General features: G+C 52.6%; 202 protein-coding genes, 4 tRNA genes, 1 pseudogene, 1 riboswitch and 1 other annotated feature (1 of these 209 only partly in view). Of the genes and pseudogenes, 90 read left to right on the forward strand and 117 right to left on the reverse strand.

Annotation, left to right across the window (positions count from 1 at the left end; translation table 11 throughout):
- Both leuC and leuD read left to right on the forward strand, forming a co-directional pair.
- A protein-coding gene (gene leuC / locus SK35_RS20430) for a 3-isopropylmalate dehydratase large subunit (protein ID WP_048214947.1) crosses the window boundary here: on the forward strand, window positions 1-1,002 show its 3' portion. 399 nt of this gene lie to the left of the window's left edge; only the last 1,002 of its 1,401 coding nucleotides appear in the window; its start codon lies off the left edge, out of view; it ends in the stop codon at window positions 1,000-1,002.
- Between the two features lie 10 nt (window positions 1,003-1,012).
- Complete coding sequence (gene leuD / locus SK35_RS20435; RefSeq protein WP_003829572.1) at window positions 1,013-1,618, forward strand: 3-isopropylmalate dehydratase small subunit; 606 nt, start codon at window positions 1,013-1,015, stop codon at window positions 1,616-1,618.
- 45 nt (window positions 1,619-1,663) lie between these two features.
- Here leuD and idnR read toward each other — a convergent pair whose 3' ends face one another.
- The 5 genes from idnR to sgrT all read right to left on the reverse strand — a co-directional run bounded on the left by idnR (window position 1,664) and on the right by sgrT (window position 6,537).
- Window positions 1,664-2,656: a DNA-binding transcriptional regulator IdnR gene (idnR, locus tag SK35_RS20440; RefSeq protein ID WP_032944294.1), complete on the reverse strand. Its 993-nt coding sequence runs from the start codon at window positions 2,654-2,656 to the stop codon at window positions 1,664-1,666.
- 82 nt (window positions 2,657-2,738) lie between these two features.
- On the reverse strand, window positions 2,739-4,022 hold the full coding sequence (locus SK35_RS20445; protein ID WP_048214948.1) for an MFS transporter: 1,284 nt from the start codon (window positions 4,020-4,022) through the stop codon (window positions 2,739-2,741).
- Between the two features lie 56 nt (window positions 4,023-4,078).
- A complete protein-coding gene (idnO, locus tag SK35_RS20450; RefSeq protein ID WP_003829575.1) occupies window positions 4,079-4,843 on the reverse strand; it encodes a gluconate 5-dehydrogenase in 765 nt (254 codons plus the stop codon).
- A 278-nt stretch (window positions 4,844-5,121) separates the two neighbouring features.
- Window positions 5,122-6,300 carry a sugar efflux transporter gene (locus SK35_RS20455; RefSeq protein ID WP_048214949.1) on the reverse strand — a complete coding sequence of 393 codons (1,179 nt, stop codon included), beginning with the start codon at window positions 6,298-6,300 and terminating at the stop codon, window positions 5,122-5,124.
- Window positions 6,301-6,408: 108 nt separating this feature from the next.
- Window positions 6,409-6,537 carry a glucose uptake inhibitor SgrT gene (gene sgrT, locus SK35_RS20460; RefSeq protein ID WP_020996233.1) on the reverse strand — a complete coding sequence of 43 codons (129 nt, stop codon included), beginning with the start codon at window positions 6,535-6,537 and terminating at the stop codon, window positions 6,409-6,411.
- A 99-nt stretch (window positions 6,538-6,636) separates the two neighbouring features.
- Here sgrT and sgrR point away from each other — a divergent pair, with 99 nt between their 5' ends.
- The 4 genes from sgrR (at window position 6,637) to thiQ (ending at window position 11,706) form a co-directional block, all read left to right on the forward strand.
- On the forward strand, window positions 6,637-8,292 hold the full coding sequence (gene sgrR / locus SK35_RS20465) for an HTH-type transcriptional regulator SgrR (protein WP_048214950.1): 1,656 nt from the start codon (window positions 6,637-6,639) through the stop codon (window positions 8,290-8,292).
- Window positions 8,293-8,325: 33 nt separating this feature from the next.
- A riboswitch (TPP riboswitch) is annotated at window positions 8,326-8,423 on the forward strand.
- A 31-nt stretch (window positions 8,424-8,454) separates the two neighbouring features.
- Entirely contained in the window at window positions 8,455-9,438 is a 984-nt protein-coding gene (gene thiB / locus SK35_RS20470; protein WP_048214951.1) for a thiamine ABC transporter substrate binding subunit, read from the forward strand.
- On the forward strand, window positions 9,414-11,024 hold the full coding sequence (gene thiP / locus SK35_RS20475; protein ID WP_048214952.1) for a thiamine/thiamine pyrophosphate ABC transporter permease ThiP: 1,611 nt from the start codon (window positions 9,414-9,416) through the stop codon (window positions 11,022-11,024). Before thiB ends, thiP begins: the two co-directional genes overlap by 25 nt.
- Window positions 11,008-11,706, forward strand: coding sequence for a thiamine ABC transporter ATP-binding protein ThiQ (thiQ, locus tag SK35_RS20480; RefSeq protein WP_032942352.1), 699 nt, complete (start codon window positions 11,008-11,010; stop codon window positions 11,704-11,706). The genes thiP and thiQ overlap by 17 nt, the downstream gene beginning before the upstream one ends.
- Before the next feature lie 97 nt (window positions 11,707-11,803).
- Here the strand turns inward: thiQ and SK35_RS20485 are convergent, their stop codons facing one another.
- Together SK35_RS20485 and araC are read right to left on the reverse strand one after the other, a co-directional pair.
- The gene (locus SK35_RS20485; RefSeq protein WP_003829584.1) at window positions 11,804-12,571 is read right to left on the reverse strand and encodes a DedA family protein; all 768 of its coding nucleotides are present in this window, start codon (window positions 12,569-12,571) and stop codon (window positions 11,804-11,806) included.
- Between the two features lie 119 nt (window positions 12,572-12,690).
- Window positions 12,691-13,536, reverse strand: coding sequence for an arabinose operon transcriptional regulator AraC (gene araC, locus SK35_RS20490; RefSeq protein WP_003829586.1), 846 nt, complete (start codon window positions 13,534-13,536; stop codon window positions 12,691-12,693).
- Window positions 13,537-13,875: 339 nt separating this feature from the next.
- Here araC and araB point away from each other — a divergent pair, with 339 nt between their 5' ends.
- The 3 genes from araB to araD all read left to right on the forward strand — a co-directional run bounded on the left by araB (window position 13,876) and on the right by araD (window position 17,890).
- Window positions 13,876-15,585 carry a ribulokinase gene (gene araB, locus SK35_RS20495; RefSeq protein ID WP_048214953.1) on the forward strand — a complete coding sequence of 570 codons (1,710 nt, stop codon included), beginning with the start codon at window positions 13,876-13,878 and terminating at the stop codon, window positions 15,583-15,585.
- Between the two features lie 10 nt (window positions 15,586-15,595).
- A complete protein-coding gene (gene araA, locus SK35_RS20500; protein WP_048214954.1) occupies window positions 15,596-17,098 on the forward strand; it encodes an L-arabinose isomerase in 1,503 nt (500 codons plus the stop codon).
- A 96-nt stretch (window positions 17,099-17,194) separates the two neighbouring features.
- Complete coding sequence (gene araD, locus SK35_RS20505; protein WP_048214955.1) at window positions 17,195-17,890, forward strand: L-ribulose-5-phosphate 4-epimerase; 696 nt, start codon at window positions 17,195-17,197, stop codon at window positions 17,888-17,890.
- 40 nt (window positions 17,891-17,930) lie between these two features.
- Here araD and SK35_RS20510 read toward each other — a convergent pair whose 3' ends face one another.
- Window positions 17,931-18,317, reverse strand: a complete 387-nt coding sequence (locus tag SK35_RS20510) for a DUF4751 family protein (RefSeq protein WP_048214956.1) — start codon at window positions 18,315-18,317, stop codon at window positions 17,931-17,933.
- A gap of 572 nt (window positions 18,318-18,889) precedes the next feature.
- Between SK35_RS20510 and polB the strand changes: the two genes are divergently transcribed.
- From polB to rluA, 3 genes are all read left to right on the forward strand, one after another.
- A complete protein-coding gene (polB, locus tag SK35_RS20515; RefSeq protein WP_048214957.1) occupies window positions 18,890-21,241 on the forward strand; it encodes a DNA polymerase II in 2,352 nt (783 codons plus the stop codon).
- A 177-nt stretch (window positions 21,242-21,418) separates the two neighbouring features.
- Window positions 21,419-24,325 carry an RNA polymerase-associated protein RapA gene (gene rapA, locus SK35_RS20520; RefSeq protein WP_048214958.1) on the forward strand — a complete coding sequence of 969 codons (2,907 nt, stop codon included), beginning with the start codon at window positions 21,419-21,421 and terminating at the stop codon, window positions 24,323-24,325.
- Window positions 24,326-24,336: 11 nt separating this feature from the next.
- Window positions 24,337-24,996, forward strand: coding sequence for a bifunctional tRNA pseudouridine(32) synthase/23S rRNA pseudouridine(746) synthase RluA (rluA, locus tag SK35_RS20525; protein ID WP_008786174.1), 660 nt, complete (start codon window positions 24,337-24,339; stop codon window positions 24,994-24,996).
- A 95-nt stretch (window positions 24,997-25,091) separates the two neighbouring features.
- Here the strand turns inward: rluA and djlA are convergent, their stop codons facing one another.
- Entirely contained in the window at window positions 25,092-25,907 is an 816-nt protein-coding gene (djlA, locus tag SK35_RS20530) for a co-chaperone DjlA (RefSeq protein WP_008786173.1), read from the reverse strand.
- A gap of 379 nt (window positions 25,908-26,286) precedes the next feature.
- Between djlA and lptD the strand changes: the two genes are divergently transcribed.
- The 6 genes from lptD (at window position 26,287) to apaH (ending at window position 33,236) form a co-directional block, all read left to right on the forward strand.
- Window positions 26,287-28,647, forward strand: a complete 2,361-nt coding sequence (gene lptD / locus SK35_RS20535; protein ID WP_048214959.1) for an LPS assembly protein LptD — start codon at window positions 26,287-26,289, stop codon at window positions 28,645-28,647.
- A gap of 257 nt (window positions 28,648-28,904) precedes the next feature.
- Window positions 28,905-30,191, forward strand: a complete 1,287-nt coding sequence (gene surA / locus SK35_RS20540) for a peptidylprolyl isomerase SurA (RefSeq protein ID WP_003829603.1) — start codon at window positions 28,905-28,907, stop codon at window positions 30,189-30,191.
- Window positions 30,191-31,183 carry a 4-hydroxythreonine-4-phosphate dehydrogenase PdxA gene (pdxA, locus tag SK35_RS20545; RefSeq protein ID WP_048214960.1) on the forward strand — a complete coding sequence of 331 codons (993 nt, stop codon included), beginning with the start codon at window positions 30,191-30,193 and terminating at the stop codon, window positions 31,181-31,183. The genes surA and pdxA overlap by 1 nt, the downstream gene beginning before the upstream one ends.
- Window positions 31,176-31,997, forward strand: a complete 822-nt coding sequence (rsmA, locus tag SK35_RS20550) for a 16S rRNA (adenine(1518)-N(6)/adenine(1519)-N(6))-dimethyltransferase RsmA (protein WP_003829609.1) — start codon at window positions 31,176-31,178, stop codon at window positions 31,995-31,997. The genes pdxA and rsmA overlap by 8 nt, the downstream gene beginning before the upstream one ends.
- A gap of 2 nt (window positions 31,998-31,999) precedes the next feature.
- Entirely contained in the window at window positions 32,000-32,377 is a 378-nt protein-coding gene (gene apaG, locus SK35_RS20555; RefSeq protein ID WP_003018867.1) for a Co2+/Mg2+ efflux protein ApaG, read from the forward strand.
- Window positions 32,378-32,387: 10 nt separating this feature from the next.
- Window positions 32,388-33,236, forward strand: coding sequence for a bis(5'-nucleosyl)-tetraphosphatase (symmetrical) ApaH (gene apaH / locus SK35_RS20560; RefSeq protein WP_003829612.1), 849 nt, complete (start codon window positions 32,388-32,390; stop codon window positions 33,234-33,236).
- Window positions 33,237-33,326: 90 nt separating this feature from the next.
- Here apaH and folA read toward each other — a convergent pair whose 3' ends face one another.
- The 9 genes from folA to SK35_RS20605 form a co-directional block, all read right to left on the reverse strand.
- Window positions 33,327-33,806, reverse strand: coding sequence for a type 3 dihydrofolate reductase (gene folA / locus SK35_RS20565; RefSeq protein ID WP_003018873.1), 480 nt, complete (start codon window positions 33,804-33,806; stop codon window positions 33,327-33,329).
- A 198-nt stretch (window positions 33,807-34,004) separates the two neighbouring features.
- The gene (gene kefC, locus SK35_RS20570; protein WP_003829616.1) at window positions 34,005-35,867 is read right to left on the reverse strand and encodes a glutathione-regulated potassium-efflux system protein KefC; all 1,863 of its coding nucleotides are present in this window, start codon (window positions 35,865-35,867) and stop codon (window positions 34,005-34,007) included.
- The gene (kefF, locus tag SK35_RS20575; RefSeq protein ID WP_003829618.1) at window positions 35,860-36,390 is read right to left on the reverse strand and encodes a glutathione-regulated potassium-efflux system oxidoreductase KefF; all 531 of its coding nucleotides are present in this window, start codon (window positions 36,388-36,390) and stop codon (window positions 35,860-35,862) included. Before kefF ends, kefC begins: the two co-directional genes overlap by 8 nt.
- 103 nt (window positions 36,391-36,493) lie before the next feature.
- Window positions 36,494-36,727: a YgdI/YgdR family lipoprotein gene (locus tag SK35_RS20580; RefSeq protein WP_003018880.1), complete on the reverse strand. Its 234-nt coding sequence runs from the start codon at window positions 36,725-36,727 to the stop codon at window positions 36,494-36,496.
- A 91-nt stretch (window positions 36,728-36,818) separates the two neighbouring features.
- Complete coding sequence (locus SK35_RS20585) at window positions 36,819-38,162, reverse strand: MFS transporter (RefSeq protein ID WP_020996234.1); 1,344 nt, start codon at window positions 38,160-38,162, stop codon at window positions 36,819-36,821.
- 147 nt (window positions 38,163-38,309) lie between these two features.
- Entirely contained in the window at window positions 38,310-38,597 is a 288-nt protein-coding gene (fixX, locus tag SK35_RS20590) for a ferredoxin-like protein FixX (protein ID WP_000203736.1), read from the reverse strand.
- A complete protein-coding gene (locus tag SK35_RS20595; protein ID WP_003018887.1) occupies window positions 38,594-39,880 on the reverse strand; it encodes an FAD-dependent oxidoreductase in 1,287 nt (428 codons plus the stop codon). Before SK35_RS20595 ends, fixX begins: the two co-directional genes overlap by 4 nt.
- A gap of 48 nt (window positions 39,881-39,928) precedes the next feature.
- Window positions 39,929-40,870, reverse strand: a complete 942-nt coding sequence (locus SK35_RS20600; RefSeq protein ID WP_048214961.1) for an electron transfer flavoprotein subunit alpha/FixB family protein — start codon at window positions 40,868-40,870, stop codon at window positions 39,929-39,931.
- A 15-nt stretch (window positions 40,871-40,885) separates the two neighbouring features.
- On the reverse strand, window positions 40,886-41,656 hold the full coding sequence (locus tag SK35_RS20605; RefSeq protein ID WP_048214962.1) for an electron transfer flavoprotein FixA: 771 nt from the start codon (window positions 41,654-41,656) through the stop codon (window positions 40,886-40,888).
- A 480-nt stretch (window positions 41,657-42,136) separates the two neighbouring features.
- Between SK35_RS20605 and caiT the strand changes: the two genes are divergently transcribed.
- The 6 genes from caiT to caiE all read left to right on the forward strand — a co-directional run bounded on the left by caiT (window position 42,137) and on the right by caiE (window position 49,279).
- Entirely contained in the window at window positions 42,137-43,654 is a 1,518-nt protein-coding gene (caiT, locus tag SK35_RS20610; RefSeq protein WP_003829695.1) for an L-carnitine/gamma-butyrobetaine antiporter, read from the forward strand.
- Between the two features lie 34 nt (window positions 43,655-43,688).
- A complete protein-coding gene (gene caiA / locus SK35_RS20615) occupies window positions 43,689-44,831 on the forward strand; it encodes a crotonobetainyl-CoA dehydrogenase (protein ID WP_003018898.1) in 1,143 nt (380 codons plus the stop codon).
- 123 nt (window positions 44,832-44,954) lie between these two features.
- Window positions 44,955-46,172 carry an L-carnitine CoA-transferase gene (gene caiB / locus SK35_RS20620; RefSeq protein ID WP_003018901.1) on the forward strand — a complete coding sequence of 406 codons (1,218 nt, stop codon included), beginning with the start codon at window positions 44,955-44,957 and terminating at the stop codon, window positions 46,170-46,172.
- A gap of 61 nt (window positions 46,173-46,233) precedes the next feature.
- A complete protein-coding gene (gene caiC / locus SK35_RS20625) occupies window positions 46,234-47,787 on the forward strand; it encodes a crotonobetaine/carnitine-CoA ligase (protein ID WP_048214963.1) in 1,554 nt (517 codons plus the stop codon).
- Window positions 47,788-47,841: 54 nt separating this feature from the next.
- The gene (gene caiD / locus SK35_RS20630; protein WP_008786162.1) at window positions 47,842-48,627 is read left to right on the forward strand and encodes a crotonobetainyl-CoA hydratase; all 786 of its coding nucleotides are present in this window, start codon (window positions 47,842-47,844) and stop codon (window positions 48,625-48,627) included.
- Between the two features lie 55 nt (window positions 48,628-48,682).
- Entirely contained in the window at window positions 48,683-49,279 is a 597-nt protein-coding gene (caiE, locus tag SK35_RS20635) for a carnitine operon protein CaiE (RefSeq protein WP_048214964.1), read from the forward strand.
- Between the two features lie 76 nt (window positions 49,280-49,355).
- Here the strand turns inward: caiE and caiF are convergent, their stop codons facing one another.
- The 5 genes from caiF to SK35_RS20660 form a co-directional block, all read right to left on the reverse strand.
- Window positions 49,356-49,751: a carnitine metabolism transcriptional regulator CaiF gene (caiF, locus tag SK35_RS20640; protein ID WP_003829705.1), complete on the reverse strand. Its 396-nt coding sequence runs from the start codon at window positions 49,749-49,751 to the stop codon at window positions 49,356-49,358.
- 277 nt (window positions 49,752-50,028) lie between these two features.
- The gene (carB, locus tag SK35_RS20645) at window positions 50,029-53,253 is read right to left on the reverse strand and encodes a carbamoyl-phosphate synthase large subunit (protein WP_048214965.1); all 3,225 of its coding nucleotides are present in this window, start codon (window positions 53,251-53,253) and stop codon (window positions 50,029-50,031) included.
- Between the two features lie 17 nt (window positions 53,254-53,270).
- The gene (gene carA / locus SK35_RS20650) at window positions 53,271-54,419 is read right to left on the reverse strand and encodes a glutamine-hydrolyzing carbamoyl-phosphate synthase small subunit (protein ID WP_048214966.1); all 1,149 of its coding nucleotides are present in this window, start codon (window positions 54,417-54,419) and stop codon (window positions 53,271-53,273) included.
- 455 nt (window positions 54,420-54,874) lie between these two features.
- On the reverse strand, window positions 54,875-55,696 hold the full coding sequence (dapB, locus tag SK35_RS20655; RefSeq protein WP_048214967.1) for a 4-hydroxy-tetrahydrodipicolinate reductase: 822 nt from the start codon (window positions 55,694-55,696) through the stop codon (window positions 54,875-54,877).
- A gap of 133 nt (window positions 55,697-55,829) precedes the next feature.
- Window positions 55,830-56,837 (reverse strand): LacI family DNA-binding transcriptional regulator, encoded by a 1,008-nt coding sequence (locus SK35_RS20660; protein ID WP_048214968.1) that lies wholly within the window; start codon window positions 56,835-56,837, stop codon window positions 55,830-55,832.
- A 188-nt stretch (window positions 56,838-57,025) separates the two neighbouring features.
- Between SK35_RS20660 and SK35_RS20665 the strand changes: the two genes are divergently transcribed.
- The 5 genes from SK35_RS20665 to SK35_RS20685 are packed head-to-tail and all read left to right on the forward strand — an operon-like array spanning window position 57,026 to window position 61,339.
- Window positions 57,026-58,771 carry a class I mannose-6-phosphate isomerase gene (locus tag SK35_RS20665; protein WP_048214969.1) on the forward strand — a complete coding sequence of 582 codons (1,746 nt, stop codon included), beginning with the start codon at window positions 57,026-57,028 and terminating at the stop codon, window positions 58,769-58,771.
- A 4-nt stretch (window positions 58,772-58,775) separates the two neighbouring features.
- Window positions 58,776-59,204 (forward strand): PTS sugar transporter subunit IIA, encoded by a 429-nt coding sequence (locus tag SK35_RS20670; protein WP_048214970.1) that lies wholly within the window; start codon window positions 58,776-58,778, stop codon window positions 59,202-59,204.
- Between the two features lie 11 nt (window positions 59,205-59,215).
- On the forward strand, window positions 59,216-59,710 hold the full coding sequence (locus SK35_RS20675) for a PTS system mannose/fructose/N-acetylgalactosamine-transporter subunit IIB (RefSeq protein ID WP_003837349.1): 495 nt from the start codon (window positions 59,216-59,218) through the stop codon (window positions 59,708-59,710).
- A gap of 10 nt (window positions 59,711-59,720) precedes the next feature.
- Complete coding sequence (locus SK35_RS20680; RefSeq protein WP_048214971.1) at window positions 59,721-60,521, forward strand: PTS mannose/fructose/sorbose/N-acetylgalactosamine transporter subunit IIC; 801 nt, start codon at window positions 59,721-59,723, stop codon at window positions 60,519-60,521.
- The gene (locus tag SK35_RS20685; protein WP_016151643.1) at window positions 60,521-61,339 is read left to right on the forward strand and encodes a PTS system mannose/fructose/sorbose family transporter subunit IID; all 819 of its coding nucleotides are present in this window, start codon (window positions 60,521-60,523) and stop codon (window positions 61,337-61,339) included. Before SK35_RS20680 ends, SK35_RS20685 begins: the two co-directional genes overlap by 1 nt.
- Before the next feature lie 111 nt (window positions 61,340-61,450).
- On the opposite strand, the gene SK35_RS20690 is transcribed toward SK35_RS20685, so the two are convergent.
- The 9 genes and pseudogenes from SK35_RS20690 to SK35_RS26925 all read right to left on the reverse strand — a co-directional run bounded on the left by SK35_RS20690 (window position 61,451) and on the right by SK35_RS26925 (window position 69,898).
- Window positions 61,451-62,233, reverse strand: a complete 783-nt coding sequence (locus tag SK35_RS20690) for a glucose-6-phosphate isomerase family protein (RefSeq protein WP_048214972.1) — start codon at window positions 62,231-62,233, stop codon at window positions 61,451-61,453.
- Window positions 62,226-62,789: a glucose-6-phosphate isomerase family protein gene (locus SK35_RS20695; protein WP_048214973.1), complete on the reverse strand. Its 564-nt coding sequence runs from the start codon at window positions 62,787-62,789 to the stop codon at window positions 62,226-62,228. Before SK35_RS20695 ends, SK35_RS20690 begins: the two co-directional genes overlap by 8 nt.
- 97 nt (window positions 62,790-62,886) lie before the next feature.
- Entirely contained in the window at window positions 62,887-63,801 is a 915-nt protein-coding gene (gene rihC / locus SK35_RS20700; RefSeq protein ID WP_048214974.1) for a ribonucleoside hydrolase RihC, read from the reverse strand.
- 65 nt (window positions 63,802-63,866) lie between these two features.
- Window positions 63,867-64,817 (reverse strand): 4-hydroxy-3-methylbut-2-enyl diphosphate reductase, encoded by a 951-nt coding sequence (ispH, locus tag SK35_RS20705; protein WP_003018925.1) that lies wholly within the window; start codon window positions 64,815-64,817, stop codon window positions 63,867-63,869.
- 1 nt (window position 64,818) lies between these two features.
- Window positions 64,819-65,268 (reverse strand): FKBP-type peptidyl-prolyl cis-trans isomerase, encoded by a 450-nt coding sequence (gene fkpB, locus SK35_RS20710; RefSeq protein ID WP_003018929.1) that lies wholly within the window; start codon window positions 65,266-65,268, stop codon window positions 64,819-64,821.
- Window positions 65,269-65,385: 117 nt separating this feature from the next.
- Window positions 65,386-65,883 (reverse strand): signal peptidase II, encoded by a 498-nt coding sequence (lspA, locus tag SK35_RS20715; protein ID WP_003018932.1) that lies wholly within the window; start codon window positions 65,881-65,883, stop codon window positions 65,386-65,388.
- Window positions 65,883-68,699 (reverse strand): isoleucine--tRNA ligase, encoded by a 2,817-nt coding sequence (ileS, locus tag SK35_RS20720; RefSeq protein WP_003829724.1) that lies wholly within the window; start codon window positions 68,697-68,699, stop codon window positions 65,883-65,885. Before ileS ends, lspA begins: the two co-directional genes overlap by 1 nt.
- 37 nt (window positions 68,700-68,736) lie before the next feature.
- Window positions 68,737-69,675, reverse strand: coding sequence for a bifunctional riboflavin kinase/FAD synthetase (gene ribF / locus SK35_RS20725; RefSeq protein WP_003829725.1), 939 nt, complete (start codon window positions 69,673-69,675; stop codon window positions 68,737-68,739).
- A 7-nt stretch (window positions 69,676-69,682) separates the two neighbouring features.
- Window positions 69,683-69,898: pseudogene (locus SK35_RS26925) on the reverse strand (DUF2575 domain-containing protein).
- Between the two features lie 105 nt (window positions 69,899-70,003).
- Between SK35_RS26925 and rpsT the strand changes: the two are divergent.
- The 3 genes from rpsT (at window position 70,004) to SK35_RS20740 (ending at window position 74,179) form a co-directional block, all read left to right on the forward strand.
- Complete coding sequence (rpsT, locus tag SK35_RS20730; RefSeq protein WP_003018940.1) at window positions 70,004-70,267, forward strand: 30S ribosomal protein S20; 264 nt, start codon at window positions 70,004-70,006, stop codon at window positions 70,265-70,267.
- 458 nt (window positions 70,268-70,725) lie between these two features.
- Entirely contained in the window at window positions 70,726-72,096 is a 1,371-nt protein-coding gene (locus tag SK35_RS20735; protein ID WP_008786155.1) for an MFS transporter, read from the forward strand.
- A gap of 43 nt (window positions 72,097-72,139) precedes the next feature.
- Window positions 72,140-74,179, forward strand: a complete 2,040-nt coding sequence (locus SK35_RS20740; RefSeq protein WP_048214975.1) for a glycoside hydrolase family 31 protein — start codon at window positions 72,140-72,142, stop codon at window positions 74,177-74,179.
- Between the two features lie 54 nt (window positions 74,180-74,233).
- On the opposite strand, the gene nhaR is transcribed toward SK35_RS20740, so the two are convergent.
- From nhaR to dnaK, 8 genes are all read right to left on the reverse strand, one after another.
- A complete protein-coding gene (nhaR, locus tag SK35_RS20745) occupies window positions 74,234-75,127 on the reverse strand; it encodes a transcriptional activator NhaR (protein ID WP_032942332.1) in 894 nt (297 codons plus the stop codon).
- 38 nt (window positions 75,128-75,165) lie between these two features.
- Window positions 75,166-76,332, reverse strand: a complete 1,167-nt coding sequence (gene nhaA, locus SK35_RS20750; RefSeq protein WP_008786152.1) for a Na+/H+ antiporter NhaA — start codon at window positions 76,330-76,332, stop codon at window positions 75,166-75,168.
- A gap of 146 nt (window positions 76,333-76,478) precedes the next feature.
- Window positions 76,479-77,741 (reverse strand): IS1/IS1595 family N-terminal zinc-binding domain-containing protein, encoded by a 1,263-nt coding sequence (locus SK35_RS20755; RefSeq protein WP_048214976.1) that lies wholly within the window; start codon window positions 77,739-77,741, stop codon window positions 76,479-76,481.
- A gap of 24 nt (window positions 77,742-77,765) precedes the next feature.
- The gene (locus SK35_RS20760) at window positions 77,766-78,956 is read right to left on the reverse strand and encodes an anaerobic sulfatase maturase (RefSeq protein ID WP_048216358.1); all 1,191 of its coding nucleotides are present in this window, start codon (window positions 78,954-78,956) and stop codon (window positions 77,766-77,768) included.
- Window positions 78,957-79,058: 102 nt separating this feature from the next.
- The gene (locus SK35_RS20765; RefSeq protein WP_048214977.1) at window positions 79,059-80,552 is read right to left on the reverse strand and encodes a sulfatase family protein; all 1,494 of its coding nucleotides are present in this window, start codon (window positions 80,550-80,552) and stop codon (window positions 79,059-79,061) included.
- Window positions 80,553-80,572: 20 nt separating this feature from the next.
- Window positions 80,573-81,337, reverse strand: a complete 765-nt coding sequence (locus tag SK35_RS20770) for an outer membrane protein OmpK (RefSeq protein WP_048214978.1) — start codon at window positions 81,335-81,337, stop codon at window positions 80,573-80,575.
- A gap of 352 nt (window positions 81,338-81,689) precedes the next feature.
- Window positions 81,690-82,823 carry a molecular chaperone DnaJ gene (gene dnaJ, locus SK35_RS20775; protein WP_008786151.1) on the reverse strand — a complete coding sequence of 378 codons (1,134 nt, stop codon included), beginning with the start codon at window positions 82,821-82,823 and terminating at the stop codon, window positions 81,690-81,692.
- Window positions 82,824-82,908: 85 nt separating this feature from the next.
- Complete coding sequence (gene dnaK, locus SK35_RS20780; protein ID WP_003829739.1) at window positions 82,909-84,831, reverse strand: molecular chaperone DnaK; 1,923 nt, start codon at window positions 84,829-84,831, stop codon at window positions 82,909-82,911.
- 385 nt (window positions 84,832-85,216) lie between these two features.
- Between dnaK and SK35_RS20785 the strand changes: the two genes are divergently transcribed.
- Both SK35_RS20785 and satP read left to right on the forward strand, forming a co-directional pair.
- Window positions 85,217-85,621, forward strand: a complete 405-nt coding sequence (locus tag SK35_RS20785) for a DUF2541 family protein (RefSeq protein ID WP_008786150.1) — start codon at window positions 85,217-85,219, stop codon at window positions 85,619-85,621.
- Between the two features lie 363 nt (window positions 85,622-85,984).
- Window positions 85,985-86,551: an acetate uptake transporter gene (gene satP, locus SK35_RS20790; protein ID WP_003829744.1), complete on the forward strand. Its 567-nt coding sequence runs from the start codon at window positions 85,985-85,987 to the stop codon at window positions 86,549-86,551.
- A 34-nt stretch (window positions 86,552-86,585) separates the two neighbouring features.
- Here the strand turns inward: satP and SK35_RS20795 are convergent, their stop codons facing one another.
- The 3 genes from SK35_RS20795 to tal form a co-directional block, all read right to left on the reverse strand.
- A complete protein-coding gene (locus SK35_RS20795; protein WP_003829746.1) occupies window positions 86,586-87,893 on the reverse strand; it encodes an MFS transporter in 1,308 nt (435 codons plus the stop codon).
- Between the two features lie 124 nt (window positions 87,894-88,017).
- Window positions 88,018-88,605 carry a molybdopterin adenylyltransferase gene (gene mog / locus SK35_RS20800; RefSeq protein ID WP_003018973.1) on the reverse strand — a complete coding sequence of 196 codons (588 nt, stop codon included), beginning with the start codon at window positions 88,603-88,605 and terminating at the stop codon, window positions 88,018-88,020.
- A gap of 110 nt (window positions 88,606-88,715) precedes the next feature.
- Window positions 88,716-89,669, reverse strand: coding sequence for a transaldolase (gene tal, locus SK35_RS20805; RefSeq protein WP_003018974.1), 954 nt, complete (start codon window positions 89,667-89,669; stop codon window positions 88,716-88,718).
- A gap of 273 nt (window positions 89,670-89,942) precedes the next feature.
- On the opposite strand from tal, the gene SK35_RS20810 reads away from it, so the two are divergent.
- Together SK35_RS20810 and yaaA are read left to right on the forward strand one after the other, a co-directional pair.
- The gene (locus SK35_RS20810; RefSeq protein WP_020996236.1) at window positions 89,943-91,373 is read left to right on the forward strand and encodes an alanine/glycine:cation symporter family protein; all 1,431 of its coding nucleotides are present in this window, start codon (window positions 89,943-89,945) and stop codon (window positions 91,371-91,373) included.
- A gap of 77 nt (window positions 91,374-91,450) precedes the next feature.
- Entirely contained in the window at window positions 91,451-92,224 is a 774-nt protein-coding gene (gene yaaA, locus SK35_RS20815; RefSeq protein WP_048214979.1) for a peroxide stress protein YaaA, read from the forward strand.
- A gap of 84 nt (window positions 92,225-92,308) precedes the next feature.
- On the opposite strand, the gene thrC is transcribed toward yaaA, so the two are convergent.
- The 6 genes from thrC to yjjY all read right to left on the reverse strand — a co-directional run bounded on the left by thrC (window position 92,309) and on the right by yjjY (window position 98,575).
- Window positions 92,309-93,595: a threonine synthase gene (gene thrC / locus SK35_RS20820; protein WP_048214980.1), complete on the reverse strand. Its 1,287-nt coding sequence runs from the start codon at window positions 93,593-93,595 to the stop codon at window positions 92,309-92,311.
- Window positions 93,596-93,598: 3 nt separating this feature from the next.
- A complete protein-coding gene (thrB, locus tag SK35_RS20825) occupies window positions 93,599-94,528 on the reverse strand; it encodes a homoserine kinase (RefSeq protein WP_048214981.1) in 930 nt (309 codons plus the stop codon).
- A gap of 1 nt (window position 94,529) precedes the next feature.
- Window positions 94,530-96,992: a bifunctional aspartate kinase/homoserine dehydrogenase I gene (thrA, locus tag SK35_RS20830; protein WP_003829761.1), complete on the reverse strand. Its 2,463-nt coding sequence runs from the start codon at window positions 96,990-96,992 to the stop codon at window positions 94,530-94,532.
- 23 nt (window positions 96,993-97,015) lie between these two features.
- Window positions 97,016-97,142, reverse strand: a sequence feature (Thr leader region).
- Window positions 97,072-97,137 (reverse strand): thr operon leader peptide, encoded by a 66-nt coding sequence (thrL, locus tag SK35_RS20835; RefSeq protein WP_032337689.1) that lies wholly within the window; start codon window positions 97,135-97,137, stop codon window positions 97,072-97,074. It overlaps the preceding feature by 66 nt.
- Window positions 97,143-97,348: 206 nt before the next feature.
- Entirely contained in the window at window positions 97,349-98,035 is a 687-nt protein-coding gene (locus tag SK35_RS20840) for a tRNA/rRNA methyltransferase (RefSeq protein ID WP_008786143.1), read from the reverse strand.
- A gap of 399 nt (window positions 98,036-98,434) precedes the next feature.
- Window positions 98,435-98,575 (reverse strand): protein YjjY, encoded by a 141-nt coding sequence (yjjY, locus tag SK35_RS20845; RefSeq protein WP_042998021.1) that lies wholly within the window; start codon window positions 98,573-98,575, stop codon window positions 98,435-98,437.
- 95 nt (window positions 98,576-98,670) lie between these two features.
- Between yjjY and arcA the strand changes: the two genes are divergently transcribed.
- On the forward strand, window positions 98,671-99,387 hold the full coding sequence (gene arcA, locus SK35_RS20850) for a two-component system response regulator ArcA (protein WP_001194359.1): 717 nt from the start codon (window positions 98,671-98,673) through the stop codon (window positions 99,385-99,387).
- Between the two features lie 60 nt (window positions 99,388-99,447).
- Here the strand turns inward: arcA and creD are convergent, their stop codons facing one another.
- The 4 genes from creD to creA are packed head-to-tail and all read right to left on the reverse strand — an operon-like array spanning window position 99,448 to window position 103,466.
- On the reverse strand, window positions 99,448-100,809 hold the full coding sequence (gene creD, locus SK35_RS20855; RefSeq protein ID WP_048214982.1) for a cell envelope integrity protein CreD: 1,362 nt from the start codon (window positions 100,807-100,809) through the stop codon (window positions 99,448-99,450).
- Window positions 100,810-100,866: 57 nt separating this feature from the next.
- A complete protein-coding gene (gene creC / locus SK35_RS20860) occupies window positions 100,867-102,291 on the reverse strand; it encodes a two-component system sensor histidine kinase CreC (RefSeq protein WP_048214983.1) in 1,425 nt (474 codons plus the stop codon).
- Window positions 102,291-102,980 carry a two-component system response regulator CreB gene (gene creB / locus SK35_RS20865; protein ID WP_048214984.1) on the reverse strand — a complete coding sequence of 230 codons (690 nt, stop codon included), beginning with the start codon at window positions 102,978-102,980 and terminating at the stop codon, window positions 102,291-102,293. The genes creC and creB overlap by 1 nt, the downstream gene beginning before the upstream one ends.
- Before the next feature lie 12 nt (window positions 102,981-102,992).
- Window positions 102,993-103,466 (reverse strand): protein CreA, encoded by a 474-nt coding sequence (gene creA, locus SK35_RS20870; protein ID WP_003018998.1) that lies wholly within the window; start codon window positions 103,464-103,466, stop codon window positions 102,993-102,995.
- 211 nt (window positions 103,467-103,677) lie between these two features.
- On the opposite strand from creA, the gene robA reads away from it, so the two are divergent.
- Window positions 103,678-104,547 carry an MDR efflux pump AcrAB transcriptional activator RobA gene (gene robA, locus SK35_RS20875; RefSeq protein ID WP_048214985.1) on the forward strand — a complete coding sequence of 290 codons (870 nt, stop codon included), beginning with the start codon at window positions 103,678-103,680 and terminating at the stop codon, window positions 104,545-104,547.
- Here robA and gpmB read toward each other — a convergent pair.
- Window positions 104,544-105,191: a 2,3-diphosphoglycerate-dependent phosphoglycerate mutase GpmB gene (gene gpmB / locus SK35_RS20880; protein ID WP_003019006.1), complete on the reverse strand. Its 648-nt coding sequence runs from the start codon at window positions 105,189-105,191 to the stop codon at window positions 104,544-104,546. The two genes, robA and gpmB, sit on opposite strands and share 4 nt — an antisense overlap.
- Before the next feature lie 52 nt (window positions 105,192-105,243).
- On the opposite strand from gpmB, the gene yjjX reads away from it, so the two are divergent.
- Window positions 105,244-105,759 carry an inosine/xanthosine triphosphatase gene (gene yjjX, locus SK35_RS20885; protein ID WP_048214986.1) on the forward strand — a complete coding sequence of 172 codons (516 nt, stop codon included), beginning with the start codon at window positions 105,244-105,246 and terminating at the stop codon, window positions 105,757-105,759.
- A gap of 55 nt (window positions 105,760-105,814) precedes the next feature.
- Here the strand turns inward: yjjX and trpR are convergent, their stop codons facing one another.
- Both trpR and sltY read right to left on the reverse strand, forming a co-directional pair.
- Complete coding sequence (gene trpR / locus SK35_RS20890; protein ID WP_003837292.1) at window positions 105,815-106,141, reverse strand: trp operon repressor; 327 nt, start codon at window positions 106,139-106,141, stop codon at window positions 105,815-105,817.
- A gap of 89 nt (window positions 106,142-106,230) precedes the next feature.
- Complete coding sequence (sltY, locus tag SK35_RS20895; protein ID WP_048214987.1) at window positions 106,231-108,168, reverse strand: murein transglycosylase; 1,938 nt, start codon at window positions 108,166-108,168, stop codon at window positions 106,231-106,233.
- Between the two features lie 331 nt (window positions 108,169-108,499).
- Between sltY and ettA the strand changes: the two genes are divergently transcribed.
- Entirely contained in the window at window positions 108,500-110,167 is a 1,668-nt protein-coding gene (gene ettA, locus SK35_RS20900; protein WP_003829940.1) for an energy-dependent translational throttle protein EttA, read from the forward strand.
- Between the two features lie 199 nt (window positions 110,168-110,366).
- Here the strand turns inward: ettA and nadR are convergent, their stop codons facing one another.
- The 3 genes from nadR to serB form a co-directional block, all read right to left on the reverse strand.
- On the reverse strand, window positions 110,367-111,596 hold the full coding sequence (nadR, locus tag SK35_RS20905) for a multifunctional transcriptional regulator/nicotinamide-nucleotide adenylyltransferase/ribosylnicotinamide kinase NadR (RefSeq protein WP_003829942.1): 1,230 nt from the start codon (window positions 111,594-111,596) through the stop codon (window positions 110,367-110,369).
- An 88-nt stretch (window positions 111,597-111,684) separates the two neighbouring features.
- Entirely contained in the window at window positions 111,685-113,067 is a 1,383-nt protein-coding gene (gene radA / locus SK35_RS20910) for a DNA repair protein RadA (protein ID WP_003829944.1), read from the reverse strand.
- An 83-nt stretch (window positions 113,068-113,150) separates the two neighbouring features.
- Window positions 113,151-114,119: a phosphoserine phosphatase gene (gene serB, locus SK35_RS20915; RefSeq protein ID WP_003829946.1), complete on the reverse strand. Its 969-nt coding sequence runs from the start codon at window positions 114,117-114,119 to the stop codon at window positions 113,151-113,153.
- Window positions 114,120-114,234: 115 nt separating this feature from the next.
- Here serB and SK35_RS20920 point away from each other — a divergent pair, with 115 nt between their 5' ends.
- Window positions 114,235-114,876, forward strand: coding sequence for a YtjB family periplasmic protein (locus SK35_RS20920; protein ID WP_003829948.1), 642 nt, complete (start codon window positions 114,235-114,237; stop codon window positions 114,874-114,876).
- Window positions 114,877-114,913: 37 nt separating this feature from the next.
- Window positions 114,914-115,930 (forward strand): lipoate--protein ligase LplA, encoded by a 1,017-nt coding sequence (lplA, locus tag SK35_RS20925; protein WP_048214988.1) that lies wholly within the window; start codon window positions 114,914-114,916, stop codon window positions 115,928-115,930.
- Window positions 115,931-116,080: 150 nt separating this feature from the next.
- On the opposite strand, the gene deoD is transcribed toward lplA, so the two are convergent.
- From deoD to deoC, 4 genes are all read right to left on the reverse strand, one after another.
- A complete protein-coding gene (gene deoD / locus SK35_RS20930; protein WP_039517409.1) occupies window positions 116,081-116,800 on the reverse strand; it encodes a purine-nucleoside phosphorylase in 720 nt (239 codons plus the stop codon).
- Window positions 116,801-117,004: 204 nt separating this feature from the next.
- Window positions 117,005-118,228, reverse strand: a complete 1,224-nt coding sequence (gene deoB, locus SK35_RS20935) for a phosphopentomutase (protein WP_003019037.1) — start codon at window positions 118,226-118,228, stop codon at window positions 117,005-117,007.
- A 51-nt stretch (window positions 118,229-118,279) separates the two neighbouring features.
- A complete protein-coding gene (gene deoA / locus SK35_RS20940) occupies window positions 118,280-119,602 on the reverse strand; it encodes a thymidine phosphorylase (protein ID WP_048214989.1) in 1,323 nt (440 codons plus the stop codon).
- 135 nt (window positions 119,603-119,737) lie between these two features.
- Window positions 119,738-120,517: a deoxyribose-phosphate aldolase gene (gene deoC / locus SK35_RS20945; RefSeq protein ID WP_003019042.1), complete on the reverse strand. Its 780-nt coding sequence runs from the start codon at window positions 120,515-120,517 to the stop codon at window positions 119,738-119,740.
- Between the two features lie 261 nt (window positions 120,518-120,778).
- On the opposite strand from deoC, the gene SK35_RS20950 reads away from it, so the two are divergent.
- The 3 genes from SK35_RS20950 (at window position 120,779) to SK35_RS20960 (ending at window position 123,557) form a co-directional block, all read left to right on the forward strand.
- Window positions 120,779-122,329: a YjjI family glycine radical enzyme gene (locus tag SK35_RS20950; protein WP_048214990.1), complete on the forward strand. Its 1,551-nt coding sequence runs from the start codon at window positions 120,779-120,781 to the stop codon at window positions 122,327-122,329.
- On the forward strand, window positions 122,301-123,164 hold the full coding sequence (locus SK35_RS20955; protein ID WP_008786131.1) for a YjjW family glycine radical enzyme activase: 864 nt from the start codon (window positions 122,301-122,303) through the stop codon (window positions 123,162-123,164). Before SK35_RS20950 ends, SK35_RS20955 begins: the two co-directional genes overlap by 29 nt.
- 69 nt (window positions 123,165-123,233) lie before the next feature.
- Complete coding sequence (locus SK35_RS20960; protein ID WP_187426962.1) at window positions 123,234-123,557, forward strand: hypothetical protein; 324 nt, start codon at window positions 123,234-123,236, stop codon at window positions 123,555-123,557.
- Here the strand turns inward: SK35_RS20960 and SK35_RS20965 are convergent.
- The 8 genes from SK35_RS20965 to holD all read right to left on the reverse strand — a co-directional run bounded on the left by SK35_RS20965 (window position 123,547) and on the right by holD (window position 129,934).
- Window positions 123,547-124,323, reverse strand: coding sequence for a metal-dependent hydrolase (locus SK35_RS20965; RefSeq protein WP_048214992.1), 777 nt, complete (start codon window positions 124,321-124,323; stop codon window positions 123,547-123,549). The genes SK35_RS20960 and SK35_RS20965 overlap by 11 nt on opposite strands.
- Entirely contained in the window at window positions 124,320-125,393 is a 1,074-nt protein-coding gene (locus SK35_RS20970; RefSeq protein ID WP_048214993.1) for a patatin-like phospholipase family protein, read from the reverse strand. The genes SK35_RS20965 and SK35_RS20970 overlap by 4 nt, the downstream gene beginning before the upstream one ends.
- Before the next feature lie 120 nt (window positions 125,394-125,513).
- On the reverse strand, window positions 125,514-125,675 hold the full coding sequence (locus SK35_RS20975) for a DUF1328 domain-containing protein (RefSeq protein WP_003019081.1): 162 nt from the start codon (window positions 125,673-125,675) through the stop codon (window positions 125,514-125,516).
- A gap of 127 nt (window positions 125,676-125,802) precedes the next feature.
- Complete coding sequence (osmY, locus tag SK35_RS20980; protein ID WP_048214994.1) at window positions 125,803-126,420, reverse strand: molecular chaperone OsmY; 618 nt, start codon at window positions 126,418-126,420, stop codon at window positions 125,803-125,805.
- A 308-nt stretch (window positions 126,421-126,728) separates the two neighbouring features.
- Window positions 126,729-128,318, reverse strand: coding sequence for a peptide chain release factor 3 (gene prfC, locus SK35_RS20985; protein ID WP_003829982.1), 1,590 nt, complete (start codon window positions 128,316-128,318; stop codon window positions 126,729-126,731).
- Window positions 128,319-128,410: 92 nt separating this feature from the next.
- Complete coding sequence (gene yjjG / locus SK35_RS20990) at window positions 128,411-129,091, reverse strand: pyrimidine 5'-nucleotidase (RefSeq protein WP_008786125.1); 681 nt, start codon at window positions 129,089-129,091, stop codon at window positions 128,411-128,413.
- 14 nt (window positions 129,092-129,105) lie between these two features.
- A complete protein-coding gene (gene rimI / locus SK35_RS20995) occupies window positions 129,106-129,552 on the reverse strand; it encodes a ribosomal protein S18-alanine N-acetyltransferase (protein ID WP_003829985.1) in 447 nt (148 codons plus the stop codon).
- Window positions 129,521-129,934, reverse strand: a complete 414-nt coding sequence (holD, locus tag SK35_RS21000) for a DNA polymerase III subunit psi (RefSeq protein WP_003829988.1) — start codon at window positions 129,932-129,934, stop codon at window positions 129,521-129,523. Before holD ends, rimI begins: the two co-directional genes overlap by 32 nt.
- Window positions 129,935-130,037: 103 nt before the next feature.
- Here holD and rsmC point away from each other — a divergent pair, with 103 nt between their 5' ends.
- From rsmC to SK35_RS21020, 4 genes are all read left to right on the forward strand, one after another.
- On the forward strand, window positions 130,038-131,069 hold the full coding sequence (gene rsmC, locus SK35_RS21005) for a 16S rRNA (guanine(1207)-N(2))-methyltransferase RsmC (protein WP_048214995.1): 1,032 nt from the start codon (window positions 130,038-130,040) through the stop codon (window positions 131,067-131,069).
- Window positions 131,070-131,291: 222 nt separating this feature from the next.
- Window positions 131,292-131,378 (forward strand) — tRNA-Leu (locus SK35_RS21010).
- 28 nt (window positions 131,379-131,406) lie between these two features.
- Window positions 131,407-131,492 (forward strand) — tRNA-Leu (locus tag SK35_RS21015).
- Window positions 131,493-131,524: 32 nt separating this feature from the next.
- Window positions 131,525-131,610: transfer RNA gene (locus tag SK35_RS21020), tRNA-Leu, on the forward strand.
- A gap of 39 nt (window positions 131,611-131,649) precedes the next feature.
- Here SK35_RS21020 and SK35_RS21025 read toward each other — a convergent pair.
- On the reverse strand, window positions 131,650-131,886 hold the full coding sequence (locus SK35_RS21025; RefSeq protein WP_003019100.1) for a DUF1435 domain-containing protein: 237 nt from the start codon (window positions 131,884-131,886) through the stop codon (window positions 131,650-131,652).
- Between the two features lie 255 nt (window positions 131,887-132,141).
- Here SK35_RS21025 and SK35_RS21030 point away from each other — a divergent pair, with 255 nt between their 5' ends.
- Window positions 132,142-133,218, forward strand: a complete 1,077-nt coding sequence (locus SK35_RS21030; protein ID WP_048214997.1) for a diguanylate cyclase — start codon at window positions 132,142-132,144, stop codon at window positions 133,216-133,218.
- Window positions 133,219-133,326: 108 nt separating this feature from the next.
- Complete coding sequence (gene fhuF, locus SK35_RS21035) at window positions 133,327-134,115, forward strand: siderophore-iron reductase FhuF (RefSeq protein ID WP_032942310.1); 789 nt, start codon at window positions 133,327-133,329, stop codon at window positions 134,113-134,115.
- Between the two features lie 29 nt (window positions 134,116-134,144).
- Here fhuF and SK35_RS21040 read toward each other — a convergent pair whose 3' ends face one another.
- The gene (locus SK35_RS21040; RefSeq protein WP_048214998.1) at window positions 134,145-135,488 is read right to left on the reverse strand and encodes a PTS sugar transporter subunit IIC; all 1,344 of its coding nucleotides are present in this window, start codon (window positions 135,486-135,488) and stop codon (window positions 134,145-134,147) included.
- A gap of 365 nt (window positions 135,489-135,853) precedes the next feature.
- Between SK35_RS21040 and SK35_RS21045 the strand changes: the two genes are divergently transcribed.
- Window positions 135,854-136,312: a YbaK/EbsC family protein gene (locus tag SK35_RS21045; protein ID WP_003830001.1), complete on the forward strand. Its 459-nt coding sequence runs from the start codon at window positions 135,854-135,856 to the stop codon at window positions 136,310-136,312.
- Between the two features lie 57 nt (window positions 136,313-136,369).
- Here the strand turns inward: SK35_RS21045 and bglJ are convergent, their stop codons facing one another.
- Window positions 136,370-137,047 (reverse strand): DNA-binding transcriptional activator BglJ, encoded by a 678-nt coding sequence (gene bglJ, locus SK35_RS21050; RefSeq protein WP_048214999.1) that lies wholly within the window; start codon window positions 137,045-137,047, stop codon window positions 136,370-136,372.
- Complete coding sequence (locus SK35_RS21055; protein ID WP_048215000.1) at window positions 137,008-137,733, reverse strand: helix-turn-helix transcriptional regulator; 726 nt, start codon at window positions 137,731-137,733, stop codon at window positions 137,008-137,010. Before SK35_RS21055 ends, bglJ begins: the two co-directional genes overlap by 40 nt.
- A gap of 458 nt (window positions 137,734-138,191) precedes the next feature.
- Here SK35_RS21055 and SK35_RS21060 point away from each other — a divergent pair, with 458 nt between their 5' ends.
- From SK35_RS21060 to opgB, 6 genes are all read left to right on the forward strand, one after another.
- The gene (locus SK35_RS21060) at window positions 138,192-138,968 is read left to right on the forward strand and encodes a threonine/serine ThrE exporter family protein (RefSeq protein ID WP_048215001.1); all 777 of its coding nucleotides are present in this window, start codon (window positions 138,192-138,194) and stop codon (window positions 138,966-138,968) included.
- Complete coding sequence (locus SK35_RS21065) at window positions 138,959-139,432, forward strand: threonine/serine exporter (RefSeq protein WP_048215002.1); 474 nt, start codon at window positions 138,959-138,961, stop codon at window positions 139,430-139,432. Before SK35_RS21060 ends, SK35_RS21065 begins: the two co-directional genes overlap by 10 nt.
- Before the next feature lie 125 nt (window positions 139,433-139,557).
- Window positions 139,558-140,097 (forward strand): primosomal protein DnaT, encoded by a 540-nt coding sequence (gene dnaT, locus SK35_RS21070; RefSeq protein ID WP_008786116.1) that lies wholly within the window; start codon window positions 139,558-139,560, stop codon window positions 140,095-140,097.
- Between the two features lie 2 nt (window positions 140,098-140,099).
- Window positions 140,100-140,837: a DNA replication protein DnaC gene (gene dnaC / locus SK35_RS21075; protein WP_003019133.1), complete on the forward strand. Its 738-nt coding sequence runs from the start codon at window positions 140,100-140,102 to the stop codon at window positions 140,835-140,837.
- A gap of 70 nt (window positions 140,838-140,907) precedes the next feature.
- Window positions 140,908-141,399, forward strand: a complete 492-nt coding sequence (locus SK35_RS21080; protein ID WP_048215003.1) for a DUF2501 domain-containing protein — start codon at window positions 140,908-140,910, stop codon at window positions 141,397-141,399.
- A 230-nt stretch (window positions 141,400-141,629) separates the two neighbouring features.
- Complete coding sequence (opgB, locus tag SK35_RS21085; RefSeq protein WP_008786114.1) at window positions 141,630-143,921, forward strand: phosphatidylglycerol--membrane-oligosaccharide glycerophosphotransferase; 2,292 nt, start codon at window positions 141,630-141,632, stop codon at window positions 143,919-143,921.
- Between the two features lie 105 nt (window positions 143,922-144,026).
- On the opposite strand, the gene SK35_RS21090 is transcribed toward opgB, so the two are convergent.
- Window positions 144,027-145,472 carry a tagaturonate reductase gene (locus SK35_RS21090; RefSeq protein WP_048215004.1) on the reverse strand — a complete coding sequence of 482 codons (1,446 nt, stop codon included), beginning with the start codon at window positions 145,470-145,472 and terminating at the stop codon, window positions 144,027-144,029.
- A 13-nt stretch (window positions 145,473-145,485) separates the two neighbouring features.
- Window positions 145,486-146,508, reverse strand: a complete 1,023-nt coding sequence (locus SK35_RS21095) for a zinc-binding alcohol dehydrogenase family protein (protein ID WP_048215005.1) — start codon at window positions 146,506-146,508, stop codon at window positions 145,486-145,488.
- Window positions 146,509-146,645: 137 nt separating this feature from the next.
- Here SK35_RS21095 and SK35_RS21100 point away from each other — a divergent pair, with 137 nt between their 5' ends.
- The 3 genes from SK35_RS21100 (at window position 146,646) to SK35_RS21110 (ending at window position 149,703) form a co-directional block, all read left to right on the forward strand.
- Window positions 146,646-147,560 (forward strand): GntR family transcriptional regulator, encoded by a 915-nt coding sequence (locus tag SK35_RS21100; protein WP_048215006.1) that lies wholly within the window; start codon window positions 146,646-146,648, stop codon window positions 147,558-147,560.
- Window positions 147,561-147,773: 213 nt separating this feature from the next.
- Complete coding sequence (locus SK35_RS21105) at window positions 147,774-149,135, forward strand: MFS transporter (protein ID WP_048215007.1); 1,362 nt, start codon at window positions 147,774-147,776, stop codon at window positions 149,133-149,135.
- Window positions 149,136-149,187: 52 nt separating this feature from the next.
- Entirely contained in the window at window positions 149,188-149,703 is a 516-nt protein-coding gene (locus SK35_RS21110) for a GNAT family N-acetyltransferase (RefSeq protein ID WP_048215008.1), read from the forward strand.
- Between the two features lie 30 nt (window positions 149,704-149,733).
- Here the strand turns inward: SK35_RS21110 and SK35_RS21115 are convergent, their stop codons facing one another.
- Together SK35_RS21115 and tsr are read right to left on the reverse strand one after the other, a co-directional pair.
- Complete coding sequence (locus SK35_RS21115) at window positions 149,734-149,934, reverse strand: hypothetical protein (RefSeq protein ID WP_128316517.1); 201 nt, start codon at window positions 149,932-149,934, stop codon at window positions 149,734-149,736.
- Window positions 149,906-151,567 carry a methyl-accepting chemotaxis protein gene (tsr, locus tag SK35_RS21120; protein ID WP_048215009.1) on the reverse strand — a complete coding sequence of 554 codons (1,662 nt, stop codon included), beginning with the start codon at window positions 151,565-151,567 and terminating at the stop codon, window positions 149,906-149,908. The genes SK35_RS21115 and tsr overlap by 29 nt, the downstream gene beginning before the upstream one ends.
- 364 nt (window positions 151,568-151,931) lie before the next feature.
- Here tsr and btsT point away from each other — a divergent pair, with 364 nt between their 5' ends.
- Genes btsT through yjiA form a run of 3 tightly spaced genes read left to right on the forward strand, consistent with a single transcriptional unit; the run spans window position 151,932 to window position 155,296 of the window.
- Window positions 151,932-154,082 (forward strand): pyruvate/proton symporter BtsT, encoded by a 2,151-nt coding sequence (btsT, locus tag SK35_RS21125; RefSeq protein ID WP_003830033.1) that lies wholly within the window; start codon window positions 151,932-151,934, stop codon window positions 154,080-154,082.
- A gap of 50 nt (window positions 154,083-154,132) precedes the next feature.
- Window positions 154,133-154,327, forward strand: coding sequence for a YbdD/YjiX family protein (locus SK35_RS21130; RefSeq protein ID WP_003830038.1), 195 nt, complete (start codon window positions 154,133-154,135; stop codon window positions 154,325-154,327).
- Between the two features lie 12 nt (window positions 154,328-154,339).
- Window positions 154,340-155,296 carry a GTPase gene (gene yjiA, locus SK35_RS21135; RefSeq protein WP_048215010.1) on the forward strand — a complete coding sequence of 319 codons (957 nt, stop codon included), beginning with the start codon at window positions 154,340-154,342 and terminating at the stop codon, window positions 155,294-155,296.
- Between the two features lie 103 nt (window positions 155,297-155,399).
- On the opposite strand, the gene SK35_RS21140 is transcribed toward yjiA, so the two are convergent.
- The 4 genes from SK35_RS21140 to SK35_RS21155 all read right to left on the reverse strand — a co-directional run bounded on the left by SK35_RS21140 (window position 155,400) and on the right by SK35_RS21155 (window position 158,304).
- Window positions 155,400-156,464, reverse strand: a complete 1,065-nt coding sequence (locus SK35_RS21140; RefSeq protein WP_048215011.1) for a DUF2955 domain-containing protein — start codon at window positions 156,462-156,464, stop codon at window positions 155,400-155,402.
- On the reverse strand, window positions 156,454-157,521 hold the full coding sequence (locus SK35_RS21145; RefSeq protein WP_048215012.1) for an HlyD family secretion protein: 1,068 nt from the start codon (window positions 157,519-157,521) through the stop codon (window positions 156,454-156,456). Before SK35_RS21145 ends, SK35_RS21140 begins: the two co-directional genes overlap by 11 nt.
- Before the next feature lie 6 nt (window positions 157,522-157,527).
- Window positions 157,528-157,992 (reverse strand): MarR family winged helix-turn-helix transcriptional regulator, encoded by a 465-nt coding sequence (locus SK35_RS21150; protein ID WP_048215013.1) that lies wholly within the window; start codon window positions 157,990-157,992, stop codon window positions 157,528-157,530.
- A 147-nt stretch (window positions 157,993-158,139) separates the two neighbouring features.
- The gene (locus SK35_RS21155) at window positions 158,140-158,304 is read right to left on the reverse strand and encodes a DUF1127 domain-containing protein (protein WP_003019180.1); all 165 of its coding nucleotides are present in this window, start codon (window positions 158,302-158,304) and stop codon (window positions 158,140-158,142) included.
- 176 nt (window positions 158,305-158,480) lie between these two features.
- On the opposite strand from SK35_RS21155, the gene SK35_RS21160 reads away from it, so the two are divergent.
- A complete protein-coding gene (locus SK35_RS21160) occupies window positions 158,481-159,893 on the forward strand; it encodes an aminotransferase-like domain-containing protein (protein WP_048215014.1) in 1,413 nt (470 codons plus the stop codon).
- Between the two features lie 51 nt (window positions 159,894-159,944).
- On the opposite strand, the gene SK35_RS21165 is transcribed toward SK35_RS21160, so the two are convergent.
- Window positions 159,945-160,895 carry an Rpn family recombination-promoting nuclease/putative transposase gene (locus tag SK35_RS21165; RefSeq protein ID WP_048215015.1) on the reverse strand — a complete coding sequence of 317 codons (951 nt, stop codon included), beginning with the start codon at window positions 160,893-160,895 and terminating at the stop codon, window positions 159,945-159,947.
- Window positions 160,896-161,125: 230 nt separating this feature from the next.
- On the opposite strand from SK35_RS21165, the gene SK35_RS21170 reads away from it, so the two are divergent.
- The 3 genes from SK35_RS21170 (at window position 161,126) to mdtM (ending at window position 164,207) form a co-directional block, all read left to right on the forward strand.
- Window positions 161,126-161,941: an AraC family transcriptional regulator gene (locus tag SK35_RS21170; RefSeq protein ID WP_048215016.1), complete on the forward strand. Its 816-nt coding sequence runs from the start codon at window positions 161,126-161,128 to the stop codon at window positions 161,939-161,941.
- Between the two features lie 48 nt (window positions 161,942-161,989).
- A complete protein-coding gene (locus tag SK35_RS21175; protein ID WP_048215017.1) occupies window positions 161,990-162,640 on the forward strand; it encodes a LysE family translocator in 651 nt (216 codons plus the stop codon).
- Between the two features lie 325 nt (window positions 162,641-162,965).
- On the forward strand, window positions 162,966-164,207 hold the full coding sequence (gene mdtM / locus SK35_RS21180; protein ID WP_048215018.1) for a multidrug efflux MFS transporter MdtM: 1,242 nt from the start codon (window positions 162,966-162,968) through the stop codon (window positions 164,205-164,207).
- 76 nt (window positions 164,208-164,283) lie between these two features.
- Here mdtM and metC read toward each other — a convergent pair whose 3' ends face one another.
- Together metC and SK35_RS21190 are read right to left on the reverse strand one after the other, a co-directional pair.
- Window positions 164,284-165,474: a cystathionine beta-lyase gene (gene metC, locus SK35_RS21185; protein ID WP_048215019.1), complete on the reverse strand. Its 1,191-nt coding sequence runs from the start codon at window positions 165,472-165,474 to the stop codon at window positions 164,284-164,286.
- A 30-nt stretch (window positions 165,475-165,504) separates the two neighbouring features.
- Entirely contained in the window at window positions 165,505-166,737 is a 1,233-nt protein-coding gene (locus SK35_RS21190) for a dicarboxylate/amino acid:cation symporter (RefSeq protein WP_048215020.1), read from the reverse strand.
- A gap of 219 nt (window positions 166,738-166,956) precedes the next feature.
- Between SK35_RS21190 and SK35_RS21195 the strand changes: the two genes are divergently transcribed.
- The 5 genes from SK35_RS21195 to SK35_RS21215 all read left to right on the forward strand — a co-directional run bounded on the left by SK35_RS21195 (window position 166,957) and on the right by SK35_RS21215 (window position 171,589).
- Window positions 166,957-167,883, forward strand: a complete 927-nt coding sequence (locus tag SK35_RS21195) for a LysR family transcriptional regulator (protein ID WP_003845596.1) — start codon at window positions 166,957-166,959, stop codon at window positions 167,881-167,883.
- A 75-nt stretch (window positions 167,884-167,958) separates the two neighbouring features.
- Window positions 167,959-169,239 carry a DUF445 domain-containing protein gene (locus SK35_RS21200; RefSeq protein ID WP_048215021.1) on the forward strand — a complete coding sequence of 427 codons (1,281 nt, stop codon included), beginning with the start codon at window positions 167,959-167,961 and terminating at the stop codon, window positions 169,237-169,239.
- A gap of 13 nt (window positions 169,240-169,252) precedes the next feature.
- Complete coding sequence (locus SK35_RS21205; protein ID WP_032942291.1) at window positions 169,253-169,717, forward strand: GNAT family N-acetyltransferase; 465 nt, start codon at window positions 169,253-169,255, stop codon at window positions 169,715-169,717.
- A 91-nt stretch (window positions 169,718-169,808) separates the two neighbouring features.
- Complete coding sequence (locus SK35_RS21210; RefSeq protein ID WP_048215022.1) at window positions 169,809-170,996, forward strand: MFS transporter; 1,188 nt, start codon at window positions 169,809-169,811, stop codon at window positions 170,994-170,996.
- Between the two features lie 191 nt (window positions 170,997-171,187).
- Entirely contained in the window at window positions 171,188-171,589 is a 402-nt protein-coding gene (locus SK35_RS21215; RefSeq protein ID WP_048215023.1) for a hypothetical protein, read from the forward strand.
- A 62-nt stretch (window positions 171,590-171,651) separates the two neighbouring features.
- On the opposite strand, the gene SK35_RS21220 is transcribed toward SK35_RS21215, so the two are convergent.
- From SK35_RS21220 to uxuA, 4 genes are all read right to left on the reverse strand, one after another.
- Entirely contained in the window at window positions 171,652-172,659 is a 1,008-nt protein-coding gene (locus SK35_RS21220) for a porin (RefSeq protein ID WP_048215024.1), read from the reverse strand.
- Between the two features lie 1,037 nt (window positions 172,660-173,696).
- A complete protein-coding gene (uxuR, locus tag SK35_RS21225) occupies window positions 173,697-174,470 on the reverse strand; it encodes a Uxu operon transcriptional regulator (protein WP_048215025.1) in 774 nt (257 codons plus the stop codon).
- Window positions 174,471-174,645: 175 nt separating this feature from the next.
- Window positions 174,646-176,121 (reverse strand): fructuronate reductase, encoded by a 1,476-nt coding sequence (locus tag SK35_RS21230; RefSeq protein ID WP_048215026.1) that lies wholly within the window; start codon window positions 176,119-176,121, stop codon window positions 174,646-174,648.
- A gap of 80 nt (window positions 176,122-176,201) precedes the next feature.
- Window positions 176,202-177,386 carry a mannonate dehydratase gene (uxuA, locus tag SK35_RS21235; RefSeq protein ID WP_032942283.1) on the reverse strand — a complete coding sequence of 395 codons (1,185 nt, stop codon included), beginning with the start codon at window positions 177,384-177,386 and terminating at the stop codon, window positions 176,202-176,204.
- A gap of 261 nt (window positions 177,387-177,647) precedes the next feature.
- Here uxuA and gntP point away from each other — a divergent pair, with 261 nt between their 5' ends.
- Window positions 177,648-178,991 (forward strand): gluconate permease GntP, encoded by a 1,344-nt coding sequence (gntP, locus tag SK35_RS21240; RefSeq protein WP_003033260.1) that lies wholly within the window; start codon window positions 177,648-177,650, stop codon window positions 178,989-178,991.
- A gap of 49 nt (window positions 178,992-179,040) precedes the next feature.
- Here gntP and SK35_RS21245 read toward each other — a convergent pair whose 3' ends face one another.
- From SK35_RS21245 to SK35_RS21255, 3 genes are read right to left on the reverse strand one after another with little or no spacing between them, the layout of a single operon-like run.
- Entirely contained in the window at window positions 179,041-179,736 is a 696-nt protein-coding gene (locus SK35_RS21245) for a LutC/YkgG family protein (RefSeq protein WP_000370411.1), read from the reverse strand.
- On the reverse strand, window positions 179,729-181,156 hold the full coding sequence (locus SK35_RS21250) for a LutB/LldF family L-lactate oxidation iron-sulfur protein (protein WP_048215027.1): 1,428 nt from the start codon (window positions 181,154-181,156) through the stop codon (window positions 179,729-179,731). The genes SK35_RS21245 and SK35_RS21250 overlap by 8 nt, the downstream gene beginning before the upstream one ends.
- Window positions 181,157-181,166: 10 nt before the next feature.
- Window positions 181,167-181,886: a (Fe-S)-binding protein gene (locus tag SK35_RS21255; protein ID WP_001102105.1), complete on the reverse strand. Its 720-nt coding sequence runs from the start codon at window positions 181,884-181,886 to the stop codon at window positions 181,167-181,169.
- A 581-nt stretch (window positions 181,887-182,467) separates the two neighbouring features.
- Between SK35_RS21255 and SK35_RS21260 the strand changes: the two genes are divergently transcribed.
- On the forward strand, window positions 182,468-184,021 hold the full coding sequence (locus tag SK35_RS21260) for an L-lactate permease (RefSeq protein ID WP_048215028.1): 1,554 nt from the start codon (window positions 182,468-182,470) through the stop codon (window positions 184,019-184,021).
- 500 nt (window positions 184,022-184,521) lie between these two features.
- On the opposite strand, the gene pdxY is transcribed toward SK35_RS21260, so the two are convergent.
- The 9 genes from pdxY to SK35_RS21305 all read right to left on the reverse strand — a co-directional run bounded on the left by pdxY (window position 184,522) and on the right by SK35_RS21305 (window position 195,433).
- Window positions 184,522-185,379 carry a pyridoxal kinase PdxY gene (gene pdxY / locus SK35_RS21265; protein WP_048215029.1) on the reverse strand — a complete coding sequence of 286 codons (858 nt, stop codon included), beginning with the start codon at window positions 185,377-185,379 and terminating at the stop codon, window positions 184,522-184,524.
- 11 nt (window positions 185,380-185,390) lie between these two features.
- Window positions 185,391-186,656 carry an aromatic amino acid transporter gene (locus SK35_RS21270; RefSeq protein WP_048215030.1) on the reverse strand — a complete coding sequence of 422 codons (1,266 nt, stop codon included), beginning with the start codon at window positions 186,654-186,656 and terminating at the stop codon, window positions 185,391-185,393.
- 189 nt (window positions 186,657-186,845) lie between these two features.
- On the reverse strand, window positions 186,846-188,216 hold the full coding sequence (locus tag SK35_RS21275) for a tyrosine phenol-lyase (RefSeq protein ID WP_048215031.1): 1,371 nt from the start codon (window positions 188,214-188,216) through the stop codon (window positions 186,846-186,848).
- A gap of 810 nt (window positions 188,217-189,026) precedes the next feature.
- A complete protein-coding gene (locus SK35_RS21280; RefSeq protein WP_048215032.1) occupies window positions 189,027-190,037 on the reverse strand; it encodes an Ldh family oxidoreductase in 1,011 nt (336 codons plus the stop codon).
- 11 nt (window positions 190,038-190,048) lie between these two features.
- Window positions 190,049-191,650, reverse strand: a complete 1,602-nt coding sequence (locus tag SK35_RS21285) for an APC family permease (RefSeq protein WP_048215033.1) — start codon at window positions 191,648-191,650, stop codon at window positions 190,049-190,051.
- A gap of 11 nt (window positions 191,651-191,661) precedes the next feature.
- Window positions 191,662-193,269, reverse strand: a complete 1,608-nt coding sequence (locus SK35_RS21290) for an aldehyde dehydrogenase (NADP(+)) (protein WP_048215034.1) — start codon at window positions 193,267-193,269, stop codon at window positions 191,662-191,664.
- Window positions 193,270-193,283: 14 nt separating this feature from the next.
- A complete protein-coding gene (locus SK35_RS21295) occupies window positions 193,284-194,204 on the reverse strand; it encodes a dihydrodipicolinate synthase family protein (RefSeq protein ID WP_003830108.1) in 921 nt (306 codons plus the stop codon).
- A gap of 138 nt (window positions 194,205-194,342) precedes the next feature.
- Window positions 194,343-195,158 (reverse strand): AraC family transcriptional regulator, encoded by an 816-nt coding sequence (locus SK35_RS21300; protein WP_008786078.1) that lies wholly within the window; start codon window positions 195,156-195,158, stop codon window positions 194,343-194,345.
- A 92-nt stretch (window positions 195,159-195,250) separates the two neighbouring features.
- Window positions 195,251-195,433, reverse strand: a complete 183-nt coding sequence (locus tag SK35_RS21305) for a hypothetical protein (protein ID WP_048215035.1) — start codon at window positions 195,431-195,433, stop codon at window positions 195,251-195,253.
- Window positions 195,434-195,466: 33 nt separating this feature from the next.
- On the opposite strand from SK35_RS21305, the gene SK35_RS21310 reads away from it, so the two are divergent.
- The 5 genes from SK35_RS21310 to SK35_RS21330 all read left to right on the forward strand — a co-directional run bounded on the left by SK35_RS21310 (window position 195,467) and on the right by SK35_RS21330 (window position 200,370).
- Entirely contained in the window at window positions 195,467-196,408 is a 942-nt protein-coding gene (locus SK35_RS21310; protein WP_048215036.1) for a 4-hydroxyproline epimerase, read from the forward strand.
- A complete protein-coding gene (locus SK35_RS21315) occupies window positions 196,405-197,508 on the forward strand; it encodes an NAD(P)/FAD-dependent oxidoreductase (RefSeq protein ID WP_048215037.1) in 1,104 nt (367 codons plus the stop codon). Before SK35_RS21310 ends, SK35_RS21315 begins: the two co-directional genes overlap by 4 nt.
- On the forward strand, window positions 197,505-197,759 hold the full coding sequence (locus SK35_RS21320; protein ID WP_048215038.1) for a (2Fe-2S)-binding protein: 255 nt from the start codon (window positions 197,505-197,507) through the stop codon (window positions 197,757-197,759). Before SK35_RS21315 ends, SK35_RS21320 begins: the two co-directional genes overlap by 4 nt.
- Complete coding sequence (locus SK35_RS21325; RefSeq protein WP_048215039.1) at window positions 197,746-199,002, forward strand: NAD(P)/FAD-dependent oxidoreductase; 1,257 nt, start codon at window positions 197,746-197,748, stop codon at window positions 199,000-199,002. Before SK35_RS21320 ends, SK35_RS21325 begins: the two co-directional genes overlap by 14 nt.
- Before the next feature lie 495 nt (window positions 199,003-199,497).
- A complete protein-coding gene (locus SK35_RS21330) occupies window positions 199,498-200,370 on the forward strand; it encodes a phosphorothioated DNA-binding restriction endonuclease (RefSeq protein ID WP_082193791.1) in 873 nt (290 codons plus the stop codon).
- Window positions 200,371-200,544: 174 nt separating this feature from the next.
- Here the strand turns inward: SK35_RS21330 and SK35_RS21335 are convergent.
- The 3 genes from SK35_RS21335 to SK35_RS21345 form a co-directional block, all read right to left on the reverse strand.
- Window positions 200,545-201,665, reverse strand: a protein-coding gene (locus tag SK35_RS21335) for an IS3-like element ISSen4 family transposase (protein WP_085950818.1) whose coding sequence is annotated in 2 segments (ribosomal slippage) — window positions 200,545-201,407 and window positions 201,407-201,665 — 1,122 coding nt in all. Because the reading frame shifts where the segments join, the coding sequence is not laid out codon by codon here.
- A 714-nt stretch (window positions 201,666-202,379) separates the two neighbouring features.
- On the reverse strand, window positions 202,380-203,288 hold the full coding sequence (locus SK35_RS21340; protein ID WP_053071025.1) for an HNH endonuclease: 909 nt from the start codon (window positions 203,286-203,288) through the stop codon (window positions 202,380-202,382).
- A gap of 2 nt (window positions 203,289-203,290) precedes the next feature.
- On the reverse strand, window positions 203,291-205,444 hold the full coding sequence (locus tag SK35_RS21345) for an AAA family ATPase (protein WP_048215042.1): 2,154 nt from the start codon (window positions 205,442-205,444) through the stop codon (window positions 203,291-203,293).
- Between the two features lie 302 nt (window positions 205,445-205,746).
- On the opposite strand from SK35_RS21345, the gene SK35_RS21350 reads away from it, so the two are divergent.
- Both SK35_RS21350 and SK35_RS21355 read left to right on the forward strand, forming a co-directional pair.
- Entirely contained in the window at window positions 205,747-206,415 is a 669-nt protein-coding gene (locus SK35_RS21350; protein ID WP_048215043.1) for a hypothetical protein, read from the forward strand.
- 12 nt (window positions 206,416-206,427) lie between these two features.
- On the forward strand, window positions 206,428-207,633 hold the full coding sequence (locus SK35_RS21355) for a helix-turn-helix domain-containing protein (RefSeq protein ID WP_048215044.1): 1,206 nt from the start codon (window positions 206,428-206,430) through the stop codon (window positions 207,631-207,633).
- Between the two features lie 155 nt (window positions 207,634-207,788).
- Here SK35_RS21355 and SK35_RS21360 read toward each other — a convergent pair whose 3' ends face one another.
- The 5 genes from SK35_RS21360 to SK35_RS21380 form a co-directional block, all read right to left on the reverse strand.
- Complete coding sequence (locus SK35_RS21360; protein ID WP_048215045.1) at window positions 207,789-209,051, reverse strand: GIY-YIG nuclease family protein; 1,263 nt, start codon at window positions 209,049-209,051, stop codon at window positions 207,789-207,791.
- Window positions 209,052-209,054: 3 nt separating this feature from the next.
- The gene (locus tag SK35_RS21365) at window positions 209,055-211,070 is read right to left on the reverse strand and encodes a DEAD/DEAH box helicase (protein ID WP_048215046.1); all 2,016 of its coding nucleotides are present in this window, start codon (window positions 211,068-211,070) and stop codon (window positions 209,055-209,057) included.
- Between the two features lie 40 nt (window positions 211,071-211,110).
- Complete coding sequence (locus SK35_RS21370) at window positions 211,111-213,789, reverse strand: DNA methyltransferase (protein ID WP_048215047.1); 2,679 nt, start codon at window positions 213,787-213,789, stop codon at window positions 211,111-211,113.
- Window positions 213,790-213,992: 203 nt separating this feature from the next.
- The gene (locus tag SK35_RS21375) at window positions 213,993-215,255 is read right to left on the reverse strand and encodes a tyrosine-type recombinase/integrase (protein WP_048215048.1); all 1,263 of its coding nucleotides are present in this window, start codon (window positions 215,253-215,255) and stop codon (window positions 213,993-213,995) included.
- A gap of 198 nt (window positions 215,256-215,453) precedes the next feature.
- Window positions 215,454-215,538: transfer RNA gene (locus SK35_RS21380), tRNA-Leu, on the reverse strand.
- A gap of 220 nt (window positions 215,539-215,758) precedes the next feature.
- Here SK35_RS21380 and ahr point away from each other — a divergent pair.
- Together ahr and SK35_RS21390 are read left to right on the forward strand one after the other, a co-directional pair.
- Window positions 215,759-216,778: an NADPH-dependent aldehyde reductase Ahr gene (gene ahr, locus SK35_RS21385; protein WP_048215049.1), complete on the forward strand. Its 1,020-nt coding sequence runs from the start codon at window positions 215,759-215,761 to the stop codon at window positions 216,776-216,778.
- Between the two features lie 147 nt (window positions 216,779-216,925).
- Entirely contained in the window at window positions 216,926-218,428 is a 1,503-nt protein-coding gene (locus tag SK35_RS21390; protein ID WP_048216360.1) for a helicase HerA-like C-terminal domain-containing protein, read from the forward strand.
- Window positions 218,429-218,531: 103 nt separating this feature from the next.
- On the opposite strand, the gene lptG is transcribed toward SK35_RS21390, so the two are convergent.
- The 3 genes from lptG to SK35_RS21405 form a co-directional block, all read right to left on the reverse strand.
- Window positions 218,532-219,614: an LPS export ABC transporter permease LptG gene (gene lptG, locus SK35_RS21395; protein ID WP_008786067.1), complete on the reverse strand. Its 1,083-nt coding sequence runs from the start codon at window positions 219,612-219,614 to the stop codon at window positions 218,532-218,534.
- Window positions 219,614-220,714, reverse strand: a complete 1,101-nt coding sequence (gene lptF / locus SK35_RS21400) for an LPS export ABC transporter permease LptF (RefSeq protein WP_032942200.1) — start codon at window positions 220,712-220,714, stop codon at window positions 219,614-219,616. The genes lptG and lptF overlap by 1 nt, the downstream gene beginning before the upstream one ends.
- 62 nt (window positions 220,715-220,776) lie before the next feature.
- On the reverse strand, window positions 220,777-220,827 hold the full coding sequence (locus tag SK35_RS21405; RefSeq protein ID WP_212723231.1) for a hypothetical protein: 51 nt from the start codon (window positions 220,825-220,827) through the stop codon (window positions 220,777-220,779).
- A gap of 153 nt (window positions 220,828-220,980) precedes the next feature.
- Between SK35_RS21405 and pepA the strand changes: the two genes are divergently transcribed.
- From pepA to SK35_RS21425, 4 genes are all read left to right on the forward strand, one after another.
- Complete coding sequence (pepA, locus tag SK35_RS21410) at window positions 220,981-222,492, forward strand: leucyl aminopeptidase (RefSeq protein WP_003025870.1); 1,512 nt, start codon at window positions 220,981-220,983, stop codon at window positions 222,490-222,492.
- A 119-nt stretch (window positions 222,493-222,611) separates the two neighbouring features.
- Window positions 222,612-223,055, forward strand: a complete 444-nt coding sequence (gene holC / locus SK35_RS21415) for a DNA polymerase III subunit chi (RefSeq protein WP_003830256.1) — start codon at window positions 222,612-222,614, stop codon at window positions 223,053-223,055.
- Window positions 223,055-225,910: a valine--tRNA ligase gene (locus tag SK35_RS21420; RefSeq protein WP_048215050.1), complete on the forward strand. Its 2,856-nt coding sequence runs from the start codon at window positions 223,055-223,057 to the stop codon at window positions 225,908-225,910. The genes holC and SK35_RS21420 overlap by 1 nt, the downstream gene beginning before the upstream one ends.
- Before the next feature lie 206 nt (window positions 225,911-226,116).
- Entirely contained in the window at window positions 226,117-226,620 is a 504-nt protein-coding gene (locus tag SK35_RS21425; protein ID WP_003830259.1) for a GNAT family N-acetyltransferase, read from the forward strand.
- Window positions 226,621-226,646: 26 nt separating this feature from the next.
- On the opposite strand, the gene SK35_RS21430 is transcribed toward SK35_RS21425, so the two are convergent.
- The 3 genes from SK35_RS21430 to rraB form a co-directional block, all read right to left on the reverse strand.
- Window positions 226,647-227,477, reverse strand: coding sequence for a hypothetical protein (locus SK35_RS21430; RefSeq protein WP_032942198.1), 831 nt, complete (start codon window positions 227,475-227,477; stop codon window positions 226,647-226,649).
- A gap of 165 nt (window positions 227,478-227,642) precedes the next feature.
- Window positions 227,643-228,401: a tRNA isopentenyl-2-thiomethyl-A-37 hydroxylase MiaE gene (miaE, locus tag SK35_RS21435; protein WP_008786061.1), complete on the reverse strand. Its 759-nt coding sequence runs from the start codon at window positions 228,399-228,401 to the stop codon at window positions 227,643-227,645.
- Between the two features lie 51 nt (window positions 228,402-228,452).
- A complete protein-coding gene (gene rraB, locus SK35_RS21440; RefSeq protein ID WP_003025845.1) occupies window positions 228,453-228,878 on the reverse strand; it encodes a ribonuclease E inhibitor RraB in 426 nt (141 codons plus the stop codon).
- Window positions 228,879-228,976: 98 nt separating this feature from the next.
- Here rraB and argL point away from each other — a divergent pair, with 98 nt between their 5' ends.
- On the forward strand, window positions 228,977-229,072 hold the full coding sequence (gene argL, locus SK35_RS27160) for a putative translational regulatory protein ArgL (RefSeq protein ID WP_373371225.1): 96 nt from the start codon (window positions 228,977-228,979) through the stop codon (window positions 229,070-229,072).
- Window positions 229,042-230,046, forward strand: coding sequence for an ornithine carbamoyltransferase (gene argF, locus SK35_RS21445; protein ID WP_048215051.1), 1,005 nt, complete (start codon window positions 229,042-229,044; stop codon window positions 230,044-230,046). Before argL ends, argF begins: the two co-directional genes overlap by 31 nt.
- A gap of 107 nt (window positions 230,047-230,153) precedes the next feature.
- Here argF and SK35_RS21450 read toward each other — a convergent pair whose 3' ends face one another.
- Complete coding sequence (locus SK35_RS21450; protein WP_048215052.1) at window positions 230,154-230,606, reverse strand: YhcH/YjgK/YiaL family protein; 453 nt, start codon at window positions 230,604-230,606, stop codon at window positions 230,154-230,156.
- Between the last annotated feature and the right edge of the window lie 80 nt (window positions 230,607-230,686).

The following is a 230,686-nucleotide window of genomic DNA, read 5'->3' on the forward strand; positions in this document are numbered from 1 at the left end:
CACGGCGCGTTCGGCGCACTGGCATTTGGCATTGGCACCTCTGAAGTTGAACACGTTCTGGCGACGCAGACCCTGAAACAGGGGCGCGCCAAAACCATGAAGATTGAAGTCAACGGTAAAGCAGCCCCTGGCATTACCGCCAAAGATATCGTGCTGGCGATTATCGGTAAAACCGGTAGCGCAGGCGGTACCGGACACGTGGTTGAGTTTTGTGGTGAAGCCATCCGTGCATTGAGCATGGAAGGCCGGATGACCCTGTGCAACATGGCCATTGAAATGGGTGCTAAAGCGGGTCTGGTTGCACCGGATGAAACAACCTTTAACTATGTGCAGGGTCGTTTACACGCACCGAAGGGCGAGGATTTTGACCACGCGGTTACATACTGGAAAACGCTGAAAACCGACGACAACGCGACGTTTGATACCGTCGTTACCCTGCAGGCAGAAGAGATCGCACCGCAGGTCACCTGGGGAACAAACCCGGGTCAGGTCATCTCGGTGAACGATAATATTCCCGACCCGGCGTCATTTGCCGATCCCGTTGAGCGTGCATCAGCTGAAAAAGCGCTGGCGTATATGGGGCTGAAACCGGGTATTCCGTTAACGGAAGTGGCTATCGATAAAGTGTTCATCGGTTCCTGCACCAACTCGCGTATTGAAGATTTACGCGCCGCGGCAGAAATCGTCAAAGGGCGCAAAGTTGCGCCGGGTGTGCAGGCACTGGTGGTGCCGGGCTCTGGTCCGGTGAAAGCGCAGGCGGAAGCAGAAGGTCTGGATAAGATCTTTATCGAAGCCGGTTTTGAATGGCGTTTACCGGGCTGTTCCATGTGCCTGGCGATGAACAATGACCGCCTGAACCCAGGCGAACGCTGCGCATCCACCAGCAACCGTAATTTTGAAGGTCGTCAGGGCCGCGGTGGTCGCACGCATTTAGTCAGCCCGGCCATGGCCGCCGCTGCCGCCGTAACCGGTCATTTTGCCGACATTCGCAGCATCAAATAAGGAAACTACCATGGCAGAGAAATTTACCCAGCATACCGGCCTGGTTGTCCCACTGGATGCCGCCAACGTTGATACCGACGCAATTATCCCTAAACAGTTTTTGCAGAAGGTTACGCGCACCGGTTTTGGCGCCCATCTGTTTAACGACTGGCGTTTTCTGGACGAAAAGGGCCAACAGCCGAATCCTGAGTTCGTTTTAAACTTCCCGGAATATAAAGGGGCATCAATTCTGCTCGCACGGGAAAACTTTGGCTGCGGCTCTTCACGCGAACATGCGCCGTGGGCACTGACCGATTACGGCTTTAAAGTGGTGATCGCACCAAGCTTCGCCGACATCTTCTACGGCAACAGTTTCAATAACCAACTGTTGCCGGTGACCCTGAGCGACGCGCAGGTAGATGAAATGTTCGCGCTGGTGAAAGCCAATCCGGGCATTAAATTTGAAGTGGATCTGGAAGCGCAGGTGGTGAAAGCAGGCGATAAGTCCTACAGCTTTAAAATTGACGACTTCCGCCGCCACTGCATGCTGAACGGTCTGGACAGCATCGGGCTGACGCTGCAACATGAAGCGGCCATCACCGAGTACGAAGACAAGCAGCCAGCGTTTATGCAGTAATCTCTTCCGCTGGTCACCACACGGTGGCCAGCCCCTTCTCTTCGCCTACAGCGTATCGCCGTAATAGATTTGGTAGCCAAGATTGACGCTGCCCGGCGCATCTTTCCCGTTCAAACGCTTAATCAGAATATCCGCCGCCGTTTTGCCAATCTCAAAGCGTGGCGTAATCACGCTGGCGATTTTTTGCAGCCGCGCACGGCCAATTTCCAGCCCGTGGAAACCGGCAATCGCCATTTTTCCCGGCACATCGTACTGCTGTGCCTGACACTCCAGCAGCGCGCCAACCGCCAGGTCATCGTTGGTACAGAAAATGGCGTCAATATCCGGCTTTTCCGCCATCGCCTGCTGGAACATCTTGCGTCCCAGCGCCACCGACGAAATAGTTTTTGGCGCAAGGTGGTACGCTTCCAGTCCCTGCGCCGCCAGCGCTTTCTCGGTGCCGCGAAAACGGCTAAGGTCTCGGGGGTCATCCATCGAGCCAAAGAAAGCAATGCTGCGTTTGCCGCTGTCGATAAAAGCCTGCGTCATTTCAAACGCGGCTTTTTCGTTATCAAACCCAACCTGAATATCAAGATACTGGCCGCTAATATCCATCAGTTCCGCCACCGGTACGCCGCTGGCGCGCACGTACTGGATCATTCGCTCGGTATGCAGCTTTCCCGTGAGGATCAGGCCGTCGATATTGTAAGAGAGCAGGTTCAGCACCTCGCGTTCTTCACGCTCGGCATCATATTCGTAGTTGGCGATCAGCGTCTGGTACTGGCAGGCCGAGGTGACGGATTCAATCCCCGCCAGCACGTCGGCAAAGATCTGATTACGAAACGAGGGGATCAGCACACCAATGGTTTTGCTACGTGCGTTGAGCAGAATTTCCGGGGCACGGTTGGGGATGTAGTTGTTCTCTTCCATCACTTTCGAAATCAATTCGCGGCTGCGTTGCGACACCTGATTCGGGTCACGCAGATAACGGCTGACCGTCATCTTATTCAGCCCGGCCAGATTAGCGATATCCTGTAATGTCATCCGATTGTTTTTCATGAGGTTCTCTACGACCAACAGCCCATTATGCTCGCAGAGAACCTTATCACAGCCGGTTAGCGACTGCACTCCTCGCTCAACCTTAACGCGTAGCCATCTCAGCCGACGGCGACGTGGTTTCATTTTGCGCACGAACGCAGTACATCAGCACCACCGACGCCAGCAGAGCAATCGCCATGAAGGTGTAGGAGACGCCCGGCCCGCCGGTCACACCGTTGAGGTAACCCACCAGCCACGCGCCGAGGAATGCCCCTAACGCGCCAAAACTGTTGATCATCCCCATCGACACGCCGGAGACGTTGCGCGGCAGCAGTTCGGGGATCAGCGCAAAGAACGGCCCGTAAGGCGCATACATACAGGCGGCGGCCACAACCAGCAGCGCGTAGGAGAGCCAGAAGGACTGGTTGCCCAACAGCCACGAGGCAAAAAACGCGATGGCGGCAATCAACAGCAGCGGCCAGATAAACAGCTTACGGTTCTGGAACTTATCGGACAGCCAGGAGACGGTCAGCATCATGCAGATCGCCGCCAGATACGGCACCGCTGCCAGCCAGCCTACCGCCACAATGTCCATCTGAGCCGCATTTTTGAGGATTGACGGCATCCACATCATGAAGCCATACACGCCGATGCTCCACAGCGCATGCACCGCGCAAAGCATAATGACGCTGCGTGAACGCATCGCTTCACCGTAGTTACGCATCGGTTTGATGTTGCGCTGCTCGCGATCCATCGCCTGCTGTAATGCCTGTTTCTCCTGCTCGCTCAACCAGCCCGCATCCGCCGGTTTGTCCCGTACCAGAATCACCCAGCAGAACGCCCAGATCACCGCCGGGATACCTTCGATAATAAACATTTCGCGCCAGCCCCAGGCTTCAATCAGGTAGCCGGAGACTATCGACATCCACAGCACTGTGACCGGGTTGCCGAGAATTAAAAAGGTGTTGGCGCGCGAGCGTTCAGTTTTGGTAAACCAGTTGCTGATATAAATCAGCATCGCGGGCATCACCGCTGCTTCGACGATGCCGAGAATAAAGCGGATCGCCATCAGCGTTGGGATATTGCTGACAAAGCCGGTCGCCGCGGCACAAAGCCCCCAAAGGATCAGGCTGTAAAAAATCATTTTGCGCACGCTACGCTTAACGGCGTACATCGCGCCCGGCACCTGGAAAAAGAAATAGCCCAGGAAGAATAACGCGCCAATTAACGATGCTGTTCCCTGAGTAATTCCTAAGTCATGTTCAATACCGGCGGCTGCGGCAAAGCCGTAATTGGCGCGGTCGAGATAAGCTAAGCTGTAGGTAATAAAAATAATCGGCATTAAATACCACCAGCGACGCGCTGGCAGTTTTGCGAGCATATTCATACTCACTCCTTGGATTATTGTTTTCGCTCAGGCCGCGCGTTGCGGCCCATTATTGATCAGACCGCGGCGAGCATGCCGCCGTCCACAAACAGAAGATGCCCATTCACAAAGTCAGAGGCGGGCGCGGCAAGATAAACCGCCGCGCCGATAAGCTCTTCCGGGTTACCCCAGCGAGCGGCGGGCGTGCGCTGGAACAGCCAGGCGGAGAATGCTTCATCGTTGACCAGCGCGGTGGTCATGTCGGTAGCGAAATAGCCGGGAGCAATGCCGTTGACCTGAATATTGTATTCCGCCAGTTCCACGCACATGCCACGGGTTAACATTTTGACCGCGCCTTTTGACGCCGCGTATGGAGTAATGGTTTTACGACCTAATTCGCTTTGCATTGAGCAGATATTAATAATCTTCCCGCGGCGGCGTTGCACCATGTAGCGGGAAACCTGCTGCGACACCAGAAAGACCGATTTCTGGTTTACATCAATCACTTTGTCCCATTCAGCCTCCGGGAATTCGGTGAAGGGATAACGACGCTGAATTCCGGCGTTGTTAATTAAAATATCAATGGCCCCAACTTCCTTTTCAATTTGCGCGATGGCGCGCGCAACCTCTTCCCCGTTGGTGACATCAAAACCATAACCAACGGCGCGATAGCCTTCGGCAACCAGTTTGTCCGCCGCCGCCTGAGCGCGCTGCTGGGTAATATCGTTAATCACAATCTCAGCACCGTGCGCCGCCAGACCGTTGGCCAACAGGTTACCAATGCCCTGAGCGGAACCGGTAATCAGCGCGCGTTTGCCGGTCAGGTCGAATAGGTTTTTCATAAAAAACTCCTTTTTTAATAACTGTTACGCGTAACTGTATACGCGTAACAGTAGAAAAAAGAAGATCCAGGAAGAGGAAAATGATCGTTATGTGATCAGCATTACATTTACGTGCAAGATGAAAAAAAGAGGGATTGGCCTGATAAGCGTAACGCGATCAGGCCGTAAAGACAGGTTGCCGGATGGCGGCGTAAACGCCTTATCCGGCCTACAAAAACGACAAAAGCGAATACGAAATGTCGTCCGGTCGAGCACTGCAACGCCGGGACTGCACCGGACTAAACATCCTTCACCCGCCCGGTCATCCATAGCGTCACCACCGAAATCACCGCAATTACCCAATAGACGGCATAGTGACCGTAGCTTTGCGCAACAGCCCCCTGAATCACCCCTGCCAGAATGACTCCCGTTGAAATACTGTTGGTAAATAATGTGGTCGCTGACCCCGCACGTCCGGGCATCAGATCCTGAAACCACAGCATGCCTATTCCGGCGATAATACCGATAAATACCGCGTTAAACAGTTGCAGCACCAGCAGCGCCGTACGGCTGTGAAAGAAGATCAAACCAAGATAAAACAGCACGCCTGCCGCGACGGCCGCGATCATCATTCGCCGTTTGCCAAAGCGCTTCACGTAATAGCCCGCAAGAATCATCGCCGGAATTTCCAGCCCAGCCGCCGTCCCCATCAGGATCCCGGCCAGCTTGTCTGGCAAGCCCAGTTCGAGGCTTATCCACAGCGGCATATCGATGATGTACATGGTGTTGCAGGTCCACATCAGCGTGGAGGCAATAAACAACATGCGCACATTTTTGTCCTGCCAACCGCCGGTCTGTTCCAGCGGCACGTCTACAGGCTGCTCCACCCGGGCGACTGACGGCAATATCAGCGCAATCAGCACCAGGCTAATGGCAAAAATCCCTGCGGCAATGGAAAACATCGCCGTAAAGCCGTAATTCAGCGCCAGCATAAAAGCCAGCGGTGGGCCAACTACCCAGGCCAGTGAAAGCTGCGCACGCATCACCGAGCTAAACATCACCACTTCACGCGCGGAGTTATCAGCATATTCCCGCGCCAGCGCAAACAGCTGCGGCATGGCGGTGTTCGCCAGCGAGGCCAGCAGCACACCGCAGGTGATCAGCGTAAGATAGTGACGATTAAAGGCAAACAGCAACGCATTGCCAATTGCCATCAGGCAGCAGAACATGATCAACTTACGTCGATCGCCCTGGCTGTCGGATCGTTTCGCGAGGCCAAGGCTGACGACGATCCCGACAATCGCATTGACGGTGTAAAACAGCCCGACCCAAAATGGCTGCGCCCCGACCTCACGGCTCAGGAACAGACTCAGCGTGGGTGCCTGCAATGCCCCCGCCACGCCCATCATAAAAGCGACCAGCATAAATGCCGCGTAAACGCCGTTGAGGCGCCGTCCCATGGTCATAATCCAGAGCATTGTTATCCCTATTGGCTGGGCTGATACGAAAAAAGCCAGCAGAAAAAATCTGCTGGCGGGTGATTTTACACCAATACTCAGTCACACATGATGTCTGCAATTTCCAATTCAGGAGTCAGATGTCATCTCCCACTGCATCAGCTCTTCGAGCATCTTTAAGCGCTGCGGGGCACTCAGGCAAGCCAACCAGGACGATTTTTCTGTCGCGGTAAAGTACTTCAACCAGAACTGACGCATAGATGACCCCTTCGTTGTCTCATCGCTTCATCGGAATCTATTATTGGCTTAATATAGGGATTATAAAATTGCTGAGTTTTCCGCAGGAGTTCCCCTTTTATGTCTTCTGGTCGTTTGCAACAACAGTTCATCCGTCTGTGGCAATGCTGTGACGGCAAGACGCAAGACACGACGCTCAACGAACTGGCGGATCTGCTGAGCTGCTCGCGCCGCCATATGCGTACGCTGCTTAATACCATGCAGGATCGTGGCTGGTTAACGTGGGAAGCTGAAGTTGGACGAGGTAAACGCTCGCGACTGACATTCCTCTATACCGGGCTGGCGCTCCAGCAGCAGCGCGCGGAAGACCTACTGGAACAGGATCGCATCGATCAACTGGTGCAGCTTGTCGGTGACAAAACGGCCGTACGGCAAATGCTGGTCTCCCACTTGGGCCGCAGCTTTCGCCAGGGTCGGCATATCATGCGCGTTCTCTATTATCGCCCCATGCACAACCTGCTCCCCGGTACGGCATTACGCCGCTCCGAAACCCATATCGCCCGCCAAATCTTCAGTGCCTTAATTCGGGTAAATGAGGAAAATGGGGAACTGGAAGCGGACATTGCCCATCACTGGCAGCAAATTTCACCTTTGCATTGGCGGTTCTTCCTGCGCCCGGGGATCCATTTTCATCATGGCCGCGAGCTGGAAATGGAAGATGTTATCGCCTCGCTGAGGCGCATTAACGCCCTGCCGCTGTACTCACACATCACGCAGATCGTCTCTCCCACGGCCTGGACGCTGGATATCCATCTGGCCCAGCCAGATCGCTGGCTTCCCTGGCTATTGGGGCAGGTCCCCGCCATGATCCTGCCGCGAGAATGGGAAACGCTAAACAACTTCTCCAGTCACCCGATTGGTACCGGTCCGTATGCGGTAATGCGCAACACCAATAACCAACTGAAAATTCATGCATTTGATGATTACTTTGGCTACCGGGCCTTGATCGACGAAGTTAACGTTTGGGTATTACCCGATATCGGAGAAGAACCGGGCGGCGGGTTGACGCTAAAAGGCCCCACAGAGGATGAAAAGGCGATCGAAAGCCGCCTCGAAGAAGGCTGCTACTACCTGCTGTTTGATGCGCGTAGCCACCGTGGCGCTAATCAGGAGGTTCGCGAGTGGGCAAGCCGCGTTCTCTCGCCAACAAATTTAATCTGCCACGCCGATGAACAGTACCAGCGGTTGTGGTTTCCCGCCTACGGTTTGCTTCCCCGCTGGCATCACGCCAAACCAGGCCATGGTGAAAAACCCGCCGGGCTGGAAACGCTGACAATCACCTACTATCGCGATCATATCGAACACCGGATTATCGCGCAGATCATGAAAACGTTGCTGGCGCAGCATCAGGTACAGTTGAATATTCAGGAGATCGACTACGATCAGTGGCATGCAGGTGAAATCGTCAGCGATATCTGGCTCAACAGCGCCAACTTTACCCTCCCGCTGGACTTCTCACTGTTCGCCCATTTGTGCGAAGTCCCTTTGCTGCAAAACTGTATCTCGCGTGACTGGGAAAACGATGCGGCTCGCTGGCGAACGGGCGAAATGAGCCTGGCAGCATGGTGCCAACAGTTGCTCGCCACAAAGGCCATTGTGCCATTAATCCACCACTGGCTGATCATTCAGGGACAGCGCAGTATGCGCGGGCTGCGCATGAATACCCTCGGCTGGTTTGATTTTAAATCGGCATGGTTTGCGCCGCCGGATCCTTAATTGCTGCTGAGCAACAAAATCATTACACTAACGCCGTTCTCAACGGGGTGCTATGCAATATGCTGGCTGAGAGATACCCGTCGAACCTGATCCGGATAATGCCGGCGAAGGGATTTGAGTCAGTTCCTCAAGTCCTTTGCCACCCAACTCTTGAGGTGCAAAGTGTTTAAAAAATGTCTTCCGCTTTTACTGCTGTGCGCAGCGCCTGCCTTCGCTAAACCTGTACTGACCGTCTATACCTACGACTCGTTCGCCGCTGACTGGGGCCCTGGCCCGACAATCAAAAAAGCTTTTGAAGCTGACTGCAACTGCGAGCTAAAGCTGGTGGCGCTGGAAGATGGCGTCTCGCTGCTTAACCGCCTGCGCATGGAAGGAAAAAACAGCAAAGCCGACGTCGTGCTGGGTCTGGATAACAACCTGCTGGAAGCCGCCACACAAACCAAACTGTTTGCCAAAAGCGGTGTTCCAAGTGACGCCGTTAACGTACCCGGCGGCTGGAAAAATGACACCTTTGTTCCGTTTGATTACGGCTACTTCGCTTTTGTCTATGATAAAAACAAGCTGAAAAATCCGCCCAAAAGCCTGAAAGAACTGGTAGAGAGCGACCAAAAATGGCGCGTCATTTATCAGGATCCGCGCACCAGCACGCCGGGATTGGGTCTGTTGCTATGGATGCAGAAAGTCTATGGCGATAAAGCGCCAGAGGCATGGCAGAAACTGGCAGCCAAAACCGTCACCGTCACCAAGGGCTGGAGCGAAGCCTACGGCCTGTTCCTGAAAGGTGAAAGCGATCTGGTGCTCAGCTACACCACCTCTCCGGCCTATCACATCATCGCCGATAAAAAAGACAACTACGCCGCGGCCAACTTTAGCGAAGGCCACTATTTACAGGTGGAAGTCGCCGCCCGTACCGCAGCCAGCAAGCAGCCGGAACTGGCCGAGAAATTCCTGAAGTTTATGGTATCCCCGGCATTCCAGAATGCGATTCCGACCGGCAACTGGATGTATCCCGTGACGCAAGTCGCCCTACCGCCAGGATTCGAGCAACTGAATAAACCGGCCACCCCGCTGGAATTTACGCCGCAGCAGGTTGCGGCTCAACGTCAGGCATGGATTAGCGAATGGCAACGCGCCGTCAGCCGTTAATCCCCGGCTGGCTGGTTCCAGGGCTTACCGCCGCCACGCTGATGGTGGCCGTTGCCCTGGCCGCATTTTTGGCACTGTGGTTTAACGCCCCACAGGGAGAGTGGCTCTCGCTGTGGCAAGATGACTACCTGTGGCACGTGGTGCGCTTTTCTTTCTGGCAGGCTTTTTTATCCGCAGTGTTGTCGGTTGTCCCGGCGATTTTCCTTGCCAGAGCGCTCTATCGTCGTCGTTTTCCAGGACGTCTGGCGCTGCTGCGTCTGTGCGCAATGACGTTAATCCTGCCAGTGCTGGTCGCGGTATTCGGTATTCTTAGCGTCTACGGCCGCCAGGGTTGGCTGGCCTCGCTCTGGCATACATTCGGGCTGGAGTGGACGTTTTCGCCATATGGTTTGCAGGGCATTCTGCTGGCGCATGTCTTTTTCAATCTGCCGATGGCCAGCCGCCTGCTGTTACAGTCGCTGGAGAATATTCCCGGCGAACAGCGGCAGTTAGCCGCTCAGCTGGGTATGCGTGGCTGGCATTTCTTCCGTTTTGTTGAATGGCCGTGGCTGCGTCGTCAGATCCTGCCCGTCGCGGCACTCATCTTTATGCTGTGCTTCGCCAGCTTCGCCACCGTTCTGTCGCTGGGCGGCGGGCCACAGGCCACCACCATCGAGCTGGCTATCTACCAGGCGCTGAATTTTGATTACGATCCTGCCCGCGCAGCCATGCTGGCGTTGATCCAGATGGTTTGTTGTTTGGCGCTGGTGCTCCTCAGTCAACGTCTGAGCCGGGCGATTGCTCCCGGTGCTACCCTGGTACAAGGCTGGCGCGATCCCGACGATCGCCTGCACAGCCGACTGGCTGACGCAATCCTGATTATTCTTGCCCTGTTGCTGTTATTGCCGCCGTTGCTGGCGGTGATTATCGATGGCTTAAACCGCCATGTTCTGGATGTACTGATGCAGCCAGTGCTGTGGCAGGCGTTGGGAACCTCGCTGCGCATCGCATTAGCAGCAGGAGCGTTATGCGTCGTGCTCACTATGATGCTGTTATGGAGCAGTCGTGAACTCCGTGCCCGACAGCAGCTGCTGGCAGGTCAGATGCTGGAGTTGAGCGGCATGATGATCCTCGCCATGCCGGGCATCGTGCTGGCAACCGGCTTCTTTCTGCTGCTCAATAACACCATTGGTCTTCCTGAATCTGCCGACGGCATTGTCATTTTTACCAATGCGCTGATGGCGATCCCTTATGCACTGAAGGTACTGGAAAACCCAATGCGTGACGTCACTGCGCGCTACAGTATGTTGTGCCAGTCGTTGGGCATTGAGGGATGGTCGCGCCTGAAAGTGGTTGAACTGCGCGCCCTGAAGCGCCCGCTGGCGCAGGCGATGGCGTTTGCCTGCGTCCTGTCGATTGGCGATTTTGGCGTAGTGGCATTATTTGGTAATGAGGATTTCCGTACCCTGCCGTTTTATTTATATCAGCAGATTGGCTCTTATCGCAGTCAGGATGGCGCAGTTACGGCGTTATTACTGCTGATCCTGTGCTTTACGCTGTTTACCGTTATTGAGAAATTGCCGGGTCGAAATGTTAAAACTGATTGATATCACATGGCTGTATCACCATTTGCCTATGCGCTTTACGCTATCGGTCACGCGCGGTGAGCAAATAGCTGTACTCGGGCCCAGCGGCGCCGGGAAAAGTACGCTGCTGAATCTGATTGCCGGCTTTCTCACGCCTGCCAGCGGTACCATGATGATTGACGGTGAAGATCACACCACCACGCCGCCCTCACGCCGTCCTGTTTCCATGTTGTTTCAGGAAAATAACCTGTTCAGCCATCTGAGCGTACAGCAAAACATCGGCCTGGGCCTGAATCCGGGATTGAAGCTGAACACATCGCAGCGGGAGAAAATGCACCACATCGCTCAACAAATGGGACTCGACTCTCTGCTGGAACGCCTCCCCGGTGAGCTTTCCGGCGGGCAGCGGCAGCGCGTGGCGCTGGCGCGTTGTCTGGTGCGGGAACAACCTATTTTACTGCTTGATGAACCGTTCTCAGCGCTCGATCCCGCGCTGCGCCAGGAGATGCTAACGCTGGTCGCCGAAGTCTGTCGCGAGAAGCAGCTGACGTTGCTGATGGTTTCTCACAGCGTAGAAGATGCCGCGCGAATTGCGTCCCGCTCGATTGTGGTCGCCGATGGGCGCATCGCGTGGCAGGGCAAAACGGACGATCTGTTAAGCGGCAACGCCAGCGCCTCGGCGCTATTGGGCATTAAAGCATAATGCGTTGCCGGATGACGGCGTGAACGCATTATCCGGCCTGTAGGTCGCACATTTTGTAGGCCGGATAAGGCAAAGCCGCCATCCGGCAAAGGTGTCGTCAGTAACCCACCACTTTGCGCAGAATGTCGATATACACCGGCATCAGCGGATGGCGCAGTAACGCCACCAGCGCGACCACGCCGATCCCGAGCGTCAACGGCGCCAGATACAGCAAACGGCTGCGGGGGAAATACGCCGTTAAGCGATCAACAGCCGCTTTGCCACTGCGCCACAGCCGCCAGCAAAACCACCCGCCCACCCAGAGCAACACCGCCGTCGCCAGCAGCAACCATTTAAAATCCCCGCTCTGCATATCAGAAGGGATATCAATTGCCGCTCCCGCCAGGATCCCCGGCAGGAAGTAGAACGGTGGCCACAGCACGCAGCCAATAATATTCGGGACGATAAATTTAGCGACAGGCAGATCCAGCATGCCTGCTACCATCGGCACCAGCGGGCGCGTCGGTCCGACAAAACGCCCCACCAGAATAGTAAACATGCTGTGCTGATGCAGGGCGTGCTCGGTTTTATCCAGCAACGCTTTGTTCTTTTTCATGAACGACCAACGGTGCAATGGCTTTTTAAAGCGCCAGCCCAACCAGAAGGAGATCCAGTCCCCCAACAGGCAGCCGACAATGCCCGCAAGCCAGGCATGCCAGAAGTTCAGTTCGCCGCTGCCAATCAGCGCGCCCAACCCCGCCATCATCACGGTCCCGGGCAGAATCAGACCAACCAGCGCCAACGACTCCAAAAAAGCCACCAGAAGTACGGCGATCAGAGAGTACAGGGCGGACTGGAGAATAAAGTGTTCCAGCAATGCTTGCATAATGTGTCCGTCAAATTTACGAAGCAGGGATTTTGATAACCCCTCTCAACTTCGTCAAGCCATCAATTGTCTGAATAGATTGCGAGTTATGACAACTTTCAGGATACATCATTCACTTTTTATTCACATCCAGCACGAAACTCGCTCGGACTGGCACCGGTACATTTTTTGAAAACACGAGAGAAATAGAGCTGGTCGTCAAAGCCAACATTGCGACCTACGGTGGCGATAGGCATACGTGTGGTACTCAGCAGCAGCTTCGCCTGGCTGATGCGCTGGTCCTCGCGCCAGCTTAATACACTGATACCCAACTGCTGACGGAACAGATGCGACAAACGGGAAGGCGACAGGCAGACATGCTGTGCGACGCTGGCAATATCAAAATTGCTGTCCGCCAGATGATCGCTAATGTACTGGCAGGCATCGCGAACGCGGTTGTCCATGGGCGGGTGTAGCGATTCATTGATGGCTTCCATACGTCGGAGCAACAACTGCTCCAGTAAATTAATCGCCAGCAGTTCAGAATAACGACCTTCTCCCTGCCCGGCGTTAATTATTTGCCCAAACAGCTCGTTAAAATGCGGCTGATGTGCTTCATCCGGGCGGAAAAAACCGGTCTGGCCAAAAATGGCCGGCCAGGTCAGCCACTCCTGCCAGTAGGCGCGCGGGCGAAAGTAAACCCACTGGTGATACCACTCGCTGGCATCAGGATGGCGCCCGTAGTGGTGAATTTCTCCGGGTGGAAACAACAGAATATCGCCAGGCCGGCAGACAAACTGCTTGCCCTGATTATTGATAACCCCTTCGCCACGGATGGTGAGATTGAGGATATAACCCTTCATACCCAGCGGCCTGTCGATAAAAAAATCCAGGTATCCGTTCGCCTCAATGGGGGTTAATCCGGCCACCAAATGCGCGTTAAACGAATAACCTGGCAACAGGGGATCGTTTTGCGTTTCAGCCATAATTTCAATACTCCCTATGTCCTGCCAAGAAACAATTTGTCCATATTACGCCAGACATCATCGCTGTCGCCCCTGCGGGCCGCTGTATTTGCGGCAATGGACCACCAACCCCGCTTGTGAAAAGCTCTTTGTAAAAAACATGTACTACGCCAACGTCAAAATCGGCTAACAAAAGTGTCTATAACTACGGCAGAAATGTCCACATTGATTATTTGCACAGCGTCACACTTTGTGATGTCACAGCATTTTAGTCCATAAGATTAGCGGATCCTGCCTGACGGTTTTTATCGCTACTCACTACTGTTTATCCATACCCGTATTTTTGGATGGAGTAAGACGATGGCGATTGCAATTGGCCTCGATTTTGGTAGTGATTCAGTACGCGCTTTGGCGGTGGAATGTGCCACCGGCGAAGAGATCGCCACCAGCGTTGAGTGGTACCCACGTTGGCAGGAAGGGCAGTATTGCGATGGCCCAAACAACCAGTTTCGCCATCATCCGCGCGACTACATTGAGTCCATGGAAGCGGCGCTGAAAACCGTACTGGCCGAACTGAGCGCTGAGCAACGCGCGGAAGTGGTCGGGATTGGCGTTGACAGTACCGGCTCAACCCCGGCACCCATCGATGCAGACGGTAATGTACTGGCGCTGCGTCCGGAGTTCGCGGAAAACCCGAATGCGATGTTTGTCCTGTGGAAAGATCACACCTCAGTAGAAGAAGCCGAAGAAATCACCCGCCTGTGCCATACACCGGGCAAGATCGATTACTCCCGCTATATCGGCGGCATTTATTCCAGCGAATGGTTCTGGGCCAAAATCCTGCATGTCACTCGTCAGGACCACGCAGTTGCCGAGGCTGCGGTTTCGTGGATTGAGCTATGCGACTGGGTTCCGGCCCTGCTCTCCAACACCGTACGCCCACAGGATATTCGTCGCGGTCGCTGCAGCGCCGGGCATAAATCTCTATGGCATGAAAGCTGGGGTGGTCTGCCGCCAGCCAGTTTCTTTGACGAACTCGACCCCATCCTCAACCGCCATCTGCAATACCCAATGTTTACCGATACCTTCACCGCAGATCTGCCGGTTGGCACCCTGTGCACCGAGTGGGCACAGCGCCTGGGACTACCGGAAAGTGTGGTAATTGCAGGCGGTGCTTTTGACTGCCATATGGGCGCGGTCGGCGCAGGTGCACAGCCTAACACGCTGGTGAAAGTCATCGGCACGTCAACCTGCGACATTCTGATTGCCGACAAGCAAAGCGTTGGCGAGCGTGCGGTGAAAGGCATTTGCGGCCAGGTTGATGGCAGCGTGGTACCTAATTTTATTGGTCTCGAAGCTGGTCAGTCTGCATTCGGCGATATCTATGCCTGGTTTAGCCGCGTGCTGAGCTGGCCGCTGGAACAGCTTGCCGTACAGCATCCGGAACTGCAGACCCAGATTAAAGCCAGTCAAAAACAGCTGCTGCCTGCGCTCACCGAAGCCTGGGCGAAAAATCCGTCGCTGGATCACCTGCCGGTGGTGCTCGACTGGTTCAATGGTCGTCGTACGCCGAATGCCAACCAGCGTCTGAAAGGCGTCATTACCGACCTGAATCTGGCAACCGATGCACCAGCGCTGTTCGGTGGTCTGATTGCCGCCACGGCCTTTGGCGCACGCGCCATCATGGAATGCTTCACCGAACAAGGCATTGCGGTTAACAACGTGATGGCGCTTGGCGGTATCGCGCGCAAGAACCCGGTCATCATGCAGGCCTGCTGTGACGTGCTGAACCGTCCGCTACAGATTGTCGCTTCAGACCAGTGCTGCGCACTCGGTGCAGCTATCTTCGCCGCCGTTGCCGCGAAAGTACACGCCGATATCCCTGCCGCTCAGCAGCAGATGGCAAGCGCCGTGGAAAACACGCTGCAACCTCGCCCAGAGCAGGCTCAACGTTTTGAACAGCTTTACCGCCGCTATCAGCAGTGGGCAGTAAGCGCTGAACAGCAATACCTTCCGACTGCCGCTCCGGCGCAACAAGCCCCGGTAGACCTGGCAACCCTGACACATTAAGGACACGATAATGACGATTTTTGATAACTATGAAGTGTGGTTTGTGATTGGTAGCCAGCATCTGTATGGCCCTGAAACCCTGCGTCAGGTAACCCAACATGCCGAGCACGTCGTTAACGCACTGAATACTGAAGCCAAACTGCCCTGCAAGCTGGTATTAAAACCGCTGGGCACTTCCCCTGATGAGATTACCGCTATCTGTCATGACGCGAATTACGACGATCGCTGTGCAGGGATGGTGGTCTGGCTGCATACCTTCTCTCCGGCCAAAATGTGGATTAACGGCCTGACTATTCTCAACAAGCCGCTAATGCAGTTCCACACCCAGTTCAATGCCGCCCTGCCGTGGGACAGCATTGATATGGACTTTATGAACCTGAACCAGACTGCGCACGGCGGTCGTGAGTTCGGCTTCATCGGCGCGCGTATGCGTCAGCAGCATGCCGTGGTCACCGGCCACTGGCAGGATAAACAAGCGCACGAACGCATTGGCTCCTGGATGCGCCAGGCCGTGTCCAAACAAGATACCCGCCACCTGAAAGTCTGCCGTTTTGGCGACAACATGCGTGAAGTTGCGGTCACCGATGGCGATAAAGTCGCTGCGCAGATCAAGTTCGGCTTCTCGGTAAACACCTGGGCCGTGGGCGATCTGGTGCAGGTAGTGAACGCAATTAGCGACGGTGAAATCAACGCGCTAATCGATGAGTACGAAAGCACCTATACCATGACGGCGGTGACGCAAGTCCACGGTGAAAAACGTCAGAATGTCCTGGAAGCGGCCCGTATTGAACTGGGGATGAAGCGCTTCCTGGAACAGGGCGGATTCCACGCCTTCACCACCACATTTGAAGATTTACACGGCCTGAAACAGCTCCCTGGTCTGGCCGTACAGCGTCTGATGCAGCAAGGCTACGGCTTTGCGGGCGAAGGCGACTGGAAAACCGCCGCTCTGCTTCGCATCATGAAGGTGATGTCAACCGGTCTGCAGGGCGGCACCTCATTTATGGAGGATTACACCTACCACTTCGAGAAAGGCAACGATCTGGTGCTCGGCTCGCACATGCTGGAAGTGTGCCCGTCCATCGCGGTGGAAGAGAAACCGATCCTCGACGTACAGCACCTCGGCATTGGTGGTAAAGACGATCCTGCCCGTCTGATCTTCAACACCAAAACCGGCCCGGCAGTGGTTGCCAGCCTGATCGATCTCGGCGATCGCTATCGCCTGCTGGTTAACTGCATCGACACGGTACAAACGCCGCACTCCCTGCCAAAACTGCCTGTCGCTAACGCGCTGTGGAAAGCTCAACCGGATCTGCCAACCGCTTCTGAAGCCTGGATCCTCGCCGGTGGCGCGCACCACACCGTGTTCAGCCACGCACTGGATCTGAACGATATGCGCCAGTTCGCTGAAATGCACGATATCGAGATCGCAGTGATCGATAACGATACCCGCCTGCCGGCCTTTAAGGACGCGCTGCGCTGGAACGAAGTGTATTACGGGTTCAAACGTTAATTGGTGAAACGGATTGCCCGGTGGCATTTCATTTACCGGGCCTACAAATTACGTAGGCCGGATAAGCGAAGCGCCATCCGGCATTCAGGAGTTAACATGCTAGAAGATCTTAAACGTCAGGTACTGGAAGCGAATCTGGCGCTGCCAAAGCACAACCTGGTGACGCTGACCTGGGGAAACGTTAGCGCCGTCGATCGCGAGCGCGGCGTGTTTGTGATTAAACCTTCGGGAGTCGATTACAGCGTAATGACCGCCGACGATATGGTGGTAGTCAGTATCGCCACGGGTGAAGTTGTAGAAGGTACGAAGAAACCTTCCTCAGATACCCCAACACACCGTTTGCTGTATCAGGCATTCCCGACCATTGGCGGCATTGTTCACACCCATTCGCGTCATGCAACCATCTGGGCGCAGGCGGGTCAGTCGATTCCTGCAACGGGGACCACCCATGCGGACTATTTCTACGGTTCGATTCCCTGCACACGCAAAATGACCGACGAAGAAATCAATGGCGAATATGAATGGGAAACCGGTAACGTAATCGTTGAAACCTTTGAAAAACAAGGTATTGATGCCGCACAGATGCCTGGCGTGCTGGTGCACTCTCACGGTCCATTTGCCTGGGGAAAAAATGCCGAAGATGCGGTGCATAACGCCATCGTGCTGGAAGAAGTAGCCTATATGGGGATTTTCTGCCGCCAGCTCGCGCCGCAATTACCGGATATGCAGCAAACCCTGCTAGATAAACACTACCTGCGCAAACACGGTGCAAAAGCGTATTACGGGCAGTAAAAGAAATAAGCGCGCAGATAATCTACGCGCTCCTTTATAGTTATTCGCTATAATATTCGGCGAATGAACCTTGGTATACACAATCATTTGAACAGATATAATCAATTACATTATCATAGTGTCCATGAGCCTTATTTCCTTCCAGACAATGGAAAAAGATATAATCTGTAATCGTCGCCTGCCACTTCTGCCCGTTCAGCAGATAATTAATCACTGTATCTTTGTGTCCCTTACTTTTGTCATTACCCTGCCAGTGAAAAAAAGCGCTACCATTTTCAATAATTTCAGCATTCCACAACTTACCGTCCCATGTTTTATATAAAATATACTTGCTCACAGTTTTAATCGCTGGATTAGAAATCATTGTGTTAACAAACATATAGTTCTGATATTTAATGCCAAGCTGATGTTTGGAAAGAACGTTCATAAAAACTCCATTTTTTCAAAATTAATATTAAAAGGACAAAAAATGCACAAGCCATCGACAAAATAAAATTATATTCACAGAGAATTTCCCGACAAAATTGAATTGAAACTGCTTAGTTAGAACAATAACAACCCCATTTAAATATATTATATTTAAGATAATGACCAAAACATTTCGAATGAAAGTTTTACACTAACAGCTAATAAAAACAAATAAAAATATAATTTTTTTACTAATCCGAGAAATATGTAGCAAAATCAAATGAGCACTATTCCTAAAAAATAGAAAAAGTATGAAAACGAACTTGCAATTAACAATTAAAACATAAACAACGTAATTAATGGAAACTAATGTACAAATACCAGCTATAACATATCTATCTGTAGCCTATCAAAGCTATTTTATTCATATATTGCATATGAAGATAACATTGTCAGGTAGGAATAATTATTTTACTCAGGAAAGCGTATTACGGGCAGTAACCTCTTCTGAGCATGACAACTGTATAAAATCACAGCTAATCTATCAGAACCAGGCTATAATAATGCCTGGTTTTTTGACGGATACGCAGCGTGGCGCAAGCAGGTTTTATTTTAACCCGGCACTGGCGGGACACCCCGCAGGGAACTGAGGTCTCATTCTGGCTGGCTACAGACGATGGGCCGCTGCAGGTCACGCTCGCGCCTCAGGAGTCGGTCGCGTTTATTCCCACCAGTCAGGTTCCTCGCGTAATGTCATTATTACGCACTGAAAACGGCTATCGCCTGAAATCGCTGCAATTGCAAGACTTCCACCGCCAGCCTGTTTCCGGACTGTATTGCCGCTCACATCGCCAGCTCATGCGATTGGAAAAACTGCTGCGCGAAAACGCAGTCACCGTCTATGAGGGCGACGTACGCCCACCTGAGCGGTATCTGATGGAGCGCTTTATCACCTCCCCAGTTTGGGTCGAAGGCGACAGACATAATGACATGCTGCTGAATGCCCGCCTGAAGCCGAACCCTGACTATCGACCACCGCTAAAATGGGTATCGCTGGATATTGAAACCACGCGCCACGGCGAACTCTATTGCATCGGTCTTGAAGGCTGTGGGCAGCGTATTGTCTACATGCTCGGCCCGCCAAACGGCGACGCCTCTACGCTTGATTTTGAACTTGAGTACGTAGCAAGCCGCCCGCAGTTGCTGGAAAAACTCAATGACTGGATTGCCCGTCACGATCCTGATGTGATAATCGGCTGGAACGTCGTGCAATTCGATTTACGCGTCCTGCAAAAGCACGCCGAACGTTACCGCATTCCCCTGCGTTTTGGTCGTGATAATAGCGAACTGGAGTGGCGCGAGCATGGCTTCAAAAACGGCGTGTTCTTCGCGCAGGCCAAAGGTCGTCTGATCATTGACGGCATTGAAGCGCTCAAATCCGCCTTCTGGAATTTCTCGTCATTCTCGCTGGAAACGGTGTCACAGGAGCTGCTGGGCGAAGGGAAGTCGATTGATAATCCGTGGGACAGAATGGACGAAATTGACCGTCGGTTTGCCCAGGATAAACCCGCGCTCGCCACCTACAATCTCAAAGACTGTGAGCTGGTCACGCGCATTTTTCATAAAACCGAGATCATGCCATTTCTGCTGGAGCGCTCGACGGTCAACGGTCTGCCGGTCGACCGTCACGGTGGTTCGGTTGCCGCCTTCGGCCACCTCTACCTTCCGCGCATGCACCGGGCGGGTTATGTGGCGCCGAATCTCGGTGAAGTCCCCGCGCACGCCAGTCCCGGCGGCTATGTGATGGACTCGCGCCCAGGCTTATACGACTCCGTACTGGTGCTGGATTACAAAAGCCTGTACCCCTCAATAATTCGTACTTTTTTAATCGATCCGGTGGGGCTTATCGAAGGGATGGCGCAGCCGGATCCGGAACACAGCACCGAAGGTTTCCTTGACGCCTGGTTTTCACGCGAAAAGCACTGCCTGCCGGAAATCGTTACTCAGATCTGGCACGGGCGCGAAGAAGCAAAACGCCGCGGCAATAAGCCACTCTCGCAGGCGTTGAAAATCATCATGAACGCATTTTACGGCGTGCTGGGCACCACCGCCTGTCGCTTTTTCGACCCGAGACTGGCCTCGTCCATTACCATGCGCGGCCATGCGATCATGCGCCAGACCAAAGCGTTAATTGAGGCTCAGGGTTACGATGTCATTTATGGCGATACCGATTCCACCTTTGTCTGGCTGAAAAAGGCGCACTCAGAAGACGATGCAGCCCGAATTGGTCGGGAACTGGTGAGCTATGTCAACACCTGGTGGGCGCAATCGCTGAAGCAACAAAATCTGACCAGCGCGCTGGAGCTGGAATTTGAAACCCATTTTTGTCGCTTTCTGATGCCGACCATTCGCGGTGCAGATACCGGCAGTAAAAAACGCTATGCGGGGATGATTCAGGACGGTGCAGAGCAACGTATGGTGTTTAAGGGACTGGAAACGGTACGAACCGACTGGACGCCGCTGGCCCAACAGTTTCAGCAGGAGCTATACCTGCGAATTTTTCGTAACGAACCTTATCAGGAGTTTGTTCGTGAGACTATTGACCGTCTGATGGCCGGTGAAATGGATGAACAACTGGTGTACCGCAAGCGCCTGCGCCGCCCGTTAAGCGAATACCAGCGAAATGTTCCACCACACGTTCGTGCCGCGCGACTCGCCGATGAGCAGAATGTAAAGCTGGGGCGTCCACCGCAGTATCAGAATCGCGGAACCATAAAATATGTCTGGACGGTCAATGGCCCAGAACCTGTTGATTATCAGCTATCTGTGCTCGATTACGAGCATTATCTGACCCGCCAGATCCAACCCGTTGCCGAGGGAATTCTTCCCTTTATTGACGATAATTTTGCTACACTACTCACAGGACAACTGGGGTTATTTTGACGCGTGACGAAACCGCCGCCATCCAGTACCATAGCGCCCTTTCCATTCCTGGACCCATTTAACACCACTACCACTGATTTATTAGCCTGGTAGCGGGGTCGTATGCTCTCAATAACGGGGATTAGCCCGGAAAATGACGAGTATTGCCTGCAATTAAAGATATAGAGCCGAACATATATGCCTTTTACACTTGGTCAACGCTGGATCAGCGATACAGAAAGCGAATTGGGACTTGGTACTGTTGTCGCCATGGATGCGCGAACCGTCACTTTACTTTTCTCATCGACGGGCGAAAACCGTCTGTATGCGCGCAGTGATTCCCCCGTGACCCGCGTGATGTTCAATCCTGGCGATACGATAACAAGCCATGAAGGCTGGCAACTGCATGTCGATGAAGTAAAAGAAGAAAACGGCCTGCTTGCCTATATCGGAACCCGCCTGGATACCGAAGAAACCGGTGTCATGCTGCGTGAAGTACTGCTCGACAGCAAACTGGTATTCAGCAAACCACAAGATCGCCTGTTTGCCGGCCAGATTGACCGCATGGATCGCTTTGCTCTGCGCTATCGCGCCCGTAAATTTCAGAGCGAACAATACCGTATGCCGTGGAGTGGTTTGCGTGGCCAACGTACCAGCCTGATTCCTCACCAGCTGAACATTGCCCATGATGTTGGCCGTCGTCATGCTCCTCGCGTTTTACTGGCAGACGAAGTGGGTTTAGGTAAAACCATTGAAGCCGGGATGATCCTGCATCAGCAACTGCTGTCCGGCGCTGCAGAGCGCGTGCTGATCATCGTCCCTGAGACATTACAGCACCAGTGGCTGGTCGAAATGCTGCGCCGCTTCAACCTGCGTTTTGCACTGTTTGATGATGAGCGTTATGCAGAAGCGCAGCACGACGCCTACAACCCGTTTGAAACCGAACAACTGGTCATCTGCTCGCTGGACTTTGCCCGTCGTAATAAACAACGTCTGGAGCACCTGTGTGACGCCGAGTGGGATCTGCTGATTGTCGATGAAGCCCATCACCTGGTGTGGAGCGAAGACGCGCCCAGCCGCGAATATATGGCCATTGAACAACTGGCTGAACGTGTGCCGGGCATCCTGCTGCTAACCGCTACACCGGAGCAGCTGGGCATGGAAAGTCACTTTGCACGCCTGCGCCTGCTGGACCCGAGCCGTTTCCACGATTTCGCCCAGTTTGTTGAAGAGCAAAAAAATTATCGTCCGGTCGCCGACGCCGTCGCCATGCTGCTGGCAGGCAACAAGCTGAGTAACAATGAGCTGAACATGTTAGGCGACATGATTGGCGAGCAGGACATTGAGCCGCTATTGCAGGCGGCAAACAGCGACAGCGAAGACGCCCAGAGCGCGCGTCAGGAGCTGGTTTCGATGCTGATGGACCGCCATGGCACCAGCCGTGTGCTGTTCCGTAACACCCGTAACGGTGTAAAAGGCTTCCCGAAACGCGAGCTGCATACCATCAAGCTGCCGCTGCCGACCCAATACCAGACGGCGATTAAAGTCTCCGGCATTATGGGCGCGCGTAAAAGTGCGGAAGACCGGGCGCGCGACATGCTCTACCCGGAACAGATTTATCAGGAATTCGAAGGCGATACCGGCACCTGGTGGAACTTTGACCCGCGCGTGGAATGGCTGATGGGCTACCTGACCAGCCACCGCTCGCAAAAAGTGCTGGTTATCTGCGCGAAAGCCACTACCGCGCTTCAGCTGGAACAGGTTCTGCGCGAGCGCGAAGGTATCCGCGCTGCCGTATTCCATGAAGGGATGTCGATCATTGAACGTGACCGCGCCGCGGCCTGGTTTAGCGAAGAAGATAGCGGCGCCCAGGTAATGCTGTGTTCTGAAATCGGCTCCGAAGGGCGTAACTTCCAGTTCGCCAGCAATCTGGTGATGTTTGACCTGCCGTTCAACCCGGATCTGCTGGAACAGCGTATTGGCCGTCTTGACCGTATTGGTCAGGCGCATGATATTCAGATTCACGTTCCGTACCTGGAAAAAACCGCGCAATCCGTGCTGGTGCGCTGGTACCACGAAGGTCTGGACGCGTTCGAACACACCTGCCCGACCGGCCGTACCATCTATGACACGGTCTATAACAATCTGATCGGCTACCTGGCTGAACCAGAAAATACCGAGGGCTTTGACGATCTGATCAAAACCTGCCGCGAACAGCATGACGCGCTGAAAGCACAGCTGGAGCAAGGTCGCGATCGCCTGCTGGAGATCCACTCTAACGGCGGCGAAAAAGCACTGGCGCTGGCTGAGAGTATTGAAGAACAGGACGACGATACCAGCCTGATCGCCTTCGCCATGAATCTGTTTGATATCGTCGGTATTAATCAGGATGACCGTGGCGACAATTTGATCGTACTGACGCCGTCCGATCATATGCTGGTGCCGGATTTCCCTGGGCTGCCGGAAGATGGCTGCACCATTACGTTCGAGCGCGATGTCGCCCTGTCGCGTGAAGATGCCCAGTTTATTACCTGGGAGCATCCGCTGATCCGCAATGGTCTGGATCTGATCCTCTCCGGCGACACCGGAAGCAGCACTATTTCGTTGTTGAAAAACAAAGCATTACCTGTTGGTACACTGCTGGTTGAGCTGGTCTATGTTGTTGAAGCGCAAGCGCCGAAACAACTGCAGCTAAACCGCTTCCTGCCACCAACGCCGGTACGCATGCTGCTGGATAAAAACGGCAATAACCTTGCTGCACAGGTTGAGTTCGAAACCTTTAACCGTCAGCTCAGCGCCGTTAACCGCCACACCGGCAGCAAACTGGTCAACGCCGTGCAGCAGGATGTTCATGCCATTCTGCAACTCGGTGAAGCGCAGGTGGAAAAATCAGCCCGCGCGCTGATCGACGCAGCGCGTAAAGAAGCTGACGAGAATCTGACGGCAGAACTTTCCCGTCTCGAAGCGCTGCGTGCCGTTAACCCGAACATCCGTGATGACGAACTTAGCGCAATTGAAAGCAACCGTCAGCAGGTGATGGAAAGCCTGGATCAGGCGGGCTGGCGTCTCGATGCCCTGCGCCTGATCGTCGTGACGCATCAGTAACGGAGCCATACATGGGGATGGAAAACTACAATCCGCCGCAGGAACCCTGGCTGGTCATTCTGTATCAGGATGACCACATTATGGTGGTCAACAAGCCGAGCGGCTTGTTGTCTGTGCCAGGTCGTCTGGATGAGCACAAAGACAGCGTGATGACGCGTATTCAGCGCGATTATCCGCAGGCTGAATCCGTGCATCGTCTGGATATGGCAACCAGCGGCGTGATTGTAGTCGCGCTAACCAAAGCGGCAGAGCGCGAGCTAAAACGCCAGTTTCGCGAGCGCGAACCGAAAAAACAGTATGTCGCACGCGTCTGGGGGCATCCTGCTCCGGCCGAGGGTCTGGTTGATTTACCGCTGATTTGCGACTGGCCAAACAGGCCAAAGCAAAAAGTGTGTTATGAGACCGGGAAATCGGCGCAGACCGAGTATGAAGTTGTGGAGTTCGCGGCGGATAACACCGCCCGGGTCGTGCTCAAACCCATTACCGGACGCTCCCACCAGCTGCGTGTGCATATGCTGGCTTTAGGGCATCCTATCCTGGGCGACCGCTTCTATGCTCCGCCGGAAGCTCTGGCGTTAGCGCCGCGCCTGTTGCTGCATGCAGAGATGTTAACCATCACGCATCCCGAATACGGCAACAGTATGACGTTTAAAGTCCCGGCAGATTTTTAAATTCTGAGCCAATTTATGCCGGGGGCGCTTCGCTTGCCCGGCCTACATTCATTAACGTAGGCCGGATAAGGCGCTAGCCGCATCCGGCAATTTAATCACTTGAATCCTTTTTGATCCTTAATCAGCTCGTAAGCTTTTTGGATTTCCTGCGCTTTTTGCTTCGCCATTTCCATCATCTCTGGCGGCAGACCTTTCGCAACCAGTTTGTCCGGATGGTGCTCGCTCATCAGCTTACGGTAAGCGCGCTTGATGGTGGTCGCATCGTCGGTCGTTTTCACACCCAGCACATTACAGGCGTCTTCCAGCGTCGGGCCGCGTTGCGCCTGCTGCCAGCCACCGCCGCCAGACTGCTGCTGATATCCGCCGCCAAACTGTGCGCCGCCCTGCATCATGCGCAGGAACTGATCAAATTGGGTGCGTGAGATCCCCAACTCTTCAGCAATCACATACAGCACTTCACGTTCGTTAGGATGCAACGACCCATCGGCAAATGCCGCCTGGATCTGAATCTCCAGAAACATGCGGATCAGATCGAATCGACCAAAACAGACGCTGCGAAACTGACGCATCTTTTCACGTAATGGGTAATTATCCGATTTTCCTACCCGGAAGGCATGTTGTGCTGCCGTTCGCGAGTCACCGTGCAAATTCATCCGATCCATCAACTGGCTGGCGATATGTATATCGGCTTCCGTGACGCGACCTTTGGATTTGGTCAGATGTCCCATCACCTCAAAAGTGGTGGCAAAAAACAGCGCCTGGCGTTCACGTTGGTTGGCAAACCACGCCATTTTGCGCATGCGGGCTTTGTCGAACATGTGGCCAACTAACAGCCCCAGAACCACACCCCAGAAGCCGCCGCCCATCATTAGGGCCACGGCTACACCAATTATCTTTCCCCAATACTGCATAGACTCCCCAAATCTTTCCGCTCTCAGCCAGGCTATGTCCCACAATATAAGGTGCTTTTACCGATTTACGGCTGCGGTCAATTGTGGGACATCGCCTATAATTTGCATTATCATACCTGTCATTCAATGCCGTGCCTAACACCACAAACGCTATACCCGTTGGATTTCGAGTTGCAGCAAGGCGGCAACGTAGTGAGTCCCCTGGAGCTTACCCATGTAAGTGACTGGGGTGAACGAGGAAGACAACGAAGATGCAGCTTGAAAGGTGGCGGGTATAAAATGGGCAGGATTAATACTAGCGAAGTGAAGATGAGATAAGTTAGGCTGTGACCGTTTGTCACGCGCGACGCTACTGATGATGGAACAATAAATACAACGTATGAAAAAACGTATTCCCACTCTTCTGGCCACCATGATTGCCAGCGCCCTCTATAGCCATCAGGGCCTGGCAGCCGATCTCGCCTCACAGTGTATGCTGGGCGTGCCGAGCTATGACCGTCCTCTGGTACAGGGCGAGACTAATGAGTTACCCGTCACCATCAATGCCGACAACGCAAAAGGGAATTATCCCGATGACGCGGTGTTTACCGGCAACGTGGATATCGCACAGGGTAACAGCCGCCTGCAGGCCGACGAAGTACAGCTTCATCAGAAGCAGGCTGAAGGCCAGCCGGAGCCAATACGTACCGTCGATGCGTTGGGCAATGTCCATTATGACGACAATCAGGTTATTCTGAAGGGGCCGAAGGGCTGGTCCAATCTGAATACCAAAGATACCAACATCTGGGAAGGTGATTACCAGATGGTCGGCCGTCAGGGGCGCGGGAAAGCCGACCTGATGAAACAGCGTGGGGAAAACCGTTATACTATTCTGGAAAACGGTAGCTTTACCTCCTGTCTGCCAGGTTCCGATACCTGGAGCGTCGTCGGTAGCGAAGTTATCCACGACCGTGAAGAACAGGTCGCGGAGATCTGGAACGCCCGTTTTAAACTGGGTCCGGTTCCGGTCTTTTACAGTCCTTATTTACAGTTACCCGTCGGCGATAAGCGCCGTTCCGGTTTCCTGATCCCGAACGCAAAATATTCCACCAATAACTATTTTGAGTTCTACCTCCCGTATTACTGGAACATTGCGCCCAATATGGACGCCACCATCACGCCACATTATATGCACCGTCGTGGCGGGATCATGTGGGAGAACGAATTCCGCTACCTCACCCAGGCGGGTGCGGGCTTGATGGAGTTCGACTATCTGAATTCCGATAAAGTGTACGAGGACGAACATCCAAAGGATGACAATTCACGTCGCTGGCTGTTCTACTGGCAGCACGCCGGTGTACTGGACCAGGTGTGGCGTTTCAACGTCGACTACACCAAGGTCAGCGACACCAGCTACTTTAACGATTTCGATAATAAATACGGTTCCAGTACCGACGGCTACGCCACGCAGAAATTCAGCGTCGGCTACGCGGTACAAAACTTTGACGCTACGGTATCGACCAAGCAGTTCCAGGTTTTCGACGCACAAAACAGTAACAGCTACTCTGCCCAGCCACAGTTAGACGTCAACTACTACCAAAACGACGTTGGTCCGTTTGATACCCGTATTTATGGCCAGGCGGTCCATTTCGTCAATACCAATGACAACATGCCGGAAGCAACGCGTGTTCACCTGGAACCAACGATCAATCTGCCGTTGTCGAATAACTGGGGCAGTATCAATACCGAAGCGAAGCTGCTGGCAACGCACTATCAGCAGACCAATCTGGATTGGTACAACAACAACCCGAGTAACGTTAACAAGCTCGACGAGTCAGCCAACCGCGTCATGCCGCAGTTTAAAGTTGACGGCAAAATGGTATTCGAGCGCGACATGCAAATGCTGGCACCGGGTTATACCCAGACGCTGGAGCCGCGCGCGCAGTACCTGTACGTCCCATATCGCGACCAAAGTCATATCTATAACTATGACTCATCCTTGCTGCAATCTGACTACAGCGGCCTCTTCCGTGACCGTACTTATGGCGGTCTGGACCGTATTGCTTCTGCCAACCAGGTGACGACCGGGGTCACATCTCGCGTTTATGATGACGCTGCCGTTGAACGTTTTAATATTTCTGTGGGTCAAATCTACTATTTCACCGAGTCTCGCACCGGCGATGACAACATTAAATGGGAGAATGACGACAAAACGGGTTCACTGGTATGGGCGGGCGACACCTACTGGCGTATCTCCGATCGCTGGGGTTTACGCAGTGGGATCCAGTACGACACGCGTCTGGATAGTATCGCCAACAGCAGCAGCAGTATCGAATACCGTCGCGATGAAAACCGGATGCTGCAGTTGAATTACCGTTACGCCAGCCCGGAATATATCCAGGCGACTCTACCGTCTTACTACTCTACGGCAGATCAGTATAAAAACGGGATTTCGCAGGTGGGCGCGGTGGCAAGCTTCCCAATTGCTGAGCGTTGGTCGATTGTTGGCGCTTACTACTTCGATACCAACGTGAACAAAGAAGCAGATTCAATGCTGGGCTTACAGTACAACTCCTGCTGTTACGCCATTCGCTTCGGCTACGAGCGTAAGCTGAACGGTTGGGATGACAAACAGCAACACGCGATTTATGACAACACGATCGGCTTTAATATCGAACTGCGCGGTCTGAGCTCCAACTACGGTCTCGGCACCAACCAAATGCTGCGTTCGAACATTTTGCCGTATCAAAGCTCTTTATGATCTGATTTATTGATACCCAATGGATTTCGAGCTGCATTGAGGCGGCAACTGAGAGAATCCCCAAGAGCTTACATAAGTAAGTGACTGGGGTGAGTGACAAATCTGTCAGGAACAGATTTGAACGTCGCACAGCGACGGCCCATAAGGGCGAGTCTCATGGATGAGACGAGTAACTCAGCAGCCAACAAAAATGCGGCTTGAAAGACGAAGGGTATACTACGTAATCCGCATTGCGGTTAATTAATAATGGAAAAAGTATGAAGAACTGGAAAACGCTGCTTCTCGGTATCGCCATGATCGCGAATACCAGTTTCGCTGCCCCACAGGTAGTCGATAAAGTTGCAGCCGTCGTCAATAACGGCGTCGTTCTGGAAAGCGACGTCGATGGCTTAATGCAGTCAGTAAAACTGAATGCAGGTCAGGCAGGTCAGCAATTACCGGATGACGCTACGCTGCGTCATCAGATCCTGGAGCGTTTGATCATGGATCAAATCCTCCTGCAAATGGGTCAGAAGATGGGGGTGAAAATCTCTGACGAGCAGTTGGATCAGGCTATTGCCAACATCGCCAAGCAGAACAACATGACGCTGGATCAGATGCGCAGCCGTCTGGCACAGGATGGCTTAAGCTATTCAACCTATCGTAGCCAGATCCGCAAAGAGATGACCATCTCCGAAGTGCGTAACAACGAAGTTCGCCGTCGCGTCACTATCCTGCCTCAGGAAGTGGATGCCCTGGCGCAGCAGGTAGGCAACCAAAACGATGCCAGCACCGAGCTGAACCTGAGCCACATTCTGATCCCATTACCGGAAAACCCAACGTCCGACCAGGTTAACGCGGCTGAAAGCCAGGCGCGCTCTGTTGTTGATGAAGCGCGTAACGGTAGTGATTTCGGCAAACTGGCTATTACTTATTCCGCTGACCAGCAGGCGCTGAAAGGCGGCCAGATGGGCTGGGGACGTATTCAGGAGCTGCCGGGTATCTTTGCCCAGGCGTTAAGCACTGCGAAAAAAGGCGATATCATTGGCCCAATTCGTTCCGGTGTCGGCTTCCACATCCTGAAAGTCAACGATATGCGTGGCCAAAGCCAGAGCATCTCCGTGACTGAAGTTCATGCTCGCCACATTCTGCTTAAGCCGTCGCCGATCATGACCGATCAGCAGGCGCGTCTGAAGCTGGAACAAATCGCGGCAGACATTAAGAGCGGTAAAACGACCTTCGCGGCAGCCGCTAAAGAGTTTTCTCAGGATCCAGGCTCTGCCAACCAGGGCGGCGATCTGGGCTGGGCTGCAGCGGATATTTTCGACCCTGCTTTCCGCGATGCGCTGACCAAACTTAACAAAGGCCAGATGAGCGCCCCGGTGCACTCCTCTTTCGGTTGGCATCTGATCGAACTGCTGGATACGCGTAACGTTGATAAAACTGACGCAGCGCAGAAAGACAGAGCTTACCGTATGCTGATGAACCGTAAATTCTCGGAAGAAGCAGCAACCTGGATGCAGGAACAGCGCGCCAGCGCTTACGTTAAAGTTCTGAGCAACTAATGACTCGTGCTCAACGCGTTGTTATCACTCCCGGCGAACCCGCCGGGATTGGCCCGGACCTGGTGGTTCAGCTCGCCCAGCGCGCGTGGCCTGTAGAACTCGTTGTCTGTGCGGATGCAGCACTCCTCAGTGACCGGGCAGCGATGCTCGGTTTACCGCTTTCACTCCTCCCCTACTCTCCAGATACCCCAGCCAGACCGCAATCAGCAGGCACATTGACGCTGTTACCTATTGCGCTGCGGGCACCAGTTGTCGCGGGTCAGTTGGCGGTAGAAAACGGGCAATATGTGGTGGATACGCTGGCTCGCGCCTGCGATGGCTGTCTGCAAAGTGAGTTTGCGGCGCTGATCACCGGCCCGGTTCACAAGGGCGTTATCAATGACGCTGGCGTCCCGTTTACCGGACATACCGAGTTTTTTGAAGAGCGCTCACAGGCAAAGAAAGTTGTTATGATGCTGGCGACCGAAGAGCTGCGCGTTGCCCTGGCAACCACGCATTTGCCGCTCAGAGCCGTTGCCGACGCCATTACGCCCGCCCTGCTTCAGGAAGTGATCGGCATTTTGCATCATGATTTACGCACCAAATTCGGCATTGCCGATCCGCATATTCTGGTGTGCGGTCTAAACCCGCATGCTGGTGAAGGCGGACATATGGGAACGGAAGAGATAGACACCATCATTCCGGTACTCGATGAACTGCGTGCGCAGGGAATGAAATTAAACGGTCCGCTGCCCGCAGATACGCTGTTTCAGCCCAAATATCTCGACCACGCGGATGCCGTGCTGGCAATGTACCACGATCAGGGTCTCCCCGTGCTAAAATACCAGGGATTTGGTCGCGGTGTGAATATCACGCTGGGCCTGCCCTTTATTCGCACATCCGTCGATCACGGCACCGCACTTGAACTCGCGGGTCGTGGGCAAGCAGATGTCGGCAGTTTTATTACGGCGCTTAATCTCGCCATCAAAATGATTGTTAATACCAATGAATAATCGAGTCCATCAGGGCCATTTAGCCCGTAAACGTTTCGGGCAGAACTTCCTCAACGATCAGTTTGTGATCGAAAGTATTGTCTCTGCTATCAACCCGCAGAAAGGTCAGGCTATGGTCGAAATCGGCCCAGGCCTGGCGGCATTGACCGAACCAGTAGGCGAACGTCTGGACAAGCTCACGGTCATTGAACTCGACCGCGATCTGGCAGCACGCCTACAGACACACCCGTTTTTAGGGCCTAAGCTGACGATTTATCAGCAAGATGCCATGACCATGAACTTCGGCGAACTGGCACAAACGATGGGACAGCCGCTGCGCGTATTCGGCAACCTGCCGTACAACATCTCCACGCCGCTCATGTTCCATCTTTTTTCCTATACTGATGCCATTGCCGACATGCATTTCATGTTGCAAAAAGAGGTGGTCAATCGTCTGGTTGCAGGGCCAAACAGTAAAGCGTATGGTCGATTAAGCGTCATGGCGCAGTATTACTGCAATGTGATCCCGGTACTTGAAGTACCGCCTTCCGCATTTACGCCAGCGCCTAAAGTTGATTCAGCCGTTGTGCGTCTGGTCCCTCATACGACGATGCCGTACCCGGTTAAAGATGTTCGTGTGCTGAGCCGTATTACCACCGAAGCGTTTAATCAGCGCCGTAAAACGGTACGTAACAGTCTCGGCAACCTGTTTAGCGTTGAAGTACTGACAGAGCTGGGCATTGATCCGGCGATGCGAGCGGAAAATATCTCTGTCGCGCAATACTGCCGGATGGCTAACTATCTGTCAGAAAACGCGCCATCGAAGGAGAGTTAAACATGATCAATTCGCCCCGAGTGTGCATTCAGGTACAAAGCGTCTACATTGAGGCGCAATCCTCACCTGATGATGAACGTTACGTTTTTGCTTACACCGTAACTATCCGCAATTTGGGGCGGGCGCCTGTGCAGCTGTTGGGGCGTTATTGGTTGATCACTAATGGTCATGGCCGCGAAACCGAAGTTCAGGGTGAAGGCGTGGTTGGCGTCCAGCCCCACATCGAACCCGGCGAAGAGTACCAGTACACCAGCGGTGCGGTGATTGAAACACCGCTGGGCACCATGCAGGGTCATTACGAAATGATCGATGAACAAGGCATCGCCTTTACCATCGATATTCCCGTATTCCGACTCGCCGTTCCAACACTCATTCATTAAAACAATAACTATGGCGACATACCTTATTGGCGACGTTCACGGTTGTTACGATGAACTGGTAGCCTTGCTGCATCAGGTAGACTTTAATTCCGAAAAAGACACCCTATGGCTCACCGGCGATCTGGTCGCTCGTGGACCTGGCTCGCTGGACGTTTTGCGCTACGTGAAATCACTGGGCGACAGCGTGCGGTTAGTATTGGGTAATCACGATTTACACCTGCTGGCCGTATTTGCTGGTATCAGTCGTAATAAACCTAAAGACAGGGTCACATCGCTGCTCGAAGCACCAGATGCCGACGAATTACTTAACTGGCTCCGCCGTCAACCGCTGTTGCAGGTAGACGAAGAGAAGAAGCTGGTGATGGCGCATGCCGGTATTACCCCACAGTGGGACCTGCAGACGGCAAAAGACTGTGCTCGCGATGTTGAAGCCGTGTTGTCGAGCGACTCGTATCCCTTCTTCCTTGATGCGATGTACGGCGACATGCCCAATAACTGGACCCCGGAACTGACCGGGCTGGCGCGCCTGCGTTTTATTACCAACGCCTTTACCCGCATGCGTTACTGCTTCCCTAACGGTCAGTTGGATATGTACAGCAAAGAGTCACCAGAAGACGCACCTGCCCCGCTGAAGCCCTGGTTTGCCATTCCTGGACCTGTCAGTGAAGCATACAGCATTGCATTCGGGCACTGGGCATCGCTGGAGGGTAAAGGCACGCCAGAAGGTATTTACGCGCTGGATACGGGGTGTTGCTGGGGAGGCGATCTCACCTGTCTGCGCTGGGAAGACAAACAGTACTTCGTGCAGCCGTCAAATCGCCATCTGAATCTGGATCCTGGCGAAGCGGTCAACGCCTGATAGTCGTTTGCCGGATGCGGTGCTCGCACCTTATCCGGCCTACATTAGCTGGATGATAAGGCGTTTCGCCGCCATCCGGCACTTACAGTATTAACGACGTTCCAGAATCTCGAAGCAGTAGCTGTGAGAGTTTTGCGCGTCGGCATCGTGGAATTCACTGAACACCGATTCCCAGTCATCCGGTTCGTAGTCCGGGAAATGTGTATCCCCTTCCACTTCCGCATCAATGTGCGTCAGATACAGTTTCTGTGCTTTTGGCAGGAACTGCTCATACACACGCCCACCGCCAATTACCATAATTTCAGGTTCATCGCCGCAGGCCGCAATTGCTTCATCCACAGACTTCACCCACTGCACGCGATCGTCGGTGCCAGGCTTACTGCTGATGACGATATTTTTACGCCCAGGTAACGGTCGCCCGATGGATTCCCAGGTGTGGCGTCCCATGACAACCGGCTTGTTTAAGGTATTACGTTTAAACCAGGCGAGATCGGCAGGGAGGTTCCACGGCATGGCGTTCTCCATACCGATGACGCGATCTACCGCTAACGCCGCAATCAGACTGATCATTGAATATTTCCCGGATACAAAAAAATTGTCGCCACTATACGGAAAGCGCAATCTTTCGTCGACTGGCGGAAAGAGGATGAACAGGAAAATTTTCCGTTCTGCTGGCGAACCGACCTATTTAAGGTGGTACGCCAGCATTACAGTAGTTCAAAAACAGCCAATTAGCAGTAAAGTTTGCAGAACATCACATTTTTTACCCTATGCTGACGGTTTCACTTCCGGCTCATCGGCGACGTCGCCCGTATGCTTACCTTCATCCGTGCCTTGCCAGCCATGGCGTTGAATTAACGATAAGTGCTGACGATCTTCCGCAATAATTTCACTCAGCATTGCGCTGGTGCGTTTATAAACGGCCGCGCGGGAAGTCGCGTCATTTTCCCCTTTCACCATCTCCTCTACCATCATGGTATTGAATCGGCGGAATACGTCAGCCCGCTCACGTGCCTCATAGCGCCCTAGCCCGAGACCTTCCAGCGCCAGACGTCCGGTCTTCAGTGCACCTTCAAAGGTTTCACGTTCCGGCATATCCACGCCCGCCTGGCGCAGGCGGATGTAATGATCCACGTCGCGCGCACGAGCAATAATTTGCAGATGCGGGAAATGCTCTTTCACCATTTCGGTTAATTGCAGGCTGGTTTGCGGATCGTCAATGGCATTAATAATAACTTCAGCTTTCGCCGCCCCGGCAGACTCCAGCAGATCCATCCGGGTCGCGTCGCCATAGAAAACCTTCATCCCGAATTTACGCAGCGTTTCGATATGGTCCGGGTCATGATCAAGAACCACCATTTTGACCCCGCTCGACAACAGCAAACGACCGGTTATCTGGCCAAATCGCCCAAACCCGGCGATGATCACCCGCGGTTGCTCCTCATCGATTTCATCGGCTTCGCGCTCTTCTTCAGTCGCCGATTTTTCCAGACGCGTCAAAATCACCAGCAAAATCGGTGTAGCCGCCATCGACAACGCCACCGCCAGCGTCAGCGATTTCGCCCAGTCAGGATCGAGCACATTTGCCATTTGCGCCGCGCCAAACACCACAAAGGCAAACTCACTGCCCTGCCCTAATAATACGGCAAACCAGCGACGCTGCTTGTTCGGCACCTGCAACGGTTTCGCTATCAACCACAGCATGACGGTTTTGATAACCAGGAAACCGACCAGCAAAATGATAATGCGCAAGGGATTATCAATCAGCGTACCAAAGTCGATAGACATCCCCACACCGATGAAGAACAGCCCCAGCAGCAGTCCTTTAAATGGCTCAATGTCGCTTTCCAACGCGTGGCGATACTCAGAGCTTGCCAGCAGCACCCCGGCCAGGAATGCCCCCATCGCCATCGACAATCCAACCTCTTCCAACAGCAGACCGAAGCCAAACACGAGGAACAGCGCAACGGCACTAAATACTTCCCGCAGCCCCGAACGGGCGACAAAACGCAAGGCAGGACGTGTGACATAACGACCTAACAGCACCACCAGCACCAGTGCGCCCGCTACCTTAAGGGCAGACAATGCAAACGCCCCAAGCGTTGTTGATGCGCCACTCGCTGCCAGTAACGGAATCATCGCCACCAGTGGAATGGCCGCGATATCCTGGAACAGCAGCACGGCAAACGCGCTGCGGCCCATTTGCGAAACCATCAGGTTGCGTTCATTCATTGCCTGCATAGCGATGGCCGTAGAGGAAAGCGCCAGCGTCATGCCGATCAGCTCCGCTACCTGCCAGCGCAGGCCGAGGAACATACAGAACACACCAATCAGGCCTCCGCAGACCACCATTTGCAATGCGCCGCCGCCGAACACCGAGGCTCGCAGTTTCCACAAACGTTGCGGATCCAGCTCCAGACCAATGACAAACAGCATCAGCACCACACCGATCTCCGCAAAATGCAGGATGGATTCAGCGTCCGTCACCAGCCTCAGGCCCCATGGGCCGATAATGCACCCAGCGATGAGATACCCCAGTACCGACCCGAGTCCCAGCCGTACGGCGATGGGGACAATCAGTGCCGCCGATCCTAGATAAATCAGCGCCTGTATCAGCGTATGGCTATCCATGGTGTGCCTCCTGCCATTCCATCAGACGCTGTTTGTAGTGACGCGCCTGCGCTTGCAGGGTTTCATCATCACAGATAAACGTACAGTGCATCGCAAACGGCGGTAGCCATTTGAGGCCACAATAAAGTGCCGTCGCCTGTAAGGGTTGAGAAAGCACATCAAATCCTGGATGGGAGCCAATATCGAAGTGGTTTTCACCGCCGCCGGTCGTCACCGCCCACAGCAGGTGTTTACCGTGCAGCGCAGTACCGCCATGACCATACGCCCAGCCGTGCGAAAGGACTTTATCCATCCACAGCTTGAGTAATGGAGGTGTGCTATACCACTGCATCGGATGCTGCCAGATGATCAAATCAGCGCGTGCCAGCGCATCCTGTTCAGCGGCAATATCGATATTGAAGTCGGGGTAGAGCTGGTAGAGCGAGCGGATCTCCACGCCCTCCAGCGTCCTTGCCTGTTCAAGCATCCGCTTATTCGCATGCGAATGCTGCGGATAGGGATGCGCATAAATGATGAGGATCATGATTAGCCTGTTTCACTGCATTATTGTAATAACAGTGAGTTTAGTCACTTAATCCACAGGCTAACAGTCAATATTATTGAGTGGCTGAATGGAGAAAACTGAACTAGTTATCCAGTTCACTCATATCTTTAACCTGATCGCGGTTAATCTGTTCCGTCTTACCCGTTTGCGCATTTTTATACGACACCAGGCCAGTATCATCATCGACTTGCGGTTTGCCGTCAGTGACGATTGTTTTGCCATCGGTGGTTTTAACCGCCTGGTTTGAGGAACAACCGGCCACGGTAAACAGTGCTGCTGCGGTAAAAATTGAGGTGATCAGGATATGTTTTTGCATGGTGTTCTCCCTGCTTTTCAGTTGTTTTCAGTGATATACCCAGTTAACTGTAGGCTAACTGACTGAGTTGCAGGGAAAATACAGAACACTCCTAATAACTTGCCCTGGTCACGGGCTTACTGCGAATCGTCATTTGACTGGTTTGCGCCAGCGTCAGACCTCGCGTTTCCGGGGCGAAAGCGATGGACACAAGCAGGCCAATCAGCGAAATTCCTGCGCCCATCAGCATGACATTGCTGATCCCGTATTTGGTAATGAACACCGGCAGCGCCCAGGTTGAAACAATGGTGCCGATGCGGCTTAAGGACATAATCACCCCGACGGCAGATGCGCGAATGTCGGTAGGGAACAGTTCATTTGGGTACAGCCACTGAAGATTTCCCGGTCCCCCCGAGAAAAAGGCGTACACGGCAAACGCCAGCACCACCAGCCACGCTCCCATATCAGGAATTAACCCCAGCACGGCCAGCGCCAGCGTCATCATAATAAAGCTGCCAATTAACAATGGCCGACGGCCCGCGCTATTGAGCCAGAACATGGGCGGAATGCACCCCAGCATAAAGCACAGGCTTATCACCACATTGCCCAACGCCGCGCTTTTCCCGGCACCAAGCCCCAACAGTCCAACAATCTGCGGACCAAAGGTATAAATGGCGAACATCGGGATCACCTGACAGGTCCAGATAGCGGCGACAAACAGGACAAACGGGAAATGACGGCGGTTAAACAGCTGCAGGAAGCGAGTTTCTTGCGGCGCCTCTTCGTCGAACACCACCGGTTCGCCGAACAGTTTGATCATCATCGCTTCACACTCTTTCACCCGACCTTTACGCAGCAGCCAGCGCGGCGATTCAGGAAGATCGAAGCGCCCAATCAGGATCAAAATACAAGGGATCACCGCGCTGCCCAGCATCCAGCGCCATCCTCCTTCAACATCATACAGCCAGTAACCGACCAGATCGGCACAGGTGGCGCCGACATACCACATCGCGGCGATAAAACCGATGGAGAAAGCGCGCTGGCGGGTATTGGAGAACTCAGTAATCATCGAGGTAGCAATCGGATAATCGGCACCAATCACAATGCCGATCAGCACACGCATTACCAACAGCTCAATGGGTGAGGAAACAAACATGGTTGCCGCCGATATCACGCCAATGGCGATAATATCGATGATGAACATTTTGCGCCGCCCGACCTTATCGGAAATGTAGCCAAACAGCGACGTCCCCACAAACAGACCGGCGAGCGTGCCGGCCCCCAGCAGACCGATCCACTGTGCGTCCAGTTTCAATGCTGGCGTGAGCTGTTCCAGCGCCACGCCAATCATCACCAGCACATAACCATCCAGAAATGGCCCACCGCTTCCCCACAGCATTATCCGGCGGTGAATAGAGGTAAATTTGATGTCATCAAAGTTCCTGGGCTGCTGCATAGCGACTTCCTGTTTCAACACGGGCAAAGCGTCATCTGTAGGCCGGATAAGGCGTTTAGGCCGCCATCCGGCATTGGCGCCACATGATTGCCGGATGGCGACGCTACCACGTCTTATCCGACCTACGGGTGCACAACCTCGTACTTATTAGCCGTAGCGAAACTCCACGCCAAATGTCCCGCGCGGGTATTCCCACTTTTCCAGCGCTGTATCAAGTCCGAGAATGCGGCACGTTCCGCATTCCAGGCATCCGGCGTAATCAAAACGGACGCTGCCGTCGTCCTGCTTTTTATACAGTCCGGCTGGACAAGCCTTAATCAGTACTTCCAGCGCCTGTTTATCAGGATCGGTTTTGAGAATGATGTGCGGGCTGTCTTCATCCACATTGAACTTATTGACGCCCAGTTTGACGTCCACATTGACGGGAGATGTCATAATACGGTCACTCCTTTCAGGCCATCTTTCATCAGGTTGATGAAGCCCACTTTCTTCGCATGACGCAGGATTTTTTTGCGCATTGGCACCGGAGCAGAGCCATCTACGGTGAACAGGTCGCGCGCGATACTGACCGCCATTTCGGGATAGGCGGTAAACATGCGTGGGTTATCAAGGAAAGCGGGAAGCTTCTGATACATGCGCATATCGCGCATTGGACCATCATCGAGATGCTGACGGTATTCGCCCAGCGACTGTTTGCTGAAGTCGTCGCGCTTCATTGCGGAAAGCACCGTTTTCGCGGCCGCTTCGCCTGCAGATATGGCGAGATCCATACCGCGGATGGTAAAGCCGAGGTTCATACACATTCCGGCAGCATCACCGGCAATCAGCACACCGTCACCCACCAGTTCAGGCTGCATATTCATACCGGCCTCCGGTACGACGTGCGCGGCATATTCCACCAGCTTGCCACCGGCGATCAGTGGGGCAACCGCCGGATGCTGTTTGAAATCTTCCAGCATTTGTGGGACCGATTTTTTCGCGTCTTTCAGATGATGAAGACCGCAGACCAGCCCCAGAGAAAGTGTCGTTTCATTAGTATAGAGGAAGCCCCCGCCCATCAACCCATCGGTTGGCGAACCGGCAAACAGGCAAGCTGCACCTTCGTTCCCCTGTAACTGGAAACGATCTTCAATCACCGATTTTGGCAATTCGATCAGCTCTTTTACGCCAACGGCAACATGCGATGCCTCAACGCGCTTTGCCATGCCCAGTTTTTCTGCCAACAGAGAATTCACCCCGTCAGCGAGGATCACCACTTTGGCTTCCAGAATATCGCCGTCGGCTTCCACACCCACGACTTTGCCTTCGCGTTGCACAACGTTATCCACCCGAATACCGGTGATAAGCTGGGCTCCCGCCTCCTCGGCCTGCTCCATCAGCCAGGCGTCAAATTTGCTGCGTAAGACGGAATAAGAAACCTGCGACGATGCGGCCTCTTCACCATTGCAATAGTCGATGGTCATCGCCCCTTTGTCGGTCATAAAGGCGAGTTTTTCGTGGGTGATTATGCGTTCAATGGGGGCCTGCTCAGCAAAGCCGGGAATGATGCGTTCCAGGCTATGCGCATACATGCGCCCACCGGTGACATTCTTCGCGCCAGCAGAATTGCCGCGCTCGATGACCAGCACCTGTGCACCTTCCCGAGCCAGCACCAGCGCCGCAACCGAACCGGCCAGACCTGCACCCACGATGATGGCATCAAAGATATCTTCGGACATACGTACTCCTGTCAGTGGCAGGATACTTTCGCACCCTGCCCGAATGGTTTAACGCGCCAGAGCAGCCGTCAGCGCAGGCAGGATCTTCAGCGCATCGCCAACGATGCCAAAATCTGCGTACTGGAAGATCGGCGCATTTTTATCTTTGTTGATGGCGAAAATCGTCTGCGCGCCGTTGGCGCCGACCATATGTTGGATCTGCCCGGAGATCCCCACGGCCAGGTACAGTTCTGGCTTGAGCATCAGGTTGGAAATACCGACGTAGCGTTCGTGCTCCATCCACTTCTCGTTTTCCGCCACCGGACGTGAACAGGCCAGCTCAGCGCCAATCGCCTGGCACAGCGCTTCGGCCAGCGAGATATTTTCTTTGCTACCAATACCACGTCCCACGCTGACCACCAGACGGGCTTTGTCGAGATCGACGCTGTTGCTCTGACGCGCCTGCGTTGCCGTACGGGTCACAGCGATAGTCGGAGCCTGCCACTGGACGGTGTGTACCTCGCCGCTGTGAGCGGTATCCGGTTGCTGCGCGTCAAACGTTCCGCTGCTGAGAGTGATCACGGCAAACGGTGAAGCGATTGTTTCTGCTCCCATCGCCAGGCCGCCGTAGACCATATGTTTGACCGCCGCTTTTCCGTCCTGCACCGCGACTGCGCTGGCGTCGTTTGAGACTGCAGCCGACAAGCGAAAGCCCAGCTTTGCCGCTAACAGCTTGCCCCGACGCGTATTCGGCAGCAGCACCGCGCCGCCCTCGCTGTGCTGACGAATGGTTTCGGCCATCGCATCGGCGTAGTCTTCAACCATACGGTCTTCTGGTTTGCCGCTGAGCAGCCAGACATGATCTGCGCCTAAATGGCATGCCGCCGCGCTGTCCTCATCGCTGAGCACAAACGTGTTAACGTTTTCACCTAAAGCCTGCGCACCATTCATCAGTTCCGGCAGACGAGAAGGGGTATCGCTGAATACCCAGACACTGGAAAATTTGTTCATAACATCCCCTGATAATTAAATGATTTTGCGAAGATTCTCGACAAACGCGGCAATCTGTTCTTCACCGTCACCTTCAATCACAACGCGCTGACGCTCGCGCTGCTTCGGTGCGGCAACCTGTTGTTCGGAATACGCTTGCGCGCCGTTCAGCCCAATGTCCGCAGACGACCAGACCTGGACCGGTTTTTTCGCTGCACCAAGAATGGCTTTCATGGAAGGGATTTGAGGGGTGTTGATGTCGGTAGAGACCGCGATCACCGCCGGAAGCGGGATACTCAGGGTTTCAACTTCATCTTCCAGTTCACGCTCTACCGTCAGCGTGCTGTCGGTAAGAGAGAGGATTTTACTCACGCCGTTAATCGCCGGCACGTTCAGCATTTCGCCCACCAGCAGACCAACCTGCTGAGCATAAAGATCGGAAGAACCGTCGCCGCAAATAAGCAGATCAAAACCTGATTTTTGTGCGGCGGCAGCCAGCGCAGTGGCGGTTTGTTGCGGCAGCGTCTGTTCAAATTGATCGTCAATGACAACAATCAGTTCATCAGGGCCACGGGAGAGCACATCTTTGCGCCCTTTTGCATTGGTCAGCGCTTTGCCGCCGACGCTCATGGCCACAACCTGAGCCTCTCCCACCTGCTGTTTTAACTGGCAAGCCGCTTCGATCGCATTCAGATCATATTGGCTGATTTTGCCATCTGCTTTGCTGAAATCGAGTGTTCCATCAGCATTATTAATCGCAATATCCTGCTCATCAGGTACGCATTTGTAGCAAGTAATTATCTTCATTGCATCTCCAGAAATCATGAAGGAAACGTATTTATATCGGCGGTGTTAAATACAGATATCACGCTCTTTAATTCGGAAATAAAACATTAATCACCAATATTGAAAATGTCACACATTGATATTCGTAACTTTCAATAGTGTTATGCGCCTCACCAATATTGAAAGAAACATGTCAAATACGAAAATTTTCAATATTGTTTGCTGGTTCAACAATATTGAACGCTAGTCACTTAAAAAAGTTAAAAAATCAACATCAACCCAATGATTAATAAAAGAATTACTTGGATTTTCAGACAAAATAACCAGCATAAAAAAGTGTGACACAGATAACAGAATAGCCGGAAATGAATACCCATTATGAGTTACTCACTGAGGCGCCCCAGAGGTTAAAAAGTTATCAACAAATCATTAATAACAAATAAACAAACGATCACATACGGGCACGCTAAATAAATTTCGTTTTCACACTGGAATTCACTTATGAAAAATGAAAAGAGAAAGTCGGGAATTGAACCGAAGGTTTTTTTTCCGCCATTAATAATTGTTGGGATACTTTGTTGGCTAACAGTAAGAGATCTTGATGCCGCTAACGTCGTTATTAATGCGGTATTCAGTTATGTCACCAACGTCTGGGGTTGGGCATTCGAATGGTATATGGTCGTCATGCTCTTCGGCTGGTTCTGGTTGGTCTTTGGCCCGTATTCGAAAAAGAAATTAGGCGACGAAAAACCTGAGTTTAGTACCGCCAGCTGGATTTTTATGATGTTCGCTTCCTGTACATCCGCCGCGGTGCTGTTCTGGGGTTCCATCGAGATCTACTACTATATCTCTACCCCGCCGTTTGCTCTCGCCCCCAACTCCGTTGGCGCAAAAGAGATAGCTCTGGCGTACAGCTTGTTCCACTGGGGACCGCTGCCGTGGGCGACCTACAGCTTCCTTTCAGTCGCGTTCGCCTACTTCTTCTTTGTACGCAAAATGGACGTTATCCGCCCCAGTTCCACGCTGGTACCGTTAGTTGGCGAGAAGCATGCTAAGGGCTTGTTCGGCACCATCGTCGATAACTTCTATCTGGTGGCGCTGATCTTCGCGATGGGCACCAGCCTCGGTCTCGCTACCCCGCTGGTAACCGAGTGTATGCAATGGCTGTTCGGTATTCCGCATACGCTGCAACTCGACGCCATCATCATTACCTGCTGGATCATATTGAACGCCATTTGCGTGGCCTGCGGCCTGCAAAAAGGGGTCAAGATCGCCAGCGACGTACGTAGTTACCTGAGCTTCCTGATGCTCGGCTGGGTGTTTATCGTCAGTGGCGCCAGCTTCATCATGAACTACTTCACCGACTCGGTCGGCATGCTGCTGATGCATCTGCCGCGCATGCTGTTCTATACCGATGCCATCGGCAAAGGCGGCTTCCCGCAGGGCTGGACTGTTTTCTACTGGGCGTGGTGGGTTATTTACGCCATCCAGATGAGTATCTTCCTGGCACGTATTTCTCGCGGTCGTACCGTACGTGAACTGTGTTTCGGGATGGTACTGGGCCTGACCGCTTCCACCTGGATCCTGTGGACCGTCCTTGGCAGCAACACGCTGCTGCTGATGGATAAAAACATTCTCAACATCCCGCAGCTGATTGAACAACACGGCGTGGCGCGCGCCATTATCGAAACCTGGGCTGCTTTACCGCTCAGCACCGCCACCATGTGGGGATTCTTTATCCTCTGCTTTATTGCCACCGTCACGCTGATTAACGCCTGCTCCTATACCCTGGCGATGTCCACCTGTCGCGAAGTTCGTGATGGTGAAGAACCGCCGCTGTTGGTGCGTATCGGTTGGTCAGTTCTGGTCGGCGTCATCGGCATCGTTCTGCTGGCGCTGGGTGGGCTGAAGCCCATTCAGACCGCAATTATCGCAGGGGGATGTCCGCTGTTCTTCGTCAACATCATGGTGACGCTGTCCTTTATTAAAGACGCCAAAGTGCACTGGAAAGACAAGTAATTCTTATTAACCCAATTGATCAAGAGGCTGAAAGATGGATTTCAACTTAAATGACGAGCAGGAACTGTTTGTCGCCGGTATTCGTGAACTGATGGCCAGTGAGAACTGGGAAGCTTATTTTGCCGAGTGCGATCGCGACAGCGTCTACCCTGAGCGTTTTGTAAAAGCGCTGGCGGATATGGGCATCGATAGCCTGTTGATCCCGGAAGAACACGGCGGGCTGGAAGCCGGTTTTGTCACCGTTGCCGCCGTCTGGATGGAACTCGGACGTCTTGGCGCACCGACTTACGTGTTGTACCAATTACCAGGCGGTTTTAACACTTTTCTGCGTGAAGGTACCCAAGAGCAAATTGATAAAATCATGGCGTTCCAGGGGACCGGTAAGCAGATGTGGAACTCAGCGATCACCGAACCGGGAGCGGGATCGGATGTTGGCAGTCTGAAAACCACTTATACACGCAAAAATGGTAAGGTTTATCTTAATGGCAGTAAGTGCTTTATCACCAGTAGCGCCTATACCCCGTACATCGTAGTGATGGCGAGAGATGGTGCATCACCGGATAAACCTGTTTATACCGAGTGGTTTGTTGACATGAGCAAAGCGGGTATCAAGGTCAACAAACTGGAGAAACTCGGTCTGCGCATGGATAGCTGCTGTGAAATCACCTTTGATGACGTTGAACTGGACGAGAAAGACATGTTCGGTCGGGAAGGTAATGGCTTCAACCGTGTGAAAGAAGAGTTTGACCATGAACGCTTCCTCGTCGCGCTGACCAACTACGGTACGGCAATGTGCGCTTTTGAAGACGCCGCGCGTTACGCCAACCAACGCGTACAGTTTGGCGAAACGATCGGCCGTTTCCAGCTGATCCAGGAGAAGTTCGCGCACATGGCGATCAAACTGAACTCCATGAAAAACATGCTGTTGGAAGCCGCATGGAAAGCGGATAACGGCACCATTACCTCCGGCGACGCAGCAATGTGCAAATACTTCTGCGCCAACGCCGCGTTTGAAGTGGTAGACACCGCCATGCAGGTACTGGGAGGTGTTGGTATCGCGGGCAACCACCGCATCACGCGTTTCTGGCGTGACTTGCGCGTTGACCGTGTTTCTGGTGGTTCTGACGAAATGCAGATCCTGACGTTGGGTCGTGCGGTACTCAAGCAATACCGATAGAACGACGCAACCTGTAGGCCTGATAAGACGCCTTAGCGTTGCCATCAGGCAATCAATGCCGGATGGCGGCGCGAGCGCCTTATCCGGCCTACATGGACACCCATAAATGCCAGGAGAAAAATGATGAATCATTTACCAATGCCAGCCTTCGGCCCGCTTTCCGGGGTACGCGTTGTTTTTTCAGGGATCGAAATCGCCGGTCCGTTCGCCGGACAGATGTTCGCCGAATGGGGTGCCGAGGTTATCTGGATTGAAAACGTCGCATGGGCCGATACCATCCGCGTACAGCCTAACTATCCGCAGCTCTCACGCCGTAACCTGCACGCCCTGTCGCTGAATATTTTCAAAGATGAAGGCCGGGAAGCGTTTCTGAAGCTGATGGAAACCACCGATATTTTCATTGAAGCCAGTAAAGGTCCGGCCTTTGCCCGCCGCGGTATTACCGATGAAGTGCTGTGGGAACATAACCCGAAACTGGTTATCGCCCACCTTTCCGGCTTCGGCCAGTTTGGTACCGAGGAGTACACCAATCTTCCGGCGTATAACACCATCGCGCAAGCGTTCAGCGGCTATCTGATCCAAAACGGCGACGTGGATCAGCCAATGCCCGCCTTCCCGTACACCGCCGATTACTTCTCCGGGATGACCGCAACGACAGCAGCGCTGGCGGCCCTGCACAAAGTGCGCGAAACGGGTAAAGGTGAAAGCATCGATATCGCTATGTACGAAGTGATGCTGCGCATGGGTCAGTATTTCATGATGGATTACTTCAACGGCGGCGAAATTTGTCCACGCATGACCAAAGGCAAAGACCCGTATTACGCTGGCTGCGGCCTGTATAAATGCGCCGATGGCTATATCGTTATGGAGCTGGTCGGCATCACGCAAATCAACGAATGCTTCAAGGATATTGGCCTCGCCCACATTCTTGGCACACCGGAAGTCCCGGAAGGCACCCAGCTTATCCATCGTGTGGAATGCCCTTACGGCCCGCTTGTGGAAGAGAAACTGGACGCCTGGCTGGCAACGCACACCATCGCCGAAGTCCAGGCGCGCTTTGCTGAGCTGAACATCGCCTGCGCGAAGGTGCTGACTATTCCTGAACTGGAAGGCAACCCGCAGTACGTTGCCCGTGAATCTATTACTCAGTGGCAAACAATGGATGGCCGAACCTGCAAAGGGCCAAACATCATGCCGAAATTTAAAAACAACCCGGGGAAAATCTGGCGAGGCATGCCGTCACATGGCATGGATACTGCCGCCATTCTGAAAAATATTGGTTATAGCGAAGCAGACATAAATGAGCTGGTCGGCAAAGGCCTGGCCAGAGTTGAGGAATAAACGCGACGCGCTGACCCCTCGATGGTTAGCGCTCACGCCTGATTTCAGTGGATAAAGCAATATGGATATCGTTGGCGGACAAAACTTACGTCAGATGTGGGACGACCTGGCCGGGGTGTACGGAGATAAAACGGCGTTAATTTTCGAATCCTGCGAAGGAGTTGTTCGGCAGTTTAGCTATGCCTCGCTCAATGAAGAGATTAACCGCACGGCAAACCTGTTCCATTCCTTAGGGATCCGCAAGGGCGATAAGGTCGCATTGCATCTGGATAACTGTCCGGAATTCATTTTTTGCTGGTTTGGGCTGGCAAAAATTGGCGCCATTATGGTACCGATTAATGCCCGCTTGCTGGGTGAAGAAAGTGCCTGGATCCTGCAAAACAGCCAGGTAAGTCTGCTGGTCACCAGCGCCCAGTTTTATCCTATGTACCGCCAGATACGGCTGGAAAATAGCACCCCGCTTAATCATATCTGTCTGATTGGCGAACAGCTTCCGGCTGACGACGGTGTGAGTCACTTTACCCAACTGCAATCCCGCCAGTCCACCACGCTGTGCTATACGCCCGCGTTATCCACTGACGATACGGCGGAAATTCTGTTTACCTCAGGCACCACCTCACGGCCTAAAGGGGTGGTAATTACCCACTACAACCTGCGTTTTGCAGGCTACTACTCTGCCTGGCAAATCGCCCTGCGCGATGATGACGTCTACATGACGGTGATGCCCGCGTTTCATATCGATTGTCAGTGTACCGCCGCAATGCCCGCATTCTCCGCTGGCAGCACCTTTGTGCTGCTAGAGAAGTACAGTGCCAGGGCGTTCTGGAATCAGGTGCATAGATATAAGGCGACGGTTACCGAATGCATTCCGATGATGATCAGAACGCTAATGGTGCAGCCCGCTGCACCAACCGACAGACAGCATCACCTGCGCGAAGTGATGTTCTATCTCAATTTATCCGAGCAGGAAAAAGACGATTTTACCGAACGCTTTGGCGTCAGGCTGCTGACCTCCTACGGTATGACTGAAACCATCGTCGGTATTATCGGCGACCGTCCCGGTGACAAACGACGCTGGCCCTCCATTGGCCGCGTGGGATTTAGCTATGAAGCCGAAATCCGCGACGATCATAACCGTCCCCTGCCCGCCGGAGAAATTGGCGAAATCTGTATTAAAGGCGTGCCGGGCAAAACAATCTTCAAAGAGTACTACGCGCAGCCGGAGGCTACCGCCAAAGCGCTGGAACCTGAGGGCTGGTTGCATACCGGTGATTCGGGCTATCAGGATGAGGATGGCTATTTTTATTTCGTCGACAGGCGCTGCAACATGATTAAACGCGGCGGAGAAAATGTCTCCTGCGTCGAGCTGGAAAATATTATTTCTGCGCATCCCAAAATTCAGGACATTGTGGTTGTCGGTATTAAAGATTCGATCCGTGATGAAGCCATTAAAGCATTTATCGTCCTTAATGAAGGTGAAACATTAAGCGAAGCCGAGTTCTTCAGCTTCTGCGAAAACAATATGGCGAAATTCAAGGTTCCCTCTTTTATGGAGATAAGAACCGACCTGCCGCGCAATTGTTCAGGAAAAATAATCAAAAAAAATCTGAAATAACCCTTCCGACAGGAACTCCTCCTGCCGGGAAATCTATTTATCTGGAGATGAACTATGAGTGATTCATTACATCTGACCCGTAACGGCCCGATCCTGGAAATTACCCTCGACCGGCCTAAAGCCAATGCCATTGACGCCAAAACCAGCTTTGCCATGGGTGAAGCGTTTCTTAATTTTCGTGACGACCCGGAATTACGCGTAGCGATTATCACCGGCGGCGGTGAGAAATTCTTTTCTGCAGGCTGGGACTTAAAAGCGGCAGCTGAAGGTGAAGCGCCAGATGCCGATTTTGGCCCAGGCGGCTTCGCCGGTTTAACCGAAATTTTCGATCTCGATAAGCCGGTCATCGCTGCGGTAAACGGCTATGCGTTTGGCGGTGGTTTTGAATTGGCGCTGGCAGCGGATTTTATTGTCTGCGCAGAAAATGCCAGCTTCGCACTGCCGGAAGCCAAGCTCGGGATCGTGCCTGACAGCGGCGGCGTACTGCGTCTGCCTAAGCTGCTGCCACCGGCAATCGTCAACGAAATGGTGATGACCGGCAGACGAATGAGCGCCGAAGAAGCGCTGCGTTGGGGCATCGTCAACCGCGTTGTCAGCCAAGGCGAACTGATGGATAGCGCGCGTGAACTGGCGCAGCAGTTGGTCAATAGCGCCCCGCTGGCTATCGCCGCACTGAAAGAGATCTATCGCACCACTAGCGAAATGACGGTGGAAGAAGGCTACCGCTACATCCGCAGCGGCGTGCTGAAGCACTATCCATCTGTACTGCATTCGGAAGATGCGCTTGAAGGTCCGCAGGCGTTTGCCGAAAAACGCGACCCAGTGTGGAAAGGTCGTTAATGTGCCGATGCCGGATAGCGATTCGCTTATCCGGCAATAAAACCGAGATAAAACGATGAGCTACTACGCCTTTGAGGGCCTGATTCCGGTGGTACATCCGGATGCCTTTGTCCATCCCAGCGCCGTGCTGATTGGCGATGTCATAGTGGGTGCCGGAGTTTATATTGGCCCGCATGCGTCATTGCGCGGTGACTATGGTCGCTTGATCCTGGAGGCAGGTTCTAATTTGCAGGATGGCTGCATCATGCACGGCTACTGTGACACCGATACCATCGTGCATGAAAACGGACACATCGGCCATGGCGCAATCCTGCACGGTTGCGTGGTGGGCAGAGATGCGCTGATCGGCATGAACAGCGTCATTATGGACGGCGCAGTGATTGGCGAAGAGAGCATTGTCGCCGCCATGAGCTTTGTCAAAGCCGGATTTCAGGGAGAGGCAAGGCAGATGCTGGTTGGCTCACCCGCTCGCGTATTGCGTGAAGTCACGGACCAGGAACTGCACTGGAAACGGCTAAACACCAAAGAGTATCAGGATCTTGCAACTCGCTGCCACACAGGTCTACACGAAACGCAGCCCTTAACGCGGGTCGAAGAAAACCGGCCACGCCTGAAAGGCACAACGGACGTAAAACCCAAATCAGCACAATAATTGATGCCGGATGCGCTCACGCTTATCCGGCCTACGCGTCAATCACCGTTTATGCCGCCATCAGGCAAACTGATTATTAGCGACGCATACTCTTGGAGAGCATCATCTGCCATTTCTGCTCACGGTTGAGCTCTGTTGGAGGAACGGCAGACAGGCGTGGCGTTTTCGCCATGCTCACCTTTTTCTCCTGCAAATTGTGATTCAGTCGGCTGTAGAGATGAGAGTCAATACTCACGACTTTTACCAGACGCTGGCACTGACAGCCTCGTCCTGCAATCTGGTTAGGGATCATCTTCACTTCACAAACAATTTCCCCCACTTCCGACAGAATATAAGAGAGCGTATTAATTGCTTTGCAGTGCTCGATATCAAAATGGCGGGAAATTTCCTTTGCGGTGATCCAACGATCCTCGGCCATCATCCAGTCAGCAATTAACAAATAAAGCGGTCTTTCAACATATTTTTCACACATAAGCACACCATTTTCACAAATTAAAAATCTGGCTACGGCCTGTCCAAATTAATAAAAACTAAGCCATATTAAAATTGTGGATATAAAGGATAGTATGCGACTTGAATGTTGATTAGTGTGAGCAATATCGTGCTTATTACATTGAAAATGTGGTTACGGAAACGGACTTGTCCAGGAATGACCTTACGCAAGACAAAAAAAGGGTTTCTTTACAGAAACCCTTTCAAAATTATATTACAGGTCCGGTTAGAGCAATATTCACCGGACCTTTTGTTTATTACTTTTTGATCTGCGCGTGCATTTCCTGCACCGAGGTTACCTTCTCGGTGGCATCGGCATTCAACGCCATCGCAGTGGCGAAACCGCCGTTCAGCGTTGTGTCATAATGCACTTTGTACTGCAGCGCGCTGCGGCGAATCAGCTTGGAGTCTTCAATCGCCTGACGACCTTCGGTGGTGTTGATGATATAGGTGTACTCGCCATTCTTGATACGGTCCTGAATGTGCGGACGACCTTCATGCACCTTGTTCACCAGACGTGGATTGATACCCGCTTCACCCAGCACAATCGCGGTCCCGTGCGTCGCATCCAGCTCGAAGCCAAACTTCAGCAGTTTCGCTGCCAGGTCAACCACGCGCTCTTTATCGCCTTCGCGAACGGAGAGCAGCGCACGACCCTGTTTTTTCATGGTGGAGCTGCTGCCCAGCTGTGCCTTGGCGAACGCTTCCGCGAAGGTACGGCCCACGCCCATCACTTCCCCGGTAGAGCGCATTTCTGGCCCTAACAGCGGGTCAACGCCCGGGAATTTGTTGAACGGCAGCACCACTTCTTTTACCGAGTAATACGGCGGGATAACTTCTTTGGTTACGCCCTGCTGTGCCAGCGTTTTCCCGGCCATCACGCGCGCCGCGACTTTCGCCAGCGGTACACCAGTTGCCTTGGAGACGAACGGAACGGTACGCGCTGCACGCGGGTTCACTTCAATCAGGTAAACTTCGTTATTCTTCACTGCAAACTGGACGTTCATCAGACCGCGAACCTGCAGTTCGAAAGCCAGTTTCTGCACCTGTTGGCGCATCACATCCTGAATTTCCTGACTCAGGGTGTAAGCAGGCAGAGAACATGCGGAGTCACCGGAGTGCACGCCCGCCTGTTCGATATGCTCCATGATGCCGCCAATCAGCACCATTTCACCGTCGCAGATAGCGTCCACGTCCACTTCAACCGCGTCATCAAGGAAACGGTCCAGCAGTACCGGCGCATCGTTAGAAACGCTGACCGCGGTCTGGAAGTAGCGACGCAGGTCGGCTTCGTCGTAGACGATTTCCATCGCGCGACCACCGAGAACATACGACGGACGCACCACCAGCGGGTAGCCAATCTCTTTCGCCTTCTCAATAGCCTGTTCGATAGCCGTTACGGTAGCATTCGCCGGTTGTTTCAGCTTCAGACGGTCAACCGCCTGCTGGAAACGCTCGCGGTCTTCCGCGCGGTCGATGGCATCCGGGCTGGTACCGATAACCGGTACACCTGCCGCTTCCAGCGCACGCGCCAGCTTCAGCGGAGTCTGTCCGCCGTACTGTACGATGACGCCTTTCGGCTTCTCGATACGAACGATTTCCAGTACGTCTTCCAGCGTGACCGGCTCGAAGTACAGGCGGTCAGAGGTGTCGTAATCAGTTGAAACGGTTTCCGGGTTACAGTTGACCATGATGGTCTCATAACCGTCTTCGCGCAGCGCCAGCGAGGCGTGTACGCAGCAGTAGTCAAACTCAATGCCCTGACCGATACGGTTTGGACCACCGCCCAGCACCATGATTTTATCGCGGTCAACGGACGGGTTCGCTTCGCACTCATCTTCATAGGTGGAGTACATGTAAGCGGTGTCAGTGGCAAATTCTGCCGCACAGGTATCCACGCGTTTGTAGACCGGGTGCAGATTGTACTGGTCGCGCAGTTTGCGGATTTCCGCTTCGCGAACGCCGGCCAGTTTCGCCAGACGCGCATCGGCGAAGCCTTTGCGCTTCAGTACGCGCAGGAAGTCAGCGTCGAGGCCGTTGATGCCAAGGTCGGTGACTTTTTCTTCCAGACGTACCAGCTCTTCGATCTGCACCAGGAACCAGCGGTCGATGTTGGTCAGGTTGAACACGCCATCGACGGACAGGCCAGCACGGAAGGCATCGGCGATGTACCAGATACGCTCAGCGCCAGCGTCTTTCAGCTCGCGACGGATTTTAGTCAGTGCTTCCGGGTCGTCCAGGCTTACTTTCGGGTCGAAGCCGGTCGCGCCCACTTCCAGACCGCGCAGCGCTTTCTGCAACGATTCCTGCTGGGTACGACCAATCGCCATCACTTCACCGACAGATTTCATCTGCGTGGTCAGGCGGTCGTTAGCACCAACGAATTTCTCGAAGTTGAAGCGTGGTATTTTCGTCACAACGTAGTCGATGGACGGTTCAAACGAGGCCGGAGTACGACCACCGGTGATGTCGTTCATCAGTTCGTCGAGGGTGTAACCTACGGCCAGCTTGGCGGCAACTTTCGCAATCGGGAAGCCGGTAGCTTTGGACGCCAGCGCCGAGGAGCGGGACACGCGCGGGTTCATCTCGATGACAATCAGGCGACCGTTTTTCGGGTTTACCGCAAACTGGACGTTAGAGCCGCCGGTTTCTACGCCGATTTCACGCAGTACCGCCATCGAGGCGTTACGCATGATTTGATATTCTTTGTCGGTCAGCGTCTGGGCAGGTGCTACGGTGATGGAGTCACCGGTATGGATGCCCATCGCGTCGAAGTTTTCGATGGAGCAGACGATGATGCAGTTGTCGTTTTTATCACGCACCACTTCCATCTCGTACTCTTTCCAGCCAATCAGTGATTCATCAATCAGCAGCTCGTTGGTTGGGGAAAGATCCAGACCGCGTTCGCAGATTTCTTCGAACTCTTCGCGGTTGTAGGCGATACCGCCACCGGTGCCGCCCATGGTGAAGCTAGGGCGGATAATGCACGGGAAGCCAACGTCAGCGGCAACCGCCAGCGCTTCTTCCATGGTGTGAGCGATGCCTGAACGTGCGGTGTCGAGACCAATCTTCTTCATCGCGATATCGAAGCGACGACGGTCTTCTGCTTTATCAATGGCATCCGCCGTTGCACCAATCATAGTCACGCCGAACTCAGCCAGTACGCCCTGGCGTTCCAGTTCCAGCGCACAGTTCAGCGCTGTCTGACCGCCCATGGTTGGCAGCACCGCATCCGGGCGTTCTTTCTCAATAATTTTGCGTACCACTTCCCAGTGAATCGGCTCGATGTAAGTGGCATCGGCCATTTCCGGGTCGGTCATGATGGTTGCTGGGTTGGAGTTCACCAGAATAACGCGGTAACCCTCTTCACGCAGGGCTTTACACGCCTGCGCGCCGGAATAGTCAAACTCACACGCCTGACCGATAACAATCGGACCCGCGCCCAGAATCAGGATACTTTTTATGTCTGTACGTTTTGGCATGGCTCTTTTACTCCTGATTATTTCGCGGACTGACGGTATTGCTCAATTAACTCGATAAAGTGGTCGAACAACGGTGCTGCGTCGTGCGGACCCGGACTCGCTTCAGGGTGCCCCTGGAAGCTGAACGCCGGTTTGTCGGTACGATGAATCCCCTGCAAGGTGCCGTCGAACAGTGACTTGTGGGTCACGCGCAGGTTGGCAGGCATTGAGGCTTCATCTACAGCAAAACCGTGGTTCTGTGCGGTGATCATCACGGTATTGTTATCAATATCTTTTACCGGATGGTTACCGCCGTGGTGGCCAAACTTCATCTTAATGGTCTTCGCACCGCTCGCCAGCGCCAACAGCTGATGGCCGAGGCAGATGCCAAATACCGGAATATCGGTTTCGAGGAATTTCTGAATCGCGGTAATTGCGTAGTCGCACGGCGCCGGGTCGCCAGGGCCGTTGGACAGGAAGATACCGTCCGGATTCATCTTCAGAACGTCTTCTGCTGAGGTTTTCGCCGGTACAACCGTCAGGCGGCAGCCGCGGTCCGCTAACATACGCAGAATGTTACGTTTGGCACCGAAATCGTAAGCCACAACGTGGAACGGCATTTCATCGGCAGATTTCGCTTCCGGCAGGTCACCGACCAGTGTCCAGCTCCCCTGCGTCCAGCTATAAGGCTCCGCGGTGGTTACCTCTTTCGCCAGATCCATACCGTTCAGGCCAGGGAAAGCTTTTGCTTTTTCCAGTGCCAGCGCCGCATCCGGGTTATCGCCCGCGATGATGCAGCCGTTCTGTGCACCCTTTTCACGCAGCAAACGCGTCAGCTTACGGGTATCGATATCAGCAATCGCCACAATGTTATGGCGCTTGAGGTAAGAAGAGAGGTCTTCAGTATCGCGGAAGTTGCTGGCAATCAGCGGCAGGTCGCGGATGACCAGGCCTTGCGCATGTACCTGAGAAGATTCTGCATCGGCTTCATTGGTGCCGACATTACCGATATGAGGATAAGTAAGAGTGACGATTTGGCGGGAATAGGAAGGATCAGTGAGGATTTCTTGATAACCGGTCATTGAAGTATTGAAAACGACTTCCCCAACCGCCGAACCTGTTGCCCCTATGGCCCGACCGTGAAACTGGGTTCCGTCTTCCAGAACCAATAGCGCTGACTTAATCAAAACACCCTCCAGAGAATATTCACTCACTTTATTTGCATATTAATTCATTAACACCTCATGAATCAATGCAAATTTGCTTACCTATGGATTTCTGGCAAACGGCGGCATTCTAGAGATAGCTCACACAAAAGTCTACCCAAAAGGGCTTTTTTTATTATTATTTTGCGCCACTGGGATAAATCACACGATTTAACAGGCAAAAAGATCAGCTAACTCAGAGTGGAAAACGCTTGCGGCAGGCAAAGAGTGTAAAAACAGAATGCGGGAGAGAAAAAAGTGGACCATTTGGTCAAAATTTACATTGAGATAACAGAATAACCCAACAAAAAACGGAAAAATAACCAATTAAAAGAAAAAACACATTCAGAAGCTAAAAATAAAAGGGCAATAAAATATTGCCCTATGTAATCAAATGATTATGATTACAATAACCACATCACGAAGGGTAATTAAAGCTACAAATTGCGTAAATCAAGCACATCTTTCATATCAAAAAGACCATTTGACTTTGATTTTAGCCAAATTGCCGAACGCACTGCGCCATTGGCAAAAGTCATGCGGCTGGACGCTTTATGCGTGATCTCAATACGCTCGCCAATATCAGCAAACATCGCGGTATGCTCACCGACGATATCCCCCGCCCGCACCGTGGCAAAACCGATCGTGCCCGGTACGCGCTCGCCGGTGTAACCTTCACGCGAATAGACGGCACACTCTTTTAAATCTTTATCCAGCGCCCCGGCAATCGCCTCGCCCATCGCCAGCGCAGTGCCTGACGGTGCATCAACTTTATGGCGGTGGTGAGCTTCAATAATCTCAATATCGGTGTAATCGCCCATCACTTTCGCCGCCTTCTCCAGCAGCTTAAGCATAACGTTCACGCCGACGCTAAAGTTCGCGGCGAAAACGATCGCAATCTCCTGCGCGGCATCACGAATAGCCTGTTTACCGGCATCGTCAAAGCCGGTGGTGCCAATCACCATCCCTTTACCGTGCTGGCGGCAAAACGCCAGATGCGCCAGCGTGCCTTCCGGGCGGGTAAAATCGATGAAAACATCGAAATCATCTTTCACCGCGTCAAGGCTGCTTTGCACGGTAACGCCCGTTTTTCCGGCCCCCGCTAATTCTCCGGCATCGCTTCCCAGTAAGGACGAGCCTTCGCGCTCTAACGCCGCACCAAGCTGTACGCCTTCCATGCCGAGAGTGGCCTGAATCAACTGACGCCCCATGCGTCCTCCGGCTCCCGCGATGGCAACGCGGATTTGTGCATCATGCATAGCTATTCTCTTTTGTTAATTTTACGTAAATCGTTTTCAGATTAACCAGCACAACGCTGCGCCGCCAGCCGAAAACGTCGATAATTAGAATTTAATGATAAACAGGCAGAGATATCAGTAAAAGGCATGACGATCAGCTAAAACCACATGATTCTCTGACCACCAGCGCAGGCGGCAGAATAATACGTTTCGGTGGTTCGTCATTTCCCTGAATGCGACTATAAAGCAGTTCCCCGGCCTTGCGACCTATCTCTTTTGCCGCCACCGACACGGTGGTGAGCGCAGGTTGAACTAGCGCCGCTTCAGTGATGTCGTCGAACCCCACCAGCGCAAAATCATGCCCAGGTTCGCGCCCCATTTTACGTAATGCCTGCATGACCCCAAGCGCCACGATATCCTGGTAACAAACGGCGGCGGTAATTTGCGGGAAGCGCAGAAGAAGCGACTCCGCCACTTTTGCGCCGTCAATTTGGCTGGCCTGCGTCGCCACTATCCATTCCGGATTCGGCGATATTCCGTACTCCAGCAACGTGCTGGTGAATCCACCGATACGCTGCGCCCGGCTCCCGGAACTTGGGCTCCCCCCAATAAACGCAATATTCTTGTGCCCCATTTTGACTAAATGGGTAGTGGCCATTTGCGTACCGAGAAAGTTATCAGTGCCCACAAAATCAAAATCAGGATCGCTAAGGGGACGAACCACCATGATGGCGGGAATATTGCGCCTTTTCAGCGCTTCAAAGAAGGAGGTCGGCGTTTCGCGCGCCGCGCAGAGCACCATGCCGCAGGCATTATTGCGCATCAACGAGTCGACAAATTTTTGCTGCCGTTCTCCTGATTCTTCGCTGTTTGCCAGAAACAGCAGCAGGTCATGCCGCTCCATCTCATGGCTCAGCCCTGCCGTCATCTCACCGTAAAAAGGGTTAGTGATATCGTGTAACAACAATCCGACCTGATTACTGCTCCGGTTACGCAGGTTGGCGGCGGTTTGATTATAAACGTAGCCGGCATCGTCCAGCGCTTTGAGCACGCGGTCACGCGTGGCCTGAGAAATACGCCCCCGGTTACGCAATACCATTGAAACGGTTGCCGTGGAGACTCCCGCGCGTTCCGCTACCTGCGCCAACGTGACTGTTGTCATGACTTCTCCTGATTTATTACGAAGGTTAATCGAATAACCGAAATCTTGTCTTTTTACGTGTGATTCACATCACGCTAACGCGCTTTTCACCGCACGGGATTCTGATTATGGCGGGTTAATCGCGTTAACCACTCTATGAAAATAAGGTTAATCGATTAATCTTAAATAAGCCAACACGGAGACAGAAAATGCATACAACCTATAATAAATTCCCTGAGGTTAACGTTCAGGGCTATGACAACCACGCCTGGCAGGGTTGGTCGTCGATCCATTCAGTGATTAACACCAGGATTTCTGGCGCAACCAAAACCGTATTGATCGTGGATTGCTATCCGGGCGTGCGGCTTGAAGAGTTGGAGCAACAGCTCGTGACGACATTAGATGCCGCACTGGTGTTGAATATTGAATCCGCCCGCCGCGATGAGCAGGCCCTGCATGATTTACTGGCGCGTAACCTGACCGACGATCGCGTATTCGGCGTGCTTTCCTGTCATCACCTGGATGAATTTTTTGATAGCGACAAACTCAGCCTGCTCCGCCAACAGATTGATGCCGTTAGTGAAGGGCTGGTCGTGGTATACGGCTCTGGCGCTGCATTGGCGCACCCGGGTGACGTGCTGGTTTATGCTGACCTTCCGCGCTGGGAAATTCAGCAGCGCATGCGCCATGACGGGCTGGGTAACTGGGGGGCAGAAAACCAGGATGAAGATATTCTTCGTCGTTACAAACGTGCTTTTTTCATTGAATGGCGGGTATTCGACAAACACAAAACGCCGTTACTCAAACGCACCGATTATTTGCTCGATACCACGGTAGAAAATAGTCCCGCGATGGTCAGCGGCGACGCGCTACGCGCCGGTCTGCAACAAACCACCCAACAACCGTTTCGCGTTGCCCCTTTCTTTGACCCAGGCGTCTGGGGCGGGCAATGGATGAAACAACACTTCGATCTCGATCCCTCAGCCCCCAATTACGCGTGGTGTTTTGATTGCGTGCCCGAGGAAAACAGCCTGTTACTGCGTTTTGGCAACGTGCGGATCGAGATCCCCTCTCAGGATCTGGTGCTGACCTGTCCCCGCCCCCTGCTGGGCGAAAAAGTTCACGCGCGCTTTGGCGCGGAATTCCCGATCCGTTTTGATTTCCTCGACACTATTGGCGGCCAGAATTTGAGCTTTCAGGTTCATCCGCTCACCGAATATATTCAGCAGCAGTTTGGCATGCACTATACCCAGGATGAGAGCTATTACATTCTCGAAGCCGAGCCGGATGCCGTAGTGTATCTCGGCACCAAAACCGGGATCGCGCCGCAGGATATGCTCGACGATCTCCGGGCCGCAGGGCGTGGTGAAAAAACGTTTGATGATGAACGATTCGTGAATCAGATCCCTGCGCATAAACACGATCACTTCCTGATCCCCGCCGGAACCGTCCATTGTTCGGGAGCTGGCACCATGGTGCTGGAGATCAGCGCAACGCCGTATATTTTCACCTTCAAACTGTGGGACTGGGGTCGCTTAGGGTTAGACGGCTTACCGCGTCCGGTGCATCTGGATCACGGTCAGCAGGTTATTGACTGGCAGCGTGACACGCAATGGGTGCACGACAACCTGGTCAACCGTATTGAACCTATCGCTGAAGGAGAAGGTTGGCGAGAAGAAAGAACCGGAATGCACGAACGCGAGTTTATCGAAACGCGTCGCCACTGGTTTACGGCACCGGTCACTCATCATACCCATGGCGGCGTAAACGTCCTGAACCTGGTCGAAGGAGCTCAGGCCGTTGTTGAAAGCCCGAGCGGCGCGTTTGCCCCGTTTGTCGTCAACTATGCAGAGACCTTTATCATTCCAGCCGCCGTTGGGGAGTACCGCATTTCGCCGTTTGGCAAAGGCATCGGTCAACAGCTCGCCACGATTAAAGCCTGGGTCAGAGGATAAGCGCATGATTAACGTTATTGTTGCCACCCATGGTCCCCTGGCGGAAGCGCTTCTCGCCAGCGGTCGTATGGTTTACGGAGAATTACCGCATGTTTATCCCGTCACGCTGAGTGAACAGGCAGGTATCGAAGGGTTTAAACAGACGTTCTCTCAGGTTCTCGCAAGTGCCGGGAAAGACGCTGACGGCGTTCTGGTGTTGTGTGACATGCAAAGCGGTACGCCGTGGAATGTCGCCTGCCATCATGCGTTTTCTGCACAAACGGTTCCTCCCGTTGCCGTTGTGGCGGGAGTCAATTTCCCAATGTTGTTACAAAGCGAAGAGATCTGCCATTTAACGGACGTTCATGCCGCAGCCGTCGAGCTGCTGGCGTTGACGGTACCCACGCTGATTAAAGCCGCCCCGGTTTTATCCGTTCAGTCCGACGATTTTTAAAGGAAACCACTATGAGTATTTCTTTTGTACGTATCGATGACCGCGTAATCCATGGGCAGCTCGTGACACGTTGGGCCAAAGAGCTGCCCTGTGACGGAATTGTCGCTATAGACGACGCCGTCGCGGCCGACCCTCTGCTCTCTTCGGTGATGAAAGGCGCTGTACAGGACACCAAAGTCTGGTTGTTTGATACGGCCACCGCGATTGAAAAACTGCCAAAAGTCATTGCCAGCGAGAAGCGTTATTTTGTCATTGGTAAATCCCCCGTGACGCTGAAACGCATTGAAGAAGCGGGTATCAGCCTGAAAAATGCCAACGGCAAGATTAATGTGGGTCCAATGAGTGCTCGTGCTGATACCACCACCATCGGCCCGAATCAGTCTGTCAACGGGGATGAAATTGCCGCTTTTGACTGGCTAACGCAGCATGGGCACTTGGTTGAGTTTCGCCTGGTGCCTGATGCCAGTTGCTACAGCTGGCAGGACGCACGTCAGAAGCTGAAATAAGGAGCGCACGATGATTATCGAAGCTACGTTGATTGGCATACTTTGCTATCTCGGCGCCCTCAGCAGTCCCTGGCTGCTGGGACTGACCGGCGGCTGGTACCTGATCACCCGCCCGCTGATTTCCGGAATGCTGGTCGGGATTATTCTCGGCGACATTAAAACCGGGATCATGATTGGCGTTGCGGTTCAGGCGGTGTATATCGCGATGGTCACGCCCGGCGGTTCAATGCCCGCCGACCTCAACTTTGTCGCTTACCCGGCAATTGCTTTAGGGATCCTTTCCGGAAAAGGACCCGAGGTCGCGGTCGCGCTGGCGGCCACCATCGGTATCGCCGGAACCATTTTGTTTAACGCGATGATGGTACTGAACTCTTTCTGGAACCACCGGGCAGATGTGGCGCTGGAACGGGGCGATGAACGCGGTATTTACCTGAACAGCGCCGTCTGGCCACAGGTGACAAACTTTGTCCTGCGTTTTGTTCCGACCTTTATTGCGGTCTACTTCGGGGCGCAATACATCAGCGGCTTTATGGACAGTTTGCCGAAAATTGTTCTGTCGACGATGAACGTACTGGGCGGCATTTTACCCGCCGTCGGGATCGCGATTTTGCTCAAGCAGATCATCAAAAACTACACCATGCTGATCTACTTCCTCGTCGGTTTTGTCTGCATCGTCTTTTTAAAACTCAACATGGTCGCGCTGGTGATCGTCGGTTCACTGCTGGCGTTGATCCATTACAACTACAAACCGGAACCGCCGCAGGCCGCGAATGCAAAGTCGGTAGCCGATGATGATGAGGATGAATTCTGATGGAAGAACGTACACTTACGCGTAAAGATCTTCGCCGCTGTTGGCGCGCATGGATGATGCACAACTTGTCATCGATGAGCTTTGAACGTCTGGAATCTTTTGGCTTTTGTCTGAGCATGCTTCCGGTGGCGAAAAAGCTCTATCCCGACGCAGCCCAACGTACTGAAATGCTGCGCCGCCACGCCTCGTTTTATAATACGGAACCCCAGATAGGCGCGATCGTAAATGGCATGGTGCTGGGGCTGGAAGAGAAAAAAGCGAACGGTGAGCCGATCGATGGGGAGACCATCAATACCCTGAAAGTTGGTCTGATGGGCCCTATTGCCGGGATCGGCGATTCAATGATCCCTGGCATGCTGATCCCTATCCTGCTCAGCATCGGTATGGCCCTGGCGGCCGGCGGTAATATTCTGGGGCCGCTGTTTTATACCGTTGCCTGGTTGGCCATCATCATTCCCGGCTCGTGGTTCCTGTTCCTGAAAGGCTACAAGATGGGTTCCGGCTCGGTGGAAATGCTGGTGAGCAGCAAGTCTGCCCGTCTGCGTGAAGCGTTATCGCTGCTGGGCGTGTTTGTCATGGGGGGCGTAGCGGCAAGTTACGTTAAGCTTGGCACCGGGCTGGAATTTATTACCAAAGATGGGGTGAATATCCATGTTCAACAGATGCTGGACGGTATCTTCCCGCAGTTACTGCCGCTGATTGTGGTACTTGGCACCTGGTATCTGATGGCCAAGCGTGGTGTGTCGCCAGTGAAAGCGATGATTTTACTGTTGATACTGGCCGCCCTCGGCGTCGCCACGGGCCTGTTTGCGGGGTAGTGCCTGTCATTTGCCGGATGGCACGTACGCTTATCCGGCCTACTGTACTGTGCCGCGTTTTTCAGTTTGTAGGCCAGACAAAATCAGTACCGGGGCTATGGCCCCGGCTCTTTATGGGTGAAAGTTTTGCCACAGCTCGGGATGCTTGTCCGGGCGCGAGATAAATTGAAAACGCGCCGGTTCCTCAACGAATTGCTGGTAAACAGGTGCGGAAGTAATCGAGAACTCCGTATATTGTCGGGGCGTTACGGCCTGCAGTCGTCCGGGAATGTAACGCGGATTATGCTGCCAGATAACGTTGTTTCCCTGCAGTAACGGGTACCACGCCAACCCTTTATGCGCACGCACGGCATCGTACTCAAAACCATATTCACGATCGCACCACGCGCCAAAGGTTAACGGGACATCCGGATCTGCGGATATGGTCGCATGCCCCCAACCGGGTGGTACCAACACTTTCTCACCGGGTCCGGCGATTACAGCAAAACAGCGGCCTGGGTCGTCCTCAACATACTCCTGCATATAGATTATCGCTTTTCCCTGCCAGATTTCGTACAGCTCCGGCGGGGACCAGCCGCTGTGCTGGCTGATACGATGAATATGTCCCTGACTACGCACCGGCTCTTCCCCCAACCGTCCCGCCGCATAGGTCACCACGCCAAATAACAGCATCCGCTTTTTCAACTCTTCGCGATCCTGCATTCGCGCCACATCCATCGCAATGGCATACACCTCTTGCGGCCCCTCACAATGCGGATCGCGCAGTGAGGTGCGAATGTCATCGAGTTGCCGAATTTCCGGCATCGGCCCGGTAACCTCATCCCCATAGCTAAAACCAAGCGGGTGATGATGAACCGTCATATCGAGGCCGTACGAATGCGCTAAGTCAGCCATTCTGTACCTCCTTCGCCTGAACCCTCTTATTTTCCTCAATGACCCTTATTCTGAAACCCCTGGCGAGCGCCGCATAATCATGTCCCGCAATCCCTGGCCATACGGCGAGCGCCGACAGCACCTCTTCCCCGGTATTGATTAACCGGTGCGCGGTAAAGCCGGGGATAATGTGGACGGATCCGGCGAATACCTTTTCCAGCCTCGCGTCGCCCTGTTCGGTTTGCAACAGCAGCAAACCGGTGCCACGCAGACCAAAATAGACTTCCCCCTGTTCGCGACGCGCATGGAAATGCCCGCGGGTCATAAAATACTCGCAGCCGACCCGGCCAGGATAAAGATGGGTAACGCCGGTGTAGAGTTCACCTTCAGCGGAAGACGTATCCAGCATCTCAACGTCATACACGACATGCTCGCCAGCCAACTGCTGACGGGCGTTTTCATCGGCAAAAACGTCAGTAAGATCCTGAATACGGGTAGATTTGCGCAATAACGGGCCATCGGCCAAAGCGCCGCTTGCCCACGCCACCTGCGGTGGCTGGATAAAAGAAAGGTTCATATGTGTCTCCGGCCCGAGGAGAACAACAGGATCAGATTAGCAGATTAATCGATTAACCTGCTAATTCTGTCTGCATATTGCGGGCCGGATCACAGCCTCAAGGGGCCAGTGCCAGCACCTCTGCCACCCACTGCTGGAATCCCTCAACGTCAAGATCCAGCGCAACCTGCGCATTTGCCGGATGCCCCAAGCGTCCTTCGATGTCCACCACCGTCGTACCCGAGGTATATTCGCCCTGGGTTTCAACCGCCACGAAACACGGCTGCAGGGTAAACAGTTCCGGGCGCACCAGCCAGGCAATGGCACACAGATCGTGCATTCGCAGCCCCGTATTCATACTGCCGCTACGGTAATGGCTAAACAGCGCATGCAGCATTTTCCCCGTCTGGTTAAGTTGGGGGAGCGTCGCCAGATAGTCCGGGGCGAGCATAGCCTGATTAGTGACATCCAGCCCACACATCACAATCTCCAGCCCGCTCTGGAAGACTTTCGCGGCGGCCTCGGGATCGATAGCAATATTAAACTCGGCGTTGGGTGTGAAGTTCCCGCGTCCGGCAGAGCCGCCCATAATCACCAGACGGTGAATGTTGAATACGCATTCAGGATAATGGGTCAGCAGCAGCGCAATATTGGTCAGCGGGCCAATTGCCACCAGCGTCACGGGCTGCGGGGCATGCATCAGCGCATCGCGAATCGCCTGGAAGGCGGGTTTTGCCATCGCCTGCCGGTCGTGCTCGACAAATTCATACCCTTCCATACCGGACTCGCCGTGCACGGAAGCGGCATCACGCAGCGGTCGCACCAGCGGCATTGATGCTCCCTGCGCCAGCGGAACATCCGCATTCCAGAAGTGCAGCAGTTGCAACGCATTACGGGTGGTTTTTTCCACCGACACATTGCCTGCTACCGTGGTCATCAGTTGCAGATCCAGCTCAGGGGCAAACAGCGCGGCGGCAATGGCCGCGGCATCATCAATGCCGGGATCGGTATCAAGAATGATCGGTAAGCGCATGGTTTCTCCATAAAAAATGCCAGACGTTAAGTCTGGCATCTTCTCATAATCGTAACCGGAAAGACTTACTCTACTTCACGAACATCCACACGCAGCTCTTTCGGCACTTCGAAAACGATGTTCTCTTCGCGGCCTTCCAGTGGGATCGCTTCCCCACCGCCAAGCTCTTGCAGGCGAGCAATCACGTTTTGCACCAGGATATCCGGCGCCGAGGCTCCGGCCGTCACGCCCACACACTTCGCTTCTTTCACCCACGCTTCCTGAATGTCGGTCGCATCGTCAATCAAATACGCCGCTTTCCCCATTCGCTGGGCCAGTTCAGCCAGACGGTTGGAGTTAGAGGAGTTCTTCGAGCCGACCACCAGCACAACATCAGCCTGTTCCGCCAGCGCGCGAACCGCTTCCTGACGGTTGGTGGTGGCATAACAGATATCGTCTTTGCGCGGCCCGACAATTTTCGGGAAGCGTTGACGCAGCGCATCAATAACGTCAGAAGTGTCGTCAACGGAAAGCGTTGTCTGCGTCATGAAGGATAATTTTCCTTCATTTTTCACATTCAGTTTCAGCACATCATCCGGTGATTCAACCAGATACATTCCCCCTTGCGGGTTGCTGTACTGGCCCATTGTGCCTTCGACTTCCGGGTGCCCGGCGTGCCCAATCAGAATGGATTCTTCGCCACGACGACTGGCGCGGGCAACTTCCATATGCACTTTCGTTACCAGCGGGCAGGTCGCATCAAAAACCGTGAGGTCACGGCCTTTGGCTTCGTTACGCACCGCCTGAGATACGCCATGAGCGGAGAAAATCAGGATCGCGCCATCCGGCACTTCGCTGATTTGCTCGATAAAAATAGCGCCGCGCTCGCGCAGGCTATCCACCACATAGCGGTTATGCACCACTTCGTGACGGACATAAATCGGCGCGCCATAAATAGCCAGCGCGTTTTCCACAATGCTGATAGCGCGGTCTACGCCAGCGCAAAAACCGCGCGGGTTGGCCAACAGGATCTGCATTTTACGCCTCCAGTGCCGGTTCGACTTCCAGCACTTCAATATCAAAATGAACGGTATGCCCGGCCAGCGGATGGTTGAAATCAACCGTGATCGAATCACCGTTGATTTCGCGGATCACGCCAGGCATCTCACTGCCGTCCATTGCGGTAAAGAGCATGATAGCGCCAATTTCTGGCTCGCCCGCGTCCATAAACTCCCGACGCGAGAAATACTGAATTAAGTCCGGACTTGACACGCCAAAGGCGGCATCCGGTTCCAGAGCAAAAGTGGTTTTATCACCTTCTTTTAGCCCCAGCAGGTGTTGTTCCAGTCCTTCAGACAGAGAACCGTCGCCCAGGCGAAACAGCGCAGGCTTGCCGTTATTGCGGGTTGACTCTGCGGTGGAGCCATCGTCGAGCTTAAGGGTGAAGTGCACCAGCACCGCACTGTTACTCTGTACTGATTTAGACATGCAGGTTGCTCTTTAAAATTGCTGCCGCTTGTTTGCCCGGTGGCGCTACGCTTACCGGGCAAACAAGGATCGCAGTATATTGTAGGCCGGATTAGCATAGCGCCATCCGGCATTTTTTTATGCGGCTTTTTTCTCTTTCGACGGCAGGAAGCCTTCGAGAACAATCAATGCCGCGCCGATACAGATAGCAGTATCGGCCAGATTGAAGGTCGCGAAATGCCAGTCGCCGACGTAAAAGTCAATCATATCAACCACGAAGCCGTGCCACAGGCGGTCGAACAAGTTGCCCAGCGCACCGCCAATGATTAACGCATACGCGATGTTGTTCAGCTTTTGCGTCGCCTTCGAGCGATACATCATCACCATCAGGATGACGCAAATACCGATGGCGATGCCGGCAAAGAACCAACGTTGCCAGCCGCCGCTGTCGGCTAAGAAGCTAAACGCCGCACCATAGTTACGCGCGTAGTGCAGATTAAGCGACGGAAACAGCGACACTGTATCCCCCAGAGCAAAGTTCTGGAGGATCAGGTATTTGCTGCCTAAATCGATAATCAGCACGACTACCACCAGCCACAGCCAGCGTAGTCCTGTTGAACAAAGAGGCTTACTCATCAGGCAAACTTACGTTGTTCGCCATCACCGGCGATGTTGCTGACACAGCGTCCGCAGATATCTGCATGTTCCGCCACCTGGCCGACGTCGGTAGTGTAATGCCAGCAGCGCGGGCATTTCTCACCTTCGGCTTTGCTCAGTACGATTTTCAGACCTTTGAGCAGTTCGCTCTGCTGAGCATCAGCAGGAGCCGCTGCATAATCCGCAACCGTCGCACCAGAGGTCAGAAGTACAAAACGCAACTCTTCGCCCAGCGCGGTCAGTTTCGCCGCCAGCTCAGGTTCAGCGTACAGGGTCACTGCAGCCTCCAGAGAACCACCGACTTTCTTATCCGCACGCGCCTGTTCGATGACTTTGTTCACTTCGCCACGCACTTTCAACAGCTCGTCCCAGAAGGCATCGTTCATCGCTTCGGTTTCGCCTAAGCCAAACAGACCTTCGTACCATTCACCGGTAAAGACATACTTCTCACGATCGCCCGGCAGGTAGCCCCAGATTTCATCGGCGGTGAAGGACATGATCGGCGCCATCCAACGAACCAGCGCTTCAGCGATATGGAACAGCGCTGTCTGGCAGCTACGACGCGCCACGCTATCCGCTTTCGCGGTGTACTGACGGTCTTTGATGATGTCGAGGTAGAACGAACCCATTTCGACGGAGCAGAAGCGCATCAGGCGCTGTACCACTTCGTGGAAGTCATAGGCTTCATAGGCTTTCAGGATTTCGTCCTGCGCCGCTTGCGCACAACCTACCGCCCACCTGTCCAGCACCACCATCTCTTCCGGTTTCACCATGTCTTTAACCGGATCGAACCCATTCAGGTTCGCCAGCAGGAAGCGCGCGGTGTTACGGATACGACGATAGCTGTCGGCAGCACGTTTCAGGATTTCGTCAGAAACAGCCATTTCACCGGTATAGTCGGTTGAAGCCACCCACAGACGCAGAATATCCGCGCCCAGTTTGTTCATCACATCCTGCGGAGAAACGGTGTTACCGATAGACTTGGACATCTTACGGCCCTGACCATCAACGGTGAAACCGTGAGTCAGTACCTGGCGATAAGGTGCTTTGCCTTTCATGGCGGTGGAGATCATCAGAGATGACATGAACCAGCCACGGTGCTGGTCAGAGCCTTCCAGATACATATCTGCCGCATGGCCTGCAAACTCAGGACGTACGTCCACGACGGAGGAGTGGGTTGAACCAGAGTCGAACCACACGTCCAGCGTATCCGGGACTTTGACATACTGGTCAGCTTCGTCACCGAGGATATCTTTCGGATCGAGATCCCACCACGCCTGGATGCCGTCAACTTCAACGCGTTTAGCCACTTCTTCCATCAGTTCGATAGCGCGCGGATGCAGCTCTTCGGTGTCTTTGTGAACAAACAGAGACATCGGCACACCCCACGTACGCTGACGGGAGATACACCAGTCAGGACGGTTGGCAACCATCGATTCAATACGCGCCTGGCCCCAGTCCGGGATCCACTGCACGCCTTTGATCTCTTTCAGGGACTGCGCGCGCAGGCCTTTCTGATCCATGCTGACGAACCACTGCGGCGTCGCACGGAAGATGATCGGTGACTTGTGACGCCAGCAGCATGGGTAGCTGTGCTGCATCTTCTCAACGTGCAGCAGCGCGCCTTTTTCGCTCAGCAGCGCAACGATTTTGTCGTTGGCTTTAAAGACGTTCACGCCGTCCAGATCCGGGTAAGTACCCGCCAGGTATGCGCCGTCCGGGCCAACCGGGTTAGCGATTTCCAGACCGTATTTCTGGCTGATGACGTAGTCATCCGGACCGTGACCGCCAGCGGTATGAACCGCACCGGTACCCGCATCCAGCGTAACGTGATCGCCAAGGATAGCTGGTACATCAAAGCCCATAAACGGATGGGTAAAGCGCAGCAGTTCCAGCTCAGCGCCTTTAACGGTGCCGAGAATGGTGTATTCAGCCGCGCCAATACGCTGCATGACGCTTTCAACCAGATCTTTCGCCAGAATCACAGCCTGGCCGTCAATCTGCACCAGCGCATAGTCAAAATCAGGTGCCAGAGAGATTGCGCGGTTCGCCGGTAACGTCCACGGGGTAGTGGTCCAGATAACCAGAGAGATCGGGCCGTTGACGTCAGAAACGCCAAATTTCGCTTTCACCGCGTCCTGATCGGCGGCGTGGAACGCCACGTCGATGGACGGGGAGGTTTTGTCATAATACTCAACTTCCGCTTCCGCCAGCGCGGAACGGCAGTCAACGCACCAGTGCACCGGCTTCGCACCTTTGTGCAGGTGACCGTTACCGATGATTTTACCCAGCGCACGAATGATGTTGGCTTCGGTTTTGAAGTCCATGGTCAGGTACGGATGCGACCAGTCGCCCAGTACGCCAAGACGGATAAAGTCTTTACGCTGACCGTCAACCTGGGTCGCTGCGTATTCGCGGCACTTGGCACGGAACTCAGCGGCGGTAAACTTCTCGCCCGGTTTGCCGTATTCCTGCTCTACTTTCAGCTCGATCGGCAGACCGTGGCAGTCCCAGCCCGGAACGTAAGGCGAGTCATAACCCGTGAGTCCTTTGGACTTCACGATAATGTCTTTCAGAATCTTGTTAACCGAGTGACCAATATGAATGCTGCCATTCGCATAAGGAGGGCCATCATGCAGAATGAAGGTTTTTTTGCCTTTTTTGGCCGCACGAATGATGCCGTACAGGTCATCATCAGTCCAACGCGCCAGCATTCCCGGTTCGCGCTTGGCGAGATCGCCGCGCATCGGGAACCCTGTTTCCGGCAAATTCAGGGTTGATTTATAGTCACTCATCAGATTCTCGGTTCCGTATTTAAAACTCGTATAGGCATTAAGCCGGTTTTGTTAGCCCAAAAAATTCACGGGCAGTCAACTCATCACGCGCAATCTGCGCTTTTAGCTCATCCAGCGAGGCAAATCGCTGTTCACTGCGTATTTTTTTACGCAGTACTACATCTATATGGCGACCATACAGGTCCATTACAACGTCCAATAGATGCACTTCCAACTGTTGGCGTACGCCTGCTACCGTCGGGCGGGTGCCGATGTTGGCGACGCCGGGCAACGGTTTGTCACCCAGTCCCATCACTTCAACCGCATAAACCCCTTTCACCGGAGAAACCTGGCGACGCAGCGGTAAGTTTGCCGTCGGAAAACCGATGGTGCGCCCTAATTCATCACCGTGAACGACACGTCCTGAGATAGTAAAAGGATGCCCAAGCAGGCTTTCGGCCAGTTGCAGGTTATCTTCTGCCAGCGCCTGACGTACCGCGGTGCTGCTAATGCGCACACCGCCTTCGCAGAAGGTTTGGGTGCTGGTGATATCAAAACCATACTCAGCGCCCGCTTCCTGTAATAACAAGAAATCGCCCGCTCGGCTAGCGCCAAAGCGGAAATCATCACCAACGGCAAGAAATTGTACACCAAGGCGCTTAACCAGCAGATCGCTGATGAAGGTCTGCGCCGTTAATGCCGCAAAGCGCCTGTCAAAACGCACGCACAGCACGTAGTCCACGCCGCATTCCGCCAGATAACGCAGTTTTTCGCGCAGGCGAGTGAGGCGCGCAGGTGACTTGTCGGTCGCAAACAGCTCTAGCGGCTGCGGCTCGAAAATCATCACCATCACCGGTAAATTGCGTTTGCGCCCTTCTTCCCGTAAACCCTGCAGCAACGCACGGTGGCCACGGTGCACGCCGTCGAAATTACCAATAGTCAGCACACACCCATGCGGGGCCTGACTGAGATTATGTATGCCTCGTATCAGCTTCATGTCTGGCTCAAAACAGTGAAAATCGTGAAAGTATACCCTGTACCGCGGTCAACGTTAACCGGCGATTGTTTCTACGAAACAGAAAGAGGATTGTTTTCATTGTTATGAAACAAATTGCAGACCTTCATGGGCACGCCAATGCAATTTTTCTCGTGGAAAAGCTGTATTCACGCCACGCAAGCTGGTAGAATCCTGCGCCATCACTACGCAACGAGTGCTGCAATTTAAACGGCGCTTATTTGCACAAATCCATTGACAAAAGAAGGCTAAAAGGGCATATTCCTCGGCCTTTGAATTGTCCATATAGAACACATTTGGGAGTTGGACCTTGGCTAATATCAAATCAGCTAAGAAGCGCGCCGTTCAGTCTGAAAAGGCCCGCAAGCACAACGCTAGCCGTCGCTCTATGATGCGTACTTTCATCAAGAAAGTATACGCAGCTATCGAAGCTGGCGACAAAGCTACTGCACTGAAAGCATTTAACGAAATGCAACCAATCGTGGACCGTCAGGCTGCTAAAGGTCTGATCCACAAAAACAAAGCTGCACGTCATAAAGCAAACCTGACTGCACAGATCAACAAACTGGCTTAATCGCCTGCTTGTTGTCGCTTTGTGAAAAAACCCGCGCAAGCGGGTTTTTTTATGCCTGCTATCTGACGTTTTTCTCTTTAGCCACTGATGTTGTTCTCGCTCGTTCACGCTCTTCCTGACCAGCCTGTTTTTTCAGCTCTCCCATCCTCAGTCGCGTCGCGTAATACTTGAAAGTTATTTTCTTTCACTGTTTTCCTTTTTTTATTTCATTATTAATAAAACTGTGACCACCTTAGCAAATAGAAACATCGTTCATTCAAAAACGAATAAACGCAATCCTGATGTAAGATTTGATAATTGATTGCCGCGGTAGGGTTAACTACTTTTCATGTACACCTTACTCACTCATTTTAATCTGAGGATAAATTCAGTAACGACATAAAAATAATATTTAAAACTTGCTTAGAAAGTAGAAGCTGTTTTTCTGGGCGTATCGTTCCAGTATCGGAGTTATTATTATGAGTTCTGTTATTGAGGATACCCAGTCATGCGGGTCAACATCATTATCTTTACTACAGCGTATTAGCTACGGCTCTTTGGATGTGGCGGGTAATCTGCTGTATTGTTTCGGTTCAACTTACATTTTATATTTCTACACAGACGTTGCAGGTATTAGCCTCGCTGTAGCAGGCGTCATCCTGCTGCTGGCGCGTATTGTCGATGGCATAGACGCCCCCATATGGGGGATCATCATCGATAAAACGCGTTCGCGTTACGGTAAATGCCGCCCCTGGTTTTTATGGTTGCCATTACCTTTTGCCGTATTCAGCGCCCTGTCATTTTGGTCTCCTGATATCAGTATGACCGGAAAAGCTATCTATGCAGCAATATCTTATATGATTGCTAGCATTCTATTTACCGGACTTAATACACCACTCAGTGCAATATTACCTCTGATGACCTTATCGCCTAAGGAAAGACTGGTTTTAAATTCCTGGCGAATGACCGGTGGGCAGATTGGGGTTTTATTAATGAATGCGACTGCACTGCCGTTAGTTGCTTTTTTAGGTAACGGAAATGATCATGCGGGTTTTATTTATACGGCGATTATATTTGCCGTAATATCCTGTTCGCTAACGCTTTTCGCCTTTAAAAATATCCGTGAAATGGATACGGATAAAATACAGCAAGAACCTAAATTGCCGATGAAAAAGAGTTTTGCGGCAATGAAAGGCAACTGGCCATGGATCCTGATGGTGCTGGCAAACCTGATCTTCTGGATTGCCCTACAACAACGCTCCACAACGATTGTCTACTATCTGACCTACAATCTCGACCGCAAAGATCTGGTTCCGCTGATTAATAGCCTGGCGACAATTCAGATCCTGTTTATCATCGCTATCCCCTTCTTTAGCAAATACCTGGCTAAAACATGGATATGGGTAGGCGGTCTGCTGGTCGCCGCGCTTGGCGGCGTCATGATGTGGCTGGCAGCAGATAACATTCCTTTTCTCATCGCCGCCTGGATACTCGGCAATATCGGCAGCGGTATCGCCTGCTCAATGCCGTTTGCCATGCTGGGCTTCGCAGTCGACTTCGGCGCATGGAAGACGGGTATTAAGGCTACCGGCATTCTTATCGCCTTCGGCAGCACCTTCTGCATCAAGATGGGTAGTGGCCTCGGTACCGCTTTCGCTGCCTGGATCATGAACTGTTTTGGCTATGTCCCCAACCATGCCCAGAGTGCTGCGGGTCTGGAGGGAATTACCTGGGCCTTTATCTGGGCACCCGCCCTACTCTTCGCGCTCGCAGCGATCCCACTACTTTTCTTTCGTAAATACGAAGCGATGGAAGAGAAGATTCGCCACGATCTGGAAACCATCAACTAAAAACGATCTTTACCTTCACCCTCGAAATATGGGAGGCACCACCATGCCATTTATGCAACATGACCCGCGTCGCCTGGTCTGGCAGCAAAACGATCGCTATTTATGGATTGAACCCTGGGGCGAGAACAGCCTGCGCGTACGCAGTGGCCGTCATCTGCCGGTAATGAGAAATGAAGACTGGGCATTGACTGAGCCAGTCGCAGAAAGCCACTGCCACATTGATTATGAGCAACACCAGGCGACGCTGACCAACGGCAAAATTATCGCTATCGTCAATCAAAAAGGACAAGTGACCTTTTACCGTCATCCGCACAAACCTCTGTTGCAGGAGTTCTGGCGCTTGCGGGGCGAAATTGGCGAGGATGAATCTTCTCACGGCCAGTACGTCAGCGCACTCAACCTTGAAGGGCGCGAATTCCGACCTATTCAGGGTGGGAAATATTCACTTAAAGCCCGCTTCGAAGCCACCGAAGGGGAAAAAATTTATGGTATGGGGCAGTATCAACAGGCTAACCTGGATCTCAAAGGATGCGTTCTTGAGCTGGCGCAACGTAACTCCCAGGCCTCAGTACCGTTTATGCTCTCCAGTCTGGGCTACGGATTTTTATGGAACAACCCGGCAGTCGGGCGCGTAACCTTTGCCCACAACGTTACCGAATGGGAAGCACAGGTCAGCGAACAGCTGGACTACTGGATCACGGCTGGCGATACCCCGGCAGAAATTAGCCGGGCTTACGCGCTGGCTACCGGCACACCGCCGATGATGCCGGACTACGCCATGGGATTCTGGCAGTGCAAACTCCGCTATCGGACGCAGGAAGAGCTGCTGGAGGTTGCCCGCGAATATAAGCGCCGCAATCTGCCTATCTCGGTGATCGTTATCGACTTCTTTCACTGGCCGAATCAGGGTGACTGGATGTTCGATGCACGAGACTGGCCCGATCCTGATGCCATGATTGCCGAGCTGAAATCGCTGGGAATTGAGCTGATGGTCTCCGTCTGGCCGACGGTGGATAACCGCACCGAAAGCTATCGGGAGATGCGCGAAAACGGCTGGCTGGTACAAACGGAACGTGGCTTGCCGATCAATATGGATTTCCTCGGCAACACCACTTTCTTTGATGCTACCCATCCGGGTGCGCGGGACTACGTCTGGGGCAAAGCCAAACGCAACTATTATGATAAAGGCGTGAAGCTATTCTGGTTAGACGAAGCCGAACCTGAGTTCAGCGTTTATGACTATGACAACTATCGCTACCATGCCGGGCCGGTACTGGAAGTGGGCAATATCTACCCGCGAATGTACGCCAAAACCTTTTTTGATGGTATGAAAGCCGATGGTGAAGACAAGGTTATCAACCTGCTACGCTGCGCCTGGGCCGGCAGTCAAAAGTATGGCGCACTGGTCTGGTCAGGTGATATTCACTCCTCGTTTAGATCGCTACGCAACCAGTTTGCCGCCGGACTCAATATGGGAATCGCGGGGATCCCGTGGTGGACGACGGATATCGGTGGTTTTCATGGCGGTAATATTCACGACCCGCGTTTCCATGAACTGCTGATCCGCTGGTTCCAGTGGGGCGTATTTAGCCCGGTGATGCGTCTGCACGGCAACCGCGATCCGCAGATTTTACCGGAACAACCGTACCGGGATGGTATCGCCCAGTGTCCTACCGGTGCACCGAACGAAGTCTGGAGCTACGGTGAGGACGTGTGCGACGTACTGACGGGTTGCCTGGCGTTGCGAGAGAAACTGAAGCCCTATATCAAAGCGCTGATGGAGGAAACCCATAAGCACAATACGCCAGTGATGCGCCCCCTGTTTTTTGATTTCCCCGAACAGGAAACAAGTTGGGCAATCACTGACCAGTACTGTTTTGGTCCTGACCTGCTGATTGCCCCCGTAATGCATGAAGGTATGCGCGAACGTGATATCTGGCTACCGGAAGGGGAAACATGGACGGATCTTACGACCGGCGAGAGTTATTCGGGAGGGCAAACGTTGCACTATGCCGCGCCATTGAACAGAATTCCGGTATTTATCCGCGAAGGTGGGCAGTATCGTAGCTTATTGAGGCTATAGCATGAAACCGGCTGCGGGTGAGTACCGCAGCCGGAAGTATTACGGTAAGTATGTCTACTGTGGCTTGAACAATGCCGAGTAGTCCGCATTGCAAATACGCTGCACCGCCGGGTGCTGGATCATTCTTTCCGCAAATATGGCGTGATACTCTTCCATCACATTTTCTACGCGTCCAATTTCAACAATAGAATCATCAGCATAGAAATTGTGCGAATACAGAGTTGGTGCAACAAAAATAGCATTATGCGTTGCCCCAAACGCTTTCATCAGCGCAGCGTCATCAAACTCACCGAGGATTTCGACATTCAATCCCTGTGAGTTGATCCAGTTCAGCAGCTTACGTCCGAGCATCGAACGACGTCCAGGGATCAGCAACCGACGTTCCTCAAGGCAGGCCGGGAATGGTTTTTCAGGCAGCGGTTTGGTGCACCAAAAACTCACGCTGCACTCGCCTATCCGCACTGAGAACAACCCTTCCTGCTGCGTAGAATCAATCGGACAGTCGGAGATAATCATATCCAGCTTATGCTGGCTGAGTTGATCCAACAGCATCTCGTGCGTTGACTCAAAACAACGCAGATGGATTTGTTCATCTTCAACCACAGCGGCATCCAGTACGCTGCTGACCAACTGCTTCGATAGCGCATCCGCCACGCCGACATCGAACAGCAAATTAGACTCTTTGCGGTAGTTCACGATATCCAGCATTTCCTGGCTTAAGGTGAACATCTTATCCGCGTAACGAAAAACCAATTCGCCTAACTCACTGGGCTCCAGCCCACGCCCCTTCCGCTTAAACAATTTTCCCTGTAAGCGTTCCTCAAGCGCTTTAATCTGCCCGGTAATGGTCTGCGGTGTCAGATAAAGCGCTTCTGCTGCACCAACCACTGACCCTTCTTTATAGACATGCCAAAAGTAGTACAGATGGTTGTAATTTATATGAGACATACTCTCTCCCTGAAAATTGTCACGAAAGGGTTATCCCGTCAGGCTGATGCGTTCAACCGGGCACGTAACCAGCAGTAACCTATCACTGCCGACAACAAGGAGCCGATCAGGATCCCCAGTTTTGCCCAGTTAATCAGCTCAGGATCGACGTTGCCAAACGCCAGGCTGGCAATAAAAATCGACATCGTAAAGCCAATACCGCAAAGAATACCGACCGCCATAATCTGCTGGAAATTCGTTCCTTCCGGCAATTGCGCCACCTTGAGGCGTAACGCCAGCCAGCAAAATAGACTGATACCCAACGGCTTACCGATCAACAAACCCGCAATGATCCCCAGCGGTAATATCGAGGTCAGTCCATCAATAGTGACGCCCTGCAGCGAAACGCCCGCATTGGCGAAGGCAAACAGCGGCAGGATAAGATATGCCACCCATGGATGCAGAACATGCTCCAGTCGCTTCGCCGGTGAACGTCCGTGTTTTTCCTTCAATGGAATGAAGAAGCCCACGATCACGCCCGCCAGCGTTGCATGCACGCCAGACTTCAGTACGGCAGTCCACAGCACTACGCCGACCAGAATATAAATACCGGTGCGTCTCACTCCGCACAGATTCAATCCTGCCAGAACAAGGATCGCGCACGCGGCAACGCCCAGCGACAGCAGTGAGAGATCGCTGGTATAGAACAGTGCGATAATGACGATAGCGCCGAGGTCATCAATAATCGCCAGCGCCATCAGGAAGATTTTCAACGCCAGAGGTACACGGCTGCCCAACAACGCCAGCACACCTAACGCAAAAGCGATATCCGTTGCCGCCGGGATCGCCCACCCTTCACGGGTGATGGGATCGGCATAGTTGAATGCCAGGTACAGCAGCGCCGGGACAATCATGCCCCCGATAGCAGCAATGATCGGGAACGCCGCCTGACGCAGACTGGCCAGCGAACCTTGCATTAACTCGCGCTTTACTTCCAGACCAATCAACAGGAAGAACACCGCCATCAACGCGTCGTTGATCCACAGCAGCATATTTTTGTTGATCTCAAGCGCGCCAACCCGCAGTTGAACGGGCGTTTCCAAAAAGGCGTGGTACCATCCACTGGTAACCCCGATATTTGCCATCAGCATAGCGACCACGGCTGCGATGATCAGAATGATGCCCCCCGAGGCGTCACTACTAAAAAAACGATGCAGATGTTTCACTTTTATTCTCTCTATTGGGTGAATACTTCGTAAATACTATCTTACACTCTCAAAAAGCTCGTTAAAATTAGATTATTTGTGATTGATAGATCGGTTTTTACGAAGCATACATCCAGGAGGGAACGGCTGAAAATCAGTACTTAACCTTAGCAGTCATGTCGTTCGATGTGGCGGGCATTGAATGCATAGCGGAGATAATCCAGCGTTGAGACGACATTACCTGGTGACATATGGTTAAGTTGTGTCAAAAACGGATGACTATTGATGTACGTAATAAATTCCGTTGCTCCGGCAAGCGTAGCATGACGCAGCATGCCCGTTTTTTTATTACCCGTTAGGCTACATGCCGCTATCGCATAATCTTGGGTAGAGTAAGTACGCCAGACATTATTACGAATCCCCCCACTTTGAAACATGCGGTACGGAATATCACGTTGCGCAGGCCTGTCCCCTCTTTCCTTCACAAACGAGATATGGCAGCGCCCTTGCTGGACGTGCTGTAAATTAGCCATCATGCAACCGCCTAATATGAAGCACTCATGATCAATGTAATGCTGAACATTGAGGGAGCGTTCATCAGTAAGTGTTTTGACTAACTCAAAATGCCGATAAGCCGGCAGGACGGGTTTTACCAGCATCCCGGTATCATTTCTGTACAGCGTTGCAGGACCATAATCCACATCAAACAAGGTATTTCGTCGCATTGTCATCAGTTCCTTGCGCTGGACAAGATGCGCTAACGTGCCGGGGGGTAAACGTTCTTCGTAGTAGGAAGCATACTGGTACTCCCCCTCAACAGGCTGGGTTGAATAATTAGTCGAAACGGCAATAACTCGACCGCTATTTTCCTCAACCGTAACCAGAACATACAGACTGTTGTCACTACTGTTAAATTTAATCCGAAAAGCACGCGTACTCATCACCAGGTCGAATTTCGGAATAACAAACTCACGTTCAGCCTGATTTGCCTTACGGGATAATTTTAGTAGAACGCGGTTCAGGCCCGTGCTGTCGACAGATAGCGCCGTGCGAATATCAACAAGTGAAGCGCCCTCCAGGATAAGCCGGGCAAGATCTTCCAGACGAGGATCGTCTTTATGCCTGACAGGAGAAATAAACGTTTTATGACATTGCAGACAATAAACTCGCGGTTCCCCCTGAGCAGAAAAACCATACTTTTTTAATGACGAACTGCCGCAGGCTGGACAACCCTTAACTAACCCCTTCCATGACTGGTTTACCGACTGACGAAAAAGGTTAAGAGAGCGCTCAGAAATGATAGGGAAAAAAAAGCCACATTCCCGGCACAGGATATTTTTCCCCTGTGCCAAGTAATCAGGGCTATTAAAGACCCCAAGGTTTTTACAATCAGGTGTTTTACACACATCTACATTGATTCGAGAAAACATATTCACTCCCTGCGAATATTGCTATCACACAAATATTGATTTTATCTCTGCGGGTGAAATTCCATTTTCATAGAGCGTTTTCATCGCATTCATCGTTGGGCTGGTATGGGCAAAAAAAGCCTGGTAACCCGCGCACAGGTAGTTTTGATTCGAAGAACCAGAAACCGAAGGTAAAAAACGATGCTTAGGGCAACCACCATAACAGGCAAACTGCCACTGACAGGCATGACATTCCTGTGCCATTGTTCGGCGCTTATCGTCGCCAAACTGTCGATTTTGTTGGCTGTTGTTCATTGTGCGCAACGTCATATCCTGGATATTTCCCAGTTTGTACTGTGGGTAAACAAAATGGTCGCAATTATAGACATCGCCATTCATTTCCAGCGCAAACGCACTACCGCAGGTTGGCGCAAATACACATACCTGTGGCGGTAATCCACACCAGGCAGCTAAAGTTTGCTCAAAAACCTGTACACCTACATCGCCAATGTCGTTACGGATCCAGACATCAAAGATTGCATTAAGAAAATGGCCAAACTCGATAGATTCGACAGACCAGGGCATCATTGCGGTTTGTTTATCAACAGGATGTGCCAATCCTGTGTCACCACTTCTCTCAACCAGCGGAATAAACTGCATATAACGGCTGCCAATGTTTTTCAGATATTCATAGACCTGCAGCGGATAACGCATATTTGTACGGTTAACGACCGTCAGCGTATTAAACTCGACATCGTGACGTACCAGACATTTAATGGCTTGCTCAACCTTTTCGTGAGTCGGCTTTCCTGAACGCGTAACGCGCCATTCATCATGCAAAGCTGCATCACCGTCAATGGAAACCCCAACCAGGACGTTATGCTGCTTAAAAAACATCGCCCATTCGTTATCAATCAAAATACCGTTGGTCTGGAACGTATTGATTATTGTCTTTTCACCCGCGTATATCTGCTGAAGTTCGACCGCCCGTCGAAAAAATGGCAGCCCCATCAACGTTGGTTCCCCTCCTTGCCAGGCAAAAATCACCTCATCCACATCCTGCGCGGCGATATGCTGTTTGATAAAAAATTCAAGCGTATCTTCAGACATCTTGTAATTGGCTTTTCTTTGCGGATAGAGCTTCTCTTTCTCCAGGTAAAAACAGTATTTACAATCCAGATTGCATACCGAACCCGTCGGTTTAATCATGACCTGACAACTTTTCCTGCTCATCATCATTCAAGCCTATAAATAAAAGAACCTGACTCAGCGCTAAAGCACTGAGCCAGGCGGGCAGAGCCCTAAGTGGCATACATGGTATTTCTTATAATTATTCGATTAGCCCCAGGTGACCGGCGTAGGCTTGTCACCGCGTGCTTTCATTAACGAGTCGTTATCAATATCCTGTTTATATTTCAGGAATTTACCGTAGAGTTGTTTTTCAATATCAGGCTGTTTGCCGATCTGGTTCAGTGTCTCAAAACGATCTTTTTTCAGGTTATAGAGATACTTGGGTTTATTCTCACGATCGATGATCATTTTCCAGTCACCATCACGAATAGCCCATTCATCAGTAGGATCATCCTGGAATGGCATATCGATACCGAAAATCAGCGGTTTTTCACGTTTTAAGGTTTTCTGTTCCAGTAATGGAATCAAAGACTGCCCATCATAGGTGCGATCGGTAGGGAGCTTGAAGTTCATCATATTTGCCAGGGTCGGCAACCAGTCGAGGCCATAGACAGGCGTATCTGTCACCATTCCCTGCGGAATATGCTTACCATATTTGATAATTGCCGGAACGCGGATCCCGCCCTCCCACAGGTTATCTTTACGACCGCGAAGACCATCCGTTTCACCCGCCAGGTTTAACTCATACACTTTACGCGCTTCACGAGTGACAGGTCCGTTATCACTGGTAAAGATAACAATGGTGTTATCTTCTTCACCCATTGCCTTTATCTTATCCATTACTTTACCGACCTGAGCATCCATATAACTGATGTTGGCGTAATACTCACCTGTGCCACGCCAGGGTTTATCAGCCCAATCACCGTAGAACAGATCGGGATGCTGTTTCTGGTAGGCACTCATGTATTGTGAATACATATCGAGGTATTTTTTCGGTGAGGCCAGCGGGCTATGGACCTCAGTAAATGCAACGTATAAGAAGAAAGGTTTATCGTCTTTCTTGTTATCCAGCCAGTTAACAACTTCTGAACTAACCAGTTCACCGCTAAATGTTTCTGCTCTGCCAATCGGTTTGCCATTACGCACGAATCCGGTCGGATGCACAGTGCCATAGCGTGGACGCTCTTTCGCATTATCTAAAGTGGAATCGGTCACAAACCCGGCTGCATTCACCAGACCATAGTCAAACCCCATATCTTTAGCTTGCGGTTGGTCTGTTCGATCACCACCGGCATTGAGGTGTAATTTACCCATCATCGCCGTATCGTAGCCTTGCGCTTTCAGCAGATTAGCAATCGTCAGCTCATTACGGCCCAATGCCACATCTTTCCCTTCCGGGATCCAGGAACGGATCCCCGTGCGGAACGGCATTCGTCCAGTTAATAACCCAGCACGAGAAGGGGAGCACAGCGGAGCTGGCGCATAGTAGTCGGTAAATTTCACCCCTTCCTGAGCTAATTTATCGATATTAGGTGTTTTAACAATTTGATGACCATATGCCGCGAGATCGCCATAACCCAAATCATCAGCCAAAATAATCACTAAATTAGGCTGTTTCGCTGAAGCAGCCTGCGCTAAATGTAATGTGCTCCCGGCGCACAGTGCCAACCCAATCATGCTGGCAACGACTGTTCTTTTCATTTCAGTTCCTTTAATTTTAATTAAAATGAATATCCGATCATATAAATCATCTGATCCCCGTAACCGTCATAACCCAATTTGTTTTCAAAATAACGATACGTTACCGTAGCTTTCCATCGTGGATAAAACTTCCATGCCAGCGTTAATCCACCATTTAAACCATTCCGACCAAATTGCTGTTCCGCATAAGCATCATTTCTATCAAGCTCAATTTCATTCCAGTCAGATAAAACAAACTTCTCACCAAATAAGGTAAAATTGTAAGCCGCAGTCCAGCCAATAACGTAGCCATTCCAGCCGCTGGTTTGTCCGTATCGTTGTGATACATAGTCACCTGATTGGTTATGCAAGCCGATATAAGGTTTAAAGAAACCCCAATCTCCACTCCACCCCAGATAACCGAGTCCATAAAACATATCCAGATCGTCACCCCAAGAGTTGTCCCATTGACCGTATATCTTGCCAAAGAAGGTATAGTCAGAATCAAAAAGACGCACATGGGTCATAGCAGAGACAGTATGGTTACGGCCCGCCACTGCATGGTTTAATACGTTGCTTTCAATAAAAGAATAGAATTCAGCCTCTCTGAAATTGACGCCAAAATCAGCCGTTGCTTTCCAAACTTCACCGCGGTGCACATTCACAAAACCGCTATTCCAGTCTGCATAACCAGCGTTAATTGACCCAAAAGAGTTTTTATATTCCAGAGCCTGTACATTTTGGCTAAAAAGAGCTGGCGCGGCTAATACAAGACTAGCCAATAGTATTTTCTTTATCCGAGGCATTGAATTTATTCCCCATAATTATAATTTATCCATCAATGAATGAAGGTTCGCTGCGGTGATAAATATTAAACAAATGTAATTACAAGATAGTGATGTAAATCTCACATCAGAATAGATAAAGGCTGCTTAAAATAATGTGTCGAATAATGTTGCTGTAGATACGATAAGTTCATATTTATTAATAAACACGTCAATATCTTCTTACTAAACCACCTCTGATATATTTACCTGGCATGTTAGAAAACTCACATTAAAGACTATCCAACTCACTTTTATCCTTGACAATAAAAAACCGGTATTCCCTTAAAGGGGATACCGGTTTTTTCAAACGAGAGAGCTTTTCTGCTTGTCGTTAGCGTGTCAGATCGTCAAAAAACTTCTTCACACCGTCAAAGAAACTTTTGGAGCGCGGACTATTTTGCTCGCCGGTCGGGCCGCCAAAGCTGTCCTGCAAATCTTTCAGCAGTTGCTTCTGCTTGTCGTTCAGGCCCACTGGGGTTTCAACCACCACGCGGCACAGCAGGTCGCCCTGAGCGCCACCGCGTACAGACTTGACGCCCTTTCCACGCATGCGGAAAAGTTTGCCAGTTTGCGTTTCGCCCGGAATTTTTAGCTTCACGCGACCATCCAGCGTCGGGACTTCAATCTCGCCGCCCAGCGCAGCCATCGCAAAGTTAATCGGTACTTCGCAGTACAGGTTATTGCCTTCACGTTCGAAAATTGGGTGCTGTTTTACCTGCACCTGAACGTACAAATCACCTGCTGGCGCACCATGTTCACCGGCTTCACCTTCGCCCGCTAAACGAATGCGGTCGCCGGTATCAACCCCTGCAGGGATCTTAACGGACAGCGTTTTGCTTTTCTCAACGCGACCATGACCGTGGCATTTGTTGCACGGATCTTTGATCAGCGTACCGCGGCCCTGACAGTGTGGACAGGTCTGCTGTACGGCAAAAAAGCCCTGACGCATCTGTACCTGACCAGAACCGTGACAGGTTGGACAGGTCTGTGGCTGAGTACCTGCCTTCGCACCGCTACCGTGGCAGACGTCACACTCTTCCAGAGTCGGAATACGGATCTCTTTGGTGACGCCACGCACGGCTTCTTCCAGAGTGAGATCCATGTTGTAACGTAAATCAGCACCACGTGAGGCGCGCTGACGACCACGACCGCCGCCAAAGATATCGCCAAACACGTCACCAAAGATATCGCTGAAGTCAGCCCCGCCGCCAAAACCGCCGCCGCCGCCCATGCCGCCTTGCTCAAACGCAGCATGACCGTACTGATCGTAAGCCGCACGTTTTTGCGCATCGGTCAGGATTTCGTACGCTTCTTTGATCTCTTTAAACTTGGCTTCGGCCTCTTTATCACCCTGGTTGCGGTCCGGGTGATATTTCATGGCCAGGCGCTTGTAGGCCTTTTTGATTTCACGCTCTTCCGCTGATTTGGAAACGCCTAAAATCTCGTAATAGTCTTGCTTAGCCATCTCTTTTTATCTGCCCCTAACATGCGTGCACGGGCGGAGAGGAAACCTCTTCGCCCGTGCCAGTAATTACCCGTTCAAAGGGCGATTATTTTTTGTCTTTCACTTCTTCAAACTCGGCGTCGACAACGTCGTCATCTTTCGCGTTGTTTGCAGAAGCATCAGCGCCTGCTGCACCAGCCTGCTGCTGTGCGTGCTGCTGCTGAGCGATTTCCATCAGTTTCTGGGAAACCTGTGCCAGCGCCTGCATTTTCGCTTCGATATCCGCTTTGTCTTCGCCTTTCAGAGAAGTTTCCAGCGCGGTCAGTGCAGACTCGATGGCAGTTTTGTCGTCAGCCGGCAGTTTGTCGCCTGCTTCTTCAACCTGCTTACGAGTGCTGTGCAGCAGATGGTCACCCTGGTTACGAGTCTGAACCAGCTCTTCAAACTTACGGTCAGATTCTGCGTTCGCTTCTGCTTCGCGAACCATTTTCTGAATTTCTTCTTCGTTCAGACCAGAAGAAGCCTTGATGGTGATTTTCTGCTCTTTACCGCTGTTTTTGTCTTTCGCGGAAACGTGCAGGATACCGTCGGCATCGATGTCAAAAGTAACTTCGATCTGCGGCATACCGCGCGGAGCCGGGCTGATACCATCCAGGTTAAACTGACCCAGATCTTTGTTATCAGCGGCGCGTTTACGTTCACCCTGCAGCACGTGGATGGTTACCGCAGACTGGTTGTCTTCAGCGGTAGAGAACACCTGGCTGTGCTTGGTCGGGATAGTGGTGTTTTTCGCGATCAGTGGAGTCATCACGCCACCCATGGTTTCGATACCCAGAGACAGCGGGGTAACGTCCAGCAGCAGCACGTCTTTCACATCACCGGTCAATACACCACCCTGAACGGCAGCACCGATTGCCACTGCTTCGTCCGGGTTAACGTCTTTACGCGGCTCTTTACCGAAGAACTCAGCAACTTTCTTCTGTACCATCGGCATACGAGTCTGACCACCGACCAGGATAACGTCCTGAACGTCGGAAACAGACAGACCAGCATCCTGCAGAGCAACTTTCAGCGGCTCGATAGAACGGTTAACCAGGTCTTCAACCAGGCTTTCCAGTTTCGCACGGGTCACTTTGATGTTCATGTGTTTCGGACCAGTCGCGTCTGCAGTAATGTACGGCAGGTTCACGTCGGTCTGCTGAGCGGAAGACAGTTCGATCTTCGCTTTCTCAGCGGCTTCTTTCAGACGCTGCATCGCCAGCGGGTCATTACGCAGATCGATACCCTGATCTTTCTTAAATTCGTCAACCAGGTAGTTGATCATACGGCTGTCGAAGTCTTCACCACCCAGGTGGGTATCACCGTTGGTTGCCAGAACTTCGAAAGTTTTTTCGCCGTCAACTTCGTCGATTTCGATAATAGAGATATCGAAAGTACCACCACCGAGGTCATAAACCGCGATAGTACGGTTGCCGACTTCTTTATCCAGACCGTAAGCCAGTGCCGCTGCGGTCGGTTCGTTGATGATACGTTTTACTTCCAGACCTGCGATACGGCCAGCATCTTTGGTTGCCTGACGCTGAGCATCGTTGAAGTATGCAGGTACAGTGATAACCGCTTCAGTTACCGGTTCGCCCAGGTAATCTTCAGCCGTTTTCTTCATTTTTTTCAGCACTTCAGCAGAAATCTGCGGCGGTGCCATTTTCTGACCTTTTACGTCAATCCATGCATCACCGTTGTCAGCACCGATGATTTTGTACGGCATGATGGCTTCATCACGCTGTACTTCTTCGTCCTGGAAGCGGCGGCCAATCAGGCGTTTAATCGCAAACAGGGTGTTTTGCGGGTTTGTCACTGCCTGACGTTTAGCCGGCTGACCAACCAGAGTTTCACCATCCTGGGTATAAGCAATGATAGAAGGCGTGGTGCGATCGCCCTCGGCGTTCTCCAGCACACGTGCAGTAGTGCCATCCATAATCGCTACACAAGAGTTGGTAGTACCCAGGTCGATACCAATAATTTTACCCATCTAAACGTCTCCACTAAAAATTCGGTCATCATGTGGTTGTGAATCTGTAATAAGGGCGAAACGTGCGGTTTCAACTACCCTGAATCGTTTTTTTTCAGACTCACCACTGCGGTTGTCTACAAGATGGGGTCGTAACCCACGTCATCAAGGGGGGCATGAAAATTTTTTTTTAGCACAGTGGCGATAAAATTAAGGTAACAAGGCAGAAAGTCAAAAAAACGAATAGTTTCCAATCAAAATCAATTCACAAAACAAATCAAAACCAGCACGGTCATTCATGTAAAAATTGTAATAAAAAGAAAAGATTACGACCATGAAACGGTTTCCCGTCGGCGGTAAGATGGTCTGATGTCACACCCTTTTACAGCCGTCAAAGAGAAATTCCATGAAATCCGTGTTAACCCTTTCCACCAGCCTGCTTATGGGCCTGCTGCTGAGCAGCGCCGCGCACGCTAACGATCATAAAGTTCTGGGTATGATTGCGATGCCCCGCAATGCAACCAACGACCTCACGCTGAGAATTCCCGTTTGCCGGGTGGTGAAGCGCATTCAGCTCACCGCCGATCGCGGTGATATTAAACTTAACGGCGCATCCGTCTACTTCAAAGCAGTACGCACTTCCAGCCAAAGCCTGAACGTCCCGTCATCCATTAAAGAGGGACAAACGACCAACTGGATCTCTATTAATAGCGACAACGACAATAAACGCTGCGTGTCTAAAATCACCTTCTCAGGCCAGTCAGTAAACTCCTCTGACATGGCAACGCTGAAAGTTATTGGCGACGATTAATTCTGCACATTTTGATTCAGAAGCCATAGAAAACATGCGGGGCAGACACGCGGTTGATGTGAAAGCCATTGAACTGGAATAACCACTGCCGCGCCCATGAAGCAGCGCCATCTGGCGATGGGTATTTCTCACCAGATCGTCCACCAAATCCCTCAGTTCCCGGTGGTACTTAAATCGTCTGTCTTAGCAAAATGTTCAACCATGCATAAGCGTGATGCCCATCACAGGGAAAATAATTCATTTTCCCTTCGTTAGATCATAGACAGTGCCCTCTCCCCTGATTATCATGCCGCGCCCCGAAGACAGTGATCGTTATTTGGGGAAACTATTTCACCATTCAATCAATGATGATTTTGAGGAATTATGGGCAACACTAAGTTGGCTAATCCGGCACCGCTGGGCCTGATGGGCTTTGGCATGACCACCATTCTGCTTAACCTGCACAACGCGGGTTTCTTCGCCTTTGACGTTATTATTCTGGCGATGGGCATTTTCTACGGCGGTATCGCGCAAATATTTGCCGGTCTGCTGGAATATAAAAAGGGCAATACCTTCGGTTTAACCGCCTTTACCTCCTACGGTTCGTTCTGGCTGACGCTGGTTGCAATCCTAATCATGCCGAAAATGGGCCTGGCGGATGCAACCAATGGTCAGTTCCTGGGCGTATACCTGGGTCTGTGGGGCGTGTTCACACTGTTCATGTTCTTCGGCACGCTGAAAGCTAACCGCGCGTTGCAGTTTGTCTTCCTGAGCCTGACAGTGCTGTTCGCACTGCTGGCGGTCGGCAACATTGCAGGTAACGAAGCGATCATTCACGTTGCTGGCTGGATTGGCTTAGTGTGTGGCGCAAGCGCCATTTACCTGGCGATGGGTGAAGTGCTGAACGAACAGTTTGGCCGTACCATCCTGCCGATCGGTGAAGCGCACTAATCTGACGCTATCCCCCCGAACGGGGGGATATTCCTTACAAGCGCTGTAACTCGCCCTGCACGCTCGTATCGCGATGATAAATATCCTGTCGCAGCCAAATCCCCAGACCTAACCCCACCAGCGATAACGCCAGCACATACCAGGCCGGAGCCATTGGCGACACGCTCATTAACATCGTCACGGCGATTGGCGTCAGACCACCAAAAATGGCATACGACACGTTGTAAGAAAAGGAGATTCCGGTAAAGCGGACCTCCGCCGGAAACGCCCGCACCATCACATAAGGCACAGCCCCCACCACGCCAACGCACAACCCTACCAGCCCGTATAACAAGAACAAGTGCTGAGGATGGCTACCGGTCAGATGATAGAAAAACCAGCTTGAACAGGCCAGCAGCAGGCTGCCGACAATAAAGGTTTTGCTGGCGCCGACCCGATCGACAATAAACCCTGCCAGCAGACAGCCGACGCACAGCATAATGGTCGCGACACTGTTGGCTTGTAACGTCAACGCCGGTGCAAAACCATACTGCTTCTGCAACCAGACTGGCGACATCAGGATCACCACAACAATCCCGGCCGATAACAGCCAGGTCAGCAGCATGGAAATGACCACCGCTTTTTTATGTTTGCTCACCACCGACTTCACCGGTAGCTCTTGCGCCAGCGCTTTACGCTGCTGCATTTCGAGGAAGATGGGCGTTTCCTGCAACCAGCGACGCAGGTACATCGCCACCAGCCCAAACACGCCACCCAGCAGGAACGGGATACGCCAGCCGTAGTCATGCACCGCCTGCTGCGTCAGGCTGGTATTCACCAGCGTCGCAACCACCGATCCCAGCAGAATCCCCACCGTCAGCCCGGCGGTCAGCGTGCCACAGGCAATGCCGATGCGGCGCTCCGGTACGTGCTCTGCCACGAACACCCACGCGCCGGGCACTTCTCCGCCGATGGCAGCGCCTTGCAAAATACGCATCAGCAGTAACAGCAGCGGCGCGAGGATCCCCATTGAGGCGTAGGTAGGCAAAAGACCAATCGCCAGCGTCGGTATCGCCATCAGCAAAATGCTCAGGGTGAACATTTTCTTACGCCCGACCAGATCGCCAAAGTGCGCCATGATGATGCCACCCAGCGGACGCGCCAGATATCCGGCGGCAAAAATGCCGAAGGTTTGCACCTGGCGTAGCCATTCAGGAATGTCTGCCGGGAAGAAGAGTTCGCCAACAACAGCGGCAAAGAAGACGAAGATAATGAAATCATAAAACTCAAGCGCACCGCCGAGGGCAGCAAGCGTAAGAGTTTTATAATCCTGGCGATTCAGCGGTCGAGTGTGTTGTGACATAGCAAACCATGAGTCAGTGGAGTTATTGAATCTGTCTGTCGATATATGTAAAGCAAAAATTACTATATCGTAAACAATTCAATACTCCACTGTCATTGGCACTTATGTCACGATCGGGCTACTTTCAGGCGTTTGTATCGCGGATTGCGCTTTTAGGACGAAAAGATGCTACAACAGCCGGTGCAGTTTCCACATACGGCCCATCCAGCAGCTGTATACAATACGGTACACTTGCAAATATACCCGGCACGATAACCTTACCGTCGGCATCTTTCACGCCTTCCAGCGTTTCTTTGATCGATTTCGGCTGCCCTGGCAGATTCAGAATCAACGCCTGTTTACGAATCACACCAACCTGGCGGGATAGAATAGCCGTTGGCACAAAGTGCAGGCTTATCTGGCGCATCTGCTCGCCAAAGCCCGGCATCTGGCGGTCGGCTACGGCCAGCGTGGCATCAGGCGTTACATCGCGGCGGGCCGGCCCCGTTCCGCCGGTAGTCAGCACCAGATGACAGCTCATTTCATCCACCAGCTCGCATAAGGTCTGTTCGATGATCGCCTGTTCATCCGGGATCAGTCGCGTTTGCAGCTCAAAAGGGGTGGTAAGGGCAGATGCCAGCCACTCTTCAAGGGCCGGGATACCTTTATCCTGGTAAACGCCGCTGGAAGCACGGTCAGAAATGGAAACCAGGCCAATGCGTAAAGTATTCATGATTATTCCGTTTAAACAGTCTCGTTAAACAGAATGATACACTGCGAAGGGAAGGACAGACAGGTTTCAGAAGAGGTAGCGTGACCCATATCAGGGCCACGCATTAATGATTACAGCAGATCGCCGATCATTTTTTCCAGTTTACCCTGGTCTACAGCAAACTTACGGATACCGTCCGCCAGTTTGTCTACAGCCATCGGATCCTGGTTGTGCTGCCACAGGAACTCAGCTTCAGTGATGCGTGCAGGGCGCGCTTTCACTTCGCCGGAGAAGGACAGTTTACGTTCGATAGCGCCTTCGCTTTCCGCCAGTTCTTTCAGCAGTGCCGGTGCAATCGTCAGACGATCGCAGCCTGCCAGCTCAATGATTTCGCCAATGTTACGGAAGCTCGCACCCATCACCACAGTTTCGTAACCGTGTTGTTTGTAGTACTCGTAGATTTCCGTTACGGAAACCACACCCGGATCTTCTGCCGGTGCATACTCTTTCTTGTCAGTGTTGGCTTTGTACCAGTCCAGAATACGGCCAACAAACGGAGAAATCAGATATACGCCAGCTTCTGCACATGCGCGCGCCTGCGCGAAGGAGAACAGCAGAGTCAGATTACAGTTGATACCTTCTTTTTCCAGCTGCTCAGCGGCACGGATGCCCTGCCAGGTTGAAGCCAGTTTGATCAGAATGCGATCGTTGCTGATGCCAGCATCGTTGTACATTTTGATCAGACGTTTTGCTTTCGCAATGGACGCGTCGGTGTCGTAGGACAGACGAGCGTCAACTTCAGTGGAGATACGACCCGGGACCAGTTTCAGGATCTCCAGACCGATATTTACTGCCAGTTTGTCGGTCGCGTCGACGATCTGCTGTGCGCGGTCGTTGCTCTGCTGCTTAGCCCAGGCTACAGCGTCATCAATCAGCTTGCGGTATTCTGGGATCTGCGCTGCGTTAAGAATGAGAGAAGGGTTAGTTGTGGCATCCTGAGGCTGATACAGCTTCATTGCCGCGATGTCTCCGGTGTCGGCCACTACTGTGGTGAACTGACGAAGGGAGGTCAATTTGTCCGTCATGATAGCGATTCTCTTTAAACAGCTTGTTAGGGGGATGTAACCGATCTTCCCTGATGATAGCACGACGCACTCTCAGCGCAACCGCCTGGATTGTCCGACCCGCTGCTCAGCCCTGATTACGCATCTCACAGCCCGTGATGCGCAATTAAAGATATACCCATTGTTATGGTAAACTCCCGCAATCAATCACCTTATAAGGTATATACTGGTCGATAATTGGTAGCGCTTACACGGGATTATTCGCGCTTACCGGCATCAACAAGAGGGATGTTAATGCCTGATTTTTTCTCATTTATTAATGAAATACTCTGGGGATCGGTGATGATCTACCTCCTGCTTGGCGCAGGATGTTGGTTCACCTGGCGTACAGGGTTCGTGCAGTTCCGCTATATTCGCCAGTTTGGCAAAAGTCTTAAAAACAGCATCAGCCCGCAGCCGGGCGGTTTAACTTCTTTTCAGGCTCTGTGCACCAGTCTTGCCGCGCGCGTCGGTAGCGGAAATCTGGCGGGTGTGGCGTTGGCGATCGCCGCCGGCGGCGCGGGAGCCATTTTCTGGATGTGGGTCTCGGCGGTCATTGGTATGGCAACCTCATTCGCCGAATGTTCCCTTGCCCAGCTGTATAAAGAGCGCGACAGCAAGGGACAGTTTCGCGGCGGTCCTGCATGGTATATGGCCCGTGGACTGGGTATGCGCTGGATGGGCGTGCTGTTTGCCATCTTTTTACTCATTGCCTATGGCCTGATTTTTAACAGCGTGCAGGCAAATTCAGTCTCTCGTGCGTTGACCTTTGCTTTTGACATCCCTCCCCTCTTCTCCGGTATCGCACTGGCAATAGTGTCATTACTGGTCATCGTCGGCGGCATTAAAGGCGTTGCCCGCCTGATGCAATGGTTTGTTCCGATGATGGCGCTGCTGTGGATCGGTTGTAGCCTCGTCATCTGCCTTTGGCATTTCGGACAGCTCCCCGGCATTATCATGACCATCATAAAAAGCGCCTTTGGCTGGCAGGAAGCCGCGGCCGGTGCCGCCGGGTATACGCTAAGCCAGGCCATTGCCAGCGGTTTTCAGCGCGGTATGTTCTCTAATGAAGCCGGAATGGGCTCAACCCCGAACGCAGCTGCCTCGGCAGCATCCTGGCCGCCACACCCTGCCGCACAAGGCATTGTGCAAATGATTGGTGTATTGGGCGATACGCTAATTCTTTGTACGGCCAGCGCAATGATCATTTTACTGGCGGGTAATGGCACCACTTATGTGCCAATGGAAGGCATCCAGTTGCTGCAACGAGCCATGGTCTCGCTGACGGGTGAATGGGGGGCCGGATTCGTTGCCTTAATAGTGATTCTGTTTGCCTTTAGCTCTATCGTCGCCAACTACATTTATGCGGAAAACAACCTCATTTTCCTGAAACTGGACAACATTCGGGTTATCTGGTTATTACGTATTGCCACCGTTTGCACCGTTATTGGCGGTACGTTAATCAGTTTTCCGCTGGTCTGGCAACTTGCGGACATCATCATGGCCTGTATGGCCATTACTAACCTGACGGCGATTCTGCTGCTTTCTCCGGTTGTACATACCATCGCCAGCGACTATCTGCGCCAGCGAAAACTCGGGGTGCGCCCGGAATTCGATCCGCGCCGTTATCCTGATATCAGACAACAGCTTGCACCCGATAGCTGGGATGAAACGCCGCGCGAATAGCGCGGCAATCGCAACCATCGATCAATTCAGTCGTTTTTTTTGCTAAAGTCGCAGTAAATTTCCTGCAAGGACTGGATATGCTGATTCTGATTTCACCTGCAAAAACGCTCGACTACCAAAGCCCGCTGGCAACGACACGTCATACGCTGCCCGAGTTGCTGGATCACTCTCAGCAACTTATTCACGTGGCACGCCAGCTCTCTGCACCGCAGATTGGCAAGCTGATGGGGATTAGCGACAAGCTGGCGGATCTGAACGCCACCCGTTTCCATGACTGGCAGCCTGACTTCACGCCGGACAATGCACGTCAGGCCATTCTGGCGTTTAAAGGCGACGTCTATACAGGGTTGCAGGCTGAAACCTTCAGCGAGGCGGATTTCGACTTCGCTCAACAGCATTTACGGATGCTGTCCGGGTTGTACGGCGTTTTGCGTCCGCTGGATTTGATGCAGCCTTACCGTCTGGAGATGGGCATTCGTCTGGCCAATGCGAAGGGTAAAGATCTCTACCAGTTCTGGGGAGATACCATCACCGATAAACTCAACGAAGCGCTGGAAGCGCAAGGCGACAGAGTGGTGATCAACCTCGCCTCGGATGAGTATTTTAAATCCGTGAAGCCGAAAAAACTCAACGCTGAGCTTATCAAACCGGTCTTCCTCGACGAGAAGAACGGCAAGTTTAAAGTCATCAGCTTCTATGCCAAAAAAGCGCGCGGACTGATGAGTCGCTACATTATTGAGAACCGCTTAACGCAACCGGAACAGCTGACCGCATTTAACAGCGAAGGCTACTTCTTTGATGAAGAAGCATCAGGAAACGGCGAACTGGTGTTTAAACGCCACGAGCAATAGTAAAAAGGCCGGATGACGGCAAACGCCTTATCCGGCCTACAGGTTTTGTCGTCCCGCTATGCAAAGCGCCAGCGGGCACAACCGTTAACCGCGGGTCATCATTAGCTTACGCAGCGCAGCAAAATCAGCAGGCAGGTGATGAGAAAGCAGCGGCAGGTCCGCGCGTTCCGCCAGTTCTTTTGGCAACGCCAGCGTCAGGTCAAGAATCTCTTCAACGCTTTCTTTAAACTTCGCCGGATGCGCTGTACCAAGGAACAGGCCGTACTCGCCAGGGTTTAGCTGGTCACGCAGCGCGCGGTAAGCCACCGCTGCATGTGGTTCTGAGGTGTAGCCTATCTCATGTAACTCACGCATCGTGTCCTGAGTTGTCGCATCGTCAACAGCGGCATAACCCAGCTCATTCAGACGCCAGATTTTACGGCGGAACAGTTCTTCCACGCGCGGCCAGTTGTTCGGCTGGCTGACATCCATCGCATTCGACAACGTTGCCTGAGTCGCTTTTGGTGCCCACTCACCTTCTGCAAGGAAGCGCGGAACCGTATCATTAACGTTAGTCGCCGCGATAAAACGCTTCACCGGCAAGCCCAGTGATTTCGCCAGCAGCCCGGCGGTCAGATCACCAAAGTTACCGCTGGGAACGGAAATCACCAGTTGATTACGCGCCTCTTGCGGCAGTTGGGCCACAGCCTCAAAATAGTAACAGATTTGCGCCAACAGACGGCTGATGTTAATTGAGTTAGCCGAGTTCAGTCCCAGAGCCACCTTCAGCTCTTCGTCATCAAACGCCTGTTTCACCAGCGCCTGGCAGGCATCAAAATCGCCATCAATCGCCACAGTTTCAATGTTACCGCCCAGCGTACAGAACAGTTTTTCCTGTAATGGGCTGATCTTGCCGTTCGGGTAGAGGATCACCACGCGCACATTTTTCAGGCCATAAAAGGCATGCGCAACCGCCGCCCCGGTGTCTCCGGAGGTCGCCGTCAGAATCGTTACCGGTTTGTCGCCACTGATGTGCGTCAGCATCTGCGCCATAAAGCGCCCGCCAAAGTCTTTAAATGCAAGCGTAGGGCCGTGGAACAGTTCCAGACAGCCGACATCCGCGGCAACCTGGGCAACCGGAGCCGGAAAGGCAAATGCCGCACGCACGCGCTCTTCCAGAATTTCCTGAGGGATCTCATCACCAATAAATGCGGACAGGATCTTCGCGCTGCGGCTAACGAAGTCCTGGTTCAGCATCTCATCCACTTCTGTCAGATTGAATTCCGGTAGATCGTGCGGAAAAAACAATCCCTGATTCTTGCCCAGTCCTTGCGTAACAGCCTGCGCAAAGCTGACCTGTTCGTTGTGATCTTTCAGATTATACAGTTTCATTGATTATCCCAGTACCCGTGCGCCCGCCGTGTCCAGCCGGCAAATATGAACAAAGCCTTCCTGATTTTGTAGGTAATTTTTACCCAGCCAATCTGCTACGCGCTGTGCCGTATCCGGCTTATCGCACAAGGCGAATAGCGTCGGCCCAGACCCAGATATACCGCTGGCCAGAGCGCCAATTTCTGCGACCGCCTGACGCGCCTGGCTAAAGCCTGGCAGCAAGCGGGTACGATACGGCTCAGCAATGACATCTTTCATCAGCTTCGCGGCCAGAAGAGGCTGACGGGAATAGCAGGCATGGATGAATCCAGCCAAATGCCGCCCGTGAGCGATACAGTCCTGACGGCGATACTGGGCTGGGAGAATCGCCCGCGCTTCTGCCGTCGACACTTTTATCCCCGGATACGCCAGTACCCACAGCCACTCATCAAAGCCTGGCACCTGCTGGCTAATAATGCCGTTTTCTTCAATCATTAACTGCATGCCGCCCAAAAAGCACGGGCCGACGTTATCGTAATGAATACTGCCGGAGATACGCCCTTCCAGCTCGCCCATTATCGCTAACAGGCGCGTATCGTTGAGCGGCTTGCCGCAGTGTTCGTTCATAGCGACCAGCGCCGCCACGACGGAACAGGCACTGGAGCCTAACCCGGAGCCAATCGGCATATTTTTTTCCAGCGTCATAGCCACCGGAACGGTTTTACCCAGCTCCTGGCAGAATCGCTCCCAACACTGGTAGACAATATTTTCACGTGGCTCGGACGGCAGTTTGTTGGCAAAGCGCCCAAGGTTGTTCAGGCTGAACTGGTCAGCCGCCTCAACGGACACCACATCACCCAACAGCGAACCGTCCACCGGAGTTACCGCCGCACCGAGTACATCAAACCCGACGCTCATATTGGCACTGGAAGCCGGGGCATAAACTCTCACCATGTCAGACTCCTAACTTCCATGAAAGGGTGCGTAGCAGGTCGGCAAAGACGCCCGCCGCCGTCACATCGTTACCCGCGCCATATCCGCGCAGAACCAACGGTAACGGCTGATAGTAGTGGCTATAGAACGCCAGCGCGTTTTCACCGTTTTTCACTTTAAACAGCGGATCGTTGCCGTCTACTGCATCAATTTTCACGCGACAAACGCCGTCCTCTTCGATATTGCCAACATAGCGCAATACTTTTCCCTCATCACGGGCTTTCGCCACACGCGCGGCAAAGACGTCATCCAGCTGCGACAATTTCGCCATAAACGCGGAAACATCACCGGAGTCATCAAACTCTTTTGGCAGGACCGGCTCAATGACAATGTCAGAAAGCTCCAGCTCACGACCGGTTTCACGGGCCAGGATCAGCAGCTTACGCGCCACGTCCGTACCGGAAAGATCGTCACGTGGATCGGGTTCGGTATAGCCCATCTCACGCGCCAGGGTGGTGGCCTGCGAGAAGCTCATGCCTTCATCCAGCTTGCCGAAAATAAACGACAGTGAGCCAGAAAGGATGCCTGAAAAACGTTGCAGTTCATCACCTGCGCTGAGCAGATTTTGCAGGTTTTCAATAACCGGCAAGCCCGCGCCCACGTTGGTGTCGTACAGGAATTTACGACGAGACTTCGCGGCGGCAAAACGCAACTGATGATAGTAATCCATCGACGACGTGTTGGCCTTTTTGTTCGGCGTAACCACGTGGAAGCCTTCACGCAAGAAGTCGGCATATTGGTCTGCTACCGCCTGGCTTGACGTACAGTCGACAATCACCGGATTGAGCAGATGGTATTCTTTCACCAGACGAATTAAGCGCCCAAGGTTGAAAGGCTCTTTCGCGCTCTCCAGCTCCGACTGCCAGTTTTCCAGATTCAGACCGTGGACGTTGGTCAGCAGAGCCTTCGAGTTCGCCACGCCGCACACACGCAGATCGATATGCTTCTTTTTGAGCCAGGTTTGCTGACGTTTAAGCTGCTCCAGCAGTGCACCGCCCACGCCACCTACGCCAATCACAAACACTTCAATCACCTGGTCGGTGTTGAACAGCATCTGATGGGTCACGCGCACGCCGGTGGTCGCGTCATCGTTATTCACCACCACCGAAATAGAACGCTCAGACGAGCCCTGGGCGATCGCTACAATATTGATGTTCGCCCGAGCCAGCGCGGCAAAGAACTTCGCTGAGATGCCGCGCAGGGTGCGCATACCATCACCAACAACAGAGATGATGGCCAGACGCTCAGTCACCGCCAACGGCTCCAGCAGGCCTTCTTTCAGCTCGAGGTAGAATTCATCCTGCATGGCGCGTTGCGCACGCGCGCAGTCGCCCTGCGGGACGCAGAAACTGATACTGTATTCAGAAGAGGATTGGGTGATCAGCACTACCGAGATGCCCGCACGCGACATTGCGGCAAAAACGCGCGCCGCCATGCCCACCATGCCTTTCATTCCAGGGCCGGAAACGCTAAACATCGCCATGTTATTGAGGTTAGAAATACCTTTTACCGGCAAATCATCGTCATCACTGCTGGCACCGATCAGCGTACCGGGCGCTTGCGGATTGCCGGTATTTTTAATCAGGCACGGGATCTGGAACTGGGCAATAGGGGTAATGGTGCGCGGGTGCAGCACTTTAGCGCCGAAGTAAGAAAGCTCCATTGCTTCCTGATAAGACATCGACTTAAGCAGTCGGGCATCGGGTACCTGACGCGGATCGCAAGTATATACGCCGTCGACATCGGTCCAGATTTCACAACAATCGGCACGCAAACAGGCGGCCAGTACGGCGGCAGAGTAATCAGAGCCGTTACGCCCCAACACCACTAACTCACCTTTTTCATTTCCGGCAGTAAACCCTGCCATCAGAATCATGTGGTCCGCAGGAATACGGCTGGCGGCGATGCGGCGCGTAGATTCGGCGATATCAACGGTAGATTCGAGGTAATGGCCGACAGCCAGCAATTTCTCCACCGGGTCGATGACCGTTACGTTATGCCCGCGTGCTTCCAGCAGGCCGGCCATGATAGCAATCGACATTTTTTCACCACGGCAGATAAGCGCGGCATTGATGCTGTCCGGGCACTGTCCCAGCAGGCTGATGCCGTGCAGGACGTGCTTAATCTGAGCAAATTCTTGTTCAACAAAGGCTTTGAGCTGCGCCAGCGGAAAACCTGGTTGCTCGGCGGCAAGACCCACCAGCAGCTCGGAGAAAATGCGTTCGGCGTCGCTGATATTAGCTAAAGCATCCTGACCACCGATGGTCTTCTCAATCATTGCCACCAGATGGTTGGTAATTTTTGCGGGGGCAGAGAGAACGGTCGCGACCTGCCCCTGCCTGGCATTGCTTTCCAGAATATCGGCAACCCGCAGAAAGCGCTCTGCATTTGCCACTGATGTACCGCCGAACTTCAACACTCGCATGGTTTACCTCATTGCCTTTGGTCGAAAAAAAAGCCCGCACTGTTTAGGTGCGGGCTTTTTCTTGTGTTTCCTGTACGCGTCAGCCCGCACCGTTACCTGTGGTAATGGTGATGGTTGTAGTAATGGTGATGCTGATGCGTTTCATGATGTTGTGTGCTCTGTAATTATTTATTATCTGTCCTGTATTCTTTTAGGGTTAAAGTATCTGCTGACCTAAGTCAATAAATTTTTAAATTGATCACATTCCGAAACTTGTTCATGAGCGACTGCTTGCCCTTTTACTTTCAACCAATACAGCATGTCGAGCCCACTTGAACCAAGAACAAAACACTACACAACAAAAATTGTTCGACATTTTATTTTGTGATGTTTTTTTCAATATCATGTAAAAAACGGTGCAACATTGCCGTGTCTCGCTGCCCCAACAGACCCATTCGCTGTTGCAACCAGTCCGTCAGCTTGATGTCGTCAGAAACGTTCAGCGTGGCTAATAAACGCAAAACGCGTGCGCGCAATGCCTGCAGTTGAAGCTCATCCGTCACCTCAACGTTTTTGGCCGGTTGTTGTATTAAACCTGCTAATTGATAGCAATACACCATCACCGCCTGCCCCAAATTGAGTGAAGGATAGTCAGCGACCATCGGTACACCAGTGAGTACATCTGCCAGCGCTAATTCTTCATTGGTCAGCCCCGAATCTTCACGACCAAACACCAGCGCTGCATGTTCCATCCACGTGGATTTCTCCTGTAACAGGGGAACCAGTTCGACCGGAGTGGCGTAATAATGGAACTTCGCCCGGCTACGCGCGGTGGTCGCAATGGTAAAATCTACGTCGTGAAGCGCATCGGCTAACGTTGGAAAAACATTAATATTATCAATAATGTCGCCCGATCCATGCGCGACCCATCGCGTGGCGGGTTCCAGGTGCGCCTCGCTGTCAACGATACGTAATTGAGTGAATCCCATGGTCTTCATCGCACGGGCAGCCGCGCCAATATTTTCCGCTCTGGCAGGGGCAACCAGAATAATTGTTAAACGCATTTCGATACTCTTTTTGGTCAGTCTGCAAGTAATAATGTGACGCACGTCAACATATTACGCAGCGCAAATTTACATTTTTTTAACAGAAGTCACTGAAAAAGGATTTCGCATCCGGTAAAAAATGCTAAACTATTTCCAAACTGTACTATTGCTTTTTATGTTAACAAAAGTTGTATATCCCTCTGTTTATCCATGATAATTTATTTTAAAATGGATCGCATTGGTTGGATTCATTACATTTATTAATTAGCTCGTGCAACTAGTTGTAATATTGCAATTTTGTGATGAAAGCAAACATTTGGATACGTTGATTTCATCAAACTGTTAACGTGCTACAATTGAACTTGATATATGTCAACGAAGCGTAGTTTTATTGGGTGTCCGGCATGTCTTAGCCTGTTATGTTGCTGTTAAAATGGTTAGGATGACAGCCGTTTTTGACACTGTCGGGTCCAGAGGGAAACTACCCACGACCAAGCTAATGATGTTGTTGACGTTGATGGAAAGTGCATCAAGAACGCAATTACGTACTTTAGTCATGTTACGCCGATCATGTTAATTTACGGCATGCATCAGGCAGGTCAGGGACTTTTGTACTTCCTGTTTCGATTTAGTTGGCAATTTAGGTAGCAAACATGCAGACCCCGCACATTCTTATCGTTGAAGACGAGTTAGTAACACGCAACACGTTGAAAAGCATTTTCGAAGCAGAAGGCTATGATGTATTCGAAGCGACAGATGGCGCGGAAATGCATCAGATTCTCTCTGAATATGACATCAACCTTGTGATTATGGATATCAATCTGCCTGGGAAAAATGGCCTCCTGTTAGCGCGCGAACTTCGCGAACAAGCTAACGTTGCGCTGATGTTCCTGACGGGCCGTGATAACGAAGTCGATAAAATTCTCGGCCTCGAAATCGGCGCAGACGATTACATCACCAAGCCGTTTAACCCGCGCGAACTGACTATCCGTGCTCGTAACCTGCTGTCCCGTACCATGAACCTGGGTACTGTCAGCGAAGAACGCCGTAGCGTCGAAAGCTACAAGTTCAACGGCTGGGAGCTGGACATTAACAGCCGCTCTCTGATTGGTCCTGACGGCGAGCAGTATAAACTGCCACGCAGCGAATTCCGTGCAATGCTTCACTTCTGTGAGAATCCGGGCAAAATCCAGTCTCGCGCAGAACTGCTGAAAAAAATGACCGGTCGCGAACTGAAGCCGCATGACCGTACCGTTGACGTGACTATCCGCCGCATTCGTAAACATTTCGAATCTACGCCGGATACGCCAGAAATCATCGCCACCATTCACGGTGAAGGCTACCGTTTCTGCGGCGACCTGCAGGATTAATTCAATCCTTACAGGTAAAAAAACGGCGCATTATGCGCCGTTTTTCATTCCCCCACCGCCCTATTTCCATAAGCGAAACTCGTCACTCTGCGCAGGCAGAGGCTCCGGAATTTCTGTCGGCTTTGGTTTTGGCTGTGCCAGCGAGTGCCAGTCAAGATGACGCGTCAGGAACATCACGCCACACAACGCGACCAACAGCACGCCGGTTCCCAGCAGTAAAGAGCTGTCCTGTGAACGTAGCAGCACCCACATCACCCCATCCAACCCCAGCAGCGCCACGGTGAATAAAATACTGTTCCGCCAACTCTGTAATATCGCCTGCAGATACACCCCGTTCATTAACGCGCCTACCAGGCTTGCCGTAATCCACGCCGCCGTAAACCCAATGTGCTCAGACAATGCCAGCAGCAACAGATAAAACATCACCAGCGATAGCCCCACCAGCAGATACTGCATCGGGTGCAGACGCAGGCTGGTCATACTTTCAAGCACGAAGAAAGACATAAAGGTCAGTACAATCAGCAGGATGGCATACTTGGTAGCCCTGTCCGTTAACTGATACTGATCCGCTGGCGTGGCGACGGCAACGCTAAATGCAGGCATTCCCTTCCAGCCAATCTTTTCGCCATCAAAGCGTTCGCCGAGGTTATTCGCGAACCAGCTGCTTTGCCACTGGGCCTTAAATCCTGATTCGCTGATTTCGCGCTTCGCCGGGAGGAAATCCCCCAGAAAGTTGGGATGCGGCCAGTTGCTGGTTAAAGTCATTTCACTGTTACGGCCAACCGGAACAACGGAGAAATCTCCGGTTCCGCTCAAATTCAACGACAGCGCCATGCTCAGGTTTTGCTCCGCCCAGCTCGCGTCAGGTAGCGGAATGTGGATCCCTTGAGCTCCTCCATCCAGCCCCGTCCCTGGTTCAACGGCCAGCGATTCCCCATTGACCTGCAGCGCTTGCACCACGCCGATCCCGCGCGCATCCCCCACGCCAACCACGATAAACGGTTTGCCGACGCTGACGTTGGGATGGTTTAAATCGCGCAAGCGTTCAGCGTTAAACTCGGCCTTCACCGAGAGGTCATTGTGCCAGACCTGGCCTTCGTAAATACCGATTTTACGCGCTTCAACGTTCTGATTCCCCTCAACCACCAACGACTCCGGCAGCCAGAAATGGATATAGCTGCGCTTACGCTGGATCTGTTTGTCGCCTTCCAGCTCGATATACAGTTCCGTCACCGGGACGGCAATCAGCGGCCCGACCATCTTTTGCGGCCCGCTGGTGCTCTGACGAATAGCATCTTCGACTTCATCACGATAATCCGATCGCTCAACGATTATCTGCCTGACCATGGTCAGTGGAATTAACAGCAGTAATATTGCGCCGCCTAAGGTGACGATTTTCCAAAACAGGGGTGATTTAAACATAGCGTTCTCCTTTGCAATATCAGCAAGGTAGAACAGCTATGTGCGGAGAATTTGAAGTTATGTGAAGTGACGGTGAAGCGTAAACGAGGCCTGTGCACCGCCCTCTGGTCGGTTAGATAATGTCACCGTACCTTCATGCAGTCGTGCAACTTCACTGACAAACGCCAGCCCCAAACCGCTGCTCTTGTGTCCATTCTCGCGGGGCAGCGAGTAGAAGCGCTCAAAAATACGCGGCAACGCAAAATCAGGGATTCCGCTACCGCTGTCGGTAACCTGCAATGTGACCAGCTCCTCCTGCTGATGCGCGCTCAACGTAATCGTCCCGCCCTGTGGCGTGAAGTCGATAGCGTTGTCGAGCAAGTTCCCCAATGCCTGCTCCAGTAACGCGGGATCGGCAGCGACGCTAAGCGATGAAGGCAGAATGGTCAGCGTAATGTTTTTTGCCGCCAGCTGCACGCTACGCGCCTCTTTGAGCTGAGCAAAAAGCGTATCTACCTCCACCGCCGTCAACGTAATGTCCTGTCGATTCTCCAGTCGCGCCTGGCGCAGCAAAGTTTCGACCAGCGCCTGCATGCGCGCATTTTGCGTCAGAATATTATCGGTAAAACGCGCTACCACGTTTGGCGGCGGGCCTTCGCGCAATATCTCTGCCGCGCCACGAATGGCCGCCAGCGGACTTTTCAGCTCATGCGTTAACGCGTAGACATACTGCTCAATGTAGTTCTTGCCTTCGAGCTTCAGGCGCATACTTTCCAGCGCCTGCGCCAGTTTGCGTAACTCGCTGCTGCCTAAATCAGGCAGTGGGACGGGGCGATTCTCGGTAACGGAGTCGGCATAACGCGCCAGCCGGGCAATGGATCGGTTTATCCACCATACCATCCCGAAGCCAATCACCAGGGCAATGCCCAGCAATACGGCGCTGGCCCACAGCATTCGCCGTTCACTGCGTTTAATCACCGGTGCCATCGCCGCATTTGGTTTACCGACACTGAGCACGCCGATAATACGCCCACCGTCTACGATCGGCGCGGCAACGTACATCACCGAGCTTTCCGGATCGTTCGGGTTTTGCGGCGTGCTTCGGGCGCCATACTGCCCACGCAGCGTTAACCACACATCGTTCCAGCGGGAGTAGTCCTGACCGACGGCCTGGTTAGCTGAATCAAACAACACCTTGCCCTGCGCGTCCGTCATATAGACATGGTATTCATTACGCACTTTGTTAATGCCGCTGATGTTGGCGTTAAATGGGCGGTTATGCAGCTGCGCAAATGCCTGCGCCAGCTTGCCGTTAGCCGGTGAGTCAGAGAGCACGTCATCACGCGCCAGTGCAGCCAGCAGCGTGGCGGTATCAATTAAAGTACCTTCGGTCGCCCGACGAACGCCTGGCTTAATTTCCTGCACAAAGATCGACAGAACAAACCAGGCGGCGACCGCGACAATCAGAAAATAGCCGAGCAGCAAACGCATGCCAATGCGCATCAGCAATTCCTCAGGCTGTATCCCATACCGCGATGAGTATTGATGGGGGAAAGCTCCGGATTGATAGCCCGCAGCTTGGCGCGCAGCGTTTTGATGTGAGTATCGACCGTTCTGTCAAAGGTATCCTGCGCGTCTGCCCAGACTAAATCCATCAGCTGCTGGCGAGAGTAAATACGTCCCGGCGACATCAGCAATGTTTTCAGCAGCAGGAATTCATAACGCGTCAGGTTCAACGGCATGCTGAACCAGGTAATTTGCGCGGCCAGCTCATTAAGTTCAAAATCCCCACAGCGCGTCGTCGATGAAGGCGTGGAGAATTTTTGCACCCGCCGCAGCAGCGTACGCACACGAGCGCACACCTCACGCGGCGAGAAAGGCTTGGCAACATAGTCATCTGCGCCAATTTCCAGCCCCAACAGGCGATCCACTTCATCGCTGCGCGCGGTCAGAAAGAGGATCGGCAACGCCGGGTGGCGTTCCAGTAAACGTCGGCACAGTTCAAAACCGCTGATATCCGGTAGCCCGACATCCAGAATGATGGCATCAGGGCATTGCTGGCGAGATTTCTCCAGCACGGGAAATCCGCGCTCAAACGCCTCTACGCTAAACCCTTCCTGTTGCAGCATGTAGATAAGCGTATCAGCGATTCCCTGCTCATCCTCAACCAACCAGATCAACGGCTGTTGCATTGTGCTTCCTTGTTATTGCCGCCACGGCATGATGGGTACCGCACTGATGGCATTTTTGGGCGATCCATCGACCACTTTATCTGAATAGGCCAGATAGGCCAGCGCATTACGTTTCGCATCGTAAAAACGCACAACCTGTAAAGATTTAAACACCAGCGAGGTACGTTTCTTAAATACCACTTCGCCCTGAGCTTTACCGTTCTTGATTCTGTCGCTCAGTTCTACCGGCCCAACCTGCTGGCAAGAGATGGCGGCATCGGAGGTATCTTCCGCCAGCCCCAGTCCACCTTTGATGCCGCCGGTCTTCGCACGACTCACGTAGCAGGTCACATTGGTAACATCCGGATCGTCAAACGCTTCGACCACAATTTTATGATCCGGCCCAAACATTTTGAACACCGTATCGACAGATCCAATCTGCTCCGCATGGGCGACCTGCGCCAACATCAGCAGAATTGAGGAAATGACTAAGCTCTTATATTTCATATTGTTACCATTCTTAAAAGTTGTTCTGCGTAATTATTAAACATTCTAAGATAAAATGTATACAGATCACAGGATTACAATAATCACGCTTTCGTATGTCCGAAAAAAGCACTTATGAGCAAAAAAAACACTGAATGCTAAAACAGCAAAAAATGCTATTATCCTCATACCTGACGTCAGGTACTCGTTGTTGAAAGGATGAGGATATTTTATGGATCAGGCTGGCATTATTCGCGACCTATTAATCTGGCTGGAAGGTCATCTGGATCAGCCTTTGTCGCTTGACAATGTGGCGGCAAAAGCGGGCTATTCCAAGTGGCACCTGCAGAGAATGTTTAAGGACGTGACGGGCCATGCTATTGGCGCCTATATCCGCGCCCGTCGTTTATCGAAATCCGCAGTGGCGCTGCGCCTGACTGCGCGTCCAATTTTGGATATTGCGCTGCAATATCGCTTCGACTCTCAACAAACATTTACTCGCGCATTCAAGAAACAATTTTCCCAAACGCCTGCGCTGTATCGCCGTTCACCGGAATGGAGTGCGTTTGGTATTCGCCCGCCAATGCGACTGGGTGAATTTGCGATGCCTGCGCACGAGTTCGTTACGCTGGAAGACACGCAACTGCTCGGCACCACGCAAAGCTATTCCTGCTCGCTGGAACAGATTTCAGATTTCCGTCATGAAATGCGTATTCAGTTCTGGCGCGACTTCCTTGCTCAGGCTCCGGCGATCCCGCCAGTGCTGTACGGGCTTAACGAAACGCGTCCGAGCATTGAAAAAGATGACGAACAGGAAGTGTTTTACACCACAGCACTGACGCCGGAGCAGGCCAATGGCTATGTGCCGTCGGCGCAGCCTATCCTGTTACAGGGTGGCGAGTACGTGATGTTTACCTACGAAGGGCTGGGAACCGGCGTGCAAGAGTTTATCCTGACGGTTTACGGCACATGCATGCCGATGCTGAACCTGACGCGCCGTAAAGGACAGGATATCGAGCGATACTACCCGGCAGAAGATGCCAAAGCGGGAGATCGCCCGATCAACCTGCGCTGCGAATTCCTGATTCCGATTCGCCGCTAGCGCTGTAGTTCATCCAACGCAGGGGCGTCCAGATGTGAGATGTCCCCTGCCGTTTCAACGACCCATCCCGGCGCCAGCCATAAGCTTTCCTGGTAATCAACGCGAGAAATAGAACAGTTGCGCAGACGCAAGCGACGTTCAGCCCATGCCGGTAATCCCAGAATTGTGCTCACCAGGCAACCCAGCGCGATACCGTGGCTGACCAGCAGTGGACGACTTCCCGGCGGCAGCTCCAGACAGGATGCCAGCGCCGCATTGACGCGATCGCTCAGCTCCTGCATCGATTCCCCTTCCGGAATACGACCATCCACCGTGCCGTTCACCAACTGGCGACGCCAGCCCTCTTCCTCTGGCGTCAGCGTATCGATGTGACGTTTTTCCAGCACCCCCATATTCAACTCACGCAGACGAGAATCATAGGTGATATCACAGCCGCAGGCCTGGGCGATGATTTCTGCGGTCCGTCGTGTACGACCAAGATCGCTACTGATGACATGCGTAATACCAAACGAGCGGGCGCGTTCTCCCACCTGCATGGCTTGTTGTTCACCTTTAGCGGTTAGTGGGCTATCTGACTGGCCTTGAATACGTCGCTCGGCGTTCCACTGCGTTTCGCCATGGCGAACAAGGTATACCTGTAACATGCTTTTTTTCCGTTATACTGCGATGCGATGAATTTTCAAACTGAGCTTAATTATGCACAAGGTTATCTCTGCGACCACCAATCCTGCCAAAATTCAGGCAATTCTGCGGGCATTTGAAGAGATTTTCGGGGAAGGATCCTGCCATATTGAACCCGTCGCCGTCGAGAGTGGCGTGCCGGAACAACCTTTCGGAAACCAGGAAACGCGCACTGGCGCACGAAATCGCGTTGATAACGCTCGCCGCCTGCACCCGCAGGCTGATTTCTGGGTCGCCATTGAAGCAGGAATTGACGATGACGCCACCTTTAGTTGGGTGGTGATTGATAACGGCGTTCAGCGCGGTGAAGCTCGTTCAGCCACGCTGCCATTGCCTACTGTCATTCTCGACAGAGTCCGTAAAGGTGAAGCACTCGGCCCGGTGATGTCGGACTATACAGGTATTGATGAGATTGGCCGTAAAGAAGGCGCAATCGGCGTTTTTACCGCGGGCAAGCTGACGCGCTCAAGCGTCTATCACCAGGCGGTGATTCTGGCGCTCAGCCCGTTTCATAACGCGGTGTATTTATAGCATTGTGCCGGATGTTCAATCGTAGGCCGGATAAGGCAAAGCCGCATCCGGCGGATCAATTTTTCCCGAGCAACACCTGCTCCAGCCACTGACGCAAATCCACCGGTGCGGATTTGAGGCTGTTCGACCCCCGCGTAATAGTGGCAATCCCCGCCCCGAGCTCGTTTTTAAGCTCACGCTGGCTCATCTCGCCGCGCAGCAGCTCTTCAATGATACGCACACGCGTGCCCAACGCTTCACGCTCATCCGGCGTTAACATCAAATTGAGCAGCGGCAGGTGTAAATCTTGTTCGTAGGCGTGTTTAAGCAGATCGACAAAACGTAACCACTCCTGGTGACGTTGTTCTGCCATCTCTGCTGAATAGGGTGATTGCTGAGTCATAAGATATCGCCATCGTTGCGGGGGAAGCGTGCTTGCTTCCCCCTTTTGTACTCTTTAACGAGTACGATAGCATAACACAATCGACACGATCAGTAACGACGTTGCCATTCTGCGTCGCTCATCAACTCCGGTTTATCGCCGAGGAAATAGCGATAGTACGCATCATAAGCCAGCACATTCTTCACGTAACCACGCGTCTCTGAGAATGGAATACTTTCGACAAACGCCACAGCATCAATGCGGCCAGCGCTATTGCCAAGCCAGGTGCGAACGCGTCCCGGACCGGCGTTATAGGCTGCCGACGCAAAGATGCGGTTATTGCCGAATTGCTGATATACGTACTGCAAATAGCTGGTACCAATGTTGATGTTGGTATCAGGATCCAGTAGCTGGCTCGGACTGCTGTAACCTGGAATCGAGAACATTTTCACCGTATGCGTCGCCGTGCCCGGCATAATCTGCATCAGCCCGCTGGCGCCGACCGGTGATTTCACTTTCGGGTTCCAGGCGCTTTCCTGACGCGCTATCGCCATCGCATAGCTTGGCTGAATATCTTTGTCGCTGGTGTAACGGGTAAACAGATCTTTATAGGCCAATGGGAAGCGCTCTTCCAGATGATCCCACAGCTTACCGGCGATCGTCGCCTGAACGCTCAGATCCCACCAGTGATTGTTGAACGCGTAACGTGCCAACTGAGCCTGCTCGGACTTGGTACGGCTGGTAACCAGATTCGCCCATTCACTGCGCGCGGTATTATCCATGTTCCAGTACATTAGCTCGCGTACGCGTGCCATTTCTGGCCCCTGAGTCAGCGCAGAATCAACGTTCGCTGGCGCTTTATCCACTTTCAGCTCGTACTCTTCGCCCAGGCGCTGTGCCGCCACCATCGGATAGAAACCACGCTGCTGCATGAGCTGGTGCAGTATCTCTTTGGCTTCCGCATCACGTCCGCGCTCCAGCAGCAGATCAGCCTGCCAGTAGCGCCACTCGTCTTTTTCTTTTGCTTCCATTGGCAGACGTGCCAGCCACGTATTAAGGCCACGACGATCGCCGGTTCCCAGCGCCATGCGCACACGACGCTCCACAAGCGAGGTGGAATTGGAGCGCATAATCGCATCATCACGCCATTTGGCCTGCTCGTCGGTGACGTCATTGCCCATCAGACGCCAGGCAACAATATCGCGTAGCTCCTGGGTTTGCTCGTCATTAAGCTGTTGCGCCTGTACCAGGGACGGGATCATCAGGCGGGCGTTTTCCACATCCTGACGCGCCACGCTGGCAAAGGCGACCGCCGCCATCTGTCGGGTGAAATCCGTGGCACCAGTCGTGCGAGCAAAAGTCATCACCGAATTCGGATCGTTGGCCAGCGAGATGATCGCAGAGGCAATGGTTTGGTATTGTGCGGGCATCTGTCCGGCCAGCGCCGTCACCAGACCGGTATTCCCGGCTTTCATCGCCAGACGAATACGCTCCAGATACGCTAGCGGATCCTGAGTACCTGAGGCGCGCCACACGCCGAATAATTTGTCGCAGGCGTTCGGCTGACTTTTCCCGGTCAGCCACAGATCTTTCGCGCCCCGCCAGGCCTCTTCGGTTTGCCCAGTACTCCATTTCGCGAAGTAATAGTTGCATTGCGCTTCCGTGGTACCCGGTTTTTCCGGGCTAAACGCCAGCAGTCCACGCCAGTCTTCGCGGCGCGCCAGTTCATTCACAAAACGCGATTGCAGAGTACGCGCCGGGGGCAGCGTCGGGTTGGCGCGCACAAAATTGGTGACGGTAATGGTCGGCTGATTCATCAGATCGTCAGTGATCTGACGATATTCCAGATAGGGATACAGAGGATAGTTCTTCAGGCCGGGCATCATCTGCTCTACGACATCCATCTGTCGGTTATCCCAGGCCTGCTTAATTTGCGCATAGCGATTGCGCTGCTCATCCAGGGAATCGGCTCGCGCCACTTGACTGACCGTCAGCAGACATACGCTGGCCGCCAGCAGGCGCCAGGTAAATTGTTTGGCTTTGTCCACAAGCTCTTCCTCTTGTCATGTTACGTCTGTGCAGCATCATGCCGCTTAATTAATTCATGCTAACCAGACATTGCAGAATGCGCCACGTCACGGACACTTTTTTACTTTTGTTGCGAGTGGGATCTGCTGGCTGGGATTGGGCAATGAAAAAGGCTACACTTCGCCTTTGATAACTATTTACCAATAATTAGCCCTAAATAATTCAAGTTGCAGCAAGGCGGCGAGGAAGTGAATCCCCTGAGCGTACAAAAGTACGTGACTGGGGTGAACGACACAGCCAACGCATCTGCGGCTTGAAGTATGACGGGATAAACATAGAGGCGAGTCCAACGTGGCCCAATTCGTTTATACCATGCATCGTGTCGGCAAGGTCGTTCCGCCGAAACGTCATATTCTTAAAAACATCTCACTGAGCTTCTTCCCTGGCGCCAAAATCGGTGTTCTCGGTCTGAACGGTGCGGGTAAATCTACCCTGCTGCGCATCATGGCCGGTATTGATACCGATATCGAAGGTGAAGCTCGCCCACAGCCAGGCATTAAAATCGGTTACCTGCCGCAGGAACCAAAACTGAACCCGGAACATACCGTTCGTGAATCCGTTGAAGAAGCGGTTGCCGAAGTGGTTAGTGCACTGAAAGGTCTGGATGAAGTTTACGCCAAGTACGCCGAGCCGGACGCCGACTTCGATAAACTGGCCGCACAACAGGGCAAGTTTGAAGAAATTATCCAGGCGCACGACGGCCATAACCTGAACGTGCAGCTTGAGCGTGCCGCTGACGCCCTGCGTCTGCCGGACTGGGACGCTAAAATTGAGAATCTCTCCGGTGGTGAACGCCGCCGCGTCGCGTTGTGCCGCCTGCTGCTGGAAAAACCAGACATGCTGCTGCTCGACGAACCGACCAACCACCTGGATGCGGAATCCGTTGCGTGGCTGGAACGCTTCCTGCACGATTTCGAAGGCACCGTAGTGGCGATTACCCACGACCGTTACTTCCTCGACAACGTTGCGGGCTGGATCCTGGAGCTGGACCGTGGTGAAGGTATTCCGTGGGAAGGTAACTACTCTTCCTGGCTGGAGCAGAAAGATCAGCGTCTGGCCCAGGAAGCCTCTCAGGAAGCGGCTCGCCGTAAATCCATTGAGAAAGAGCTGGAGTGGGTACGTCAGGGCGCTAAAGGCCGTCAGTCTAAGGGTAAAGCCCGTCTGGCACGCTTTGAAGAGCTGAACAACACCGAATACCAGAAACGTAACGAAACCAACGAACTGTTTATTCCACCTGGAGCACGTCTGGGCGATAAAGTCGTTGAAGTCACCAATCTGCGTAAATCCTACGGCGATCGCGTTCTGATCGACGATCTGAGTTTCTCCGTACCGAAAGGCGCAATTGTCGGCATCATCGGTCCGAACGGCGCGGGTAAATCTACCCTGTTCCGTATGATGTCCGGTCAGGAACAGCCTGACAGCGGCACCATCACGCTGGGTGAAACCGTCAAACTGGCCTCCGTTGACCAGTTCCGTGACGCCATGGACAACAGCAAAACCGTGTGGGAAGAAGTTTCCGGCGGGCTGGATATCATGCGAATCGGCAACACCGAGATGCCAAGCCGTGCCTACGTGGGCCGCTTCAACTTCAAAGGTGTGGATCAGGGCAAACGCGTCGGCGAGCTGTCCGGTGGTGAGCGTGGTCGTCTGCACCTGGCGAAGCTGCTGCAGGTTGGCGGCAACATGCTGCTGCTCGATGAACCAACCAACGACCTGGATATCGAAACCCTGCGCGCGCTGGAAAACGCCCTACTGGAATTCCCGGGCTGCGCGATGGTTATCTCGCACGACCGTTGGTTCCTCGACCGTATCGCCACCCACATTTTGGATTACCAGGATGAAGGTAAGGTTGAGTTCTTCGAAGGTAACTTTACCGAATACGAAGAGTACAAGAAACGTACGCTGGGCGCCGATGCGCTGGAGCCGAAACGTATTAAGTACAAGCGTATTTCTAAGTAATTAGCGTTAAGTGCCGGATGGCGGCGTTACGCCTTATCCGGCCTACGAGGTTAGTGCGACTTGTAGGTCGGATAAGCACAGCGCCATCCTGTCTACGAGGTTAGTGCGACTTGTAGGTCGGATAAGCACAGCGCCATCCTGTCTATGAGGTTAGTGCGACTTGTAGGCCGGATAAGCGCAGCGCATCCGGCATTAAAATCTAACGCTGCTCGCCCATCAACTCTTTCACCAACTCCACGCAGCGCAGGAAGCGGCCGTCGTAGTCAGGCTCCTGAACGTGCACAAAATTGATATTGTTTTCCTGCAGCATCTCGACCAGCAGCGTCTGAAACGCTTTTCTGTCAACTGAGCTTCCAAGGCTGCGTAAGCCATCCGCCACCCATGGGGTGTTATTTTCCAGCAGGATCACCAGGTCGAAGCGATACTCGTCAATCAGCGCTTGCACAAACGGATGTTCACGCCCTTCATACTTTTTACAGAAGGCCTGAGTGGTCACGAAATCGGTGTCGATGAATGCCACTTTATTTGCGTACTTAACAGCAAAATCGATGTATTGCGCTTGTCCCAGGGCGATTTTATCGTAGTCAGAATACTGCAACGCCATCTCATCGCCGCCCAAATGGGAGAAGACATAATCACGCCCGTATTCCCACGCACTGGTGGTATTAAAAATATTGGCGAGCTTGTTCACCAGCGTCGATTTACCGCTCGACTCCCCGCCGAGGATCGCCACGGTGCGCACGAAAAACGGCTTCACTTCAGTCGGAATATACTCCCAGTAGCGGAACGGGTTTTCACGGATTTGCCCACCGCTAATGCTCATAAACGTTCGCTTGGGATCCACCAGCACAGTTTCGATCCCCAGATGTTCGAGATACTGCGGGGCATCTGATTCTTCAGAGGTGTAGATCCAGTTTGGCTGGATCCCTTTCTCCTGCATAAACGTTTTGATCCCGTTGCTCCACACGTCCCAGCCGTGCGGATACGGCTCCATGCCTTCTTCGTTGAAGGCATGAATACGGATATTTTTCTGATACTTAAAGGTTTGCAGCAGCCAGCGTAAACGATCGGGCACCGTAGGCTGTTGCGACATGGCACTGTCTTCAAACAGGCTGCGATCGCGCGTGTCGTCATAGCCCATGATGATATGCAGTTCATCGACCTGACTACAGGCGCGCTGGATAAGATAGATATGGCCGGTGTGCAGCGGATAAAACTTGCCGAATACCACACCGATATTTTTCTGCTGGCGCGGAAACTCCAGACCGAGAAAGCGGTGCAACGCCTCCAGCTTCTGCGCGCTGGGGCTTTTGATTTTGGCATTCAGCAGTTGGCTTAGGTATCCCTTGGTCATGCCACTGGCATCCGCCACCTGTTGCAGGGTACAGCCCTTTTGCTTTATGGCGGTTTTCAGATATTCAAATGACACAAGAGCCTCCTGCTGGAAAAATCGCGTAACACTGCCTGATGGCGCTTCGCTTATCAGGCCTACAAAATCGGTACGTACAGGTATTTGATTATAGGTCGTCAAACACGCTTAACGCATCCGCAAGCTTCTTAACGCCAAAGACCTGCATGCCTTCCGGTACTTTTTTCGGTACGTTAGCGGCAGGGACAATCGCCCGGCGAAAGCCGTGCTTCGCCGCTTCCGAAATACGCTCCTGCCCGCTGGGTACCGGACGGATTTCGCCCGCCAACCCCACTTCGCCAAAGACAACTAAATCCTGTGGCAGCGGTCTGTCACGCAGGCTGGAGACCATTGCCAGCAGCAACGCCAGGTCGGCGCTGGTTTCGGTGACTTTTACGCCGCCGACTACGTTAACAAACACGTCCTGATCCGCCATCTGCAAGCCACCGTGACGATGCAGCACCGCCAGCAGAATCGCCAGACGGTTCTGTTCCAGACCGACCGCCACGCGACGCGGGTTCGCCATCATTGAGTGATCGACCAGCGCCTGAATCTCTACCAGCAGCGGGCGCGTACCTTCCCAGACCACCATCACCGAACTGCCGGAGGTGACCTCATCGCCACGGCTTAAGAAGATAGCGGAAGGGTTGCTGACTTCACGCAGGCCTTGTTCGGTCATGGCAAAGACGCCCAGCTCATTCACAGCACCAAAACGGTTTTTATGGCTACGCAGAGTACGGAAACGAGAATCGGCGTCACCGTCGAGCAGTACCGAACAGTCAATACAGTGTTCGAGCACCTTCGGCCCAGCCAGCGAGCCGTCTTTGGTGACGTGGCCGACCATCACAATCGCCACGCCGCGCGTTTTGGCAAAACGCGTCAGGTAAGCCGCCGTTTCGCGCACCTGCGCCACACTGCCCGGCGAAGACTGAATATCCGCCATGTGCATTACCTGAATGGAGTCGATCACCATCAGCTTCGGCTGTTCTTCTTCGGCAATCAGGCAAATTTGTTCAATACTGGTTTCCGACAGCATATTCAGATTCGCGGTCGGCAAGCCAAGCCGGTGCGCGCGCATCGCCACTTGCTGCAGTGACTCTTCACCGGTGACGTACAGAGTTTTCATCTGCTCAGCGAGCTTGCACAGCGTTTGCAGCAGCAGCGTTGATTTCCCCGCGCCGGGGTTACCGCCAATCAGAATAGCGCTGCCGGGTACCACACCGCCGCCCAGTACGCGGTCAAATTCTTTAAATCCAGTGGAAAAACGCGGCAGTTCTTCAAGGCTGATGTCAGACAGCTTCTGCACTTTTGCCACGCCCGCATTCCCGGCATAGCCACTGAGCCGCTCGTTACGCGCCACCGTTGGCGATGCGGCAAGGCGCACCTCGGTAATGGTATTCCAGGCCTGACAGGCGCTGCATTGCCCCTGCCAGCGCGGGTAATCGGCCCCGCATTCATTACAAACAAAGGCGCGTTTTGGAGCTTTGGCCACGTTTTACCTCTTTCGTTAATGCTTTTGCCGGATGGCGCGGGCGCTTATCCGGCCTACGGACACCTTGCCATCGGGCAATTTAATCATTTCTGGTTCATGCTGCCGGAGAGAATGCAGAACACGCCCATCAGGTCAGCGTGGCGGATAGTAATCTCCGTCTTTTCATTCACTTTCGGTTTAGCATGATACGCAATACCCAACCCTGCGGTTTTGATCATCGGCAGATCGTTAGCACCGTCGCCGATCGCCACCGTCTGCGCCATCGGGATCTCATATTCTTGTGCCAGGCGAGTCAGGGTATTGGCTTTGTACTGGGCATCGACGATATCGCCGATCACGTTGCCGGTAAATTTACCGTCCATGATCTCCAGCTCGTTTGCCACAGCCGCCGTCAGACGCAGTTTATTACGCAGGTAATCGGCAAAGAAGGTAAAGCCGCCAGAGGCAATAGCCACTTTCCAGCCGAGCGTTTCCAGTTTTAACACCAACTGTGTCAGGCCTGGCATCAGCGGTAGCGTTTCGCGCACCTGGTGCAGAATATTGGCATCAGCGCCCTTCAGCGTCGCGACGCGACTACGCAGGCTGGCGGTAAAGTCCAGTTCGCCGCGCATTGCACGTTCCGTGACTTCCGCAACCATCTCACCGGTTCCAGCCAGTTTAGCAATTTCATCAATGCATTCGATCTGGATTGCCGTTGAGTCCATGTCCATCACCAGTAAACCCGGTGTGCGCAGATGCGGAATTTTACCTAGTGGCGCAACATCCAGTTTGGCATCATGCGCCAGTTTTGCCGCGCGCGGCGTTAAAGAACCCGCCAGGCGAATCACCTGATAATCCTCGACGCACCAGGCAGCAACAATCACCATCGCCGCGCCCAGTTTGCTCTGGTATTGCGTTAAACGTTGTTTATCCAGCCCACGACCGTACAGCAGCCAGCCACTGCGGCCCGCGTGGTAGTCCAGCGGCATGACTTCATCGCCACTTAAAGAGAGAGGCAGACCTGGCCACAGAGAAACATCTTCAGGTAGATCGCACCAGGTTATGTTAGGCATTAAAGCTCCTGTAAAATCGTTCGGGTCGGAATCATCAGGGGAAAATAACGCATGAGGCTACCCTGTAACCAGCGCTTCTGGCAACATTAAGTCTCAAATTTTCAGCAGGTGGAATATGGCTCGCGCAAAACTGAAATTCCGACTTCATCGTGCAGTGATTGTATTGTTCTGTCTTGCGCTGCTTGTCGCCCTGATGCAGGGCGCATCCTGGTTTAGTCAAAGTCACCAGCAGCAGCGTAATCCGCAGCTCGAAGAGCTGGCCCGTACGCTGGCCCGCCAGGTGGCGCTAAATGTTGCTCCGCTAATGCGTACCGAAACGCCGGATGAAAAACGCATCAAAGCGGTACTCACACAGCTGACGGAAAGTAGCCGTATTCTGGACGCTGGCGTGTACGATGAACAGGGAGACCTGATTACGCGTACCGGCGAGAGCGTCAACGTTCGTGACCGACTGGCGCTCGATGGCAAAAAAGCCGGGGGTTATTTTAACCAGCAGATTGTCGAACCCATTCAGGGGAAAAATGGTCCGCTGGGCTATTTGCGTCTGACGCTGGATACCCACACCCTCGCCACCGAGGCGAAGCAGGTAGATAACACCACCAATATCTTACGCCTGATGCTGCTGCTGGCGCTGGCGATTGGCGTCGTGCTCACCCGTACCTTATTGCAAGGCAAGCGTACCCGCTGGCAGCAATCCCCTTTCCTGCTGACCGCCAACAAACCGGTGCAGGAAGAAGACAACGAGAAAAAAGAGTAAAAGCAGTAAAAACTGTAAAACAGAAGGGAAATCAACCATGACTACACTACGCCTGCTTATCTCAGACTCTTACGATCCGTGGTTTAACCTCGCGGTCGAAGAGTGCATTTTTCGCCAGATGCCCGCCACGCAGCGCGTCCTGTTCTTGTGGCGTAACGCCGATACGGTGGTGATTGGCCGGGCGCAAAACCCGTGGAAAGAGTGTAATACCCGCCGTATGGAGGAAGACAACGTGCGGCTCGCCCGCCGTAGCAGCGGCGGCGGCGCGGTGTTCCATGACTTAGGCAATACCTGCTTTACCTTTATGGCCGGTAAACCGGAATACGACAAAACCATTTCCACCGCGATTGTCCTCAACGCATTGAATTCTCTGGGTGTGACGGCAGATGCCTCCGGGCGTAACGATCTGGTTGTGAAAACGCCAGACGGCGATCGCAAGGTTTCAGGCTCTGCTTATCGGGAAACGAAAGATCGCGGATTCCACCACGGCACGCTGCTGCTAAATGCCGATCTCAGCCGCCTGGCAAATTATCTCAATCCCGACAAAAAGAAACTCGCAGCAAAGGGGATCACCTCTGTCCGCTCACGGGTGGCGAATTTGACGGAGCTGTTACCGGGCATCACCCATGAACAGGTCTGTCAGGCCATCACGGAAGCCTTTTTTGCTCATTATGGCGAACGCGTTGAAGCGGAAGTGATCTCACCAGATAAAACGCCGGACCTGCCAAATTTTGCCGAAACCTTTGCCCGCCAGAGCAGTTGGGAATGGAATTTTGGTCAGGCACCTGCTTTCTCGCATCTGCTGGACGAGCGTTTCACTTGGGGTGGCGTTGAGCTGCATTTCGACGTCGAAAAAGGTCATATCACGCGCTCACAGGTGTTTACCGACAGTCTCAATCCCGCGCCGTTAGAAGCGCTGGCGGAGCGGCTACAGGGCTGCCAGTATCGCGCCGATGTTTTACAGCAGACTTGCGAAGCGCTGGTTACGGAATATCCGGATCAGGAAAACGAGCTGCGTGAACTGGCGGCGTGGGTGGCGAAGGCCGTGCGTTAAGCGATTAGTGGCGAATTGCCGGATGGCGGCTGCGCCTTATCCGGCCTACAAGACCGCTCCTGTAGGCCTGATAAGCGAATCGCCATCAGGCATTAATAGCGGCATTCCCGTAGGCCCGGTAAGCGAAGCGCCACCGGGCCACAACAACCCTTACTCTTTATCGCCCAGCAGAACGGATTCCAGCGCGATTTTGATCATGTCGTTGAAGGTCGTCTGACGTTCAGCGGCAGTGGTCTGCTCGTGAGTACGGATATGGTCGGAAACGGTGCAGATGGTCAGCGCTTTTGCACCAAATTCCGCAGCAACACCGTAGATGCCCGCCGCTTCCATTTCCACGCCCAGCACGCCGTATTTTTCCATCACGTCGAAGATTTCACCGTCCGGAGAGTAGAACAGGTCAGCAGAGAACAGGTTGCCCACGCGCGCGTCTACACCCAGTGCTTTTGCCGCATCAACCGCGTTACGCACCATGTCAAAGTCAGCGATAGCAGCGAAGTCATGATCTTTAAAACGGATACGGTTAACTTTGGAGTCGGTGCAAGCGCCCATACCGATAACCACGTCACGCAGTTTAACGTCCATACGCACAGCGCCGCAGGAGCCTACGCGAATGATTTTCTTCACGCCGAAATCGGTGATCAGCTCTTTGGTGTAGATGGAGCAGGACGGGATACCCATACCGTGACCCATAACGGAGATCTTACGGCCTTTGTAAGTACCGGTGAAACCTAACATGCCGCGAACGTTGTTCACTTCACGAACATCTTCGAGGAAAGTTTCAGCAATATGCTTTGCACGCAGCGGGTCGCCCGGCATCAATACGACGTCAGCGAAATCACCCATTTCTGCATTAATATGTGGAGTTGCCATTTTTTGTCCTTATTTCGTTGTTATTGCCTGATGGCGGCTACGCCTTATCAGGCCTACAAAACGTATGCAAAACAGTGAAATACCCTAAGGATTTCGCGTTATAGGAGGGCGACGAATTCATGAATCCCCGGGAGCATAGATTCACTATGTGACCGGGGTGAGCGAATGAAGTCAACGCATCTACAGCGCGAAAGACAACGGGTATTACAGCATGTTTTTACCGTAGTCCATCGGTGACGTACCAAAGTAGCTCGCCAGCGTCTGACCGATATCCGCGAAGGTTTCACGGTGACCTAAAGAACCTGGTTTCACTTTCGGGCCGTAGACCAGTACCGGGATGTGTTCACGGGTGTGGTCAGTGCCGGTCCAGCTTGGGTCGCAGCCGTGGTCAGCGGTCAGGATCAGAATGTCATCTTCACCCACCAGCTCCATCAGCTCAGGCAGACGGCGGTCGAACAGTTCCAGGCCCGCAGCATAACCGGCGATATCGCGACGATGTCCCCAGGAAGAGTCGAAATCAACGAAGTTGGTGAAGACGATGGTCTTATCACCTGCTTCTTTCATCTCTTTGATGGTGGCGTCGAACAGCGCGTCCAGACCGGTGGCTTTCACTTTTTTGGTGATGCCGCAGTTAGCGTAGATATCCGCGATTTTACCGACGGAAACCACGTGACCGTCTTTTTCGTCGACCAGTTTCTGCAGCACGGTCGGTGCTGGCGGCTCAACGGCCAGGTCGTGACGGTTACCGGTACGCTGGAAGTTACCGGCTTTATCACCGATAAACGGACGTGCGATAACACGACCGATGTTGTAACCACCTTCGGTCAGCTCTTCACGTGCGATTTCGCACAGCTCGTAGAGTTTATCCAGGCCAAACGTCTCTTCGTGGCAGGCAATCTGGAACACGGAGTCAGCGGAGGTATAGAAAATCGGCTTGCCGGTTTTCATATGCTCTTCACCCAGCTGATCCAGGATCACGGTACCGGAAGAGTGGCAGTTGCCGAGGTAGCCTGGCAGGTTGGCACGTTTTACCAGTTTATCCAGCAGTTCCTGCGGGAAGCTGTTTTCATGATCGGAGAAATAACCCCAATCAAAAAGAACCGGGACACCCGCGATTTCCCAGTGGCCAGACGGCGTGTCTTTCCCGGAAGAAAGTTCATGCGCCCATGCGTAGGCACCAATCACTTCCGCGTTACCGTCCATACCAGCAGCAATTTTACCGGTAGAACCTTCGTGAGCTTTCACCAGGCCCAGACGGGTCAGGTTAGGCAGATTCAGTGGACCTTTGCGACCATTGTCAGCTTCACCTTTCGCACAGGCTTCTGCAATGTGTCCCATAGTGTCTGAACCTACGTCGCCAAAGCGATCCGCATCTTCAGTCGCACCAATACCAAAGGAGTCCAGCACCATAATAAATGCACGTTTCATCTTGTTCTCCATACATCTGCGCCGCAAAAAAGCGATCAGATCAGTATACAGTTATTCGATAATACGACGATAGACTGTCGGTGTAATTTCTGGCGCTTTATCGTCAAGGCTAATTGCCGCTTTGACCGCTTTCGCCGCTTCCTGCCAGCTGGCTTCATCTTTCGCGTGGATCACCGCCAGCGGGCGTTGTCCGTCTACGCTGTCGCCCAGACGCGCCATATCGCTAAAGCCAACGCTGTAATCAATGGTGTCCGAAGCCTGACGACGACCGCCGCCCATGGAAACGACCGCCATCCCCAGCGAGCGGGTATCCATCGCGCTGACAAAACCTTCGGTATCAGCATATACCGCTTTGCTGAGCATTGCCGTCGGCAGGTACTTCGCATAATTTTCGACGAAATCGGTCGGGCCTTTTTGCGCCGCAACCATGCGACCAAAAATCTCTGCCGCTTTACCGTTGTCCAGCACGGTCTGCAATTTCGCACGGGCTTCGGCGTCATCTTTCGCCAGATTACCGGAGATCAGCATTTCCACGCACAGCGCCATGGTGACGTCTAACAGACGTGGATTGCGGTATTCACCGGTCAGGAACTGCACCGCTTCGCGAACTTCGACCGCGTTACCTGCGCTGGAGGCCAGCACCTGGTTCATATCGGTTAACAGCGCGGTGGTACGTACACCCGCGCCGTTTGCCACACCGACAATCGCTTCAGCAAGAGCTTCAGAAAGCTCGTAGGTCGGCATAAAGGCACCGCTGCCCACTTTCACATCCATCACCAACGCATCCAGCCCTTCCGCCAGTTTTTTCGCCAGAATGGAACCGGTAATCAGCGGGATGGAATCCACCGTCGCGGTAATATCGCGGGTGGCATAAAAACGTTTATCCGCCGGTGCGAGCGAGCTGGTTTGCCCAATAATCGCCACACCCACGTCTTTAATAATTTCACGGAAGCGCGCGTCGTCCGGGAAGATGTCAAATCCAGGAATCGCTTCCAGTTTATCGAGCGTACCGCCGGTATGCCCCAGGCCACGCCCGGAGATCATCGGAATATAGCCGCCGCACGCTGCGACCATCGGGCCTAACATCAGTGACGTTACGTCACCCACACCGCCGGTAGAGTGTTTATCCACAATCGGGCCGTTCAGCTGCAGGCTTTTCCAGTCCAGTACGGTTCCTGAATCACGCATTGCCATGGTCAGCGAAACTCGCTCAGGCATTGTCATATCGTGGAAGAAAATGGTCATCGCCAGGGCGGCGATTTGCCCTTCAGAGATGGTGTTGTCGCGAATACCATTGATAAAGAAACGAATTTCTTCATCGCTCAGCGCATGACCATCACGTTTTTTACGAATAATTTCTTGTGCGAGAAACACGGTAACCCCCAGGGGAAAAGAGTAGAAGGCCGTTGTAGGCCGGGTAAGCAACGCGCCACCCGGCAGTCGTCTTAATGCCGGATGGCGGCTACGCCTTATCCGGCCTACGTCGCTACAGCTCCGGCAATATAAGGCTTAGTAGCTGCTTGCGCTCTTGCCGTCGCCGTGACCCAGCGCTTTCAGCAGACTCGCCAGCAGGCTGGATGCGCCAAAACGGTAGTGACGAGAATCAGCCCAGTCAGCGCCAAACAGTTCATCGGCAATCGCCAGGAACTGCTGTGCATCTTCTGCAGTGCGTACGCCACCAGCCGGTTTGAAACCTACAGTTTTAGAAACACCCATGTCGCGGATCACTTCCATCATGATGCGTGCGCTTTCCGGCGTCGCATTGACCGGCACTTTACCGGTAGAAGTTTTGATGAAATCAGCACCGGCTTTGATGGAGATTTCAGACGCTTTGCGAATCAGTGCTTCTTCTTTCAGCTCACCGGTTTCGATGATGACTTTCAGCAGCACGTTTGCCGCCGCACACGCGTCTTTACAGGCTTTAACCAGATCGAAACCAATCTGCTCGTTACCGGCGATCAGCGCACGGTACGGGAACACCACGTCAACTTCATCTGCGCCGTAAGCAATCGCCGCGCGGGTTTCAGCCAGCGCAATCTCGATGTCGTCGTTGCCGTGCGGGAAGTTGGTTACGGTTGCAATGCGGATGTCCGGCGTGCCCTGCTCTTTCAGGGTCTTACGCGCAATAGGGATGAAACGCGGATAGATACAGATTGCGGCAGTGTTGCCAACCGGGGTCTTCGCCTGATGACACAGCGCGATCACTTTTTCATTGGTGTCGTCATCATTCAGGGTAGTCAGGTCCATCAGTTTCAGTGCACGCAGGCTGCTTGCTGTTAAATCGGTCATAACATTCTCCAACGGCATCGCCGTATAAAATTTCACCTTGCGAGTTTGTTAGTATTCTAACATCCGCTCGCTATTACACTTCGATATACATCACAGTTAATGAAAACCACATACAGATTTGCATTACTCTAATGAGATCTACTTCAAATAAATCACCTTTTCTAAAGGGATGCGGTGGCATCAGGCGCATCCGGATCAAAGGTTGCGGCGGCGTTGCTTTCTACAATGGCGTGACACCTTCGGGATAAAAAGGAATCAACGATGCCCACTTCAAGCGAACTCGCGCTGCAACAGCGTTGCCAACAAATCGTGACCAGCCCAGTGCTCAGCCCTGAGCAGAAACGCCACTTTCTGGCGCTGGAAGCTGAAAACGCGCTGCCTTACCCGCAACTGCCTGCACAGGCACGTCAGGCGCTGGATGATGGGGTAATCTGCGATATGTACGAAGGTCATGCCCCGTTCAAACCGCGCTATGTTTTACCCGATTACGCGCGTTTTCTGGCCAATGGCTCATCGTGGCTGGAGCTGGAAGGCGCCAGGGATCTTGATGACGCGTTATCCTTACTCACTATTCTTTACCACCATGTTCCGTCAGTGACGTCGATGCCGGTTTATCTCGGTCAGCTCGATGCCCTGCTGCAACCGTATGTTAGAATTCTAACACAAGACGAGATCGATATTCGAATAAAACGTTTCTGGCGTTATCTCGACAGAACCCTGCCAGACGCGTTTATGCATGCCAATATCGGCCCCGCCGATACACCAGTTACTCGTGCAATTTTACGCGCAGATGCAGAGTTAAAGCAGGTCTCGCCTAATCTGACATTCATTTATGACCCGCAAATCACACCTGACGATCTGCTGCTCAACGTGGCGCAAAATATCTGCGAGTGCAGTAAGCCGCATATTTCCAACGGCCCTGAAAATGATAAAATTTTCACAAAAGGTCAGTATGGCGTCGTCAGTTGTTACAACTCTTTGCCGCTCGCCGGGGGTGGAAGCACGCTGGTCAGGCTTAATCTGAAAGCCATCGCAGAGCGCAGCACCTCTGTTGATGACTTCTTTACGCGCACCCTACCGCACTACTGCCAGCAGCAAATCGCCATCATTGATTCACGATGTGAATTCCTCTATGAGAAATCACATTTCTTTGAGAATAGCTTCCTCGTGCAGGAAGGGTTGATTGATCCCGAACGTTTTGTGCCTATGTTCGGGATGTATGGTCTGGCGGAGGCGGTTAACCTGCTGTGCGATAAGTCGGGACAGAATGCGCGCTATGGGAAAGATGAGTTCGCCAATCAGCTCGGCTATCGTATTAGCGCCTACCTGGCGGAGTTTGTCGAAAACACCCCGGTGAAATATGGCTGGAAGCAGCGCGCGATGCTGCATGCACAGTCGGGCATCAGTTCTGACATCGGCACCACGCCAGGGGCACGCCTGCCTTACGGCAATGAGCCGGACCCGATCACCCATCTGCAAACCGTCGCGCCACATCACGCGTTTTATCACGCCGGGATCAGCGACATTCTCACGCTGGATGAAACCATCAAGCGTAATCCTCAGGCGCTGGTGCAGTTGTGCCTCGGGGCGTTTAAAGCCGGAATGCGCGAGTTTACCGCCAACGTGAGCGGCAACGATCTGGTTCGCGTTACGGGTTACATGGTGCGCCTGTCAGATCTGGAAAAGTATCGCGCCGAAGGGTCACGAACCAACACCACCTGGCTTGGCGAAGAAGCCGCGCGCAATACGCGCATTCTGGAACGACAACCTCGCGTGATTAGCCATGAACAGCAGATGCGCTTTAGTCAGTAGGCTGATTCCTTTCTCCTGCGTCGATGGGCCGGGCAGTCGTCTGGCTCTGTTTCTGCAAGGATGTAATCTGCGCTGTAAAAATTGCCACAATCCGTGGACGATGGGACGCTGCAACGACTGCGGGGAGTGTGTGCTGCATTGCCCGCATGAGGCGCTGAACCTGAGCGCGGGGAAAGTGTGGTGGCAGTCCGATGTGTGTCAGCAGTGTGACACCTGCCTGCACATGTGCCCCCAGCAGGCCACGCCGATGGCGCAGAGTATGAGCGTTGATGAAGTGCTGCAACATATTCGTAAAGCGTCACTGTTTATCGAAGGGATAACCGTTAGTGGCGGTGAAGCGACTACCCAGCTCCCCTTTATTGTGGCGCTATTTACCGCGATAAAAACCGATCCGCAGTTGCAACACCTGACCTGCATGGTCGACAGCAACGGCATGCTGAGCGAAACCGGCTGGCAGAAGCTGCTGCCGGTGTGCGACGGCGTAATGCTGGATTTAAAAGCCTGGGACAGCACGTGTCATCGGCAGCTTACCGGCCGCGATAACACGCTGATTAAACAAAGTATTACCTTTTTGTCCGGGCAGAGAAAACTGGCGGAACTCCGCCTGCTGGTTATTCCTGGTCAGGAAGATTATCTACAGCATATCGATGCGCTGGCGACGTTTATCAAACGCACCGGTGACGTACCGGTACGGCTGAATGCCTTTCATGCGCACGGGGTGTATGGCGAAGCGAAGGACTGGCCGAGTGCCACGCCGAAGGATGTGGAACACCTGGCGCAAAGATTGCGCGAGCGCGGGGTGGATAATTTGATCTTCCCGGCGCTGTACCTGTGATTGCCGGATGCGGCTACATCATTTGCAGGCCGGAGAAAACACAGCAGCCATCCGACGAAGTTATGCCTGATGCGCTTTGCTTATCAGGCCTACGAAGCGCATACTTTTGTAGGCCGGATAAGGCGCAGCCGCCATCCGGCAAAAATATGCCTGATGCGCTTCGCTTATCAGGCCTACGAAGCGCATACTTTTGTAGGCCGGATAAGGCGCAGCCGCCATCCGGCAAAAATATGCCTGATGCGCTTTGCTTATCAGGCCTACGAAGCACACACTTTTGTAGGCCGGATAAGGCGCAGCCGCCATCCGGCAAAAATATGCCTGATGCGCTTCGCTTATCAGGCCTACGAAGCGGACACTTTTGTAGGCTGGGTACGCCTTCCAATCACATGTTAAACAACGCCGTGGTATTACGATACAGCGCGTCAGCGATCACGTCCGCAGGTTCCGGGCGCAGTTCGCATAAGACGTCGAAGACTCTGACTACCTGCTCCGGGCGGTTAGGCTGCCCCTGAAAGCCGTTGAGCGGCATATCCGGCGCGTCGGTTTCCAGCAACAGCGATTCCAGCGGCAGTTGCGCTATTACCTCGCGGGTTTTACTGGCGCGGGGATAGGTAATAGTGCCTCCCACGCCAATTTTGTATCCCAGTTGCACAAAGCGCTCTGCCTGCTGCACGCTCCCGGAAAAACCATGCACCACGCCAGTTCGTGGCAAAGTATGACGTTTCAGGTGCATCGCCAGCTTGTCATGGGTACGCCGCGAATGCAGGATCACCGGCAATTCATACCGCTTCGCCAGCTTTAGCTGCGCTTCCAGCACCCGCTCTTGCTTATCGAATTGCGGATCGTCCCGATACAGATCCAATCCAATCTCGCCTAGCGCCACCAGCTTTTGTGGGCGCTTATCCAGCTCCTGTTGCAACTGGTCCAGGCAGTCATCGCTATGTTGTTCAATAACAATGGGATGCAGACCAAGCGCGGCAAACAATGGAGGATAATTTTCCGCTAACGCCAGTACGCGGGGAAAATTCGCCGCCTGGGTGGCCGGAACGATAATGCTCTGTACACCAACCTCCACCGCGCGCTGAATGCTGGCAGATTCATCTCCGGTAAACGGCGGGAAATCAAAGTGACAATGCGTATCGATAAAACGATAACTCACGCCAAATCCTCATTATCAAACGTCGTGTCGTTCGCCTGAGGCGCATTGGTCACCACTGGCACATGGGCATCGTTGGCCACCGGCGCGGGAGGAACTACCACCGGCCCCGGCACCACAATCTTCGGCGTCTGACGAGGCAGCGGCGCATTTTTCGCCAGCAGCTTGCCGACTGTCGCCAGAAAGTAACGACCGCACAGGCGTCCGGTTTTGTAATCTTCCCGCAGCGCCGGAATACGGCTGCCCAACGCCATGCTATGGAGTGGTTTTGGCGGATAGATCTCAAAAATACGCAGCTTGCCCGGCGGCTTCTCAATAAAACTCTGGATAGCACGATAGCTGGTCTCATGATGCTGCACCAGATTCAGAAACGGTTGCAGGCTACTTTCACCCAACCAGCGCTCCATACGTTTGAACCACTGCGGGGTGTAGTACATTTGCGAAGGCACAGTGCGAATCACTACCAACGTTTTTGCCCCCTGCTTCGCTGCCTCCTGCACAGGTATGGCATCACTAACTCCTCCATCCAGATAGTTCACGCCGTCCAATACAACCCCTGTGCGGTAGAACCCGGGAATCGCGCTGGAGGCTCGAATGAGGTCGAGCCAGTTTTGCCGGTTCGGCGAAAAATAGCCGGGCGTGTAATCATCGCCCCGACAGGCGCACATATAAAACGCTTTCCCTGCGGCAAACAAACGCTCGGCGTTATCCATCGCCAGCGGCATCTGGGATGCGGTCGAATCCACGAGCCAGTCGAGATCGATTAAGTTTCCCCCGCGCACAAAGCGTACCGGGTCAAAAAACTCACGGCGGGTGGTGTAACGCATAATGACTTTACGGCCATAACCAGGCTGGTTACACAGATAGGCTGAAAGGTTTTGCGCACCGGCGGACGTCCCATAGTAGAGATCAAAGGGATTGAACTGCGCACGCATGAATTCATCGAGTACGCCGGCGGTGAAGATGCCTCTTTGTCCCCCGCCCTCGCACACCAGCGCCACACTGCCTGGTTGAAATGGACGTAACGATAACGGCGCAATATTACCGAGCGTGACGGGTATTCTCTGCCCCACCTCTGCCTTCCTGTTGTTTTGTAATAGAACAACAAAGTAACGCAAATTGCCTGACGCTAAAACCGTAAAAGCCAGTCCACTGGACTGGCTTGGTAGCAAGTTATCTTTACGGGTTACTTACTAGGGTCGTTTACGCCCTGTAAACAGGCTGACCAGAAACAGAATGATCCCCACCACGAAAACAATTTTCGCTGCGCCTGCAGCGGTACCAGCCAGTCCACCAAAACCCAGTGCGGCGGCAATTAACGCGATAACCAGAAATATGATGCCCCATCGAAACATGCGCTTCTCCTTTACCATAGTTAATGTCACCGCTTGTTATGAGCGCTCAGGCTGCTCATCGGCGATATTTTTAGTGTGGTGCACAACACGCCTCCCGACAAACGTCAGGAGGACGAATTAAGTCTAATTACTGAGTTTTGAGATCGTTTTTGACGCTTTTCACGCCATCAATCGCTTTGGCGATGCTCTCAGCACGATCGCTTTGAGCCTGTGAATCGACGGTGCCTGAAAGTTGCACTACGCCCTCGGTGGTCTCAACTTTCACCTTGCGGGAAGGGACGATATCATCGGCCAGCAGCTTGGCTTTTACCTCACTGGTGATTGCCGTATCGCCCGCATAGCCTTTAACAGAGGTTTCTTTACTATCACGCACATGCAGTTTGTCGCTAACGGAGGTCACACCCTCAACGCCTTTCGCCACTTTCACCGCTTCTTCGGCCTGCGCCTGACTTTCAACAAACCCGCTTAGTGTCACCACCTTTTGATCTGTTTTGACGGAAATATCGGTGCTCTTAATGCTTTCGTGGTCCACCAGCGCGGCTTTTACTTTCGCGGTGATGGTGCTGTCATCCATGAAATTACCGACTTTGTTCATAGAGCTATCGACTTTCTGCCCCGCACTTTCGACGCCGGATTGCGCTTTATCCATCGTGGCGTTTTCTGCATAAGCAGAACCCGTTGCAACAGCGGAGGTCAGCATCACGGCCAGCAGCGTTTTAGAAATCTTAAGTCCTGTCATTGTCATCGATGTATTCCTGTATGTTTTGCCAAACGCTATGCTCTGCCGTTAAACGGCTTGAGCCAGCAACTAATCTTGTAAGTGGAATAAATATCAGCAATAGACGCTGCAACAGGCAGCCTAAAAAGCATTAAACGCCGATATTTATGTCATCACATTGTTAAATATAGTTCACGATTTCGTGATCGCAGTCAGAATTGATTAAAAAATAGGCAAACAAAAGAAAAACGCGAGGTTTTAAGAACATTCCGCAAGGGATTTAAAAGACAGGAAAAGTTGCAGGACACGGCGGATACCGTGCCCTGGAAGGTCGATTAGTGTTCGCGTGTTTTACGGAACTGAACGTCCGGGTAACGTTCCTGGGTGAGATTCAGGTTAACCATGGTTGGTGCGATATAGGTGAGGTTATCGCCGCCATCCAGCGCCAGCTGAATTTCGTTCTTACGCTTAAATTCTTCGAATTTCTTCACGTCAGAACATTCTACCCAGCGCGCAGTCGCCACGTTGACGGATTCATAAATCGCTTCAACGTTGTACTCGCTCTTCAGACGTGAGACCACCACGTCAAACTGCAGCACACCGACAGCGCCCACGATCAAATCGTTATTGGCGATCGGACGGAATACCTGCACTGCGCCCTCTTCTGACAACTGAACCAGCCCTTTCAGCAGCTGTTTCTGCTTCAATGGATCCTTCAGACGAATACGACGGAACAGCTCCGGTGCGAAGTTCGGAATACCGGTGAACTTCATCATTTCGCCCTGGGTAAAGGTATCGCCGATCTGGATAGTGCCGTGGTTATGCAGACCGAGAATATCGCCCGGATACGCTTCTTCCACATGAGAACGGTCACCGGCCATAAAGGTGAGTGCGTCGGAGATCACCACGTCTTTACCAATGCGCACCTGGCGCATTTTCATGCCTTTCTCATACTTGCCGGATACCACACGCATGAACGCCACGCGGTCACGGTGTTTCGGGTCCATGTTGGCCTGAATTTTAAACACGAAACCGGTGAACTTCTCTTCTGAGGCTTCGACGACGCGGGTGTCGGTTTTACGCGGCATCGGCGCAGGCGCCCACTCCACTAAGCCGTCCAGCATATGGTCAACGCCGAAGTTACCCAGCGCGGTACCGAAGAAGACCGGGGTGATTTCGCCCGCGAGGAACAGCTCATGGTCGAACTCGTTGGACGCGCCCTGCACCAGCTCCAGCTCGTCACGCAGCTGCTGCGCCAGGTCTTCACCCACGGCAGCATCAAGTTCCGGGTTGTTCAGACCTTTAACAACACGCACTTCCTGAATGGTGTGGCCTTTACCGGTCTGATACAGGTAAGTTTCATCTTTATAAAGGTGATAGACACCTTTGAACAACTTACCGCAGCCAATCGGCCAGGTGATTGGCGCACAGCCGATTTTCAGTTCGTTCTCGACTTCATCCAGCAGCTCCATCGGATCGCGGATGTCACGGTCGAGTTTGTTCATAAAGGTCAGGATCGGCGTATCGCGCAGACGGGTAACTTCCATCAGCTTACGGGTACGATCTTCGACGCCTTTTGCAGCATCGATAACCATCAGGCAGCAGTCCACCGCCGTCAGAGTACGATAGGTATCTTCGGAGAAGTCTTCGTGCCCCGGGGTGTCCAGCAGGTTCACCAGGCAGTCATGATACGGAAACTGCATCACAGAGGTGGTAATGGAGATACCACGCTGCTTTTCCATTTCCATCCAGTCAGATTTTGCATGCTGGCTGGAGCCACGGCCTTTTACCGTACCGGCGGTCTGAATGGCCTGTCCGAATAACAGTACCTTTTCAGTAATTGTCGTTTTACCGGCATCCGGGTGAGAAATAATGGCAAAAGTGCGGCGTTTGGCCACCTCTTGCAAATAAGGAGACAACGTCATAGTCAAATCTTCTTAGGTAAGCACGGCAACGGGCCGGGCAAGTTGAATACGAAAAATTGCGGCTATTTTACCCATCAACGGGGGGGAGGCAATCAGTGTTTACACAGGAGCTGCTCCAGTTCGCTTAATGACGCTACGGTCCAGGTCGGCTGAATGCCCGCTGGCTGCTCGCGGTGGTGCGTATTTAGCCAGCAGGTGGATAGCCCGGCGTTAATGCCGCCAAGAATATCGGACTCTGCGGTGTCACCCACCATCAGCACGCGAGAACGGTCCGGATTACCCGCCTGCTCCAGCGCATGGTCAAAAATACGGGGGTCGGGTTTTGCCACCCCAACCTGCTCAGAAATCACCAGCAGGTCGAAATAGTCGCGCAGCCCCGTCCGCTCAAGTCGGATTTGCTGCAACGCGGTAAAACCGTTAGTAATGATACCGATTTTTGTTTTATCACGAATCGCATTGAGCAGAGAAACTGCCCCCGGCAACGGTGAGCAGATCTCCGCCATCGCATTGATGAATGCGTCATTAAGCTGGCCCGGTTCAACCTTCAGGCGTTCGGCCCAGCTCTGAAAACGGGCATGCTGCAGTTGTAATGAGGTAATCGCGCCGTTTTGGTAATCCACCCACAGCGGTTTATTCACGGCCTGGTAGTCCTGAAAATCTTCAGCGGTAAAGGTAATGCTATAGTCGAGAAACATCCGCTGTAAGCCGGTAAACGAGTCAAACGTAAACAGCGTTTCGTCGGCATCAAAGAAAATCCAGTCCCACTTCTTCATCATTACACCTTATCTTACATGCTGATTGGCAACGCCATGATGATGGCGTCTTCGTGTCCATCGGCCGTTGGATAGTAGTTGCGACGGATCGTCGCCTCGTTAAAGCCTAAGCTTTCGTACAGCGCGATAGCGGCCGCATTCGAGGCGCGCACTTCAAGCCACAGGGTCAAAATGCCACGCTTTTCCAGCTCATCGATCAGATGCTCCAGCAGCTCACGTCCCAGGCCCCGGCGCTGAAAGTCAGGATCGACGGCGATATTGAACAACGTCGCTTCATCCAGTACGACCTGCGTGATTGCAAAGGCGGCCATCACGTCGTCAACCCTCAACTGAAAATTGAGGTAGCGATCGCCCTGGTTGCTGGCAAATGTTTTTTCACTCCACGGAAAAGCGTGGGCGCGTTTTTCAATCTGAAATGCTGCGGGTAAATCAGTCGGCTCGAGGGAAGAAATCGTGTTCATATGCGCAGATTTGTTGCCATAACGCGGCGCGTGCCGCTGGGTTTTCCCGTAATTCATTAAACGCAGGACTCTCGACCTGAGCGCCCTCCAGCAGCAGCGGCTCTTCGGTTCCCAGCCGCCAGCTATTACAGCGACTGCCTTGCGGCAGCATGGCGACACGGTCAGGCGTCAGTTGTAAAACCTGATCCGGGCTAACGGTTAATGCGCGTAAAATATCGCTGATCAACGGTTCGGTTAGCGCGGGTAACTGTGCAGCAACCATCACCAAACGGACATGCGCAGGAATGGAAATCGCGATCTCGCCCTGCAGTGCGCCAGGACGACGCAACGACCACTGCGTAATGCCCAGTTGCTGTAACTGCCAGTCTCGTCGGGATGTCATAGCGAAACACTCCTGTCTATCAGGGGCGCAAATATAGCAAATTTGTCGAATCCGTGCCATCAAACAACTATAATCCCCCGCTGTACAATTTAAGGAGCATTCCATGTCTGCTTTTACCCCGGCAAGTGAAGTCTTGCTGCGCCACAGTGATGATTTCGAACAAAGCCGTATTCTGTTTGCCGGTGATTTGCAGGATGACCTGCCTGCCCATTTTGAAAGCGCCGCCAGCCGTGCGCACACCCAGCAACTTCACCACTGGCAGGTGCTTAACCGCCAGATGGGCGACAACGTCCGCTTCAGCCTCGTCGCGCAGGCCGATGACGTTGCCGATAGCGATACGCTGATCTACTACTGGCCGAAGAATAAGCCGGAAGCCCAGTTCCAGTTGATGAACATTCTGTCGCTGTTACCGGTGGGCACCGATATTTTTGTTGTCGGCGAGAATCGCAGCGGCGTACGTAGCGCAGAGCAGATGCTGGCCGAATACGCACCGTTAAACAAAGTCGACAGCGCACGTCGCTGTGGCCTGTACCACGGTCGTCTGGAAAAACAGCCGGTCTTTGATGCAGAAAAATACTGGGATGAATACCAGACAGAAAATCTGACCATCAAAACGCTGCCGGGCGTCTTCAGCCGTGACGGTCTGGATATTGGCAGCCAACTGCTGCTCTCCACGCTGACGCCGCACACCAAAGGCAAAGTGCTGGATGTCGGCTGTGGCGCAGGCGTTCTCTCCGTCGCCTTAGCCAGCCACTCGCCGAAAGTGCGCTTAACCCTGTGCGATGTTAGCGCCGCCGCCGTTGAAGCCAGCCGCGCAACGCTTGCAGCCAACGGCATTGAAGGTGACGTCATCGCCAGTAACGTCTTTTCTGACGTGACGGGTCGTTTTGATATGATCATCTCCAACCCGCCGTTCCACGACGGTATGCAGACCAGCCTTGATGCCGCACAAACGCTGATTCGTGGCGCAGTGCGTCATCTCAACAGCGGTGGTGAACTGCGTATTGTGGCGAACGCCTTCCTGCCTTATCCGAAGGTTCTGGATGAAGTGTTTGGCTTCCATGAAGTTATCGCGCAGACCGGGCGTTTCAAGGTCTATCGCACTGTGATGACGCGCCAGGCGAAAAAAGCCTAACGGCTGTAGGCCAGATAAGGCGTTTACGCCGCCATCCGGCGTGACACCGAGCAACGCCGGATGGCGCTATCGCTTATCCGGCCTGCATAAAACGCCAAAAACCGAAGAAACGCCTTTTTTTTCGGCAATCACGTTAAGTTCGAAAATTAACTGTTGACGCCCTGCATAAAATCTCTAGAATTCGCCCCCGTGGTAACGATACTTTTTGAGTGTCGATGGTATGCGAAGGTGGCGGAATTGGTAGACGCGCTAGCTTCAGGTGTTAGTGTCCTTTCGGACGTGGGGGTTCAAGTCCCCCCCCTCGCACCATAATCCACGTTGATATTGCTCGCACTGGGCGAAGGTGGCGGAATTGGTAGACGCGCTAGCTTCAGGTGTTAGTGTCCTTAGGATGTGGGGGTTCGAGTCCCCCCCCTCGCACCAACGAGGCGATATCAAAAAAATAAGATGACTGTGCGAAGGTGGCGGAATTGGTAGACGCGCTAGCTTCAGGTGTTAGTGTCCTTAGGATGTGGGGGTTCGAGTCCCCCCCCTCGCACCAATTATCTTATTTCCCTCTCGATTTCCTTCTCTGTTTTGTTCATCCCTGATTCCAGTTCATCATTACCAAAACAATGCCACCAATCAGTGCCGCGCATGAAGGTAACAAAACAAAGTGCCGTAAACGTTTGTGGTACAGCATGAGCGAAGTCAGCAGTAATCCTAATACAATCATCACCTTCCATACGTAGACCGACAGATCGCTATATGCCATCCCGGCAATCAGCATTCCCGGCAGCAGAACACCCCATCCACTGCCCAGCGTACGTTGCAACATGATTTCACCTATGAAATTGATAATGATAACCAATATCATATGATAAAATTTCTCATTTGTCAGCCGTGAAGCACTATCAATTATATGAGTTTTACTTAACGATTGATGACATGAATAATCCAAGGTGATAAATTGCTCACCGGTTAGCTCTTCAACTAAAAACAATAAAAACCTCTGCGAATGATACCCCGTTCGTTATTTGTTTTATTTACCAACACACCTTCGTACATTGCAGATAACTAACAATATTTACCTATGACAGTACAATCCTGGCGAACTCTGCGCACAAAAAAATACCAACTCTCTTTACGACTGTTTCTGCTGCTCAACGCAGTCTCCGCGCTGTTTACGCTTTTTTTCCCACTGTTTACGGTCAAAGCCTTATCAGTACCTACGTTGCTGATGCTGGTGATGAGTACACTGCTGCTGGTATGGCATGGGAAATACGCGGATAAAAGAATTAATCTCCCTTTTATTTCAATCGTTTTTGGCTTGTTATGGGCGTTACATATATTCTTGAAATATAATGCTCTAGGTCAGAATGATTATTATTTCCTGTTAATAGCGCTGCTCAGCGTACTGTTTATTGGCTCTATCGCTTTTGCCAATAATATCATCGCGTTTACGCTCCACTCACTCCCCTCCGTCGCCGTTTGTTTATGGCTTAACGGCAGCGAACATGGTTTGCGGATTTTCTATTTTATGGCGCTGCCTATGGCCGGTATCGCCATCCAGCATGTGATACAAAAGCGCTACGATGGATTCGCTCAGCAACTGATGTACAAACTGCTGGAGGAAAGGGAAACCCTGAACGGGCTCAGCATGCTCGACCCGCTAACCGGTTTGTATAATCGCCGGGGGCTGCAACACCGGCTCGATACGCTGTTGGCTCTGAGTAATTCGAGGCACTTCGTTCTGCTGCTGGATATCGACCATTTCAAATCCTATAACGATCATTACGGACATATGATGGGCGACCAGGCGTTGATCCGTGTTTCTGCCGCCATCCGAGACTCCGTACGCTCCCGGGATGTGGTGGCGCGTTTTGGCGGTGAAGAGTTTATGATTTTGCTGACCGCGGTCGATCCACAGCAGGCCCAGGCTGCCGCCGAACGTATCCGCCAGAAAGTGTACGATCTTAAAATCCCTCACATGTTTAATGAGAGCGTGGCAACCAACGTAACCGTCAGTATCGGCATTGCACCTCTGGTAGAACAGGATATTGATGCTGCTATCGCCAAAGCGGATAAAGCCCTTTATGAGGCCAAGAATCTTGGACGTAACAATACGCTGGTCAGCGATGAGCTGCGGGTAAACTGCCCCTCTACCTGAGCTTTCTGTGCGCTGCCGCTCGGGATGGCGACAAAGATCTTGCCATCGCTCAATGTCAATTATAGGATTAGCAATCATTATCATTAAGATTAACATCCTTATATCGACATGGCTTATCGTTCCGCACCGATCGTTGAAGATGTCATCTGGCGTAGCCATCTCCCCTCAGAGATGCCCTCGCTGGCTGCTGCCGTACGCGCAACGATAGCCAAAACTCGCGAGCACCTGCTGGACTTCATTCGTCTTGACGAAACGCCTGTGCCAGGTGCAATGACGCTGCATGAATGGACGCAACCGGCGACGCTTAGCTCGCTGCTGGCCGTTTATTCAGACCATATCTATCGCAACCAACCCACGCTACCCCGCGAAAATAAGCCCCTGATTTCTCTTTGGGCGCAATGGTATATCGGCCTGATGATGCCTCCGTTAATGGTGGCCCTACTGACGCAAAAAGAGGCTATCGACGTCTCTCCTGAACATATGCGCGTAGAGTTTCACGAAACGGGCCGTGCGGCCTGCTTCTGGATCGACGTCCATCAGGATCACCAGGCAACAGCTCTGTCCCCTCAACAACGCATGGAAACGCTGATTCTCTCAGCGCTGACGCCGGTTGTGCAGGCGCTGGAAGCGACGGGCGAGATCAACGCGAAGCTTATCTGGAGCAACACCGGATATTTAATTCACTGGTATTTAACGGAAATGAAGCCGTTGCTAGGTGAGGAACTGCTGACCACGCTGCGCCAGACCTGCTTTTTTGAGAAACAACTCTCCTGCGGTCAGGATAACCCTCTGTGGCGAACCGTTGTTCCGCGCGAGGGGCTGTTAGTACGCAGAACCTGCTGCCAACGCTATCGCCTGCCTGACGTTCAGCAATGCGGAGACTGCACGCTGAAGTAAGCGAGGAGCCGTAGCCCCTCGCCAGATATTTATGCAACCTGCTGGTTTTCCTCTTCCATACGCTGCGCTTCTTCTTTTTCCTGCGCCAATAGCTGCTTTTCGTAGACCTTAAAGAATGGGAAGTAGATAACGGCCGACACCAGCGCCAACAGCACCACCAGAATAGCCGCACGATAATCCCAGCCTAATGCCCATGCCGCGCCAACCGGTGCCGGTGCTGTCCAGGGAACCACTGAAATGACCCGCCCAATTAAATCCAGTTTCATCGCCGCCCAGGCCAGTACCGCATTCACCATTGGGGCCATCAGGAAGGGGATAAAAAACACCGGGTTCATGACAATCGGCGTACCAAAAATCACCGGTTCGTTAATATTAAAAATGCTGGGGACTACGCTCAGACGCCCAATCGAGCGTAGATGAGCCGAACGACTACGCAGATAGCAAATCACCAACCCCATCGTTGCACCTGACCCTCCGACCACAATAAAGAACGTCCAGAACGCTTCCATAAAGATATGCGGTAACGGCGCGCCCTGCGCCAGCGCCGACTGGTTCATCCCAAGATTAGTTAGCCAGAACATTTGCAGCATTCCCGACACAATTGCCGCGCCGTGAATACCCGCAAACCACAATAGATGTCCAATCAATACCGCCAGAAGTATCGCCGGGAGAGAATCTGCAGCCGACACCAGTGGTTTAAAGATGGCCATAATGGCCTGAGGGATCAGCATGTCAAACTGCGACTGTATCACCAGACTCAGCGGGTACAGCGTCAGTACTACCACCAGCACCGGGATCAGCAGATCGAAAGAGTTTTTGATCATCGGCGGCACCTGATCGGGTAAACGGATGCCGATGTTGTGCGCCTTCAGGAAGCGCATCATTTCAACACAGTAAATGGCCACCAGGATGGCGGTGAAAATCCCCGTTCCTCCCAGGCTATCAACCGGCATTGTGCCTTTGGTTTTTGGCGCGGCAATCAGCAAAAAAGCCATGATTGATAGCATCGCACACATAAACGGATCTAACTGATGGGACTTCACATAGTGCTTGCCCAGGTTATAAGCAATAGCCGCACATATGTAGACCGACATAATCCCCATCGTCATATCAAACGGTGTGAGGATTTGGCCTTCAAACTGTTTTGCCAGATCCAGCCACGCGCGAGCAAATCCCCAGGTGGTATCCGGAGAAAAAGGCGGATAGGCAAAAACCAGCAGAAAAGAGCCTACAATCATAAAAGGCATCGCCGAAATAAAACCGTCGCGAATGGCCATTACATGTCGTTGTGAAGAGATGCGCCCGGCAACAGGGCTGACGTAATTTTCAACAAAGCGGATAATCACGTTAAACACAGCATGGTTAGTAGACATAGCCGTTCTCCCGTTGTGCAAAACCCTGCAACCGTGCTGGAATCAACACCACCACGTAAAGCCCATTACTACTTTTCGCAACCGTGCCGGGAGGAACAACAGCACTACCGCTTTTCGAGTTAAGTTTCATAGATGGCTCTTATTATGTGATACAGAGGAAGTGACAACTTCAGTATTAATCGTCATTTCAGCATTCTGCAACCGGTTACTGTAACCGGTTTCTTTGATTGTGAAGACGATCGAAAAACTGCCAATGTTGCTATGTTGTTACAATAAAATATTTACAGTGTGGTTGCCCCTATGACAAATTACATCCTGAAGTTTTCTGCTGTGCAGGGCTATCTGTAAGCGATAGGGAGAGAAGAATGAGTTTGCAATCAGTACGCCAATTCCTGGCGCAACATGCACCAGATATCGAGATCATCGAATTAAACCAGAGCACAGCAACCGTTGATCTGGCAGCAAAAGCCCATAACGTTGAACCTGGCCAAATAGCGAAAACACTTTCGCTAAAGGTGAAGAACGATATCATCCTGGTCGTGGCAAAAGGCGATGCCCGACTGGATAATAAAAAGCTAAAGAGTACGTTCGGTGCCAAAGCCCGAATGTTAAGTAGTGATGAGGTCGTGAACGCGACGGGGCACCCCGTTGGCGGCGTTTGCCCCTTCGGATTAGAAACACCGATATCAGTGTACTGTGATGTTTCTCTGAAGCACTACGCTGAAGTGCTGCCTGCCGCAGGTGCCATCCACAGCGCAGTTCGCATCACGCCTGAAAGGATGGCTGAACTGACTTCTGCCACCTGGGTTGACGTGTGTCAGTAATGTTTCACACGCTAAACCTGCGACCAAGCCCGGCAAGAAACACGTCAATGTTGTCCGTCATGAAACCGCCTGCATAAAAGGCGCTGGCTCGCCAGCACGCAGATACAACAGGATGTCAGCGGCATCCAATAACCCGGCATCCGAGCTGACCCCCAGTTTGGACATCACATTAAATTTGTGTGCCCGAATGGTTTTGATGTTCCGTTCAAGCTGAACAGCAATCTGTGGCATCGAATAGCCATTCGACATAAAGCGCAGTATTTCTCGTTCTGTCGGACTGAGCATACGGCTTTGATTAATATACCAATGGTTTTTCGTGCCTTCGGTTCCCCGACCAGGGCTGCTTAACGCCGTAAATAACGCGTCCTGCAACACCGTTAACGAAGAAGCTTTACTCACAACGCCATCTAACGGCAAGGGGGACAGGGAACCAATTAAACGCGCTTCAGCATCATCATCGGCAATCACCACACGGCGAATCCGCGGATAATTTATCGCCAGCTCCGTTAAATAGGCCAACCCTGCCCTACGATCGGTTCTGATTGCAGAGAGGGAAAAAATAACTGCCGAAAACGACATCTTTAACATTGCCTGGCTAAAAGCGGGCTGGTTTGAAAAGAGATGAAGTTTATATTGGTCATCCGGCATGGTATTAAATAAACTCTTAATACCCACGCTGCTCATCGTGCACTTTTCTACCAGTGCAACGTTTCTTTTGATGATTCTGCTTTCCATTCCGTGGTTTCTCCATAAACTGAAGGTAAATTAAGTTCTCGCGATCCTTGAGAACTATTTATCCAGGCATACATTTCTGCATTGCTATTTATCGACAAGCGACGCATAGCGCTATTCTTTTGGGCGCTGATTGTTTTATTACTTTTCTTCAGCAACGCCGCAATCTGGTTAATCCCCCAGCCTTTCCCAAGGAGGCGCAATACTTTTCTTTCAGAGAGAGTGAGAACGATAGATCGTGCGCTATGGTCTAACAATTGCGGCATAGCAGGCGGAAAGAGCAGCGCCTTGCTTATTCTCTCTGCTCGTGTATTTCCTGCGTGAATGACATTCACTAAACTTTCAATCGGCTCGGCGTCAGAGAGCAGCGAACTGACAGAACACATCAGTAGTTCAACAGCCAGAGGATAAAAAATACGAGATACGAGAAATACCCAATGAATATCACGGTATTGAGATAATAAAGAATAATATTGTTCGCAAACTGAACGTGGATGATTGCAGTCTCCGGTTAAATCAGCAATTACCAAATCAGCACACCGTAGCTGTAATAACGTCAGTTCTTCAACAGAACGACAGTAGGTAAGTTCGTAATCGGCGAACTGCGCTTGCATTACGCCTTTAAGCCCAGTTTGTATAATCGGTGATTTACTAATAATAATTGCGTTTTTGCAGCGTCCTGGCAACATATCCCCTCCACACTCACCAGTCCGCAATCGTACTTAATTAAACTCTCCCGGATAGATTAATAATCTTAACTCACAGGAGAATACTCCGAACAATAAGCGGGGTGAATTGTTATCCTTGGTATTTATTTCAAAAAGTATTGACAGCACCATCCAAATAGCGCCAAATTCTAAGCTATTATTGCACAATTACGTATAAATACATTATCTGTACAATTATAATAACTACAATAGATCGTTAGCATGGCTTACGTATTTGCCATCCGGGAAAATAACGCTACATTTCAATCATGTCTCCCCCTCGTACCTTAGCGAACGGGAGCGTTAAGATGCCACAACAGTATCACCTGTGTCTTTTTTCGACACAAAGATTGATCTTAGCCAGAGCCAGCGGGCTCATGCTTCATGATAAAAAGAAGACATTCGTCACTCAAAGAGATCCTTTTCAGTCAGAGCGAGCCATGCAAACAGAGCAGTCGTCACAGCGAACGGTTACACGGTTATGTATTCAATGCGGACTTTTTTTACTTCAGCATGGGGCAGAAAGCGCTCTGGTTGACGAGTTATCTACCCGCCTCGGGCTGACACTTGGCATGGATAGCGTAGAAAGCGCCATCTCCTCTAACGCTATCGTCCTGACCACCATTAAAGACGGGCAATGCCTGACATCAACGCGAAAAAATCAGGATCGCGGCATTAATATGCACGTCGTGACGGAAGTGCAGCACATTGTCATTTTGGCGGAACATAAACTGCTGGATATTAAAGGGGTAGAGAAACGCTTTAGCCAGATTAAGCCGCTACGCTATCCAAGATGGCTGGTCGCCTTCATGGTCGGCTTGTCCTGCGCCTGCTTTTGTAAGCTCAATAACGGCGGATGGGATGGTGCGGTGATTACTTTTTTCGCCAGCATGGTGGCAATGTATATCCGTCAGATTCTGGCATCCCGGCATTTGCACCCACAAATCAACTTTTGCATCACCGCGTTTGTGGCGACAACGATTTCTGGTCTGCTGCTAACGCTACCGACGTTTAACCACACCCCAACCATCGCCATGGCTGCCAGCGTGCTGCTGCTGGTTCCGGGCTTTCCGCTGATCAACTCCGTCGCGGATATGTTTAAGGGACACATTAATACCGGGCTCGCCCGCTGGGCAATTGCCAGTTTGCTGACATTGGCAACCTGCATTGGCGTAGTCATGTCGATGACCTTATGGGGGCTGCGCGGATGGGCGTGATCGATTTCATATTGGCGTTAATGCAGGACATGATCCTGTCGGCAATCCCGGCGGTAGGCTTTGCCATGGTATTTAATGTCCCTCATCGGGCGCTCCCCTGGTGTGCGGTACTCGGAGCGCTCGGCCACGGTTCGCGAATGGTAATGATGAGCGCAGGATTTAATATCGAATGGTCAACCTTTATGGCGTCGCTGCTGGTCGGCTGCATTGGGATCCAGTGGTCGCGTTGGTATCTGGCGCATCCGAAAGTCTTTACCGTTGCGGCAGTGATCCCGATGTTCCCTGGGATCTCCGCCTACACCGCCATGATCTCGGCGGTAAAAATCGGTCATTTTGGCTACAGCGAAGCGCTGATGATCACCCTGCTGACCAATTTCCTGAAAGCCTCATCGATTGTCGGTGCGCTCTCCATCGGGCTATCCGTGCCAGGATTATGGCTGTATCGCAAACGCCCACGCGTTTGACGGTGCACTTTCTTTAATACCATGCAGAGAGGGGAATCTCCCCCCTCATCTGCTGCTCTCCTTCTTCTCTGTGTTACTATAAAAGCAGTCCCCTTCTCGGTTGTTGTTCAGTATTGAGAAACATTATGCCCTGCAAAATTTTGACGCCAGACGTCACTAGCATTGACGCCTTACTACACGATCACCACGCCGTGCTGGCCAAGTCTGCGGGTGGCGCCGTAGCCGTATTCGCTAACAATGCACCAGCATTTTACGCGGTGACGCCTGCGAGACTGGCTGAGCTGTTGGCGCTTGAGGAGAAACTGTCACGCCCGGGAAGCGATGTGACATTGGATGATCAATTTTATGAAGAGCCGCAAGCCGCTCCCGTTGCCGTACCAATGGGGAAATTTGCGATGTACGCTGCCTGGCAGCCTGATGCCGACTTTCAGCGTCAGGCTGCTTTATGGGGTGTAGCGTTGAGAGAGCCGGTTACTGCTGAAGAGCTGGCCTCATTTGTTGCCTACTGGCAGGCTGAAGGAAAAGTCTTTCACCATATTCAGTGGCAGCAAAAACTGGCGCGCAGCATTCAGATTGGACGGGCCAGCAATGGCGGAATGCCAAAGCGCGATGTGAACAGCGTCAGTGAACCTGACAGCCACATTCCACCGGGTTTTAGAGGATAACGATGAAAAACGTTGGCGACCTGATGAAACGTCTGCAAAAAATGATGCCACCTAATGTCGAGCCCGCATTTAAAACGGGCGAAGAACTGCTGGCATGGCAAAAAGAGCAAGGTGAAATTCGTGCCGCAGCGCTGGCCCGCGAAAACCGGGCTATGAAAATGCAGCGCACATTCAACCGTTCCGGTATCCGTCCGCTGCATCAGAACTGTTCGTTCGAAAACTATCGGGTAGAGTGCGAAGGTCAGATGAACGCCCTGAGCAAAGCCCGCCAGTATGTTGAAGAGTTTGACGGCAACATCGCCAGCTTTATCTTCTCCGGCAAACCCGGCACCGGCAAAAACCATTTAGCCGCCGCCATCTGCAACGAACTGCTACTGCGCGGCAAGTCGGTATTGATCATTACCGTGGCCGATATCATGTCGGCGATGAAAGAAACGTTCAGTAATCGTGAAACCAGCGAAGAACAGCTGCTCAACGATCTGAGCAATGTGGATCTGCTAGTGATCGACGAGATCGGCATGCAGACCGAATCCCGCTATGAAAAAGTGATCATTAATCAGATCGTCGATCGCCGTTCATCCTCAAAACGTCCGACCGGCATGTTAACTAACAGCAATATGGATGAAATGAACAAGCTGCTGGGTGAGCGCGTGATGGATCGTATGCGCCTTGGCAACAGTCTGTGGGTCATTTTTAACTGGGAAAGCTACCGTAGTCGGGTAACCGGGAAAGAGTATTAAGGTATTAGGACCAATCCTAAGACTGCCAGCGCTATACTGCGCTGAAAAGGCATAACACGAGTTGCATATAATGATGAAAACTACCAAACGTCTGCTGTGCTGTGCGCTTGCCGCCAGCACGCTCATCTCCACCAGCGTTTTTGCCGCCTCCTGGCAGGATTCGCTCTCCAGCGCGGCCAGCGAACTGAGCAAACAAAGCTCCGGCTCGCAGGGCAGCTCGTCGCTCTCTTCCCTGACCAGCCTGCTGAATGGCAGCAATCAGTCGTTGACCTCAAGCAGCATGAATAACGCCGCCGGGATCCTGGAATATTGCGCTAAACAGAAACTGGCCTCGGTCACCGACGCGCAAAACGTCAAAAACCAGGTACTGGATAAACTGGGACTCAGCGCGCCTGAGCAGAAGCAAGACACCAACTATATGGACGGGATTCAGGGGCTGCTCAACGCCAAAGATGGTCAACAGCTGGACCTGAACACAATTGGCAACAGCTCGCTGGCGAAGCAGGTAAAAACCAAGGCCTGCGATCTGGTGTTAAAACAGGGCATGAACTTCATTTCCTGACGCACGACATGCCGCGTATAACCTGCGCGGCATCTATTTGTTTTCGACAATACATTCACATTCCAAATAAACAGTCTTTCCCCACAAAAACGCGCATATCTAAACCAATTCTGAATAACAACGTAATTTAATGTCACTACAATTGCAGCAATGTAACAACGCTATTACATTGTTCTCTCACCAAATGATTAGCCTGCCAGGCAGTTGCCCGGTTTACTGAGGATCGACCGTTGTCAGAATTAATCTCCATCACTCTGTTTCTCGCTTCAGTGCTGATTTATGCCTGGAAAGCGGGTCGCAACACCTGGTGGTTTGCCGCCACGTTAACGGTGCTGGGGATTTTTATTGTCTTGAATATCACGCTTTATGCCAGTGACTATTTCACCGGCGACGGGATCAATGACGCGGTTCTCTATACGCTGACCAACAGCCTGACCGGCGCGGGTATCGGCAAATATATTCTGCCGGGCGTTGGGATCGCGCTGGCGCTGACGACCGTTTTTGTCGCTCTCGGCTGGATCCTACGCCGCCGTCGCCATCATCCACATCATGTGGGTTACAGTCTGCTGGCCCTGCTGCTGGCGCTGGCCTCCGTTGACGCCAGCCCGGCATTTCATCAGATAACCGAACTCGTGAAGTCGCAGTCACGCGATGGCGATCCGGATTTCCCGACGTATTATAAAGAGCCATCGAAAACCATTCCCAATCCGAAGCTGAACCTGGTGTATATCTACGGTGAGAGCCTCGAACGCACCTATTTTAATAACGACGCATTCCCGGATCTGACCCCGGAACTCGGCGCGTTGAAAAACGAAGGTCTGGATTTCAGCAACACCATGCAGCTGCCGGGTACGGATTACACCATCGCGGGCATGGTCGCCTCCCAGTGCGGAATTCCGCTGTTTGCGCCGTTTGAAGGCAACGCCTCTGCATCGGTTTCCAGCTTCTTCCCTAACAATATTTGTCTGGGCGATATCCTGAAAAACTCCGGCTATCAGAACTACTTTGTGCAGGGTGCCAACCTGCGCTTTGCTGGCAAAGACGTGTTCCTGAAATCTCACGGCTTTGACCATCTGTATGGTGCGGAAGAGTTAAAAAGCGTGGTGGCGGACCCGACCTATCGTAACGACTGGGGCTTCTACGACGATACCGTGCTGGACGAAGCGTGGAAAAAATTCGAAGAGCTTTCGCGCTCGGGCCAGCGTTTTTCACTGTTTACCCTGACCGTGGATACCCATCATCCGGATGGATTTATCTCCCGTAGCTGCAACCGTAAACGTTATGACATCGACGGGAAGGCCAACCAATCGTTCAGCGCGGTCAGCTGCAGCCAGGAAAACATTGCCGAATTTATCAATAAAATCAAAGCATCGCCGTGGTTTAAAGATACCGTTATCGTGGTGTCTTCCGATCATCTGGCGATGAACAACACCGCATGGAAGTATCTGAACAAGCAGGACCGCAACAACCTGTTCTTCGTACTGCGCGGCGATCAACCGCAACAGGACACGCTGGCGGTAAAGCGTAACACGATGGATAACGGCGCAACGGTACTGGATATTCTCGGCGGCGATAACTTTATCGGCCTTGGCCGCAGCAGCTTGTCGAGCGAATCCGTCTCGGAAGTGTTCCTGAACATCAAAGAAAAAATGCTGGCGTGGAAGCCCGATATCATTCGCCTGTGGAATTTCCCGAAAGAGATGAAAGAGTTCACCGTCGACCAGGACAAAAATATGATCTCTTTCTCCGGCAGTCATTTCCGCCTGCCGCTGCTGCTGCGAGTATCGGACAAACGCGTCGAGCCGCTGCCGGAAAGCGAATACTCGGCCCCGCTGCGCTTCCAACTGGCAGATTTCGCCCCACGCGATAACTTCGTCTGGGTCGATCGCTGCTACAAAATGGCACAACTGTGGGCGCCGGAGCTGGCACTCTCTACCGATTGGTGCGTATCACAGGGGCAGCTGGGCGGACAGCAAATCGTACAGCACGTCGATAAAGCCAAGTGGAAAAGTAAAACCGTATTTAAAGACACGGTAATCGACATGGAGCGCTATAAAGGTAACGTCGATACGCTGAAAATTGTCGATAACGACATTCGCTACAAAGCAGATAGCTTCGTTTTCAACGTGGCGGGCGCGCCGGAAGAGGTCAAACAGTTTAGCGGCATTTCACGCCCCGAATCCTGGGGACGCTGGTCCAATGCGCAGCTCAGCGAAGAAGTAACGATTGAGTACAAAGCCCCGCTACCGAAGAAATTCGATCTGGTCATTACCGCGAAAGCCTTCGGTGACAATGCCAATCGTCCGATCCCCGTGCGCGTTGGCAACGAGGAGCAGACGCTGGTGTTAGGCCATGATGTCAGCACCACCACCTTACATTTTGATAACCCGGCGGATGCCGATACGCTGGTAATTGTTCCACCCGATCCGGTCGCCACCAACGAGGGCAATATTCTCGGTCACTCACCGCGTAAGCTGGGGATCGGGATGGTTGAAATCAAAGTAGTGGCTCAGGGTTCGTAACATGAAAGGCCTGATAGCGCTTTGCTTATCAGGCCTATCGTGAACCGAATGTATTGTCTGAAAAAAAACAGCGCCCAACACCACACCGGGCGCTGCATGGCAACCTTATTCCAGACCGTTCACCGTCTGGCGCATACCCTGTACCAGAATCATCTCCAGATTGGCCGTCACCTGCCCGGCAAGGCCAGGTAGCAACGTCAAATCCTCTCCCCAGTGCGCCGCATCGCCAAGCACGGCATCCACCAGTTCACGCAGCGTTAAATCATTGCCTACTCGCGGCCACAGGCTGGCATACAGGCTTACCCACTGTTCATCATCCTGTATCGGATAGCGTTCCCCGTCGCGCTCTGCACGATAAAACGCCATCAGCGCAGCGAGGGCAAACGTTAACCGCACGGGCCAGCGCCCATTGTGCTGACCCGCCAGCAGCTGCGGCAAAATTCGGGTGCGGAATTTGGTCATCCCATTAAGCGCAATGGAAAGCAACTGGTGGCGAATGTAGGGGTTCTGAAAACGCCCGCTCACCGCGTCGGCAAATTCACGCAATTCGTCCGCCGGGAGATCCAACACCGGAATAATCTCCTCACTAATCGCCCGCTCGACAAAGCGGCGGACATCAGCATCCTGCATCGCCTCGCCAACGGTCTCCAGCCCGCACAGCCACGCGACCGGCACCAGAGCCGTATGCGCACCATTGAGGATAGCGACCTTGCGCTCTTTGTACGGTTTGATATCACTCACCACACGGATATTCAGCGGACACTGCGCCAGCTTCAGCTCCTCTGCCAGCCACTGCGGTCCCTGGATCACAAACAGGTAAAAATGCTCCGCGGTATCGAGAAACGCATCGTGATAGCCTAGCGTAGCCTCCAGCGCAGCGGCTTCTTCGCGCGGATAGCCGGTGACAATACGGTCGACCAGCGTGGAACAGAACGTGTTTGCCGTCTCCACCCAGTCGGCAAATGCCGGAGGAAGTTGCCACTCCTGCGCATACCGCAGCACCAGGGTTTTGAGCGCCTCACCGTTATAGTCGATAAGCTCGCACGGGATAATTACCCAGCCCTTATCCACCGCGCCCGCAAAGTGGTTAAAACGCTCCAGCAGCAGGCGTGTCAGCTTGGCCGGAAAACTCACCGGCGGCGCATCATCCACACGGTCCGCTGCGTGATAGCTAATTCCGGCTTCGGTGGTATTCGAAAACACAAAACGGATGTCCGCATTGTGCGCCAGCGCCAGATACGCCGCGAAATCCTGATACGGGTTGATTTCGTTATTCACCGAACGGATAAGCCGTGCCTCACTCACTGCCTCACCCTGCTCGTTAAGCCCGCGTATCAGCGTGGTATACAGCCCGTCCTGGGTATTCAGCGACGGCGGAAAATCGGTATTGATCGGGCGAACGATGGTCACGCCAGCGTTCAGATCGGTTTGCTCGTTGAGGATATCCAGTTGCCAGTCAACAAACGCCCGCAGGAAGTTACCTTCACCAAACTGGATCACGCGCGTTGGGTAGCTGGCCCCCGGAAAATCACGTCGATTCAATGTCTTCATCGCATTTCCCCTCTCAGAACGTGATCACGCCTTTAATCAGCTCACGGTTGTTAATCACATCCCGTTCGTAGATTTCTGCCAGTGTGGCAAACGCGTAACGGTGCGTGAGCATCATGTCGGCGGTAAGTTTGCCTTCCGACATTAAACGGCCCACTTTGGCGAAATCTTCCGGCGTGGCGTTGCGACTGCCCATCATGGTGGTCTCTTTCTTGTGGAACTCAGGATCAGAGAACTGCAAATCGCCTTTGAACAGCCCAACGAAAACGATGCTGCCGCCATGGCGAATCAAATTCACCGTGTTGTTCATCGCATGCTGATTCCCCGTGGCATCAATAACCTTTTGCGCCAACGAACCGCCAAACTGGTCACGCAACTGCGTATCAAAATCTTCAGCGGATGGGTCGATAACCGGGAGTCCCAACCGGGAAGACACGTGCTCCCGGCGTGCTGGACTGGTATCGGCGACCACCACCTGTGCGCCATCGGCTTTGGCAATCGCTGCCGCCCCCAGACCAATCGGACCCGCGCCGACCACCAGCACCTGCTCACCCGGAGCCACCGCCGCCCGGCGTACCGCATGAGCGCTGATAGCGTAAGGCTCAATCAGCGCCGCCGCCTGCGGGTCAATCCCCTGCGCATCCAGCAGGTTGGTCACCGGAACGGACAGATATTCACTGAAACCGCCATCCTGGTGCACGCCAATCACTGAAATCTTCTCGCAGCAGTTGGTGCGCCCGCTCAGGCATGCCGGACACTGCTGGCAGGCCACGTAAGGAATAACCGCCACCTGCTGACCATTTTTCAGATTCTGTATATTCTTACCCAGACCGACAATTTCCCCACATATTTCATGCCCTAATACACGCGGGTAGCTGAAAAAAGGTTGATTGCCACCCCAGGCATGAATATCGGTACCACAAATTCCTACCGACTTAATTTTAATTAATGCTTCACCCTCACCCGGAATAGGTATTTCACGCTCTTTCCAGACTAATTTTTTAGGTTCCTGGCAAATCAACGTATTCATCGTAGACATGATTCTGCTCTCCTGTTTTTTTGTTGCCTCAGATATCAACGAAAATAAAAATGACGGAGAAAGCAGAAACACAATCTGTGAATTCCAGCGCATAAAAATGTTTTAAATCGGGTTTTAATAGATAAAAAGGAGAAGCCATGAGCCGTTCGCAGAACTTACGCCACAATGTGATTAACCAGATAATCGATGATATGGCGCGTGGTCATATCCCTTCCCCACTCCCCTCACAAAGCGCACTGGCGGAGATGTACAACATCAGCCGCACCACCGTGCGCCATATGCTGAGCCACTTAAGCGAGTGCGGCGTTCTGACCCAGGTCGGCAGCCACTATGTCATCGTGCGAAAACCCGATCATGACGATGGTTTTTCCTGCACCAACGCCTCCATGACCGAGCAAAACCGGATTTTTGAACAGGCGTTTTTCACCATGATCAACCAGCGACAGCTGCGTGCAGGCGAGAGCTTCTCCGAACTGCAGCTTGCCAGAGCCGCAGGCGTCAGCCCGGTGGTAGTGCGGGAATATCTTTTAAAATTCGAGCGTTACAACCTGATTAAAAATGAAAAACGTGGTCAGTGGAGCATGAAGCAGTTCGATCAGGCCTATGCGGAACAGTTGTTTGAACTCAGAGAGATGCTGGAAACGCATTCTCTGCAGCATTTCCTCAATCTGCCGGACGATGACCCGCGTTGGTTGCAGGCTAAAACGCTGCTGGAGCGCCATCGGATCCTGCGCGACAGCATTGGCAGCAGCTTTCGCATGTTCTCGCAGTTAGATCGTGAGTTCCATGCTTTGCTACTCTCTGCTGCCGATAATGTATTTTTTAATCAATCACTTGAAATCATCTCCGTGATTTTCCACTTCCACTATCAGTGGGATGAGAGCGACCTCAAGCAGCGTAACATCATTGCCATTGATGAGCACATGACCATCCTCAGCGCGCTGATATGTCGCAGCGACCTGGATGCCACCCTGGCGCTCTGTAACCATTTGAATTCAGCCAAACAATCGATGATTCGCTCCATCAACCAGGGTTGTAACGTCGCTCATTAAGTACCGATAAAAAACAGCAAATCATTACCGGGAGCACGATTTTATAAAAATAAAAACGCCTGAAAAATACCTCTTGCCTATGCTCACGCTAAGTCGACTGCATTAAAAATTTTTGTGAGCGGTGATGAGCAAATTGATTCATCACTGGTATTTTTTCAATACTGCACAGTCCTGCTGTGTGAAAAATAAATTATTGAGGTTCAGGAGTCCGGCGTGGAAAAAAATAATATTACCCTCGACCCAAGTTCTTCGTTTGGCACGTCGTCATCTGCGGATATTAATGTTCCGCCTGAGGGCATGGTGCAACGCAGTAGCCGAATTAAACGTATCCAGACCACAGCAATGATTTTATTATTTTTTGCTGCGGTGATTAATTACCTCGACCGCAGCTCACTGTCTGTCGCCAACTTAACGATTCGTGAAGAACTGGGGCTGAGCGCCACGCAAATCGGCGTGCTGCTGTCGGTATTCTCTCTCGCTTACGGTATTGCGCAACTGCCCTGCGGCCCGCTGCTGGATCGCAAAGGTCCGCGCATTATGCTGGGATTGGGGATGTTCTTCTGGTCGCTGTTTCAGGCGCTGTCCGGCATGGTGCACAGCTTCACCCAGTTTGTGTTGGTGCGTATCGGGATGGGGATTGGCGAAGCGCCAATGAACCCGTGCGGCGTAAAGGTCATCAACGACTGGTTTAACATCAAAGAGCGCGGCCGCCCGATGGGATTATTCAACGCCGCCTCCACCATCGGGGTTGCCATTAGCCCGCCGATTCTGGCTGCCATGATGCTGGTAATGGGCTGGCGCTGGATGTTCATCACCATTGGCGTGCTGGGTATTTTCCTCGCCATCGGCTGGTACATGCTGTATCGCAACCGCGAGCAAATTGAGCTGAGCGCCACGGAACAAGCGTACCTGAACGCCGGTAGCGTCAATGCCCGCCGCGATCCGCTGAGCTTTGCCGAATGGCGCAGCCTGTTCCGCAACCGTACCATGTGGGGCATGATGCTGGGCTTTAGCGGCATCAACTATACCGCATGGCTATACCTGGCCTGGCTGCCGGGCTACCTGCAAACCTCCTACAACCTGGATTTAAAAAGCACCGGATTAATGGCGGCGATCCCGTTCCTGTTTGGCGCAGCCGGCATGCTGATTAACGGTTTTGTCACCGACTGGCTGGTGAAAGGCGGTATGGCACCGATTAAGAGCCGTAAGATTTGTATTATCGCCGGGATGTTCTGCTCCGCAGCCTTCACCTTCGTCGTGCCGCAGGCCACAACGTCAATGACCGCCGTGTTACTGATCGGTATGGCGCTGTTCTGTATCCACTTCGCAGGTACCTCGTGTTGGGGTCTTATCCACGTCGCTGTCGCCTCACGTATGACCGCTTCCGTGGGCAGTATCCAGAACTTTGCCAGCTTTATCTGCGCATCGTTTGCGCCGATCGTCACCGGGTTTATTGTTGATACCACCAACTCTTTCCGCCTGGCGCTGATCATCTGCGGCTGCGTCACCATGGTGGGCGCCCTCGCCTACATCTTCCTGGTTCGCCAACCCATTAGCGATCCGCGTAAAGATTAATCCTCCAGATGCCCGATAACACCGTGCTTATCGGGCATGTTATGCTCCTCATATGAACATCACCTTGCGCGCCACTACTCTGGCAGACACTGCTGCTCTTCCCGCCATCGAACGATCTGCGGGGCAACGTTTTTTACTCATCCCCGAACTGGCGTGGATTGCTGAAGACCAGATTTTATCGGCTGCTCAGCATCAGGCTTTTGCCGCCGCAGGCATGAGCTGGCTGGCGCAGGTCGATGCGCTTCCGGTCGGTTTTTTGGTTGCCGAAACGCTGGAGTCATCGCTGTTTATTGCTGAACTGTCGCTGCATCTGGAGTGGCAGGGAAAAGGAATTGGCCGCAGATTGATTGAGTATGTTGCCGAACAGGCGCGCGCGAAAGGTTACACGTCGCTCACGCTGACCACCTTCCGCAATGTGCCGTGGAATGCGCCATGGTACGCGCGACTGGGATTTGAAATGCTGGCTGACGAGACTCTACCTGCAAAGTTGCGCCAGAAAAGAGAAGAGGAAACGGCGCATGGACTGGCATTTGAATCGCGCTGCGCCATGCACCTGATGTTGCGCTAATTGCCCGATGGCGGCTACGCCTTATCGGGCCTACGTAACATTTCCGGCAACCACGTAACTTTCCCGTAGCCCAGATAAGCGATAGCGCCATCCGGCAACCACGTATCTTTCCCCGTAGGCCGGATAAGCGATAGCGCCATCCGGCAACCACGTAACTTTCCCGTAGGCCGGATAAGCGATAGCGCCATCCGGCATCACAGGCTTAGAACGTTTCCCAGTTATCCCCGGCATCCGTTACCGCGGCTTTGCGCGGCTGGACCGTTGAAACCGGTTTAGCGGCCGCAACGTCACGCGCGCGCTGTTGGTCATGCTGAATACGGAACACGGCAACGGCCTGAGTAAGGCGGCTAGCCTGCTCTTCCAGCGCCGCAGCGGCGGCGGCGGATTCTTCCACCAGCGAGGCGTTCTGCTGCGTCACGCGATCCATCTCGGCAACGGCCAGACCCACCTGGTCAATACCGCGGCTCTGTTCATCAGAAGCAGAGGCGATTTCACCCATGATATCGGTCACGCGGGTTACCGCATTGACGATCTCATCCATGGTTTCACCGGCGCTTTCTACCAGGGTTGAACCGACATCCACGCGGCTGACCGAGTCTTCAATCAGGCTCTTGATCTCGCGCGCGGCCTGCGCACTACGCTGGGCCAGGTTACGCACTTCACCCGCAACCACCGCAAATCCACGGCCCTGCTCGCCTGCACGTGCTGCTTCTACCGCGGCGTTGAGCGCCAGAATGTTGGTCTGGAAGGCAATCCCGTCGATAACGCTGATAATATCGGCGATTTTCTGCGAACTGGACGCGATATCACGCATGGTTTGCACCACGTTATCCACCACTTTGCCGCCTTTCTGCGCGGTTTCAGAAGCACTCAGCGCCAAATGGCTGGCCTGACGCGCGTTTTCGGCGTTCTGCTTCACGGTCGCCGTCAGCTGTTCCATGCTGGCTGCGGTTTCTTCCAGAGATGCAGCCTGCTGCTCGGTACGGGAGGAGAGATCGTTATTGCCCATCGCAATCTCGCTGGCCCCACTGTAAATCGCGTTGGCACCGTTACGCACGTCACCCACGGTATTCATCAGCTCACCCTGCATGTGACGCAGGCTTTCCGCCAGTTGCCCAATCTCGTTGGACCCTTCCACTTCAATACGTTTCACCAGGTCACCGCTGGCGATATGACGAATGCTGTCGATCAGACGGTTCATTGGAGAGATAAGGGTCAGCTTGATACCAAACCACACCGCAATAATCGCCGCCAGTACGGTAATCAGCACGCAGATCAGCACCCACATCGCCTGGCTGTAAGAGCTGTTGTTATCTTCCACCGCGATGTCATACAAGCGATCATTCTGCTGCATGTAACTCATGTACTGCTTCTCAAAGCCATCCTGATAGCTCTGCGTCGGTTGATCAAAGAATGCGTTGATCTTCCCGTCACCCAGTAACTGGATCAGCTCCGCCAGCGCGCCGTGGTAGATGTCATAGGTGCGATTGATCTCCTGGAACGCGGCTTCGCTTTGACGCGGATCGCGTGGGAGCGACTCGTAAATCGCCCAGTTTTTTTCCGTCAGCTTCAGCGCCGTACTCGCCACCTGCATCAGCTCGACAACGGTCGCGCCGCTGCCGATATTGCTCTGATCCATCATGTAGCGAATGCCTGCCCGGTTCAGGGTGTTACGCGTTTGCAGCAGCTCAACCCAAGTGGCGTTCAGCGCAGACTGTTGCTGGCGAATGGTTTGCAGAACGGTAAAGTTCTCTTTGTCATTCTTAAGTGAGTTAAAAAACAAGCCGCCAGAGGCGAGCTGTAAAAGGCCAAATAGCGCCAATACCAGCAGTAAGCTGGTAACAATCTTCATTCGTTTTAACATGTTTTCTCTTTCCGCTAGACAGATGTCAGAATTTTCGGCCTGGAAAGGGAAAACTTTATGAAATTTGTGCTAGTTGAATCGATCTCAGCATCGACGATTCGTCGATCCACGCCGTCTGCCAAAGCGCTAAGCGGGTTTATTAGTGATCTCAATCACATAAATTTCCCCGTTCCCCCCGCAGTTTACCGCTCACTGACACTTGGGACCGCTTAAGCTGACATACAACCGCTCACTTATTTACCTTACTTTACGCGCGTAATTCTCTGGCAAGATCCCCCCAACATAGCAGTCAAATAACCTCCTCAAACACAAGATCAAACCCACGCGGCTTCGGCCAATTATTAATTAGATACCAGGTTTTACTATGGATACGAAAAAGATATTCAAGCACATACCCTGGGTGATTCTCGGAATCATCGGTGCATTCTGCCTCTCGGTAGTGGCATTACGTCGGGGTGAACACATTAGTGCCCTGTGGATCGTGGTCGCCTCAGTTTCTGTTTATCTGGTGGCCTATCGTTACTACAGCCTTTACATCGCCCAAAAGGTGATGAAACTTGACCCAACGCGTGCCACGCCGGCGGTCATCAATAATGACGGTCTGAACTACGTTCCAACCAACCGTAACGTCTTGTTTGGTCACCACTTTGCCGCTATCGCAGGTGCTGGTCCGCTGGTTGGGCCGGTACTGGCTGCTCAGATGGGCTACCTGCCTGGTACACTGTGGCTGCTGGCAGGCGTCGTGCTGGCCGGTGCGGTGCAGGACTTCATGGTGCTGTTTATCTCTTCCCGCCGTAACGGTGCATCTCTGGGTGAGATGATCAAAGAAGAGATGGGCCCAATACCGGGAACCATTGCGCTGTTCGGCTGCTTCTTAATCATGATCATCATCCTCGCAGTACTGGCGTTGATCGTGGTGAAAGCGCTGGCAGAAAGCCCGTGGGGTGTGTTCACCGTCTGCTCAACCGTACCTATCGCGTTGTTCATGGGGATCTACATGCGATTCCTGCGACCGGGACGCGTGGGCGAAGTGTCGGTGATTGGTATTGTGCTGCTGGTTGCCTCTATCTACTTCGGCGGCGTGATTGCGCACGACCCGTACTGGGGCCCGGCGCTGACCTTTAAAGACACCACCATTACCTTTACCCTGATCGGCTACGCATTTATCTCTGCGCTGCTGCCGGTATGGCTGATCCTCGCCCCGCGCGACTATCTGGCTACCTTCCTGAAAATCGGCGTTATCGTCGGTCTGGCGGTGGGGATTGTTATCCTCAACCCGGAACTGAAAATGCCGGCAATGACGCAGTACGTTGATGGTACTGGCCCGCTGTGGAAAGGCGCTCTGTTCCCGTTCCTGTTCATCACCATCGCGTGTGGTGCGGTATCTGGCTTCCACGCGCTGATTGCTTCCGGTACCACACCGAAGCTGCTGGCCTGTGAAACCGATGCGCGTTTTATCGGTTACGGCGCAATGCTGATGGAATCCTTTGTCGCAATTATGGCGCTGGTTGCCGCGTCTATCATCGAACCAGGTCTGTACTTCGCGATGAACACCCCGCCTGCGGGCCTTGGCATCACCATGCCGAACCTGCATGAAATGAGCGGCGAAAACGCACCGCTGATTATGGCGCAGTTGAAAGACGTCACCGCACATGCGGCAGCGACCGTCAGCTCCTGGGGCTTCGTCATTTCGCCTGAGCAGATCCTGCAAACCGCGAAAGACATCGGTGAACCGTCCGTTCTGAACCGCGCAGGTGGCGCACCGACGCTGGCTGTTGGTATCGCTCACGTGTTCCACAAAGTGCTGCCGATGGCTGATATGGGCTTCTGGTACCACTTCGGTATTCTGTTCGAAGCGCTGTTCATCCTGACCGCACTGGATGCCGGTACCCGTTCTGGCCGCTTTATGCTGCAGGATTTGCTGGGTAACTTCGTGCCGTTCCTGAAGAAAACCGACTCCCTGGTTGCGGGTATCATCGGTACTGCGGGCTGCGTAGGCCTGTGGGGTTACCTGCTGTATCAGGGCGTTGTTGACCCGCTGGGCGGCGTTAAGAGCCTGTGGCCGCTGTTCGGTATCTCTAACCAGATGCTGGCTGCCGTGGCACTGGTTCTGGGCACCGTGGTGCTGGTTAAAATGCAGCGCACCAAATACATCTGGGTTACCGTTGTTCCGGCTGTATGGCTGCTTATCTGCACCACCTGGGCGCTGGGTCTGAAACTGTTCAGCACCAACCCGCAGATGGAAGGCTTCTTCTTCATGGCGAATCAGTACAAAGAGAAGATTGCTAACGGCGGCGAACTGACCGCTCAGCAGATTGCCAACATGAACCACATCGTCGTCAACAACTACACCAACGCAGGTCTGAGTATTCTGTTCCTGGTGGTGGTGTACAGCATCATTTTCTACGGGTTCCGTACCTGGCAGAAAGCCCGCGCCATCAACGGTCGCTCTGATAAAGAGACACCGTATGTACCGGTGCCGGAAGGCGGCGTGAAGACCTCTTCACACCACTAAGATGTATTCAGCCCCGCTCCGGCGGGGCTTTTCGCTTATCAGGATTGTTTATGTTTGGTACTTTAGGGCAAGCTAAAAAATATCTCGGTCAGGCGGCAAAGATGCTGATTGGCATTCCGGACTACGACAACTACGTCGAGCACATGAAGACCAACCATCCCGATAAGCCGTACATGACCTACGAAGAATTCTTCCGCGAGCGCCAGGAAGCCCGCTACGGTAGCGGCGGAAGCAGTTGCTGTTAGAAGGAGAAGTGAATGACCCCGATTGCAGTTACCCTACTCACCGGTTTTCTTGGCGCGGGTAAAACCACCCTGCTGCGCCATATTCTCAACGAGCAGCACGGTTACAAGATTGCCGTTATCGAAAACGAATTCGGTGAAGTCTCGGTGGACGATCAGCTGATTGGCGATCGCGCCACGCAGATCAAAACCCTGACCAACGGCTGTATTTGCTGTACCCGCTCCAGTGAACTGGAAGACGCATTGTTAGACCTGCTCGACAACCTCGACAAAGGCGCCATCAATTTCGACCGTCTGGTGATCGAGTGCACCGGCATGGCCGACCCCGGCCCGATTATTCAGACCTTTTTCTCCCATGAAGTGATTTGCGAACGCTACCTGCTGGACGGCGTAATTGCGCTGGTTGACGCGGTACATGCCGACGAGCAGATGAACCAGTTCACCATCGCCCAGTCGCAGGTAGGCTACGCAGACCGGATCCTGCTGACCAAAACCGACGTCGCAGGTGAAAGTGAAAAACTGCGTGAGCGCCTGGCGCGCATCAACGCCCGTGCGCCGATTTACACCGTGACGCATGGTGATATCGACCTCTCCCTGCTGTTCGATACCAACGGTTTTATGCTGGAAGAGAACGTAGTCAGCGCCAAACCGCGCTTCCACTTTATCGCCGACAAGCAAAACGATATCTCCTCGATCGTCGTCGAGCTGGATTACCCGGTAAACATCAGCGACGTGTCGCGAGTGATGGAAAACCTGCTGCTGGAATCCGCCGAGAAGCTGCTGCGCTACAAAGGTATGCTGTGGATTGGAGGCGAGCCAAACCGCCTGCTGTTCCAGGGCGTCCAGCGCCTGTACAGCGCCGACTGGGACCGCCCGTGGGGCAACGAAACACCGCACAGCCTGCTGGTGTTTATCGGCATTAACCTGCCGGAAGACGAGATCAGAGCCGCGTTTGCGGGATTGAAGAAGTAATCCCCTGCTGAATTGCCCGGTGGTGCTACGCTTACCGGGCCTGGAAATAGCACTTCCCCGTAGGCCGGATAAGGCACAGCCGCCATCCGGCACTTGCCCCCATTCACTCGGTAATCACAAACCGCGTCGCGGCAAAGCAGTTCAAAACCCGGTGCACCAGAAATACCATGGTGAGCGTTGCCACCAGCGCGACGGTGACGGAAGTGATGCGGTACAGATCGCTGAATACCAGGTCCTGATCCGGGTGCAGGTTCTGGCCAAACATAATGCCGATGGTAGTGATACTGGCAAAACCCACGCCTGCCCCGACTTTTTCCATTACGTGCAGGCGGGCACTGAACGCCAGCCCGAGGCCAATCAGCGGCATCATCAGCACCATATGGTTGCTGAAATCATAGATAAGCAGCTGTACCAGCAGAATATACAGGCAGGCCAGCACCACGCCGACCACGCGCCAAATCGAGCTGATCACCGCGCCGCGGTAGTGCATCGGAAACAGGATCAAAATGCCTGCCATCAGCGCCGACAGCGAATCACTCAAATCGCAGATCTGGAAGACCACAAAAATCATCGTCGCCACCGTGCCGGAAAGCAGCGATTCATGGCGCACCCGGGCGGCATCTTTCTCAATGCGCGGCGGTGGCTGGCGGGGTTCCACGTCCGGGATCAGATAATGCAGCAGCGCGCTCAGCGCCACCGCCATGACGCAGGCTTCCATATTGGAGAACATCAGCGTATGCCAGTTGGTGGTGGGATAGCTCATAAAGTTGAGCATCGTACTCTGGCACACCACGCCCATCGAACCGAGCAGAAACAGCGGTCCTTTGCTCATAAAACGAAAACGCATCACATACAGGCCGAACACCACCAGTGTCATAACCAGCGGCCACTGTGAAAGATAACCGACGATCAGCACCATTTCAACGCAGTTCACCGCCGCGCTGAACACGAACTGTGTTGCCACATGGCGGTTGAATACCGGTACCAGCGACAGCAGCATCAGCGGATAAACCACAAAGAACACGCCGTACTGCACGTTGTAGAAGGTCGAAATACTCAGCGCGATTGTCCCGGCAACGGAGATACGCAGGGTCTGGCGAAAATCATTGGCGGTGTAGACAATATTCCCGTGCGGCGTAAAGACGTGGGCCAGTGTGTTAATAGACATAATGCAGCCAGCTAACGAGGTGGATCTGCGCCCCGGCAAAGGTGCGGGCGAACACACCCTCGCTGTTATACAGCTGTACCGTGGCGCGCGCCCCGGTCGGTAACGGCGTGTCAAGCGGTTCGTTCAGCGCGACGTGAATGCGCATACGCTGGGCATCGCGCACCCAGCGGGTGGACTGTTCCGGTTGCGACAGCTGGCCATTAACCTGTTCCTGGCCCGCCAGAATACCGGCATCGCTGCTGGTGACGCGGGCAGAGAAAACCTTGCCCGGCATGGCGTCGAACACCACGGCGGCATCGGTATCCACTTTAGTGTGGCGCAGACTTTTCTCGCGAAAGTCGGCCACGATATCGGTCTGATGGCTGACCAGCGCCAGTAGCGGCGTGGCGGCAGTGGCGTAAAGTCCGGGGCTAAGCTGGAGGTTACTCACCGTGCCGTCGGTCTGGGCATATACTTTGCTCCAGCCGAGGTTCAGCTGCGCCTCTTCCAGCGTGTTACGGTATTTTTGCAGCGTTACGTTACGTTTGTCATCGCGCTCTCCGCGCTGGATCAGCAGGTTCTGAATACTGGCATTCAGCGCCGCCACCGACTGCTCGCTGGTTTGCCAGGCGGTACGCACCTTGTCGAGATCGGATTGCGACACGTTCTGCATGGCGCTCAGGCGCTGATAGCGGTCTAAGGTGGTCTTATCGTTGCGGGCGTTGAATTGCGCGGTGCGCAGGTTGGCACGGGCAGAGGCGATCTGCGCATCCAGCTGTTGGTTACTCAGCTTCGCCTGCTCAAGGGCAATTTGCGCAGCCTCGACCTTATTGATAAATGGCGTCGGATCCAGTTCGTACAGCAAATCGCCCTTCTGCACCTGGCTATTGTTATGCACATGCACCTGCGAGACGTAGCCGGAAACGCGTGAGGAAACAGGCGTTACCACGCGCATCACCGTGGAGTCCGGCGTCAGCGGGATCCAGATATCGGCAACGATAAACCAGGCGAATATTACCAGGAAAGCGGCAATACTCACCCTTACCCAACGGGTAAATTTTTGTTCTGGGGTCATCATAGTTTTTTAGTGTTGATTGTCTTCTTCGCGGATTGTCCGCAAATTGCAGGCGAGTTGATTTAACGTCGTGCTAAAGGCGGCAAGCTCTGCTTCAGGAATGGTACAGGTGACGCGATGTTGGTATGTCTCAATCACCCGGTTAAGTTCTTCAAGCCTTGAGCGGCCTTGCGCGGTCAGCGTTAACAGTCGGATGCGTTTGTCATAAGGCGATGTGGAACGCAGCAGGTAGCCCTGCTTCTCCAGTAGTGTGAGGGTGCGCATCAGCGGCGGCAGTTCAATGCCCTGCACCTCCGCCAGTTCACTGACCGAGACGTTGTCTCCCAGTTGATACAGCTGCATCAATACCGTCCAGCTTGATTGCGTCAGGCCAGTATCGGTGATGGCAGCATCAATAATGGCCCGCCACTGGCGCACCACCATCGCCATGCGCATCCCCATCGGACGGCGGGCAAACAGTTCATCTTCAGTCATCTTACTTCCCCTCATCGCTGAAAAGAAAATAATACTTATCAGTATAAGTATCAAGAAACAGACTATCAACAAGCATGAATTGATAAACACCGTGAATATAAAAGAGGCCGGATGCGCTAACACCCGGCCTCGGTCGATAGAAAATAATTACTCCACCTGATCGCGTCGCAGCCCGACGTCCCGCAACCGCTCATCGCTCATCTGTTGCAATAGGCGCCGCGTTTGCGCTCGCAGCCGCCACGCCTTGTATGCCCGCCAGATCAGTACAAACCCAATAAACGGCTGTTTTGCTTTATTCTCGTGAAATTCCATACCTTGCCTCCCCGCCTTGCCAGAGGCTTATCTTCACGGATTTGGCCCAAAACAATACAGACTCAAAAAGTACTTTTATTTAACATACAGATTGGTTAAAAAGAGTTCTGCATCGCTTTTTTCACGCCATTCTGTACTGGTTTTTTAATCTGTATGGTACCCATGAGGGATACAGTATGACGCGTTACCAACATCTGGCCAATCTGCTGGCCGAACGCATTGAGCAGGGGCTGTATCGCCATGGCGAAAAATTGCCTTCGGTGCGTAGCTTGAGTCAGGAACATGGGGTCAGTATCAGCACCGTCCAGCAGGCATATCAGACGCTGGAACAACTACAGCTGATCACACCGCAGCCGCGTTCCGGTTATTTTGTCGCACCGCAAAAAGCGCAGCCGCCGGTGCCGCCAATGTCGCGCCCGGTACAGCGTCCGGTCGAGATAACCCAGTGGGATCAGGTGCTGGACATGCTGGCAGGTCATGCGGATAAATCGATAATCCCTTTTAGCAGTGGCGTGCCAGATATCAATCAACCCAGCCTGAAGCCGCTGTGGCGCGAGCTAAGCCGCGTGGCGCAGCATAATCTCAAGGCGGTGCTGGGTTACGATGAATTACCTGGCTGCCGGGAATTGCGTCAACAGATTGCACGGCTGATGCTGGACGGCGGTTCGGTGGTCAATGCAGACGATATTGTGATCACCAGCGGCAGTCAGAGCGGAATGTCGCTGGCGCTGCTAACGGTTTGCCAGCCTGGCGATATTGTCGCCGTTGAATCACCGGCCTACTACGGCACGATGCAGCTACTGCGCGGCTTAGGGATCAAGGTGATTGAGATCCCAACCGATCCGGATACCGGGATCAGTGTTGAAGCGCTGGAGCTGGCGCTGGATCAGTGGCCGATCAAAGGTGTGCTGCTGGTTCCCAACTGCAACAACCCTCTCGGATTCATTATGCCGGATGCGCGTAAGCGGGCAGTGCTCGCCCTCGCCCAGCGCCACGACATCGTTATTTTTGAAGACGATGTGTATGGCGAACTGGCAACGGAGTACCCACGCCCGCGCACGATCCACTCCTGGGACAGCGACGGTCGGGTAATACTCTGCAGTTCGTTTACCAAATCCGTCGCCCCCGGACTGCGAGTGGGTTGGGTGGTGCCCGGTCGCTATTACAACAAGCTGCTGCACATGAAGTACGCCGTCATCGGCACTAACGTTCCCGCTACGCAACTGGCGGCGGCGACCTTTGTGCGCGAAGGTCATTATCATCGGCATATCCGGCGTATGCGCCAGATTTATCAGCGCAATATGGAGATCTACACCTGCTGGGTACGGGAATACTTCCCCTGCGGGATCTGCGTCACCCGACCGAAAGGCGGCTTTATGCTGTGGGTCGAGCTGCCGCTCCAGGTCGATATGGTCTGTGTCGCTAAGCAGCTCTGTCGCCTCAAAATCCAGGTTGCACCGGGTTCTCTGTTCTCCGCATCGGGGAAGTATCGCAACTGTGTGCGCATCAACTGCGCATTGCCGCCAAACGACAAGCATCGGGAAGTAATGCAGAAGCTCGGAGAGGCGGTAAAAACGGCAATAGAGTAGATCGAGCTGCCCGGCGCTTCCGGGCAGGCAATTAGGCAGTTTAAGCTATATCTAATGGCTTAAACCCTGAATCTCTTCAGCGGAAAGTCGGGTGATTTTTTGTACCGTGCTGATATCGATGCCATCTGCCAGCATGGTGCGGGCAATACGCAGTGCCTCATCACGTCGCCCCTTTATCAGTCCTTCCTGTTTGCCTTCCTGTTTACCTTCCAGCTTGCCTTCAAGCCATCCTTTTTGAAATCCTGCCTCATGCAACCTGTCCGCAATCGTCATCAAATGTTCCTTATGCTGCGGTGAACGTTCGGCAACCCCACGAATAAACTCACTGAATCGAGGTGCATCGCCAGTTCGTAAAATATAATTAAACAGCGTCTTTATCTGGCTGTCATTAGTCAGTCCGGTAAGTAGCAGGGAAACAATTTGCTCGACCAATCCCATAAGATCGCGTTGACGGATATGTTTTTGAATTAACTCCAGCAGCGCCATACGTCGATGCTGCACAATTTCGTCATCCGGAATAACCGTAATATCCACCAGCGGAAACGCCGCAGCATACAGCTGACGAGCCAGCTTCGGGTTGGCAAACTCATCCAGCCAGCACAGCGAATAAGGGTACGGGCTTTTAGCGCCGTGATAAAACAGCATCGGCACCACCAGCGGCAACTGCTGATGCCCGGCATCTAAATGTTTCTGCATAGCCGCTACCGCATAGCGCATCAGTCTGAATGCCATATGCGCATCCGGTGTGCTTTGGTGTTCAATCACCACATAAATATATCCATCCCCATCCGTCGTTTTCACCGACCACAGCACATCGGAATAGTACGCACGTAAATTCTCTTCGATAAAACTGTCTGACTCGAGTTTAAGCGTCTGAAGATCGCAAAGCTCGCGCAGCGAAGCGGGAAGATGTATTTGCAGAAAATCCCGTGCAGTCTCAGGGTGACGTAAAAATGTTTTAAAAACCGCGTCATGCGGTGTTGAAGCGGAAGCTTTGTTCATGGCGATCCTTCACCTGAAAATAAGATGCCATGACTGTAGCGCCGGAAAACCACATCCTCACCTGCAACTTTCTCTCTTTGCGAGACGATTTCCGGGATAACAACGCCCTTATGTAACGTCTGCATTTGTCTGGAACAGGTCACGCAGAATCGCCATCTCAATGCGCATTCCCACTTTTTCACCACTCGGCCTGTGCTATAACAAATCATCACTTTCAGGGAGGACACGATGTGACGCATACCCGAGATATTCCACAATCGTTCTGGCGTGATGAGCAGTTGCCGTGGCTGGAACTGCGCAGCACCTGGCAAAGCCAGCAGGCCTATAAGCGGCATCACCACTCTCAGTTCTCGATTGGGGCAATTCTCGAGGGGGAAACGTGCTGTCTGTGCGATGGCGAGGAATACCATCTGCAGGTGGGCGATCTGATTGTGATACCGCCGCTGGCACCTCACAGCTGTAATCCTGTTAACGGACAGTTTCGCAGCTATCATATGCTTTATCTTGATGCCAAGTGGTGTCTTGCTAATCTGCCTGCACAGAACACCAATCAGCGGCTTTGCACGCCTGCTCCCATTATCCGCGATGCGCAATTATTCCAGCGTTATATGCACCTTGTGACGCTCATGCCGCAACGCCAAACCACACAAATAACGGATGCCGCGCAAACATTGCTTCACTCGCTGCCGTTACAGTCGGTCACACAAGACAACCTAAGCGCAACCAGCCAGTATCTGCGCGAACGGTTGCAGTCCAGCCTGCTCGCGCCGCCCTCGCTCGATGAGCTGGCACATGAATGTCACATGCGTAAAGAGACGCTGATCCGTACCTTTAAGCAGGACACCGGGCTGACGCCAGGAAGTTATCTGAACATCATACGGATTGACTATGCTCGCCAGCGGCTGCGGGCCGGAGACGAAATTGCCGATGTCGGCTACCAGAGCGGGTTTGCCGACCAGAGCCATTTCCATCGCACCTTTGTGCGCTACACCGCCGCCACACCGCGCCAGTACGCGTTGGGACGATCAATATCAGACAATAATTAGCGCTGCGTCAGGCGTACGGTGATCTCAGATTCATTCTCTGAGGTCGCTATGTCGCTGCTTTCTTTACTTTTTCCTTCTGCTTTTCCCGCGCTGGCACTGGCGCATTTCGTCGCATTGCTTAGCCCCGGGCCGGACTTCTTTTTACTGGTCGGTTACGCCGCACGATACCGGATGCGCGGCAGCGCCGGGTTGTGCGTGGGGATCGCTTTCGGCAACGGGCTGTATGTTCTGCTGGCAATTATCGGTTGGGGGATCCTGCGCCAGCTTCCCCTGTTGTTTACGGTTATTGAGCTGCTGGGCGCGCTCTATTTATTGTGGATTGGCAGCCTGCTGGTACGCAGCCGCCCGCAAACGCTGACCGGAACAGACGCCCAGTCTACCTGTCCAGGATTTGGCAAACAGCTACTACTGGGATTGGGTTCGTCACTGCTCAACCCAAAAAATGCGCTGTTCTATCTGGCGCTAATGACCGCCCTGCTCGGCCCATCGGTGACGCTGCTGCAACAAACCATGAGCGGGATCTGGATGACCAGCATAGTGCTGTGCTGGGATCTGCTGATCGTGATGTTCATTGGTTTACCGCAGATCCAGCGACGGTTATCCAGAGGGATATTATGGGTAGAACGTATCGCTGGCGGTGTATTGATTATCTTCGGTTGTGCCATCGCTCTGCGGTTTTTGCAGAGCATCGTAGTCTGATTTGCAGGGCGATTTTCTGCACATAAACCGGATAAACTCGTTTAATTAATATCCAATTCGCATTACACTGCGGATGGTTATTACCCGTTCAACTTACTCTTCCTGAGGTGCGATGTGCTGATTGTTACCTGTAATCGTTACGTTTTCTGACCCCGCGTCAGTGAGCGTATCTTCTGTTTGCGCTTCGCGCAGACAGCGTTTTTGATTACATGAAATTCAGTACATTTGCAGTCTGCTTTTTTTCTGTCATCGGTCTGACGTCTCAAAGACGGTATTGAATTTCGCTATTCCCGTTGAGGGTTTTCTCCCGACAAGGAGCTGTTTTATGCAACGGATTCTCGCGTTTTTCTCCCAACGTGCTACGACGCTATTTTTTCCTATTGCCTTGATTTTGTATGATTTCGCCGCCTATCTGTCGACGGACTTGATTCAGCCCGGCATCATTAATGTCGTACGCGATTTCAACGCCGACGTCAGCCTGGCGCCCGCGGCGGTCAGCCTCTATCTGGCGGGCGGCATGGCGCTGCAATGGCTGCTGGGGCCGCTTTCCGATCGGATTGGCCGCCGTCCGGTACTGATTGCAGGAGCGCTAATTTTTACGCTCGCCTGCGCTGCCACATTGTTCACCACCTCGATGACGCAATTTCTGGCCGCCCGTTTTGTGCAAGGCACCAGCATCTGTTTTATCGCCACCGTCGGCTATGTCACGGTGCAGGAGGCATTTGGGCAAACAAAGGCCATCAAGCTAATGGCGGTAATCACCTCTATTGTGCTGGTGGCACCGGTTATCGGCCCGCTCTCCGGAGCGGCGCTAATGCACTTTGTACACTGGAAGATCTTGTTTGCCATTATCGCCGTCATGGGGCTTATCGCACTCATTGGACTCACATTAGCAATGCCAGAAACCGTCCAGCGTGGCGCGGTGCCGTTCAGTGCGCGCAGCGTAGTGCGTGATTTTCGCGACGTTTTCCGCAACCGGGTGTTCCTGTTTGGCGCAGCCACGCTGTCGTTAAGCTATATCCCGATGATGAGCTGGGTGGCGGTCTCACCGGTTATCCTGATCGATGCTGGCGGCATGACCACATCGGAGTTTGCCTGGGCACAGGCCCCGGTATTTGGCGCGGTGATCGTCGCCAATATGGTGGTCGTCCGCTTCGTGAAGGATCCGACCCGGCCACGCTTTATCTGGCGAGCGGTTCCCATTCAGTTGAGCGGGCTGGCGGTATTGATTGCTGGCAATTTACTGTGGCCGCACGTGTGGTTGTGGTCAGTGCTGGGGACCAGCCTGTATGCGTTTGGCATTGGAATGATCTTCCCAACGTTATTCCGCTTTACACTATTTTCCAACAACTTACCGAAGGGTACGGTTTCGGCGTCGTTGAATATGGTGATCCTGACGGTGATGGCGGTTTCTGTCGAAATTGGGCGTTGGTTATGGTTCAACGGCGGCAGGATTTCGTTTCATCTGCTGGCGGTGGTGGCTGGTATTGCCGTCGTGTTCACGCTGGCAGGCTTACTCAAACGGGTACGCCAGCATGAGGCAACGACGTTAGCCACTGAAAACTAACCAGCCCGCTTATCCGGCCTACTGGGTTACGTAGGCCGGATAAGCATCAGCGCCATCCGGCTACGCTCACCTCACCTTACGCAATGCGTGCAAATCCCGCTTCCAGATCGGCAATCAGGTCGTCGATATCCTCAAGGCCAATATGCACCCTGACCAGCGTGCCGCTGAAATCTACCTCTCCAGCCGGGCGAATGCTGTTCAGCTCTTCCGGCTGGTTCGCCAGAATGAGCGACTCAAATCCGCCCCACGAATAGGCCATATGGAACAGCGAGAAGTTATCGAGGAAATTCGCCATCTGTTCGTCGGTCAGTCTCTTTTTCAGCACAAACGAGAACAGGCCTGAGCTTCCGATAAAATCACGCTGAAAATACTCATGGCCCGGACATTCCGGTAATGCCGGATGATTCACCCGCGCCACTTCCGGCCTTGCCGACAGCCAGCGGGCAATATGGATACTGCTCTCCTGATGCTGCTTAAGGCGTACCGCCAGGGTGCGCAATCCGCGGCTGCCGTTGTAGGCCGTATCGGCGTCCAGCGTTTGCCCCATCAGATAGGAGTTCTCGCGCAGGCGATCCCAACAACGGGCGTTCGACACCGCCGTGCCCAGCATGGCGTCCGAATGGCCGATGGTGTACTTCGTTCCCGCCTGAATGGAAATATCCACGCCATAATCCAGCGCTTTGAACAGCACGCCCGCCGCCCAGGTGTTGTCGATCATAATGACAATCTCCGGATTCACCGCGCGGATAGCCTTCACCATCCCCGGCACGTCCTGGACTTCCATGGTGATAGAACTTGGTGACTCAAGGAATACTACCTTTGTTTCCGGACGCAGAAGATCGACAATGCCAGCGCCAATCAGCGGATCGTAATATGTTGTTTCCACCTTGAATTTGCTCAGGATCTTATTGCAGAAATCCTGGGTTGGTTCATAGGCCGCCCCCGTCATCAGAATATGATCGCCACCCTGAACAAACGCCAGAATCGCATTGGTCACCGCCGCAGCACCACATGGGTACAGCGCACAGCCAACGCCGCCTTCCAGTTCGCTCATTGCCTTCTGGAAGGCAAAGTGGGTATAGGTTCCGCGACGACCATAAAACAGCTCGCCGTTCGCGCGATTGGCGGTGGCAAATTTCTTGTCCTTCACGGTATCAAATACCAGTGAAGAGGCGCGTTGGATAACCGGATTCACCGCTCCCTGGGTATAGCGTTTGTCGCGACCAGCAACAACCAGGTGCGTTTCAAGCTTCATTGCGTCTTTCATAACATCTCCTGTTCTTAATCCGTGTGAAACCTATACCACCGCAGCAGTAGAGTTTATTTCAGCGTTGGTCTGCTTTTTTCCAGCGAACCGTTCAACAATCTGCGCCGCATTCAAATCATGGATAACATTAATCAGTGTGGCCGGCGCATCGGTAATGGTGCCCAGCACCACCAGCATCGGGATTGCTTCCATCGGCAGGCCCAGCGTGGTGACGATAAAGATTTCACCGAGGAACGCCCCGCCCGGCACGCCACCAACGATAATGGCGGAGAGCACCGCAATCAGCATCGTCAGGAAGAAGGTTTCGGTGGTGAATTCCATGCCCAGCACGGAATAGATAAAGACAATTTTTAGCGCGGCAATCATCGCCACGCCGCCCTTGTTGAGGTTAACCAGCAGCGGAATGGAGACATCAACGATTTCCGGGTTAATCCCCATCGCCTTACCGGCACGCAGCGTCACCGGGAGCGTCCCCAGTGAAGAGCAGGTACCCAGCGCGGTCGCAGACGGTTCAATCGCGTTACGCCAGAAGGCTTTGACCGCCGGAATACCGCCGCCAATATACGAATAGAGAATCGAGCCAAAGACAAAGTAGACCAGCGTGGCAACCATAAACAGGCCGATGGCGCGGGCAAAGGTTAACAGTAGTGCAGAGTCCTGACTGGCCATGGTGGCGGCGAAGTAGCAGCCCAGACCAATCGGCGCGACCTTCATAATGATCGAGACGATCTTCATGATCACGGTATTGGCGTCTTCCAGCAGCGACGCAATACGTTTACCGGCCTGATCCGACTGACCAATTGCGACACCGGCGATGATCGCCATTACGATCAGCGCCAGAATATTGGACTTAGAAAACAGTCCGATAAAGTCGCTGGTGGTGATCATACTGACAAAATCCATCTTACCGCTGCCCGCCTGCACCGACTGCGAGAGATCGATAGTGACGCCCTGCGCCGGGTTATACCAGAGCGCCAGCGCGACGATCCCGGCGGCTGGAATAAAGGCCATGGCGATCGAAACAATAAAGATAATCGCCATAATGCGCCCCAGCCTTTTTAGGTCGGTCATACTGGCGATCGAAGACATAACGCTGATCCCCACCAGCGGCACAATAATCATAAATAACAGGTTTAAGAATATCTGGCCTATTGGCTGGAGTTTACTTGCAAACGATGGGGCATAAATACCTAATAAGCCGCCAATCACCAGAGCAACTAATAAAATAATCGACGATTTGTAGGGTTCGAGTCGTGACCACATAATCGGTACCTTTAGAATAATAATTAATGAGATTAAATTCACAATGTGATGAGTTTCCGTTTCGCCTCCTTTTATTTTGTGACGTAACTCACCTAAGTTGTTATTTTTTCATTTTGCCAGCAAGTTGTTTCCTGTGATTCAATAGTTGCATGTTTAAAACGCGAATGTAACGGCCTATTCGTACCGTTTTTGCAAATCACTTGTGAATTAAAGGAAACTATGAGTACGCCGATTTCACTCAAGCATCTGGAGTTTTTTACTAAAATCGTCGACTGCGGAGGATTGTCAGAAGCCGCGGCGCAGCTCAACGTATCGCCGTCTGCGGTCAGCAAAAGTCTGGCTGCGATGGAAGACACGCTGGGCACGACATTAATTAAACGCACCACACGCAGTATTACCCTGACCGACGCCGGGCAATATCTCTTCAACCGCGCTAATAAGCTTTTGAAAGAATTCGATGAAACGCTGAATACCACTTCCGGTTATTACCACAGCCCGCAGGGTGAATTACGCATAACCTGCTCAATTGCGTTTGGTTATTCCCGGCTGGTGAACCTGGTGGATAAATATCGCTCCCAGTTCCCGGATGTGAATCTGTATATCGATCTCAACGATAACTTTGTGAATCTGAACGAAACAGATTTCGACATCGCCCTGCGCATCTCCACCGCACCGCCGCAAAACTATGCGATGCGCAAGCTGGTGCCTGTTCGCTGGGCGTACTGTGCCTCACCCGGCTACCTCGCCAAAAAAGGCATGCCCCAGCGTCGAAGCGATCTGGTGGATCATGATTGTCTGGTTTATCCCGGCCTCACACCGGTGCTCAAGGTGGCGGATGAACAGGATCGTCTGCATCAGTTGAAACTGCATATGCCGATCCAGGCCAACAGCAGTCTGGTATTGCTGAAGTCAGTGTTAGAAGATCAGGGAGTGGCGTATTTGCCCACCTATCTGATTGGCGATCATATTCAAAAAGAAGAGATAACGCCGCTGATGCTCGACGGCACTATCACCTGTGAAACTCACGCCCTGTATGCGCTGTACTTTCCCAGCAAGTACAGCAATCCGAAGGTGCGATCGTTTATCGATTTTCTGGTGGCGGAACTCGGCCCCTTGCCCGCCTGGGACAACTGGATCCCTGAGTAAGCCCAGCCCACCTGAAAATGGGAGGCGCTCCACATTTTTTGCGCGATCCCCCCGTCTGGCTCTATCCTTAAGCCTATGAATAAAATTGCTGAACTCAAACGCGCCAAGCGACTGGCGCTCTCATTGCTGCTGATTGCCGCTGCCACCTTCGTCATCACGCTGTTTCTGCCGCCTAACTTTTGGGTACTGGGGATCAAAGCGATCGCCGAAGCGGCGATGGTGGGCGCGCTGGCGGACTGGTTTGCCGTGGTGGCGCTTTTTCGCCGGGTGCCGATCCCGTTTATCTCGCAGCACACGGCGATTATCCCGCGCAATAAGGATCGGATCGGCGAAAACCTCGGTCAGTTTGTGCAGGAAAAATTTCTCGATACCCAGTCGCTGGTCGCGCTGATCCGCCGCCATGAACCGGCGCTGTTGATCGGCAACTGGTTCAGCCAGCCGGAAAACGCCCAGCGTATTGGCCAGCATCTGCTGCAGATCATGAGTGGTTTTCTCGAACTGACCGACGACTCGCGCATTCAACGGCTGATCAAGCGGGCGGTGCACAAGGCCATCGACAAGGTCGATCTCTCCGGTACCAGCGCGCTAATGCTGGAAAGCATGACCAAAAACAATCGCCATCAGGTGCTGCTCGACACGCTGATCGCCCAACTGATCGCCCTGCTCCAGCGCGACAGCTCGCGAGTGTTTATCGCCAGACAGGTCGTGCACTGGCTGGAAACCGAACATCCGCTGAAAGCGAAGATCCTGCCAACCGAATGGCTGGGCGAGCACAGCGCCGAGCTGGTGTCTGATGCCGTTAACTCCTTGCTGGATGACATCAGCCACGATCGCGCACATCAGATCCGCCATGCCTTCGATCGCGCCACGTTTAAGCTCATCGATAAGCTCAAACACGATCCGGAGATGGCCGTGCGGGCCGAAAGCCTGAAAAGCTATCTGAAGGAAGATGAAGCCTTCAACCGTTATCTTGGCGAGCTGTGGGCAGACCTGCGTCAGTGGGTGAAAACCGACATTAACGCCGATGATTCCCGCGTGAAGCAGCGCATCGCCAGCGCCGGGCAGTGGTTCGGCGAAACGCTGGTAGCCGACAGCGCCCTGCGCGCCTCACTGAATGGGCATCTGGAGCAGGCCGCACATAAAGTAGCGCCAGAGTTCGCCACCTTCCTGACGCGCCACATTAGCGACACGGTGAAAAGCTGGGATGCACGCGATATGTCGCAGCAAATCGAGCTGAACATCGGTAAAGATTTGCAGTTTATCCGCGTCAACGGCACGTTGGTTGGCGGTTCTATTGGGCTGGTTTTATATCTGTTGTCGCAAATTCCTTCGCTGCTGACGCTGGCGAATTTTTAAGGAGAAAAATTCAATGACGATGAACATCCGCATTTTTTCCCTGCGCGAAACACCGGAAAAACTGCACGAGGTCACCGCTTACTTTCAGCAACAATGGGCCTCAGAAGACTCCATGAGAGTTTACGAGGATGCACTGCATCGTTGTATTGGCGCAAAGAACCCGCTACCGCAGTGGTACTGGCTGCAGGACGGCGACAGCATTGTTGGCTGCGCCGGATTGATCACCAATGATTTTATCAGTCGCGGCGAACTGTGGCCGTGGCTATGCGCACTCTATATCGATCCTCGCTATCGTGGTCACGGTCTGGCGTTTCGCCTGATTGAACATATTGCGCAGCAGGCCAGACAGTTAGGCTTTATGCGGCTTCATTTGTGTACTGACCTGGAAGGCTTATACGAGAAAGCGGGATTTTACTTTGACGGGGCGGGCTATCATCCGTGGGGGGAAGTCTCACGGGTCTACAGTCGTAATCTTTGACAGCATTAGGCCTTGCGTTATTTTACTTTTCATTATCATTTACGCATGTAATATAACAATTATCAGCTAACAGCGCGAAATGAGAGTCCGTATGTCCCAGGGAAGCCCAGATTCAAATCGTCATGCCATCAGCGTCGCGCTTTTTGGCATGCTGGTCTTAACACTGGGTATGGGAATTGGGCGCTTTCTGTATACACCAATGCTGCCGGTACTGCTGTCGGAAGGTCAATTTACATTTGACCAACTCTCCTGGATTGCCAGCGCCAACTACGCCGGGTATCTGGCGGGAAGCCTGCTCTTCTCCTTCGGGCTCTTCCATCTTCCCTCACGCTTACGCCCGATGCTGCTAACGTCCGCGCTCGCTACCGCAGGGCTGATTCTGGCGATGGCAAGCTTAACGCAGCCCGCGCTGGTGATGCTGATCCGCTTTCTGGCGGGCGTCGCCAGTGCAGGTATGATGATCTTTGGCTCAATGATCGTTCTGCATCATACCCGGCATCCCTTCGTGATCGCGGCATTGTTCTCCGGCGTTGGCGCAGGCATTTTGCTGGGCAATGAATATGTTATTAGCGGTCTGCATTTTGCGCTTTCATCGCACACGCTCTGGCTGGGCGCAGCGGCAGCCTCGGCTCTGTTCTTTGTGCTACTGGTTATACTCCTGCCATCTCGCAACCACGTGCTCCCCGCTGCGGCCCCGGTAAAAACAGAGCATCAGCCTATGTCCTGGTGGCTGCTGGCTCTACTGTACGGGCTGGCCGGATTTGGCTACATCATTGTCGCCACCTACCTGCCGCTGATGGCGAAAAGTGCCGGTTCGCCGCTGTTGACTGCCCATCTCTGGTCGCTGGTCGGCATATCGATAATTCCGGGGTGTTTCGCCTGGCTGTGGGCCGCCCGACGCTGGGGAGTATTGCAATGCCTGACGGCGAATTTGCTGATTCAAAGCGCCTGCGTGGTCATGACGCTCGCCAGCGGCTCCTTGCCGCTGCTGGTGATAAGCAGCATGGGGTTTGGCGCAACGTTTATGGGAACTACTTCACTGGTGATGCCGCTTGCCCGTCAACTAAGCGTGCCGCGCAATATTAATCTGCTGGGCCTGGTCACTCTGACTTACGGCATTGGACAAATACTTGGTCCGCTATTAACCAGCCTGCTGGGAAGCGGCGCACAGGCAATCGTTAACGCCACGGTGTGCGGCGCGGTCGCGTTGTTTATTGCGGCGCTTATCAGCCTCACGCAATTATACAAACAGCGTTTCGCCTCGCCCAAAAGAGTATAAACGGCAAACATCTAAAGAAGTTATATTCGGATTAGTCCGCAATTAAATGTCAGCATTTAATAAACCGCAAATAATCGGCAATTCCCCGTCAGACAATTTATAATTCCCGGCTGTTCATTTATAAACTCAATTTAAAATGCGTAAAAATGGACATATTAATTCAACATCAACACCATCTTCGGGAAAGACACATGTCGTGGTTTAAAAAAATACTACTGGGGTTAATTATTTTGGCGGGTTTAATTGGTACGCTAAAGGATTATAAAGACTTTGGCCTGTTTGGCGCACTGGGATTGTTTATTATCTTCCTGTTATCAACAACATTCTTATGGCAATGGGCCTCTGGCAAGTTACCGGAGATAACAAAGTTACATGCCATACTTATTTTACTGGCCAGCGCGGTAGCCTCTATTTTTGTTATCAATATGGCAATTGCCGGAAATTTGCATGTGGATTTAATTGAAGTCATGCGCGTTACCATTACCCATAATCCGCTTTTTTATCTGATCCTCTGCGTGGTCGCATGGGTAAAAGTGGGCATCTGGCAATGGCTGTTTAGCGGTGTACAGATGAAAGAAAGCCAGCCGGTTTAAACTCCAACAGATGTAAAAAAGGCGTCTTAACCAAGACGCCTTTTTCGTACTAGTATAACTACTTAGAACTGATAGGTCAGACCCGCAACAACCTGATTGTCGCCGTCTTTGCCATCGAGCAGGTTAATTTTGTAACCCACATCAGCAACCATGTTTTTGTTGAAGTAGTAGTCTGTGCCCAGCGCAACGTATTCGGTCAGATCAGTGTTGTTGTTGTCACGTGCATGAACGTATGCCACGTTCGGACGCAGACCAAAATCAAACACATAGGCCGCCATCGCTTCAAAGTGCTGCGCTTTGTCCGCATCCTGAATCAGGTTGTGGGATTCGCCGTACATGGTCGCAACGTAGATAGCGTTTGCATCATATTTCAGGCCAGCACCCCAGAATTCTGCGTTTTCGCCATCCCAACCATTTTGTTTCTGCTGAGCAGTCACAGAACTGTTGCTGTAGGCTGCAATGGCAGATACGCCGGAATCAGCGATATTGTCGTAGCCCAGGGAGAAGCCGTAGCCATTGCCGTGCTGTTTCGTCGGATCCTTATCGGAATCATCCTGACCCTGATATTGCGCGCCCAGGCTCAAGCCATCAACGGCACCAAACAGATTTTTGGTGCGGAGTGTTGCAACGCCAGAAGTGCGTGTAGTAAGGAAGCGGTCAGTATTTTCATAGGAGTCACCGCCGAACTCTGAAAGAGTGTCAGTGTAAGCTCCCACGTCGTAAGCGATACCGTAGTTACGACCGTAGTCAAAGCTAACGTCATGGCCATAATCCAGACCAGCAAACGCCAGACGTGTATTAACACCATTCTGAGAACCTTCTGCTTTAGCGGCATCAAACTGACTTTCAAACTGACCATAGCCAGTCAGTTGATCGTTGATTTGAGTCTCACCGCGAAAACCCAGACGTGCGTAGGTGCCGTCAGCATCGGTGCCGTCAGTCCAGGAGTGGACCGCTTTGACTTTGCCGTACAGATCCAGTTTGTTGCCATCTTTATTATAAATTTCCGCTGCATGAACGGAGGTTACCCCTAATGCCATTACAGCTAATGCCACTACTGACTTTTTCATGTTATTACTCACTTTTAATTGTGAATTTTGCTATCAACTTTGTTATGAAGGCGGAATGCCCACATAAAAAAGTCCCCTCCAGATAAGGGGAAACACCAATAACACACCGAAAAAATATACCAATAAAGGCAATAATGAAGTGGCAAGACCTATTTCAATTTTGGGTTTTAAAGAAAACCCGAACAGAGAGTAATTACTTAGATTCTTCGCTTGTGCTCTCATTAATAGAGCGATGCAACATTAATGCCTCGGCAATAATGTCTTGTTTACTTTTACGGGTTTCAAATGCCAGCGTCCGAACATATTCCCATAGAGAAGTATCGACACGGGCACTTAATAGAACCATATCTTTTGATCGGGTTCCCCTGGCTTTTCGGATATCAGGGTAATCTCGAGAGGGCATCGTCATCATCTCCTGAACGCAATAAGACGCTTATGGCGATGAAATATGCAGTCAGTGTAAAAACATGTCAACGGTAAAAAACATTCACAATCGTAATAAAACTGTTAATAAATAGCAGAAAAATGGAACGATATTTCAAGTGAAAGATAACTTGTTTATAGAATAATGTGTAATTTTAACTTTACATACATTCGTTTTTATTCATTTGATTAAAAAAGCATGAATCATTCACATGGATAATGATATACAGTCAAAACATCATTGCAGCCAATAGGTTACATGTCGTTATTAATGTCTACTTTTACGCAAACCACGTGTTTTTATGCGCTGTTATGCCAGGCGGCCCTGCCCTAACCACAGCGGAAATTACTTTGATTCTCACTTAATACAGACCAGTTTTGTCTAAAAATACGCACGAAAAGGTAAAAATAAGGTAAATAGCGCATTTTTTCGCAAGCAAAAATAAGTTGTTTTTAATTGATGAAAATCAATTTACATCACACAGGGGCAGCGAAAAAAATGATCATTGAAGACTATGGAAACCATTTTTTACATGAGGTTTAAGACGTGAAAAGAAAGGTTGCTATGCAATGCCGAGCGGGCCGGAACAGCCCGCGTGGGAGAGGTGGTAAAATCAGGCGTTAACTTTATCGAGCGGCCAGGAGTCAAACAGATAGCCATCGAAGTCGATGTCATCAACATTTGAAAACTCCAGCAGGCGCTGTTTGACGTTTTCCAGATGCTGCCACATCGCCAGCTTGGCCGCGCGGGCATCCTTTTTGATTAACGCCGCCAGGATCTGTTTGTGGTCACCCATCCACTCTTTACGATAGTTGGTATCATCGAGATGGCTATGAAGCTGGATCCACATAGGGTTGTTCTCGCGCCACTGCCATGACTGGCGGAACAGCTCCACCAGCATGCTGTTATGCGTGGCCTCGGCGATAGCGAGATGGAACTGCATATCACCGCTTTCAGAACCATTCGGTTCGCTGGAGGCCAGCTCCCGCTCTTCCAGTTGCAACGCCTGGCGCATTTTGACGATATCTTCGCGGGTGGCCTGCAGCGCGGCAAATTCGGCGATGTTGCTTTCCAGCAGCTGTCGCGCCTGGAGCAGCTCAAACGGGCCTGCATCATTGCAATGATTCACATCCGAACTGTCGATAGTCTGAGCTTCTGCATTGTCGAGCACGTAGATCCCGGCGCCACGACGCACGTCCACCAGACCTTTAATTTCCAGCATGATTAACGCTTCGCGCACCACCGTGCGAGTGACATTGAGTCTCTCGGCGATTTCACGCTCCGGCGGCAAGCGCTCACCAGGCTGGTACGGCGTCTGGACAATCAGATCGCGGATCATTGCACCCACTTCCTGGTAGGGTCTTTGCTGAGAAGTGTTCGATTTCATCGTGTTATGTCCGTCAGATGCGTCAATTCAGAATCCGGAGGCTGGATGACTGCGCACACCATATCCGGCCTACCAATAACGTTTTTTCGCCTGAACTATAGCATTTGCGGGAAGCCAAAAACAGAAAACGGGTCAACCAAATTAGTATTTTGATTGACCCGTCATACCTGGGTGGTTATGCGTCAGCGCTTAACGCTGCAACGCACTCGCGTGCGCCGTGTTCACACAACTGTTGATACGCTGCGGTAACCGTCGCAATAAAGTCGGCGTTTTCCGCCAGATCATGACCAAAAATGCCGCTCAACCCCAGCAGCGCCGTCACGCGTTCGGCTCCCTGGAACTGTTGGTTAATGCGCTGGAATTCGGCCTGCATTGGGTCGACAACATCAATGACCTGCCCCTGTTCATCCACACCGTGGGTGTAGCGCATCCAGCCCGCGATGCCCAGTGCCAGATGACGCCAGCCGCTGCCGTTTTGCAGATGCAGACGCACCGGATCCAGCAGGCGCTGTGGCAGTTTCTGGCTGCCGTCCATCGCAATCTGCCAGGTACGGTGGCGCAGAGACGGGTTGCTGAAACGCTCGATCAGCAGCGTCGCGTAGGCGTTGAGATCGGTACCTTCCGGCATCGACAGCGTTGGCGCTTGCTCCTGCATCATCAGCGCAAACGCCGCTTTGCGGTATGCTGGATTGGTCATGGTGTCAGCGATGGTTTCATAACCGCCAAGATAGCCCAGATAAGCGAGGAAAGAGTGGCTACCGTTGAGCATGCGCAGTTTCATCATTTCAAACGGTACTACGTCGGCAACAAACTGTGCGCCGACTTTGTCCCAGTCAGGGCGACCGTTAACAAAGTTGTCTTCAATCACCCACTGGCGGAACGGTTCGCAGGCGATAGCGCACGGATCGTAAACGCCCAACTGGTCGGCAATCTCCTGCAACGTTTCCGGCGTTGCCGCCGGAACAATGCGGTCTACCATGGTACACGGGAAGGTGGCGTTCGCTTCAATCCACTGCGCCAGCTGCGGGTCACGCGCCTGCGCCAGGCCCAGCACCGCGACTTTCGCCACATGCCCATTTTCACGCACGTTATCGCAGGACATCACGGTAAAGGCCGCCAGCCCCTGCTCACGACGCAGATGCAGCGCCTGTACGATGTAACCAATCGCCGATTTCGGCGCGGCCGGATTTGCCAGATCGTGTTTAATCAGTGGGTTATTGAGATCTAACTGGCCGCTGGCAGCATCGGTGCAGTAGCCTTTTTCCGTGACCGTCAGCGAGACAATTGCCGTCTGCGGGCGCGCCATGGCCTGTAAAATACCATCACAGCCGTCAAGCTCCGGGTGCAGGGCTTCTTTCATTGAGCCGATCACTTTCAGCACGGTGTTGTCCGCGCCTTTTTCCGCCACGGTATACAGCAATTGTTGCTTGCGCAGGTTTTCAATCAGTATGCAGTCATTACCCGGCATCAGGTTAACTTCACAGATACCCCAGTCGCTGTCGGTGGTTTCCAGCAGATGGTGGGTGTACAGCGCCTGATGCGCGCGGTGAAAAGCGCCGCATCCCAGGTGAACAATGCGGGATTGCAGACGAGAGCTGTCCCATGCGGGGCGCGCAACCGGCAGGTTGCTATTGGCAATTGTCGTTGTCATCGTGAACTCCAGATCCCGTCGGAAAGACCAACGGTGAGAAAAGAAAAAAGCCGGCCAGACAGGCGACCGGCAACACTGCTTTAGCGGCTAAAGAATGCGCGCTGGATAGCCATCTCAACGCCACGCACTTCCGCCAGGCCTTTCAGGCGACCAATCGCGGAGTAACCTGGGTTGGTTTTCTTTTTCAGGTCGTCAAGCATCTGGTGACCGTGGTCCGGGCGCATAGGGATCAGATCCTCTTTGCCCTCGGCTTTACGGCGCTGTTCTTCCTCAACGATCGCTTTCACCACTTCGTACATGTCAACGTCGCCATTTAGATGCGCCGCTTCATGGAAGGTTTTCGGGTTATCTTCACGCAGCGTGGAGCGCAAATGGGTGAAGTAAATGCGCGGGCCAAACTGTTTGATCATGTCGACCAGGTCGTTATCCGCACGAACGCCGTAGGAGCCGGTACACATGGTGAAACCGTTCGCCATGCTGTTGACCGTATCGACCATCCACTGCATATCTTCCACGGTGGAAACAATGCGTGGCAGGCCAAGGATTGGGCGCGGCGGATCGTCCGGGTGTACCGCCATGCGCACACCGACCTCTTCTGCTACCGGAATAATCGCCTTCAGGAAGACGGCAAAATTCTCACGCAGCGCAGCTTTATCGATATCCTTATAGCGTTCAAGATGCTGGCGGAACTGGTCGAGCGTGTAGCCCTCTTCCGCGCCCGGTAAACCGGCGATGATATTGCGGGTCAGACGTGCTTTGTCTTCTTCGCTCATGGTGGTGAAGCGTTCATTCGCCTGCGCAATCTCTTCGGCGGTGTAGTCCGCTTCCGCGCCCGGTCGTTTGAGGATATGCAGCTCAAAGGCGGCAAATTCAATTTGATCGAAACGCAGCGCTTTGGAGCCGTCCGGCAGGACGTATTCCAGGTCGGTACGGGTCCAGTCGAGAACCGGCATAAAGTTGTAGCACACGGTACGAATGCCGCACTCGGCCAGGTTACGCAGGCTTTGCTGGTAGTTGGCAATCCACTGCTGATAGTTGCCGGAACGGGTTTTAATGTCTTCGTGGATCGGTACGCTTTCGACGACCGACCATACCAGGCCCGCCTGCTCAATAATGGCTTTGCGTTTCAGGATCTCATCAACCGTCCACACTTCCCCGTTCGGGATATGGTGCAAGGCAGTGACAACGCCCGTTGCACCCGCCTGACGCACATCCGCTAAGGTGACCGGATCGTTAGGACCATACCAGCGCCATGTCTGTTCCATGTTTTATTCCTCGTTTACGTTATGGACTCGACGATATGGCACATAAATTCCTCCTTTTGGTATTACATGTCAACCTGAAGCGATAAATTGGTTAACCAAATCACGATATCTGCTGACCATACCGCTAATTAACGGCCATACAACCCAGTATTAATGTAAACATGTAACGCAATGTGACATCCATCGCATCATAGGTTGACCAATATATGTAACATCTCAACCAAAATCATAATAGTTCAACCAAAGTAAGGTAGACGTTATATGCACGTTCTCAATATTCTGTGGGTTGTATTCGGCATCGGCCTGATGCTGGTGCTCAATTTAAGATTCAAGATAAACTCGATGGTCGCTCTGCTGTTGGCGGCACTCTCGGTCGGTATGCTGGCGGGAATGGATTTAATGGAACTGCTGCATACCATGAAATCCGGTTTTGGCAGCACGCTGGGTGAGCTGGCGATTATCGTGGTATTCGGGGCCGTCATCGGTAAGCTGATGGTTGATTCCGGGGCAGCGCATCAGATTGCCCATACGCTGCTGGCGCGACTCGGTCTACGTTACGTGCAGCTGTCGGTGATCATTATTGGTCTGATCTTCGGCCTGGCGATGTTCTATGAAGTGGCGTTTATTATGCTGGCACCGCTGGTGATCGTCATTGCCGCGGAAGCGAAGATCCCGTTCCTCAAGCTGGCGATTCCTGCGGTTGCCGCCGCCACCACCGCTCACTCACTGTTCCCACCGCAGCCGGGTCCGGTCGCGCTGGTTAACGCCTACGGCGCTGACATGGGCATGGTTTACATCTACGGTATCCTGGTGACCATTCCGAGCGTGATCTGCGCCGGACTTATCCTGCCGAAATTCCTCGGCAACCTCGATCGTCCAACGCCGTCATTCATGAAGGCCGACGTACCGGTTGACCAGAACAACCTGCCGTCCTTCGGCGTGTCTATTCTGGTGCCGCTGATCCCGGCGATCATCATGATCTCCACCACCATCGCCAACATCTGGCTGGTGAAAGGGACGCAGGCGTGGGAAGTGGTCAACTTCTTAGGCTCCTCGCCGATTGCGATGTTTATCGCCATGGTTGTCGCCTTCGTGCTGTTTGGTACCGCGCGCGGTCATGACATGCAGTGGGTAATGAACGCCTTTGAAAACGCGGTGAAAAGCATCGCCATGGTGATCCTGATCATCGGCGCGGGCGGCGTACTGAAGCAAACCATTATCGATACCGGCATCGGCGATACCATCGGCATGCTGATGTCACACGGCAATATTTCTCCCTACATCATGGCGTGGTTGATAACCGTGCTGATTCGTCTGGCAACGGGTCAGGGCGTGGTCTCAGCCATGACGGCGGCGGGGATTATTAGCGCAGCAATCCTCGACCCGGCAACCGGTCAACTGGTGGGCGTAGACCCGGCGTTGCTGGTGCTGGCAACAGCGGCGGGTTCCAACACCCTGACCCATATCAACGATGCTTCGTTCTGGCTGTTCAAAGGCTACTTTGACCTGTCGGTGAAGGATACGCTGAAAACCTGGGGTCTGCTGGAGCTGGTAAACTCCGTGGTTGGCCTGATAATCGTGTTGATCATCAGCATGATTGCATAACGTCGATACCGCTCTGGCCCACAGCGCCAGAGCGGTTTTCCATCCTGCCTCAACAATCCTCAATAATCAGATATACCGCCTTCACCGGACCATGCACCCCAACCACCTTGATAAGCTCAATATCCGCCGTCGAGCTGGGTCCACTGATGATATTAATGCACGATGGCATACGCTCACCGGCCTGTGCTTTCTGATGCAGTTTTTCTGCCAGCTGCGCCACGCGCGGCAGGATGGTGCTTTTACGCAGCACGAAAATAGAGGACTCCGGCAACAGGCTCAGGGAGCGCCCGCGCTCCGGTGCGGAAAACAGCACCACGCCGCCGGACTCGGTCAGGCCATATTCGGCATACACTACGCCGACTTTCGCCTGCTCGGCCTGGGTAATATTTTCGCTACCACGCGCCGGATCCCAGACCACGGCGTTGCATTCCTGCTGCAAGCGTTCGGTGATGCCCAGCTCCACCAGCCGGCTGTCGCCGCTCAGCACCACCGGCTGCTGACCCAATTCTTCGCACAGGCGCAGTGCCGCGTCTGCGGCCTGGTCCTCGCTGGTCAGTTCGCAGCGGGCCAGCATCACTTCGCTGGCAAACTGGATAAACGCAGAGCAGCGCTGCTCGGGGCTAAGCTCGGTCAGGCGCTCGTTGGCATAGTTGTTAACCGGTGCGGCATCCGCTTGCGGTTCGAAGCGCAGCGGGCGACCCAGCGCCTGGGCGATGGTGTTTAAAAACGCGGTACGGTTATCCATTCTTTTTCTCCTGCGCCTGATGTTTCTTAAACCAGCTGCGGAAGCTCTCGCCGTCAGCATCAGGCAGATCGCGCGCCTCCATCCAGTCACCAATCGCACCAACCTTGAGCGGGGTTTTGCCGCCATTGATAAACCAGCTCGCCGCATGCGCGCCCGCCATCATCCCGACTTTCCACAGCCCCGGATGGCTATTGGCATAGGCGAACATCTTGATCGCCCGTCGCTCGGCTTTCGGCGTAATGCCCTCCTCGGCCATCACCCGGCGATGACGCAGGATCAGTTTTGACAACGGAATACGCACCGGGCAGACGCTGTCACAAGCCGTGCACAAAGAACAGGCGTACGGCAGGTCTTTAAAATCTTTATAGCCGCCGAGCAGCGGAGAAATCACCGCGCCGATAGGGCCGGGATAGATAGAGCCATAGCCGTGTCCGCCGATGTGGCGGTACGCCGGACAGGTGTTCATACAGGCTCCGCAGCGGATGCAGCGCAGCACCTCGCGAAACTCTGAGCCCAGCACCTGCGAGCGACCGTTATCGACAATCACCAGATGGAACTCTTCCGGTCCGTCAACGTTGTCCGCCTCGCGCGGGCCGGTCAGCCAGGTGTTGTAGCCCGTCAGACGTGCGCCCACGGCGCTGCGCGCCAGCATGGTAATCAGCACATCCACCTCGGCAAAGGTCGGCGCGATACGCTCCATGCCCATCACCGCAATGTGCGTTTTCGGCAGCGTGGTGCACATACGCGCGTTGCCTTCGTTGGTCACCAGACACACCGAACCGGTTTCCGCTACGGCAAAGTTACAGCCAGTAATACCGATTTCGGCACTGAGGAAATCCTCGCGGATCTTCTGACGAATGAACAAGGTCATGGCTTCCGGGGTTTCCGGGCCGTCGTACCCCAGACGTTCGTTCAGCACGCGTCGGATCTGGTAGCGATCTTTATGAATAGCCGGAACCACGACGTGCGAAGGCGGATCCTGATCCAACTGCAGGATATATTCCCCGAGATCGGTTTCGATCACCTGGATTCCGGCATCCTGCAACACATGGTTGACGCCGATTTCTTCGGTCACCATCGACTTGGACTTCACCACCTTCTGCGCATTTTTACTCTGCGCGACCTGCAAAATGTAGCGAGTGGCATCTTCTTTGGTTTTGGCGAAATAGACGTGTCCGCCGTTTTCCGTCACTTTCTCGGAGAGTTGGTACAGGTAAGCGTCGAGGTTGCTCAGAACGTGATCGCGGATCTGGCTGGCACGATCGCGCCAGTCTTCCCAGTGGCCTAACTCATCAACCATTTTTTGCCGATTCGCGCCGATACGCTCCTGCGCATTAGCCACGGCTTTGCGCATGATCGGATCTTCTATCTGCTGACGAATACGCAGTTTAAATTCTACATCGCTGGTTTTTATCGACATCTCTTTCCCCTCAGCGGCTCATCAGCACTTCAGCAATATGCATCACTTTGACCGGCTGGCCTTCCCGTTGCAGTCGACCGCCAATGTTCAGCAGGCAGCTAACGTCTGCGCCAATCAAAAATTCCGGCTTTGCGTCCATCAGATGTAAGACTTTCTCTTTCACCATCTCACCGGATATCTCGGCCATCTTGACCGAGAACGTCCCGCCAAAGCCGCAACAGGTATCCTGATCGGCAAACGTCAACAGCTCCAGTCCGCGCACGTTTTTCAGCAGCGTAAGCGGCTCTTCCTTCACCCCCAGTTTGCGGGTTAGGCTACAGGAAGGATGATACACAGCGCGACCCTGCAGGCTGGCACCAACGTCCACCACGCCCAGTTTGTTGACGATAAAGGAGGTGAGATCCTGCATACGCGCGGAAACTTTTTCAGCACGCAGCGCCCATTCCGGTTCATCGGCCAGATACGTCGGGTAGCTTTTTACCGCGTAGGTGCAGGAGCCCGCAGGGGAGATAATCGGATCGTCGTTGTCTTCCAGCGCGGCGATCAGGTTTTTCATCCCAGGGATCGCCTCTTTGATGTAACCGCTGTTGATGGCTGGCTGACCGCAACACCCTTGCTTCTCGGGGAAATTCACGCGACAACCCAGTTTTTCCAGCAGCAATACGGAGTCTCGTGCCATCCGTGATTTCAGTGCGTCACCAATGCAGGTAACAAAGAAATTTACATTCACAATAACTACTCCATTGCTTCATTTCTGTTTATTGCGCTTGATATCGCGATATCAAGCAAAGATTCAGCTGTATTTCACGCCCAGTTTTTGTATTTGCTTGTTTTACTAATGTCTGGGTTCATTATGATGCACGGATCGTTTTCCTTTGATAGCGACTCTCCTCTTCTTATATCAGGACAATCGCAAATGTCTGTATTTTCATTTGTATGACAAAACCAAATAATCTCCTAATCAACATGCATATGCAATACCCATGTTTATTTATTTCGGACTTGCTCACATTTTTATATTGAAAACAACAGTGTTATTAACACCTTATAAAATAGTTTCAAATGATTACTACTTTCGTCACTATCATTATTAAAAATGTTATTAAATAACCACTTATGGGTATTTACCTTGCTCTTAAGTATATTTACATGGCATTGAATTTTAATTAAAAGATTACAATAGTTACAAAACCACAAATCATAATTACTTTATTCACTGAAGCGATTCAGTTTACATATTTTATTTACACGGCAATGTAGCCTTCCCGCCATAAATATAAATCAGGTTTAATGAACCAATCAGGAATAGCAATGAACGAATATTTTATGTTTGCCCTGGCACTCTCTCCTTTACTACTTATGGTATTTTTAATACTGAAATTAAAAATGCCCATCCATTATTCCGTACTGATTTCTTTGGTATTCACCGCTGCACTATCGGCAATATTCTGGGAAATGCCCGTACAAAATCTGAAAGCCGCGATAGGCTATGGTGCACTGAAGGGGTTATGGCCGATTGTGATTGTGATCCTAGGCGCTATTTTCAGTTATAACGTCATGCAGGCGACCAAAGCGCTGGATATTTTGCGCGATATTCTCGCCAGCATTAGCGAAGATAAGCGTATTCAGGTGCTGCTGATTTCATGGTGTTTTGGTGGATTTCTTGAAGCCGCAGCGGGCTATGGCACGGCGGTCGCTATTCCGATCGGCATTCTTATTGCGCTGGGATTCAACCCGCTGAAGGCTGCTATTGCTTCTCTGGTGGCGAATACCGTTCCCACCGCATTCGGCGCGGTCGGGATCCCGGTTTCTATTCTGGCAGAGCAGGTTAATCTGCCGGTTTATACCTTAGGCGGAACCATTATTTTGCAGCTCGCGCTGTTTAATATCCTGCTGCCGTTTGTGATTGTCTGCATTATTGGCGGCGGCCTGAAAGCCATTCGTGGCGTATTTCTGATCACGTTGATTTGCGGCATCACCACGCTGGTTCCGCAATATTTTGTCGCCATCCATCTTGGCGCGGAATTACCCGCTTTTGCCGGTAGCCTGGTCAGCCTGTTTGCCGTGGCGATGGTCAGTCGCCTGCGCAAAGGGAAAACCGATCCCGAGTGGCGCATTGAGGTCAGCCATACCCGCGAAACCACGCCACGCTCGGCAAAAGTGCTGTTCCGCGTGGGCTCTATCTATCTGTTTATTTTTGTATTTATCCTGCTGTGTTCGCCGCTGTTCCCGACAATAAAAGGCGCGGCGTCCCAACTGGCTTCGGTGCTGCATTTCACGTTGGCTGACGGCAAAACGATGGCACTGAAAGTTGAATGGGTGACCACACCAGGGATGCTGATCATCTTTGCGACCATTATCGGCGGTTTTATTCAGGGAGCGTCCGCACGCGGGATGCTGGAAGTATTTATCAAAACGATTTTCCAGCTTAAAAACTCTATCGTCGCAATTATGGCGATCGTCGCGCTGGCCACGGTGATGGATCTCAGCGGGATTATCTCCACGCTGGCGCAGTCGATTGTCGATCTGACCGGCAGCTCGTACGTCTTCCTCGCCCCGGTGATTGGCGCGCTGGGCACGTTCGTTACCGGCAGCGATACCAACTCGAACATTCTGTTCGGCAAGCTGCAAACCATTGCTGCCAGCAAGTTACATATCGATCCCAACTGGCTGGCGGCGGCCAATACCTCTGGCGCTACGGGCGGGAAAATGATTTCGCCGCAAAGCATCGCCATCGCGGTTTCTGCCACCAAAATGGACGGTCAGGCCAACCAGATTATGTCTGGCACCATGAAATACTGCAGCGCCTACATTGTGATCCTCGGCTTAAAGGTTGGTCTCTTTTATTACTGGTTTATGGCGTAAACCATTGTCAACCCCGTAAAATTCGCGGCAATCGTATTTGACGACACAGTGACCAAAAAGGTTTACACCGCCCCAGGAACGGAACAAGGCGACAGGCTTTACGATTTGTCGGCGCTGACTAAAATAGCGCCGATGTTTCAAATCGAGGATTGTTGTTATGTTGTTCTGGAAAAAGATGGTGAAGAAGTTCGACGCCTTTTCCGCGTTGATTCCACCACGCTACTTCCGCGTGTAATACCTGGCACTTATGCCTGATGGCGCTTCGCTTATCAGGCCTACATTTCACACTCATTTGTAGGCCTGCGTTTCACGCTCATTTGTAGGCCGGATAAGGCGCGAGCCGCATCCGGCAGCGACAGCAGCGTAAAATGTTCACCCCTTCCTCTTACGCAGACCGCATGCTCTTAACACCGCCACCCACAGACGAAGCCACGCGAAACGGTAGACCAGAGGATGCTGAAGCCGCAGCAATGTCAGAAACATAGAGCCCCCTCGTGGCGCTACAGTACCACTGCCCGATAGCGAATTTGCGGATCCATTATCTGGTGACGCGCATCTATCAGTCGCAGTTCATACGAATCATGCTCTTTCGTCAGTCGCATCACCGCATCGACGACACTGGTGGTCCGCTCCAGCGCCTGCTTGTCCTCATAACCATTGAGCAGTGAGGCCAGCATCAAGCTGCAAATCAGATCCCCAACACCCACCGGCATTTTGGCAAAGGTATACAGCGGCCGGGCAATGTGTAACGTCTGTTCCGGCGTCACCAGCAGCATTTCAAACGCCTGTTTGTCCCGTGAGCAGTCGCCGAGATGCTTCACAAGCACCTTCTTCACACCCCACGACACCAGCTGCTGCGCAGCTTCCACCACCTCGTCAAAACTACGCAGTTGTCTGCCCGTCAGCACGCCCAGCTCATAGAGATTCGGTCCCATGATGTCGGCCAGTTGAATGGCATCATCGACAAAAAAGGACTCTACGCCCTGCGCGACAATGCAGCCTTTTTGCGGATCGCCCATCACCGGATCGCAAAAATAGAGCGCCTGCGGATTACGCTGACGAATGGTGGTGACAGCGTGCTTCACCTCTTCACAATGGCGTTTATCTCCAAGATACCCGGACAGCACGGCATCGCATTGCGCCAGCTTTTGCAGGTCATCCAGCCCGCTGATGATGGCACTCAGCTCGCCGTGCGGCATCGCCATGCCCTGCCACATCCCGTACTGGGTGTGGTTGGAAAACTGTACGGTGTAAAACGGCCAGACATCGATCCCCGAAAGCTGCATCGGCAGCACAGCGGCTTTATTTCCGGCATAGCCATAAACGACTGACGACTGAACAGACAACACGTTTTTCATTTTGACTCCGTCTAACGAAACGTTGGCAGCAGACCAAATACGTCCAGAACAACCGTCAGATAGACAACCGCTCCACAGACAATCACCAGGTTAAGCACGGTGTTATTACAGGGCGCGGTATAGCTGGCGGTCGGAAAACGTTTCCGCGCGGCTTTCACCAGGAACGGCGGCAGGATCACGCTCCAGATGGTAAAGGCCAGACCGGCGTAGCCAATCGCGTGCACAAAACCGTTCGGGAAGAAGAAGCACACGGCGGCTGGCGGGAAGTAGGTCACCAGCGCGGTTTTCAGTCGGCCCATGCCGTCATCCGGGAAGTGAAACAGGTCGGCGATGTAATCGAACAAGCCAAGCGTCGCCGCCAGCAGAGAACTGGCTACTGCGAAGTTGCCGAAGAAGGTCAGGATCAGATCCATATACCGGCTGGTGAACAGCTCGCTGATGGCTTCAACAAACACGTCGATATTGCCGCCTTTGGCGATAATTGGCGGGAACGCGGAACGGCTGATGTTACCCATCGTGACGCCCAGCCAGAAGATGTACAGCAGCAGGGCAAACAGCGTGCCGATGATAATAGAGCGCGTAATATTCGAAATCCCGCGCGTGCCATACAGCTTGACCAGGCTCGGCACGTTACCGTGAAAACCAAACGAGATAATACAGAACGGCAGCGTCATCAGAATGTAAGGCAGGTACTGTGAGTTGGGCAGTGCCACCGCCACGCTGTCGACAAGTTTCGCCACTTCAATATGACCAACCAGCCCAGAGAAAGTAGCAAAGAACGCGATAAACTTACCGATAATCAACACGGTAGTGATGCGTCCGACCAGCAAGGAGCTGTACCAGGCAATCGCGCCGACCAACATACTGACGATCACCACCGAGATATTCGCCGGAAAGCGCACGCCGCTGTATTTGAACACGGTTTGCGCCATCACCGCTGACGATCCGGAAATATAGGCATAGGTCAGAATATACAGCACAAAGCCGAAAGCGATACCGACAACGATATTCCACTTACGGCCTAATAAATCCTGAGTAAAGGTATTAAAACTGGCACCGGCACCATAATGCAGGTTGACTTCAACCAGCATCAGACCGGTTAATAACATCATGATGGCGATAAACAGAAGAATAACAGACGCACCGGGGAACCATACGCCGGCCATCGCAATCGGCAGGGAGAACATCCCGCCACCCACTACGGTCGCGATAACCAACATGGTTCCGCTAATCAGTCCGGGGGTACTACTCTGTCGCTCAATGGCATTAATATCCATGATAAATGTTCCTGTAGACTATTCGTTATAATTACAGCTGTCATTTGTACATCATGCGGATAATAAAAATGTCGGAGTCAGGGTTTACTTTTTTTAGTTATGTCACGGTAACGGGCACCGCAAAGGCTTCCTGTTCATGGAAAAGGAATACAAAAAAGCCCCATCACGTGATGGGGCCATAACTATTTTTTAGATGTAATCAAAGCGTGCAGTAAAGAAACGCAACTGCTTCGGCTCGTAAATAAACTTCAGCCCGCGAATATCTTCTTTGTGCTGGTAAAGTTTAATAATACCGTCAGCCACGACATCCATATGTGCATAGGTATAAACACGGCGTGGAATAGTCAGACGCACGGTTTCCAGTTTCGGTCTGTGGTGTTCACCGGTCACGTTATTACGGCCCGCAGAGATAATTCCGCGCTCCATACTGCGCACGCCGGTTTCCACATAGATGCTGGCGGCCAGACTTTGTGCCGGGAACTCGTCCTGCGTCAGATGCTCGCAGAAGCGACGCGCATCGAGGAATACCGCGTGACCACCTACCGGTTCAACAATCGGTACGCCAGCGGCTTTCAGCTTATCGCCCAGGTAGCGAACCTGCTTCACGCGGTGCTCGATGTACTCGTACTGCATGGCTTCGCGCAGGCCAATCGCCATGGCTTCCATGTCGCGTCCGGCCAGGCCGCCGTAGGATGGCATACCTTCGTAAACCACGACTAACTCTTTGGCAGAAGAGAACATTTCGTCATCGTTCATGCACAGGAAGCCGCCGATGTTCACCAGACAGTCTTTTTTACCACTCATGGTACAACCGTCGGCGTAGCTGAACATCTCATGCACGATCTCGGCGATGCTCTTGTTCTCAAAGCCCTGCTCTTGCTCTTTGATAAAGTAGGCGTTTTCTACGCAGCGGGTAGCGTCGTAGAACACTTTGATGCCGTGCGCTTGTGTCAGTTCACGCACCGCACGCATGTTCGCCATCGAGACCGGCTGCCCGCCCGCGAGGTTAACCGTCACCGCCAGGCAGATATACGCAATATTCTCGGCGCCTTTTTCATCAATCAGTTTTTGTAATTTTTTAAGATCGATATCACCTTTAAAAGCAATATTCAGACCGGCATCGTGCGCTTCGTCACGAACAATATCGACAAACACCGCACCATTTTTTTCCTGGTGATAACGGGTGGTAGTGAAATACATATTCCCGGCAACATATTGCCCTGGTTTAATAGCCAGCTGCGATAACAGGTTTTCTGCGCCACGCCCCTGGTGAGTCGGAACAATATGTTTAAAGCCGAACAGTTCCTGCACAGTTCTTTCCAGATGATAGAAGTTTTCGCTGCCCGCGTAAGCTTCATCACCCATCATCATTCCGGCCCACTGCTTGTCGCTCATTGCGTTGGTGCCACTGTCGGTCAGCAGGTCAATATAAATATCTTTCGAATTTAACAGGAAAGTATTGTAACCCGCTTCCTGCATTTTCTTAAGGCGCTCATCACGCGGGATCATAGATACAGTTTCAACGCTTTTAATACGGAAGGGTTCTGCCGGATAATTCATTTTGTTTCTCCAGTAACAGTGGTCATGTACGTATTAATGTGAAGTAAATCATACCTGGTTCATCAATAAAGTCTGATGAAATATAACTATTCGCCTCCTGAGCCAGGGGGAGAAATAATGTGGAGGCACTATGCAAGATTTGATTGATTATGGAAATAGCCCGGTCAACATTAATCACTGGCAATAATTTAAAAAGCTGTAAATGTGAGTGATGCAAATCACACGTCATTTTTTTACTCGTTCATATTCAACGAGTTTTTTTTGCGTGTTGATTTGCCCTTCACCGTTGCATGTCACTGGAGAGGGAAAATACTGAAAACTTAACTTTCCAGGCTGTTCTCATAATGTATTGCTCAATGAGTACACCCCAATTTGTGAGAGTCGGATCACTTCATGGAGTGATATTTGTGATTTACATCACTAAAAGTGTAAAGCAAAGTGTACAAAACAGTGTTGTTTCAGAGTTTGCTATTTGCTTCAGTGAGTTAGATCACATTTTTGGTCTGATGCCGACAGGCGTTGTTTTCTGGAGCGTGGGGATATTCAGGCGTGTGAAAGATAATGAATAAATGCGATGAATAATACCGGGTTTATTGGGATGAAGGCGTTTTCTATTTATTCCGAAAGCATGCTATTCGCGCTTATTTCATCTTATTTACATCTGGACTTACCGAAGATCACTGGGGGAATTTACAGGGGTTTTATTAGCGCGATACGAAGGTGCGCCAACACCTGCGCATCGCTAATCACAGTAACTATTTATATAAACGTATAACAGGAGGGACATCATCCCTCCTGTTCTCGCGATAATTATTTCACTAACGCAGATATATCCTTGAACAGCGAATGGGCTATTTCCACACCGTCACGAGTTGTACGCATACGGGAATGATAGCGACGCTCGCCCGGCAAACGCGCCCCTTGCCGCTGCATATCGGCAAAGAGTCTCTCGGCACGTGCAAGATGCTGCGGAGCCTCCCGTCCCAGAAAGCGGGCCGGGTCCAGGGCCAGAATCAGCTCGCCACCATAGGGCAACCCGCCAGCCCCTTTATCCCACGCCAGCGATTCCGCGCTGGTCATATCGCCGATGAGCGGTCCGGCAAGCAGTTCCACCATTGCCGCCAGTGCCGACCCTTTATGCCCGCCAAACGTCAACATCGCACCGTCGAGGATCGCCTGCGCGTCGGTGGTGGCCTGACCGTCACCGTCAATCCCCCACCCTTCCGGCACCGCTTTTCCCGCCCGTTGATGGAGTTGGATCTCTCCCCGTGCCGCCGCACTGGTGGCCATGTCGAAGATAAACGGGAGTTTTTCTTCACGCGGCCAGCCAAATGCTATCGGGTTAGTGCCAAAAAGCGGCTGCGTCCCGCCTGCGGGAGCAACCCACGCATGGCTGGGCGTCGTCGCCAGCGCCACCAGCCCTGCCTCGGTGAGCGGCTCAACGTCGGCAAACAGCGCCGAAAAGTGCACACAGCGGTTAATCGCCAGGGCTGCAATACCACTGTGGCGCGCCTTTTCTATCAGCAGCGGAAGCGCGCGCTCGAATGCCAGCAGGGAAAATGCCCCACCGGCGTCCACCTTCACAATGGCCGGCGCGGTATCGGTGATAACCGGTTCAGCGTCAGGTGACACCTTTCCTTTACGTCGCGTCTCCACAATCCCCAGCAACCGCCACAAACCATGCGAGGCACAGCCATCACGCTCACCGTGGGTCACGTTGGTCGCGATCGCCACGGCATGCGCTTCACTGAATCCGTTCCCGCGCAGCACCTTATATGCCAGCGCATAAGCCTCTGTTAACGAGAGGTTTACCATCTCCATGACCGACTCCTTTACTCTTCTTCATCACCGGTAAAGTTAGCCCGCGGCAGACAGGTTCGCTCACCCCAGTAGTAAATTCCCAGCGACATCACCGCCACCACCACCGTATCCCACGGATGACCAATCACCCCTGTGCCCCCAAAACTACCCAGCCAGGAGAAGAGCATAATCAGCGCGTAGAAGGCGATAAGCCACAGAGACGATTTCACCTGCTGCGCCAGACTCACGGTGTGTACCGGCACTTTTGATTTGCAAAGCACATAGACGACAAACATCACAATCTGCAGTCCCAGCAGCCATGACAGCGTGCCCCAGCCAGACCAGAATACAATCAGCGCCGAAATCACAAACGACACCGGACCGATAATCCCGAAGGCACGCACGCGGAATGGACGCGGCAAATCCGGTGCATTACGACGCAGCCCCGCCGCCGTGACCGGGGCAATGGCGTAGCTCAGTACCAGCGCCGCCGACACCACGCTTATCAGCTGTTCCCATGACGGGAACGGCAATGTCCAGAAGATAGACAATGCAAAGGTCAGCCACAGCGCCGGACGCGGAATGCCAGACTCTTTATCGATGTGGGTAAACGTCTTAAAGAAGGTGCCAGCTTTCGCCCAGCCATAAATCACGCGCGGCGTGGCGTTCATGTAGATATTGCCGGTACCACTTGGGGAGACAATCGCGTCGCACACCACCATAAACGCCAGCCAGCCCATACCGAGCGTAATGGCGATATCCCGGTACGGCAGCGAAAATTGCTTGCTGATCTCCGCCCAGCCGCCACCCAGCATATTGGTCGGAATACTGCCAAGAAATGCCAACTGCAACAGCACGTAAATAATCGTCGACAGCACCACGGATAAAATCAGCGCCACCGGAATGGTACGCTGCGGATTCTTGACTTCACTCGCCACAGAAATAATTGGCGTCAACCCCAGGTAGGCGAAGATGATCCCACCGGCGCTAATCGCAGCCTCAACGCCCGACATACCAAAGGGTGCAATCCCCTGAACGTGCAGGTTCTCAGGTTTGAAAAAGGTAAATAGCGTCACAACGACCGCCAACGGCACCAAAAATTTCAGAATACTGATGATGTTATTGGAACGGGCAAACGTTTTTACGCTGTAGTAATTCAGCCCGAAGAACAAACACAGCAGCAAAAACTGCACCACCCATCCCAGCAGCGTTGGATCGCTTGAGCCAGTTTGAGTCAGCATCGGGAACCATGCTGCCGCATACTGCCGCGCAGCAACAATCTCTATGGAGATGAGGCTTGAAAACGCAATCAGCGTAATAAATCCAAGCAGATACCCCATCAACTCACCGTGGGAAAAGACCGGATAACGGATAATCCCCCCGGCACGAGGCAGTGCCGCGCCCAGCTCACAATAGACAATCCCTAACAGCAGAACGGCAATCCCGCCGATGACCCACGAGGCAATGCCCGCAGGTCCAGCAATCGATGCCACATGGCTTGCGGCAAACAGCCAGCCGGAACCGAAGATAGCCCCAAGCCCAATAAACGTCAGGTCGGTTAGCGTTAGCTGCTTTTTAAATTTACCCACCTCAGCAACGCGGGCCTGTGTTTGGTGCGTAGAGTGAATCGTCATGGTCATGCCCTTCAGTCAACAGAGGGGGAAATGGCTTCCCGGGTCCACTGCCCGTTAATCAGGCGCAGCAGGTTCAGAGGGTTGTCATCCTGGACAGCAGGCGGAAGCAGCGCGGCAGGCACATTTTGCAGGCATACCGGGCGTAAAAAACGGTCGATGGATTGCGTCCCTACCGAGGTACCGCGAGCATCGGTGGTGGCAGGCCACGGACCACCGTGCACCATGGCATCACAAACCTCGACACCGGTCGGATAACCGTTAAACAAAACGCGTCCCGCTTTTTCGGTGAGGGCTGGCAGCAGGCGCTGCGCCAGCGGCCCATCATCAGATTCGGCGTGCACAGTAGCCGTCAGTTGGCCCGGAATCACGCGCAAAATGGACTGCAACTCCGCCTCATCGGCCACCTCGACCAACACCGCCAGCGGGCCAAACACCTCCTGCTGTAGCAGTAGATCCTGTGCCAGCAGCAGCGAAGCCGGAGCCTGATACAACCGGGCCTGCGCGCGGCCGATAACCGATTCATCAGACCCTGCCAAACGCTGAATATGCGGATGTGCCTCAAGCGCGCTGACACCCTCTTCATAATGGGCAAGCGTCGGGGCATTCAGCATGATCTGTGCCGGTGCCTGGTCAACCGCGACCTTCAGCGCCTGCGTGAAGCGGGACATACCCTCGCCGCGTAAGACAAGGATCAGCCCCGGCTTGGTACAAAACTGCCCACATCCCAAAGTGAAAGAGGACACCAGCTCATTGGCCAGCGTTTCTGCCCGCGTGGCGACAGCCTGCGGCAGAATAATCAGCGGGTTAATGGCCGACATTTCCGCAAAGACGGGGATCGGCTGCGGACGCTGCTGCGCCAGCTGCCAGAGCGCCTTACCGCCGCGCAGCGAACCGGTAAAACCCACCGCCTGAATCGCCGGATGGCGAACCAGATCCGCGCCAATATCGGTGCCGAAAATCATGTTAAAAACGCCCGCAGGCAGGCCAGATGCCGTGACCGCACGCACAATCGCCTGGGCAGTCAATTCCGCCGTCGCCATATGTCCGGGGTGCGCTTTCACCACCACCGGACAACCCGCCGCCAGCGCGGATGCGGTATCGCCTCCTGCCGTAGAAAAGGCCAGCGGAAAATTGCTGGCCCCGAACACCGCCACCGGGCCAAGCGCGGTCAGATACTGACGCAGGTCCGGGCGTGGCAGCGGCTGGCGGTCAGGGAGTGCGGTATCAATACGTACGCCAAAGGCATCGCCCCGACGTAGCGCCCCGGCAAACATGCGCAGCTGATTACTGGTACGGGTGCGCTCTCCCTGTAACCGCGCCAGCGGCAGTGCCGTTTCCTGGTGGGCTATGGCGAAAAAATCCTCACCGAGCAAATCCAGCTCGTCGGCAAGGGTGTCGAGAAAGCGGGCACGCACGTCCGGCGCTGTCTGTGAATAGACAGGAAACGCCTGGTCAGCCGCCTCCGCCGCGGCGGCGGCCTCCTCACGAGAGGCCGGGTAAAAATGGTATCCGGTCAGCTTGCCGTCAGCGGCACGCAGGCTTGGCAGCGTCGCCTCACCACTTGCCACGCGACGTCCGGCGATAAACTGCTGACCCGAAACAGAGAGAGGTAGCGTCATCATCACTCCTTTACTTAAAGGCCGACATCCGGCAGCTGTGGACGGGTCGCCAGCGCCTTCTCAACAATCGCCACCACTTGCGCACGGGTATCCCCTTCCAGCGCCAGACGCGGTGGACGGGTAATGGCGCTGCCACGCCCCAGCAATTCTTCACAGAGCTTGATGCACTGCACCAGATCCGGACGTGCATCCAGATGCAGCAACGGCATAAACCAGCGGTAAAGCGCCATCGCTTCCTCATAACGCTGTTGTTTCGCCAGGCGGAACAACGTCTCCCCTTCACGCGGGAAGGCGTTCGACATTCCGGAGATCCAGCCTTCCGCCCCAACGGCAATGCTCTCGACCACCACATCATCCAGCCCAGCGAACAGCACAAAGCGGTCGCCAACGGAGTTGCGCAGGTCGATAAAACGGCGGGTATCGCCGGAGGAGTCTTTGAAGCAGACGATGTTGTCGCAGTCGGCAAGCGTCGCCAGGATATCTGGCGTCACGTCGTTTTTGTAAATCGGCGGGTTGTTGTACACCATGATGGGCAGGTCGGTAGCCGTAGCCACACTGCGGAAGTGGGCCGCTGTTTCATGCGGTTTTGAGGAATACACCAGCGCAGGCATCACCATAATACCGTCGACGCCCACGCGCTCTGCCTCTTTCGCCATCTTCTGTGCAAACGCGGTGGTGAATTCGGCCACCCCCGCAATGACTGGGATCTGACCGCCCGCAGCATCTTTCGCTACTTCGATAATCTGCAGCTTTTCCTGCGTTGTCAGAGAGGTGTTCTCCCCCACGCTGCCGCACACCACCAGGCCAGAAACACCATCCTTGACCAGGTTTTTCATCACCGTATGGGTGGCATCCAGATCCAGGGAATAATCGCTACGAAACTGGGTGCTGACTGCCGGGAATACACCGCTCCAGTGAATGGCTTTCTTGCTCATGTTCGGTTCCTTGTCGTCAATTTGTTAATTGAAAGTGAATGAATGGTGAATATTCACTGACAGATTGACGTTTCAGGCGACCGACTGCTTGGTGGTTTTCTTCCTCTTTGATGACGAAATTAGCACAGTGAGTGTGTCTTACCCGGCAAGCGTAATACGAAAATCACGCGGTGTAGAGCCCGTCATCGCCTTAAACTGGCGGCTAAACGCGCTGTGATCGGTATAACCGCACTGCAACGCAATATCGGTAATCGGCGTATCGCCCGCCAGCAGTTCGGTGGCTTTTTCCAGCCGAACTTTGTGGATCATCTGGCGCGGCGTGAGATGAAAAATACGCTTACAGTAGCGCTCAATTTGCGCCACCGACATGCCGCTCAGGGCAGTTAGCTCTTCCATCGCGATGGGACGGTGATAATGGTTGCGGATATGATCGTCGACGATCGCCAGCCGCTGCCACGCCGGGTGACGCGCCTGCGCTTCCTGCAGATCGTGTGAAATCCCCGCCATACCGATGACCTGGCCCTGCGCATCCCGCAGCGCCAGCTTCTGGGTCAAACACCAGCCGCGTTCACGACCGTTGTAGAGATGCATTTCCAGCTGATCGCGCAGCGTTACCCCTTCGCGCAGCACCCGCATATCCTGCTCGGTATAGCCCAGCCCAAGCGCTGAAGGGAAAACATCGGCAGAGGTTTTACCCAGCAGAGAAACCACCGTCTTAAACCCGCAGCGTCGTGCCAGGGTCATATTGACCATTAAATAGCGGGCCTGTACATCTTTGATAAAAAAAACCACATTCGGAATGGCATTGAGCAGCGGCGCAATCAATGCCATCGCATGGAGCAACGTCTGGATATTGTCCGGACGCTGACGCGCCAACCCCTCACATATCTGGCTAAGTTCAGCCACTTCAGGCACCGGCGACGGGGCCCGCACATCATTAATCACACAGGACATCACGCTTCCTCCCGATTAGTGATCTGAATATTTATTAACTTTTTGTTAACCTAGCAAGCATCCTTACTGTGTTTTGCGATCCTGCCGTAGATTTATAATTTCCCCTTTTCCAGCCACTGGCGCAGTTGCCTATTTTGGTTTACCACGTCACTAACAAAATGATTAATAACAAATAAATATGATAATGCCTTAACGATGACAGCGGTCATTATGCTGATTTCGTCATTTGCGGTGACGAAAGCGATCAAGCCGGGACGCAAGGCTTGCGTCAGCATTTAGCAACAAAACATTAACTTCCCGGAGATCCTATGGCAGCACAGTACAGTGAACTGAGAGTGATTGATTCTCACACCGGCGGTGAACCCACTCGCCTGGTCATCGACGGCTTTCCGGATCTGGGAACGGGGAACATGAGCGAGCGTCGGGAGCGTTTTTCCCGCGACTACGACGACTGGCGTAAAGCCATTATTCTTGAGCCGCGCGGTAACGACGTTCTGGTCGGTGCATTGCTCTGTGAACCGGTTTCGCCACAGGCCACGGCGGGAGTCATCTTCTTTAACAACTGCGGCTTTCTGAACATGTGCGGTCACGGCACCATCGGGCTGATTGCCTCGCTGGCATGGCTTGGGCGCATTCAACCCGGTAAACATCTGATTGAAACGCCGGTGGGCGATGTGACCGCCACACTGCACGAAGACGGCAGCGTCTCGGTCGAAAACGTGCCGGCCTACCGCTGGCGTAAGCAGGTACAGGTTGAAACCGTCCACGGTACGGTAACGGGTGATATCGCCTGGGGCGGCAACTGGTTCTTCCTCGTCAACGATCATCCGTTCTCGGTCTCGCCGGAAAAGATCCCTGAATTGACGGAGTACGCATGGGCAATCCGTGAAGGGTTAGATCGTGCAGGCATCCGTGGCGAACATAACGGCATTATCGATCACATCGAACTGTTTGCAGAAGATGATCGCGCGGACAGCCGCAGCTTTGTACTCTGCCCCGGAAAAGCCTGGGATCGATCGCCCTGCGGCACCGGCACCAGCGCCAAACTGGCCTGTCTGGCAGAGGACGGTAAGCTCAAATCCGGAGAATCCTGGCGGCAGGCGAGCATCATCGGCAGCGAATTTACGGCGCATTTCGTGCCGCATGGCGACAAGATCGTCCCGACGATCCGCGGGGAGGCATGGGTCTGTGGTGATAACAAGCTGATCCTCAATCCTGAAGATCCGTTCTGCTGGGGGATCTCGCTGTGATCGAAAGTGACGTCATCGTTATCGGTGCCGGGATTATCGGGGCCGCCTGCGCCTGGCAACTGGCCGCTCGCGGGCAGCGAGTCACGCTGGTCGATGACGGCAATGCGGGCGCGACGGCGGCGGGTATGGGTCACCTGGTGTGCATGGATGACGATCCTGCGGAGCTCGCACTCTCCGCCTGGTCTCTGGCAAGCTGGCGCAAACTGACGCCCCGGATGCCGGAAAGCTGTGCCTGGCGCGGATGCGGCACGCTGTGGCTGGCGGAAACGCCGCAAGAGCTTGCGCTGGCAGAAGAAAAAAAACAACGGATGGCACAATACCAGGTTGTCAGTGAAATGCAGACCCGCGATCGGCTTGCCGCACGCGAACCGCTGCTCACCGCCGGACTCGCTGGCGGGCTGTGGGTCCCCGGCGACGGGATAGTTTACGCCCCAAACGTCGCCCGCTGGTTTATTAACGATGCCGATTTAACGCACCTTCGGGATAGCGCCCTCTCTGTTGATGCCCCTTACGTCACCCTACACAGCGGCAAACGACTGCGCGCGCGCGCCATCGTCATCGCCAGCGGTCTGGGTGCCAACACGCTGCTGGGTGAAAACTGGCTCAGACCCAAAAAAGGTCAGTTGGCGATCACCGACCGCTACGGCCCCTTGCTCAGCCACCAGCTGGTAGAGTTGGGATACGGTGCCAGCGCCCATGCAGGCGGCACCTCAGTGGCATTTAACATTCAGCCACGCCCCACCGGACAGTTGCTGATTGGCTCCTCCCGCCAGTTTGATAACACCGACCGCGAGGTTGACCTCCCTCTGCTGGCACAGATGCTGGCGCGAGCGCGCCATTTTTTACCCTCTCTGGAGACGCTTAATATCATTCGTTGTTGGAGCGGTTTTCGCGCGGCATCGGCTGACGGCAACCCGCTGATTGGCCCACTCCCTGCGCGTCCGGGTATCTGGCTGGCGCTGGGACATGAAGGACTCGGCGTCACAACCGCGCCAGCAACCGCCGAGTTACTTTGCGCCCAGATCCTTGGCGAGCGCCCGGCGGTGTCCCCGGATGCCTGGCTTCCCGCTCGCCTGCACAAGCAGGAGGCCATCGCATGACGACCCTGAACGTAATTATCGACGGCCAGACCTGTGAGGTTCCCGTCGGAATGAGTATTGCCGCAGCACTGGCCCTGGTGGGCAACAGCGTGACCCGTCGTTCGGTGAGTGGTCAACTGCGCGCGCCCTTCTGCGGAATGGGGGTGTGTCAGGAGTGCCGCGTCACGGTGAACGGACACCGGGTGCTGGCCTGCCAGACGGAATGCCAGCCCGAAATGGTGATTGAAAGGAGCCATCATGCAAAGCGTTGACTGTGAGATCCTGATCCTTGGCGCAGGGCCAGCCGGATTGTCGGCGGCACTGGCTGCCGCACGCTGTGGAAAATCAGTGATAATCCTTGATGACAACCCTCGCCCCGGCGGGCAAATCTGGCGCGACGGGCCGCAGGTCTCGCTCCCCCGGCACGCCAGACGGCTTCGTCAGGCGGTAGCTGAACATCCCAACATCACACTGCTGAGCGGTACCCGGCTAATTGCCCGCCCCACCCCACATTCCGTAGTCTTCGAAACCGCAGACGACTGCGGCGAAATCCGCTGGCAGCGGCTGATTTTATGCTGCGGCGCCAGAGAACTCTCGCTGCCTTTTCCCGGCTGGACGCTACCCAATGTGACGGGGGCTGGAGGCCTGCAGGCGCAGATAAAACACGGTCTGCAGCTCAAGGGGGAACGCGTGGTCATTGCAGGCAGCGGTCCTCTTCTGCTGGCGGTCGCCAGTACAGTGATACGCGCTGGCGGGAATATTGTCGCCATCATCGAACAGGCCCCGATGAGCGCACTGGCCCGTTTCGCAACCGGGCTATGGCGCTGGCCTGAAAAATTGCGTCAGTTCGGCGAGCTCTTTCCAGCCCGATATCATCCGGCAAGCCAGGTCATCCAAGCGCAGGGTGATACCTGTCTGCAGTCAGTGACCGTGCGCCACCAGGGGCAAACCCGCGAGATTGCTTGCGACAGGCTGGCCATTGGCTATGGGCTGGTACCGAATATAGAACCTGGCGCAATCTTTGGCTGCAAAACAGAAAATCAGGCTATTTGGGTCGATGCGGATCAACGCACCAGTGTGCAGGACATCTATGCGGCAGGAGAATGCACCGGCTTTGGCGGCAGCGAGCTGGCGTTAGCCGAGGGAGAAATTGCCGGCTACGCCGCCGCAAATTGTCCGCAAAAGGCCCAAAGCGCCGTCTCCGCGCGCGCCCGCTGGCAGCGTTTTGCCCAGGCGTTGCATACGACGTTTGCGCTGCCGGAGTCGCTAAAAGCCGCGACCACCGCGGATACGCTGCTCTGCCGTTGTGAGGATATTCGTTGTGGCGACGTGCAAAACGCCGAAAGCTGGCAGGCTGCAAAGCTCGCCTCACGCTGTGGAATGGGGGCCTGTCAGGGGAAAGTCTGCGCCACCAGCGCCCGCTGGCTGTACGGCTGGCCGCTGCCGCAGCCGCGCGAACCGCTCTCCCCCGCGCGTATCGACACGCTTATCCATCTTGCAAAGCCTGAGGGGTGATGGTCAGGTATAAAGGCGCCCACTGGCGCCTTTTTTGATGTGGTGTATCCGTAGACCTTTTCGTCAAAGGGAATAATTTTTATCTTCACCCATATCTATTTCGCTCTGTGTATTGGGAACCGAGCGTCCTATTTCTGCCAAACATTCAAATATATAAAGGGAATGTAATGCATGTTTAAAATATGATAAACCCAACACTTCAAATTACCGATATTGCTTTTATTAACAAGCAGAAACCAGCATAACACCCCAGGAAATAACCTTTTCTTTTCGTATAGTTAGACAAATAACAATTACTAAAGCAAGGTTTTTTATCCCCCCCATATGAATGAGCATGAATAACTTAAAAATAATATGGCGAAAAAAGTGTTTTATTTAACCTGCGAATTCGATAATGAATATTGTTTTTAGTGTTGGCCGAAATAGACACAGCAACGCTTGATTAAGTGATATTTTGCGAGCATCATCGCAATTATTTACCCGAAAATGAAATCAATGACTTCCAGTAAATCCCTGCAACAGGCAATTGCCGACATCACCATCTGGCGTAAAGGCGAGCAGCGTGCGCCGCACAAGCCTCTGCTGCTACTTCATGTGCTGGCGGGGTATCAGCAGGGTCACGGTCGCCTGTTTGACTACGGGTCGGAAGTTCGCGACCCGTTGCATAGCCTGCTGGAGCGATTTGGGCCACAGCGCGCGCAGTACCGCCCCGATATGCCCTTCTGGCGCTTACAGGGCGATGGGTTCTGGGATCTCCAAAACGCCGAACATTGCTCAACATCCGGCAGCAGCAAACAGCCCCCTGCCGGAGAACTGGTGACGCATAACGTTGCCGGAGGTTTTGATGAACAACATTTTGCCCTGCTGAAAAAGAGCAAAAACCTCATTAACACCCTGGCACAGCAAATTCTCGAGGCTCACTTCACCGAAAGCATCCAGGAAGAGATCGCGGATGAACTGGGATTTGATATCCTGCAAATCCGCAAACAGCGGGACCCGTTGTTCCGCCAGCAGGTTCTGCGTGCCTATAACTATGAATGCGCCATTTGTGGCTTCAATATGCGCCACGACAGCACTTCGGTTGCCCTGGAAGCCGCCCATATCAAATGGAAACAGCACGGCGGCCCGTGCGAGATTTCGAACGGCCTGGCGCTGTGTGCAATTCATCATAAAGCCTTTGATAAAGGTTCGATTGGGCTGGATGAGAGTATGCGGGTTCAAGTGTCGCCCGCAGTGAATGGCAGCGGTATGGTGGGCAGACTGTTCTGGGATTTCGAGGGGAAGGAGATTGCTCTACCGATGATGCGCGAGAATTATCCAAAAGAAGGGTTTGTGGAGTGGCACAGGAAGGAGGTGTTTAGAAGGTGAGTGCGAAGGCCGGACTCGAATTTCACACCTAATAGACTGATACAAATGTAATTTATAAACAGGCATAAATGGTTATACCCGCACTTGTACCCACAAGTTAAAATCCGTATAAAAATAGACATTGCAAGTGGGTATAAAGCCATACTGACCTGCCCCCACGATTAGATACAACACTCAGTTAGTAACGTCGGAATCTTCATTCTCAGAATGACCCTTTCTCCAGCCCGCTGCAAATTCAGACGGTGTCTGATAATTCAGCGTGGAGTGCGGGCGGCATTCGTTATAATCCTGCCGCCAGTCATTAATAATTTTCCTGGCATGAACGATATCGCTGAACCAGTGCTCATTCAAACATTCATCGCGAAATCGTCCGTTAAAGCTCTCAATAAATCCGTTCTGCGTTGGCTTGCCCGGCTGGATTAAGCGCAACTCAACACCATGCTCAAAGGCCCATTGATCCAGTGCACGGCAAGTGAACTCCGGCCCCTGGTCAGTTCTTATCGTCGCCGGATAGCCTCGAAACAGTGCAATGCTGTCCAGAATACGCGTGACCTGAACGCCTGAAATCCCAAAGGCAACAGTGACCGTCAGGCATTCCTTTGTGAAATCATCGACGCAGGTAAGACACTTGATCCTGCGACCGGTGGAAAGTGCGTCCATGACGAAATCCATCGACCAGGTCAGATTGGGCGCCGCCGGACGGAGCAGCGGCAGACGTTCTGTTGCCAGCCCTTTACGACGTCTTCTGCGTTTTACGCCCAGGCCACTGAGGTGATAAAGCCGGTACACGCGCTTATGATTAACATGAAGCCCTTCACGGCGCAGCAACTGCCAAATACGACGGTAGCCAAAACGCCTGCGCTCCAGTGCCAGCTCAGTGATGCGCCCTGATAAATGCGCATCAGCAGCCGGACGGTGAGCCTCATAGCGGCAGGTCGACAGGGATAAACCTGTAAGCCTGCAGGCACGACGTTGCGACAGACCGGTCGCATCACACATCAACATCACGGCTTCCCGCTTCTGGTCTGTCGTCAGTACTTTCGCCCAAGAGCCACCTGAAGCGCCTCTTTATCCAGCATGGCTTCGGCAAGCAGCTTCTTGAGTCTGGTGTTCTCTTCCTCAAGCGACTTCAGGCGCTTAACTTCAGGCACCTCCATACCGCCATACTTCTTACGCCAGGTGTAAAACGTGGCATCGGAAATGGCATGCTTGCGGCAGAGTTCACGGGCGGGTACCCCAGCTTCGGCTTCGCGGAGAATACTGATGATCTGTTCGTCGGAAAAACGCTTCTTCATGGGGATGTCCTCATGTGGCTTATGAAGACATTACTAACATCGGGGTGTACTAATCAACGGGGAGCAGGTCAAACGTTCTAGTATTACGCGATGGTGCTCAGGATCTTTTCTGGAAATCGAAAATCCGTAGCCTTGAGGCCGACGAAGTTCCAGTCGATATCCATCATATTTTCCCGAAAGATTGGTGCGAGAAGAACGGAATACCAAGACGTAAGTATGATTCTATCATTAACAAAACACCGATTTCATTTAAAGCAAACAGAATGATTGGCGGTTCAGCCCCATCGGTTTATCTAGCGTCGTTGCAATCTCATCCCCAAGTACAACTAGCTGACGCCGCGATGAATGATCTCTTGAGAAGTCATAACATCCCAGTAGACTCATTACGCACTGACAATTTTGAAGCATTCTACGAGCAGAGACAAAAAGAATTACTTGGACTGATAGAGAGGGCAATGGGTAAGGCTTTGAACCTAAGCTGATTCACCTCGGCACAATTCAGTCTTTGGCTTACAGTACCATTCGCGACAGTAAACTAGTTAAAGGATGGCATCACTACCCTCATGAAAAGTCAGCCAAACTGTCTTCAGAAAAATGTCAGTTGGCAGTCTGCAGACTGCCAACTAGCATGTAGACTGCCACGCTGTTTTTTTTGAGGGAACGAGGCTATGTGGATAGCGTATCATTACAGTGACAACGGCTACATCGATTAAATCATGGCAACAACCCAACAAGATATCGCTTTAGCGTTTTCATATGCGGTTCGATGTAGGATTTCACCATTGAGGCATACTGCCGGTTAGGTTTATAGCAGGCATGCAACTCATCGATATCCTGCCCAATCTTTATTAGGCAGCGATCCCTCGCTTCACAGGCTGGCATAATCGCTGTAATGTCTATCAGCTGGTAAATATTTTTTACTTGAACTTCAATCTGTTGTAACACTGCTGCCCGCTCATTCACCAGTCCAAATCTATTTAACCCCATGATTTCAATGCTACTTACACCCTTCTGATCCGGCTGTGCCCCCAATAATTTTGCCAATAGGATCGGCGCCTTCGTATTACTGATATGCCAACTAAGATGGTCATCAGGATCATGTTGGCAGGGGTTGATCAATAGAGGGACTTCAAGGGCGAGGTTATCTTGGCTATTCCACGCCCGGTAGGGGCCGGAAACAGGAAAGGCACATTCCTTACCAGCATTTTCCATCGTATCGGTAAAAACAATAGTTCCATCTGCCTCTAAAACAGCGATCTTCTGTCCGCGACGTCGATTGCAGTCTGTGCACGAGGGCAATAAATTATCCCAATCAAGAGCTAGCCACCAGTAGCCTGGGTGTGTCTGACTTTCATTTACTTTTCCTTTGGGGCGGTAATGCTCAACATCCATTTTCTGGGTGCCAATGTATTTACTCTCACAATAGGCACATTTCCCATGAAAAAGGCGTTCTAAAGCTTCGACGATATCATCTTCTTTATATCGCTTAAATTTATAAGTTTTACTCGGAGCTGGTACAGCTGTGTAATAGCTTTGCGCGGCAGTACGTTCATTATCAACAACATTACCCGCCATGGTTAGTGAGGTCGGTACCGGCTCGGCTGAACGATCAATTTTAATCATGATCAATAACCTTTTTGAACCAGGACGTTAAGGATAGCTCTGATGGCATCCTCTTTAATATCTTTGGCTTCAGGCTGCTTTCGCGTTACGGAAATCAAATATCGCGCTAATGCCTCATGGACTACACGCTGGCTCAGAGTCGTGCCAAGCACAGTCATTTCACTGAGTTCCTGTTCTACCTGACGAATATACTCCGCCTGATGGTCTCCCTCTTGTCCGGCAATATCTTCTAGCCTCCGTTCAAGATCCGGATCATTAGGTGTAAGAAGACCAAAATACTCAGATGTAAGAAGTTGTTCCGTTCTCAATCCCTGAAACCTAGGCAGATCGTCTTCCTCGGTGATTGAGTGCATTTCATCACGTTTTAACACATGCACTTCACCATCAAACATTCCTCGCAAACATAGAGGGTCGTGGGTCGTAAATATGAACTGGATTCCTGGCATTGCTCGCCGGAAAGCGCTCACCACCTGCATTTTCCACCGTGGATGCAGATGTGTTTCAATTTCATCAATTATGACAATTCCGGAAGCATATTCCAGGTTGTCCCAACGCTTAAGCATATGACGCATAATGTCGATAGCCACATAAAACAAAGCCTTGTAGCCATCACTCATATTTTCAAGCGGTGTGTTACGCTTGTGCGCACGGACCATGATATGTCTTTGGTCATTGCGGAAAATGATATCATCCTGTTTTAGAGCAAGGATCTCCTTCATTGCCCTAGCAACTGACAGAAACACGTCATCATCACATTCTTGTAACCATCCGGTTGGATTTGACAACAGAGCAACTGGATTGAATAACGTATTGCTTATAATACTATTTCTTAGGCCTCCTTGCTTAAGTGGTTTCACAAAGCGTCTTGCCCCATATGCCAGAAAAACAATGTTGCTAACACCTTCCCCGATGGCATTGAAATTTTCATCGATACGAAACATGCTACTCGTACCATCATTAAATGTAAGACTAATCTCAGCAGGTTGAATATGATCTACAGTCCACTCACCATTGTCCCGGGCAATAAAGTCGTCATAGACCAGGTTCAGTTTTTTACGCTGAGCTGCGGTCATCATTGCTAGTGCAATAGATTGAAGAATTGAACTTTTGCCTGTCGCATTTTCTCCTAGTAGCATCATACAAGGGGCAAGAGATTTTGACTCACTGTGTTTCAGATTCAGGGTGAAGTGACCAAGGCCTTTAAAATGATGAATATCGATTTTTTTCAGATGACGAGAGGCCTGACTTTCATAATCTAAGATGCTGGCAAATTTGTCATATTCAACATCCCTGTAACTTAGCTGCTCAATTTCCTCAAATATCTCTACTAGGGTATCCGCATTGTTATCAAATGCAAAGTACCCAAGTTTCACGCTGTCGTTGATAAAGGATTCGACTTTGTTTGTGGAACGGCATGGTCTCCCCCCAACATGCTCCTTCATAAACATAGCTATGATCAAATTTACTATACCCTGAGGGCAATCATCACTTAAATAAAATTTTTGGAATTCATCGACAGAACCTTCCCTTCCGGGGAAGAAGGAATGGACATGATTGATTTGTTTTTGTCGGGAAAAAATCAGGTCAGTTCGGTTGAGATCAAAAAGCATGAGGGTGTGCTGCCCCTTATCTGTTAAGGCCACCAGTGTCCCATCACGACTGAGCGACAGGTGCCGAATGGGGTCATCCAGACAGGGATTAATCAACAATACCGTTTCTAGAATGTTTGCACCTCTCCACGTCGAAAGAACTGGAGCTCGTGCGGACCCAACAGGGAAGTAATTACGACGCACACGATTACACCCTGAGCACGACAAAAAAAGATTGTCCCACACATATGCCAACCAACCGTAAGAATCCAGACTTTCCTCTTCCTTTAGCCCTTTTGCGTTACTGAGAGGGCGAAAATGGACAATTTCCCCATCATGTGACGCAACATGGGTTTCACACCAAGCACAGCGGCTATGGAAGGTTTTCTGCAATGCAGACCAAACGCTTTCAGAATAAAAAATTTCTTTATTAATGGGAGGACGGCTGTGACTACGCAATTTAGGTGACTGGAGAAAATATTTTCTCAACTCGCTTTCTTCTTGAACAATACGAGCCGGTTTTAAATCGTCTGGGATGTCGGCGTTGAGTCTTTTAATCTTTCTCATGAAAATCCTGGCAAGTTGGTCGGCGTGACGTCATAACGAATGGTTTAAATATTAAGCATAATCGTACGCCTATTTCGTTCATATTGCAGCAGCTACCCTACAGATGAAGCCTAACGCAACATACCCAAAACCACGTAGCTAAACATTCACTATTGCGAGCGAAAGCAACGTCTCTGTGCCCAAGTTTCTTGGGCTCATTCTTTCTACGAATAGTTCAGGCACCTCATAGAGATGATCTCTTCTTGCTGTCAAAACGAAAAAAAACTATGATTAAATCTGCTTAACGCAATCAGGGTATCTAAATGAGTAAAGATGACGTACAAAAGGACATTAGCGGACTGATCGTAAATGCTTTTCAGCGAGAATTCTGGCTTAACATCCAAGAAGAACTCCATACCGCATACGTGGCTGCGAATGCGCTTACAATGGGAAGCATCGCAAAACTAGGTGAGCCAGAACAATCACGCTTTCGCCCTCAAGCACGACATTATGTACTGAATGCGGCTTTTCGAAGAGCTGCAGAAAACTCGGGTATTGTTTGTTGTGACGTGGACACGACACCTAAAGGTGAGAGCTACATCATAGTAAATTCTGCAGGAGTGAAGATTAGTCGAATCGGACTGAACTATGATGAAAAGTGCATTCGAGGTGCAAAACATCGTTCTTTATTAGCAGAATTAAACGAGAGTTTTGAAGGATATACGCCAGATTTATTTAGCGAACGTGATCAATCTGAAGGTGGAGTTGGCACTCTAGGAATGTTGGTCTTAAATATCAACCCACCTCACGGTCATTCGCAAGATAACATGTTGGACCTAAGAATTGTCGTTCCCTTTACAAATATGAAGGGGTATCACTTTAACCGTTCAGTAAGCGAGTTACTTGAGCTTTACCATACTGAACAAGCTGTGGTCATACCAGACAAGGTTATTCCACAGCTGAAGAAACGCCTGAAAGAACAGGAAGGCTAACGTGGTGAAATTATGAGAGTGGGTATAACGGGATTTCAGCCGGAAAGGTTAACTCAGCTTCGTGAAGCGCGAGGGTTATCTAAAATTAATTTGGGTCGTTTGGTTGACCGTTCCCCCTCTACGATTACAAAATGGGAGAATGGCAGCCATTCTCCCGATGCAGAAGTCATTGCGATCTTGGGACAGGTTCTGAACTGCCCTGTCACATGGTTTATCAAACCAGCGGTGAAAAAAGAGAACAATCCAGTTTTCTTCAGAACTATGGCAAACACAGCGAAAGATCTGTGCAATGCTTCTGAGTGTTACATGGGGTGGTTGCAGGAAGTTTCTGCAACTTTACAGGAATACCTTGATTATCCTGAAGTAGATGTTCCTCATTTAGAGGTTACAGATTATCGTGCAATTGATGATGAAATGATCGAATTGATGGCAGCAAAATGCCGTCAGCAGTGGGGATTGGGTATAGCCCCTATTACCGATTTGCTTTTGATTATTGAAAATGCCGGAGTTGTATGTTCTCGTTTTGAACAGGGAAGCGCAATGATGGATGGATATTCTCAATGGAATGAGTCTGAGAATCGTCCTTACATTATTCTTGCTAGTGACAAAGATAATTATTACAGAAGTCGTTTTGACGCTGCACATGAGCTTGGGCACGTAGTGTTGCACAGATATGTCGAAAGACTTGACTCTGTCAATTTTAAACCAATTGAGGAACAAGCTCATAAATTTGCAGCATGTTTGATGTTACCAGAGGAAGCATTTTCGGTAGAATTACCTCCGTTCCCAACGCTTGAGAACTTTATTTCATTGAAAACTCGTTGGGGAATGTCTGCTCAATCCATGATTCATAGAGCTAAATCATTGGAACTCATCTCTCCGCTAGAATACCAGCGCCTATATAAAAGCGTTTCTGCTCGAGGCTGGAGAAAAGGTGAGCCACTTGATGATCTTCGCAAACCAGAGTCAGTGAGATTACTGCCTCGATGTGTCAATTTGTTGTTTGAAACAAACACATTCTCTAAATCAACCTTACTTGAAACTTTAAGCATGTCACGTATTGATGCCGAAGATATTCTTTCTCTTCCGCGCGGATATTTAGCAGATAAACCATTACTTGATATTAATTCAAAAATTAAACTCAAGAATAGTCTGACACCTGCAGTAAGAGAAGATGAAAAATCAAATGTTATTGATTTATTCACTCGCAAATCTTAAATAACAGATGCTGCGCTGAGATTACCGATGAAGGCTGACGCTACAATTCCTAGGGTAGTGTCAGCTTAAATCTCCTAGAGCAACACTTGTTATGTGGAGAAAACTTATACAGAATCAGAATGCTCGAATCATTTGGCAACTGGTTACCACCAGTTTCACGAATGACCTGTATCTTTCTTCGCCACAATCTTCCCTGTCGTATTGTCCATCCGATATTGCGAAATTGTACCGTCAAGAATGTACTTGATCACAGAGAGCACTGTCGCTAAAGGCGCATGGAACCATTCGCGGGGATGATAAGTTTGTCCATCTAAACCCCGTAGTGTGATATTGAGCCGTTGCTTACCTAAAAAACCGTGAATAAGCGTTTCAAATTTGTGAGTATTGATATTGAAGCATTGCGTAGTCATGACTACACGAACGGGTGCTTCGAGGAATGTTTTATCTTTTTCAGCGTGTTTGATGCGCTCTTCGATAGTTCCTTCAGTAAAGCCAATTTTATACAAATCAGGTTTAAAACGTTGAAGAGCTGGCTGGTCGCTATGCGTGGCGAGGACATAGACATATCCTGTCGGAACCGGAGCTTCATCAGGACGTATTAACTGTCCATTCAAAACAACTTTACGACCTTCTGTATCTCGTACCAGACCATGCGTAAGCGAGAGAAAAAGCATATTCATCTCAGTTCCGTTTTCAAACACCAAATGCAAACGGGCATTCCAAGGTCCATATTCCTCCAATCGCTCACCAACTTTATCTACATAGCCCATAACCCCATTGAGGATAAAAAAATCACCTTCATGAATTTTTAACTCATGGCGAAAGCGAACAAATGAAAACGCCCCTGTTTTCAGACCATTTTGGACTGTCTCAAACAGTGGGGAAAATCGATAAAAATCAGGGCACGGCTGTCGTTTGGCAATTTCGTCAGGCTGTGTTTTCTTTTCAATAGGAACATGTTTTAACGTGAAAATATCAGGCTCAGAAAACGAGAGCAATCCATCATCATCATCAGCAAAGATATCGTCCAGAGAGGTAACCAACTCCGACCTATCAACCTCGACGGGAGGAACAGAGAATGATACAGATGATTCGAGGGTATTCTCGTTATTTTCACCTGCGAGTAAGCCATGAATATCAAATGGTTGCAACATCTCGCGATACTGCTTGTTATCCTTGAGTGCCCTCAAACGTTGTGCTAGCAACGTTTCCTTAAATTCCTCCGAATCGGGTAGAGGTGGACGCCCATGAACCACATAAAATGCATTAATCTCTTCTAATCTGCTTACAGGCAGATTACCCGTAGAGGAATATATTTTTAGTGGTTCGACTATAAGTAAACCAAGATCGTCTGGTTCAGAAAAAATGTCATCAATTGTCACTTTTTGACGAACTTGAAGAGGTGAAAGTCTGAGCATAAGTTACGGTTCCTGTCGCACAATACGCTGTTGTTTCATTTTTCGGATGTAAGCTAACGCTTCTGCATAACGAACCTCTATTGCGTCACTGGCATTCAGCGATGGCTCCCTTTTATGCTCACTGGCAAACGCTTTAATTCTTGGCCAGAGCATCACAGCTTCTTCCTCAGATACCTGCGCCTGATTCGCTCTGACTGCTTCCTGAATAGTTTTTAGCATCGTCGCGGTGACTGATTTTGATAGAATCTCATAAGCACCGTGGAAAGGATTTACCGCATCAATTAAGTCAATATTCAAGTTTTCAATATTGATGAACTTATCACCCATTTTTATAAACTGATTGTTTACATTTAATGAATCATTCGAATTGCCGGAACGCTGACCTTGTCCGTTATCAATGATGGCATCCGACGGCAAATCGGCTTCATCAACTAACCCACTACATTGGCCTACAAAAAGACTCTGCAAAATACCGCTACGAACCTGTTCTAGTTCGTATTCAGTCAGGTTAGGGTGAAGCGTTTGTATCACCGATGGCAACACTACCTGAGTAATTACCTCAGGCGGTGTTGACTCGGTAATAGCCTCTTTAACCACCTGCTCATTCGCCATTAGTGCCGCCAGGATCTCGTTTTTACCGCCGTTAAGGATTGTTAGAACCTTGTCTGATACCGGTAATGCATGATCATCAACCAGAACAGTATTGGCAGGTAACGGCTCGCCAGTCCATTGAGATCGTGGTTTGAATTGAATATTTGGAGCCATGATCTGCTCCATCAACAACGAGGTGGTGATGGCTTTAAGCATGTTGTTTACTGATACTTTAACGTCATCATCTTGGGCATCAGGCTGAGCAATAAGATTAGTAAACTGTGCGTGAGTTTTGCCTTCACAATCGCGTGTCGCACGCCCAATTATTTGCACAATCTCTGTCATCGAGCTGCGATAACCAATGGTCAGCACATGCTCACAGAAAGGCCAGTCAAACCCCTCTTTCGCCATACCTAACGCAATAATGATATCCATATCGTCGGCAGAGTGGATATTACGCAGATACGCCTGTACTTTTGGTCTTTCTGCCGGGTTATCATCAACCAGATTCGCTACACGCAATAACTTTCCATCGCTTTTGCGTTTCACTCGATAGATACCGGTATCTGGCTCTTGCAGCTTCACCTCACCCAGCGCATCTAAGATGGCATCAACCTCAGCATGTTTATCTTTTGTTGATTCGCCGGAATTAACATTGGGAATATGGATGATGGTTTTTTTGCTAGCATCCAGCACTGAAGGTAGTGCCTTGATGTATGAACCCTGATAAAAATGGTAGCCAATGCCTAAAGATTTTAAATAATGGTATCCATTGAGCTGTTCGTAGTAGGTATAGGTCACTTTCGTGAACTGAGCTTCATCTTCGGGTTGCAGAATGGGTACGGTATCCCCTCGGAAGTAAGAACCAGTCATTGCAACAATATGTGCATTAGAACCTTTCATCAGAGCATCAATCAGATTGCCCAAACGGTTGTTTTCATCCGCGGAGACATGATGGAACTCATCAATTGCAACTAGGCAATCATTAAACGATTCAACATTCAGCTTATCGAAAGCAAAACGCAGGGTGGCATGAGTACAGACCAGAATGTCGTCAGGACTCGCCATAAATCGTTTAAAGGCTTCAACCTTCCCAGCCTCTCCACCGCCAATGCACAGATTATTTTCAGGTTTTACTTTCCAGTTAGCAAAGAAACCATGCTTCGTAAGTTCAGTATCTTTAAACGAACCTCCGATAGACATTTCAGGGACCGCGACAATAGCTTTGCGTAAACCCTGATTAACAAGTTTATCCAGGGCAAGAAACATTAATGCTCTTGATTTACCAGACGCTGGCGGAGCTTTGATAAGTAGATAAGAGCTATTACGCTGCTCAAAGGCTCGAGCCTGCATTTCCCGCATACCAAACTCATTTAGACTCGCACTTTGCCCAGTTTGCCCGTAAGTCACCTGTAAAATATTTTCCACAATGCAATCCTCTGTATGCCCTGGCTGGCAGAGCGACCCCTTATGCTTTAGTCAGCGCTTCGTAGCGCTCTAACAGGCAACTCAAACGCTCAGTGGAGTCCCTGAATGGTTTGTCACGGTAAAGACGATCAACGGCCTTATCTAACGCCTGATGGGCCTCAAAAAGATCAGTTGGCATCTTAAGTGGATCATATAACTCCGCCAGCGTGTTTTCTGGATAATTCTCACGCGTCAATAGCACAGTTTTTGCCAGCGCAATAATAGATTTGCGCTGCGCATCGTTCGTCTTAGGCCACGGGAAGGTGTTGTAAACTACTTTATTGCCATAGCTGTAATCACTCTTTAAGCGCATAGCAACCAATCGCATCCAGTCATTGTGTATTACTGAAGTCATGATGGCGAATTCATACAAGCTACCATTTGGAAGAATAAAGTTTCTGTCAGAACTGATGATGTCGGAGTTAAAAAAACCAAGGGGGATATACGTTCTGCGTTCAGATGAGACTCGTGGTATCAGAATGTAATCCCCAGATGTAGGCTGCCGAATTTCATCAAAGATATGTGGTGTATTAGCTTTTTTTTGTGTGCTTAACTTAGCGCTTTTTCTACGCATTTCAGCCACTTTTTGAACGCGACTGTATACATTAGGCATAGATTGAAGTTCTTCATCAGTAATCCCCACTAACCACAGGCACCAGCGATCCTGGCTATTGAGAAATTCGTCAGATCCTAATATTTTTTTTATCCAGCGAGAGGCTTGTGGTTCCTGCAGGAGTAATGCATCACGTTCAGCTCTATTCAACAGCAAGTTGCCGCCATCGGTAGGTTTATTACCAAATAATAACGGAGGGATACCGTCGACCATTGGTTTGATGGTTGGTACCACGGCAATGTTGCTGCCTTCCACCAAATAAGGGCTAATATTGCTCACTTGCTTACTGTGCCAGTGCCCGTCTACCTGTTGGAAGAGCTGACGGGTTTTGCTTCGTCCTGATAGCCCAACAATGACTACATGTACTGCCGCTTTATCGCGTGCATTGTTTGCCCATGTAAAGGTAGGGTAGGCAATATGAATACTCAGTCCCAGCTCGAAGATAGAAGGCCATAATGTTGCTACCTGCTCTCCCTGACATAACGAATTTGTAGCTACCAGTGCCAGCTCAGCACGGCTATTCTGGATATATTGCGCTCCCTTCCAGAACCAGCATGCAACAAAATCCAAACCACCTAATGACTTAAAACCTCTAAATACCGCCTGCATATCAGCACGCTGTTCATCAGAGCGGCCTAACGTCCCTAAAAACGGCGGGTTACCAATCACATAAACTTCATCATCAATCCCTTTTGGACACACTTCCTGCCAGTCTTTTTTCAGGCTATTACCGCTCCAAATTTTACCTGATGATCGCAACGGCAACGCTGGTGGTGCTGAACCAATATGTTCTTCCCACTGCTTATTTAGTTGATGCTCCGCAAGCCAGAGAGAAAGCCGAGCTATTTCACAGGCAAAATCATCGATCTCAATGCCGTAAAACTGGTCGAGATGGATACCGCTCATAAAAATGGATTGTGGGTCGCATTGCAAAAGAGCCTGAATCACGTCCATTTCTAAAAGACGTAGTTCTTTATAGGCGACAATCAAGAAGTTCCCTGAACCACACGCAGGATCAAAAACTTTCATTTTCCCCAGACGGAGAAGCAACCGTTTGAGACCATTCGTGTTTATGCGTTGTTTTTCAAGCTCTGAACGCAATGGCTCAAGAAATAATGGTTGTATAACCTTCATGATATTGCTGTAAGAAGTGTAATGCTGTCCTAAACGGCTACGCTGCTCCACATCAATCACGGCCTGGAACATACTGCCGAAAATGTCAGGGTTAATCTCGCTCCAGTCCATAGCACTGCATTCAAGTAAGATACGTCTGCCCTTCAACCCCAACTCTGGAACAGGCTCATCACTGGCGAATAAGCCACCATTAACATAAGGGAATGCGGACAAATGAATGGGAAGCAATTGACGCAATTTACTATTCGGTTTGCTGTTCATCACAGTAAACAGGTCTGTCAAAAACTGATCTAAATCGCTGCCATCCTCGGCGGTGTAACTTTTCACAGCCGAAGTGAACTGCCCTTTTTCAAAGATCCTGGTGTCTTCGGCAAAAAAGCAAAACAACAAGCGAGTGAGGAAAACATTAAGCGCGTGGATATCTTCTGCTTTGCTTAAATCATTACGCTCCTTGATAAGATCAAACAGCTTTCCCATTTTTTCAGCGGCTTTCACATCTGCCGGATTTTCACTATTGAGAATAGCCTTCTCCAGCCCGACCAGCGGTAAGAAAAAACCATAGTTGCGGGGCAACTCTTCAAACTCAATATCAAGACGCTCCTTCGTCAGTGTGTCCCAGGCTAAAAAGCGAACAAAATTTGTTACTAGAACAAAGCGGATCTTATTTTTTGCTACAGCAGAATCGGCAATACGTTGCTCAAAAGCAGATTCGAGATCATCAGTATCCGCCACTGGCTGGTAGTAAAGTTTATTTTTTAATGCAACGTGTCCTGGCTCTTTCGCAACATTACGCGCCCCACCTTGCCGAATCTGACTCAGGGTAGATTTAGGGAACTCAAAAGCAGTTAAAAAGCCGTATATAAATTCATTTTTCTCAGTGCTTTCAAGTAGTTGCTCGAGATGCTCAAAAATTTTCGCCTGATTAACAGCCATTATTTTTCCTAAAAAATACAGTACCCGTAGAGGATGATGCACTCATTCTAACCGAAGAAAATTTTATCAAGTAGTTCCAATGCGTTACCTAGGTTGTATCAAAAAAATAGAAAACTTAAGCCCTATGCCTGCCACCGCAAGGCGGCAGGCTTCGCTCAGAGTACTTAATCGTCAGCGGAAATTTATCCTCAAGACAGCCGTTACTACCGCGTAGACTCTAGTTTCCCAAAATCAAACGGACTAACCCCTTTCTCCCGATTAGCATCCAGATAATCCGCCCACCATTGCAGCATCAACCTGCGCTCCCCCAGATGCTCCGCTTTATGGATGTAGGCAGCCCTAACAGAGCTACGCTCCTGATGGCTCATCTGCCTTTCTACCGCATCCCTCGACCACAATCCTGATTCAATAAGTGAACTACAGGCCATCGTCCTGAAACCATGTCCACAGACTTCCGTTTTGGTGTCATAGCCCATAACTCGCAAAGCCTTGTTCACCGTATTCTCACTCATCGGCTTATGCGGATCGTGATCGCCCACAAAAATCAGCTCTCGATTTCCATTCATGCTTTTGATCTTTTCCAAAATAGCTAAGGCCTGCCGCGATAAGGGTACAAGATGGGGAGTTCGCATCTTCGAACCACGCTGAGAATGTTTAACACCGTCCAACAGTTCACGCTCACCGGGGATCGTCCACATGGCCGTTTCAAAATCCACTTCTGACCAACGGGCAAAGCGCAGTTCGCTTGAACGGATGAAAACTAACAAAGTGAGTTCGACAGCCAGTCGAGTTAACGGCCTGCCGGAGTAATGATCAATGCGGTGAAGTAATTCAGGTATGCGGTTAAGCTCCAGAGCCGCACGATGCTGTCTTTTAGCAGTGGCAACCGCACCGGCAATCTCTTGCGCGGGGTTGTAGTCGATTAAGCCGCTCTGAACGGCAAACCGCATAATCGCGGTAGTTCGCTGCTGTAAACGGGCGGCGACTTCAAGACGTCCGGATGACTCCACCGCTTTAATGGGTACAAGAAGATCCCGAGTCTTAAGCTCTGCAATGTTCCGCTTACCGATAGCAGCAAAGAGATTATCTTCTAGGCTTTTCAATACACGAGCACTATGCGATGCAGACCACTTCTGATTACTGGCATGCCAGTCTCTGGCGACCACTTCAAACGTTATCGCTTCTTGCTCTTGTTCTACCTTAACAGCTTTCTTGTTCTCACTAGGATCGACGCCATTAGCTAATAGCCTACGCGCTTCATCCCTGCGTGCCCGGGCATCCGCCAGCGACACTTCAGGATATTTCCCCAGCGCCAGCATTTTCTCCTTACCGCCAAAGCGATAACGAAGCCGCCAATATTTGGAACCGTTAGGGTGAACCAGCAAAACCATGCCTTCACCGTCAGTTAGTTTATAGGCTTTTGCTTCAGGCTTAGCCGAACGAACCTTCACATCACTCAGAGCCATGATGAGTATCCTTTCAAGGGTTCTGTGTGGGTACAAACATTATCGTACCGCGATATACCCGCAGTTGTACCCGCATCAGTAAGTTGATGTAGATTGAATCAGGTTGACTTAGGTTGAGTGAAAAAGCGAGGAAAGTCTTGCGGATACTGGATTTCAGGCACAAAAAAAGACGTCCGTTGACGTCTATTGATGTTCCGATGGTGCCGAAGGCCGGACTCGAACCGGCACGTATTTCTACGGTTGATTTTGAATCAACTGCGTCTACCGATTTCGCCACTCCGGCACGGAAGGGATGCGGAAAACGTTGTGGATTATACCTGTCATGCGCCACCATGCAAGCGCCAGCGTGTGTCTGGCTCGCTAAGTGTTGAAAATTTCAGCATTACCTTTCTTAGCTGTAACCATCATCACAGTTTGCCCCCGCCTTAATCCCCCCTTCTGCGAAGCGTCCCGTTTCCCCATGCTCTACACTTCCAGTTCAACACCATACTGAGGGAAACACGATGTCGATGATAAAAAGCTACGCCGCAAAAGCGGCGGGCAGCGAACTCGAACTCTATGAATATGATGCGGGCGAGCTTAAGCCGGAAGATGTCGAAGTCCAGGTCGATTACTGCGGTATCTGCCATTCCGATTTGTCGATGATCGACAACGAATGGGGATTCTCTCAGTATCCGCTGGTTGCCGGGCATGAGGTGATTGGTCGCGTGGCGGCGCTCGGCAGCGCAGCGCAGGATAAGGGCCTGAAAGTTGGTCAGCGCGTCGGCGTTGGCTGGACGGCGCGCAGCTGCGGGCATTGCGATGCCTGTATCAGCGGTAATCAGATCAACTGTCTGGAAGGGTCTGTTCCCACAATTCTTAATCGCGGTGGCTTTGCTGAGAAGCTGCGGGCCGACTGGCAGTGGGTGATCCCGTTGCCGGAGAGCATCGATCTGGCGACAGCTGGCCCCTTACTGTGCGGCGGCATCACGGTGTTCAAACCGCTGCTGATGCACCATATCACCGCCACCAGCCGCGTCGGGGTGATCGGTATCGGCGGCCTGGGGCATATCGCTATTAAGCTGTTACACGCGATGGGCTGCGAAGTGACCGCGTTCAGCTCCAATCCGGCGAAAGAGCAGGAAGTGCTGGCAATGGGGGCGGATAAAGTGGTCAATAGCCGCGATCCGGATGCGCTAAAAGCGCTGGCGGGCCAGTTCGATCTCATTATTAACACGGTTAACGTCGATCTCGACTGGCAGCCCTATTTTGAAGCGCTGGCCTACGGCGGTAACTTCCATACCGTCGGCGCGGTGCTGAAGCCGCTGCCGGTTCCGGCGTTCACCTTAATAGCCGGCGATCGCAGCATCTCCGGTTCGGCAACAGGTACGCCGTTCGAGCTGCGCAAGCTGATGAAGTTTGCCGGGCGCAGCAAGGTGTCGCCCACCACCGAACTGTACCCGATGTCGCAAATTAATGAAGCAATCCAGCACGTGCGTGACGGCAAAGCCCGCTACCGCGTAGTGCTTAAAGCCGACTTCTGATCGTCTTTGCCGGGTGGCGTAAGCTTCCCGGCTATTCTCCCCGCTATTCCAGACAGGTTAAATTCTCCTCACAATCTCCGCAATTTAGCGGTGAAGAGTGCGTCACGGTTGCCTATACTCCAGGCAGGATAAATGGAGGAAATCTCAATGAGCGCACCCCTGCTAATTGCCCGCACGCCGGACACCGAACTGTTTTTACTGCCAGGCATGGCCAACCGTCACGGGCTGATTACCGGCGCGACCGGGACCGGTAAAACCGTCACGCTACAGAAGCTGGCCGAATCGCTGTCCGAGATTGGCGTACCGGTATTTATGGCCGATGTGAAAGGTGACTTAACCGGCGTGGCCGAGGAAGGACAAGCCTCTGAAAAGCTGCTCGCCCGCCTGAAAAATATCGGCATTACTGACTGGCAACCGCATGCTAATCCGGTCACGGTGTGGGATATCTTCGGCGAAAAAGGTCACCCTGTGCGGGCCACGGTGTCTGACCTCGGCCCGCTGCTGCTGGCCCGTCTGCTGAACCTCAACGACGTGCAGTCCGGCGTGCTGGATATTATCTTCCGCATTGCCGATGACCAGGGTCTGTTGCTGCTCGATTTCAAAGACCTGCGGGCTATCACCCAGTACATTGGCGATAACGCTAAATCCTTCCAGAATCAGTACGGCAATATCAGTAGCGCCTCGGTCGGGGCGATCCAGCGCGGGCTGCTATCGCTGGAGCAACAGGGCGCGGCACACTTCTTTGGCGAACCGATGCTGGACATCAAAGACTGGATGCGTACCGATGCCAACGGCAAAGGGATGATTAATATCCTCAGCGCCGAGAAGCTCTACCAGATGCCAAAACTGTACGCCGCCAGCCTGCTGTGGATGCTCTCCGAGCTGTATGAACAGCTGCCGGAAGCGGGCGATCTGGAGAAGCCAAAACTGGTGTTCTTCTTCGATGAAGCGCACCTGCTGTTCAACGATGCTCCGCAGGTGCTGCTGGATAAAATCGAACAGGTGATCCGCCTGATCCGCTCGAAAGGGATCGGCGTGTGGTTCGTCTCGCAAAACCCGTCGGATATTCCGGACAACGTGCTTGGTCAGTTGGGAAACCGCGTGCAGCACGCCTTACGCGCGTTCACGCCGAAAGACCAGAAAGCGGTGAAAAGCGCGGCGCAAACCATGCGCGCCAACCCGGCATTTGATACCGAAAAAGCTATTCAGGAGCTGGGAACCGGTGAGGCGCTGGTGTCGTTTCTGGACGCCAAAGGCAGCCCGTCGGTGGTTGAACGGGCGATGGTGATTGCGCCATGCTCACGGATGGGACCGGTGACGGACGACGAGCGCAACGGACTGATTAATCACTCTTCGTTGTACGGTAAATATGAAGAAGATATTGACCGCGAGTCCGCCTATGAACGTTTGCAGCAAGGCGTGCAGGCCAGTACCGAGCAGCAAAATACGCCTCCCGCCAACGGTAAAGCCGTCGATGTGGACGGCGGTATTCTCGGTGGGTTGAAGGATATTCTGTTTGGCAGCACCGGACCGCGCGGCGGTAAGCGCGATGGCGTGGTGCAGAGCGTGGCGAAAAGCGCGGCGCGACAGGTTACCAATCAGATAATTCGCGGCATGTTGGGGAGTTTGATGGGCGGGAGAAAACGCTAGCCCCGTGTTACGTTGCCGGATGGCGGTGTAAACGCCTTATCCGGCCTACGGGTCCGGAGTAGGCCTGAAAAGCGCAACGCCATCAGGCCTACGATTACTGTGATTACGACTTACGCAGCATCAGCCACAGGCTTATCAGGAAGAAGCTGGCGCTTGGCAGCAGCGCACCGATAATCGGCGGAATGCCGTACACCAGCGTCAGCGGGCCAAAGATTTGGTCCAGCACATAGAACACAAAGCCAAAGCTAATCCCTGTCACCACGCGCACGCCCATCGGGACGCTACGCAGCGGACCAAAGATAAACGACAGCGCCATCAGCATCATGACCGCTACAGACAGCGGCTGGAAGACTTTGCTCCACATATTGAGCTGGTAGCGTCCGGCATCCTGGCCGCTCGACTTCAGGTACTTCACGTAGTTATGCAGACCGCTAATCGACAGCGCGTCAGGATCCAACGCCACAACGCCGAGCTTGTCGGGTGTCAGGTTGGTTTTCCAGGTGCCGCTCACCGTTTGCGAGCCGGTGATTTGCTTCGGATCGGTCAGGTTGGATTCATCCACCTGCGACAAACGCCAGACCTTCTGTTCCGGGTCAAACGTCGCGCTCGCAGCGTAGCGTACAGACTGCAGACGGCGCTTGTCGTTAAACGAGTAGATGCTAATCCCGCCTAACTCTGCGTCGCCTTTCACCCGCTCGATGTAGACAAAGCTGTCACCGTCTTTCGCCCACAACCCCTGCTGGGTAGAGAGCAACGAGCCGCCGTACATCTGCTGCGCACGGTAGTTACGCGCCATCTGTTCGCCTTGTGGCGCGACCCATTCGCCGATAGCCATCGTCAGCAGCACCAGCGGAATCGCGGTTTTCATCACCGACAACGCCACCTGCATACGGGTAAAGCCAGAAGCCTGCATCACCACCAGTTCACTGCGCTGGGCCAGCATGCCCAGACCCAACAAAGCACCCAGCAGCGCCGCCATCGGGAAGAAGATCTGGATATCTTTCGGCGCACTGAGCAGGGTATACAGCCCGGCGCCCATCGCATCGTAGCTCCCCTGCCCGGCTTTTTTCAGCTGGTCAACGAACTTGATGATCCCGGAGAGCGACACCAGCATGAACAGCGTCATCATGATGGTGGTGAAAATGGTTTTACCGATATAGCGGTCAAGTACACCAAAAGGCTGCATTATACCGCTCCTTTACGCATAAAACGGGCACGCAAGCGGCGCATCGGCACCGTATCCCAGAGGTTAAGCACAATCGCCAGCGCCAGATACGCCAGGTTAACCGTCCACATCCAGAACACCGGATCCAGCTTACCTTTACCGCCGTTCGACTTCAGCGACGTCTGAACCAGGAAGAACAGCAAATAGAGCAGCATTGCTGGCAGCATCGACAGCACGCGCCCCTGACGCGGGTTCACCACGCTCAGCGGTACGACCATCAGCGCCATCATAAATACGGTGAATACTAACGTGATACGCCAGGTTAGCTCCGCGCGGGCACGATCGGTGTCGGTCGTCCACAGCGTACGCATGTTCATCTGATCGGTATCGTTTGGATCCAGCGCCACGGCCTGATGACCAATAATCGCCTGATAATCCTGGAAGTCGGTAATGCGGAAATCGCGCAGCAGCGCGGTACCTTCAAAGCGCGTCCCCTGGTTCAGCGTCACGACCTGAGAGCCATCACGCATCTGGGTAAGATGTCCGGAATCGGCTACGACGACCGAAGGACGAGCGTTGCCTTTCGGGCGGATTTGCGCGAGGAACACGTCTTTGAAGTTGCTGCCGTCAACGCTTTCGATAAACAGCACCGAACTGCCGTTGGTCGCCTGCTGGAATTGCCCCTGAGCAAGCGCCGCCATACCGGGGTTCGCTTTTGCCTCCGCCAGGACTTCGTCCTGATGTCTGGAGGACCACGGCCCGGCCCACATCACGTTGACCGCCGCAATAATACTGGTAAACAGCGCTAGCACCATCGCCGCTTTCACGAGCACTGCCTTGCTCAGCCCGCAGGCGTGCATGACCGTAATTTCGCTTTCGGTATACAGTTTGCCCAGCGTCATCAACAGCCCGAGGAACAGGCTTAAGGGCAAGATAAGTTGCGCCATTTCTGGCACGCCCAGCCCCAGCAGCGAGAGCACCAGATTTGCCGGGATATCACCGTCAACCGCCGCACCAAGGATCCTGACCAACTTTTGACAAAAGAAGATCAAAAGCAGGATGAATAGGATCGCAAGTTGGCTTTTGAGCGTTTCCCGAACCAGATATCTTATGATTATCACTTTAAATACGCCCGTAAAAACCCGTCTTTTGCCGGAATTTAGCTTGTTTCATGGCTTAAACGTCATTTATTCTCTTGAGTCGTCGAAATCGTCGCTAAGATCATTATACTCAACGGATCCACCTCTCAGAAATTGTTCTGACGTGCCAATGCCGTAATAACGTTAAGATTAACACGAAGTCACCGCAACAGCGGGTATGAGTTACGAAAGCTTGCAATTCTATCCGTAGCCACCGCCGTTGTCTTTAAGATTCAGGAGCGTAGTGCATGGAGTTCAGTGTAAAAAGCGGTAGCCCGGAGAAACAGCGGAGTGCGTGCATCGTCGTGGGTGTCTTTGAACCACGCCGCCTCTCTCCGATTGCAGAGCAGCTCGACAAGATCAGCGACGGGTACATCAGCGCACTGCTGCGTCGCGGCGAACTGGAAGGCAAACCGGGTCAAACCCTGTTGCTGCACCATGTTCCTAACGTTCTGTCTGAGCGAATTCTCCTTATTGGTTGTGGCAAAGAGCGCGAACTTGATGAGCGCCAGTACAAGCAGGTCATTCAGAAAACCATCAATACCCTGAATGATACAGGCTCAATGGAAGCCGTCTGCTTTCTGACTGAGCTGCACGTCAAAGGGCGCAATAACTACTGGAAAGTGCGTCAGGCCGTTGAGACGGCACAGGAAACGCTGTACAGCTTTGATCAACTGAAGACCAACAAAAGCGAGCCACGTCGCCCGCTGCGTAAAATGGTCTTCAATGTGCCGACCCGCCGCGAGCTGACCAGCGGTGAGCGTGCGATCCAACACGGTCTGGCGATCGCCGCCGGCATTAAAGCGGCAAAAGATCTTGGCAACATGCCGCCGAACATCTGTAACGCCGCCTACCTGGCCTCTCAGGCGCGCCAGCTGGCAGACAGCTACAGCAAAAATGTTGTGACCCGTGTAATCGGCGAGCAACAAATGAAAGAGCTGGGCATGCACTCTTATCTGGCCGTCGGTCACGGCTCGCAGAACGAGTCGCTGATGTCGGTCATCGAGTACAAAGGCAATCCGTCCGAAGACGCGCGTCCGATCGTGCTGGTCGGTAAAGGGTTAACCTTTGACTCCGGCGGTATCTCCATCAAACCAGCCGAAGGCATGGATGAGATGAAGTACGACATGTGCGGCGCAGCAGCGGTATACGGCGTGATGCGCATGGTGGCTGAGCTTCAGCTCCCCATCAACGTTGTCGGCGTGCTGGCGGGCTGTGAAAACATGCCGGGTGGCCGCGCGTATCGCCCAGGCGACGTGCTGACCACGATGTCTGGACAGACTGTTGAAGTGCTCAATACGGATGCCGAAGGCCGTCTGGTGCTGTGCGACGTGTTAACCTACGTCGAGCGCTTTGAGCCAGAAGCAGTGATTGACGTCGCGACCCTGACCGGCGCGTGCGTGATTGCGCTGGGCCATCACATCACCGGCCTGATGTCGAACCACAACCCGCTGGCGCATGAGCTGATCGGTGCGTCCGAGCAGGCTGGTGACCGCGCGTGGCGTTTGCCGCTGGGTGATGAATACCAGGAGCAGTTAGAGTCCAACTTTGCGGATATGGCGAACATCGGCGGACGTCCTGGCGGTGCCATTACCGCGGGCTGCTTCCTGTCACGCTTTACCCGTAAGTACAACTGGGCGCACCTGGATATCGCTGGTACCGCATGGCGTTCAGGGAAAGCCAAAGGCGCAACCGGTCGTCCGGTCGCGCTGCTGTCGCAGTTCCTGCTCAATCGTGCCGGTTTTAACGGCGAAGAGTGATGTAAAACGCCGGGTGGCGGCTTCGCCTTACCCGGCCTACAACGTCACTCAACCGTAGGCCGGGTAAGCGTAGCGCCACCCGGCTTTGCATTTAAATCCACAACAAGAAGCCCCATATCATGAGAAACGCAACGTTCTATATTCTGGACAATGACAACACCGTCGATGGCTTAAGCGCCGTTGAACAACTGGTGTGTGAAATTGCCGCAGAACGTTGGCGTGCTGGCAAGCGCGTGCTGATCGCCTGTGAAAACGAAAAGCAGGCTCTTCGACTGGATGAAGCTCTGTGGGCGAGACCGGCAGAAAGTTTTGTTCCGCATAATCTGGCGGGAGAAGGCCCCAGAGGCGGCGCGCCGGTAGAGATTGCCTGGCCGGAGAAACGCAATAGCAGCCCGCGCGACCTGCTCATCAGTTTGCGCGTTGGCTTTGCAGATTTTGCCACCGCTTTCACAGAAGTGATAGACTTCGTTCCTTACGAAGATTCTTTGAAACAATCGGCACGCGATCGCTACAAAGCTTACCGCGTGGCTGGTTTTAACCTGAATACGGCAACCTGGAAATAATGGAAAAGACATACAACCCACAAGATATCGAACAGCCGCTTTACGAGCACTGGGAAAAGCAGGGCTATTTCAAACCTAACGGCGATGAAAGCAAAGAGTCCTTCTGCATCATGATCCCGCCGCCGAACGTCACCGGCAGTTTGCATATGGGTCATGCTTTCCAGCAAACCATCATGGATACCATGATTCGCTACCAGCGCATGCAGGGTAAAAACACCCTGTGGCAGGCCGGTACCGACCACGCGGGTATCGCTACCCAGATGGTGGTTGAGCGTAAGATTGCCGCTGAAGAAGGTAAAACCCGTCACGACTACGGTCGCGAAGCGTTTATCGACAAAATTTGGCAGTGGAAAGCGGAATCCGGCGGCACCATTACCCGTCAGATGCGCCGTCTCGGCAACTCCGTTGACTGGGAGCGCGAGCGCTTCACTATGGACGAAGGTCTTTCCAATGCCGTGAAAGAAGTCTTTGTTCGCCTGTACAAAGAAGATCTGATCTACCGTGGCAAGCGTCTGGTCAACTGGGACCCGAAACTGCGCACCGCTATTTCTGATCTGGAAGTGGAAAACCGCGAGTCTAAAGGCTCCATGTGGCACATCCGCTATCCGCTGGCTGACGGCGCGAAAACCGCAGACGGTAAAGATTACCTGGTCGTCGCCACCACCCGTCCGGAAACCGTACTGGGTGATACCGGCGTAGCCGTTAACCCGGAAGATCCGCGCTATAAAGATCTGATTGGCAAATTCGTTATCCTGCCGCTGGTTAACCGCCGCATTCCGATCGTTGGCGATGAACACGCCGATATGGAAAAAGGCACCGGCTGCGTGAAGATCACCCCGGCGCACGACTTTAACGACTACGAAGTCGGGAAACGTCATGGCCTGCCAATGATCAACATTCTGACCTTTGACGGCGACATCCGCGAAACCGCGGAAGTGTACGACACCAAAGGCGAAGAGTCCGACGTTTACTCCAATGAAATCCCGGCTGAGTTCCAGAAGCTGGAACGTTTTGCTGCGCGTAAAGCGGTGGTTGCCGCCGTTGATGCCCTGGGCCTGCTGGAAGAAATTAAACCGCACGACCTGACCGTACCTTACGGCGACCGTGGCGGTGTGGTTATCGAACCGATGCTGACCGACCAGTGGTACGTCCGTGCCGACGTGCTGGCGAAACCGGCGGTTGAAGCGGTTGAGAACGGCGACATCCAGTTCGTACCGAAGCAGTACGAAAACATGTACTTCTCCTGGATGCGCGATATTCAGGACTGGTGTATTTCCCGTCAGCTGTGGTGGGGCCACCGTATCCCGGCATGGTATGACAACGACGGCAATGTCTACGTTGGCCGCACCGAAGACGAAGTGCGTCAGGAAAACAACCTCGGCGCCGACGTTGCACTGCGCCAGGACGAAGACGTTCTCGATACCTGGTTCTCTTCTGCACTGTGGACCTTCTCTACGCTGGGCTGGCCGGAAAACACCGATGCGCTGCGTCAGTTCCACCCAACCAGCGTGATGGTTTCCGGCTTCGACATTATCTTCTTCTGGATTGCCCGCATGATCATGATGACCATGCACTTCATCAAAGATGAAAACGGCAAGCCGCAGGTTCCGTTCAAGACCGTCTACATGACCGGTCTTATCCGTGACGACGAAGGCCAGAAGATGTCCAAATCCAAGGGCAACGTGATTGACCCGCTGGATATGGTCGACGGTATCTCTCTGGCAGAACTGCTGGAGAAACGTACCGGCAACATGATGCAGCCACAGCTGGCTGAGAAAATTGCCAAGCGTACCGAGAAGCAGTTCCCGGACGGCATCGAGCCGCACGGCACCGACGCCCTGCGTTTCACCCTGGCAGCGCTGGCCTCTACCGGTCGCGATATCAACTGGGACATGAAGCGTCTGGAAGGTTACCGTAACTTCTGTAACAAGCTGTGGAACGCCAGCCGCTTCGTGCTGATGAACACCGAAGATCAGGATTGCGGCTTCAACGGCGGCGAAATGACCCTGTCTCTGGCGGACCGCTGGATCCTCGCTGAATTCAACCAGACCATCAAAGCGTACCGCGAAGCGCTGGATAACTTCCGCTTCGATATCGCCGCGGGCATTCTGTACGAGTTCACCTGGAACCAGTTCTGCGACTGGTATCTGGAGCTGACCAAGCCGGTCATGAACGGTGGTTCCGAATCTGAACTGCGCGGCACCCGCAATACGCTGGTTACCGTGCTGGAAGGTCTGCTGCGCCTGGCGCACCCAATCATTCCGTTCATCACCGAGACCATCTGGCAGCGCGTGAAAGTGATTTGTGGCAACACTGCAGATACCATCATGCTGCAGCCGTTCCCGGAATATAACGCAGCGCAGGTTGATGAAGCGGCGCTGGCCGATACCGAATGGCTGAAGCAGGCGATCGTCGCCGTACGTAACATCCGTGCGGAAATGAACATCGCCCCGGGCAAACCGCTGGAGCTGCTGCTGCGTGGTTGCAGCGCTGATGCGATGCGTCGTGTGAACGACAACCGCAGCTTCCTGCTGAACCTGGCACGTCTGGAAAGCATTACCGTGCTGCCAGCCGATGACAAAGGTCCGGTCTCCGTGACCAAAATCATCGACGGTGCCGAACTGCTGATCCCGATGGCTGGCCTCATCAACAAAGAAGATGAGCTGGCACGTCTGGCGAAAGAAGTGGCGAAAATCGAAGGCGAGATTGCCCGTATCGAAGGCAAACTTTCCAACGAAGGTTTCGTTGCCCGCGCACCGGAAGCAGTTATCGCCAAAGAGCGTGAGAAGCTGGACGGTTACGCAGAAGCCAAAGCGAAGCTGATTGAACAGCAGGCGGTCATCGCCGCGCTGTAATTGCCTATGCCGGATAGCGCTGAGCTTATCCGGCAAACGGGCACCGTCATCGTAGGTCGGATAAGCGTAGCGCATCCGACACCACAGACGATAAAGCCTCTGACGCATATGCTCAGAGGCTTTTTATTGAATTATCCTCGCTTGCGCTTCCCCTCACCGCAGTGGTATTAACTGCATATGTCTCACTTTTATGTCATGAGTTCGCTATGAGTGCCATTACCTCCGTCGCGGCAACGCTGCGCCGAATTTCTGCCGATGATAACGCCGCCATTGCCCGTGTTATCCGCAAAGTTTCCGCTGAATACGGGCTTACCGCCGATAAGGGCTATACCGTTGCCGACCCTAATCTGGACGAACTGTTCCAGGTTTACAGCCAGCCGGGCGCGGCCTACTGGGTGGTTGAGCAAAATGGTGAAGTCGTGGGCGGCGGCGGCGTTGCGCCGTTAGGATGTAGTGAACCAGGCATTTGCGAGCTGCAAAAGATGTACTTCCTGTCGAGCGCGCGCGGTCAGGGGCTGGCGAAAAAGCTGGCATTGATGGCGCTCGAACATGCCCGCGAGCAGGGTTTTAAACAGTGCTATCTGGAGACCACAGCGTTTCTGACTGAGGCAATCCGCCTGTATGAGCATTTAGGCTTTGAGCATATCAGCGAAGCGCTGGGCTGTACCGGGCACGTGGATTGTGAAGTGCGAATGTTAAAGCCCCTCTGACCTTACGCCGAGAGGCTTTAGCCGCGTTACTGCATCTCGGCTGAGAGCATCAGTCGAATAACGCCAGCCGCGCGGGCGGTTGGCAGCTTCAGCACCTGTGACCAGAGATCCTGCACTATCTCACAGGCAATCTTCTCTTTGCCGATCGCTTTAGTCGGATCGGCCATGATCTGAATATCCGGCCCATAGCGCTGTACTAACCCAGGGCTTATTGCTTGCAGATCCTGCAACGCCAGCTGTTTCTCTTCTGCCGTGACCGTATGTTTGTTCGGACCATAGGCAGCACGCATCATACTCATATCACTCGCCATACGACGGTTCATGATCTCATGCGGAACCAGACGTGCCGGGTTAATCCCCCCTTTCACTGCCGGAAACAGAAAGCGGAAGCATTCGTCATCACCGATTTTGGCCACAGCAGCGATCTGCTCAAGGTTAATCTTCATATATTCAATGACATTGGCATCTGGCGCCTGCTGCAATCTTGCCATTTGCAACTGAAGAATTTGTGGTTGTATCGCGTCGATAACCTGCTGTTCGCTACTCCCTGCTTTCTTCATCTGCGCTGCCTGGCTGATAATTTTTTGTGTCAGCTCAGGTTCCTGCTCCTTAATCACCTGAAACGCCGGATTGGAGAGCATCGCCTTTTCAAATTGCTGCTCTTCGGTCAGACCATAATCCGGGCTTTCGCGTGGGATCAGGTAGTGCACATCAAACAGATTCCACGCGATGATCGCCACCACAAAAACCACCGCGCCGGAGATCTTGCCCAGCCAGCCTTTTTTGCGAAACATGCCGACGACGATAGCAATCACCGCCCCGATATAACCTGCCAACAATACGTGTGCCCAGTTCATTAACCATCCTTATGCCAAATCATCTCTGTTACGGGGATATATTTCCCCTTCGTGTGTTTTGATTATTACGGCAGCAGCGAGCGATTTCCAGCCACCAGATTTTGCTAACAGAAAGAGGAAGGATTAATCCGCGCGGCGATGGACACCGCGCGTCAAAGAAAGGAATTAAGCTGGCACACCGCTGTGGAAGCGGAATTCATCGTCAGGAGAGGTGATCAACGCGGCTTCTACTTCGCCAAAAAACCGCACCCGGCTACTGATATCATCGGCTGAAACCTGCTGCGCCAGCGCCAGGTAATCCTGATAATGTCGGGCCTCGGATCGCAGCAGCGACAGATAAAACGCCTGCAAATCGTCATCCAGATACGGTGCCAGCGCGGCGAACCGTTCACAGGAACGCGCCTCAATATAAGCCCCGCAAATCAGTTTATCGATTAACGTCAGCGGCTCGTGGGTGCGTACCTCTTTGAGCATGCCTTTAGCGTAACGGCTGGCGGTAATCTTAATATAGGGAATGTTGCGGCTCATCATCGCCTCACGCACCTGCCAGAAGTGATGCAGCTCTTCTTTGATCAGCAAAACCATGCTGTCGATAAGCTTGCGTCCCCACGGGTCGTCGGTTTGCGGCATCACGCTTTTGCTTATCTGTTTATTCAGCGCGATAAAATCCGGCTCATCCCCTTCTCTGAAAGCAAACGCTTCATAGGGTTTCAGCCAGTCCAGCAGCGCCTGCGATCCCTGTTTATCTGCGACATACTTACGCACCAGCAGCATCGCCGTTTGCGCCGCTTTCAGCTCACAGACGAGGTGATCGGTCAATAACAGTGGGAGATTCGCCGGGTCTCGCGCTTTATCAAGCCAGGCCTGGGGCGTTTTACAGTGCAGGAAGTTGTGGATCGGGGAGAGTATTTGCAGGTAATCCATACATTGTCCTTGGCCTGCGGCAGCCTGGGCTACCGCAGGTCAGTTGATGACTTAGTGACGCACGCCGTCATCATCTTCGTCGACGAGGTCTTCATCGTCGCCGTCTTCACCTTCTTCACCGTTCGGGTCTTCAAAATAGGTGCCCCAACCGTCGTATTCCACATCATATTTTTCGGCCAGGTTCATCAGTTGCTCAACCTGAGCATCGATCAACTCCGCATTCAGTGCACATTCGCTCAGAATGTCACAGCAAATAACCGTGTCGCCTTCTTCCACTTCCAGCTCTTCCGGCTCGGTCACTTCATAACCCAGCTTGAAGGCTTCTACTGCCGCTTTTTCCAGGGTTTCGAAGTCATCCGCGGAAAGGTGATGCTCAATGGTGTACAGCGCGTCTGGATCGCTGCCATCTTCGAGTAACTCTTCAATAATCAAGCGCGTTTCTTCACGCTGTTCTTCCAGTAGTTCCGGGTTTGCCATGGCTCGTTCCTCATAATGTCCTGCCGATACTCTTATTGTCACATACCGCTGTCATTGCCTCCACCTTTCCAGGAAAGATTTGTTAAACAAGGTTGCAAATGAATAAACATACATATAAATTGAATTTTAATTCAATAAATGGCCTAAGCCATGTGAGGGAACCATGTCTGCGTTTTATCAGAAACATTTTTTGAAACTGCTTGATTTCACCTCTGCTGAACTCACGTCACTGCTTCAGCTCGCCGCACAGCTGAAGGCTGATAAGAAAAACGGCACTGAAGCCGCAAAGCTCACCGGTAAAAACATCGCGCTCATCTTCGAAAAAGACTCAACCCGTACCCGTTGCTCTTTCGAAGTTGCCGCATACGATCAGGGCGCGCGCGTGACATACCTCGGGCCAAGCGGCAGCCAGATTGGCCATAAAGAGTCGATCAAAGACACCGCCCGCGTGCTCGGCCGCATGTACGACGGTATTCAGTATCGGGGCCACGGTCAGGAGATTGTCGAGACGCTGGCGGAATATGCCGGAGTTCCGGTGTGGAACGGATTAACCAACGAGTTTCATCCCACTCAGCTGCTGGCGGATCTGTTAACTATGCAGGAACACCTGCCGGGTAAAGCGTTTAATGAGATGACGCTGGTCTACACCGGTGATGCCCGCAACAATATGGGCAATTCCATGCTGGAAGCCGCCGCGTTAACCGGGCTGGATCTGCGTCTGGTCGCACCGCAAGCCTGCTGGCCGGAAGAAAGTCTGGTTGCGGAGTGCAAAGCGCTGGCACAGAAAAACGGCGGCAATATTACGCTGACCGAAAATGTCGCCACGGGCGTGAAAGACGCGGACTTCATCTATACCGACGTCTGGGTATCAATGGGCGAAGCAAAAGAGAAGTGGGCCGAACGTATTGCGCTGCTGCGTAAGTACCAGGTTAATAGCGCGATGATGGCGTTGAGCGGCAATCCGCAGGTGAAATTCCTGCACTGCCTGCCCGCGTTTCATGACGATCAAACCACGCTTGGCAAACAGATGGCACAGGAATATGGTCTGCACGGTGGAATGGAAGTGACCGATGAGGTCTTTGAATCCCCCGCCAGTATCGTATTTGATCAGGCGGAAAACCGGATGCACACCATCAAAGCGGTGATGGTGGCGACGCTGGCGAAGTGAGGGCATGGATGAAAAGAATGCCGGATGGCGATGCTAAGCATCTTATCCGGCCTACAATAGCGCTCCCGTAGGCCGGGCAAGGCGAAGCCGCCCCCCGGCAAATACGCTTATGCCACCCGCATTTTCACCACGGCTTTGCGTACCAGCGCTGGTGCACCGACCGCGCACAGCGGTTTATGCACTTCGCCCGGATAGAACACCACGAAATCACCTTCGTTCAGCACCACCGTTTTTTCCTGTACTCCTTCCGGCAGGAAAGCGATATCTTTATCCGCCAGCCAGTCAGTTTCCGGCGCGCCCGCAGGCTGCGTGCTGAAGGTCATGCCTTCCTGACCTTTGAGCAGAATCTGAATATCCAGATAGCGCGCGTGATACTCAGCGCGGCGCTGTGCAAACGGCTCCGTCATATCTTCAGCAATCAGATAAAACAGGCGATCGCCGTCGATGTCGTGCTTACCTTTTTCCGTCTCATCCGTCACATGCGCTTTAATGTGTTCAATCGCCTGACGCAGCTCTTCCGGCAGCCAGGCATCCAGGTTGTGAATATTGCCGACAATCATCTTAAACCCCTTAATTAAAACATCGTTTCATTTTAGTTGTTATACGAAAAAACGGTCTGCCATACTACTGCTATTTGCCG

Origin of the sequence: Citrobacter sp. MGH105 (assembly GCF_001037485.2) — a bacterium.
GTDB classification, from domain to species: Bacteria; Pseudomonadota; Gammaproteobacteria; order Enterobacterales; family Enterobacteriaceae; genus Citrobacter; species Citrobacter portucalensis.

What these genes read in the sequence shown, in the direction of transcription:
- SK35_RS21150 (WP_048215013.1), bottom strand. Translation starts at nt 157,992, where the DNA reads ATGACTGAAGATGAACTGTTTGCCCGCCGTCCGATGGGGATGCGCATG.
- creC (WP_048214983.1), bottom strand. Translation starts at nt 102,291, where the DNA reads ATGCGCATTGGCATGCGTTTGCTGCTCGGCTATTTTCTGATTGTCGCG.
- creB (WP_048214984.1), bottom strand. Translation starts at nt 102,980, where the DNA reads ATGCAACAGCCGTTGATCTGGTTGGTTGAGGATGAGCAGGGAATCGCT.
- SK35_RS20600 (WP_048214961.1), bottom strand. Translation starts at nt 40,870, where the DNA reads ATGAACAAATTTTCCAGTGTCTGGGTATTCAGCGATACCCCTTCTCGT.
- sgrR (WP_048214950.1), top strand. Translation starts at nt 6,637, where the DNA reads ATGTCTTCTGGTCGTTTGCAACAACAGTTCATCCGTCTGTGGCAATGC.
- tal (WP_003018974.1), bottom strand. Translation starts at nt 89,669, where the DNA reads ATGACGGACAAATTGACCTCCCTTCGTCAGTTCACCACAGTAGTGGCC.
- sgrT (WP_020996233.1), bottom strand. Translation starts at nt 6,537, where the DNA reads ATGCGTCAGTTCTGGTTGAAGTACTTTACCGCGACAGAAAAATCGTCC.
- rraB (WP_003025845.1), bottom strand. Translation starts at nt 228,878, where the DNA reads ATGGCAAACCCGGAACTACTGGAAGAACAGCGTGAAGAAACGCGCTTG.
- SK35_RS21330 (WP_082193791.1), top strand. Translation starts at nt 199,498, where the DNA reads ATGACTTCCAGTAAATCCCTGCAACAGGCAATTGCCGACATCACCATC.
- deoC (WP_003019042.1), bottom strand. Translation starts at nt 120,517, where the DNA reads ATGACCGATTTAACAGCAAGCAGCCTGCGTGCACTGAAACTGATGGAC.
- SK35_RS20785 (WP_008786150.1), top strand. Translation starts at nt 85,217, where the DNA reads ATGAAATCCGTGTTAACCCTTTCCACCAGCCTGCTTATGGGCCTGCTG.
- SK35_RS21270 (WP_048215030.1), bottom strand. Translation starts at nt 186,656, where the DNA reads ATGGATATTAATGCCATTGAGCGACAGAGTAGTACCCCCGGACTGATT.
- araC (WP_003829586.1), bottom strand. Translation starts at nt 13,536, where the DNA reads ATGGCTGAAACGCAAAACGATCCCCTGTTGCCAGGTTATTCGTTTAAC.
- SK35_RS20580 (WP_003018880.1), bottom strand. Translation starts at nt 36,727, where the DNA reads ATGCAAAAACATATCCTGATCACCTCAATTTTTACCGCAGCAGCACTG.
- carB (WP_048214965.1), bottom strand. Translation starts at nt 53,253, where the DNA reads ATGCCAAAACGTACAGACATAAAAAGTATCCTGATTCTGGGCGCGGGT.
- ahr (WP_048215049.1), top strand. Translation starts at nt 215,759, where the DNA reads ATGTCGATGATAAAAAGCTACGCCGCAAAAGCGGCGGGCAGCGAACTC.
- SK35_RS21390 (WP_048216360.1), top strand. Translation starts at nt 216,926, where the DNA reads ATGAGCGCACCCCTGCTAATTGCCCGCACGCCGGACACCGAACTGTTT.
- caiD (WP_008786162.1), top strand. Translation starts at nt 47,842, where the DNA reads ATGAGTGATTCATTACATCTGACCCGTAACGGCCCGATCCTGGAAATT.
- SK35_RS21355 (WP_048215044.1), top strand. Translation starts at nt 206,428, where the DNA reads ATGAGAGTGGGTATAACGGGATTTCAGCCGGAAAGGTTAACTCAGCTT.
- SK35_RS21350 (WP_048215043.1), top strand. Translation starts at nt 205,747, where the DNA reads ATGAGTAAAGATGACGTACAAAAGGACATTAGCGGACTGATCGTAAAT.
- rsmA (WP_003829609.1), top strand. Translation starts at nt 31,176, where the DNA reads ATGAATAATCGAGTCCATCAGGGCCATTTAGCCCGTAAACGTTTCGGG.
- SK35_RS21375 (WP_048215048.1), bottom strand. Translation starts at nt 215,255, where the DNA reads ATGGCTCTGAGTGATGTGAAGGTTCGTTCGGCTAAGCCTGAAGCAAAA.
- SK35_RS21420 (WP_048215050.1), top strand. Translation starts at nt 223,055, where the DNA reads ATGGAAAAGACATACAACCCACAAGATATCGAACAGCCGCTTTACGAG.
- apaH (WP_003829612.1), top strand. Translation starts at nt 32,388, where the DNA reads ATGGCGACATACCTTATTGGCGACGTTCACGGTTGTTACGATGAACTG.
- trpR (WP_003837292.1), bottom strand. Translation starts at nt 106,141, where the DNA reads ATGACTCAGCAATCACCCTATTCAGCAGAGATGGCAGAACAACGTCAC.
- SK35_RS20795 (WP_003829746.1), bottom strand. Translation starts at nt 87,893, where the DNA reads ATGTCACAACACACTCGACCGCTGAATCGCCAGGATTATAAAACTCTT.
- leuD (WP_003829572.1), top strand. Translation starts at nt 1,013, where the DNA reads ATGGCAGAGAAATTTACCCAGCATACCGGCCTGGTTGTCCCACTGGAT.
- SK35_RS21100 (WP_048215006.1), top strand. Translation starts at nt 146,646, where the DNA reads ATGAGCCGTTCGCAGAACTTACGCCACAATGTGATTAACCAGATAATC.
- mdtM (WP_048215018.1), top strand. Translation starts at nt 162,966, where the DNA reads ATGCAACGGATTCTCGCGTTTTTCTCCCAACGTGCTACGACGCTATTT.
- SK35_RS21030 (WP_048214997.1), top strand. Translation starts at nt 132,142, where the DNA reads ATGACAGTACAATCCTGGCGAACTCTGCGCACAAAAAAATACCAACTC.
- SK35_RS21295 (WP_003830108.1), bottom strand. Translation starts at nt 194,204, where the DNA reads ATGAGCAAGAAAGCCATTCACTGGAGCGGTGTATTCCCGGCAGTCAGC.
- osmY (WP_048214994.1), bottom strand. Translation starts at nt 126,420, where the DNA reads ATGACAATGACAGGACTTAAGATTTCTAAAACGCTGCTGGCCGTGATG.
- idnO (WP_003829575.1), bottom strand. Translation starts at nt 4,843, where the DNA reads ATGAAAAACCTATTCGACCTGACCGGCAAACGCGCGCTGATTACCGGT.
- araD (WP_048214955.1), top strand. Translation starts at nt 17,195, where the DNA reads ATGCTAGAAGATCTTAAACGTCAGGTACTGGAAGCGAATCTGGCGCTG.
- SK35_RS20760 (WP_048216358.1), bottom strand. Translation starts at nt 78,956, where the DNA reads ATGATGAGCAGGAAAAGTTGTCAGGTCATGATTAAACCGACGGGTTCG.
- rluA (WP_008786174.1), top strand. Translation starts at nt 24,337, where the DNA reads ATGGGGATGGAAAACTACAATCCGCCGCAGGAACCCTGGCTGGTCATT.
- uxuA (WP_032942283.1), bottom strand. Translation starts at nt 177,386, where the DNA reads ATGGAACAGACATGGCGCTGGTATGGTCCTAACGATCCGGTCACCTTA.
- creD (WP_048214982.1), bottom strand. Translation starts at nt 100,809, where the DNA reads ATGTTTAAATCACCCCTGTTTTGGAAAATCGTCACCTTAGGCGGCGCA.
- SK35_RS20660 (WP_048214968.1), bottom strand. Translation starts at nt 56,837, where the DNA reads ATGACAACAGTCACGTTGGCGCAGGTAGCGGAACGCGCGGGAGTCTCC.
- SK35_RS21245 (WP_000370411.1), bottom strand. Translation starts at nt 179,736, where the DNA reads ATGGATAACCGTACCGCGTTTTTAAACACCATCGCCCAGGCGCTGGGT.
- SK35_RS20840 (WP_008786143.1), bottom strand. Translation starts at nt 98,035, where the DNA reads ATGCGTTTAACAATTATTCTGGTTGCCCCTGCCAGAGCGGAAAATATT.
- SK35_RS20605 (WP_048214962.1), bottom strand. Translation starts at nt 41,656, where the DNA reads ATGAAGATAATTACTTGCTACAAATGCGTACCTGATGAGCAGGATATT.
- metC (WP_048215019.1), bottom strand. Translation starts at nt 165,474, where the DNA reads ATGAAAGACGCAATGAAGCTTGAAACGCACCTGGTTGTTGCTGGTCGC.
- serB (WP_003829946.1), bottom strand. Translation starts at nt 114,119, where the DNA reads ATGCCTAACATAACCTGGTGCGATCTACCTGAAGATGTTTCTCTGTGG.
- yaaA (WP_048214979.1), top strand. Translation starts at nt 91,451, where the DNA reads ATGCTGATTCTGATTTCACCTGCAAAAACGCTCGACTACCAAAGCCCG.
- yjiA (WP_048215010.1), top strand. Translation starts at nt 154,340, where the DNA reads ATGACCCCGATTGCAGTTACCCTACTCACCGGTTTTCTTGGCGCGGGT.
- SK35_RS20755 (WP_048214976.1), bottom strand. Translation starts at nt 77,741, where the DNA reads ATGTTTTCTCGAATCAATGTAGATGTGTGTAAAACACCTGATTGTAAA.
- SK35_RS21090 (WP_048215004.1), bottom strand. Translation starts at nt 145,472, where the DNA reads ATGAAGACATTGAATCGACGTGATTTTCCGGGGGCCAGCTACCCAACG.
- SK35_RS21320 (WP_048215038.1), top strand. Translation starts at nt 197,505, where the DNA reads ATGACGACCCTGAACGTAATTATCGACGGCCAGACCTGTGAGGTTCCC.
- caiF (WP_003829705.1), bottom strand. Translation starts at nt 49,751, where the DNA reads ATGTGTGAAAAATATGTTGAAAGACCGCTTTATTTGTTAATTGCTGAC.
- SK35_RS20485 (WP_003829584.1), bottom strand. Translation starts at nt 12,571, where the DNA reads ATGCAAGCATTGCTGGAACACTTTATTCTCCAGTCCGCCCTGTACTCT.
- dnaT (WP_008786116.1), top strand. Translation starts at nt 139,558, where the DNA reads ATGCCCTGCAAAATTTTGACGCCAGACGTCACTAGCATTGACGCCTTA.
- SK35_RS20510 (WP_048214956.1), bottom strand. Translation starts at nt 18,317, where the DNA reads ATGAACGTTCTTTCCAAACATCAGCTTGGCATTAAATATCAGAACTAT.
- SK35_RS20675 (WP_003837349.1), top strand. Translation starts at nt 59,216, where the DNA reads ATGAGTATTTCTTTTGTACGTATCGATGACCGCGTAATCCATGGGCAG.
- SK35_RS20455 (WP_048214949.1), bottom strand. Translation starts at nt 6,300, where the DNA reads ATGCTCTGGATTATGACCATGGGACGGCGCCTCAACGGCGTTTACGCG.
- SK35_RS21260 (WP_048215028.1), top strand. Translation starts at nt 182,468, where the DNA reads ATGAACGAATATTTTATGTTTGCCCTGGCACTCTCTCCTTTACTACTT.
- thrB (WP_048214981.1), bottom strand. Translation starts at nt 94,528, where the DNA reads ATGGTGAGAGTTTATGCCCCGGCTTCCAGTGCCAATATGAGCGTCGGG.
- thiQ (WP_032942352.1), top strand. Translation starts at nt 11,008, where the DNA reads ATGTTAAAACTGATTGATATCACATGGCTGTATCACCATTTGCCTATG.
- apaG (WP_003018867.1), top strand. Translation starts at nt 32,000, where the DNA reads ATGATCAATTCGCCCCGAGTGTGCATTCAGGTACAAAGCGTCTACATT.
- deoD (WP_039517409.1), bottom strand. Translation starts at nt 116,800, where the DNA reads ATGGCAACTCCACATATTAATGCAGAAATGGGTGATTTCGCTGACGTC.
- SK35_RS21165 (WP_048215015.1), bottom strand. Translation starts at nt 160,895, where the DNA reads ATGAACAAAGCTTCCGCTTCAACACCGCATGACGCGGTTTTTAAAACA.
- SK35_RS21360 (WP_048215045.1), bottom strand. Translation starts at nt 209,051, where the DNA reads ATGCTCAGACTTTCACCTCTTCAAGTTCGTCAAAAAGTGACAATTGAT.
- SK35_RS21115 (WP_128316517.1), bottom strand. Translation starts at nt 149,934, where the DNA reads ATGCCGGGGATAACTGGGAAACGTTCTAAGCCTGTGATGCCGGATGGC.
- caiB (WP_003018901.1), top strand. Translation starts at nt 44,955, where the DNA reads ATGAATCATTTACCAATGCCAGCCTTCGGCCCGCTTTCCGGGGTACGC.
- rapA (WP_048214958.1), top strand. Translation starts at nt 21,419, where the DNA reads ATGCCTTTTACACTTGGTCAACGCTGGATCAGCGATACAGAAAGCGAA.
- bglJ (WP_048214999.1), bottom strand. Translation starts at nt 137,047, where the DNA reads ATGGAAAGCAGAATCATCAAAAGAAACGTTGCACTGGTAGAAAAGTGC.
- kefF (WP_003829618.1), bottom strand. Translation starts at nt 36,390, where the DNA reads ATGATCCTCATCATTTATGCGCATCCCTATCCGCAGCATTCGCATGCG.
- pdxY (WP_048215029.1), bottom strand. Translation starts at nt 185,379, where the DNA reads ATGAAAAACGTGTTGTCTGTTCAGTCGTCAGTCGTTTATGGCTATGCC.
- mog (WP_003018973.1), bottom strand. Translation starts at nt 88,605, where the DNA reads ATGAATACTTTACGCATTGGCCTGGTTTCCATTTCTGACCGTGCTTCC.
- SK35_RS20975 (WP_003019081.1), bottom strand. Translation starts at nt 125,675, where the DNA reads ATGTTTCGATGGGGCATCATATTTCTGGTTATCGCGTTAATTGCCGCC.
- SK35_RS21280 (WP_048215032.1), bottom strand. Translation starts at nt 190,037, where the DNA reads ATGGAGATGGTAAACCTCTCGTTAACAGAGGCTTATGCGCTGGCATAT.
- SK35_RS21250 (WP_048215027.1), bottom strand. Translation starts at nt 181,156, where the DNA reads ATGTCGATAAAAACCAGCGATGTAGAATTTAAACTGCGTATTCGTCAG.
- SK35_RS20695 (WP_048214973.1), bottom strand. Translation starts at nt 62,789, where the DNA reads ATGAACCTTTCTTTTATCCAGCCACCGCAGGTGGCGTGGGCAAGCGGC.
- caiE (WP_048214964.1), top strand. Translation starts at nt 48,683, where the DNA reads ATGAGCTACTACGCCTTTGAGGGCCTGATTCCGGTGGTACATCCGGAT.
- lspA (WP_003018932.1), bottom strand. Translation starts at nt 65,883, where the DNA reads ATGAGTAAGCCTCTTTGTTCAACAGGACTACGCTGGCTGTGGCTGGTG.
- SK35_RS20585 (WP_020996234.1), bottom strand. Translation starts at nt 38,162, where the DNA reads ATGCAGCAGCCCAGGAACTTTGATGACATCAAATTTACCTCTATTCAC.
- SK35_RS21110 (WP_048215008.1), top strand. Translation starts at nt 149,188, where the DNA reads ATGAACATCACCTTGCGCGCCACTACTCTGGCAGACACTGCTGCTCTT.
- gpmB (WP_003019006.1), bottom strand. Translation starts at nt 105,191, where the DNA reads ATGTTACAGGTATACCTTGTTCGCCATGGCGAAACGCAGTGGAACGCC.
- araB (WP_048214953.1), top strand. Translation starts at nt 13,876, where the DNA reads ATGGCGATTGCAATTGGCCTCGATTTTGGTAGTGATTCAGTACGCGCT.
- SK35_RS21340 (WP_053071025.1), bottom strand. Translation starts at nt 203,288, where the DNA reads ATGATTAAAATTGATCGTTCAGCCGAGCCGGTACCGACCTCACTAACC.
- SK35_RS21285 (WP_048215033.1), bottom strand. Translation starts at nt 191,650, where the DNA reads ATGACGATTCACTCTACGCACCAAACACAGGCCCGCGTTGCTGAGGTG.
- lptD (WP_048214959.1), top strand. Translation starts at nt 26,287, where the DNA reads ATGAAAAAACGTATTCCCACTCTTCTGGCCACCATGATTGCCAGCGCC.
- SK35_RS21190 (WP_048215020.1), bottom strand. Translation starts at nt 166,737, where the DNA reads ATGTGGTCACGACTCGAACCCTACAAATCGTCGATTATTTTATTAGTT.
- uxuR (WP_048215025.1), bottom strand. Translation starts at nt 174,470, where the DNA reads ATGAAATCGAACACTTCTCAGCAAAGACCCTACCAGGAAGTGGGTGCA.
- nhaR (WP_032942332.1), bottom strand. Translation starts at nt 75,127, where the DNA reads ATGTCTCATATAAATTACAACCATCTGTACTACTTTTGGCATGTCTAT.
- caiA (WP_003018898.1), top strand. Translation starts at nt 43,689, where the DNA reads ATGGATTTCAACTTAAATGACGAGCAGGAACTGTTTGTCGCCGGTATT.
- arcA (WP_001194359.1), top strand. Translation starts at nt 98,671, where the DNA reads ATGCAGACCCCGCACATTCTTATCGTTGAAGACGAGTTAGTAACACGC.
- SK35_RS21230 (WP_048215026.1), bottom strand. Translation starts at nt 176,121, where the DNA reads ATGACAACGACAATTGCCAATAGCAACCTGCCGGTTGCGCGCCCCGCA.
- SK35_RS20690 (WP_048214972.1), bottom strand. Translation starts at nt 62,233, where the DNA reads ATGGCTGACTTAGCGCATTCGTACGGCCTCGATATGACGGTTCATCAT.
- SK35_RS21205 (WP_032942291.1), top strand. Translation starts at nt 169,253, where the DNA reads ATGACGATGAACATCCGCATTTTTTCCCTGCGCGAAACACCGGAAAAA.
- SK35_RS21305 (WP_048215035.1), bottom strand. Translation starts at nt 195,433, where the DNA reads ATGCTGACGCAAGCCTTGCGTCCCGGCTTGATCGCTTTCGTCACCGCA.
- idnR (WP_032944294.1), bottom strand. Translation starts at nt 2,656, where the DNA reads ATGAAAAACAATCGGATGACATTACAGGATATCGCTAATCTGGCCGGG.
- btsT (WP_003830033.1), top strand. Translation starts at nt 151,932, where the DNA reads ATGGATACGAAAAAGATATTCAAGCACATACCCTGGGTGATTCTCGGA.
- kefC (WP_003829616.1), bottom strand. Translation starts at nt 35,867, where the DNA reads ATGGATAGCCATACGCTGATACAGGCGCTGATTTATCTAGGATCGGCG.
- SK35_RS20670 (WP_048214970.1), top strand. Translation starts at nt 58,776, where the DNA reads ATGATTAACGTTATTGTTGCCACCCATGGTCCCCTGGCGGAAGCGCTT.
- SK35_RS21130 (WP_003830038.1), top strand. Translation starts at nt 154,133, where the DNA reads ATGTTTGGTACTTTAGGGCAAGCTAAAAAATATCTCGGTCAGGCGGCA.
- SK35_RS21065 (WP_048215002.1), top strand. Translation starts at nt 138,959, where the DNA reads ATGGGCGTGATCGATTTCATATTGGCGTTAATGCAGGACATGATCCTG.
- SK35_RS21175 (WP_048215017.1), top strand. Translation starts at nt 161,990, where the DNA reads ATGTCGCTGCTTTCTTTACTTTTTCCTTCTGCTTTTCCCGCGCTGGCA.
- SK35_RS21095 (WP_048215005.1), bottom strand. Translation starts at nt 146,508, where the DNA reads ATGTCTACGATGAATACGTTGATTTGCCAGGAACCTAAAAAATTAGTC.
- ribF (WP_003829725.1), bottom strand. Translation starts at nt 69,675, where the DNA reads ATGAAGCTGATACGAGGCATACATAATCTCAGTCAGGCCCCGCATGGG.
- SK35_RS20665 (WP_048214969.1), top strand. Translation starts at nt 57,026, where the DNA reads ATGCATACAACCTATAATAAATTCCCTGAGGTTAACGTTCAGGGCTAT.
- holC (WP_003830256.1), top strand. Translation starts at nt 222,612, where the DNA reads ATGAGAAACGCAACGTTCTATATTCTGGACAATGACAACACCGTCGAT.
- lplA (WP_048214988.1), top strand. Translation starts at nt 114,914, where the DNA reads ATGACTACACTACGCCTGCTTATCTCAGACTCTTACGATCCGTGGTTT.
- SK35_RS21425 (WP_003830259.1), top strand. Translation starts at nt 226,117, where the DNA reads ATGAGTGCCATTACCTCCGTCGCGGCAACGCTGCGCCGAATTTCTGCC.
- rihC (WP_048214974.1), bottom strand. Translation starts at nt 63,801, where the DNA reads ATGCGCTTACCGATCATTCTTGATACCGATCCCGGCATTGATGATGCC.
- SK35_RS21450 (WP_048215052.1), bottom strand. Translation starts at nt 230,606, where the DNA reads ATGATTGTCGGCAATATTCACAACCTGGATGCCTGGCTGCCGGAAGAG.
- SK35_RS21160 (WP_048215014.1), top strand. Translation starts at nt 158,481, where the DNA reads ATGACGCGTTACCAACATCTGGCCAATCTGCTGGCCGAACGCATTGAG.
- SK35_RS21220 (WP_048215024.1), bottom strand. Translation starts at nt 172,659, where the DNA reads ATGAAAAAGTCAGTAGTGGCATTAGCTGTAATGGCATTAGGGGTAACC.
- miaE (WP_008786061.1), bottom strand. Translation starts at nt 228,401, where the DNA reads ATGGATTACCTGCAAATACTCTCCCCGATCCACAACTTCCTGCACTGT.
- SK35_RS20810 (WP_020996236.1), top strand. Translation starts at nt 89,943, where the DNA reads ATGCCTGATTTTTTCTCATTTATTAATGAAATACTCTGGGGATCGGTG.
- SK35_RS21200 (WP_048215021.1), top strand. Translation starts at nt 167,959, where the DNA reads ATGAATAAAATTGCTGAACTCAAACGCGCCAAGCGACTGGCGCTCTCA.
- creA (WP_003018998.1), bottom strand. Translation starts at nt 103,466, where the DNA reads ATGAAATATAAGAGCTTAGTCATTTCCTCAATTCTGCTGATGTTGGCG.
- yjjY (WP_042998021.1), bottom strand. Translation starts at nt 98,575, where the DNA reads ATGACTAAAGTACGTAATTGCGTTCTTGATGCACTTTCCATCAACGTC.
- djlA (WP_008786173.1), bottom strand. Translation starts at nt 25,907, where the DNA reads ATGCAGTATTGGGGAAAGATAATTGGTGTAGCCGTGGCCCTAATGATG.
- SK35_RS20735 (WP_008786155.1), top strand. Translation starts at nt 70,726, where the DNA reads ATGAGTTCTGTTATTGAGGATACCCAGTCATGCGGGTCAACATCATTA.
- SK35_RS20595 (WP_003018887.1), bottom strand. Translation starts at nt 39,880, where the DNA reads ATGTCCGAAGATATCTTTGATGCCATCATCGTGGGTGCAGGTCTGGCC.
- SK35_RS21430 (WP_032942198.1), bottom strand. Translation starts at nt 227,477, where the DNA reads ATGAACTGGGCACACGTATTGTTGGCAGGTTATATCGGGGCGGTGATT.
- caiT (WP_003829695.1), top strand. Translation starts at nt 42,137, where the DNA reads ATGAAAAATGAAAAGAGAAAGTCGGGAATTGAACCGAAGGTTTTTTTT.
- SK35_RS20765 (WP_048214977.1), bottom strand. Translation starts at nt 80,552, where the DNA reads ATGAAAAGAACAGTCGTTGCCAGCATGATTGGGTTGGCACTGTGCGCC.
- SK35_RS21040 (WP_048214998.1), bottom strand. Translation starts at nt 135,488, where the DNA reads ATGTCTACTAACCATGCTGTGTTTAACGTGATTATCCGCTTTGTTGAA.
- SK35_RS21155 (WP_003019180.1), bottom strand. Translation starts at nt 158,304, where the DNA reads ATGGAATTTCACGAGAATAAAGCAAAACAGCCGTTTATTGGGTTTGTA.
- dapB (WP_048214967.1), bottom strand. Translation starts at nt 55,696, where the DNA reads ATGCATGATGCACAAATCCGCGTTGCCATCGCGGGAGCCGGAGGACGC.
- SK35_RS20920 (WP_003829948.1), top strand. Translation starts at nt 114,235, where the DNA reads ATGGCTCGCGCAAAACTGAAATTCCGACTTCATCGTGCAGTGATTGTA.
- robA (WP_048214985.1), top strand. Translation starts at nt 103,678, where the DNA reads ATGGATCAGGCTGGCATTATTCGCGACCTATTAATCTGGCTGGAAGGT.
- SK35_RS21045 (WP_003830001.1), top strand. Translation starts at nt 135,854, where the DNA reads ATGAGTTTGCAATCAGTACGCCAATTCCTGGCGCAACATGCACCAGAT.
- ispH (WP_003018925.1), bottom strand. Translation starts at nt 64,817, where the DNA reads ATGCAGATCCTGTTGGCCAACCCGCGCGGTTTTTGCGCTGGCGTAGAC.
- SK35_RS21055 (WP_048215000.1), bottom strand. Translation starts at nt 137,733, where the DNA reads ATGTTGCCAGGACGCTGCAAAAACGCAATTATTATTAGTAAATCACCG.
- araA (WP_048214954.1), top strand. Translation starts at nt 15,596, where the DNA reads ATGACGATTTTTGATAACTATGAAGTGTGGTTTGTGATTGGTAGCCAG.
- SK35_RS20680 (WP_048214971.1), top strand. Translation starts at nt 59,721, where the DNA reads ATGATTATCGAAGCTACGTTGATTGGCATACTTTGCTATCTCGGCGCC.
- fixX (WP_000203736.1), bottom strand. Translation starts at nt 38,597, where the DNA reads ATGACATCTCCCGTCAATGTGGACGTCAAACTGGGCGTCAATAAGTTC.
- SK35_RS20445 (WP_048214948.1), bottom strand. Translation starts at nt 4,022, where the DNA reads ATGAATATGCTCGCAAAACTGCCAGCGCGTCGCTGGTGGTATTTAATG.
- SK35_RS21310 (WP_048215036.1), top strand. Translation starts at nt 195,467, where the DNA reads ATGGCAGCACAGTACAGTGAACTGAGAGTGATTGATTCTCACACCGGC.
- SK35_RS21370 (WP_048215047.1), bottom strand. Translation starts at nt 213,789, where the DNA reads ATGGCTGTTAATCAGGCGAAAATTTTTGAGCATCTCGAGCAACTACTT.
- SK35_RS20740 (WP_048214975.1), top strand. Translation starts at nt 72,140, where the DNA reads ATGCCATTTATGCAACATGACCCGCGTCGCCTGGTCTGGCAGCAAAAC.
- rsmC (WP_048214995.1), top strand. Translation starts at nt 130,038, where the DNA reads ATGTCTGCTTTTACCCCGGCAAGTGAAGTCTTGCTGCGCCACAGTGAT.
- SK35_RS21345 (WP_048215042.1), bottom strand. Translation starts at nt 205,444, where the DNA reads ATGAGAAAGATTAAAAGACTCAACGCCGACATCCCAGACGATTTAAAA.
- satP (WP_003829744.1), top strand. Translation starts at nt 85,985, where the DNA reads ATGGGCAACACTAAGTTGGCTAATCCGGCACCGCTGGGCCTGATGGGC.
- folA (WP_003018873.1), bottom strand. Translation starts at nt 33,806, where the DNA reads ATGATCAGTCTGATTGCGGCGTTAGCGGTAGATCGCGTCATCGGTATG.
- yjjG (WP_008786125.1), bottom strand. Translation starts at nt 129,091, where the DNA reads ATGAAGAAGTGGGACTGGATTTTCTTTGATGCCGACGAAACGCTGTTT.
- SK35_RS21210 (WP_048215022.1), top strand. Translation starts at nt 169,809, where the DNA reads ATGTCCCAGGGAAGCCCAGATTCAAATCGTCATGCCATCAGCGTCGCG.
- SK35_RS21290 (WP_048215034.1), bottom strand. Translation starts at nt 193,269, where the DNA reads ATGACGCTACCTCTCTCTGTTTCGGGTCAGCAGTTTATCGCCGGACGT.
- dnaC (WP_003019133.1), top strand. Translation starts at nt 140,100, where the DNA reads ATGAAAAACGTTGGCGACCTGATGAAACGTCTGCAAAAAATGATGCCA.
- pdxA (WP_048214960.1), top strand. Translation starts at nt 30,191, where the DNA reads ATGACTCGTGCTCAACGCGTTGTTATCACTCCCGGCGAACCCGCCGGG.
- surA (WP_003829603.1), top strand. Translation starts at nt 28,905, where the DNA reads ATGAAGAACTGGAAAACGCTGCTTCTCGGTATCGCCATGATCGCGAAT.
- SK35_RS20960 (WP_187426962.1), top strand. Translation starts at nt 123,234, where the DNA reads ATGCGCTTTGCTTATCAGGCCTACGAAGCGCATACTTTTGTAGGCCGG.
- deoB (WP_003019037.1), bottom strand. Translation starts at nt 118,228, where the DNA reads ATGAAACGTGCATTTATTATGGTGCTGGACTCCTTTGGTATTGGTGCG.
- argF (WP_048215051.1), top strand. Translation starts at nt 229,042, where the DNA reads ATGTCTGCGTTTTATCAGAAACATTTTTTGAAACTGCTTGATTTCACC.
- SK35_RS21080 (WP_048215003.1), top strand. Translation starts at nt 140,908, where the DNA reads ATGATGAAAACTACCAAACGTCTGCTGTGCTGTGCGCTTGCCGCCAGC.
- prfC (WP_003829982.1), bottom strand. Translation starts at nt 128,318, where the DNA reads ATGACGTTGTCTCCTTATTTGCAAGAGGTGGCCAAACGCCGCACTTTT.
- thrA (WP_003829761.1), bottom strand. Translation starts at nt 96,992, where the DNA reads ATGCGAGTGTTGAAGTTCGGCGGTACATCAGTGGCAAATGCAGAGCGC.
- SK35_RS20955 (WP_008786131.1), top strand. Translation starts at nt 122,301, where the DNA reads ATGAACAGCAGATGCGCTTTAGTCAGTAGGCTGATTCCTTTCTCCTGC.
- tsr (WP_048215009.1), bottom strand. Translation starts at nt 151,567, where the DNA reads ATGTTAAAACGAATGAAGATTGTTACCAGCTTACTGCTGGTATTGGCG.
- fkpB (WP_003018929.1), bottom strand. Translation starts at nt 65,268, where the DNA reads ATGTCTAAATCAGTACAGAGTAACAGTGCGGTGCTGGTGCACTTCACC.
- SK35_RS21275 (WP_048215031.1), bottom strand. Translation starts at nt 188,216, where the DNA reads ATGAATTATCCGGCAGAACCCTTCCGTATTAAAAGCGTTGAAACTGTA.
- gntP (WP_003033260.1), top strand. Translation starts at nt 177,648, where the DNA reads ATGCACGTTCTCAATATTCTGTGGGTTGTATTCGGCATCGGCCTGATG.
- pepA (WP_003025870.1), top strand. Translation starts at nt 220,981, where the DNA reads ATGGAGTTCAGTGTAAAAAGCGGTAGCCCGGAGAAACAGCGGAGTGCG.
- holD (WP_003829988.1), bottom strand. Translation starts at nt 129,934, where the DNA reads ATGACATCCCGACGAGACTGGCAGTTACAGCAACTGGGCATTACGCAG.
- SK35_RS21145 (WP_048215012.1), bottom strand. Translation starts at nt 157,521, where the DNA reads ATGATGACCCCAGAACAAAAATTTACCCGTTGGGTAAGGGTGAGTATT.
- dnaK (WP_003829739.1), bottom strand. Translation starts at nt 84,831, where the DNA reads ATGGGTAAAATTATTGGTATCGACCTGGGTACTACCAACTCTTGTGTA.
- SK35_RS21195 (WP_003845596.1), top strand. Translation starts at nt 166,957, where the DNA reads ATGAGTACGCCGATTTCACTCAAGCATCTGGAGTTTTTTACTAAAATC.
- caiC (WP_048214963.1), top strand. Translation starts at nt 46,234, where the DNA reads ATGGATATCGTTGGCGGACAAAACTTACGTCAGATGTGGGACGACCTG.
- SK35_RS21140 (WP_048215011.1), bottom strand. Translation starts at nt 156,464, where the DNA reads ATGTCTATTAACACACTGGCCCACGTCTTTACGCCGCACGGGAATATT.
- SK35_RS21325 (WP_048215039.1), top strand. Translation starts at nt 197,746, where the DNA reads ATGCAAAGCGTTGACTGTGAGATCCTGATCCTTGGCGCAGGGCCAGCC.
- fhuF (WP_032942310.1), top strand. Translation starts at nt 133,327, where the DNA reads ATGGCTTATCGTTCCGCACCGATCGTTGAAGATGTCATCTGGCGTAGC.
- dnaJ (WP_008786151.1), bottom strand. Translation starts at nt 82,823, where the DNA reads ATGGCTAAGCAAGACTATTACGAGATTTTAGGCGTTTCCAAATCAGCG.
- lptG (WP_008786067.1), bottom strand. Translation starts at nt 219,614, where the DNA reads ATGCAGCCTTTTGGTGTACTTGACCGCTATATCGGTAAAACCATTTTC.
- SK35_RS20950 (WP_048214990.1), top strand. Translation starts at nt 120,779, where the DNA reads ATGCCCACTTCAAGCGAACTCGCGCTGCAACAGCGTTGCCAACAAATC.
- SK35_RS21215 (WP_048215023.1), top strand. Translation starts at nt 171,188, where the DNA reads ATGTCGTGGTTTAAAAAAATACTACTGGGGTTAATTATTTTGGCGGGT.
- rimI (WP_003829985.1), bottom strand. Translation starts at nt 129,552, where the DNA reads ATGAACACGATTTCTTCCCTCGAGCCGACTGATTTACCCGCAGCATTT.
- SK35_RS21300 (WP_008786078.1), bottom strand. Translation starts at nt 195,158, where the DNA reads ATGTCCTGTGTGATTAATGATGTGCGGGCCCCGTCGCCGGTGCCTGAA.
- SK35_RS20770 (WP_048214978.1), bottom strand. Translation starts at nt 81,337, where the DNA reads ATGCCTCGGATAAAGAAAATACTATTGGCTAGTCTTGTATTAGCCGCG.
- ileS (WP_003829724.1), bottom strand. Translation starts at nt 68,699, where the DNA reads ATGAGTGACTATAAATCAACCCTGAATTTGCCGGAAACAGGGTTCCCG.
- SK35_RS21025 (WP_003019100.1), bottom strand. Translation starts at nt 131,886, where the DNA reads ATGTTGCAACGTACGCTGGGCAGTGGATGGGGTGTTCTGCTGCCGGGA.
- thiP (WP_048214952.1), top strand. Translation starts at nt 9,414, where the DNA reads ATGGCAACGCGCCGTCAGCCGTTAATCCCCGGCTGGCTGGTTCCAGGG.
- SK35_RS20685 (WP_016151643.1), top strand. Translation starts at nt 60,521, where the DNA reads ATGGAAGAACGTACACTTACGCGTAAAGATCTTCGCCGCTGTTGGCGC.
- yjjX (WP_048214986.1), top strand. Translation starts at nt 105,244, where the DNA reads ATGCACAAGGTTATCTCTGCGACCACCAATCCTGCCAAAATTCAGGCA.
- thrC (WP_048214980.1), bottom strand. Translation starts at nt 93,595, where the DNA reads ATGAAACTGTATAATCTGAAAGATCACAACGAACAGGTCAGCTTTGCG.
- SK35_RS21060 (WP_048215001.1), top strand. Translation starts at nt 138,192, where the DNA reads ATGCAAACAGAGCAGTCGTCACAGCGAACGGTTACACGGTTATGTATT.
- argL (WP_373371225.1), top strand. Translation starts at nt 228,977, where the DNA reads ATGAATAAACATACATATAAATTGAATTTTAATTCAATAAATGGCCTA.